This is a genomic window from Streptomyces krungchingensis, from assembly GCF_054729265.1.
In genome coordinates this window covers 3,544,141-3,769,734 of the sequence record NZ_JBPUKY010000001.1, presented here as the reverse complement: position 1 = coordinate 3,769,734, position 225,594 = coordinate 3,544,141, and the positions used below count along the sequence as shown (strand labels likewise).

The 225,594-nt window shown below is 72.2% G+C and carries 201 protein-coding genes, 1 tRNA gene, 1 other RNA gene, 4 pseudogenes and 1 riboswitch (2 of these 208 cut by a window edge); of the genes and pseudogenes, 97 read left to right on the top strand and 110 right to left on the bottom strand.

The features are described from left to right. The 3 genes and pseudogenes from ACSYGO_RS16795 to ACSYGO_RS16785 all read right to left on the bottom strand — a co-directional run. Positions 1-688, bottom strand: a pseudogene (locus ACSYGO_RS16795) (hypothetical protein) (it extends 285 nt beyond the left edge of the window). A 139-nt stretch (positions 689-827) separates the two neighbouring features. Further along, a complete protein-coding gene (locus ACSYGO_RS16790) occupies positions 828-1,832 on the bottom strand; it encodes a zinc-dependent alcohol dehydrogenase (protein WP_435227503.1) in 1,005 nt (334 codons plus the stop codon). After that, positions 1,829-2,986 (bottom strand): mandelate racemase/muconate lactonizing enzyme family protein, encoded by a 1,158-nt coding sequence (locus ACSYGO_RS16785; protein ID WP_345642649.1) that lies wholly within the window; start codon positions 2,984-2,986, stop codon positions 1,829-1,831. The genes ACSYGO_RS16790 and ACSYGO_RS16785 overlap by 4 nt, the downstream gene beginning before the upstream one ends. Positions 2,987-3,238: 252 nt before the next feature. Between ACSYGO_RS16785 and ACSYGO_RS16780 the strand changes: the two genes are divergently transcribed. Beyond that, positions 3,239-4,006, top strand: coding sequence for an SCO2400 family protein (locus tag ACSYGO_RS16780; protein WP_426675583.1), 768 nt, complete (start codon positions 3,239-3,241; stop codon positions 4,004-4,006). 37 nt (positions 4,007-4,043) lie between these two features. Here ACSYGO_RS16780 and ACSYGO_RS16775 read toward each other — a convergent pair whose 3' ends face one another. Continuing rightward, positions 4,044-4,526, bottom strand: coding sequence for a hypothetical protein (locus ACSYGO_RS16775; RefSeq protein WP_426675584.1), 483 nt, complete (start codon positions 4,524-4,526; stop codon positions 4,044-4,046). A gap of 229 nt (positions 4,527-4,755) precedes the next feature. After that, positions 4,756-5,190, bottom strand: coding sequence for a MarR family winged helix-turn-helix transcriptional regulator (locus tag ACSYGO_RS16770; RefSeq protein WP_460386990.1), 435 nt, complete (start codon positions 5,188-5,190; stop codon positions 4,756-4,758). A 141-nt stretch (positions 5,191-5,331) separates the two neighbouring features. On the opposite strand from ACSYGO_RS16770, the gene ACSYGO_RS16765 reads away from it, so the two are divergent. Both ACSYGO_RS16765 and ACSYGO_RS16760 read left to right on the top strand, forming a co-directional pair. Continuing rightward, entirely contained in the window at positions 5,332-6,354 is a 1,023-nt protein-coding gene (locus tag ACSYGO_RS16765) for an NADP-dependent oxidoreductase (protein ID WP_460386989.1), read from the top strand. 199 nt (positions 6,355-6,553) lie between these two features. Next, positions 6,554-6,973, top strand: coding sequence for an organic hydroperoxide resistance protein (locus tag ACSYGO_RS16760; RefSeq protein ID WP_460386988.1), 420 nt, complete (start codon positions 6,554-6,556; stop codon positions 6,971-6,973). Between the two features lie 73 nt (positions 6,974-7,046). On the opposite strand, the gene ACSYGO_RS16755 is transcribed toward ACSYGO_RS16760, so the two are convergent. Continuing rightward, positions 7,047-9,584: a M14 family zinc carboxypeptidase gene (locus ACSYGO_RS16755; RefSeq protein WP_460386987.1), complete on the bottom strand. Its 2,538-nt coding sequence runs from the start codon at positions 9,582-9,584 to the stop codon at positions 7,047-7,049. A gap of 265 nt (positions 9,585-9,849) precedes the next feature. On the opposite strand from ACSYGO_RS16755, the gene ACSYGO_RS16750 reads away from it, so the two are divergent. The 3 genes from ACSYGO_RS16750 to ACSYGO_RS16740 all read left to right on the top strand — a co-directional run bounded on the left by ACSYGO_RS16750 (position 9,850) and on the right by ACSYGO_RS16740 (position 12,214). Then, positions 9,850-10,713, top strand: a complete 864-nt coding sequence (locus ACSYGO_RS16750; RefSeq protein WP_426675589.1) for a hypothetical protein — start codon at positions 9,850-9,852, stop codon at positions 10,711-10,713. Between the two features lie 98 nt (positions 10,714-10,811). Then, positions 10,812-11,603 (top strand): EI24 domain-containing protein, encoded by a 792-nt coding sequence (locus tag ACSYGO_RS16745; protein ID WP_426675590.1) that lies wholly within the window; start codon positions 10,812-10,814, stop codon positions 11,601-11,603. Beyond that, positions 11,600-12,214, top strand: a complete 615-nt coding sequence (locus ACSYGO_RS16740) for a LysE family translocator (RefSeq protein ID WP_426675591.1) — start codon at positions 11,600-11,602, stop codon at positions 12,212-12,214. Before ACSYGO_RS16745 ends, ACSYGO_RS16740 begins: the two co-directional genes overlap by 4 nt. Here ACSYGO_RS16740 and ACSYGO_RS16735 read toward each other — a convergent pair. Beyond that, entirely contained in the window at positions 12,186-13,493 is a 1,308-nt protein-coding gene (locus ACSYGO_RS16735) for a pyroglutamyl-peptidase I (RefSeq protein ID WP_460386985.1), read from the bottom strand. The genes ACSYGO_RS16740 and ACSYGO_RS16735 overlap by 29 nt on opposite strands. A gap of 213 nt (positions 13,494-13,706) precedes the next feature. Further along, positions 13,707-14,624, bottom strand: coding sequence for a LysR family transcriptional regulator (locus ACSYGO_RS16730; RefSeq protein WP_426676040.1), 918 nt, complete (start codon positions 14,622-14,624; stop codon positions 13,707-13,709). A 250-nt stretch (positions 14,625-14,874) separates the two neighbouring features. On the opposite strand from ACSYGO_RS16730, the gene ACSYGO_RS16725 reads away from it, so the two are divergent. After that, the gene (locus ACSYGO_RS16725) at positions 14,875-15,696 is read left to right on the top strand and encodes an NAD(P)-dependent oxidoreductase (RefSeq protein ID WP_432186563.1); all 822 of its coding nucleotides are present in this window, start codon (positions 14,875-14,877) and stop codon (positions 15,694-15,696) included. 9 nt (positions 15,697-15,705) lie between these two features. Further along, positions 15,706-16,086, top strand: a complete 381-nt coding sequence (locus ACSYGO_RS16720) for a RidA family protein (RefSeq protein ID WP_460386982.1) — start codon at positions 15,706-15,708, stop codon at positions 16,084-16,086. A 90-nt stretch (positions 16,087-16,176) separates the two neighbouring features. Here ACSYGO_RS16720 and ACSYGO_RS16715 read toward each other — a convergent pair whose 3' ends face one another. Further along, positions 16,177-16,770, bottom strand: coding sequence for a TetR/AcrR family transcriptional regulator (locus ACSYGO_RS16715; protein ID WP_432186562.1), 594 nt, complete (start codon positions 16,768-16,770; stop codon positions 16,177-16,179). Positions 16,771-16,871: 101 nt separating this feature from the next. Here ACSYGO_RS16715 and ACSYGO_RS16710 point away from each other — a divergent pair, with 101 nt between their 5' ends. After that, positions 16,872-19,349, top strand: a complete 2,478-nt coding sequence (locus ACSYGO_RS16710) for a beta-glucosidase (protein ID WP_460386979.1) — start codon at positions 16,872-16,874, stop codon at positions 19,347-19,349. A 138-nt stretch (positions 19,350-19,487) separates the two neighbouring features. Here ACSYGO_RS16710 and ACSYGO_RS16705 read toward each other — a convergent pair whose 3' ends face one another. Then, positions 19,488-20,471 (bottom strand): aldose epimerase family protein, encoded by a 984-nt coding sequence (locus ACSYGO_RS16705; RefSeq protein ID WP_432175325.1) that lies wholly within the window; start codon positions 20,469-20,471, stop codon positions 19,488-19,490. A gap of 9 nt (positions 20,472-20,480) precedes the next feature. Then, positions 20,481-21,380, bottom strand: a complete 900-nt coding sequence (locus ACSYGO_RS16700; protein WP_432175326.1) for an SGNH/GDSL hydrolase family protein — start codon at positions 21,378-21,380, stop codon at positions 20,481-20,483. A 265-nt stretch (positions 21,381-21,645) separates the two neighbouring features. On the opposite strand from ACSYGO_RS16700, the gene ACSYGO_RS16695 reads away from it, so the two are divergent. Continuing rightward, positions 21,646-22,140 (top strand): DUF3145 domain-containing protein, encoded by a 495-nt coding sequence (locus tag ACSYGO_RS16695; RefSeq protein ID WP_345642704.1) that lies wholly within the window; start codon positions 21,646-21,648, stop codon positions 22,138-22,140. 207 nt (positions 22,141-22,347) lie between these two features. Here ACSYGO_RS16695 and fabF read toward each other — a convergent pair whose 3' ends face one another. The 5 genes from fabF to fasR all read right to left on the bottom strand — a co-directional run bounded on the left by fabF (position 22,348) and on the right by fasR (position 27,326). Further along, positions 22,348-23,619 (bottom strand): beta-ketoacyl-ACP synthase II, encoded by a 1,272-nt coding sequence (fabF, locus tag ACSYGO_RS16690; RefSeq protein ID WP_426675599.1) that lies wholly within the window; start codon positions 23,617-23,619, stop codon positions 22,348-22,350. A gap of 128 nt (positions 23,620-23,747) precedes the next feature. After that, on the bottom strand, positions 23,748-23,996 hold the full coding sequence (locus tag ACSYGO_RS16685; RefSeq protein ID WP_028800941.1) for an acyl carrier protein: 249 nt from the start codon (positions 23,994-23,996) through the stop codon (positions 23,748-23,750). Positions 23,997-24,068: 72 nt separating this feature from the next. Further along, positions 24,069-25,100 carry a ketoacyl-ACP synthase III gene (locus ACSYGO_RS16680; protein ID WP_028800940.1) on the bottom strand — a complete coding sequence of 344 codons (1,032 nt, stop codon included), beginning with the start codon at positions 25,098-25,100 and terminating at the stop codon, positions 24,069-24,071. Positions 25,101-25,113: 13 nt separating this feature from the next. Continuing rightward, positions 25,114-26,031: an ACP S-malonyltransferase gene (locus tag ACSYGO_RS16675; protein WP_426675601.1), complete on the bottom strand. Its 918-nt coding sequence runs from the start codon at positions 26,029-26,031 to the stop codon at positions 25,114-25,116. An 89-nt stretch (positions 26,032-26,120) separates the two neighbouring features. After that, positions 26,121-27,326, bottom strand: a complete 1,206-nt coding sequence (fasR, locus tag ACSYGO_RS16670; protein WP_426675602.1) for a fatty acid biosynthesis transcriptional regulator FasR — start codon at positions 27,324-27,326, stop codon at positions 26,121-26,123. Between the two features lie 96 nt (positions 27,327-27,422). On the opposite strand from fasR, the gene ACSYGO_RS16665 reads away from it, so the two are divergent. After that, a complete protein-coding gene (locus ACSYGO_RS16665) occupies positions 27,423-28,079 on the top strand; it encodes a pirin family protein (protein ID WP_426676041.1) in 657 nt (218 codons plus the stop codon). 67 nt (positions 28,080-28,146) lie between these two features. On the opposite strand, the gene ACSYGO_RS16660 is transcribed toward ACSYGO_RS16665, so the two are convergent. Together ACSYGO_RS16660 and ACSYGO_RS16655 are read right to left on the bottom strand one after the other, a co-directional pair. Beyond that, the gene (locus tag ACSYGO_RS16660) at positions 28,147-28,968 is read right to left on the bottom strand and encodes a serine hydrolase domain-containing protein (RefSeq protein ID WP_426675603.1); all 822 of its coding nucleotides are present in this window, start codon (positions 28,966-28,968) and stop codon (positions 28,147-28,149) included. A 19-nt stretch (positions 28,969-28,987) separates the two neighbouring features. Beyond that, complete coding sequence (locus ACSYGO_RS16655; RefSeq protein ID WP_435227522.1) at positions 28,988-29,470, bottom strand: GNAT family N-acetyltransferase; 483 nt, start codon at positions 29,468-29,470, stop codon at positions 28,988-28,990. A gap of 96 nt (positions 29,471-29,566) precedes the next feature. On the opposite strand from ACSYGO_RS16655, the gene ACSYGO_RS16650 reads away from it, so the two are divergent. After that, the gene (locus ACSYGO_RS16650) at positions 29,567-30,052 is read left to right on the top strand and encodes a MerR family transcriptional regulator (protein WP_426675605.1); all 486 of its coding nucleotides are present in this window, start codon (positions 29,567-29,569) and stop codon (positions 30,050-30,052) included. A gap of 218 nt (positions 30,053-30,270) precedes the next feature. On the opposite strand, the gene ACSYGO_RS16645 is transcribed toward ACSYGO_RS16650, so the two are convergent. The 3 genes from ACSYGO_RS16645 to ACSYGO_RS16635 all read right to left on the bottom strand — a co-directional run bounded on the left by ACSYGO_RS16645 (position 30,271) and on the right by ACSYGO_RS16635 (position 33,218). Next, positions 30,271-31,122 (bottom strand): DUF4429 domain-containing protein, encoded by an 852-nt coding sequence (locus ACSYGO_RS16645; protein WP_426675606.1) that lies wholly within the window; start codon positions 31,120-31,122, stop codon positions 30,271-30,273. Positions 31,123-31,197: 75 nt separating this feature from the next. Continuing rightward, positions 31,198-32,406, bottom strand: coding sequence for an alpha/beta hydrolase (locus ACSYGO_RS16640; protein ID WP_432175328.1), 1,209 nt, complete (start codon positions 32,404-32,406; stop codon positions 31,198-31,200). A 155-nt stretch (positions 32,407-32,561) separates the two neighbouring features. Further along, positions 32,562-33,218, bottom strand: a complete 657-nt coding sequence (locus tag ACSYGO_RS16635) for a TetR family transcriptional regulator (protein WP_460386972.1) — start codon at positions 33,216-33,218, stop codon at positions 32,562-32,564. A 113-nt stretch (positions 33,219-33,331) separates the two neighbouring features. Between ACSYGO_RS16635 and ACSYGO_RS16630 the strand changes: the two genes are divergently transcribed. Beyond that, the gene (locus ACSYGO_RS16630; RefSeq protein ID WP_460386970.1) at positions 33,332-34,954 is read left to right on the top strand and encodes an MFS transporter; all 1,623 of its coding nucleotides are present in this window, start codon (positions 33,332-33,334) and stop codon (positions 34,952-34,954) included. A gap of 309 nt (positions 34,955-35,263) precedes the next feature. Beyond that, positions 35,264-35,572: a small hydrophobic protein gene (locus ACSYGO_RS16625; RefSeq protein WP_095934044.1), complete on the top strand. Its 309-nt coding sequence runs from the start codon at positions 35,264-35,266 to the stop codon at positions 35,570-35,572. A gap of 19 nt (positions 35,573-35,591) precedes the next feature. Here ACSYGO_RS16625 and ACSYGO_RS16620 read toward each other — a convergent pair whose 3' ends face one another. After that, the gene (locus ACSYGO_RS16620) at positions 35,592-36,431 is read right to left on the bottom strand and encodes a potassium channel family protein (protein ID WP_432175329.1); all 840 of its coding nucleotides are present in this window, start codon (positions 36,429-36,431) and stop codon (positions 35,592-35,594) included. Between the two features lie 74 nt (positions 36,432-36,505). Continuing rightward, positions 36,506-39,238: a pyruvate dehydrogenase (acetyl-transferring), homodimeric type gene (aceE, locus tag ACSYGO_RS16615; protein ID WP_432175330.1), complete on the bottom strand. Its 2,733-nt coding sequence runs from the start codon at positions 39,236-39,238 to the stop codon at positions 36,506-36,508. 468 nt (positions 39,239-39,706) lie between these two features. On the opposite strand from aceE, the gene ACSYGO_RS16610 reads away from it, so the two are divergent. The 6 genes from ACSYGO_RS16610 (at position 39,707) to ACSYGO_RS16585 (ending at position 44,391) form a co-directional block, all read left to right on the top strand. After that, on the top strand, positions 39,707-40,135 hold the full coding sequence (locus ACSYGO_RS16610; protein WP_028800926.1) for a DUF3052 domain-containing protein: 429 nt from the start codon (positions 39,707-39,709) through the stop codon (positions 40,133-40,135). A 290-nt stretch (positions 40,136-40,425) separates the two neighbouring features. After that, positions 40,426-40,884 (top strand): peroxiredoxin, encoded by a 459-nt coding sequence (locus ACSYGO_RS16605; RefSeq protein ID WP_028800925.1) that lies wholly within the window; start codon positions 40,426-40,428, stop codon positions 40,882-40,884. Between the two features lie 114 nt (positions 40,885-40,998). After that, positions 40,999-41,574, top strand: coding sequence for a TerD family protein (locus tag ACSYGO_RS16600; RefSeq protein ID WP_028800924.1), 576 nt, complete (start codon positions 40,999-41,001; stop codon positions 41,572-41,574). 100 nt (positions 41,575-41,674) lie between these two features. After that, on the top strand, positions 41,675-42,250 hold the full coding sequence (locus ACSYGO_RS16595) for a TerD family protein (RefSeq protein ID WP_426675612.1): 576 nt from the start codon (positions 41,675-41,677) through the stop codon (positions 42,248-42,250). Between the two features lie 107 nt (positions 42,251-42,357). Further along, on the top strand, positions 42,358-43,506 hold the full coding sequence (locus ACSYGO_RS16590) for a DUF475 domain-containing protein (RefSeq protein ID WP_432175331.1): 1,149 nt from the start codon (positions 42,358-42,360) through the stop codon (positions 43,504-43,506). A gap of 147 nt (positions 43,507-43,653) precedes the next feature. Then, positions 43,654-44,391, top strand: a complete 738-nt coding sequence (locus tag ACSYGO_RS16585) for a TerD family protein (RefSeq protein ID WP_095934038.1) — start codon at positions 43,654-43,656, stop codon at positions 44,389-44,391. A 53-nt stretch (positions 44,392-44,444) separates the two neighbouring features. On the opposite strand, the gene ACSYGO_RS16580 is transcribed toward ACSYGO_RS16585, so the two are convergent. After that, entirely contained in the window at positions 44,445-45,332 is an 888-nt protein-coding gene (locus tag ACSYGO_RS16580) for a TerD family protein (RefSeq protein WP_426675614.1), read from the bottom strand. Positions 45,333-45,512: 180 nt separating this feature from the next. Here ACSYGO_RS16580 and ACSYGO_RS16575 point away from each other — a divergent pair, with 180 nt between their 5' ends. Genes ACSYGO_RS16575 through ACSYGO_RS16565 form a run of 3 tightly spaced genes read left to right on the top strand, consistent with a single transcriptional unit; the run spans position 45,513 to position 50,004 of the window. Further along, on the top strand, positions 45,513-46,682 hold the full coding sequence (locus ACSYGO_RS16575) for an HpcH/HpaI aldolase/citrate lyase family protein (RefSeq protein ID WP_426675615.1): 1,170 nt from the start codon (positions 45,513-45,515) through the stop codon (positions 46,680-46,682). Positions 46,683-46,726: 44 nt separating this feature from the next. Then, complete coding sequence (locus tag ACSYGO_RS16570; protein ID WP_460386964.1) at positions 46,727-49,177, top strand: phosphoribosyltransferase; 2,451 nt, start codon at positions 46,727-46,729, stop codon at positions 49,175-49,177. Next, positions 49,177-50,004, top strand: a complete 828-nt coding sequence (locus tag ACSYGO_RS16565; RefSeq protein ID WP_432175333.1) for an HAD family hydrolase — start codon at positions 49,177-49,179, stop codon at positions 50,002-50,004. The genes ACSYGO_RS16570 and ACSYGO_RS16565 overlap by 1 nt, the downstream gene beginning before the upstream one ends. Before the next feature lie 521 nt (positions 50,005-50,525). Here the strand turns inward: ACSYGO_RS16565 and ACSYGO_RS16560 are convergent. The 3 genes from ACSYGO_RS16560 to ACSYGO_RS16550 all read right to left on the bottom strand — a co-directional run bounded on the left by ACSYGO_RS16560 (position 50,526) and on the right by ACSYGO_RS16550 (position 53,411). Then, positions 50,526-50,753, bottom strand: a complete 228-nt coding sequence (locus ACSYGO_RS16560) for an FmdB family zinc ribbon protein (protein WP_359491000.1) — start codon at positions 50,751-50,753, stop codon at positions 50,526-50,528. A gap of 396 nt (positions 50,754-51,149) precedes the next feature. Beyond that, on the bottom strand, positions 51,150-52,559 hold the full coding sequence (locus ACSYGO_RS16555; protein ID WP_426675618.1) for a coiled-coil domain-containing protein: 1,410 nt from the start codon (positions 52,557-52,559) through the stop codon (positions 51,150-51,152). 75 nt (positions 52,560-52,634) lie between these two features. Beyond that, positions 52,635-53,411: a DUF4097 family beta strand repeat-containing protein gene (locus ACSYGO_RS16550; RefSeq protein WP_460386961.1), complete on the bottom strand. Its 777-nt coding sequence runs from the start codon at positions 53,409-53,411 to the stop codon at positions 52,635-52,637. Positions 53,412-53,630: 219 nt separating this feature from the next. On the opposite strand from ACSYGO_RS16550, the gene ACSYGO_RS16545 reads away from it, so the two are divergent. The 3 genes and pseudogenes from ACSYGO_RS16545 to ACSYGO_RS16535 all read left to right on the top strand — a co-directional run bounded on the left by ACSYGO_RS16545 (position 53,631) and on the right by ACSYGO_RS16535 (position 54,333). Beyond that, a tRNA-Val gene (locus tag ACSYGO_RS16545) sits at positions 53,631-53,705 on the top strand. 203 nt (positions 53,706-53,908) lie between these two features. Next, positions 53,909-54,058, top strand: a pseudogene (locus ACSYGO_RS16540) (NUDIX hydrolase); the annotation flags it as partial. Then, on the top strand, positions 54,055-54,333 hold the full coding sequence (locus tag ACSYGO_RS16535; RefSeq protein ID WP_460386959.1) for a hypothetical protein: 279 nt from the start codon (positions 54,055-54,057) through the stop codon (positions 54,331-54,333). The pseudogene ACSYGO_RS16540 and the gene ACSYGO_RS16535, both read left to right, overlap by 4 nt. A 113-nt stretch (positions 54,334-54,446) precedes the next feature. Here ACSYGO_RS16535 and ACSYGO_RS16530 read toward each other — a convergent pair whose 3' ends face one another. Together ACSYGO_RS16530 and ACSYGO_RS16525 are read right to left on the bottom strand one after the other, a co-directional pair. Next, positions 54,447-54,974, bottom strand: coding sequence for a hypothetical protein (locus ACSYGO_RS16530; RefSeq protein WP_460386958.1), 528 nt, complete (start codon positions 54,972-54,974; stop codon positions 54,447-54,449). Positions 54,975-55,471: 497 nt separating this feature from the next. Next, positions 55,472-55,870: a heavy metal-responsive transcriptional regulator gene (locus ACSYGO_RS16525; protein WP_432175335.1), complete on the bottom strand. Its 399-nt coding sequence runs from the start codon at positions 55,868-55,870 to the stop codon at positions 55,472-55,474. A 75-nt stretch (positions 55,871-55,945) separates the two neighbouring features. Between ACSYGO_RS16525 and ACSYGO_RS16520 the strand changes: the two genes are divergently transcribed. Next, complete coding sequence (locus tag ACSYGO_RS16520) at positions 55,946-56,899, top strand: alkylmercury lyase family protein (RefSeq protein WP_426675621.1); 954 nt, start codon at positions 55,946-55,948, stop codon at positions 56,897-56,899. Between the two features lie 378 nt (positions 56,900-57,277). On the opposite strand, the gene ACSYGO_RS16515 is transcribed toward ACSYGO_RS16520, so the two are convergent. The 3 genes from ACSYGO_RS16515 to ACSYGO_RS16505 form a co-directional block, all read right to left on the bottom strand. Next, positions 57,278-58,243: a nuclease-related domain-containing protein gene (locus ACSYGO_RS16515; protein WP_460386956.1), complete on the bottom strand. Its 966-nt coding sequence runs from the start codon at positions 58,241-58,243 to the stop codon at positions 57,278-57,280. A 348-nt stretch (positions 58,244-58,591) separates the two neighbouring features. Further along, positions 58,592-59,029 (bottom strand): hypothetical protein, encoded by a 438-nt coding sequence (locus ACSYGO_RS16510; protein WP_460386955.1) that lies wholly within the window; start codon positions 59,027-59,029, stop codon positions 58,592-58,594. 634 nt (positions 59,030-59,663) lie between these two features. Beyond that, positions 59,664-60,089 (bottom strand): hypothetical protein, encoded by a 426-nt coding sequence (locus tag ACSYGO_RS16505; protein ID WP_426675624.1) that lies wholly within the window; start codon positions 60,087-60,089, stop codon positions 59,664-59,666. Between the two features lie 414 nt (positions 60,090-60,503). Between ACSYGO_RS16505 and ACSYGO_RS16500 the strand changes: the two genes are divergently transcribed. Then, on the top strand, positions 60,504-60,908 hold the full coding sequence (locus tag ACSYGO_RS16500) for a GIY-YIG nuclease family protein (protein WP_460386954.1): 405 nt from the start codon (positions 60,504-60,506) through the stop codon (positions 60,906-60,908). Between the two features lie 142 nt (positions 60,909-61,050). Here the strand turns inward: ACSYGO_RS16500 and ACSYGO_RS16495 are convergent, their stop codons facing one another. After that, on the bottom strand, positions 61,051-61,440 hold the full coding sequence (locus ACSYGO_RS16495; protein ID WP_460386953.1) for a hypothetical protein: 390 nt from the start codon (positions 61,438-61,440) through the stop codon (positions 61,051-61,053). A 733-nt stretch (positions 61,441-62,173) separates the two neighbouring features. Here ACSYGO_RS16495 and ACSYGO_RS16490 point away from each other — a divergent pair. Together ACSYGO_RS16490 and ACSYGO_RS16485 are read left to right on the top strand one after the other, a co-directional pair. Next, the gene (locus tag ACSYGO_RS16490; protein ID WP_460386952.1) at positions 62,174-62,971 is read left to right on the top strand and encodes a maleylpyruvate isomerase family mycothiol-dependent enzyme; all 798 of its coding nucleotides are present in this window, start codon (positions 62,174-62,176) and stop codon (positions 62,969-62,971) included. A gap of 214 nt (positions 62,972-63,185) precedes the next feature. Further along, positions 63,186-63,362, top strand: coding sequence for a hypothetical protein (locus ACSYGO_RS16485; protein ID WP_426675628.1), 177 nt, complete (start codon positions 63,186-63,188; stop codon positions 63,360-63,362). 246 nt (positions 63,363-63,608) lie between these two features. Here the strand turns inward: ACSYGO_RS16485 and ACSYGO_RS16480 are convergent, their stop codons facing one another. Beyond that, positions 63,609-64,079 (bottom strand): VOC family protein, encoded by a 471-nt coding sequence (locus ACSYGO_RS16480; protein WP_426675629.1) that lies wholly within the window; start codon positions 64,077-64,079, stop codon positions 63,609-63,611. A gap of 412 nt (positions 64,080-64,491) precedes the next feature. On the opposite strand from ACSYGO_RS16480, the gene ACSYGO_RS16475 reads away from it, so the two are divergent. Both ACSYGO_RS16475 and ACSYGO_RS16470 read left to right on the top strand, forming a co-directional pair. After that, on the top strand, positions 64,492-65,550 hold the full coding sequence (locus tag ACSYGO_RS16475; RefSeq protein WP_435228995.1) for a zinc-dependent alcohol dehydrogenase family protein: 1,059 nt from the start codon (positions 64,492-64,494) through the stop codon (positions 65,548-65,550). Between the two features lie 299 nt (positions 65,551-65,849). After that, on the top strand, positions 65,850-66,875 hold the full coding sequence (locus ACSYGO_RS16470; RefSeq protein WP_460386950.1) for a right-handed parallel beta-helix repeat-containing protein: 1,026 nt from the start codon (positions 65,850-65,852) through the stop codon (positions 66,873-66,875). Between the two features lie 258 nt (positions 66,876-67,133). On the opposite strand, the gene ACSYGO_RS16465 is transcribed toward ACSYGO_RS16470, so the two are convergent. Beyond that, positions 67,134-67,478 carry a hypothetical protein gene (locus ACSYGO_RS16465; protein WP_095934020.1) on the bottom strand — a complete coding sequence of 115 codons (345 nt, stop codon included), beginning with the start codon at positions 67,476-67,478 and terminating at the stop codon, positions 67,134-67,136. Between the two features lie 203 nt (positions 67,479-67,681). Here ACSYGO_RS16465 and ACSYGO_RS16460 point away from each other — a divergent pair, with 203 nt between their 5' ends. The 4 genes from ACSYGO_RS16460 (at position 67,682) to ACSYGO_RS16445 (ending at position 71,142) form a co-directional block, all read left to right on the top strand. Next, a complete protein-coding gene (locus tag ACSYGO_RS16460) occupies positions 67,682-68,152 on the top strand; it encodes a MarR family winged helix-turn-helix transcriptional regulator (RefSeq protein WP_460386948.1) in 471 nt (156 codons plus the stop codon). Then, positions 68,152-69,567, top strand: coding sequence for an MFS transporter (locus ACSYGO_RS16455; protein WP_460386947.1), 1,416 nt, complete (start codon positions 68,152-68,154; stop codon positions 69,565-69,567). Before ACSYGO_RS16460 ends, ACSYGO_RS16455 begins: the two co-directional genes overlap by 1 nt. Positions 69,568-69,569: 2 nt before the next feature. Continuing rightward, positions 69,570-70,157 carry a hydrolase gene (locus ACSYGO_RS16450; protein ID WP_426675634.1) on the top strand — a complete coding sequence of 196 codons (588 nt, stop codon included), beginning with the start codon at positions 69,570-69,572 and terminating at the stop codon, positions 70,155-70,157. Between the two features lie 88 nt (positions 70,158-70,245). After that, positions 70,246-71,142 (top strand): LysR family transcriptional regulator, encoded by an 897-nt coding sequence (locus ACSYGO_RS16445; protein WP_426675635.1) that lies wholly within the window; start codon positions 70,246-70,248, stop codon positions 71,140-71,142. Positions 71,143-71,303: 161 nt separating this feature from the next. On the opposite strand, the gene ACSYGO_RS16440 is transcribed toward ACSYGO_RS16445, so the two are convergent. Further along, a complete protein-coding gene (locus ACSYGO_RS16440) occupies positions 71,304-72,212 on the bottom strand; it encodes a ketopantoate reductase family protein (protein WP_460386945.1) in 909 nt (302 codons plus the stop codon). Positions 72,213-72,342: 130 nt separating this feature from the next. Then, positions 72,343-73,116, bottom strand: coding sequence for an MBL fold metallo-hydrolase (locus ACSYGO_RS16435; RefSeq protein ID WP_460386944.1), 774 nt, complete (start codon positions 73,114-73,116; stop codon positions 72,343-72,345). A 229-nt stretch (positions 73,117-73,345) separates the two neighbouring features. Here ACSYGO_RS16435 and ACSYGO_RS16430 point away from each other — a divergent pair, with 229 nt between their 5' ends. Next, the gene (locus tag ACSYGO_RS16430; protein WP_345642838.1) at positions 73,346-73,573 is read left to right on the top strand and encodes a DUF2277 domain-containing protein; all 228 of its coding nucleotides are present in this window, start codon (positions 73,346-73,348) and stop codon (positions 73,571-73,573) included. A 123-nt stretch (positions 73,574-73,696) separates the two neighbouring features. On the opposite strand, the gene ACSYGO_RS16425 is transcribed toward ACSYGO_RS16430, so the two are convergent. The 5 genes from ACSYGO_RS16425 to ACSYGO_RS16405 form a co-directional block, all read right to left on the bottom strand. Next, a complete protein-coding gene (locus ACSYGO_RS16425; protein ID WP_426675638.1) occupies positions 73,697-74,320 on the bottom strand; it encodes a DedA family protein in 624 nt (207 codons plus the stop codon). A gap of 237 nt (positions 74,321-74,557) precedes the next feature. Continuing rightward, positions 74,558-75,010, bottom strand: a complete 453-nt coding sequence (locus ACSYGO_RS16420; RefSeq protein ID WP_432175349.1) for a DoxX family protein — start codon at positions 75,008-75,010, stop codon at positions 74,558-74,560. A gap of 86 nt (positions 75,011-75,096) precedes the next feature. Further along, complete coding sequence (locus ACSYGO_RS16415) at positions 75,097-77,196, bottom strand: FAD/NAD(P)-binding protein (RefSeq protein ID WP_460386943.1); 2,100 nt, start codon at positions 77,194-77,196, stop codon at positions 75,097-75,099. 181 nt (positions 77,197-77,377) lie between these two features. Then, positions 77,378-79,381 (bottom strand): alkaline phosphatase D family protein, encoded by a 2,004-nt coding sequence (locus tag ACSYGO_RS16410; protein WP_460386942.1) that lies wholly within the window; start codon positions 79,379-79,381, stop codon positions 77,378-77,380. A 112-nt stretch (positions 79,382-79,493) separates the two neighbouring features. After that, positions 79,494-80,138 (bottom strand): HNH endonuclease family protein, encoded by a 645-nt coding sequence (locus ACSYGO_RS16405; protein WP_028800892.1) that lies wholly within the window; start codon positions 80,136-80,138, stop codon positions 79,494-79,496. Positions 80,139-80,629: 491 nt separating this feature from the next. Here ACSYGO_RS16405 and ACSYGO_RS16400 point away from each other — a divergent pair, with 491 nt between their 5' ends. Further along, entirely contained in the window at positions 80,630-81,211 is a 582-nt protein-coding gene (locus tag ACSYGO_RS16400; protein ID WP_095934010.1) for a TMEM165/GDT1 family protein, read from the top strand. 269 nt (positions 81,212-81,480) lie between these two features. Beyond that, on the top strand, positions 81,481-82,143 hold the full coding sequence (locus ACSYGO_RS16395) for an HAD family hydrolase (RefSeq protein ID WP_095934009.1): 663 nt from the start codon (positions 81,481-81,483) through the stop codon (positions 82,141-82,143). Positions 82,144-82,445: 302 nt separating this feature from the next. Here the strand turns inward: ACSYGO_RS16395 and ACSYGO_RS16390 are convergent, their stop codons facing one another. Further along, a complete protein-coding gene (locus ACSYGO_RS16390) occupies positions 82,446-83,549 on the bottom strand; it encodes a peptidoglycan-binding domain-containing protein (protein WP_460386941.1) in 1,104 nt (367 codons plus the stop codon). Between the two features lie 165 nt (positions 83,550-83,714). Between ACSYGO_RS16390 and ACSYGO_RS16385 the strand changes: the two genes are divergently transcribed. Then, on the top strand, positions 83,715-85,883 hold the full coding sequence (locus tag ACSYGO_RS16385) for an MDR family MFS transporter (protein ID WP_460386940.1): 2,169 nt from the start codon (positions 83,715-83,717) through the stop codon (positions 85,881-85,883). 13 nt (positions 85,884-85,896) lie between these two features. On the opposite strand, the gene ACSYGO_RS16380 is transcribed toward ACSYGO_RS16385, so the two are convergent. Beyond that, entirely contained in the window at positions 85,897-86,442 is a 546-nt protein-coding gene (locus tag ACSYGO_RS16380) for a GNAT family N-acetyltransferase (RefSeq protein ID WP_426675644.1), read from the bottom strand. Positions 86,443-86,622: 180 nt separating this feature from the next. On the opposite strand from ACSYGO_RS16380, the gene ACSYGO_RS16375 reads away from it, so the two are divergent. After that, entirely contained in the window at positions 86,623-87,300 is a 678-nt protein-coding gene (locus tag ACSYGO_RS16375) for a hypothetical protein (protein WP_460386939.1), read from the top strand. A gap of 5 nt (positions 87,301-87,305) precedes the next feature. Beyond that, positions 87,306-88,175: a hypothetical protein gene (locus ACSYGO_RS16370; RefSeq protein ID WP_460386938.1), complete on the top strand. Its 870-nt coding sequence runs from the start codon at positions 87,306-87,308 to the stop codon at positions 88,173-88,175. Between the two features lie 177 nt (positions 88,176-88,352). On the opposite strand, the gene ACSYGO_RS16365 is transcribed toward ACSYGO_RS16370, so the two are convergent. Beyond that, on the bottom strand, positions 88,353-88,757 hold the full coding sequence (locus ACSYGO_RS16365; RefSeq protein ID WP_432175145.1) for a DnaJ family domain-containing protein: 405 nt from the start codon (positions 88,755-88,757) through the stop codon (positions 88,353-88,355). A gap of 119 nt (positions 88,758-88,876) precedes the next feature. Here ACSYGO_RS16365 and ACSYGO_RS16360 point away from each other — a divergent pair, with 119 nt between their 5' ends. Next, positions 88,877-89,272, top strand: a complete 396-nt coding sequence (locus ACSYGO_RS16360) for a hypothetical protein (RefSeq protein ID WP_426675648.1) — start codon at positions 88,877-88,879, stop codon at positions 89,270-89,272. 43 nt (positions 89,273-89,315) lie between these two features. On the opposite strand, the gene ACSYGO_RS16355 is transcribed toward ACSYGO_RS16360, so the two are convergent. From ACSYGO_RS16355 to proP, 3 genes are all read right to left on the bottom strand, one after another. Continuing rightward, entirely contained in the window at positions 89,316-89,987 is a 672-nt protein-coding gene (locus ACSYGO_RS16355) for an O-methyltransferase (RefSeq protein WP_426675649.1), read from the bottom strand. A gap of 109 nt (positions 89,988-90,096) precedes the next feature. Next, positions 90,097-91,230 carry a DUF2330 domain-containing protein gene (locus ACSYGO_RS16350; RefSeq protein WP_426675650.1) on the bottom strand — a complete coding sequence of 378 codons (1,134 nt, stop codon included), beginning with the start codon at positions 91,228-91,230 and terminating at the stop codon, positions 90,097-90,099. A 149-nt stretch (positions 91,231-91,379) separates the two neighbouring features. Beyond that, positions 91,380-92,774, bottom strand: coding sequence for a glycine betaine/L-proline transporter ProP (gene proP / locus ACSYGO_RS16345; protein WP_426675651.1), 1,395 nt, complete (start codon positions 92,772-92,774; stop codon positions 91,380-91,382). 509 nt (positions 92,775-93,283) lie between these two features. Here proP and ACSYGO_RS16340 point away from each other — a divergent pair. After that, on the top strand, positions 93,284-95,335 hold the full coding sequence (locus ACSYGO_RS16340; RefSeq protein WP_460386937.1) for a bifunctional glycosyltransferase 87/phosphatase PAP2 family protein: 2,052 nt from the start codon (positions 93,284-93,286) through the stop codon (positions 95,333-95,335). Here ACSYGO_RS16340 and ACSYGO_RS16335 read toward each other — a convergent pair. Together ACSYGO_RS16335 and ACSYGO_RS16330 are read right to left on the bottom strand one after the other, a co-directional pair. Continuing rightward, on the bottom strand, positions 95,289-96,923 hold the full coding sequence (locus ACSYGO_RS16335) for a hypothetical protein (protein ID WP_460389724.1): 1,635 nt from the start codon (positions 96,921-96,923) through the stop codon (positions 95,289-95,291). The genes ACSYGO_RS16340 and ACSYGO_RS16335 overlap by 47 nt on opposite strands. 128 nt (positions 96,924-97,051) lie before the next feature. Then, complete coding sequence (locus tag ACSYGO_RS16330; protein WP_432185748.1) at positions 97,052-97,471, bottom strand: ATP-binding protein; 420 nt, start codon at positions 97,469-97,471, stop codon at positions 97,052-97,054. Between the two features lie 92 nt (positions 97,472-97,563). On the opposite strand from ACSYGO_RS16330, the gene ACSYGO_RS16325 reads away from it, so the two are divergent. Both ACSYGO_RS16325 and ACSYGO_RS16320 read left to right on the top strand, forming a co-directional pair. After that, positions 97,564-98,412, top strand: a complete 849-nt coding sequence (locus ACSYGO_RS16325) for a helix-turn-helix domain-containing protein (RefSeq protein WP_426675654.1) — start codon at positions 97,564-97,566, stop codon at positions 98,410-98,412. Then, entirely contained in the window at positions 98,372-98,650 is a 279-nt protein-coding gene (locus ACSYGO_RS16320; RefSeq protein WP_426675655.1) for a DUF397 domain-containing protein, read from the top strand. Before ACSYGO_RS16325 ends, ACSYGO_RS16320 begins: the two co-directional genes overlap by 41 nt. On the opposite strand, the gene ACSYGO_RS16315 is transcribed toward ACSYGO_RS16320, so the two are convergent. Beyond that, on the bottom strand, positions 98,634-99,803 hold the full coding sequence (locus ACSYGO_RS16315) for a steroid 3-ketoacyl-CoA thiolase (RefSeq protein ID WP_426675656.1): 1,170 nt from the start codon (positions 99,801-99,803) through the stop codon (positions 98,634-98,636). The two genes, ACSYGO_RS16320 and ACSYGO_RS16315, sit on opposite strands and share 17 nt — an antisense overlap. 263 nt (positions 99,804-100,066) lie before the next feature. Here ACSYGO_RS16315 and ACSYGO_RS16310 point away from each other — a divergent pair, with 263 nt between their 5' ends. Then, positions 100,067-101,302 (top strand): cytochrome P450, encoded by a 1,236-nt coding sequence (locus tag ACSYGO_RS16310; RefSeq protein WP_359490880.1) that lies wholly within the window; start codon positions 100,067-100,069, stop codon positions 101,300-101,302. Positions 101,303-101,434: 132 nt separating this feature from the next. On the opposite strand, the gene ACSYGO_RS16305 is transcribed toward ACSYGO_RS16310, so the two are convergent. Continuing rightward, positions 101,435-102,121, bottom strand: coding sequence for a YoaK family protein (locus ACSYGO_RS16305; protein ID WP_426675658.1), 687 nt, complete (start codon positions 102,119-102,121; stop codon positions 101,435-101,437). Positions 102,122-102,224: 103 nt separating this feature from the next. On the opposite strand from ACSYGO_RS16305, the gene ACSYGO_RS16300 reads away from it, so the two are divergent. Then, complete coding sequence (locus ACSYGO_RS16300; protein ID WP_460386936.1) at positions 102,225-103,484, top strand: alpha/beta hydrolase; 1,260 nt, start codon at positions 102,225-102,227, stop codon at positions 103,482-103,484. 128 nt (positions 103,485-103,612) lie between these two features. Here the strand turns inward: ACSYGO_RS16300 and ACSYGO_RS16295 are convergent, their stop codons facing one another. From ACSYGO_RS16295 to ACSYGO_RS16270, 6 genes are all read right to left on the bottom strand, one after another. Continuing rightward, a complete protein-coding gene (locus ACSYGO_RS16295; RefSeq protein WP_426675660.1) occupies positions 103,613-104,032 on the bottom strand; it encodes an aggregation-promoting factor C-terminal-like domain-containing protein in 420 nt (139 codons plus the stop codon). A 376-nt stretch (positions 104,033-104,408) separates the two neighbouring features. Then, positions 104,409-105,254, bottom strand: coding sequence for an ECF transporter S component (locus ACSYGO_RS16290; protein ID WP_426675661.1), 846 nt, complete (start codon positions 105,252-105,254; stop codon positions 104,409-104,411). After that, a complete protein-coding gene (locus ACSYGO_RS16285; protein ID WP_460386935.1) occupies positions 105,251-107,086 on the bottom strand; it encodes an ABC transporter ATP-binding protein in 1,836 nt (611 codons plus the stop codon). The genes ACSYGO_RS16290 and ACSYGO_RS16285 overlap by 4 nt, the downstream gene beginning before the upstream one ends. Continuing rightward, positions 107,083-108,327 carry an energy-coupling factor transporter transmembrane component T gene (locus tag ACSYGO_RS16280; protein WP_432175152.1) on the bottom strand — a complete coding sequence of 415 codons (1,245 nt, stop codon included), beginning with the start codon at positions 108,325-108,327 and terminating at the stop codon, positions 107,083-107,085. Before ACSYGO_RS16280 ends, ACSYGO_RS16285 begins: the two co-directional genes overlap by 4 nt. 9 nt (positions 108,328-108,336) lie before the next feature. Further along, complete coding sequence (locus ACSYGO_RS16275; RefSeq protein WP_460389723.1) at positions 108,337-108,993, bottom strand: SCO2322 family protein; 657 nt, start codon at positions 108,991-108,993, stop codon at positions 108,337-108,339. Beyond that, a complete protein-coding gene (locus ACSYGO_RS16270) occupies positions 108,993-110,216 on the bottom strand; it encodes a prenyltransferase/squalene oxidase repeat-containing protein (protein WP_432175154.1) in 1,224 nt (407 codons plus the stop codon). The genes ACSYGO_RS16275 and ACSYGO_RS16270 overlap by 1 nt, the downstream gene beginning before the upstream one ends. A gap of 142 nt (positions 110,217-110,358) precedes the next feature. Next, a riboswitch (cobalamin riboswitch) is annotated at positions 110,359-110,414 on the bottom strand. Between the two features lie 103 nt (positions 110,415-110,517). Here ACSYGO_RS16270 and ACSYGO_RS16265 point away from each other — a divergent pair. Continuing rightward, positions 110,518-111,180, top strand: a complete 663-nt coding sequence (locus ACSYGO_RS16265; protein ID WP_426675665.1) for a phosphotransferase — start codon at positions 110,518-110,520, stop codon at positions 111,178-111,180. On the opposite strand, the gene ACSYGO_RS16260 is transcribed toward ACSYGO_RS16265, so the two are convergent. The 3 genes from ACSYGO_RS16260 to ACSYGO_RS16250 all read right to left on the bottom strand — a co-directional run bounded on the left by ACSYGO_RS16260 (position 111,174) and on the right by ACSYGO_RS16250 (position 114,093). Next, positions 111,174-112,322 (bottom strand): serine hydrolase domain-containing protein, encoded by a 1,149-nt coding sequence (locus ACSYGO_RS16260; protein WP_426675666.1) that lies wholly within the window; start codon positions 112,320-112,322, stop codon positions 111,174-111,176. The genes ACSYGO_RS16265 and ACSYGO_RS16260 overlap by 7 nt on opposite strands. 121 nt (positions 112,323-112,443) lie before the next feature. Then, complete coding sequence (locus ACSYGO_RS16255) at positions 112,444-112,884, bottom strand: nuclear transport factor 2 family protein (RefSeq protein WP_426675667.1); 441 nt, start codon at positions 112,882-112,884, stop codon at positions 112,444-112,446. Between the two features lie 168 nt (positions 112,885-113,052). Further along, complete coding sequence (locus ACSYGO_RS16250) at positions 113,053-114,093, bottom strand: MBL fold metallo-hydrolase (RefSeq protein WP_426675668.1); 1,041 nt, start codon at positions 114,091-114,093, stop codon at positions 113,053-113,055. 258 nt (positions 114,094-114,351) lie between these two features. Here ACSYGO_RS16250 and ACSYGO_RS16245 point away from each other — a divergent pair, with 258 nt between their 5' ends. Beyond that, on the top strand, positions 114,352-115,809 hold the full coding sequence (locus tag ACSYGO_RS16245; protein ID WP_460386933.1) for an aldehyde dehydrogenase: 1,458 nt from the start codon (positions 114,352-114,354) through the stop codon (positions 115,807-115,809). A 2-nt stretch (positions 115,810-115,811) separates the two neighbouring features. After that, positions 115,812-116,045, top strand: a complete 234-nt coding sequence (locus ACSYGO_RS16240) for a ferredoxin (RefSeq protein WP_426675670.1) — start codon at positions 115,812-115,814, stop codon at positions 116,043-116,045. A 256-nt stretch (positions 116,046-116,301) separates the two neighbouring features. On the opposite strand, the gene ACSYGO_RS16235 is transcribed toward ACSYGO_RS16240, so the two are convergent. After that, a complete protein-coding gene (locus ACSYGO_RS16235; RefSeq protein ID WP_460386932.1) occupies positions 116,302-116,967 on the bottom strand; it encodes a TetR family transcriptional regulator in 666 nt (221 codons plus the stop codon). Positions 116,968-117,217: 250 nt separating this feature from the next. On the opposite strand from ACSYGO_RS16235, the gene ACSYGO_RS16230 reads away from it, so the two are divergent. The 3 genes from ACSYGO_RS16230 to ACSYGO_RS16220 are packed head-to-tail and all read left to right on the top strand — an operon-like array spanning position 117,218 to position 120,521. Further along, on the top strand, positions 117,218-118,717 hold the full coding sequence (locus ACSYGO_RS16230) for a glycosyltransferase family 4 protein (RefSeq protein WP_460386931.1): 1,500 nt from the start codon (positions 117,218-117,220) through the stop codon (positions 118,715-118,717). Next, complete coding sequence (locus ACSYGO_RS16225; RefSeq protein ID WP_095933979.1) at positions 118,711-119,454, top strand: class I SAM-dependent methyltransferase; 744 nt, start codon at positions 118,711-118,713, stop codon at positions 119,452-119,454. The genes ACSYGO_RS16230 and ACSYGO_RS16225 overlap by 7 nt, the downstream gene beginning before the upstream one ends. Continuing rightward, complete coding sequence (locus ACSYGO_RS16220) at positions 119,451-120,521, top strand: prenyltransferase/squalene oxidase repeat-containing protein (protein WP_432175159.1); 1,071 nt, start codon at positions 119,451-119,453, stop codon at positions 120,519-120,521. The genes ACSYGO_RS16225 and ACSYGO_RS16220 overlap by 4 nt, the downstream gene beginning before the upstream one ends. 79 nt (positions 120,522-120,600) lie before the next feature. Here ACSYGO_RS16220 and ACSYGO_RS16215 read toward each other — a convergent pair whose 3' ends face one another. Continuing rightward, positions 120,601-120,894, bottom strand: a complete 294-nt coding sequence (locus ACSYGO_RS16215; protein WP_028800859.1) for a hypothetical protein — start codon at positions 120,892-120,894, stop codon at positions 120,601-120,603. Between the two features lie 160 nt (positions 120,895-121,054). On the opposite strand from ACSYGO_RS16215, the gene ACSYGO_RS16210 reads away from it, so the two are divergent. Then, positions 121,055-121,672, top strand: a complete 618-nt coding sequence (locus ACSYGO_RS16210; RefSeq protein WP_426675674.1) for a hypothetical protein — start codon at positions 121,055-121,057, stop codon at positions 121,670-121,672. Between the two features lie 67 nt (positions 121,673-121,739). Here ACSYGO_RS16210 and ACSYGO_RS16205 read toward each other — a convergent pair whose 3' ends face one another. From ACSYGO_RS16205 to ACSYGO_RS16185, 5 genes are all read right to left on the bottom strand, one after another. Further along, positions 121,740-122,750, bottom strand: coding sequence for an LLM class F420-dependent oxidoreductase (locus tag ACSYGO_RS16205; protein WP_460386930.1), 1,011 nt, complete (start codon positions 122,748-122,750; stop codon positions 121,740-121,742). 121 nt (positions 122,751-122,871) lie between these two features. After that, positions 122,872-123,687, bottom strand: coding sequence for a hypothetical protein (locus tag ACSYGO_RS16200; protein WP_460386928.1), 816 nt, complete (start codon positions 123,685-123,687; stop codon positions 122,872-122,874). 172 nt (positions 123,688-123,859) lie between these two features. Continuing rightward, positions 123,860-124,828 carry an N-acetylmuramoyl-L-alanine amidase gene (locus ACSYGO_RS16195; RefSeq protein WP_460386927.1) on the bottom strand — a complete coding sequence of 323 codons (969 nt, stop codon included), beginning with the start codon at positions 124,826-124,828 and terminating at the stop codon, positions 123,860-123,862. A gap of 109 nt (positions 124,829-124,937) precedes the next feature. Next, on the bottom strand, positions 124,938-125,588 hold the full coding sequence (locus ACSYGO_RS16190) for a class I SAM-dependent methyltransferase (RefSeq protein ID WP_426675678.1): 651 nt from the start codon (positions 125,586-125,588) through the stop codon (positions 124,938-124,940). Positions 125,589-125,689: 101 nt separating this feature from the next. Continuing rightward, positions 125,690-127,429, bottom strand: coding sequence for an MFS transporter (locus ACSYGO_RS16185; protein WP_426675679.1), 1,740 nt, complete (start codon positions 127,427-127,429; stop codon positions 125,690-125,692). A gap of 324 nt (positions 127,430-127,753) precedes the next feature. Here ACSYGO_RS16185 and ACSYGO_RS16180 point away from each other — a divergent pair, with 324 nt between their 5' ends. The 5 genes from ACSYGO_RS16180 (at position 127,754) to ACSYGO_RS16160 (ending at position 134,130) form a co-directional block, all read left to right on the top strand. Continuing rightward, positions 127,754-129,919: an acyl-CoA dehydrogenase gene (locus tag ACSYGO_RS16180; protein WP_460386926.1), complete on the top strand. Its 2,166-nt coding sequence runs from the start codon at positions 127,754-127,756 to the stop codon at positions 129,917-129,919. Between the two features lie 49 nt (positions 129,920-129,968). Further along, positions 129,969-131,162, top strand: a complete 1,194-nt coding sequence (locus ACSYGO_RS16175; protein ID WP_460386925.1) for a lipid-transfer protein — start codon at positions 129,969-129,971, stop codon at positions 131,160-131,162. A gap of 116 nt (positions 131,163-131,278) precedes the next feature. After that, positions 131,279-132,706: an MFS transporter gene (locus tag ACSYGO_RS16170; protein WP_460386923.1), complete on the top strand. Its 1,428-nt coding sequence runs from the start codon at positions 131,279-131,281 to the stop codon at positions 132,704-132,706. A gap of 51 nt (positions 132,707-132,757) precedes the next feature. Continuing rightward, positions 132,758-133,297 (top strand): SigE family RNA polymerase sigma factor, encoded by a 540-nt coding sequence (locus ACSYGO_RS16165; protein ID WP_426675683.1) that lies wholly within the window; start codon positions 132,758-132,760, stop codon positions 133,295-133,297. Then, entirely contained in the window at positions 133,297-134,130 is an 834-nt protein-coding gene (locus ACSYGO_RS16160) for a hypothetical protein (protein ID WP_432185768.1), read from the top strand. Before ACSYGO_RS16165 ends, ACSYGO_RS16160 begins: the two co-directional genes overlap by 1 nt. 40 nt (positions 134,131-134,170) lie before the next feature. Here the strand turns inward: ACSYGO_RS16160 and ACSYGO_RS16155 are convergent, their stop codons facing one another. The 4 genes from ACSYGO_RS16155 to ACSYGO_RS16140 all read right to left on the bottom strand — a co-directional run bounded on the left by ACSYGO_RS16155 (position 134,171) and on the right by ACSYGO_RS16140 (position 137,835). Next, the gene (locus ACSYGO_RS16155) at positions 134,171-134,803 is read right to left on the bottom strand and encodes a response regulator (protein WP_432175210.1); all 633 of its coding nucleotides are present in this window, start codon (positions 134,801-134,803) and stop codon (positions 134,171-134,173) included. Between the two features lie 105 nt (positions 134,804-134,908). Further along, positions 134,909-136,171, bottom strand: coding sequence for a sensor histidine kinase (locus tag ACSYGO_RS16150; protein WP_460386922.1), 1,263 nt, complete (start codon positions 136,169-136,171; stop codon positions 134,909-134,911). Positions 136,172-136,186: 15 nt separating this feature from the next. Next, complete coding sequence (locus tag ACSYGO_RS16145) at positions 136,187-136,906, bottom strand: ABC transporter permease (protein WP_460386920.1); 720 nt, start codon at positions 136,904-136,906, stop codon at positions 136,187-136,189. Continuing rightward, positions 136,906-137,835 carry an ABC transporter ATP-binding protein gene (locus tag ACSYGO_RS16140; protein ID WP_432175168.1) on the bottom strand — a complete coding sequence of 310 codons (930 nt, stop codon included), beginning with the start codon at positions 137,833-137,835 and terminating at the stop codon, positions 136,906-136,908. Before ACSYGO_RS16140 ends, ACSYGO_RS16145 begins: the two co-directional genes overlap by 1 nt. Before the next feature lie 269 nt (positions 137,836-138,104). Between ACSYGO_RS16140 and ACSYGO_RS16135 the strand changes: the two genes are divergently transcribed. The 3 genes from ACSYGO_RS16135 to ACSYGO_RS16125 all read left to right on the top strand — a co-directional run bounded on the left by ACSYGO_RS16135 (position 138,105) and on the right by ACSYGO_RS16125 (position 141,096). Beyond that, positions 138,105-138,962, top strand: coding sequence for a MaoC/PaaZ C-terminal domain-containing protein (locus ACSYGO_RS16135; protein WP_345643003.1), 858 nt, complete (start codon positions 138,105-138,107; stop codon positions 138,960-138,962). A gap of 94 nt (positions 138,963-139,056) precedes the next feature. Further along, on the top strand, positions 139,057-140,133 hold the full coding sequence (locus ACSYGO_RS16130; RefSeq protein WP_359490819.1) for a Zn-dependent alcohol dehydrogenase: 1,077 nt from the start codon (positions 139,057-139,059) through the stop codon (positions 140,131-140,133). A 24-nt stretch (positions 140,134-140,157) separates the two neighbouring features. Next, positions 140,158-141,096, top strand: a complete 939-nt coding sequence (locus ACSYGO_RS16125) for a 3-oxoacyl-ACP reductase (protein ID WP_426675688.1) — start codon at positions 140,158-140,160, stop codon at positions 141,094-141,096. Positions 141,097-141,159: 63 nt separating this feature from the next. Here ACSYGO_RS16125 and ACSYGO_RS16120 read toward each other — a convergent pair whose 3' ends face one another. The 3 genes from ACSYGO_RS16120 to ACSYGO_RS16110 all read right to left on the bottom strand — a co-directional run bounded on the left by ACSYGO_RS16120 (position 141,160) and on the right by ACSYGO_RS16110 (position 144,140). Then, positions 141,160-142,281, bottom strand: a complete 1,122-nt coding sequence (locus tag ACSYGO_RS16120; RefSeq protein ID WP_432185771.1) for a helix-turn-helix transcriptional regulator — start codon at positions 142,279-142,281, stop codon at positions 141,160-141,162. Between the two features lie 226 nt (positions 142,282-142,507). Further along, a complete protein-coding gene (locus tag ACSYGO_RS16115; protein WP_426675690.1) occupies positions 142,508-142,672 on the bottom strand; it encodes a hypothetical protein in 165 nt (54 codons plus the stop codon). A 49-nt stretch (positions 142,673-142,721) separates the two neighbouring features. Continuing rightward, complete coding sequence (locus tag ACSYGO_RS16110; RefSeq protein WP_460389721.1) at positions 142,722-144,140, bottom strand: hypothetical protein; 1,419 nt, start codon at positions 144,138-144,140, stop codon at positions 142,722-142,724. A 1,635-nt stretch (positions 144,141-145,775) separates the two neighbouring features. Between ACSYGO_RS16110 and ACSYGO_RS16105 the strand changes: the two genes are divergently transcribed. From ACSYGO_RS16105 to ACSYGO_RS16095, 3 genes are read left to right on the top strand one after another with little or no spacing between them, the layout of a single operon-like run. Beyond that, a complete protein-coding gene (locus ACSYGO_RS16105; RefSeq protein ID WP_460386917.1) occupies positions 145,776-146,627 on the top strand; it encodes a Nif3-like dinuclear metal center hexameric protein in 852 nt (283 codons plus the stop codon). Continuing rightward, a complete protein-coding gene (locus tag ACSYGO_RS16100) occupies positions 146,624-147,367 on the top strand; it encodes a zinc ribbon domain-containing protein (RefSeq protein ID WP_426676046.1) in 744 nt (247 codons plus the stop codon). Before ACSYGO_RS16105 ends, ACSYGO_RS16100 begins: the two co-directional genes overlap by 4 nt. Positions 147,368-147,379: 12 nt before the next feature. After that, complete coding sequence (locus ACSYGO_RS16095; RefSeq protein WP_460386915.1) at positions 147,380-148,798, top strand: bifunctional RNase H/acid phosphatase; 1,419 nt, start codon at positions 147,380-147,382, stop codon at positions 148,796-148,798. Positions 148,799-148,934: 136 nt separating this feature from the next. Here ACSYGO_RS16095 and ACSYGO_RS16090 read toward each other — a convergent pair whose 3' ends face one another. From ACSYGO_RS16090 to yaaA, 3 genes are all read right to left on the bottom strand, one after another. Continuing rightward, entirely contained in the window at positions 148,935-149,750 is an 816-nt protein-coding gene (locus tag ACSYGO_RS16090; protein ID WP_426675693.1) for a helix-turn-helix domain-containing protein, read from the bottom strand. Between the two features lie 52 nt (positions 149,751-149,802). After that, positions 149,803-150,447, bottom strand: a complete 645-nt coding sequence (eda, locus tag ACSYGO_RS16085; RefSeq protein ID WP_426675694.1) for a bifunctional 4-hydroxy-2-oxoglutarate aldolase/2-dehydro-3-deoxy-phosphogluconate aldolase — start codon at positions 150,445-150,447, stop codon at positions 149,803-149,805. A 221-nt stretch (positions 150,448-150,668) separates the two neighbouring features. After that, a complete protein-coding gene (yaaA, locus tag ACSYGO_RS16080; RefSeq protein WP_460386913.1) occupies positions 150,669-151,469 on the bottom strand; it encodes a peroxide stress protein YaaA in 801 nt (266 codons plus the stop codon). Positions 151,470-151,578: 109 nt separating this feature from the next. Here yaaA and ACSYGO_RS16075 point away from each other — a divergent pair, with 109 nt between their 5' ends. The 5 genes and pseudogenes from ACSYGO_RS16075 to rnpB all read left to right on the top strand — a co-directional run bounded on the left by ACSYGO_RS16075 (position 151,579) and on the right by rnpB (position 156,070). Beyond that, a complete protein-coding gene (locus ACSYGO_RS16075) occupies positions 151,579-153,009 on the top strand; it encodes an RNB domain-containing ribonuclease (RefSeq protein ID WP_432175173.1) in 1,431 nt (476 codons plus the stop codon). Between the two features lie 183 nt (positions 153,010-153,192). Then, complete coding sequence (locus ACSYGO_RS16070) at positions 153,193-153,771, top strand: Uma2 family endonuclease (protein ID WP_460386912.1); 579 nt, start codon at positions 153,193-153,195, stop codon at positions 153,769-153,771. Positions 153,772-153,889: 118 nt separating this feature from the next. Next, on the top strand, positions 153,890-154,741 hold the full coding sequence (locus tag ACSYGO_RS16065; RefSeq protein ID WP_095933948.1) for an AraC family transcriptional regulator: 852 nt from the start codon (positions 153,890-153,892) through the stop codon (positions 154,739-154,741). A gap of 25 nt (positions 154,742-154,766) precedes the next feature. Beyond that, positions 154,767-155,594, top strand: a pseudogene (locus ACSYGO_RS16060) (DMT family transporter); the annotation flags it as partial. Positions 155,595-155,664: 70 nt separating this feature from the next. After that, positions 155,665-156,070, top strand: an RNA gene (gene rnpB / locus ACSYGO_RS16055) — RNase P RNA component class A. Between the two features lie 102 nt (positions 156,071-156,172). Here rnpB and ACSYGO_RS16050 read toward each other — a convergent pair. The 4 genes from ACSYGO_RS16050 to ACSYGO_RS16035 form a co-directional block, all read right to left on the bottom strand. After that, a complete protein-coding gene (locus ACSYGO_RS16050) occupies positions 156,173-158,365 on the bottom strand; it encodes a thiamine pyrophosphate-dependent enzyme (protein WP_460386910.1) in 2,193 nt (730 codons plus the stop codon). Continuing rightward, positions 158,362-159,915: an aldehyde dehydrogenase family protein gene (locus tag ACSYGO_RS16045; protein ID WP_426675699.1), complete on the bottom strand. Its 1,554-nt coding sequence runs from the start codon at positions 159,913-159,915 to the stop codon at positions 158,362-158,364. Before ACSYGO_RS16045 ends, ACSYGO_RS16050 begins: the two co-directional genes overlap by 4 nt. A 79-nt stretch (positions 159,916-159,994) precedes the next feature. Further along, on the bottom strand, positions 159,995-161,335 hold the full coding sequence (lat, locus tag ACSYGO_RS16040; RefSeq protein ID WP_460386909.1) for an L-lysine 6-transaminase: 1,341 nt from the start codon (positions 161,333-161,335) through the stop codon (positions 159,995-159,997). A 471-nt stretch (positions 161,336-161,806) separates the two neighbouring features. Further along, complete coding sequence (locus ACSYGO_RS16035; protein WP_426675702.1) at positions 161,807-162,391, bottom strand: TetR/AcrR family transcriptional regulator; 585 nt, start codon at positions 162,389-162,391, stop codon at positions 161,807-161,809. Positions 162,392-162,441: 50 nt separating this feature from the next. Between ACSYGO_RS16035 and ACSYGO_RS16030 the strand changes: the two genes are divergently transcribed. Both ACSYGO_RS16030 and ACSYGO_RS16025 read left to right on the top strand, forming a co-directional pair. Then, on the top strand, positions 162,442-162,843 hold the full coding sequence (locus ACSYGO_RS16030) for a hypothetical protein (RefSeq protein ID WP_426675703.1): 402 nt from the start codon (positions 162,442-162,444) through the stop codon (positions 162,841-162,843). Between the two features lie 206 nt (positions 162,844-163,049). Further along, positions 163,050-166,424: a pyruvate carboxylase gene (locus tag ACSYGO_RS16025; RefSeq protein ID WP_426675704.1), complete on the top strand. Its 3,375-nt coding sequence runs from the start codon at positions 163,050-163,052 to the stop codon at positions 166,422-166,424. A gap of 78 nt (positions 166,425-166,502) precedes the next feature. Here ACSYGO_RS16025 and ACSYGO_RS16020 read toward each other — a convergent pair whose 3' ends face one another. From ACSYGO_RS16020 to ACSYGO_RS16010, 3 genes are all read right to left on the bottom strand, one after another. Beyond that, a complete protein-coding gene (locus ACSYGO_RS16020; RefSeq protein WP_426675705.1) occupies positions 166,503-167,825 on the bottom strand; it encodes a hypothetical protein in 1,323 nt (440 codons plus the stop codon). A 174-nt stretch (positions 167,826-167,999) separates the two neighbouring features. Further along, on the bottom strand, positions 168,000-168,338 hold the full coding sequence (locus tag ACSYGO_RS16015) for a MazG-like family protein (RefSeq protein WP_435220239.1): 339 nt from the start codon (positions 168,336-168,338) through the stop codon (positions 168,000-168,002). 86 nt (positions 168,339-168,424) lie between these two features. Further along, on the bottom strand, positions 168,425-168,982 hold the full coding sequence (locus ACSYGO_RS16010) for a DoxX family protein (RefSeq protein ID WP_426675707.1): 558 nt from the start codon (positions 168,980-168,982) through the stop codon (positions 168,425-168,427). Positions 168,983-169,116: 134 nt separating this feature from the next. Here ACSYGO_RS16010 and ACSYGO_RS16005 point away from each other — a divergent pair, with 134 nt between their 5' ends. Both ACSYGO_RS16005 and ACSYGO_RS16000 read left to right on the top strand, forming a co-directional pair. Continuing rightward, complete coding sequence (locus tag ACSYGO_RS16005) at positions 169,117-169,440, top strand: nuclear transport factor 2 family protein (protein WP_426675708.1); 324 nt, start codon at positions 169,117-169,119, stop codon at positions 169,438-169,440. 60 nt (positions 169,441-169,500) lie between these two features. Then, positions 169,501-170,508, top strand: coding sequence for an aldo/keto reductase (locus ACSYGO_RS16000; protein WP_432175191.1), 1,008 nt, complete (start codon positions 169,501-169,503; stop codon positions 170,506-170,508). Between the two features lie 39 nt (positions 170,509-170,547). On the opposite strand, the gene ACSYGO_RS15995 is transcribed toward ACSYGO_RS16000, so the two are convergent. Both ACSYGO_RS15995 and ACSYGO_RS15990 read right to left on the bottom strand, forming a co-directional pair. Further along, positions 170,548-171,333 carry an ABC transporter ATP-binding protein gene (locus tag ACSYGO_RS15995; RefSeq protein WP_426675710.1) on the bottom strand — a complete coding sequence of 262 codons (786 nt, stop codon included), beginning with the start codon at positions 171,331-171,333 and terminating at the stop codon, positions 170,548-170,550. Between the two features lie 138 nt (positions 171,334-171,471). After that, a complete protein-coding gene (locus ACSYGO_RS15990) occupies positions 171,472-172,938 on the bottom strand; it encodes an ABC transporter permease (protein WP_426675711.1) in 1,467 nt (488 codons plus the stop codon). Between the two features lie 363 nt (positions 172,939-173,301). Between ACSYGO_RS15990 and ACSYGO_RS15985 the strand changes: the two genes are divergently transcribed. After that, positions 173,302-174,552: a D-alanyl-D-alanine carboxypeptidase family protein gene (locus tag ACSYGO_RS15985; RefSeq protein ID WP_460386907.1), complete on the top strand. Its 1,251-nt coding sequence runs from the start codon at positions 173,302-173,304 to the stop codon at positions 174,550-174,552. Positions 174,553-174,876: 324 nt separating this feature from the next. Here ACSYGO_RS15985 and ACSYGO_RS15980 read toward each other — a convergent pair whose 3' ends face one another. Both ACSYGO_RS15980 and ACSYGO_RS15975 read right to left on the bottom strand, forming a co-directional pair. After that, the gene (locus tag ACSYGO_RS15980) at positions 174,877-175,635 is read right to left on the bottom strand and encodes an SDR family oxidoreductase (RefSeq protein WP_435220235.1); all 759 of its coding nucleotides are present in this window, start codon (positions 175,633-175,635) and stop codon (positions 174,877-174,879) included. Positions 175,636-175,834: 199 nt separating this feature from the next. Then, the gene (locus tag ACSYGO_RS15975; protein ID WP_460386906.1) at positions 175,835-176,842 is read right to left on the bottom strand and encodes a Gfo/Idh/MocA family protein; all 1,008 of its coding nucleotides are present in this window, start codon (positions 176,840-176,842) and stop codon (positions 175,835-175,837) included. A gap of 98 nt (positions 176,843-176,940) precedes the next feature. On the opposite strand from ACSYGO_RS15975, the gene ACSYGO_RS15970 reads away from it, so the two are divergent. From ACSYGO_RS15970 to ACSYGO_RS15960, 3 genes are all read left to right on the top strand, one after another. Further along, positions 176,941-178,392: a multidrug effflux MFS transporter gene (locus ACSYGO_RS15970; protein WP_460386905.1), complete on the top strand. Its 1,452-nt coding sequence runs from the start codon at positions 176,941-176,943 to the stop codon at positions 178,390-178,392. After that, the gene (locus ACSYGO_RS15965; RefSeq protein WP_432185802.1) at positions 178,338-179,522 is read left to right on the top strand and encodes a serine hydrolase domain-containing protein; all 1,185 of its coding nucleotides are present in this window, start codon (positions 178,338-178,340) and stop codon (positions 179,520-179,522) included. Before ACSYGO_RS15970 ends, ACSYGO_RS15965 begins: the two co-directional genes overlap by 55 nt. 196 nt (positions 179,523-179,718) lie before the next feature. Continuing rightward, positions 179,719-180,711: a small ribosomal subunit Rsm22 family protein gene (locus ACSYGO_RS15960; protein WP_426675717.1), complete on the top strand. Its 993-nt coding sequence runs from the start codon at positions 179,719-179,721 to the stop codon at positions 180,709-180,711. A 9-nt stretch (positions 180,712-180,720) separates the two neighbouring features. Here the strand turns inward: ACSYGO_RS15960 and ddaH are convergent, their stop codons facing one another. Then, on the bottom strand, positions 180,721-181,593 hold the full coding sequence (ddaH, locus tag ACSYGO_RS15955) for a dimethylargininase (RefSeq protein ID WP_460386903.1): 873 nt from the start codon (positions 181,591-181,593) through the stop codon (positions 180,721-180,723). Between the two features lie 157 nt (positions 181,594-181,750). Here ddaH and ACSYGO_RS15950 point away from each other — a divergent pair, with 157 nt between their 5' ends. Then, complete coding sequence (locus tag ACSYGO_RS15950) at positions 181,751-182,365, top strand: TetR/AcrR family transcriptional regulator (protein ID WP_345643097.1); 615 nt, start codon at positions 181,751-181,753, stop codon at positions 182,363-182,365. 329 nt (positions 182,366-182,694) lie between these two features. Here ACSYGO_RS15950 and ACSYGO_RS15945 read toward each other — a convergent pair whose 3' ends face one another. Beyond that, complete coding sequence (locus tag ACSYGO_RS15945; protein WP_460386901.1) at positions 182,695-183,573, bottom strand: glycerophosphodiester phosphodiesterase; 879 nt, start codon at positions 183,571-183,573, stop codon at positions 182,695-182,697. A 208-nt stretch (positions 183,574-183,781) separates the two neighbouring features. On the opposite strand from ACSYGO_RS15945, the gene ACSYGO_RS15940 reads away from it, so the two are divergent. Continuing rightward, positions 183,782-184,510 carry a bifunctional DNA primase/polymerase gene (locus ACSYGO_RS15940; protein WP_426675720.1) on the top strand — a complete coding sequence of 243 codons (729 nt, stop codon included), beginning with the start codon at positions 183,782-183,784 and terminating at the stop codon, positions 184,508-184,510. 24 nt (positions 184,511-184,534) lie between these two features. Here the strand turns inward: ACSYGO_RS15940 and ACSYGO_RS15935 are convergent, their stop codons facing one another. The 5 genes from ACSYGO_RS15935 to ACSYGO_RS15915 all read right to left on the bottom strand — a co-directional run bounded on the left by ACSYGO_RS15935 (position 184,535) and on the right by ACSYGO_RS15915 (position 189,680). After that, positions 184,535-185,548, bottom strand: coding sequence for a hypothetical protein (locus ACSYGO_RS15935; protein WP_426675721.1), 1,014 nt, complete (start codon positions 185,546-185,548; stop codon positions 184,535-184,537). After that, positions 185,505-186,380, bottom strand: coding sequence for an iron uptake transporter permease EfeU (gene efeU, locus ACSYGO_RS15930; protein ID WP_426675722.1), 876 nt, complete (start codon positions 186,378-186,380; stop codon positions 185,505-185,507). Before efeU ends, ACSYGO_RS15935 begins: the two co-directional genes overlap by 44 nt. Before the next feature lie 4 nt (positions 186,381-186,384). Next, the gene (gene efeB, locus ACSYGO_RS15925; RefSeq protein WP_432175199.1) at positions 186,385-187,665 is read right to left on the bottom strand and encodes an iron uptake transporter deferrochelatase/peroxidase subunit; all 1,281 of its coding nucleotides are present in this window, start codon (positions 187,663-187,665) and stop codon (positions 186,385-186,387) included. A gap of 10 nt (positions 187,666-187,675) precedes the next feature. Further along, positions 187,676-188,812, bottom strand: coding sequence for an iron uptake system protein EfeO (efeO, locus tag ACSYGO_RS15920; protein WP_460386900.1), 1,137 nt, complete (start codon positions 188,810-188,812; stop codon positions 187,676-187,678). Positions 188,813-189,002: 190 nt separating this feature from the next. Beyond that, a complete protein-coding gene (locus tag ACSYGO_RS15915; protein ID WP_460386899.1) occupies positions 189,003-189,680 on the bottom strand; it encodes an ATP-binding cassette domain-containing protein in 678 nt (225 codons plus the stop codon). Positions 189,681-189,724: 44 nt separating this feature from the next. Here ACSYGO_RS15915 and ACSYGO_RS15910 point away from each other — a divergent pair, with 44 nt between their 5' ends. After that, entirely contained in the window at positions 189,725-190,369 is a 645-nt protein-coding gene (locus ACSYGO_RS15910; protein ID WP_426675726.1) for a PhzF family phenazine biosynthesis protein, read from the top strand. 88 nt (positions 190,370-190,457) lie between these two features. On the opposite strand, the gene ACSYGO_RS15905 is transcribed toward ACSYGO_RS15910, so the two are convergent. Both ACSYGO_RS15905 and map read right to left on the bottom strand, forming a co-directional pair. Next, positions 190,458-191,105, bottom strand: coding sequence for a biliverdin-producing heme oxygenase (locus ACSYGO_RS15905; protein ID WP_460386898.1), 648 nt, complete (start codon positions 191,103-191,105; stop codon positions 190,458-190,460). Positions 191,106-191,387: 282 nt separating this feature from the next. Next, positions 191,388-192,245 carry a type I methionyl aminopeptidase gene (map, locus tag ACSYGO_RS15900; protein ID WP_426675728.1) on the bottom strand — a complete coding sequence of 286 codons (858 nt, stop codon included), beginning with the start codon at positions 192,243-192,245 and terminating at the stop codon, positions 191,388-191,390. Between the two features lie 58 nt (positions 192,246-192,303). On the opposite strand from map, the gene ACSYGO_RS15895 reads away from it, so the two are divergent. Beyond that, a complete protein-coding gene (locus ACSYGO_RS15895) occupies positions 192,304-192,540 on the top strand; it encodes a hypothetical protein (protein ID WP_426675729.1) in 237 nt (78 codons plus the stop codon). Positions 192,541-192,864: 324 nt separating this feature from the next. Here ACSYGO_RS15895 and ACSYGO_RS15890 read toward each other — a convergent pair whose 3' ends face one another. Beyond that, the gene (locus ACSYGO_RS15890) at positions 192,865-194,157 is read right to left on the bottom strand and encodes an MFS transporter (protein WP_359490741.1); all 1,293 of its coding nucleotides are present in this window, start codon (positions 194,155-194,157) and stop codon (positions 192,865-192,867) included. A 259-nt stretch (positions 194,158-194,416) separates the two neighbouring features. Further along, the gene (locus ACSYGO_RS15885) at positions 194,417-195,019 is read right to left on the bottom strand and encodes a hypothetical protein (RefSeq protein ID WP_426675730.1); all 603 of its coding nucleotides are present in this window, start codon (positions 195,017-195,019) and stop codon (positions 194,417-194,419) included. Between the two features lie 114 nt (positions 195,020-195,133). Between ACSYGO_RS15885 and ACSYGO_RS15880 the strand changes: the two genes are divergently transcribed. From ACSYGO_RS15880 to ACSYGO_RS15870, 3 genes are all read left to right on the top strand, one after another. Then, a complete protein-coding gene (locus tag ACSYGO_RS15880) occupies positions 195,134-196,453 on the top strand; it encodes a sialidase family protein (RefSeq protein WP_460386897.1) in 1,320 nt (439 codons plus the stop codon). 37 nt (positions 196,454-196,490) lie between these two features. After that, on the top strand, positions 196,491-197,195 hold the full coding sequence (gene npdG, locus ACSYGO_RS15875; protein WP_426675732.1) for an NADPH-dependent F420 reductase: 705 nt from the start codon (positions 196,491-196,493) through the stop codon (positions 197,193-197,195). Between the two features lie 141 nt (positions 197,196-197,336). Then, positions 197,337-197,528 carry a hypothetical protein gene (locus ACSYGO_RS15870; protein ID WP_432175205.1) on the top strand — a complete coding sequence of 64 codons (192 nt, stop codon included), beginning with the start codon at positions 197,337-197,339 and terminating at the stop codon, positions 197,526-197,528. On the opposite strand, the gene ACSYGO_RS15865 is transcribed toward ACSYGO_RS15870, so the two are convergent. Continuing rightward, positions 197,518-198,318 (bottom strand): site-2 protease family protein, encoded by an 801-nt coding sequence (locus ACSYGO_RS15865; RefSeq protein ID WP_432185808.1) that lies wholly within the window; start codon positions 198,316-198,318, stop codon positions 197,518-197,520. The two genes, ACSYGO_RS15870 and ACSYGO_RS15865, sit on opposite strands and share 11 nt — an antisense overlap. 115 nt (positions 198,319-198,433) lie before the next feature. On the opposite strand from ACSYGO_RS15865, the gene ACSYGO_RS15860 reads away from it, so the two are divergent. Together ACSYGO_RS15860 and ACSYGO_RS15855 are read left to right on the top strand one after the other, a co-directional pair. Continuing rightward, on the top strand, positions 198,434-198,961 hold the full coding sequence (locus ACSYGO_RS15860) for a DUF6578 domain-containing protein (RefSeq protein ID WP_460386896.1): 528 nt from the start codon (positions 198,434-198,436) through the stop codon (positions 198,959-198,961). A gap of 14 nt (positions 198,962-198,975) precedes the next feature. Next, a complete protein-coding gene (locus ACSYGO_RS15855) occupies positions 198,976-202,752 on the top strand; it encodes an AfsR/SARP family transcriptional regulator (protein WP_460386895.1) in 3,777 nt (1,258 codons plus the stop codon). 23 nt (positions 202,753-202,775) lie between these two features. Here ACSYGO_RS15855 and ACSYGO_RS15850 read toward each other — a convergent pair whose 3' ends face one another. The 3 genes from ACSYGO_RS15850 to panB form a co-directional block, all read right to left on the bottom strand. Further along, the gene (locus ACSYGO_RS15850; protein WP_460386894.1) at positions 202,776-203,654 is read right to left on the bottom strand and encodes an ABC transporter permease; all 879 of its coding nucleotides are present in this window, start codon (positions 203,652-203,654) and stop codon (positions 202,776-202,778) included. Continuing rightward, positions 203,651-204,685, bottom strand: coding sequence for an ATP-binding cassette domain-containing protein (locus ACSYGO_RS15845; protein ID WP_426675738.1), 1,035 nt, complete (start codon positions 204,683-204,685; stop codon positions 203,651-203,653). Before ACSYGO_RS15845 ends, ACSYGO_RS15850 begins: the two co-directional genes overlap by 4 nt. Before the next feature lie 373 nt (positions 204,686-205,058). Continuing rightward, positions 205,059-205,946, bottom strand: a complete 888-nt coding sequence (panB, locus tag ACSYGO_RS15840; RefSeq protein WP_095933892.1) for a 3-methyl-2-oxobutanoate hydroxymethyltransferase — start codon at positions 205,944-205,946, stop codon at positions 205,059-205,061. 406 nt (positions 205,947-206,352) lie between these two features. Between panB and ACSYGO_RS15835 the strand changes: the two genes are divergently transcribed. The 5 genes from ACSYGO_RS15835 (at position 206,353) to ACSYGO_RS15815 (ending at position 213,473) form a co-directional block, all read left to right on the top strand. After that, entirely contained in the window at positions 206,353-207,945 is a 1,593-nt protein-coding gene (locus tag ACSYGO_RS15835) for an MFS transporter (RefSeq protein WP_432173355.1), read from the top strand. Positions 207,946-208,047: 102 nt separating this feature from the next. Continuing rightward, positions 208,048-208,668: a TetR/AcrR family transcriptional regulator gene (locus ACSYGO_RS15830; protein WP_426675740.1), complete on the top strand. Its 621-nt coding sequence runs from the start codon at positions 208,048-208,050 to the stop codon at positions 208,666-208,668. A gap of 378 nt (positions 208,669-209,046) precedes the next feature. Further along, positions 209,047-210,084: an endonuclease/exonuclease/phosphatase family protein gene (locus ACSYGO_RS15825; protein WP_432173354.1), complete on the top strand. Its 1,038-nt coding sequence runs from the start codon at positions 209,047-209,049 to the stop codon at positions 210,082-210,084. 147 nt (positions 210,085-210,231) lie between these two features. Further along, positions 210,232-211,461, top strand: coding sequence for an MFS transporter (locus ACSYGO_RS15820; protein WP_460386893.1), 1,230 nt, complete (start codon positions 210,232-210,234; stop codon positions 211,459-211,461). 257 nt (positions 211,462-211,718) lie between these two features. Next, positions 211,719-213,473 (top strand): NAD+ synthase, encoded by a 1,755-nt coding sequence (locus ACSYGO_RS15815; RefSeq protein ID WP_432185813.1) that lies wholly within the window; start codon positions 211,719-211,721, stop codon positions 213,471-213,473. A 153-nt stretch (positions 213,474-213,626) separates the two neighbouring features. On the opposite strand, the gene ACSYGO_RS15810 is transcribed toward ACSYGO_RS15815, so the two are convergent. The 3 genes from ACSYGO_RS15810 to ACSYGO_RS15800 form a co-directional block, all read right to left on the bottom strand. After that, positions 213,627-215,567, bottom strand: coding sequence for a S53 family peptidase (locus ACSYGO_RS15810; protein ID WP_432185814.1), 1,941 nt, complete (start codon positions 215,565-215,567; stop codon positions 213,627-213,629). Between the two features lie 495 nt (positions 215,568-216,062). Beyond that, positions 216,063-216,686 (bottom strand): DUF305 domain-containing protein, encoded by a 624-nt coding sequence (locus ACSYGO_RS15805; RefSeq protein ID WP_426675745.1) that lies wholly within the window; start codon positions 216,684-216,686, stop codon positions 216,063-216,065. Further along, positions 216,683-217,345 (bottom strand): DUF3105 domain-containing protein, encoded by a 663-nt coding sequence (locus ACSYGO_RS15800; RefSeq protein ID WP_426675746.1) that lies wholly within the window; start codon positions 217,343-217,345, stop codon positions 216,683-216,685. Before ACSYGO_RS15800 ends, ACSYGO_RS15805 begins: the two co-directional genes overlap by 4 nt. 174 nt (positions 217,346-217,519) lie before the next feature. On the opposite strand from ACSYGO_RS15800, the gene ACSYGO_RS15795 reads away from it, so the two are divergent. Then, positions 217,520-217,951 carry an RrF2 family transcriptional regulator gene (locus tag ACSYGO_RS15795; RefSeq protein ID WP_426675747.1) on the top strand — a complete coding sequence of 144 codons (432 nt, stop codon included), beginning with the start codon at positions 217,520-217,522 and terminating at the stop codon, positions 217,949-217,951. Between the two features lie 67 nt (positions 217,952-218,018). Here the strand turns inward: ACSYGO_RS15795 and ACSYGO_RS15790 are convergent, their stop codons facing one another. Continuing rightward, entirely contained in the window at positions 218,019-219,206 is a 1,188-nt protein-coding gene (locus ACSYGO_RS15790; protein ID WP_432173350.1) for a globin domain-containing protein, read from the bottom strand. A 326-nt stretch (positions 219,207-219,532) separates the two neighbouring features. Between ACSYGO_RS15790 and glnA the strand changes: the two genes are divergently transcribed. Continuing rightward, positions 219,533-220,894, top strand: a complete 1,362-nt coding sequence (gene glnA / locus ACSYGO_RS15785; protein ID WP_028800782.1) for a type I glutamate--ammonia ligase — start codon at positions 219,533-219,535, stop codon at positions 220,892-220,894. 75 nt (positions 220,895-220,969) lie between these two features. On the opposite strand, the pseudogene ACSYGO_RS15780 reads toward glnA, so the two are convergent. Then, positions 220,970-221,220: pseudogene (locus ACSYGO_RS15780) on the bottom strand (tyrosine-type recombinase/integrase); the annotation flags it as partial. 32 nt (positions 221,221-221,252) lie between these two features. Here ACSYGO_RS15780 and ACSYGO_RS15775 point away from each other — a divergent pair. Both ACSYGO_RS15775 and ACSYGO_RS15770 read left to right on the top strand, forming a co-directional pair. Beyond that, positions 221,253-222,419: a PP2C family protein-serine/threonine phosphatase gene (locus ACSYGO_RS15775; protein WP_426675749.1), complete on the top strand. Its 1,167-nt coding sequence runs from the start codon at positions 221,253-221,255 to the stop codon at positions 222,417-222,419. 143 nt (positions 222,420-222,562) lie between these two features. Then, positions 222,563-225,352 carry a SpoIIE family protein phosphatase gene (locus ACSYGO_RS15770; RefSeq protein ID WP_460386892.1) on the top strand — a complete coding sequence of 930 codons (2,790 nt, stop codon included), beginning with the start codon at positions 222,563-222,565 and terminating at the stop codon, positions 225,350-225,352. Positions 225,353-225,448: 96 nt separating this feature from the next. Here the strand turns inward: ACSYGO_RS15770 and ACSYGO_RS15765 are convergent, their stop codons facing one another. Continuing rightward, a protein-coding gene (locus tag ACSYGO_RS15765) for a TolB family protein (RefSeq protein ID WP_426675751.1) crosses the window boundary here: on the bottom strand, positions 225,449-225,594 show its 3' portion. It continues 877 nt past the right edge of the window; 146 of the gene's 1,023 nt are visible here — the last part of the coding sequence; its start codon lies beyond the right edge, outside the window; its stop codon occupies positions 225,449-225,451.

The window sequence follows — 225,594 nt, the reverse complement described above, 5'->3', positions numbered from 1 at the left end:
GTACATGTCCATGGGGGCGGCGGAAACCCGCCGGATCTCGGTGAGGTGATCGAGCGTCAGATCGCTGGGCACGTTGAGCGAGTCGGCCCCGAGCCTCTCGTACACGGCGTACGAGGCCGGGTTGACGGGGCCGATCAGTGCCGAGACCTTGAGCGTCGTGTCGGCCGGGACGATGCCGGCCGCACGCGCCCGGTGCAGCGTCCACAGCACGCCCTCGTCGGCGACGAGGAGGCACTTGACGCCCAGTTCGGTGGCCCGGACGGCGTCCTCGACGCAGCCGGCGACCGCGTCATGGCCCCGGGCGCGCAGTCCGGCTCCGCGGGAGTCGGTGCGCACGGAGGCGCCGATGTCCCAGGTGCCGCGCGGTCCGGTGAACAGGCAGAGCTCGATGTCGCGTTCGGCGGTGGCCTCGACCATCTCGGTGATCTCGGCGTCGGTCAGCATCCAGACGCCGCTGCCCTGGCTGATCCGGTGGATCGGCACGTCGAGCCGGGAGGACTCCTTGAGGACGACGGCGAGGGCCTCGGGCCCCTCCACGGAGGGAACCTCGGTACGCACGCCAGCGGCCGCCGCCCGGGAAGGAGTGCGGCGATGCGTCGGCGGGTGAGGGGGCGGGCGCGCCCAGGCCGAGCGCGGCGAGTGCCTGCTCACCGGGTCGACGGGCTGCCGTGGGTGCGGCGTCGGTCACGAGCTGTCCTTCGCGTTCGTCGGTTGTGCGATCTGTGCGTTCGATATCTCGAACAAGGTTCGTGTCGGTGGGTGTACGCCGGTACGGAGCGTCAGGAACCCCGTACCGGCGTACTGATCGAGGGCGCGGGACCACCCGCTCAGGGGCGCAGCAGGACCTTTCCGACCTTGGGGTCGCCCGAGCCCACCAACTCGATGGCCTGCGGGAACTCGGCGAGCGGCAGCTCGTGCGTGACCAGCGGCGACGGGTTCAGCAGCCCGGCGCCGAACACCCGCACCGTGTGCGCCCAGGCCTCCGGCGGCGCCCCGAACACGGTGTGCACCTCCAGTTGCCGTACGACGAGGTCGGTCGGGTCGAGTCCCTCGGCGCCCGGCGCCGGGATCCCGGTGAGGACCAGGCGCCCGCCGCGCCGGAGCAGGGAGGCGGCGGTGCGCGCGGCGGACGCCGACCCGGCGGTCTCGACGACGACGTCGAAGTCGCCGGGCAGTTCCTGGTCCCGGGTGCGGAAGTCCGTGGCGCCGAAGTCCCTGGACAGTGCCGCCCGGTCCGTGCGGGTGCCCACCACGAGGAGGTCGGCCGGGGAGCCCGCCGCGAGGAACTGCACGGCGAACATCCCGAGCGTCCCCGTGCCCACCACCGCGACCCGCTCGCCCGGCCGGGCGTTCGCCTTGATCGCCGCGGCGGCGATGCAGGCGGCCGGCTCCAGCAGGGCGGCGGCCGTCAGGTCGGCGTCGTCCGGCAGGACGTGCAGCAGCCGGGCCGGGAGGGTCAGCGTGGCCGCCATGGCGCCCGGCTGGGTGAACCCGGTCTCCTCGTACCCGGCCGTGCACAGCGTGGTCTCGCCCGCGTGACAGCGGTCGCAGACCTGGCAGTTGCGGAAACCCTCACCGACGACCTTGCGGCCGACGAGCGAGGCCGGCACCCCGTCGCCCACCTCCTGGACCGTCCCGGACCACTCGTGGCCCGGCGTCAGGGGGTAACGGACGTACCCCTCGGGCCGGTTGCCCTGGTAGACCTCGCGGTCCGAGCCGCAGATCCCGACCGCGTGCACCCGCACGAGCGCCTCGCCCGCCGCCGGAGGCACCGGCTCGTGCGGGGTCAGCCGGTGCTCGCCCGGCGCCTCGACGACGACGGCGGTGCTCACCGCGTCCCCTTCGGCTTGCGCTGCTCCCAGCCGTCCGCCCACAGGTCGAACCGGGCCTGCTGCTGGGGGAATTCGGCCGCCGCGTCGGTGTCCAGCTCGACACCGAGCCCGGGCGCGTCGGAGAGCTGGAAGTAGCCGTCGACGACCTGCGGGGCCCCCTTCACGACCTTCTTGATCTCCGCGTCCGCGAAGTCGTTGAAGTGCTCCAGGATCTTGAAGTTCGGTGCGGTGAAGCCGACCTGGAGCGAGGCGGCGGTCAGCACCGGTCCGCCGACGTTGTGCGGCGCGACCAGGACGTAGTGCGCCTCGGCGGTGGCGGCCAGCTTCCTGGTCTCCCAGATGCCGCCGATGTGGCCGACATCGGGCTGGATGATGTCCGTCGACTGGCTCTCGAAGAGCTCGCGGAACTCGATGCGGTCGTGGATGCGCTCGCCCGTGGCGACCGGGATGTCGACCTTCGCGGCCACCTTCTCCAGCGCCTTGAGGTTCTCCGGCGGGACCGGCTCCTCCAGCCAGGCGGGCTTGAAGGGGGCGAGTTCGCGGGCCAGCCGGATGGCGGTGGCGGGCGAGAAGCGGCCGTGCATCTCCAGCATCAGCTCGGCGTCGGGCCCGATGGCGTCCCGCACGGCCTCGATGAGCGAGACGGCGTACAGGCTCTGCTCGTGGTCGAGCTCGAAGTGGCCGGTGCCGAAGGGGTCGATCTTCAGGGCCCGGTACCCGCGGGCCATCACCTCCTGCGCGGCCTTGTGGTACGCCTCCGGGGTCCGCTCGGTGGTGTACCAGCCGTTGGCGTAGGCCTTGACCTTGTCGGTGACCTTGCCGCCGAGCAGCTGCCACACCGGTACGCCGAGGGCCTTGCCCTTGATGTCCCAGCACGCCATCTCGACGACGGCGATACCGGACATCACGATCTCGCCCGCGCGACCGTAGTCGCCGTACTTCATGCGGCGTACGAGGTCCTCGACAGCGAACGGGTCGGAGCCGAGAATGTGGTTGGCCTCCGCCTCCCGCAGATACCCGATCAGCGCGTCGGTGTGGCCCAGCATGCGGGTCTCGCCGACTCCGGTGATGCCCTCGTCGGTGTGCACTTGGACGTAGGTCAGGTTCCGCCAGGGCGTCCCGACCACGTGTGTGCTGATTCCCGTGATGCGCACGGCAGTTGCCCCCTGTGCTTCGGATCTGTTCGAAATTTCGTCACACGTTCGAAATGTTGGCGTGACAGTAAGGATGCGGCCCGGGAGGTGTCAATGGGTCGAACGCATAATGGTTTCGACGCGATGGGAGTGGGATGGCGGGGAATGGTCGGGGGTGTCTAGAGTCGCCGCGCCGGAACGGCCGCTTCCCCACACAACATTCACAGCTGTGCCTATGAACGTGACGTGTGCGGAACTTAGTCTTCCCGCGTCATGGACTACTGCCACCCGTGCCGACGGCACCTCAACGGCGCCCTTGCCTGCCCGGGGTGCGGCACCCCCGTCGAAGAACTCCGCGCGCACGCGGCGGTCCCCGAGCCGCATCCGGAACCGGATGCGGACGCGGCCGACACCTCCTACGGCGACGACGAACCGGAGGAGCACCTCGGGCGGGCCGCCCGGCGGCGAAGCCGCGGCCGGGGCAGGGTGGCGGAGGACCCGGTCGACCCGGACGGGCCGGACGGTCCGGGCGGGGCCAGCAGGCGTGACCGCAAGGCCGCGGCACACCGCCGTCGACGGCGCAGGACACTGCTGATAGCCGCCGGTTTCGTGCTGGCGGCCGGTGCGCTCAGCCTGGCCGAACTCGGCATCGACGCACCCGGGTTGAGCCAGAAGCCGGCGGCGGCCGGGGAGGACTCCGCCGACGGTTCGGCCTCCCCGGAGCCCGGCGAGACGGCGCGTCCGCTGGGTGACACGGGAGGCTCCGGTGGCGCCTCGGCGAGCGACCCCGCCGACGCCTCCGCGTCGCCCTCCGCTTCCGCGTCCGCCTCCGCTTCGGCCTCCGCCGAGGACAAGGGCAAGGACCAGGAGGAGCAGTCGGCCGGCTCGGGCACGGCGCCCGGGGGTTCCGCCTCCGCGCCCGCGTCCCACGCGCCGCCCGCGACCACCGCGCCCCCCACCACCGCACCGACCACGTCCGCCCCGCCGCCGGCCCCGACGCCGTCCGAGACGTGCAACCGGTTCCTGTGGTGGTGCACGTGACCTCCGGGGGCGTCACCCGGCCCGACCTGGACGCCCTCTAGTCCTCCGCCGCGCGGCCCTCTCCCGCCATGAACCGCCAGGCCAGGGCATGGCCCAGGGCGGTCAGGACGATCAGCATCAGGGCCTCCGCCTGGATGCCGCTCAGCCCGGCGTGGCGGGCGAGTTCGGGGAAGGCGCCGACGACGGCGATCAGGGCGTAGAGCAGTGCGGCGCCGGCCTGCTGCCGGACGACGAAGCGGTCGCCGCGGGCGCGGGCCAGCAGCCGCAGGGTGCACACGCAGCCGACCGCGGCGAGAACGATGAAGGCCGTCCGCCAGATCATCGGCTGCTCGGTGCCGCCCACCTGGGCGAACAGGCCCATCAGGGCGGGCAGCAGGAAGGACAGGTAGACCCCGCCGACGACACGGCGCAGCCCGGCGTCGCGCATCCAGTCGTCGTGGCTCTGGACGACGTTCCACCACAGGCCGACCAGGGTGAAACAGGTGGCGGAGAAGAGGGCGTAGAAGGTGCTCACATCCATGGACGACGAGCGTGGCAGCGCTCCCGGACCGGGCGGGCGTCACACGCCCTGCGTCCGTCCCGGCCTGCCGGGACGGACCAGTGGCCGAGGCGTGCGGCCCGTCGCCACGCGGAGCGCGGACGGCTGACGGGACCGCCGTCGGGCACGATGCCGGGCGGCACGGACCCGGCACGATCCGGGACAGGGCCTTCGGGGTCCGGTGGACGGTGCCGTCCGCGGCGGGCGCCGGTCAGGCGTCGAGCATGCGGCGCAACAGGTCCCGCAGCGCGAGACGCTCCTTGTCCGAGAGGCCCGCCAGGGGCTCACGCGCGAAATTCAGCGACTCCCGCAGGCCGCGGGCCACCTTGCGCCCCTCGGCCGTGGCCGCCGCCAGCTTCACGCGCCGGTCGGCCGGATCCGGCCGCCGCTCCACCAGGCCCCGCGCCTCCAGCCGGTCCACGATCCCCGTGACGTTCGACGGCTCGCACTTCAGCTGCTGCGCCAGCCGCCGCATCGGCACCGACTCCATCGACAGCAGTCCGAGCAGCCGCGCCTGCGCGCCGGTCAGCGCGTGCTCCGCGGCGGCCTCCTCGTACTCCTCGTGATAGCGGGCCACCACCGAGCCGATGAGGTCGACGACCTCGAGGGTGAGGGGGTCGATCCGGGGGGTCTTCTGAGTGGACATGACCTCCAGGCTACCCCGTTACTTGACATCCTGAAATATTCAGGCGCATGGTTGTTTCAGGTACTGAAGTATTTCGGCCGCGGGGCGTGTGCGGACAGGTGCGCACGCGAGCCCGTGAGAACGCAGGAAAGGCGCACCCTCATGACCGACACCCCTCAGCTTCCCGCCGTCAGCCGTGAATGGCAGCTGGTCAGCCGGCCGGTCGGCTGGCCCCAGGCCGACGACTTCGCGCTCGTCGAGGCGGAGGTCCGGCAGCCGGGGGAGGGCGAGGTCCTCGTACGGAACGCGTTCCTGTCCGTCGACCCGTACATGCGCGGCCGCATGAGCGCCGCCAAGTCGTACACCGCCCCGTTCGAGCTGGGCAAGACCATGCAGGGCGGCGCCGTGGGCGAGGTCATCGCCTCCGGCACCGAGGGCATCGCGCCCGGCGACCACGTACTGCACTTCGGCGGCTGGCGCGAGTACGCCACCGTCTCCGCCAAGCAGGCCGTCAAGGTCGACCCGGCGGCCGCCCCGCTGTCCACGTACCTCGGCGTGCTCGGCATGACCGGTCTCACCGCGTACGCCGGCCTGCTGCGCACCGCGTCCTTCAAGGAGGGCGACTCCGTCTTCGTCTCCGGCGCCGCCGGTGCCGTCGGCAGCCAGGTCGGCCAGATCGCCAGGCTCAAGGGCGCCTCGCGCGTCATCGGTTCGGCCGGATCCGACGAGAAGGTCAAGCTGCTCGTCGAGGAGTACGGCTTCGACGCCGCCTTCAACTACAAGAACGGGCCGGTCGCCGAGCAGCTGCGGGCCGCCGCCCCCGACGGCGTCGACGTCTACTTCGACAACGTGGGCGGTGACCACCTGGAGGCGGCCATCGGCTCCCTCAACGTGAACGGCCGGATCGCCGTCTGCGGCATGATCTCCATCTACAACAACACCGAGCCGGCCCCCGGCCCCAAGAACCTCGCCCGGCTCATCCAGACCCGCGGCCGCATCGAGGGCTTCCTCGTCAGCGACCACTACGACCTCCAGTCGCAGTTCGTCCAGGAGGTCGGGCCCTGGGTGGCGTCCGGGCAGCTCAAGTACCGCGAGACGGTCGTCGAGGGCATCGAGAACAACCTGGAGGCGTTCTTCGGCGTCCTGCGCGGCGACAACATCGGAAAGATGATCGTCAAGCTCTGAGCCCGTGACGGCCGCGGCGGCGGCCGGGCTCTCGGCCCGCGGCGGCCGGTGGTGACCACCGGGCCCCGCGGGCCCGCGGCGGCGGGTGGCGGTCTCCTGGCGGGACCTGTTTCCTGGATTTCCGGCATGCGGTAACTTCTTTCCGAAGTTGTCGCGATCGTGGGCGCGAGTCGCGGCGGGCCTAGGAGGAACGCACCGTATGTCCATCCAGCAGACCGACGTCCTGTACACCGCCGTCGCCACCGCCGAGAACGGCCGTGACGGCCGGGTCGCCACCGACGACGGCAAGCTCGACGTCGTCGTCAACCCGCCCAAGGAGATGGGCGGCAGCGGCGCCGGAACCAACCCGGAGCAGCTCTTCGCCGCCGGGTACAGCGCCTGCTTCCAGGGCGCCCTCGGCGTCGTCGCCCGCCAGGAGAGCGCCGACATCTCCGGATCGACCGTCACGGCCAAGGTCGGCATCGGCAGGAACGACGACGGGTTCGGGATCATCGTCGAGATCTCCGCCGACATCCCGAACGTCGACGCCGCCACCGCCCGCGCGCTCGTCGAGAAGGCGCACCAGGTGTGCCCGTACTCCAAGGCGACCCGCGGCAACATCACCGTGACGCTTGCCTGACGGCGCTCGTTGCACACGACGGAGGCCGCACCCCGGGACGTGGGGTGCGGCCTCCGCCCTTTCGCCGGCCGCCTCAGGAAACCGTCAGCAGAGCCCTCCCCACCTGTGAGAACTCGCCCTTGGGATGGTCACGGAAGAGCGGTTCCGTACCGAACAGGACCACGCGCGGGCCGCTGACCACCGAGGGGCGGCCCGCCGCCGCGGCGGGACCTCCCGTGCCGTCGGCCGACGGCCGCCAGTGCCCGGAGACCAATGGATCGCCCGGCGCGTACGACTGCTCGACCCGGACGCCCGGACCCGGGGCGGTGAACCAGACCGGGGCGTACACGAAGCTGTGATCAGGTGCGCCCGCCATGACCGGGCCGCCCGAGTTCACCACCCGCACCACGCCGTTGGCGTCGCCGGCGCCCTCCACCGGCCGCACCGCGAGCAGTCCGGCATCCGTGTTGAGCGCCGCGCCCACCGCACCGCGCCCGACCAGGCCGTGGGTGCGCAGGAACGCGTCGAGGGCCGTCCGTGCCGCCGGGGTGAGCGCCGCGCGGTCGAGGCCCGACGACACGAACAGCACGTCGGCGGCGGACCAGTCGAAGCCCGCGTCGAGGATCGCCGTCGACACCGGGACCACGTCGAAGTTCATCTCGCGCAGCGCGAACAGTTCGCCGGGGGTGACCGCGGCGGCGACCCGGGCGGCGCGCAGCGGGGTGCCGCCGGTGGCCTTCGTCGCCTCGAAGACGACGTCGTACGCGCGCGCCAGGGAGACGGCCCGCGCACGGGCCGAGGACGGCACCAGCGCACTGCCGTCCCCGCTCCTGCGCACCGCGACGCCGTCCCGCAGCAGGGAGTTGAGGGCGGCGATCTCCTGCGGGGTGTCGAGCCGGAGCCGCAGGTCGCCGTGCGCGGCGACGTGCCCCACCGGCGCCGCGGAGCGGACCGCGGTGCGCGGGACCCCCGCCAGGCTTCCGTCCGGCACCCGCTCGACCGTCGCTCCCCACAGCCGGCCCAGACTCCAGCCTGAGATGTCGTACATCGTCGACACCTTGTCGCTGATGTCCCTGCCGTCCGCCAGCAGCGCGTTCGCCAGACCGCGCTTGGGCTGGTGCAGATCGACGACGTACGAGCCCTTCGGGTACGTCCGCCCCGCCAGCCGGAAGCTGCGGGTCGCCCGGGTCACCCGGACGTCGTCGGCGATCAGGTGGTCCACCAGACGCGCGGCGGCCGTCGCGGATCGCTGGGTGCCGCCCGCGGGCACGACGTAGGCCCGCGGGAAGACGGTCGTGTAGACGTCCTCGGGGCCGATGCCCGGCACGCCGGGCACGGTCTTCGCGGACACCGGCACCTGCGCGGCCCCAGCCGACCCGCGCCGGAACACCTCGATCTGGTCGGCGATCAGCGAGGCCCGGTGAGCCCGGACGAAGTCGAGGGTGGCGCGCATGGCCGCACCCGCCACGTCCACGTTGACGGCCGAGCGCCGCCGCAGCTCGGCGGCCGGCAGCGTGTCGTACGCCGAGCCGTTCACCGTCAGCGGGATCTCGACGGTGTGCGCGGCGACCGTGCCGTGGAAGGCCGCGTACTGCGGGGTGAAGACGGGCGGCCAGTCGTCCCAGCCCTCCTGCTGGTCCCGGAACGGGATCTGGGCCGGCTCCACCCCGTCCTTGCCGGGCGTGTGACCCAGGCCGTCGACGGCGGCCTCCATGCCGAGGGCGTTGGCGTAGGTGTTCTTGAGGAACAGGTCGTACTCGTAGTTCTCGCCGTGCGGCGGCGTCGTCGGCTCGATCAGGGTGCCGTTGACGTAGCCGTGCAGATCGAGCATGACGGCCGGCTGCTTGTCGATCTCGATCTGCCGCATCGCGCGCACCTCGGGCTGCGAGGCGGTGACGAAGTCCCGGTTCAGATCGAAGCCGCCCGCGTTCTCGCGGGTGCCGGCGATCCGGCCGTCCGGGTTCGCGGTGATGTCGAAGTACAGCCGGCTGTGCGCGAGCAGATCCTCCGTCCCGGCGTCCCGGGCGGTCGCGAGCCGCTCGATCAGCCGGAGGGCCGCGTCGGTGCCCTCCCACTCGTCGCCGTGGATGTTGCTGTTGAAGAAGACCGGGGTCTTGTACGTCGTCCTGACCGCCCGGTCCTTCGCCGCCGCCCCGGGGTCGTTCTCGATGAGCTCACGCATGCGCTCCTGCTCGCGGGCCCGGCGCGCGGACTCCGGGGCGGTGACGGTGACCAGGTAGAGGCGGTGGCCGCCGGCGGAGCGGCCCGCCACCTCGACGCTCACCCGGTCGCCCAGCCGCTGGAGGGCGTTCAGCTTCGGAGCGATGGCGTGGTACGGGACGAGGCCCAGTTTCAGGGACTTGTCGGCCGGGTTCTCCGGGTCCGCGGCGAGGATCTGCTCGCGCGGGTAGCCGCGGTCGTCCGCCGCGAGATCGGTGACGGGCGCGGTGAGGGCGGTGCGGGCGGCAGCGGCCGGCGCCCCGGCGGCGCCGTGCGCCGGGGCCGAGCCCTCACGGACGGGAGGTCTGCGGTCCGCGGTGGCGCTGTGCGGGGCGAGCAGCAGCGAACCCGCCGCCGTCACGGCGACGGCGGCGGTCAGGACGGGTCTGGCGACGGGCTTCGGCAGGCGCACGTGTCGTACCTCCTGGGTTCCCCGGACCGGGTGCCGGGGGCTTCCTGAGATCGGGTCAGGTCGGTCCACGTCGTACGGCGAGGTGTACCTGTTCGACCCATCCGCAACAAGAGCGCGTTCCCGTCACCGCAGCCATCGGTGATGGCCCGGATGGCGCAACACCGGTGGACCGGAAGGGGCATGCTGAGTGCGGGCGCCGGCGCGACGGAGGGCCGGGGTGCCGAAGCGAACGGCCGAGCGGCAACGTGCGTGGCGAGGAGGCCCCATGTCCCCGATTCCGTCGCTCCCCAGCCGGGAGGACGTGCTGCGCATGGCGCGCAGCACGACCGACATCACCGGCCAACTCCTCGACACGGCAGGGAACATCACCAGGATCGCCGTCAACACCCTCGACCCCCGGGACGGGTCGGGGGCGGAGGCGCTGCGCGTGCTGCGCGAGACGACCGCCGAACTCGCCGAGGCGAGCGCCTCCCCACAGGCGCAGGAGGCGTTCTACCGGATCGTGGACACCCTGACCCGGCTCGGCACCAGCGGGGCGCCCCTCGCGGTGCACCCCGTGAGCGAACCCGCGCAGGCGCTGCTGGCCGCGCTCGGCGACAGCCTGCTGCCCGTCCTCGACGCGGTCGAACCCGCCGTGCAGGAGGCGGTCGCCGCACTCGGCGAACTGGTCGACGCGTCCTCGCCGCTGCTGCCGGCGGCGGCCGGGATCGCCGCGGGGGCGCTGCTCGCGCTGACCCCGGTGCTGCGTGCCGCCGCCGACGTGCTGCGCGGCTCGTCGCCCGAACTGCGGCGCATCGCCGACGCGTTGACCGCCGCGCTCGCACCGCTGCTGCCGCTCCAGGTCGCGCTGGCGGAGCGGGCGGCGGCGGCCGGGGCGGGGGTCGTGCGGGCCACGCTGCCCCCGCTCGCCGACCTCACGGAGGCGGCCGCCGCCGTGATGCAGACGGCCCGGCCGGTCCTGGTCGCCGGTGAGGAAATGCTCGTTGCCGGGCTCGAACAGCTTCAGCCGTTGCTCCTCGCCACGGCGTCCCGGGCCGGCCGGGTGGCGCGCGCCGGGGCCGTCCGTGTCTCGGCGGCGGTGTCGCCCGCCGCCGACCGCACGGTGGTGGTCGCGGTCACCCCGGCGTGACCCGCCCGGGCACCGGACGTGCGGCGCCCCGGGGTGCGAGCCGCCGGGGGCCACAGGCCCGCCCCGCCCCGGAGGCCCGCCCCGCTAGAGTTCCCCCCATGCGCGATCTTGGGGTGGGGTTCGGTTACTTGGTGCGGGGCCAGCGATGGGTGGCCGGGCACGGGAAGCAGTTCGGGTTCGGTCTGCTCCCGGGTCTCATCACCCTGGTCCTGTACGCGGCGGCCCTGGTCTCCCTCGCCCTGTACGGCGAGGACTTCATCGGCTGGGCGACCCCCTTCGCGGACGACTGGACCAGCCCCTGGCAGGGACTGTTCCGGGGCTTCCTCACCGCCGTGCTCGTCGCCCTGGCCCTGCTCCTCGCCGTCCTCACGTTCACGGCGGTCACCCTCCTCGTGGGGCAGCCGTTCTACGAGAACCTCTCCGAGAAGGTCGACCGGGACGTCTCCTTGGACGGCACGGCCCCCGAGTCGGGGCTGCCGCTCTGGCGGGAACTGTGGATCTCCGGACGCGACAGCCTCCGCATCCTCGTACGCGCCGCCGTCTGGGGCATCCTGCTCTTCGCCCTGGGCTTCGTGCCCTTCGTCGGCCAGACCGCCGTCCCGGTGATCGGCTTCTTCGTCACCGGCTTCTTCCTCACCGAGGAGCTCGTCGCGGTCGCCCTGCAACGCCGCCGCGTCGATCTGCGGGAACGCCTCACCCTGCTCCGCTCCCGCAAGATGCTGGTCTGGGGCTTCGGCACCCCGCTGGGCCTCGCGTTCCTGGTGCCGTTCGTGGCCGTGTTCCTGATGCCGGGAGCCGTCGCGGGCGCCACCCTGATGGCGCGTGAGCTCCTCGACGAGGAGACCGCCGAGACCGGAGCGGACGCTCCCGAGGAGGAAGTCACCCCGTGACCGAGATACTCGCCGTCGCCGTCATCACCGTCCTGGCCGTCGTCGCCCCGGGCGCCGACTTCGCCATGGTGGTCCGCAACAGCTATCTCTACGGCCGCAGGACGGGCCTGCTGGCCGCCACGGGCGTCGCTGCCGGCGTCCTGGTGCACGTGACGTACACGATGCTCGGCGTGGGCCTGCTGATCGCGTCCTCGACCGCCCTGTTCACGGTGATCAAGCTGATCGGCGCGGCGTACCTCGTGTACATCGGCGTACGCACGTTCCGCGCGCGCGGCGACGTCGAGGTGGACCTGGAGAACAAGACGGAGCTGACCCCGTCGGCCGCGCTGCGCACCGGGTTCCTCACCAACGTCCTCAACCCGAAGACGACGCTCTTCGTGGTGTCGACGTTCGCCCAGGTCGTCAGCCCCGGTACGCCGCTCTACCAGCAGGCGGGCTACGGGCTGTTCATGTCCCTCGCCCACCTGCTGTGGTTCGGCGTGGTCGCCGTGTTCTTCTCGCACGACCGGATGCGCACGCTGATGCTGCGCGGCCAGAAGGTCCTGAACAAGGTCATCGGATCCGTCCTGGCCGGACTCGGCATCAGTCTCGCCTTCGCTCCGTCCCACTGACGGCGGGCGCGGTCGTGTCCGCGGCGACCGTCAGGATCGCCCGCACCTGCGCGATGATGTCCAGCCGGTTGCGCACGAACTCGGGGTCGGTGACCGCGCCGGTCGCCGGGTCCGTGTTGCCCGTGCCGAACTGGAGCACGGGCGTGTGCACATGCCCTCCGGGCAGCGAGGAGCGCAGGCCGAGGCGGTCGCGCAGCAGGGTCGCGCGGTACGCGATCTCGTTCGAGAGGTAGTCGCCGCCGCCACCGGCACGGGCCGTGGACCCCTCGGTGGGGCCGTCGGGGCGGACGACCGGCGTGCTGCCGCCCGCCGGGATCTCGGTCACCGTGGTGTTGTCGTAGACGGGGAAGCGGCCGGTGGGCGCGGCGACGATCGCCGCGTACGGCAGTGTCGTCGACGTCCACTGCGGCTGCGAGGCCGGGTCGGTGACCGGGACGGGCCCGGTCACCGGGACGTTCAGATTGTCCGGGAAGCCGCCCCGCCAGGCCCCGTTGGTGCGCTCCACGTCGAAGCGGCCGACGCGCCCCTGGCTGACCGTGGTGAACAGATCGACGTGCCGCAGGTGCGGACGCAGCGTCCGCTCGACCGTCCCGTCGGCGAAGTCCTGCCAGCGGACCGGGAAGACGACGGTCTCGACGCGGGCGGGACCGTGCGCGGTCTCGATCACGGTGCCGTCGAGGGCGAGCGCGGTGGCGCCCGAGGGGTTGGAGATCCGGACGTCGCGGTCCAGCGTGAACGGGTCGAAGCCGGTGACCAGGATGCGCCGTACGTCCCGGCCGCGCGGGTAGCGGACGGTGTCCTGGCCGCGTGAGGTGCGCTCCAGGGTGTCCAGCAGCCTGGCCCGCCGGCCGTCCGAGAGACCGAACTCCGGCTCCCACGCACGCATCTCGCGGGTCATGCCCAGACGTGCCCAGTACAGCGGACGGTCGTCGTCACGGCTGAGGTCCCCGCCGGCGGGCCCCCGGCCCTGGGCCCGGTCGACGGCCCGCCGCCACAGCCGGGCGCCCTGCCGCTCCACGAGGCGCTCCGCCTGCGCGTAGGAGTCCGCGTCCGCGAGGGCCCGCGCGAACTGCGGTGCCACGGTGTCGAATCCGGAACGGCGCAGGATCTCCTGGGGCGCCGCCCGGTCGAGCCGCTGCTCCTCCACGGTGGGGGGTGCGGCGGCCGCGGGGGCGACGGGTGCCGCGGGTGCGGTGCCCGCTGTGGCCGTGGGAGCCGTCGCGAGTCCCGCCACGAGGGTGAGTCCGAGAATGCCGATCCGAACGCATCGGTGAGTCAAGGGAGTTCGTACCTTCCGTCGCCGGGATGGGGGAGCCCCTCGCTCCTGCGCGGTCGGGAGCTCGGGGGACGCTGCCGGACGGCGGCAGTATCCCGTGACGGCCGGGGCACACGCCATGGCGCGTGCCCCGGGAGACCGAGGAGGCTTGTGTGACCGGACGGTTCAAGCCGCCCTGGAGACGGGGGCGGAGGCGGCCGGACGCGGCCGGACGGTTCACACGGCCCCGCCGGCACGGGTTCCAGGGATCCTCGTAGCCGACTCCCGCAGCGCGGCCAGGAACGCCTCCGCCGCCGGTGTCAGGGACCGTCCGCGCACGGTCGCCGCGTACACCGCCCGTGCCGGTGCGTCCTCGTCGAGCACCGGAAGCAGGGCGACGTCGGGCCGCACGGACTCCGCCGCGAGCGCCGGGACCAGAGTGACGCCGAGCCCGGCGGCGACGTATCCCAGTTTGGCGGTCCACTCGGCGACCACGTGCGCGACGCGTGGCCGGAACCCGTGCCGCAGGGCCGCGTCGAGGAGGGTGCCCTCGGGGCGCGGACCCCCGGAGATCCAGTCGGCGTCGGCGAGCCGGGGCAGCCGCACGGACGGTTCGGCGGCGAGCGGATGCCCGGCGGGCACGGCGACGTACAGGGACTCGTCGAGGATGTGGTGCAGGGCGCAGGTGTCCAGCCGGGCCCGGCCCGTCGTCGACACGACCGCCAGATCGAGGTGGCCGGCGAAGAGCCGGTCCAGCAGCGCGGGGGTGAGCCCTTCCTCGCGGCTGAGCCGGACCCCTGGGCTGCGCACCCGGAACGCCGCGATGGCCCGCGGGACGAGGGCCGCGTCCGCCGTGGCGAAGGCGCCCACCCGCAGGCGTCCGCCGGCCTTCTCCCGCAGCGCTGCCAGCTCGCGGCCGGCCCCGAGGAGCCGCTCGACCACCGACTCGGCGTGCGGCACGAGGACCTGCCCGGCCTCCGTCAGCCGGACGCCCCGGGGCAGCCGGTCGAAGAGGGGTGCCCCGCCGAGCGCCGCCTCCAGCGAGGAGATCTGGCGCGACACCGCCGACTGGGTCCACCCCAGCGTCCGTGCCGCCACGGTGAACGAACCGTGCCGGGCCACCTCCAGGAAGACCCGCAGCCATGTGGTGCTCAGATCGGGGGCGCCCTGGGGCGCCGGGGCGTCCGCTGCGGGGGAGTCCGACGGCGGGGAGCCCGCTGCGGGGGAGTCCGACGGCGAGGAGTCCGGGAGCGAGGAGCCCGGTGCTGATGCGTGCGGTGCGGATGCGTCCGGTGCCGATGTGTTCGGCGGGAGGGAGTCCGAGATCTCGGTATGCGGGTCCGGCATGGACCCCATGCTAGACATTCGCTTGTCGCATCACGGGGGTGCGCCTAGCGTCACGCACATGGACACGATGGAGAAGATCGCCTTCCTGGGGCTGGGGCACATGGGCGCGCCGATGGCGCGCCGACTCCTGGACGCCGGGCACCCGTTGACCGTCTGGAACCGGACACCGGAGAAGGCGGCACCGCTCGTCGCGCGGGGCGCCGTGCTCGCCGCGTCCCCGGCCGAGGCGGTGCGCGACGCGGACGTGGTGATCACGATGCTCGCCGACCCGGCCGCGCTCGACGCGGTGGCCGGCGCCGTCCTCCCGGAACTGCGCGCGGGCGCCTGCTGGGTGGAGATGTCGACGGTCGGCCCGGACGTCGTCAGGGAACTGGCCGCGCGGCTCGGGGAGTCCGTGACGCTGGTCGACGCGCCGGTCATGGGCAGCACGGACCGGGCGGAGGCGGGCGCGCTCGGCATCCTCGCGGGCGGTGACACGGCCCGCGTCGAGCGGGTGCTGGCGCACCTCGGGACGGTGACCCGCACCGGCCCGCCCGGCTCGGGCGCCGCGCTCAAACTGGTCGTCAACTCCGCCGTCCTCGGCGGGATCGCCCTGGTCGCCGAGAGCATGGTCCTCGCGCGGGCCCTCGGCCTCGACGACGACACCGCGCGCACCGCCCTCGCGAACAGTCCGCTCGGCGGCGCCGTCGCCCGTGCCTTCGCCGACGGCGTGCACTTCGGCACCTCGCTCGCGGTGAAGGACGTCGGCCTGGCGGTCGAGGCGGCCCGGCTGCCCGCCCTGGAAGCGGTCCTGGAGCACTACCGGTCCGCCGCCGCGGACCCGGCCGTCGCCCGCGCGGACGTCGCGCGGGCCGTCACCCACATCCGCACCTCTGCCTGAGGGGATCCCGTGCAGATCACACTCGACAACCCGGCCTCCGCGCCGCAGCCCGCCAACTCCTACTACTCGCAGGTCGCCCGCGTCGAACTCCCGGGCGGGGGCGTGCTGTTGTACGTGTCCGGGCAGGTCGCGGACGGCCCGGACCTGCCCACCCAGAGCCGCGGGGTCTTCGAGGCGCTCGGCGCCCTGCTCGAGGCGCACGGCGCGACCCTCGCCGATGTCATCAACATCCGCACGTATCTGACCGACATCGACGGCATCGGCGAATACGGCGCCGTGCGGCGCGAGTTCCTCACCGGGACCGCCCCCACCAGCATGACCTTCGAGGCCTCCCGCCTCTTCAAGCCGGACGCCCTCGTCGAGGTCGAGGTCGTCGCGGCGATCCCGTGAGGGCGCGCCGGGAGAGCCGCGGCCGAGGAGGGGACGGCCGCGGGCGAAGACGGTGCCGGGGAGCCGCGGCGGGCAGGGCGCGGTCGGCGCTCAGGCCGCGCCCGGTCCCGGGTCCTCGCCCAGCAGCGCGAGGAAGTCCCGGAAGGCGGCCGGCATGTCCACCGACTCCGGGTCCAGCAGCCACTGGTACTGGAGTCCGTCCATCACCGCCACGAGCAGGGGGGCGGCGCGCTCCGGCGTGAGTCCGCCGGGGAGCCGCTCCCCGTACTCGGCGCGCAGCACCGACGCCATGCTCGCGCGCACCGCGCCGTACCGCTCGGTGAAGAACTCGCGCGCCGGGTGTCCCTCGGTGACGCTCTCGCCGAGCAGCGCGGAGAAGGTCTGGATGATCCCTGGCCGCATCGCGTTGTACTCGACGAGCGAGGCGAGCAGGTCGGCCCGCCACCGGGAGTCGGGCACGGCGTCCCATTGGTCCCGCTCCTTGAGCACCGCGACGAGCAGCGCCTCCTTCGTCGGGAAGTGGTGCAGCAGCCCCTGCTGGGTGAGGCCCACCCGCTCGGCGACCGCGGCGAGGCTCGCGCCCCGGTAGCCGCGCTCGGCGATCACATCGAGGGCCGCGCGCACGATCTCCGCGCGCCGCTCCTCGCTCCTGGTCCTGGCCGCCATGGCGTCACCGTACGGCATCCGATCACCCTTCGAATAACGGCGAGGTCACGAAACCTACCGCTCTACAGGCGGTGGGTGCAGGATGTGGGCGTCCAGGACTTCGACGAGGAGGTGCCGCGGTGGCGGATACCGTGAAGGACAGGCAGGACAGGCAGGACAGGCACGACAGGCACGACGACGCCCGTGAGGCCGTCGTCGAGGCGGCTCTCGGCAGGCTCGATCTGGACGCGAAGGCCCGGCTGCTGTCCGGGCAGGACATGTGGACGCTGCCCGGGCTCCCCGAGATCGGACTGCGGTCCCTCGTGATGTCCGACGGCCCGATCGGGGTCCGCGGGGTGCGCTGGACCTCGGACGACCCCTCGATCGCCCTGCCGTCCCCCACCGCGCTCGCCGCCACCTGGGACCCGGCCCTCGCCGAGCGCGCCGGCGTCCTGCTCGCCCAGGAGGCCCGCCGCAAGGGCGTCCACGTCCTCCTCGCGCCCACCGTCAACCTGCACCGTTCCCCGCTCGGCGGGCGGCACTTCGAGGCGTACAGCGAGGACCCGTACCTGACCGGTGTCATCGGCTCGGGCTACGTGCGGGGCGTGCAGTCGGGCGGCGTCGGCACCACCGTCAAACACTTCGTGGCCAACGACGCCGAGACCGACCGCTTCACGGTGGACAACCTGGTCTCCGAACGCGCGCTGCGCGAGCTCTACCTGGCCCCCTTCGAGGCCATCGTGGAGAACGCCCGCCCCTGGGGCATCATGACCGCCTACAACTCGGTCAACGGCACCACGATGACCGAACACCACCACCTCGTGAACGGGATCCTGCGCGGCGAGTGGGGCTTCGACGGCTTCAACGTCTCCGACTGGACCGCGGCACGCTCCACCACGGCCGCCGTCGAGGGCGGCCTGGACGTCGCCATGCCCGGCCCGCGAACCGTCTACGGCGCGCCGCTCGCGCAGGCCGTCCGCGACGGACGGGTCCAGGAGTCCACCGTCGACGACGCCGTCCGCAACGTCCTGCGCCTCGCCGCCCGCGTCGGCATCCTGGCCGGCGCGGAACCGGTCGTCACCGAGCCGCCGGCCCCCGTCGACGGGGAGGCCCTGGCCCGCGAGATCGCCCGCCGCGCCTTCGTCCTGGTACGCAACGAGGCCCGCGGCGGAAGCAGGGCGCTGCCCCTGCGGCCGGGCACGGTGGCGCTGATCGGCGCCGCCGCCCGCGACGCCCGCGTCCTCGGCGGCGGCTCCGCCACCGTCTTCCCCGCCCGCGTGGTCTCCCCGCTGGACGGCCTGACCGCCGCCCTGCCCGAAGGCGCCCTCAGCTACGCCGTCGGCGCCGACCCGAACGAGGAACTCGCCGTCGCCGACCAGGGCTTCGAGCTGCGCGCGGTCTGCCGCGACGCACACGGAGAGATCATCGGCACCGGCTCCGCGCCCAACGGCCACATCCAGTGGATGGGCAACGACCTGCCCGAGGGGGTCACCCACGACGCGCTGCACACCATCGAGCTGACCGGCCGGTTCACCCCGCGCGTCGGCGGCCCGCACACCTTCGGCATCAGGGGCCTGGGCGCCTTCACCCTCACCGTCGACGGCGTCACGTACTTCGACGACGTCCAGCGCGCCGACAAGGACGACCCGTTCCTGTCGTTCTTCGGCGCCCCGGTGCCCCGGGCCCGGGCCGAACTCACCGCCGGTGAGCCGGTGGAGGTCTCCCTCACCCAGGTCGTGGCCCTCCCCGAGGGCATGCCGATGAAGGCGATCACCTTCACGCTGACCCATCAGGAACCGCAGCGCGACCCCGACGAACTGATCGCCGAGGCCGTCGAGGCGGCCCGCGCCGCGGACACGGCCGTCGTGGTGGTCGCCACCACCGAGCGCGTCGAGTCCGAGGGCTTCGACCGGAAGGACCTGCGTCTGCCGGGCCGTCAGGACGAGCTGGTGCACGCCGTCGCCGCCGCCAACCCGAACACCGTGGTCGTCGTCAACTCCGGTTCCCCGGTCGAGCTGCCGTGGCGCGACGAGGTCGCCGCCGTGCTGCTGAGCTGGTTCCCCGGCCAGGAGGGCGGATCCGCGCTCGCCGACGTCCTCACCGGGGCGCACGAGCCGGGCGGCCGCCTGCCCACCACCTGGGGCTCCCTCGCGCAGGCCCCGGTCACCCAGGTCGTCCCGGACGGCGGCGCACTCCCGTACACCGAGGACCTGTTCATCGGCTACCGCGCCTGGGACAGGGAGGGCAGGACCCCCTCGTACGCCTTCGGGCACGGCCTCGGCTACACCGACTGGACGTACGAGTCGATCGAGGTCGAGGGGACGACCGCGACGGTCCGCGTGCGCAACAGCGGCGAGCGCGCCGGACGCGAGGTCGTCCAGATCTACCTCGCCCCGGTGGAGGCCGACCCCGGGCGGCCCGCCCGCCGGCTCGCCGCCTTCGCGGGCGTGGCGGCCGGACCGGGCGAGAGCGTGGAGGCCATCGTGGAACTCCCGCGGCGCGCCTTCGAGATCTGGGACGAGAACAGCGCATCGTGGGCGTTTGTGAAGGGTTCGTACGAGGTTCAGGCAGGCCGTTCCCTCATGGACCGTCGTCTGAGCACGATCATCGAGGCGTGACGGGCGCGAGCCGCCCCCAGGACCAGCCCCGGCCCGGAACCTGACCTCCGGACCGGGGCTCGCCTCTTTCCGCGCCCGCTTTCCGCGCCCTCTCCCACGGGCGCGGACCGCGGGGCGGGACGGTGGTGCCGGGGACGGTCACCGCTCGCGCACGGAGAAGCCGAACACGGTCTCCGACCGGTACACCCCGCCCGGCCGCAGCTCGGTGCTCGGGAAGTCCGGCCGGTTCGGCGAGTCGGGGAAGTGCTGCGTCTCCAGCGCGATCCCGTCACCGGGCGCGTAGGGGAGCGAGTCGTCGAGGTGGTCCGCCGTGTAGAGCTGGAGCCCCGGCTCGGTGGTCGACACGGTCAGCAGGCGCCCGGATTCCGGGTCGTGCAGCTCCGCCACCTCGACCGGGGTGTCCGTCATCCCCTTGTCGAGCACGAAGTTGTGGTCGTACCCGGCGCCGACCTTCCGGGACTGCCGGAAGTCGAACCGCGTGCCCTCGACGGGGGCGAACTCCCCGGTCGGGATGAGGTCCGCGTCCACCGGCGTCAGCCGCCCGGCGGCGAGGCGCAGTTCGTGCCCTCCGGCGTTGCCCGCGCCGCTCAGGTTCCAGTAGGTGTGGCTGGTCAGGTTCACCACGGTCGGCGCGTCGGTGCGCGCCTCGTACGCGATCCGCAGCGAGCCGTCCGCGTCGAGCGTGTACGTCGCCGAGACCGTCAGCCGGCCCGGGAAGCCCTCCTCGCCGTGCGGGCCGACCCGAGACAGCCGCACGCCCCCGTCGACCGGTTCGGCGTCCCACACCCGCTTGTCGAAGCCGAACTCGCCGCCGTGCAGCGAGTTCGGGCCGTCGTTCGGGGTCAGGTGGTAGGTGAAGCCGTCGAGCGGGAAGCGGGCGCCCGCGATCCGGTTCGCGTACCGGCCGACCAGCGCGCCGAAGTACGGCTGCGGGTGCGTGAGATAGCCCGCGAGGTCGGGGAAGCCCAGCACCACGTTCGCGGTCCGCCCGTCCCGGTCGGGGACCTCGGCCGACTGCACGATCCCGCCGTACGTCAGGACCCGCACCCGCACACCCGACCGCTCCAATGTCCAGCGATGGACCGCGGTGCCGTCGGAAAGTGTGCTGAAAAGTTCGCTCATGAGCGAACCCTAGGTCACCGGGTTGCGCGCGGTGATGTTGCGGTACGCGATCTCGGCCAGCCGCGCCTGCCCGTCCTTGCTCGGGTGGAACCAGTCCCAGTGGCTCAGCTGCTCCGTGTCGAAGCGGTACTCGAAGACCGCGCCGCCGTCGAAGCGGCACCGCCGGTCCTTGGCGCACACCTCGCGCAGCACCTCGTTGTACGCCTCGACGCGGTCCTGCACCTTGGCGCGCCGCAGCGTCGCCGCCGAGTCCAGGGCGTCCGCGTCCCCCAGCATCGACGGGCAGATCCCCAGCTTCCAGATCTGCTTGCCGAGCGCGCTGGTACGGCCCTGGGACCACAGGCGCTTCAGATCCGGCACGCTCGACACGTACACCTGGGTCTTGGGCAGGGCCGCACGCAGCGTGTCCATCGCCTCCTGGAAGTCGGCGCGGAAGTCCGCCACGGACGTCATCGCGGAGGCCGAAGCACGGCAGGCGTCGTTGGCGCCCGCCATCACCGTCACCAGCTCCGGCCGCCGGGTCGCCGCCTGCGCCATCTGGCCGGGCAGGTCCGCCATGCGGGCGCCCGTCACCGCGTAGTTCCAGCTGCGCTCGGCGGCCCCGGCCTTCCCGAGCAGCCGCACGGCGAGCGACTTGACCTGCGCGTCGCTGCCCGTCGCCCAGGACACCTCGGGGCAGTCCGACAGCACGGCGCAGGCGTCGAAGCCCCGCGTGATGGAGTCGCCGACGGCGGCCAGCGACCGCGGGCTGGTGTTCCACGTAGGCGTCGGCTTCGGGGACGGACGCGCCGTGGACGCGTCTCTCGGCGCCGGGGAGTTGCCACCGGAGGCGTCGCACCCGGCGACGCCCAGGAGGGCCGCCGCCGCGACGGCGACGACGGCCCGTGAACGGTGACTGCGGTTCCGCATCCCCAGGTCCCCTCGTTCGTTGTGCAGGGTCGGTCACACCCTTCGGGCGCACCGGTCGGTGCCGCGCCGTAGGCCATTGGTGGCACCGCGTCGTGCCCGGTCGGCAGGACCGCGTCCCCATGGGTGAAACCTCGGTGTTTCCAGGCGTCGGGACCGACGGTACGTCACACTCCTTGCGCCGCCGCACGGTAGCCTCGCCCCGTGGCCGCCCTGCCACTGCCGTTCCGCTAAGTTACAAGATGTCTCGCTCTGTCCGGAGGCCCCAGTGACGACACGTGGAGTTCTCTACGTGCACTCCGCGCCCCGCGCGCTGTGCCCGCACGTCGAGTGGGCGGTCGCCGGGGTACTCGGCACGCGCGTGAACCTCGACTGGATCCGGCAGCCCGCCGCGCCCGGCACCTGGAGATCGGAGTTCTCCTGGAAGGGCGAGGTCGGCACGGCCTCCAAACTCGCCTCCGCGCTGCGCGGCTGGCAGATGCTGCGCTTCGAGGTCACCGCCGAGCCCTGCCCCACCGCCGAGGGCGAGCGCTACAGCTGCACCCCCGACCTGGGCATCTTCCACGCGGTCACCGGGATCCACGGCGACATCCTGATCCCCGAGGACCGGCTGCGCGCCGCCCTGCTCCGCTCCCAGCGCGGCGAGACCGACCTGGAGGCCGAGATCGCCAAGCTCCTCGGCAAGCCCTGGGACGACGAGCTGGAACCCTTCCGCTACGCGGGCGAGGGCGCCCCGGTCCGCTGGCTCCACCAAGTGGTCTGACTTACAGTCATCCGGCTCACCAGCGTCCCGCCCCGAGGGGTCCGGCTTTCGAGCGCCCCGCGCAGGAGCGTCCCGAAGGGGTGCGGGGAACTGCGCGACAAGCCCCCACCGGCCCGCAGAGGGCACGCAACCGACGACGAACGGCGTGTGGCCCGTACCCCCGGACAAGGGGTACGGGCCACACGCCGTTCAGTACGACTACGGCCGTCAGACGGACCGGAACGCCAGCACCACGTTGTGCCCACCGAACCCGAACGAGTCGTTGAGGGCGGCGATCCGTCCCTCGACGGGGAGCTTGCGGGCCTCACCGCGAACGATGTCGGCGGCGGCCTCCGCCTCGGGGTCGAGGTTCTCGACGTTGATGGTCGGCGGGGCGACCCGGTGGTACAGCGCGAGCACCGACGCGACCGACTCGACACCGCCGGCGCCGCCGAGCAGGTGGCCGGTCATCGACTTGGTGGCGGACACCGCGATGTGGTCGGCGTCGTCGCCGAACACCTTGCGCAGCGCCTTCAGTTCGGCCACGTCACCGGCCGGCGTCGAGGTGGCGTGCGCGTTCACGTGCACGATCTCGGCGGGGTCCAGGTCGGTGTTGTCGAGCAGGTTCTGCAGGGCGTGCGAGATGCCGCGGCCCTCGGGCTCCGGCTGCACGATGTCGTGGGCGTCGGCCGAGATGCCCTGGCCGACGGCCTCCGCGTAGACGCGGGCGCCACGCTTGGCGGCGTGCTCGGCGGACTCCAGGACGAGGACGCCGGCGCCCTCGCCGAGGACGAAGCCGTCACGGGCGACGTCGTAGGGGCGCGAGGCACCCTGCGGGTCGTCGTTGTTCTTGGACATCGCCATCATGTTGCCGAACGCGGCGATGGGAAGCGGGTGGATGGCCGCCTCGGTGCCACCGGCGACGACGACGTCGGCGCGGCCCGTGCGGATCATCTCGATGGCGTAGCCGATGGCCTCGGCGCCGGAGGCGCAGGCGGAGACCGGGGTGTGGACACCGGCGCGGGCGCCCACGGCGAGGCCCACGTTGGCGGACGGGCCGTTCGGCATCAGCATCGGCACGGTGTGCGGGGAGACGCGGCGTACGCCCTTCTCCTTCAGCACGTCGTACTGGTCGAGCAGGGTCGTCACGCCGCCGATGCCGGAGGCGATGACGGCACCGAGCCGGTCGGGGTCGACGCTCGCGTCCTCGCCCGCCTTGTCGGTGAAACCGGCGTCGGCCCAGGCCTCCTTGGCCGCGATGAGCGCGAACTGCGCCGAGCGGTCCAGCCGGCGGGCCTGCGGGCGGGGGATGACCTCGCCCGGCTCCACGGCGATCTGTGCCGCGATACGGACCGCCTGGTCGGCGGCCCACTCCTGCTCGAGGGGACCGACACCGGAACGTCCGGCGACCAGGCCCTCCCAGGTAGAGGCTGCGTCGCCACCCAGCGGTGTGGTTGCGCCGATACCGGTGACGACCACGGTGCGATTGGTCGGGCTCACGGGAATTCTTTCTCCAACGGATACGAGGATTCAGCGGCGCCACCGCCGGGTGGCGGGGCATGCGGCCCAGGCGGACCGGGGCTCGGAGCCCGGACGGAACCGGGGCTCCAGCCCAGGTGATCGGTAGATCAGGCCTGGTGCTTGAGGATGTAGTCGGTCGCGTCGCCGACGGTCTTGAGGTTCTTGACGTCGTCGTCCGGGATCTTCACGTCGAAGCGCTCTTCAGCGGCGACGACGACCTCGACCATGGACAGCGAGTCGACGTCCAGGTCGTCGGTGAAGGACTTGTCCAGCTGGACGTCCTCGGTGGGGATGCCGGCGATCTCGTTGACGATCTCGGCGAGACCTTCGACGATCTCTTCCTGAGTGGCGGCCATGTCAGGCGCTCCTTCGGTGTGTATCCAGAGGGTGTGGCGGTACTCCGGCCGGAGATGATCCGGACGGTGTGCCTAGGGGAGGGTAACGACCGTGGCGGCGTACACGAGACCCGCCCCGAATCCGATGACGAGCGCGGTGTCGCCGCTCTTCGCCTCACCGGTCGCCAGGAGCCGCTCCATCGCGAGCGGGATCGAGGCGGCCGAGGTGTTGCCGGTGGTGCGTACGTCACGGGCGACCGTGACGTGCTCCGGCAGTTTGAGCGTCTTCACCATCGAGTCGATGATCCGCTCGTTGGCCTGGTGGGGAATGAAGACGTCCAGGTCGTCCGGCGAAAGTCCGGCGGCGTCCAGCGCCTCCTTGGCGACCTTCGCCATCTCGAAAACGGCCCAGCGGAAAACCGCCTGGCCCTCCTGCGTGATCGCAGGGAACTTGATCTCGCCCTTGGAGTCGAGCGGAAGCTGCGAGACGTCGCCGATGCGGAAACGGTCCCACGGCACGGTCTGCTTGATGGTGCCGGCCTTGTCGCCCTCCGAGCCCCACACGGTCGGGCCGATGTGCGGCTCCTGCGAGGGACCCACGACGACCGCGCCCGCGCCGTCGCCGAACAGGAAGGCCGTGGCGCGGTCCTCCAGGTCGGTGAGGTCGGACAGCCGCTCCACGCCGATGACGAGGACGTACTCGGCCGAACCCTCGACGATCATGCCCTTGGCGAGGGTCAGTCCGTAGCCGAAGCCCGCGCAGCCGGCCGAGATGTCGAAGGCGGCGGCCTTGTTCGTGCCGAGCTTGTCGGCGATCTCGGTGGCGATGGCCGGGGTCTGGCTGAAGTGGGACACGGTGGAGACCACCACGGCGCCGATCTGGTCGGCGTCGATCCCGGCGTCGGCGATGGCCTTGCCGGACGCCTCGATCGACATCGCGGCGACGGTCTCCTCGTCGGAGGCCCAGTGCCGGGTCTGGATGCCGGAGCGCGAGCGGATCCACTCGTCGGACGAGTCGATCGTCTCCAGGATCACCTCGTTGGGCACGACCCGGACGGGGCGGTAGCCGCCGACGCCGAGGATGCGGGCGAAAGGAGCGCCCTTGGGTGCCTTGATCTTCGACATGCTCTCGGGCTCCTTAGGCCGCGCTGTGCTCGGCGACGAGTTCGCGAGCCGCGTCGAGGTCTTCGGGGGTCTTCAGCGCCAGCGTCCGGACGCCGGGCAGGGCGCGCTTGGCCAGACCGGTGAGCGTGCCGCCGGGGCACACCTCGATCAGCGTGGTCGCGCCGAGGTCCTCGAACGTCCGCATGCACAGGTCCCAGCGCACCGGGTTGGCGACCTGGCCGACCAGGCGCGAGACGACCTCGGCACCGGTGTCGACGATCTGGCCGTCCTTGTTCGAGACGTAACGGACCGTCGGGTCCGCCGGCGTCAGGTCCTCGGCGGCCTTCGCCAGCGCGTCGACAGCGGGGGCCATGTGAGCGGTGTGGAACGCGCCCGCGACCTTCAGGGCCACGACACGGCGTACGCCCTCGGGCTTGTCCGCCTCCAGGGTGGCCAGTTGCTCCAGGGTGCCGGCGGCCACGATCTGGCCCGCGCCGTTCACGTTGGCCGGGGTGAGGCCGAGCTTCTCCAGGTGCGGGACCGTCGTCTCCGGGTCACCGCCGAGGAGCGCCGACATGCCGGTCCGCGTGATGGCGGCGGCATCGGCCATCGCCAGGCCCCGCTTGCGGACGAGCTGGAGCGCGGCGGTGTCGTCGAGCACTCCGGCGAACGCGGCGGCGGTGATCTCACCGACGCTGTGGCCCGCGACGGCACCCGGCGCGATGTCACCGAGTGCCGCGGCGGACAGAAGACCCGCGGCGACGAGCAGCGGCTGCGCGACAGCCGTGTCCCGGATCGCGTCCGCGTCGGCCCGCGTGCCGTAGTGGGCGAGGTCGAGTCCGATCGCGTCCGACCACGCGGCAATGCGGTCGGCGGCACCGGGGAGTTCGAGCCAAGGAGTCAGGAAGCCGGGCGTCTGGGCGCCCTGGCCGGGAGCGACGAGTACGAGCACTCTCACACTCTCTCTTGTGGACGGCCACGGCCGCCCGTGGGGACAGGGACGAAGAACACGAGGGGGAATTGTAGGTCCCCGACAAAAGGCTAGGTCTGAGGATCTCCATCGGTCAGACGCCCCAGGATCAGCGCGATGCGCAGGGTGAATGCGGAGCGTACATCCGACGGCGACCAGCCGGTGACGTCAGTCACACGTCGGAGCCGGTAGCGCACGGTGTTGGGGTGGACGAAGAGCATGCGGGCCGCGCCTTCGAGGCTGCTCGCCTGTTCCAGGTAGACGCTGAGGGTCTCCAGGAGCGCGGAGCCGGCTTCCTCCAGCGGTCTGTAGATCTCCTCCACCAGCTGTTCGCGCGCGGACGGGTCTCCGGCGATCGCGCGCTCCGGCAGCAAATCGTCCGCGAGAACCGGTCGCGGGGCGTCCTGCCAGGCGAAACACGCCTTGAGCCCGGCGGCCGCGGCCTGCGCGGAGCGGGTCGCGGCGAGCAGGTCGGGCACGATCGGCCCGGCCACGACGGGGCCCGAGGCATACGGTCCGATCAGCGACTTGGCGACGGCGAGCGGGTTGTCGTTGCCTCCCGCGATGACGACGAGGCGGTCCCCGAGGACCCCGGTGAGCACCTGGAGCTTGGCGTGCCGGGCGGCCCGCCGGATCGCCTCCACGGTCAGTTCGCTGTCCCCGTCCGGTGCCGTGCCCAGCACCACGCAGACATGCTCGGGGGAGTTCCAGCCGAGGGCGGCGGCCCGGCTGACGGCGCCTTCGTCCGCCTCGCCGGAGAGCACCGCGTTCACCACGAGCGACTCCAGGCGCGCGTCCCAGGCACCGCGTGCCTCCGCCGCCTGCGCGTACACCTGGGCGGTGGCGAAGGCGATCTCGCGGGCGTAGACGAGGAGTGCCTCGCGCAGCACGGACTCGTCGCCCGGCGCGGCCACCTCGTCGATGGCGCTCTCCATGACCTCGATGGTCGTCCGCACCATCTCGACGGTCTGGCGCAGGGTGATCGCCCGGGTCAGCTCGCGGGGAGCCGTGCCGAAGACGTCGGTGGAGATGGCCTGCGGGGCGTCCGGGTGCCGGAACCACTCGGTGAAGGCGGCGATACCGGCCTGCGCGACGAGCCCGATCCAGGAACGGTTCTCCGGTGGCATGGCCCGGTACCAGGGCAGCGTCTCGTCCATCCGCGCGATGGCCTGGGCGGCGAGACTTCCGGACGACTTCTCCAGTCGCCGCAGGGTCGCGGAGTGGGTGTGGACGTCGTGCGACGGGCGGTCGGTGTTGCTGGCTTCGGGTTCGGGCACGGGACAAGACTGCCTTATCAGGACGGAGCCGTGCGGCGGCGGGTCACCGCTAAGCGCGCGAAGGGCGTCGGACCGGCGGCTACCGTGGTCCCTGTGATGGACGTCCGCCGCGCCGACGAGCGCTACCGCGGAGGGGATCCGGAGGCCGGGATCTCCTCCCTCCACGCCTTTTCCTTCGGTCCGCACTACGACCCGGACAACCTCCGCTTCGGCGCCGTGATCGCCTGCAACGAGGAGCGGCTCGCACCCGGCGCGGGCTTCGACGAGCACCCGCACAGCCACACCGAGATCGTCACGTGGGTGGTGGAGGGGGAGCTGACCCACCGGGACTCGGCCGGGCACGCGTCGGTGGTGCGCTCCGGCGACGTCCAGCGGCTGAGCTCCGCGGGAGGCGTCCGGCACGCGGAACGCAACGACGGCACGGAGCCGCTCGTCTTCGTGCAGATGTGGCTGGCGCCGCTGGAGCCGGGCGGCGACCCGTCGTACGAGATCGTCCACGGCATCGCGGACTCCACGCCGTACGCGGTGCCCGAGGCGGGCGCCATGCTGCACGTCCGCCGGCTGACGGCGGGGGAGCGTACGGCGGTGCCCGACGCGCCCTTCGTCTACGTGCACGTCGTGCGCGGCGAAATCCGCCTGGACGGCGAGGAACTGGCGGCCGGGGACGCCGCGCGGATCACCGAGGCGAAGGACCTGGAGGCCGTGGCGGGCGCTCCGGCGGAGCTGCTGCTCTGGGAGATGACCGCGCCGTGAGCCGTGAGCCGTGAGCCGTGAGCCGTGAGCCGTGAGCCGTGACCGGTGAGCCGTGAGCTGTGACGGATCAGCGGCGGATCTCCGCCAGGACGCCGTCGGTGAACGGCGTCCACGCCTCGGCCGCCCAGGGCCCGAAGTCCCGGTCCGTCAGCGCGACGCACGCCGCGCCCGCCACCGGGTCGACCCACAGGAACGTGCCGGACTGACCGAAGTGCCCGAAGGTGCGGGGTGAGGACGAATTCCCGGTCCAGTGCGGCGACTTGTGGTCGCGGATCTCGAAGCCGAGACCCCAGTCGTTGGGGTTCTGGTGCCCGTACCCCGGCAGCACGCCCTTCGTCCCCGGGTACTGCACGCTCATCGCCTCCGCGACCGTCCGCGGGTCGAGCAGCCGCGGTGCCTGCACCTCGGCGGCGAAGCGGACGAGGTCGGCCACCGTGGACACGCCGTCCTTGGCGGGCGAGCCGTCGAGCGTGGTCGACGTCATGCCCAGCGGGTGCAGCACCGCCTGGCGCAGGTACTCGCCGAAGGGGATGTCGGTCGCCTTGGCGATGTGGTCCCCGAGCACCTCGAACCCGGCGTTGGAGTACAGCCGCCGCTCCCCGGGCGCGGAGGTCGTACGGTGCTCGTCGAAGGCCAGTCCGGAGGTGTGCGCGAGCAGATGACGGACCGTCGCCCCCGCGGGTCCCGCCGGTTCGTCGAGGTCGATCGCCCCCTCCTCGTACGCGACGAGCGCGGCGTACGCGGCGAGCGGCTTGGTGACCGACGCGAGCTTGAAACGGTGTTCCAGCGGGCCGTGCGTCCCCAGCACCGCGCCGTCCGCGCGGACGACCGCGGCGGCGGCGGTGGGAACGGGCCAGTTCGAGATCAGCGCCAGGCTCTGCAGGGACATGCCTACGAGCCTAAGCGGCTCACAGCTGGAGACGCATCGAGGGGTCCGGCTTGCGCACGAAGCCGAGGGCGGCGTACAGCGGCTCGGCCTCCGCGGACGCGTTGAGGTCGACCTGCGCGGCGCCCCGCTCGCGGAACCAGTCGAGGAGCGCCTCCATGCACGCGCGGGCGTAGCCGCGGCGCCGGGTGTCCGGGTCGGTGGCGACGCTGAAGACGTGGCCGACCCGGCCGTGCGGGTTGCCGGCGCGGCCGATCCGGTACTCGACGGTCCCGACGACGAGTGCCGCCAGGGCGCCGGGACGGTCGGGGTGGTCGACGACGAAGGCGGCGAAGGTACCGTCGGTGTCGGCCAGCCGGCCGCGTACGGTCGGGAGGGACTCCGCATGCCATGCGGAGGCGTCCGGCAACGCGGCGCCCGGGGCTGCCAGCGAGTCGATCATCACCTGGCGCAGACGCAGTACTTCCCCGGCGTCCTCGGGCACGGCACGTCGTACGAGACTCATGGTCGGCACGGTAGCCACCCGCCCCGGGCCGAGTCGCCGGAATTTCACCTGATTCCGCTTGCTTGGAGTGCACTCCAAGGTTCTAGCGTGGGGGTCATGACGGTGATGGAGACCACGGCCGAGGCCGCCGAGACCGGCACCAGGAGCAGGACCGACCTCTGCGCGGCGCCTCCCGAGCGGCACCGGCGCCCGGACGGCCAGGACAACTACACGATCAGCGAGGTCGTCGCCTTCACCGGCCTCACCGCGCACACCCTGCGCTGGTACGAGCGCATCGGGCTGATGCCGCACATCGACCGCTCGCACACCGGGCAGCGCCGGTACAGCAACCGCGACCTCGACTGGCTGGGCCTCGTCGGAAAGCTCCGGCTCACCGGGATGCCCGTGGCCGACATGGTCCGGTACGCGGAACTCGTGCGCGAGGGCGACCACACCTACATCGAGCGCTACGAGCTCCTGGAGGCGACGCGCCGGGACGTCAAGGCGCGGATCGCGGAGCTCCAGGACACGCTCGCGGTGCTCGACCACAAGATCAACTTCTATGCGGACGCGGGGCGGGCCCTGGCGTCGGAGAGGTCCTGATGACGGACGGCGCCACCTAGACCCCCGCTTCGGCCTGGACGGCCTCGTCCTCAAGCGCCGGGCGGGCTGGGAATCCTCGGTCCGGGGCGCGGGTGGGCGCCGGACGGGCTGGGACTCCTCGGCCCGGGGCGCGGGTGGGCGCCGGGCGGGCTGGGACTCGCTGGCGCGGGACACGGGTGCGTGCCGGGCGGGGCGGGACCCCGGGTGCGGGGGCTGTCCTACAGCTCCGCCAGCAGTTCGGCCTTCTTGCTGCTGAACTCCTCGTCCGTGACGAGCCCGGCCTCGTGCAGTTCGCCGAGGTGACGGATCCGGTCGGCGATGTCGGCCGGATCGCGGCGGGGAGCCGGTGCGGCGACGGCTGTGGGGCCGGCGGACCGTACCGCGGCCAGGACGGCGGCGGCGAACGGCAGCGACTCGTGCACCGGGCCGTAGCCGAGGCCGAAGACGACGGCCGCCGGGTCCTGGTCGGCCTGGGCGGGCTGCTGGGCCGCGGGGGCACGGCGCAGGAGCCGCAGGTGGCCCTCGAAGACCTCGGGGGAGCGCCACTCGACCCCGCTCAGGTCGGCGACGGGGAAGCTCTGGTCGCCGGCCTTCCACTTCGCGGAGGAGGCTCCCGTCCAGAACCAGCGGAAGGACACCGCCCTGCCGTCGAAGGAGGCCTTCCCGTCGTACGCCTTGAAGTGGAGCGGCCCCGCGGGCGGATCCACCAGATGGCGTTCGGCCGGTTCGTCGTCGGTGGTGAGCCGGTCGCGCAGTTCGTCCGCGTAGTACTCGGCGAGGGTCTCGCGGTCGGCGGGCAGCACCAGCCGGTAGGGGTCGCACCCCTCCTTCAGCTGTCCCGCGGCAGCGTCCATCAGCGGATCGGCGCCCGCCCGTGGCACGGCGCGCAGAACCACCGTGCCGCGCTTCCCGGGCGTCAGCGTCACCGCCGCGATCGCCTCCAGGGGGATACGGCGTTCACCGAGCGCCTGGAACAGCTTCGGCGTACGAATCCCCCGTTCGAAGCGGATGAGCACGGAGTCGGACTCGAACTCCCAGGCGGCATGAAATCCGGCCAGTACGTCACCCATGCGGGCCATCGTATGCGGCACGCAAGCCTCCGTCGCCTCCTCGTACGGACCGCAGTTTTTCGCTCTCTACGCGCGTCAGGCCGACACGGCGTCGGACAAACCCGCCCGGCACGCTTCATCGTCGCGTGCGCAGCTCACCGAGCGGTACGCGCCAACACCGATCTCCGCGAAGTTGCGCAGGCTCTCCGTGCCCGGCTCGAAGTAGCCGGCGTGCCCCTGCGCCCCGTCCGCGGACAGCACCCGCGCACCGAACCCCTTCGACACCGGGTCGGCGCCGTGCCCGAGCCCCCCGACCTCCAGGTACGGCACGTCCTGGATCCAGTCGTCGCCGTCCCGCATCGCCCAGACCTGCGCCGTGGTGTGCAGGCCGGCCGCCTTCTCGGTCCGCATTCCGGGGCTTCCCGCCACCGCTATGTCGGAGACCCGGGCGGGCAGCTCGTGGGCGGCGACCCCGCACAGCACGGAGCCGTAGCTGTGGCAGTACAGCGCCACCGGCGCTTCCCCCGGCAGGGCGCGCAGCAGCGCGTTCAGCCGGACCGCGCCCTCCTTCGCCCGCATCGCGGTGGCCGCGTCCATGCCGAGCCCGCTGGGTGCCGTGTAGTCGGCCCAGGCGATCACGGCGGTGCGCGTGCCCGGGCCCGCGGCGCGCTCCTCCGCGTACAGCGAACGCGCCATGCCGACCGGGGCCGAGTACTTCTTGGAGGTGCGCTGGAAGGTCATCAGGTCGGTGTCGACCCCGGGCACCACGACCGAGATCCGCTCCGCCTTGTCCAGGCTGCCGAAGACCTCGGCGACCCGGCCCGACCCGATGGGGTCGAAGGCGAGGATCTTGCGGCCCTTGTGCAGCAGGGCCTCGTAGCGGTGCATGCGGCGGCCCGCGTCGCGCTGGCCGAGGGGCGACAGCCGGGTGTCGTGCATGCGCTTGCGTTCGACCTTGCGCTGCTGGTCGAGGGCGATGCGGTTCGCCCGGTAGCGCAGGGTCACGGGCGCGCCGTTCATGTTGCCGACCGCGAGCGGGTAGCGGTGGGCGAGCCGGGTGCGCTGCTGGGCGTCGAGCGTCGCGAAGAAGCGGGCCAGCACGCCCGGCGCCGACTCGGCGTCGGGCAGCTGCCGTCCGGCGATGTGCCCGTTCCGCCAGGCGTCGCGGGACGCCTGGAGCGGGGTGGCTTCGCGGTGGCTGTGGAGAGCGGTCCAGCCACTTGTGGCGAGCATCACGAACACCACGGCCAGTGCGAGCAGCGCGCGCCAGACGTTGAGTTGGGGAGACGTGTCGAAGGAAGTCACTGAGAGGACACCCTAGGAGAAGCAGAGTGCCTCACGTTAAACGAGTGAGCGGGATCACGTTTCTGGCGGGGTAATTGGGGCAAACCGGGTTCAGTTTGAGTTAAATACTCACGCTGTGTGGCCGAATTGCTGCGACGCCTGTGCGAGATGTGACGCTACGTGCGCCATCTCTCCGCCAACGCGGGCCCCACATGGTCGAGATAGGACGCCGTCAGTGCGCGGATCGCCTCGACGCTGGTGTCCTCGCCCGCACCCCACAGCCGCCCTGTGACCCGCATCACCCCGCCGAACACGGCGACCGCCACGCGTGGACGGGGGTCCGCGTCGACGTCCAGGCCCTCGCGCTCGGCGATCACCCAGGCGATCTCCTCCTCCATCTCGGCGGAGCGGCGCAGGTGGGCGGCGAGCAGGGCGGGGGTCGACTCGATCAACTGGAAGGTGCGCATGTGCAGTTCGATGGGGATGACCGCCTCGATGGCCTCGCCGATGGTGTCCCAGCTCTCCAGGACGGCCCGCCGCAGCGCCTCCAACGGCGCTTCGTGGGGCGGCCGTTCGCGCACGGCGGCGAGGAAGTGCGACTCGGCGAGCCGCTGGACGAACAGGGCGACGTCCTCCTTGCCCGCGAAGTAGCGGAAGAAGGTGCGCTGGGACACGTCGACGGCGTCGGCGATCTCGTCGACGGTCGTCTGCTCGTACCCCTGGGTGGTGAACAGTTCGAGGGCGGCTCGCAGCAGTGCGTCCCGGGTGCGCTGCTTCTTGCGTTCGCGCAGGCCCGGGCGGGGTGCCGCCCCGATCGTGTCCGCCGTCTCCATGACCCTCGCTTCCCTGCGGTCCGACCGGTTCAGCCTATCTGTGAGTGACGTGACAGTTACCGACTTGTGAATTGGTTTGTCAACTGTCAGTGACTGTCACTAGCCTCCGACGCATGACTAGTCAGACCATCCTCGACAAGACGGGCCCGGGGGACAGAAGTCCGCTCGACCCGTCGGACCGGGCTCCGGCCAAGGGGCTGCGCGGCCATCCGTGGTTCACCCTCATCACCGTGGCCGTCGGGGTCATGATGGTGGCCCTGGACGGCACCATCGTCGCCATCGCCAACCCGGCCATCCAGAAGGACCTCGGCGCGAGCTTCGCCGACGTCCAGTGGATCACCAACGGCTACTTCCTGGCCCTCGCGGTCACCCTGATCACCGCGGGCAAGCTCGGTGACCGCTTCGGGCACCGGCAGACCTTCCTCATCGGCGTGGTCGGCTTCGCCGCCGCCTCGGGGGCCATCGGTCTGTCCGACAGCATCGCCCTGGTGGTCACCTTCCGCGTCTTCCAGGGCCTGTTCGGCGCCCTGCTGATGCCGGCCGCGCTCGGCCTGCTGCGCGCGACCTTCCCGGCCGAGAAGCTGAACATGGCGATCGGCATCTGGGGCATGGTCATCGGCGCCTCCACCGCGGGCGGCCCGATCCTCGGCGGTCTGCTGGTCCAGCACGTCAGCTGGCAGTCGGTGTTCTTCATCAACGTGCCGGTCGGCATCGTCGCGTTGGTCCTCGGCCTGGTCATCCTCACCGACCACCGCGCCGAGAAGGCCCCCCGCTCCTTCGACCTGCCCGGCATCGCGCTGCTGTCCGGCGCCATGTTCTGCCTGGTCTGGGCGCTCATCAAGGCCCCGACCTGGGGCTGGGGCGCCGGTACGACCTGGGCCTTCCTGGGCGCCTCGGTGCTGGGCTTCGTGCTCTTCGCCGTCTGGGAGACCAAGGTGGGCGAGCCGCTCATCCCGCTCGGGCTCTTCCGGTCCGTCGCCCTGTCGGCCGGTGTCGTCCTCATGGTGCTGATGGCCATCGCCTTCATGGGCGGCCTGTTCTTCGTCACCTTCTACCTGCAGAACGTGCACGGCATGAGCCCGGTCGACGCCGGTCTGCACCTGCTGCCGCTCACCGGCATGATGATCGTGGGCTCGCCGCTGGCCGGCGCGCTGATCACCAAGTCCGGGCCGCGCATCCCGCTGGCCGGCGGCATGGCCCTCACCGCGATCGCCATGTTCGGCATGTCCACGCTGAAGACGGACACGGGCAGCGGCATCATGTCGCTCTGGTTCGCGCTGCTCGGCCTCGGCCTCGCGCCGGTCATGGTCGGCGCGACCGAGGTCATCGTCGGCAACGCGCCGATGGAGCTGTCCGGTGTCGCCGGCGGTCTCCAGCAGGCCGCGATGCAGATCGGCGGCAGCCTCGGCACGGCGGTGCTCGGCGCCGTCATGGCCTCCAAGGTCGACGGCGACCTCGCGGGCAACTGGGCGGACGCCAAGCTCCCGCCGCTCACCCCGGCCCAGCTCGACCAGGCCAGTGAGGCGGTGCAGGTCGGTGCCGCGCCGGTCACCAAGGACACACCGGCCGCGATCGCCGCGCAGATCACCGACGTCGCCCACGACACGTTCATCTCCGGCATGAGCCTGGCCTGTCTCGTCGCCGCCGGTGTGGCCGTCGTGGCGGTCTTCGTCGCGATGCTCACCAAGCGGGGCGAGAACGCGGAGGCCGTCGGGGCGGGCGCCGGGCACATCTGACGGGCCGTCCACCGGCTGACGGGCGCCCGCGCACCCGGTCGTCCGGCAGCCGCCGACCGGCCGGGGCGTCCCGGCCGGTTTCGCCTATCAGGGTGACTGAACTAAAGATCCCTCCCGTCCGGTCCGCGCCGCAGGTCACAGTGGGTCAAGTCCTCCGTACGACCCGGGGGACGGCCGGAGCTGCGGCGCGCTGCCGGAGGGGGGCAGCGCGCGTGCAGGTCTGAAGGTGAGGAACGGGGGTACCCGACGCATCGACCCGAACCGACCGAAAGGTCAACTGACCGAAAGGTCAAGGGAGTTCAGGAGTTGATGATGGCGGGCTTCGGACACGGTACGCGCAGGTACCCCCGTTCACGTGGCCGTACGAGGTCAGGGAGCGGGCCGGATCGCGCGACCCTTGGCATCATCGGCCTCGTCTGTGCGGTCGCCGGTTTCTTCACACTGGGGATCGTCCTCGGCCCGGCGGCCATCGTCTGCGGATATCTGTCCATGGGCCGCCGGTGGGCGGGCTCAGGACCCTGGCCGGCCCTGACCGCCGTGGTCCTCGGTGCCGTCGACACACTGCTCGCGGTCCTGTGGCTGGCGGGCTCGACGGGCCCGGGCAACGGTCTGTTCTGACCGGCCGCGCCGCGCGGCGTCACTTCGGTGGACGGTCGTCCGCCCCGGCGGAACGGCCGTCCACCGTGATGTACGCGGGCCGGTGCGCGGCATCCTCCACCGTTCCCGGCACCGGGTGCGGCACACCCGGGGCCGCCCCGCCGGACAGCGCGGCGACCTCCGCGCGCAGGGCCCGCACCTCCTCGGTGAGGGCCTCGATCGCGGCGGTCTGCCGGCGTTCCTCCACGTCGTCCTTCTCGAAGCGGGAGATGAACCAGGCGGCGATGTTGGCGGTGACGACACCGAGCAGCGCGATGCCGGACAGCATCAGGCCGACCGCGAGCATCCGGCCCATTCCGGTGGTCGGGGCGTGATCGCCGTACCCCACCGTCGTCATCGTCGTGAACGACCACCACACCGCGTCGCCCAGCGTTCTGATGTTCCCGTCGGGCGAGTCCCGCTCCACGGACAGCACCGCGAGCGAGCCGAACATCAGAAGCCCGATCACCGCCCCGCCCACGTACGTCGTCAGGCGGATCTGCGAGGCCATCCGCGCCCGCCGTCCCACCAGCAGCAGGGTGGAGACGAGCCGCAGCAGCCGCAGCGGCTGGAGGATCGGCAGCACCACCGCGCACAGATCGAGCCAGTGTCCGCGCACGAAGTCGCGTCGCCGAGGGGTCAGCGCCAGCCGGACCAGATAGTCGGCGGCGAAGGCCCCCCACACCGTCCACTCCACCACCGTGCACGTGAGCTCCAGCGACCGGCCGGCGTCGCTGTCCACGATCGGCACGGCGTACGCGACGGCGAAGGCCACCGCGAGCGCGAGCAGGGGACGCTGGGTGTGCTGTTCCCAGCGGGCCTGTGCCGATTCATCCTTCATGCCCGCATCGTAGAAGCGGCGAAGGGGCGGCGGAGCCGATGCCCCGCCGCCCCTCATGCCGCCGTACGGACGGTCTACGCGTCGCCGCCCGCGGCACCCGGGTCGGCCGCCGCCACGTCGAGCAGCTGGTAGCGGTCGATCGCCTGCTTCAGCACCGAGCGGTCCACCTTGCCCTCACGGGCCAGCTCCGTGAGCACCGCGACCACGATCGACTGCGCGTCGATGTGGAAGAAGCGCCGGGCCGCGCCGCGGGTGTCCGCGAAGCCGAACCCGTCCGCACCCAGCGACTGGTAGGTACCCGGCACCCAGCGCGAGATCTGGTCCGGGACCGAACGCATCCAGTCGGAGACGGCCACGAACGGGCCCTGGACGGCGGACAGCCGCTGCGTCACATAGGGGACGCGCTGCTCCTCCTCGGGGTGCAGGAGGTTGTGCCGCTCCACCTCGACGGCCTCGCGCCGCAGCTCGTTCCAGGAGGTCGCCGACCAGACGTCCGCCTTGACGTTCCACTCCTCGGCGAGGATCCGCTGCGCCTCGATCGCCCACGGCACGGCGACGCCGGAGGCGAGGATCTGCGCGGGGATCGATCCGGAGGTGCCCTCGCCGATGCGGTGGAGGCCCTTCAGGATGCCCTCGACGTCCACGTTCGCCGGCTCGGCCGGGTGCTGGATCGGCTCGTTGTAGACCGTGAGGTAGTAGAAGACGTCCTCCGCGTCCGGGCCGTACATCCGGCGCAGGCCGTCCTGCACGATGTGCGCGATCTCGTAGCCGTACGCCGGGTCGTAGGCGACGCAGCCCGGGTTGGTCGAGGCGAGCAGCTGCGAGTGGCCGTCCGCGTGCTGGAGCCCCTCACCGGTCAGCGTCGTGCGGCCGGCGGTGGCGCCGAGCACGAAACCGCGCGCCAGCTGGTCGGCCATCTGCCAGAACTGGTCGCCGGTGCGCTGGAAGCCGAACATCGAGTAGAAGACGTACACCGGGATGAGCGGCTCGCCGTGCGTGGCGTACGCGGAGCCCGCCGCGATCAGCGAAGCCGTGCAGCCGGCCTCCGAGATGCCGTCGTGCAGCATCTGGCCGGTCGGCGACTCCTTGTACGCGAGCAGCAGATCGCGGTCGACGGCTTCGTACTGCTGGCCGAGCGGGTTGTAGATCTTCGCGCTCGGGAAGAACGAGTCCATGCCGAAGGTGCGGTACTCGTCGGGCGCGATCAGCACGAAGCGCTTGCCGATCTCCTTGTCCCGCATGAGGTCCTTCAGCAGGCGCACGAAGGCCATGGTCGTGGCGATCGACTGCTGGCCCGAGCCCTTCTTCACGCTCGCGTACGTCTTGTCGTCGGGCAGCGCCAGGGGCTTCGCGCGCACCAGACGCGTCGGTACGTACCCGCCGAGTCCCTTGCGGCGGTCGTGCATGTACTGGATCTCTTCCGAGTCCCGGCCGGGGTGGTAGTACGGCGGGAGGCCGTCCTCCAGCTGCTTGTCGGAGATCGGCAGGTGCAGGCGGTCGCGGAAGTGCTTGAGGTCGGTGACCGTGAGCTTCTTCATCTGGTGCGTGGCGTTGCGGCCCTCGAAGTTCGGGCCGAGCGTCCAGCCCTTGACCGTCTGCGCCAGGATCACCGTCGGCTGGCCCTTGTGCGCCTTGGCCGCCGAGAACGCCGCGAAGATCTTCTTGTGGTCGTGACCGCCGCGGCCCAGGTGCAGGACCTGGTCGTCGGTCATGTTCTCGACCATCGCGCGCAGCCGGTGGTCGTCGCCGAAGAAGTGCCGGCGGATGTACGCGCCGGTCTCGGTGGCGTACGTCTGGAACTGGCCGTCCGGCGTGATGTTCAGCTTGTTGACCAGGATGCCGTCCCGGTCCTGCGCCAGCAGCGGGTCCCAGGTGCGGTCCCACACCAGCTTGATGACGTTCCACCCGGCACCCCGGAACTGCGACTCCAGCTCCTGGATGATCTTGCCGTTGCCGCGCACCGGGCCGTCGAGGCGCTGGAGGTTGCAGTTGACGACGAAGGTCAGGTTGTCCAGGCCCTCGCGCGCCGCGATCGACAGCTGGCCGAGCGACTCGGGCTCGTCCATCTCGCCGTCGCCGAGGAACGCCCACACGTGCGACTTGGAGGTGTCCGCGATCCCGCGGGCCTCCATGTAGCGGTTCATCCGCGCCTGGAAGATCGCGCCGAGCGGGCCGAGGCCCATGGACACGGTCGGGAACTCCCAGAAGTCCGGCATGGAGCGCGGGTGGGGGTAGCTGGACAGCCCGTTCGGGTACTTCGACTTCTCCTGCCGGAAGCCGTCGAGCTGCTCCTCGGTGAGCCGGTCGAGCAGATAGGCGCGCGCGTAGATGCCCGGCGAGGCGTGGCCCTGGAAGAAGACCTGGTCGCCGCCGTCGCCCTCGTCCTTGCCGCGGAAGAAGTGGTTGAAGCCCACGTCGTAGAGCGAGGCGGAGGAGGCGAAGGTCGCGATGTGACCGCCGACGCCGATGCCGGGGCGCTGGGCGCGCGAGACCATCACGGCCGCGTTCCAGCGGGTCGCGTTCAGGACCTTGCGCTCGATCTCCTCGTTGCCCGGGAAGAACGGCTCGTCCTTGGTGGCGATCGTGTTGACGTAGTCCGTGCTGCGCATCTCGGGCACGGCCACGCGCTTCTCGCGGGCCCTCTCGATCAGCCGCAGCATCAGATAGCGGGCGCGCTCACGGCCCCGCTGGTCGACGGCGGCGTCGAGCGAGTCGAGCCACTCCTGAGTCTCCTCAGGGTCGAAGTCCGGGACCTGGCTGGGAAGGCCGCCAATGATGATCGGATTGCGATCGGATCCGGAAGCCACGCTGTTCCTTCGCTGTCAGAGGGCTGTCTGCGGTGGGTTTTTCCCCGTCATTTCACCGTTCCCCATCGTGTACCTCGGGAACGCAAACGTCATCTCTACCAAGGGGTAACCGCCACGTTCACCGAGATCGGCGGGACGTGCCGGGCCAAAACGTAACGATACGCTCACTCCATGACGCGTTCCGCAAAGCAGTTCGGCACTCGTACGTCCGCAGGGTTCCGAAACTCGTAAAAGGGGCAGAAGGGTGTGGTGTGTGTCACGCGGTGTACTCGCGGCGGGCCGTCGGTTGCGTCGACAGCGCCGGGATCGTCACCGTTTCGGCGGTCTCGACGGCCGGGTACTTGCGCGATCCGCCCGGCCCGTGTGGACTACGGCCAATGCTTCGCGCACGCGCGTGGCTGAGACTTCCCCGAGTTCTTGACGAGCCGGGGGAGGCCCTAATTCCGAAACATGATCAGGAGGCAAGCCGTGAGCGCGACCGCGGACCACGCGGAGGAGCGGACCAACCCGGCCGCCAGGCTGGGGTTCGAGCCCGGACAGGTGGTCCAGGAGATCGGCTTCGACGACGACGTTGACCACGAGCTCCGTGAAGGCATCGAATCGCTGATCGGCCAGGATCTGGTCGACGAGGACTACGACGACGTCGCCGACGTCGTGCTGCTGTGGTTCCGGGACGAGGACGGCGATCTCACGGACGCACTGGTGGACGCCATCGGTCTCCTTGAGGACGGCGGCATGATCTGGCTGCTGACCCCGAAGACCGGCCGGGACGGATACGTCGAGCCCAGCGACATCAGCGATGCGGCACAGACCGCCGGCCTCTCCCAGACGAAGAGCATCTCCGTGGCCAAGGAATGGTCGGGCACCCGCCTGGGCACGCCCAAGTCCAAGCGCTGAGATCCCGCTCCGCCTTCCGCAGAGCACCGCGTGAGGCCCCCGCCGGACAGACCCGGCGGGGGCCTCACGCATGCCCCGGAACGGTGGCCGGGCCGGTCCCGCCCGGGAGGTCGTCGCCGGCCGGGACGCGGGACCCGCCCTCGCCCCGCCGAGGCCCCGCGCCCTCGCCCCGCCGAGGGGCCGCCCGGGTGGCCTCGGAAGCGCGCGGACCGCCCGCACAGGGCCGTGAGCCGCTCCCTGCGTAGGGTGGTCGTCACCCGAACAGACCCTCGGAAGGGAAGCGAGTGACCATGGCGATCGAGGTCGGCAGCAAGGCCCCGGACTTCGAGCTCAAGGACAACCACGGCGCCACCGTGCGCCTGTCCGACTTCCGCGGCGAGAAGAACGTGGTGCTGCTCTTCTACCCCTTCGCCTTCACCGGCGTGTGCACCGGCGAGCTGTGCTCCCTGCGCGACAACCTCCCGCAGTTCACCGACCGGGAGACCCAGCTGCTCGCCGTCTCCAACGACTCCATCCACACCCTGCGCGTCTTCGCCGAGCAGGAGGGACTGGAGTACCCCCTGCTCTCCGACTTCTGGCCGCACGGCAACACTTCGCGCGCCTACGGCGTCTTCGACGAGGACAAGGGCTGCGCGCTGCGCGGCACGTTCATCATCGACAAGGAGGGTGTGGTCCGCTGGACCGTCGTCAACGGCCTGCCGGACGCGCGTGACCTGAACGAGTACGTCAAGGCGCTCGACACCCTCTGATTTGTTCGGTTCCAGGGCCTGCGGGGTCCGGGAACCCGTCACTAGGATCGACACGTTGATCCGATACCAACGCACTTCGGGGCTCCCCGCCCCTGGACACCATTGGGAGGACTCGTGGGAGTCAGCCTCAGCAAGGGCGGCAACGTATCGCTGTCGAAGGAGGCCCCGGGACTGACCGCGGTCATCGTCGGTCTGGGGTGGGACGTCCGCACCACCACCGGCACGGACTTCGATCTCGACGCCAGCGCGCTGCTGACGAACGACCAGGGCAAGGTCGCCAACGACCAGAACTTCGTGTTCTTCAACAACCTCAAGAGCCCTGACGGCTCGGTGGAGCACACCGGTGACAACCTCACCGGTGAGGGCGAGGGCGACGACGAGCAGATCAAGGTCAATCTCGCCGCCGTTCCCGCCGACGTCCAGAAGATCGTCTTCCCGGTCTCGATCTACGACGCGGAGAACCGCCAGCAGTCCTTCGGCCAGGTGCGCAACGCGTTCATCCGCGTGGTGAACCAGGCGGGCGGCGCGGAGATCGCGCGCTACGACCTCTCCGAGGACGCCTCCACGGAGACCGCGATGGTCTTCGGCGAGCTCTACCGCAACGGCGCCGAGTGGAAGTTCCGCGCCATCGGCCAGGGCTACGCCTCGGGCCTGCGCGGCATCGCGCAGGACTTCGGCGTCAACGTCTGAGTCGTACAGCCTTCGGCTCCGAGGTCCGGCACCGCACCCTTGCGTGCGGTGCCGGACCCGCTGCACAACTGAAAGACAGACCTCGGGGAGGACCAGCATCATGGGCGTCACGCTCGCCAAGGGGGGCAATGTCTCCCTCTCGAAGGCCGCACCGAACCTCACGCAGGTGATGATCGGGCTCGGCTGGGACGCGCGCTCCACCACCGGAGCCGATTTCGACCTCGACGCCAGCGCGCTGCTGTGCAACGGCGGCCGGGTGCTCGGTGACGAGTGGTTCATCTTCTACAACCAGCTCAAGAGCCCGGACGGCTCCGTGGAGCACACCGGCGACAACCTGACGGGTGAGGGCGAGGGCGACGACGAGTCGATCCTGATCGACCTCTCCAAGGTGCCGGCCACCGTCGACAAGATCGTCTTCCCGGTCTCGATCCATGACGCGGACAACCGTGGCCAGACCTTCGGCCAGGTCAGCAACGCCTTCATCCGCGTCGTCAACCAGGCCGACGGCCAGGAGCTCGCCCGCTACGACCTCTCCGAGGACGCCTCGACGGAGACCGCGATGATCTTCGGCGAGGTCTACCGCTACAACAACGAGTGGAAGTTCCGCGCGGTCGGCCAGGGGTACGCGTCGGGCCTGCGGGGCATCGCCCTGGACTTCGGGGTCAATGTTTCCTAGGCCCACCCACCTCAGCCGGAGCGGCGGCCCTCTAGACTTCGTGGTCAACGTTAGGTAAAGCCGAGTACGGCGCGGGGGAGACCCGTACATACACGATTGGGTAGCCAGTGCTTCTGAAAACCTTCGGCTGGTCGTTCGCGATTACCGCGCTCGGTCTGGTCGCAGCGGCGTTCTACGGGGGGTGGACCGCCTTCGGCATCGTGGCGATCCTGGCCGTCCTGGAGATCTCGCTGTCCTTCGACAACGCGGTGGTCAACGCCGGAATCCTGAAGAAGATGAATGCCTTCTGGCAGAAGATCTTCCTCACGATCGGCGTGCTGATCGCCGTCTTCGGTATGCGACTGGTCTTCCCCGTCGTCATCGTCGCCATCAGCGCCAAGATCGGCCCGATCGAGGCCGTCGACCTGGCGCTGAACAACAAGGACCACTACCAGGAGCTCGTGACCGACGCCCACCCGGCGATCGCGGCCTTCGGTGGCATGTTCCTGCTGATGATCTTCCTCGACTTCATCTTCGAGGACCGGGACATCCAGTGGCTGCGCTGGATCGAGCGCCCGCTCGCCAAGCTCGGCAAGGTCGACATGCTGTCGGTCTGCATCGCGCTGGTCGTCCTGCTGATCACCGCGTTCACCTTCGCCACGCACGCCCACCAGCACGGCGGCGCGCACGTCGACAAGGCGCAGACGGTGCTGATCTCCGGCATCGCCGGCCTGATCACGTACCTGGTCGTCGGCGGACTCTCCGGCTACTTCGAGGACAAGCTCGAAGAGGAGGAGGAGCGCGAACACGAGGAAGAAGAGGAGGCCGCGCGGACCGGGAAGAAGAAGCCGGCCGTCGTCCTCGCAGGTCAGGCCGCGTTCTTCATGTTCCTCTACCTGGAGGTCCTGGACGCGTCGTTCTCCTTCGACGGTGTCATCGGCGCCTTCGCCATCACCAACGACATCGTCCTGATGGCGCTCGGCCTGGGCATCGGCGCCATGTACGTCCGTTCGCTCACCGTCTACCTGGTCCGTCAGGGCACCCTCGACGACTACGTCTACCTGGAGCACGGCGCGCACTACGCGATCGGCGCCCTCGCCGTGATCCTCATGGTCACCATCCAGTACGAGATCAACGAGGTCATCACCGGCCTCGTCGGTGTCGTCCTGATCGCCTGGTCCTTCTGGTCCTCCGTGCGCCGCAACAAGGCGCTCGCCGCGGCCGAGGGAAAAGGCGAGACCTCGGACGAGAAGGCTGAGATCTCTTCCGGGGTGTGACGGCCCGGCCGGACCCGGCGTGTGACACCCCGGCACGATCGGGGGTGTGACACCCCTCCGGTCGAGGAACGCTCTGTAGCGGGGCGGCCGACGAGGAACAGTCCTCGCGGCCGCCCCGCCGCACTTTCGAGGAACGTGGGGGGCCAAATGGGTATCTGGCAGGACCTGTGGCGCGGACGCTCGGCGGACTTCGACTCCGGCAGCGCCGCCACCAACTCCATAGAACTGACCAAGCGCAATCACACCGTCTCGCTCACCAAGCAGGGAGCGGCCACCGGCAACCTGCGCATCAACCTGTCCTGGCGGATGCGCACCTCCGACATCGGCGGCCCGCAGCGCGGCAGCGTGCTGCGCCACCCCTTCCGCACCCTCAAGCCGGAAGTGGTCCAGGCGCACACCCAGAGCATGGTCAACGTCGACCTCGACCTGGGCGTCATGTACGAGCTGACGGACGGCACCAAGGGCGTGGTCCAGCCGCTCGGCAGCTTCTTCGGCGAACTCAACGTCCCGCCCTACGTGAAGCTCAGCGGCGACGACCGCTTCGGCTCGGCGTCGGGCGAGACGGCCTACGTCAACCTCGACCACCGCGACGACATCAAGCGGCTGCTGGTCTTCGTCTACATCTACGACCAGACCCCCGCCTTCGACCGCACCCACGCCATCATCACGCTCTACCCGAGCAACGGGCCGCGCATCGAGATCGGCCTGGAGGAGCGCCACCCGCAGGCCCGCTCCTGCGCGGTCGTGATGATCGAGAGCAACAAGGGCGAGGTGACCGTGCGCCGCGAGGTCAAGTTCGTCTACGGCTTCCAGGCCGAGCTCGACCGCCTCTACGGCTGGGGCCTCCAGTGGGGCCGCGGCTACAAGTCGAAGGTCGAGCGCTGACGCCCTGCGTCCTGTCCGCCCGTCCTCGCCTGCCCGGAACCGTCAGGCGGGCCCTAACGCCCGAGGAACTGCGGCCCCTGCGGAGGCAGCCTGAAGTCCGGGTCGGGCAGCGTGCCCACCGGCTGCGGGAAACCGTACGCGGGCTGGGTCGCCGGGGCGGTCTGCGGCTGCGGATAGCCGTAGGCGGGCTGGGCGGCCGGGGCGGTCTGCGGCTGCGGGTAGCCGTACGCGGGCTGAGCGGTGGGCGCGGCGGCCGGCTGCGGATAGCCGTACGAGGGCTGCTGCGGCACCGGAGCGGGCTGCTCGGGAGGCAGCGGCACCGAGGTCTCCGGAGCGGGCACGGGCGCCGACCAGGCGGCGTCGGGACCGGATCCGGTCATGGCAGCCGCCGCGGCCTCGCTCTCGTCCACGGAGATGCCGAAGTCCGTCGCGAGCCCGACCAGACCGTTGGAATAGCCCTCACCGAGTGCCCGGAACTTCCAGCCGTCACCGCGCCGGTACAGCTCGCCGCAGATCAGCGCGGTCTCCGCACCGGTCTCCGGCTTGATGTCGAAGTACGCCAGCGGTTCACCGTCCGCGACGGTGGCGTCGTACAGCACGATGCGCAGATCACGTACGCGGTCGAAGGTGACGTCGTCCGCCGATGCGACCAGCAGAATCTGTCCGACACCGGACTCGACACCCGCCAGATCCGTCTGGATCGTGTCGGTCAGGCCCTCGGTGCCGCGTTTCTTGCCGAGCCGCCACACCTTGCCGGAGGGATGGCGGGGCTGGTTGTAGAAGACGAAGTCCTCGTCGGATCGCACACGACCGTCGGGGCCGAGGAGCAGCGCCGAGGCATCCACATCGGGTACGTCCTGCCCGGGCGTCCAGCGGAGCACGGCGCGCACCGCTGTGGCGTCCAGCGGGACGTTCGACCCCTTCAGCATCGCGTGCGTCATGCGGTCATCCTGCCCTCTCGGTCCTGGTCACGACAACGTGGGGTCTCCCCGGAACCGGTGGGTGCCGGACACGGCCGGGTTACCTGAACTTCATGCTTGGTGGGAACCTCTGACATGGATCCATACGTACTATTACCGGCCAGATCACGTAGGGCCGCCTAGTCGCCACGGGGGAGTTTCATGCGTCATTTCGGTCACATCGCCCCGGAAGAGCGGCAACGCCTCTTCCACCAGGAGCCGAGCGTCTTCACCGCCGACTCACCGGCCCGCGTCCTGGCCACGGCCCTCGGAGCCACGCTGTACAGCCCGGCGACCAGGCCCCGGCTGGCCGACGACATCGTCAAGCAGGCCGAACGCGGTGTGGTCTCCATGGTGCTGTGCCTGGAGGACTCCATCGACGACGCGGAGGTCACCGGCGCCGAGGAGAACCTCGTCAGGCAGTTCGCCGACCTCGCCGGCCGCGCCGACGCGGTCGAGCTCCCGCTGCTCTTCGTCCGGGTCCGCTTCCCCGAGCAGATCCCCGACCTCGTCCGGCGCCTCGGCCCCTCCGTCCGGCTGCTCTCCGGGTTCGTCATGCCCAAATTCACCGAGGAACGCGGCATGCCCTTCCTGGAGGCCCTCGCCGGCGCCGAAACCGCGAGCGGACGCCGGCTGTTCGCCATGCCCGTGCTGGAGTCGCCCGAGCTGCTCTACCGGGAATCGCGCGTGGAGACCCTCGAGGGCATATCCCGCGCCGTCGACAAGTACCGCGACCGCGTGCTCGCCCTGCGCCTCGGCGTCACCGACTTCTGCTCCTCGTACGGGCTGCGCCGCGCCCCCGACATGACCGCCTACGACGTGCAGGTCGTCGCCTCCGTGATCGCCGACGTGGTGAACATGCTGGGACGGGCCGACGGCACCGGCTTCACGGTGACCGGACCGGTCTGGGAGTACTTCCGCGTCCAGGAGCGCATGTTCAAGCCGCAGCTGCGCCGCAGCCCCTTCCTGGAGGGCCAGGCCGAGCAACTGCGCGAGGCCCTGATCGAGCACGCCATGGACGGACTGCTCCGCGAGATCGCCCTCGACCAGGCCAACGGCCTGCAGGGCAAGACCTGCATCCACCCCTCGCACGTCCTGCCCGTGCACGCGCTGTCCGTCGTCAGTCACGAGGAGTTCAGCGACGCCCAGGACATCCTCAGGCCCGAGCGCGGCGGCGGGGGTGTACTTCGGTCGGCGTACACGAACAAGATGAATGAAGTGAAGCCGCACCGTGCCTGGGCGGAGCGCACGCTCCTGCGGGCCGAGGTCTTCGGCGTCGCGAACGAGGACATCGGCTTCGTGGAGCTGCTCGCCGCCGGACTCCCGGAGTGAGCCGGCCCGGCCGGGCCCCGCGGAACACGATCGACAAGGAATCGATGAACAACGCTGTGAACGACGTCGTGTGGACGGGTACCTGGGTCGCGAAGCGACTCGGCGTCGAACTCGTCGGGGACGAGCGGCTCGGCGAGCTGCTGGGGCTGGCGCTGCGCCGCAACCCCAAGCGCGCCCACCTCCTCGTGTCCAACGTCCTCGGCAAGCACGTGCCGCAGTCGCCGTCCGTGGTGTACGGCCACGGGTTCGCGCTCGGCCGCCGGGTCCGCGACCTGCTGGGTGCCGAGGACGCCCGCGCCGCCGTCGTCGTCGGATACGCGGAGACGGCCACCGGGCTCGGCCACTCCGTCGCGGACGGCCTGGGCCTCGCGCCCTACCTGCACTCCACCCGCCGCCCCGTCGCGGGCGTCGCCACGGCGGGCGGCTTCGAGGAGTCCCACTCGCACGCCACCTCGCACCTCCTCCTGCCCGAGGACCCCGCCCTGCTGGCCGGCAGCGGCCCCCTGGTCCTCGTCGACGACGAGTTCTCCACCGGCAACACCGTCCTCAACACCATCCGCGCCCTGCACGAGCGCTACCCCCGCGAGCGGTACGTCGTCGTGGCCCTCGTCGACATGCGCTCCGCCGCCGACCTGGGCCGCCTGGAGGAGCTCGCCGCGGAGATCGGGGCGCGCGTCGACCTGGTGTCCGCGGCCTCGGGCACCGTACGGCTCCCCGAGGGCGTCCTGGAGAAGGGCCAGGCCCTCGTCGCCGCCCACGAGCCCGCGCCACCCGCCCCGGCCGCGCACGGCGGCACCGCGAAGGCCGTCCGGGTCGAGCTGGGCTGGCCCCGCGGCGTCCCCGACGGCGGACGGCACGGATTCACATCCGGCCACCGAATACGCCTGGAGGGCGCCCTGCCCGCCATGGCCGCGCGGCTCGCCGACGCCCTCCCCGACGGCGCGCGCCGCGTGCTCGTGCTCGGCTTCGAGGAGCTGATGTACGCGCCGCTCAGACTGGCCCGCGAGCTGGAACAGGTCGTGAGCGCCGAGGTGCGGTACTCCACGACGACCCGGTCCCCGGTCCTCGCCCTCGACGACCCCGGCTACGCCATCCGCAGCCGCATCGTCTTCCCCGCCCACGACGACCCCGGCGACGGCCCCGGCGAGCGCTACGCCTACAACGTCGCGGGCGCCGGCTTCGACGCCGTCGTCGCCGTCGTCGACTCCGTCGCCGACACCCCGGAGCTGCACGCCCCCGACGGCCTGCTGGCCCGGCTCGCGGAGCACACACCGAGCGTCCTGCTCGCCGTCGTCCCCTCGTACGTCCCCGCTCGGACGCCGACCGAAAGGCCCTCCATGCTCCCCGAGCCCCTCCGCGGCCCCGCCTTCTCCTCGTACGCGCCGGACGAGGTCGGCTGGCTGCTCCAGGACCTCTCGGACGTGGGCCTGGAGGCGCCGACCGAGGAGCGGGAGGAGGCGATCCAGAGCGGCGGCGCCCACTACGCGGAGTCGCTGCCCGTCGAGTACCAGCCGAACGCCCAGTACCAGGAGCTGTTCCACACGGCCCTCGCCGACTCCGCCGCCCGCCTCGCCCAGGCCGTCGGCGCCGTCACCGAGATCGTCCTCGCCGAACGGTCGCCGCGACCGGTGCTGGTGTCCCTGGCCCGCGCCGGCACCCCCGTCGGCGTCCTGATGCGCCGCTGGGCGGAACACCGCCACGACCTCGACCTGCCGCACTACGCCGTGTCCATCGTCCGCGGACGCGGCATCGACGCCAACGCGCTGCGCTGGCTGGCCGCCCACCACGACCCCGCCGACGTCGTCTTCGTCGACGGCTGGACCGGCAAGGGCGCCATCACCCGCGAACTCGCCGACGCCATCAAGGAGTTCGAGGCCTCCGACGGCATCACCGGCTTCGACCCGGAGATCGCCGTCCTCGCCGACCCCGGCTCCTGCGTCCGCACCTACGGCACCCGCGAGGACTTCCTCATCCCCTCCGCCTGCCTCAACTCGACCGTCTCGGGCCTGATCTCGCGCACCGTGCTCCGCTCCGACCTCGTCGGCGAACACGACTTCCACGGCGCGAAGTTCTACCGCGAACTCGCCGGCTCCGACGTCTCCGCCGACTTCCTGGACGCCGTCGCGGCCCGCTTCGACGACGTCGCCGACGCGGCCTGCGCCCAGGCCAAGGAACTCCTCGCCGCCGACCGCACCCCCACCTGGGAGGGCTGGGCTGCCGTCGAGCGGATCAGCGAGGAGTACGGCATCCACGACGTGAACCTGGTCAAGCCGGGCGTCGGCGAGACCACCCGTGTCCTGCTGCGACGCGTCCCCTGGAAGATCCTCGCCCGGACCGGAGCGGGCGCCGACCTCGACCACGTACGCCTGCTCGCCGAGCAGCGCGGCGTGCCCGTCGAGGAGGTCGACGAACTCCCCTACACCTGCGTGGGGTTGATCCACCCCAAGTACACCAGGGGCGCGACCGGCGCCGACGGCAAGGCGGTGACCGCCTGATGCCCGCTCCCAAGGTGCTCGTCGCCAGCGACCTCGACCGCACGCTGATCTACTCCTCCGCGGCCCTCGCGCTCACCATGCCCGACGCGCGGGCGCCCCGGCTGCTCTGCGTCGAGGTGCACGAGAGCAAGCCCCTGTCGTACATGACGGAGGCGGCGGCCGGACTGCTGACCGGGCTCGGCGACACGGCGCACTTCGTGCCCACCACGACCCGCACCCGCAAGCAGTACCAGCGCATCAACCTGCCGGGGCCCGCGCCGAAGTACGCGATCTGCGCCAACGGCGGGCACCTGCTCGTCGACGGGGTGTCGGACGCCGACTGGCACGCGCAGGTGACGGCGCGGCTCGCCTCGGAGTGCGCGCCGCTGGCCGAGGTGCGCGCACACCTGGAGGCCACCGCGGACCCCGCCTGGGTGCGCAAGCACCGGGTCGCCGAGGACCTGTTCGTCTACCTCGTGGTGGAGCGCGAACTGCTCCCCGAGGAATGGGTGAAGGAACTCGCCGTGTGGGCGGAGAGCCGCGGCTGGACGGTGTCGTTGCAGGGCCGCAAGATCTACGCGGTGCCGAAGCCGCTCACCAAGAGCGCCGCCGTGCGGGAGATCGCCCGCCGCACCGGCGCCGAGCTCACCCTCGCCGCCGGGGACTCCCTCCTCGACGCCGACCTCCTGCTCGCCGCCGACCGCGGCTGGCGCCCCGGCCACGGCGAACTCGCCGACGCGGACTGGACGGCGGCCGCGATCACCGCGCTCCCGGAACGGGGAGTACTGGCGGGCGAGCGCATCCTGCGGGAGTTCGTACGCGCCAGCGACGGGGGCGGGCGGGGCTGAGCTCTCGCTCTCCGGGGGCGGCGAGGGGGCCGCTGTTCCGTGCGGGGCGCGGGACAGCTGTGCTCGTGCGACGTACGGGGCGGGTGGCGTACGTGGCGGGTGGCGTACGTGGCGGGGTGGGCCGCCGCTGTGTGGCTGGTCCCTCGTGCAGGACGGGGTGGGGCGGTCTTGCGCGTCCGTGTACGCAACGGGGCTGTGCTGCTCTCGCGCTGCGGCGGAGGCCGTGGGGCTGGGCGGGCCTCATGTGGTGGTGCAGGTGAGGCCGGCCTGACGTGGCGGTGTAGCCGGGGCCGGGCCTCACGCGGCGGTGTGCAGCCGGAGCCCGACCTCACGCGGCGGTGCAGCCGGGGTCGGCCTCACGCGGCGGTGCAGGTGAGGCCGGTCCTCGCGGTGCCGCGAGGCGGGCCGTGCCGCCGCGGCGGCCTGTGGGCGGTCGTGGGCGTCCGGGACGGGTGGCTGCGGTCCCGGGAGCGCAGCCGTCGCGTACGGCCGGTCCCCGGGCAACCGCCCGGACCGGTGGCTCAGCCGCAGCAGCCCCCGCCGCAGCAACCGCCACCACCGCCGCCGGCGCGCGGCGCGGGGGCCGGTGCGGACGACGACCCGCCCGTGGCGACGGCGACCGTCGACAGGAGCTTCACCGTGTCGTCGTGCCCGGCGGGGCAGTCCGCGGGGGCGGAGGACTCCGCCATCGGGCGGCTGAGTTCGAAGGTGTCGCCGCAGGTCCGGCAGCGGTACTCGTAGCGAGGCATGCGCACAGGTTAGCCCGGGACGGGCGGGCGCGCGGAGTCTCTGCGCCCGCACCGTCGCGGATCGGTTCACCTCGTGAGGGCGGCTCGGCGGCGGGGCCGCAGCGTCGGGAGGGGCCGGCCCCAGGTACCTCTCGGCTTCCGCCCTTCGTCCGCGCGGGGGCACACCGGTACCCGCGGAGGTACGGCCGCCGGTACCCGTACCCGCGGAGGGACGGTCGGCACTCGCGGCGAGACGGCCGGCCTCGCGGAGGGGCTGTCGACACGGGCCGGGGCACTGCGCACACCTCCCGGGGCACCGCCCACAGCTCCCTGGACCTCCCTGGGTATCGCCCACACCTCCCGGGGCACCGCCGACCTCGGCCGATAGCACGGCGCACGAGGCCGGAACCCTGTCGATCAGGCGCCCGCGCCCCGCTCCTCGCGGATCTGGGAGACCACCCGCGCCACCGTCTGCCGCACGGCCTCCGTCTCCGTCAGGAAGTGCCAGTAGTCGGGGTGGCGGCCCTCCAGCGTCCCGACGGCACGGTCCAGCCGGGCGACCGAGTCGTCGAGCGGGCGGGCGTGCCGAGGATCCGGCGTGCTGCGGCCCGCCATGGCGAGCCGCTGGGCGTCACGGATGGCGAAGCGTGTGCGGTCGATCTCCTGCTGCGGGTCCTTGGCGACCGCGTTCAGCCGTTGCAGCCGGTCACCGGCCGCGGACACGGCTTCATCCGTGTTGTTCAGCAGCGCACGCACCGTGGAGAGCAGTGAGGTGGCGTCCGGCCAGCGCTGCTCGTCCCGCGCGGCCCGCGCCTCCTTCAGCTTGAGCTCGGCCTGCCGCACGCTCTCCGCGGCCTGCTCCGGTACGTGCTGGAGGTCCTGCCAGCAGGCGGCCGAGAAGCGGCGCCTGAGCTCGCTCAGCACCGGCTCCACCTGCCCGGACCGGGTGGTCAGCGCCTGCGCGCGGGTCCGCAGCGAGACGAGCCGGTGATCGATCTCGGCGGCCCGCTCGGGCAGCCGCTCCGCCTCCGCGCGCACCGCCCCGGCCTCCCGCGAGACCCGCTCGGCCCGCTCCAGCGTCTCGGGCACGCCGTGCCGTCCGGCCCCTTGGTTGAGCTTGGTCAGTTCGGGTCCGAGCGCGGCGAGCCGGGCGGCGAGGTCGTCGGCCCTGAGCCCCGAGCCCCGTACGGCGTCCAGCGCGTTCGACGCGGCGAGCAGGGCCTGCCGGGCCCGCTCGACGGCCGGGGCCAGCCGGGCGAGCTGGGTCTCGGCCTTGCCGAGCAGCGGACCGAGCCCCTGCTCGAAGCGCTCCAGGTCGGACTTGACCCGGCCCAGCTCGTCCTTGGCGGCGGTCAGCTCCGTGCGGGCCCGTACGGCGGCCGAGGCCTCCAGGTCGTCCCGGTCGAGGTCGTGGGCGTCCACGGCGGTGATGTACCGATGGCTGGCCTCGTCGATCCGCCGGCCCAGCGCCTCGAAGTCGGTGACCGCGCGGCGCGCGGCGGGGGAGTCGTCGACGGCCGTGATGGTCTCGATGGAGATGCGCAGATCGCGCTGGGCGGTGTCGAGTTCGTAGAACGCGGCGGCGGCGGCGTCCTTGGCGGCCTGCGCCTCGGCCCGCTGGCTCTCGGCACGTCCGCCGAACCACCGCCGGGTACCGCCGCCCGCGAAGGCGGCGGGCAGCGCGAGAACGGCCAGCAGAGGAAGGGCGATGAGGGCGAGCGTGTCGTGGGCGGGCCGACGACGTATCCGGGCCGGCCCCGGTGGGCGGTGTGCCGACCGTGTGCATGGCTCGAACGGCGAGTACGGCTGCGCAGGTGTCGCCGTCACATCCCTCTCCCGTGCTGTCATCCGCCTTGCCCGGCTGTCATTCTCCCACCGGTTGAAGACGAACACACGGGCCGGTCAGTTCGCGGTTCGCACCGTGATCTTTCCGTCGCCGGTGTGGGCGGTGACGACGTGGGAGCTGCTGTCGGCGCGGGGCACGGACACCCGTACCGATCCGTCGCCGCTCCCGGTGTCCACGCGGTACGTCGCCCTGGGCAGCGCGATCGAGACGGAGCCGTCCTGGCTGCGGGACTCCACCAGGTCAGGCACGGCGGCGAGTTCGAGCCGCACCGAGCCGTCCTGGGTGCGGGCCCGCACCTGCCGCGAGCCGACGCCGAGCGCGTGGATCGAGCCGTCGGCGCTGCGCAGGTCCAGCGGCCCCGAGGAGTCGGAGACCCGGACGGAACCGTCCGACGTACGAATGGTCAGCGGCTCCTCGAAGCCGCGTGCCGTCACCCGCCCGTCGCCGTCGTCGACGGTGACCGCGACGCCGCGCGGCACCACGATCCGGTGCCGGGCCGAGCAGTCGGCGACCATGCCCGAGCACTTCATCCGCAGCACGAGCCGGTCGTCGTCCTTCATCGCCCAGGTGACCTCGGGGTCGCCGCCGACGACGACGTGACCCTGGAACCACCGGGTGACCTCGACCCGGCCGGCCTTCGCGGAGTCCGAGACCACGAGGTCGAGCGCGGAGTCGTCGGAGTCGACGGTGAGGGTCCGGCCGTGCAGGCCGAACGCGCGGTGCTCGGGTTCCTTGTCGTCCCCGGCGGACGCGCCACAAGCGGTGGCGGTCGCGACGAGGGCCGCCACGACCCCGGTGACGGCGGTCGCGCGGACGGCGACGGATCGGGCCATGGTGATCTCCCCCTGAGAAGAACGGCGACATGCGCCGGGCCTCTCGGGACGTATCTCCGACGCCCTTCGACCGTACGGACCGGGCCGGTCCCGGGGGCATCCGGACGGCTCCCGAATCCGAGGTGGGGATAACCCCCGCCCGCCTTGCGCTCCCCGGCGCCGCCCCGATACGGGTTTGCCGGGCACGCCCTTCGGCAATGTAGGCTGTCGACTCGTCCTGGGCGCGTAGCTCAGCGGTAGAGCGCCGCCCTTACAAGGCGGATGTCGGCGGTTCGAAACCGTCCGCGCCCACCAGTTCCAGGACACGAGAAAGGCCCAGGTTCGCGGGTGGGAGTCCGCAAGCCTGGGCCTTGATCATTCTCGGCCGCTCGGAGCCGTCGTGCCACTTACGTGCCAGATGGGCCGCGCGGAGGCCGCTTCACCTTCGTGATCTGGCCGTCCACGTAGTCGGCGATCTGGTGGTCGGGGCCGTTGACGAGGTGCTGATCGATCAGCGCGAATCGACTGCGGTTGACCGGCTCATGTCCGAAGAGGTCTCCGAGCGCATGTCCGAGGTCTTCGCGATCCGGCTCCTGGACGCCCTGGACGGCAACGGCCCTCACGTGCGGAGTCACGACGGCGGGCGCCTCATTGCCGGGAACATGTGAAGAACAGACTGCTGGTGGAGGACGCGGGCGACGCGGACGTCTGCCTGTTCATTGAGCCGTACGGCGAAGACTTCTGGATGAGGCCCGTAGACGCCTTCCGAGTGGTGCCGGTAGGTGACGGCACCGTGCAGTTCTCGGTGGTCATAGCGACCGGTCTGATCACGGCGTGGCCCTACGTGGACGGCGACCCCTACAAGGTGATCCTCGACTACGAGGTGGTCGACGCCAACGGCGAGACGCTGGAGTGCGGGCATCAGCGGCCTGGTGACGGCTGAGCCCTGAGGCCCTGACGAGTCTCGGTTGATGGTTGAAGGGTTGGCGTCGGGTGATGCTTGTCGTTTGCCATGACCGATCTCCTGCCAGACGACACACGAGATCACCCCATCAGTCACCACCCCTCTTCGGGGGGCCCGACAACGCGGGCGCTGACCTGTGCCGCCAGCCAAGCAGCTCGTGCATCGTGGCCGGGTCGTGCATGAATGAAGACGGTGTGCTCAGCTGCCCACTCGTCACAGTGGATCGTGCGGCTGTTGCACGCGACCTGCAACTCGGCGTACTTGTACTCCTCGTCCAGCCCAAGCTCGGCAACGGCCGGCCACTTCAGGTCGTGCCACAGGACGTAGCACCTGGTGATGTCTGCCCAGGTCCTCAGGGCGGTGCTTGCCTGCGCAAGATCCGACACACCTAGGCTCACGTTTGCGGGCAAGGCGGTACGCCCCTCCCCGTAAAACTCGACTGTCGCCCCAGGAAGCGTCTCTGTCAGACGCCGGAGCACGTCGTCATCGCGTGCCCAGGCGTCCAGATAGCAGCCGTCGGGCCTGTACCAGAACGCGATCGCGAGCAACTTCTCCGCGAGCGTCAACGCCTCGGCCAGATCTACGGTCCGTAGCACGGGCCACGCACAGGTGTTCCCCATAACGGCATCCTGCCAGAACGATCACATCGCCTGCCGAGAGATACGTCCGAGCCGACCAAGGCGACGTCAAGCATCGAGCGAAGTAGGACATGAGCCTTGAGGCCCTGCGGGGTAGAACTTTCTCTACTCATCAAGCACCCGTCGTCGCTTCGCTCCTCCGGGCGCGCGCGGGCGGCCGACGGCGCCCGCGCTCATGTCTCCGCCCCGCTCGGCACCGCCGCCCGCCCGCTCCCGCCCAAGAGGCAGGCAGACAGTGCATGAGGTCAGAACACGTCGCGGCTGGGGCGGTCGGCTCCGCCACTTTGGCCAGCCGCTTTGGCGCGAGCCTCGAAGACCATGGCCCCAACGTCGTACTTTAACGGGCAGGTCAACAGACTGCCCGACGCGCCGGAAGCTTACGGGGCCATGATCACTCGCGCCAAAGCAGCTCCCGGCCAAAGTCGCTATGCCGACCTGCGCCGCTGCCTCTCCGTTGCCACGAGCCGAGACCAGAAGACTCAACCAGCAGCGAGAATGCGGCAGATGTCGCTCTCGGCGCAGGTAGCGGGGTCGGTAGCGGAGGCGGTGCGGGTCAGCTCGCGCAGCATGGCGCGGGTCGCCGCCAGTTCGGCGATCCGGTGCTCGACGTCGGCGAGGTGTCGGCCGAGGAGTTCGGTGACGTGAGCGCAGGGCGGGTGGCCGCCGTCGCGGATGGCCAGGACGTCGCGGATCTCGGCGAGGCTGAGGCCAGCCGCCTGGGCGGAGCGGATGAAGCCGACGCGGGCCCGGGCGTGGTCCGGGTAGTCGCGGTAGCCGCCCGATGTGCGGGGCGGGTCCGCCAGCAGTCCGGCCTGCTCGTAGAAGCGCAGGGTCTTGGGTGTGGTGCCGGTGGCAGCGGCGAGGGCTCCGATGTGCATACCTCCACCGTAGGCCTTGACCTTCCAGTGCAGTGGAAGGTCTAGCGTGGGCCGCATGAGCTGGAGGCGCCGCTGATGCAGGTGGAGATGCTGACAGTCCCGGACTGCCCGAACGGCCCGGTGCTGCGGGAACGGCTGACGCTCGCCCTCGCGGGCCGCACGGACGTGGAGCTGGCCGAGCACGTGATCGACGACCAGGCGGAGGCGGAACAACGCGGTATGCACGGTTCCCCCACGCTGCTGGTCGATGGCCGCGACCCGTTCGCCGCCCCGGGCGCTGCGACCAGCTTGTCCTGCCGCCTCTACCGTGGCGTGGACGGCCGGGTGGGCGGAGCGCCCTCCGTCGAGGAGCTGCGGCAGGTACTCGGCACTCCTGACACAGGCGGCGCGGACCGGGCGGCCGGCCGAGCAGGGCGGGGACGTCTCGCCCCGATCGAGGGTGGTCTTCGCGCGGTGCAGCAGGCCGTCCTGCGCTCCTTCGCCACCACCGGTGCCCCGCCCGAACAGCCCGCGCTGGAAGCGGCGGCCGACCCCTTCGCCGTACCGGCCGCCCGGGTGCTCGCAGAACTGGCCGCCGAGGACTTCCTCACCTTGGACGACACCGGCCGAATCCAGGCCGCGTACCCGTTCTCTGTCACCGCCACCGAGCACGTCGTGCAGATCGGCGACGGCCCGACAGTGTGGTCGATGTGCGCGATCGACGCACTCGGCATCCCGGTCATGCTGGGTGCCGACGCCGTCATCACCTCCACCGACCCGGTCACCAACGACCCCGTCCGCGTGGAGTTCACGGGCGGAAGGGCCACCTGGCAGCCAGACACCGCGGTGGTCTACTACGGCGCCCGCCCCGGCACCGGCCCGGCCGCCGCCATGTGCTGCGGTTACCTGCGCTTCTTCACGGACCGCGCCACCGCCGAGCAGTGGACCGGGCAGCACGCCGACATCAGCGGCGCCGTCCTGGACCAGGCCGAGGCCGAACGCCTGGGCGCGGACATCTTTGGCCCCCTGCTGGCCGCACCCGCACAGTAAGCCGGACTCCGATGAACGCGCCGCAACGCCGTGATCCGACCGCCCGAGGAGGAGCGGCGGCGCTGCTCGCGGCCGTCACCGTCGTCGCCGTCGCAGTCATCCTCTGCTGCGCGGGTCCCGTCCTGATCGTCGCCCTGGCCTCGGGCGCGCTCGCCGCCTGGATCGGTAACTGGTGGGCGGTCACCGCAGCCGTGCTGTTGAACGCCGGGGTCGTGGCTTGGTGGCTCCGGCGCCGTCGGCGGTCCTGCCACCCACCTCGGCCCACGTCTTGCCGTAGGCGAACTGCGGGCCCGGGTGGCGTCCGGCTGGAGCACGGATGCAGCGCCTCGGCACGGCAAGGCGCGCGTTCGGAGAGGGACAGGAGATCGACGCTGTCTGTTACGTCTCCCCAGCACCCGAAGCCTGATCAGGTACCGGAGACGGGTCCGTGCGGAGCCAGGCGCGTTTGTGCCGGGCCACGGCGAACAGCGACTCGACCTGTTCCCGGGTGAGCCGACCGGTCAACGGCGCCAGAGCAGAGACCTCTCGTTCCTGGTAGGTCCGCACGGTGTGCTGCGTCGGTGCGCGGACCACCGAGGCGACATCGACGAAGGCGAGGACGGGCACTACATCAGGTGTGAAGCCGGCGTAACGTTCCAACACCCGTCGCACATAGGCGGCTTCGGCCTTGCTCACCGCAGGGTACGGGTGCGGGGAGCCGTTGACCTTGGCCACCTCGTCACCGACCCAGACCGAAGCACCGGGGTGCCGCTTCGTGTTGAAGACGAACACCCCGCCGGGACCGATCAGCAGGTGATCGATGTCCCCGCCATTGCCCTTGGGTATACCGTGCAGGACTCGCCAGCCATGAACGGTGAGACGTTCCAGCTCACGGCCCACCCTCTTTTCCCCTTCAAGGCCATCGAGCCACGATTCCCAGCCCGAGGGGCGCTTCAGCAGCTTGGACCAAGCCCGTGCGACAACCGACGGTCCACGGACAGCCATGTCGCTGAGAATTGCTGCACCGGGAGGGTTCTTCGCCAGGTCATCGGCAACGGTGAGTTCGGGCAGCGACAAAGGGCGCCGATCACGCCGGGGCTTCGCCGGGGGCGACGACTGCTGAGGCGGCTCGGCCGGCCGAGGCCGACGAGGAGGCGACGAGGCCGGGCGATCGGTGCGCACTGTCACCGGATCACCAAGCTGTCGGCGGAGTAAGGCAACAGCCTCATGCCGATGCTCAGCAACCGTGACGGTGATGACCTTGGAATCCCGGTCCGCCCACGCAACGGGCGTGCCGTCCGGCAGGTTCACGTAGAGCCTGTCCTTGCCGTGCCGCTTCCACGGATTCACCGTGAGGTCCGACATCGGCTCCGCCCCCCCAAGTGCGCCTTTGCCCCAGCACTCATGGCAGCAGCCGACGATGCCCCTGTACAAGGGCGCCATGCGGCCAAACTTTCCCTACTGCATCAAGTGCCCGCGCGAGCGCGGGCTGGCCCCTGGGGCCCGACCCCTCTGCGCCTTCGGCGCCGGGGCCGGGACCCTGGGGCCGCAGCAGGCTACGGCCCATGAAGTAGAGACCCGACACGGAGTGCTTCGGTCAGAACGTGCCTCCGGCAGGGGCGCTCAGGCTCCGAGATGGCGGGGGCGCCGTTCGCGAGTGCCGGCCGAGTGTGGCGTGCGCGGGGTGGGAGCTAGGGTGAGTGGTGGGTTGGTCTAGGAGCCAGACATCCCTCCACGACGCGCCCCCGCCGCAGTTGGCACGGTTACGCCAAGCTCATCACGAACAGCGGCTTGGAACCTGGATATCGGCTCCTTCATGGCCAAGACTGCCTGGAACGTAGCCTGTTGTGTGCCGCGAGTTGTGCCTAGAGAACCGGCCGCATCCAAGGCTGCCAGGAACATGGTCTCTGCAGAGGTGGGTACTGCCCCGCTGGAGAGAATGGAGATCTCGGCCGTCAGGTGCTCTGCCTCCTCAAGGAGCCCGAACGCCTGCTCTAGGGCTTCTTGGACAATCGCTAGCTGAAGGGCATCGAAGACCGTGGGATCGTCAGATTCTTCAGGGACAGCGCTGTCCGGAACGGTCATCAGTGCCGTGTGGCCAGCCTGCCGAAGTCGCGAGTATTCGTCCTCGCTGGGGAGATTGGCACTCACGCCCAGAGAATGCGTTCTGACTCCTTGATTTTGTACAGCAACTCCTTCGCAACGCGGAACCGTTCCTCATGCCATCTACGTAGATCTTCAGCGGTTCTCCGTTCGCGCTCGGCCCTCTTCTGTAGGACCTGCTTCAAGATTGCTGCTGCGAGTGTTCCACCCGCCCCAAGAGCTGCGAGCGGGAGCTGCGTAGTCGATTCGCTCACTGGCGGAGGCTAACGCCGACAGCCGTCATCGGACCCCGTGTCGACCTTGCACATGCACCGACGCATCAAACCGTGGGGGCGAACGTGCCCCAGCTGTGCCCGATACACCGGGGATTCACGGAGAATAGCGGTCACCAACGGGCAGCATCCACGACTAAGGCCCCCGACCAAGTTTCCTGGTCAGGGGCCTTCAGCCTGCGCGGTGGGTGTGGGATTTGAACCCACGGTGACTCTCGCCACGACGGTTTTCAAGACCGGCAGGATGTCGACAGATCAATGCGGCTTGACCTGCGGAAGCACCCCTCCGACTGGGCGGCGTCTGCGTCCGGTTGGTCAGAGGTTGGCCGCGGCGCCACTGGGCTGGAGGGGGGCAACCCCGCCGACGGCCATTCCCACGGTGAAGGAACCGGACTATCCGCAGATCCGGGTCAGTTGTCGTTGAGGAAAGTGTGGTCCGATTGGTGCGCGCAGGGCGCATCATTGTTGTTGCATGTATAGACGTTGACATGGAATGTCTCGTTCTCCGGAAGGTTGTGGTAACCCCCGTCCGAAGCCCGCGCGGTGGCGCATGATCCATTGCCCCCGGACGTTGTGATCACGTAATACGTACCGGTGGACTGGTAGACCCATGCGTTGGCGTTGTATCCGTCCGCGGCCGTGTCGCAGACCGAGACGATGTCGCCGTACTCTTCGACGTAGACCGTGCCGCCGTAAGGAGAGGCGTCCGTTGTGTGCCATGTGTGATCCCAGGTGATGCCGGGATCTACCGACGCTGATGCGGGGGTCGCGGTGGCGAGCGACCCGCCGGTGACGAGGCAGGCAGCTACGGCAAACGCCGCGGTTTTTCCACGCACTTGACTTCCTCCCTGTGCTCGCTCGGACAGCCCGGCGAGTGCTGGGACTATACATGACAAGAACAATTGTGCACCCGCATCAGGTCGTAGATCGCGGTGCTCGCTGCGGCAACAGCTTGGTGAAAGAGGCGCCGTCAGGACGAGTGCAGACCGTGACGGATCCGCCGATCACTCCTGCCTGACGGTCTATCAGGACCAGCAGACGGGCGATCTGGAAGGCGCCGCAGTTCAGCAAGTCCTCACGCGGCGTGCGGCAAGCGCACCGAAGCGACGTATCTCTCTCAATGGGGCTCTGGCGTCGAGGGGCTTCATCCGCCATCGTGTTGAGCACTCTCCGGGCCGTCTCCGGGCCGTCCGAGAGTGCTCGAGGACGACCGACGCTGACAACCGTCGACAGGTCACAGCGTTGATCGGTTGCAGGGGTGCAGGTCAGAGATTTGGCCCCGCACTCCTTCGGCTACTGGCCAGAACCTGCGTAAGCGCGTCCGGTATCACTACCGGGGTAACGCGGCCGAATCGACGCTTCGTCTCACAGTCGGTTGCCTGCTCGGGATCGAGCTGCGTCGCGTAGGTAGGAGCGGGACGCGCATGACCTTCGGCAAGGCCGGGGAAGCCGCCCTCAGCCAGTGGATGGCAGAGAACGCCAGGGTGTGCTGGATCGAGCACGACGAACCGTGGGCCTTGGAGTCGGAGCTCATCTCTCAACTCGACTTGCCGCTGAACCTCGACCAGAACCGTCACAACCCGTTCCACGGCCGACTCAAGGAACTGAGATCTCAAGTGCGGCAGCGTGCACGAGAGTTGGCCGTCAGAGCATAGGCCGTCTGTCGGTCTGACATCACCAACTGACTGTGAGGATGGCGATGGCACACCGCGGAGGCTGGCGCCGGATGTGCGAGCGACCAGCGAGCCTCGTTCCGGCAGGCCGCACCGAGCTGCGAGCGAACTTACAAGGCGTGTGTCAGCCCGTGTGATCCGAACGGCCGGAGGTCACGTAGTCGTAGTACTCGTCGCCGACGAAACCGAGATTGACCCAGCGGTCGGCGATCGCGCCGAACTCCCGCTCGGCCAGGCTGATGGCTTCCTCCGGAGTCGCCACGGTGGCGATCTTCTTGCCCCATGTCTCGTCGTCCGGATCGAGCGGCAGTTGGTCGGTGATGTCACGGAAGGTGTCGGAGGGGATGTCCTCCACCTCCTGCAGATAGACCCCGACGCCAGCACGGCCAGGGCTGAGCGCGATCCAACGAACGCCACGCCGGCCGCCCCGCTCCACCGGGCCGAGGAACTGCTCGATCTCCTTGCCGCGACGCAACGCTCCCAGCGCGAACATAGGCGTGAGATGCCGTACCAACGCGCCTCCTTTCTCACTGCCAGCCGACGCCGCAAGGTCTTCGGAGCCGCACCAGAGATCAGGTATCACCCTCACAGGCCTGAGGGCCAGGTGCCGACACGCGCTCGCGCGTGCCACAACCGTGCCACATCGGGCGGTCAGCCACGGTCACCGATGGGTCGTCGCGGTCGCGATGACTGGCTCGGCTGACCACTCTCCGAAGCCGCTATGACCCGCGCATCCTCGATGACCCTGACCACCAGGCTTACAAGGCGGATGTCGGCGGTTCGAAACCGTCCGTGCCCACCAGTTCCAGGACACGAGAAAGGCTCAGGTCCGTGGGTGGGAGTCCGCGGGGCGGGGCCGTGGTCTTTCTGCCATCCCGACCACCTTCGACCCAGGCAGAGCCGAGTAGACGCGGCCCAGGGCGTCCAGGTCGTTCGTGCGGTGGCGCGCTCCACCTTGACGCCCTGAACCACGCCCGCTCCACGGTGTGGGGCGAAGGCGGACGGGATGGCAGCAGGGGCAGTTGTGGTTCCTGTGGGAGCCAGACCCGCGAGTCCATCGGAAACCTCAAATCCGGCACGGTCAGAGCCGCCAATGAGGCCTTGCCGGCGCGGCGTTGCGTGATTCACTGATCGTTTCAGAATGTGGCACGGCGGCATCCGAGGGCGCCCGGCCCGTGCCGCGCGCTCGCCGCCTCGGCTGTGAAAATCGCTGTCCGATTGTCGGAACGCGGTGATAGAGAGGCCATGTGACAACGACACTTGCGTTCCCCGTTCTGCTGCGACTGATCGACGAACGGTCGAGCGCCTTCCGCGCCGCGGTCGCCTCCGCGCCCAGCCTCGACGTACAGGTGCCGACCTGCCCCGAGTGGACGCTGTTCGATCTGGCGGAGCACATCGGCGAGGGGCGCCGCTCCTGGGCCGCCACCGTCGCCGCAGGGCCTGCTCCGGCCAAGTCCGCAGCGGAGGGCGCCCCGGCTGCGCCTCGGGAGCGAGAGGCCCTGCCGGCCTGGTTGGCGGAGTCCACGGAGCAACTGCTGGACGCACTGCGGGAGGCCGGCCCGGATCGCGGTTGCTGGACGTGGTGGGGTGCGTCCCAGTCGCCGCAGACCTGTGGCGCCGTCGCCCGGCACCAGCTCCAGCAGATGGCGGTGCACACCTACGACGCCCAGGTCACTGTGGGTGCCCCGGAGCCGCTGCCGGTTGAGGTGGCACTCGACGGTGTCGAGGAGTTCCTGTTCACCTGCGTCGCGACGACGAGTGCCTGGCCGCACAAGCCCACCGCCTTCGACTTCCACGCCACCGAGGGCCACTCCTGGCGCCTCACGCTCGACGGCGACGGCGCACGCTCCATCCGTATCTCCGCGCCCGGCACGACGCCTGTCGCCGCTGCCGACGAGGGCCCGAACGCGGCTGGCGTCTCCGTTCACGGCACGGCCAATGAGCTGGTTCTCTTCGTGTACGACCGTATCCCGGCGGACTCCCTGCAGATCGAGGGAGACGCAGGTTTGTTCGACCTGCTCCGCGCGTGGGACCCGGAGGAGTAGGACGGGTGCAACAAGCACGAACCGCAGCGGTCAGCGCCGGACCCCGTGAACGATCGGCCAGGGCGCAAGGGCCCTTGGCCGACGTCGACAGACCCCTGTGATCGACCTGATAAGGATGAGGCCCCGGATACAAGGCCCCGTGACCTCGCGCCCGGATCAGGTGACAACCGTAGGATCCCGCACCACAGTGCGGATCACTATCGCGAGGGGGACCATGGCGGACTACGAAACACACGCGAACAAGGCCCAAGAGCTCCTGGATGAAGTCTCCCTCAAGGACTTCAAGCGCTCAGAAACACTCGCCATCGCCGGTGCCCAGGTGCAGGCAATCCTCGCCCTGGCTGCAGCCATCGACCGTCAGAGCCGCAGCGACGGGGGCGGTGCCAGGTGAGCGTCTGACTGCGTGGCAGACAAGACGTACGGCGGCAACCTCCAGGCCGTTCGAGAGCCCCCGGCCGATCATGGCCGGGGGTCTTTCTCGTCCGGATCCGACATCAGCGCCGGGGCTGCTCGCGCTGAAGGCGCCGCGTGAGGAGCCGGTCCATGGGGCTGACCGCCTCGCGCCGCGTGGTCCGGACGACGTGGGCATGGTCGTTCAGCGTGACGGCCTGAAGGGGCACACGCGGAACGCGGTGGGTCAGGCCGGGCCGTCGGCGTCCTGCGTGGAGGCCGCGAACGACTCGGGGCCCTGCGCGGCTGCCGCCGGGTCCATCCACATGACCTGCCAGCCGTGCCCGTCGAGGTCGAAGAAGCTGCGTGAGTACATGAAGCCGTAGTCCTCGGCGCCGTCCGCCTCGGTGCCGCCCGCCGCGAGCGCGGCGGCGCTGACCGAGTCGACCTCGTCGCGGGACGACACGCTGAAGCAGTACAGCGCCAGCGTGTGCGTGGTGGGATCGGCCATCGGCAGTTTCGAGAACTCCGCGAACTTCTCGCGGGTCAGCAGCATGACGAAGGCGTGCTCGCCGACCAGCATGCAGGCGGAGGTCTCGTCGGTGAACATCGGGTTGAAGCTGAACCCGAGCTCGGCGAAGAACGCCTTGCTGCGCTCGAGGTCCGCCACGGGGATGTTCACGAACAGCATGCGGCCGGGGTGTGCGGGGTTGGTCATGGTGGGGCTCCAGTCGGTGGCTCGATGGCGTACGTCCTGGTAGACCGGCCCAGGCGGCGGAACTCATCGGTGGGTGTCGGCGGTTCCAGACCGTCCGCCGTCCCGCAGCTCCAGGACACGCGAAAGGCCCAGGTCCATGGGTGGGAGTCCGTGAGCCGGGGCCTTGATCCTTCTCGGCCGCTCGGGGCTGCCGTGCCGCGCAGGGGCCGGACGGGTCGTCGGCGGCTGGATTGCAGAGCCTGCCGGTGGCGCTTAGCGTGATGTCGGGGACTCCAGAGGCTCCCGGGTGCGGTGCACGCGGGGTGGACTCGGCAGGGCATGCGCCCGGGGTCCGGCCCGTCGAGGTGATCGCTCGCCGCAGCGCGGAGGTCATCGGGCGCCGAGAGACGAAAGGCCTCCCATGCCGCAGACCATGCGTGCGCTCGTAGCCGGAGAGGTCGGGGAGCCGGCCGAGGTCCTGCGGCTGGAAACCCGGCCTGTGCCCACGCCGGAAGCCGGTCAGGCGTTGATCCGTGTGAAGGCGACTCCGATTCACGCCAGCGATCTGCACGTGCTGCGCGGCCGCTACGGTTTCTCCGCTCAATTCCCCGCTGTCGGGGGCAACATGGAGTGCGTCGGCCGCATCGAGGCCCTGGGCCCGGACACCGAGGGGCTGAACGTCGGCGACCGCGTGGTGAACGCCGCCATTCCGGCGGTACCCGGCCCCCACGTGGCCGGCACCTGGCAGGAATACCTTGTCGCAGATGTGCGAAGGCTCCTGCCGGTGCCTGATCACCTGAGCGACTCCGACGCCTGCCAGCTCGCCGTCAACCCGTTGACCGCTCTGCTCCTGGTGACACGCGAACTCGGCGTACAGCCGGGGGAATGGCTGTTGCAGACGGCCGCGGGCTCCACCGTCGGCCGGCTCGTCATCCAGCTGGCCGGGCATCTGGGCATTCCCACGATCAATGTCGTGCGGCGGCGCGATGCCGTCGAGGAGATCAGAGCGCTGGGCGGAGACGAGGTCATCTGCACGGCGGACGAGGACCTGGCGCAGCGTGTGGCCGAGATCGCGGGAGCGGCGGGCGTGCGCAAGGCCGTCGACTGTGTCGCGGGACCCGTGGGCGCCCAGGTGTCCCAGGCATTGGCCCCGGGAGGAGAGGTCGTGGTCTACGGTGCGCTCTCCACCCATCGGCAGACCGACCCGGCGGCGCTGACGATCCCGCTGCAGGCACGCTCGGTCATCTACGAGACCAAGGCGGTTCGAGGCTTTTGGCTGAACCGCTGGTTCGGCACCGCCTCACCCGAGGATGCCCTGGACGCACTGGCCGAGGTCCGCGCGCTCGTCACTGACGGTGTGCTGAGCATCCCCGCGGGTCGGCCGTTCCCGCTCGAACGCTTCACCGAAGCCATCTCGCTCGCCGAAACACCCGCACGTGGTGCCAAGCCGCTCTTCGTCTTCGAAGACGACAGGGACGGCGACGACAGGTAGGGCGCGACCCGGCCGGTGCCGTTGCCGGTGCCGGTTCCCGTGTCAGCGGTGGTCCGGCCGCGGGAGGGCGAGGCCGCCGACCTCCGCGGTGCCGCCCACGTGGTCCGCCGGTCGCCGTCCGCGGGCCACACCGGTCATTTCCCGCGCCGTTCGGATGACGCGCACGCGCCGCCCCGCGGCCCTGCCGCCCGGCCGGGCATCCCTCTCTTCCGAGCGTGGGTGCCCAGGCCGCCCCCGCTTGAGGATCACACCGGGGCAGGGCCGTCGGGCACGCCCCCACCCGAGGCGGGAGACGATGGATGCTTGAGCGAGCAGCCCGAGCGGTGGTGCGGCGGTGGGTGCCGACGGCCACGGCGGCGGTGACGGCCGGCGCGGTCGGTCTGGCCGGGGCGGCCACGGCCGCGGCGACCGACCGACCCGTGGTGAACTGCAAGGACGATCCGCGAGCTCTGCGGTCCGCGATCGACAGCGCTGCCCCAGGGGCGACGTTGTCGGTGAAGGGGACCTGCGTCGGCCCCCTCACCATCGGCGAGGACCTGACCCTGATCGGCCTGGAGGGCGCGGTCCTCGACGGCGACGGCGCGGGCTCGGCCGTGACGGTCGGCCCAGGCGTCCGGGTACGGCTGGCCGACCTGACCATCACCAACGGGACCGGCACCGGCGGCGGCATCCACAACAACGGTGGCACGGTGAGGCTCACCGGTTCCACGGTGGAGCGCAACAGGGCAGGCGACGGCGGTGGCATCTACAACAACGTCAACGGCACCGTGACGCTGGTCGGTTCGACGGTGCGCGACAACATCGCCCACTCCGGCGGCGCCCTCATCAACTTCGGCACGGTGACGCTGTCCGGCTCCAGGGTGGAGCGCAACACGTCGACGATCGACGGCGGCGGCATCTACAACAACTTCAACAGCACGGTGAAGCTGGTCAGTTCCACGGTGGAACACAACACGGCGGCAAGATCCGGCGGCGGCATCTACAACATCTTCAGCAGTACGGTGACGCTCACCGGTTCCACGGTGGAACACAACACGGCCGACGGCGCTGACGGCGGCGGCATCTGGAACGACATCAAGAGCACGGTGAGGCTGTCCGGCTCCACGGTGAAGAACAACACGGCGGCGATCAAGGGTGGTGGCATCTACAACTCGACCGGCACGGTGTCGCTGACCGGCTCCCCGGTGGAGGACAACACCGCGGGACTCGACGGCGGCGGCGTCCACAACTCCGCCGGCACCGTGCCGCTGACGGGCTCCCCGGTGCGCGACAACCGCCCGGACAACTGCGGCGGACCCGATCCCGTCCCCGGCTGCACCGGCTGACCCGGTCCCGTCCCCGGCTGTACCGGCTGACCTCCCCATCCCGCCGACCGCGTGATCACGCACGGGCTCCGGATCGCCGTCTGCCGTCTGCCGTCTGCCGTCCGCCGAGCGGCCTGTGGCGTCTGCCCGTACGGCGGCTTCCCCTGTCGTACGTGAGAGACACGGGACCAGGCGCCGACGGGCGCTCGCTCAAGGCGGAGGCGAGGGGGAGGCAGGCAGGAGGACTCCGGCGTCGGCGCCCGCTTCACGTCCCGGCGGTCACGCCGGGTCCGGCCCCGGCGCCTCGTGGGCGTGCTTGAGCCTCATGCGGGCGTCGACCGTCTCCGGAGGGGCGACCTCCGACCAGAACCGGTGGCCGGACACGAACACGGCGAGCTCGCGCTCCCGTTGCCGGAGCTTTTCCACCTCGGCCTGCTCGTCGGAGGTCCAGCCGGGGGAGGCGGGGCGTTCCACCTTGCGCCAGCCGCCCGTGTCGCTGAAGCCGTCCAGCGGTTCCACGGACCAGGGGAGTCGTTTCAGCAGGGCCAGCAGTTCGGCCCGGACCTGATGCAGCTCCTCCTGACCGGCGAGGAGGTCACTCGGAAAGTCATAGGTCGCAGCCACGCCGCAATGCTACGCCTGTTCGATTTTGGGATGCGAGTTCATTGGGGGACTTCACGCGAACGGGTGTCCGGACGGCTTTCCGTTGCCGTCAAGGAGGCTGTTTGTGCAGGTCGGCGCCTTGACGGGGATCGGTGGGGCGTTGGTCAGGCAAGACTGTCCAGGCTGAACTGGACAGTTTGAACTGAAGAAATTATCGTGACGGCATGGACCAGAACCCCGACGCCCGGAGCGGGAGTGCCGACGGAATCTCCGAGTCGGCCACCCGCGCCGCCGGTGATCTGCGCGTGGCGTTCAGCCGGCTGCGGCGACGGATACGTGAGGTCGCCGAGACGTACGACCTCACGCCCTCCCAGTTCTCCGCGCTCACCCTGCTCAGCAAGAGCGGGGCCGCGACGGCCAGCGGGCTCGCGGCCGCCGAGGGCGTCCGGCCGCAGTCCATCGCCGCCACGCTCGCCGTGCTCGACGAGCGCGGGCTGATCGCGCGGAACCCGGACCCCGGGGACGGCAGACGGCAGGTGATCACCCTCACCGACACCGGACGCGACCGCGTCGAGGGCACCCGGCAGGCGCGCGAGGAATGGCTGGCCCGGGCCTTCCAGGACCACTGCACCGAGGCCGAGCGGCAGACCGTCATCGAGGCGATGGCCCTGCTGGACCGGCTCACCCGGCCGTGATGGCCACGCTCCGCAAAGAGCAGCGCTTCCCCGCGACCCGGCGCCGGCCGCCCGCCGACGGCTTCGACCGGCGCCTGATCGCCCCCATGGTCCTGGGTTCGGTGCTGAACCCGGTCAACTCCTCGATGATCGCGGTGGCGCTGGTGCCGATCGGCGCCGCGCTCGGCGCACCTCCCGCGCAGACCGCCTGGCTCGTGTCGGGCCTCTACCTCGCGACCGCCGTGGGCCAGCCCGTGATCGGCCGGCTCGTCGACATGTACGGACCCCGCCGCCTCTACCTCATCGGTACGGCACTCGTGGGGGCCGCGGGTCTCCTCGGCGCCCTCGCCCCGAACCTCGGCTCGCTGGTCGCCGCCCGTGTGCTGCTCGGCTTCGGCACCTCGGCCGCGTACCCGGCCGCCATGCACCTGACCCGCAGCGAGGCGGAACGCACCGGACACGACAGCCCGGCCGGCGTACTGACCGCGCTCGCGATCGGGAGCCAGACCGTCGCCGTCGTCGGACCCACCCTCGGCGGAGTGCTCATCGGCCTGGGCGGCTGGCGCACCGTCTTCCTCGTCAACGTGCCGCTGTCGCTGGCCTGCCTCGTCCTCGGCGCCCGGCGCCTGCCGTCCGGCCCCGCCGCGCGGCGCACCGGGAAGAGCGTCGACCTGCCCGGGATGGCACTCTTCGCCGCCCTGCTCGTCGCGATGATGCTGTTCCTGATGGAGCCCGGGGCCGGCCTCTGGTACCTGCCCGTACTCGCCGCCTTCGCGGGAGCCGCCTTCGCCCTGCGGGAGCTGCGCGTCCCGGACCCCTTCATCGACCTGCGCGTGCTCGGCGGCAACATCCCCCTCCTCGCCACCTTCGTGCGCCAACTCCTCGCCTACACCACGGCGTACGGGGTCCTGTACGGATACACGCAGTGGCTGGAGGAGGGCCGCGGACTGCATGCCGCCACCGCGGGCCTCGTCCTGCTGCCGCTGTCGCTGAGCGCGCTCGTCGTCTCCGGCGTGACCGGGCGGCGCGAGGCGGTCCGCGGCAAGCTCGTCGTCGGCGCCCTCGTCCAGGCCGCCGGCTGTACCGGCCTGCTGCTGGCGGACAGCGGCAGCGCGGTCTGGCTGCTCGTCGCGCTCGGCGTCGTCATGGGCGTACCGCAGGGCCTCAACGGCCTCGCCAACCAGACCGCGCTCTACCGCCAGGCCGACCCCGCCCGCATGGGTTCCGCGGCCGGACTGCTGCGGACGTTCATGTACCTCGGCGCGATGGCCGCCTCGGCCGCCGACGCCGCCTTCTTCCCGCACGGCGCCCACACCGGCGGCCTGCACCACCTGGCCCTCTTCATGCTCGCCTGCAGCGCGCTGCTGCTGGTGACGACCCTCCTCGACCGATCCCTCCGCACCACCACCCCCACCCCCGTTCCAGGAAAGGCCTGACCATGGCTGTCACCACGCTCGACCCCCGTACCGCGCTCGTCGTCATCGACCTCCAGCGCGGCATCGTCGGCGCCCCGAACCTCACCCCCAACAGCCCCGACGTCGTCGTGGCCCGCTCCGTCGAACTCGCCGACGCCTTCCGCGAGCAGGGCCTGCCCGTCGTCCTCGTACGCGTGACGGCCGCCGCCGACGGTTCGGACGCCGCGCCCGGCCGTATCGACGGCGGCAGCACCTCCCGCAGCTGGCCGGAGGGCTGGGACGTCGTCGTCGACGAACTCTCCGGCCACCCCGGGGACATCGTCGTGACCAAGCGGAACTGGGGCGCCTTCTACGGCACCGACCTCGACCTCCAGCTCCGCCGCCGCGGCGTCACCCAGATCGTGCTGACCGGCATCGCCACCAGCATCGGTGTGGAGTCCACCGCCCGCGCCGCCCACGAGCACGGTTACCACGTCACCCTGGCCACCGACGCGATGGCCGACATGAACGCCGACAGCCACCGCAACAGCGTCGAGCGCATCTTCCCCCGGCTCGGCGAGACGGGCACCACTGCCGAGATCGTCGAGCTGCTGGCCAAGACCCGGGTGTGACCCGGGGCCAGGCGCTCCTGCCGGGGGCTCCGTGCCCGGCGGGACGCGCCGGCGGCGACCCGGCGCGGCACCGCTAACTTGGTGCCTCGTGACCCTGGATGATCTGCGTGTCTTCGTCGCCGTCTGCCGGGCCGGGAGCCTCAGCGCCGTGGCCCGCGAGCTGGGCTGCACCCAGTCGGCGGTGAGTCAGCACGTACGGCGTCTGGAGCGCGAGGTCGGTGTCGGGCTCGTGGAGCGGCAGGCGCGGGGCGTCGTCCCGACGCGGGCCGGGCGGCTGCTGGAACGGGCCGCCGCCGAGGGGATATCCGGGCTCGACCTCGCGCTGCGACGGCTGGACGAGATGGTGCGCGGGGGCGGCGGAGCGGTGCGGATCGCCACCGGCGGCGCGACCGTGCGGCACTTCATGGCCGACGCCGTGGTCGAGTTCCGGCAGCGCTATCCGCGGGTGAGTCTGGAGTTCCAGACCGAGAACTCCAGCCGGAGCTGCTTCGAGGCGCTCGGCGACCACGGACTCGACCTCGCCTGGGTCACCCTCGGGCCGCCCGAGCGCGGGGTGGAGCAGCGGACCGTCGTGTCACTGCCCTGGGTGCTCGCCGTGCGCGCCGACGACGAACTCGCCGAGCGGGAACGCATCGAGGGGGAGGAACTGGCCGGGATGCGGCTGATCGGACTGCCCGAGAACTCCACCTCGCGAGCCCATCTCGACGCCTCCTACCGGGAGTTGGGGGTACCGTCGGGCGCCTCGGACACCAGTGTCGCCGACTGGGACACCGCCGTCCTGCTCGCCGGACTCGGCCTCGGCCATGCCGTCGTGCCCGCGCTGCCCGGATGGGGAACCGGCCGCGACGGCCTCCGCTTCGTCCCGGTCCCGGCGCTCCCGCCGCTGCCCGTCGGCTGGGCCGTCCGTCAGTGGGACGCCCTGTCACCGGCGGCCCGCGCCTTCGCGGACACGGTGACGCGCCACTGCCGTCCGTCGGAATCGTGACGCGCCACCGCCGTCGCTGGGGACCGTGGCGCGCCACCGCCGTCGCTGGAGACCAATGTGGCGCGCCACCGCCGACCCTGGAGACCGTGACGCGTCACCGCCGAACGCGGTCTGCCCCGGCACGGTGACGCGCCGCGGCCGGTCCCGTGCCGGGGCGTGGATCAGGAGCCGTCCGGGCCCGCCAACTCCCTTACCAGGCCGCTCGCCACCGGCACCGGTACCCCGAACCGGTCGGCGGCGCGCAGCAACGCCCCGCCGATCGCGTCCAGTTCCAGCGTGCGGCCCGCCTCCGCGTCGCGCTGCATGGAGGACTTGGTGCCGGGCGGGAAGGCGTCGTAGCGGTCGAGGGCGGCGAAGGCGTCGACGGGCGCCCCGCTCGCGCGGCTCACCGCCGCGACCTCCTCGGTCAGGGCCACCAACTCCGCGCGGTGCCGGGTGCGTACGTCACCGAGCGGCACTCCGTACCGGGTGGTCAGCAGGGCGAAGGGGGCGAGGAACGACATCTTCGCCCACAGCACCGCCGCCTCGTCCTCCTGGACCCGGACACGCACACCGGCCCGCTCCAGCGCTCCGGCGAGCACGTCGACCCGCTCGCGGGGTGCCGTGTCGCCGGTGAGGTCGACCTCGGCGAACGGGCTGCCGTGCTCGATCACCCCCGGTGAGACACGGGTCGACTCGACGCGGATCACCGCGGGCGCCACCTGCTCGGAGCGGTAGAGCTTGCGCAGGGCCGCCGGGTGCTCGACACCGTTCAGGAACGGCACGACGAGGTCGGCGTCCCCGAGGGCCTTCGCCGGGACGCGTTCGAGGGCGGTGTCGAGTGCCGTGGCCTTGACGGCGACGAAGCACGCGTCGACGGGCTCGCGCAGTACCGTGTCCGCCTCCACGCGCGCCGTGAAGTCGCCGAAGTGGCCGCTGTGGACCTCGATGCCGTCCGTGCCCAGCACCCGCGCGGTCTCCTCGCCGGCCAGGCAGATCACCCGGTGGCCGGTGCGGGAGAGGAGCGCGGCGAGCAGACCGCCGACCCCGCCCGGGCCCAGTACCGCCACCGTCAGCCGGTCATTCGCCATGGTTCCTCGATCCTTTGGCCGCGGCCCCCGGACGAGAGCCCCGGCGATGATCACAAGCCCCGGACATCCGAGTCAATCCTCCAAGAGGCTTGCCCAAGTCCAAGGTTTTGCTTGGGTGTTGCGCCGGTGTCTAGGGCAGGCGTACGGAGGCGCCCGGCGCCAGGAGGTGCAGCCGGTCCGTGAGACCGGTCTCCGCGAAGGCCTTGGTGAGCGTGGCGCCGTCCTGCGTGAAGTGGCCCCAGTGCTCGAAGTGCAGCGGTACGACATGGCGGGCGCCCAGGATGCCGGCGGCCCTTGCCGCGTCCTCGCTCGTCAGGGTCAGCGGGGCGTCGGGCACCAGCGGAGTACGGGCGGCGCCCGCGAACAGCACGGCCACGTCGAAGGGGCCCTCGCGTCCGGCGATCGAGCGGACGACGTCCAGGGACGCGTTGTCGCCGCTGATGTACACCTTGGGCAGACCGTCCCCGGACAGCACGAAGCCGGTCACCTCGCCCACGACGGGCTCCGAGCCGTCGGGGCCGTGCTGCGCGGGCACGGCGGTCACCCGCAGGGTGCCGCCGCCGGGGCGCGGCAGTTCGACGTGTTCCCAGGAGGGCAGGGCCCGCACGGGGGCGCCGATGCGGTCGTACGCCGATGCCGTGGACAGGGTCACGGGGGCGCTTCGGAGGTAGGCGCGCCCGGACGTGTCGAGGTTGTCGGGGTGCTGGTCGTGCGAGAGCAGGACGGCGTCGACCGGGCCGATCCCGGCGGCCGGGAGCGCGGGCCCCGCCGTCTTCACCAGCTTCCGCGAACCGATGGGGTACTCGCCGGGGGCGTCGAACGTCGGGTCGGTCAGCAGCCGCACGCCGCCGATCTCGACGACCGAGGTCGGGCCGCCGACGTACAGGATCTCCACTGTGGTCATGCCCAGCACAAGGGGGTGTGGAGCGGCGCTATTCCCGGACCCCGCCGTACGCCATTCCCGGACCCCGCGGTTCGCGCGCGGCGGTCCGTGCGCGGGGCGGCACGGCCTTCCGTACGCGGTTCGCGCGCGACGTGCCGTACGTGGTGCCGCGCGGCGTTCCGCGCACCGTGCCGTACGGCGTTCCGTGCCCGGGTTCCCGGGACGGGGGCGTACGCGCCAGACTGGACGCATGTGCCGCAGCATCAAGACGCTCCGTCCGCCCGTGCTCCCCGAAGAGGCGACCGAGGAGGAGATCCGCGCCGCCGCCCTGCAGTACGTCCGCAAGGTGTCCGGCTTCCGCGCCCCCGCCGCCCACAACCGTGAGGTCTTCGACCGGGCGGTCGAGGCCGTCGCGGCGGCCACCGCCGAACTGCTCGGTTCACTGGAGGTGCGCGGGGCGGCGCAGCGCGCCGGATAGCCCCCGGCCCGCCCGCACCGCGGCCGCGGGCCTCCGCGAGAACACGGCGGCTCGCGTGCGCCGTGGCCGGGGTGCCGGCCCGGTGTCAGGCGCGCGGCCCGGTGTCAGGCGCGCGGCCCGGTGTCAGGCGCGGGTGCCGGTCCCCTCGACCACCGGACGCCGCATGAGGTACGCGGCGCCCGCGCCCGCGACGAGCAGCGCCGCGAAGGAGACTCCGGTGGCCAGCCAGGTCGCGCCCAGCCACTGGCCGCCGAAATAGCCGAGGGCCACGCTGTATCCGGCCCAGCTCAGGCCCGCGAGGATGGACCAGGGCAGGAACTCGCGCACCCTGCGGTGGGCCGCGCCCGCGCCGAGCGAGACGACCGAGCGGCCGGCCGGGGCGAAGCGGGCGATGACGACCAGAACTCCGCCGCCGCGCGAGAGGGCCACGCCGAGACGTTCCTGCGCCCTGGTCAGGCGGCGGGACCGGGCGATGGCCCGGTCCAGGCGCTCGCCGCCGCGCCAGGCCAGCCGGTACGCGACCAGATCACCCAGCACGGACGCGGTGGCCGCGCACAGGGTGAGCACCAGCATGTCGGGCACGGCGTGCGGGACGGCGCCGGTGGCGGAGCCCGCCGCGGCCGTGGCGGCCGTGATGACGAGGACGCCGCTCGGCAGTATCGGCAGGAACACGTCGAGCAGGACGGACACGGCGACGGCCGCGTAGATCCATGGGCTGCCGGTCAGCGGCCCCATACTTTCCAGCACTGCAACACTCCCCTGAAATCCCCCGTAGGCACGACCACGCCGCGACGTCGCGGGGAGCGGCAGGGCGGCCTGTGACAGCCATACAGCGTACGCCGCGGGTGTGACAGGAGATCCACGGGGGGCTCATGTGTCAGTCACATCACGTTCACGCGGCGTCACCCGAGTCGGGTACGACGGCGCCCGGTCCCCGTACCGCGCGTACGGGGACCGGGCGCCGTCGTGCGCGCGGTGCGGAGGTCAGGCCGCGACGGGCTCCGAGGCCCGCTTCTCCTCGGCGGCGGGTGAGCTGCGGCCGGTGAACAGGCGGTCGAGGCCGAGTGCGCCGGACCCGGTGAAGACGAGCAGGAGCATCGCCCAGCAGAACAGCGCGGAGAGCTCGCCGCCGTTCTGGATCGGCCACAGCGCGGCCGACTGGTGCACGTCGAAGTAGGCGTACGCCATCGAGCCGGACGAGAGGAACGCGGCGGCGCGGGTGCCGAGGCCGAGCAGTACGAGGACGCCACCGACGAGCTGGATCACGGCCGCGTACCAGCCGGGCCAGGTGCCCGCGTCGAGGGTGCCGCCGGTGCCGGAGGCGCCGCCGAGCACACCGAAGAGCGAGGCGGCGCCGTGCGCGGCGAAGAGCAGGCCGACGACCATGCGGAACAGGCCGACGGCGTAGGGCTGGGCGCTGTCGAGGCGTCCGGTCATGTGGGGGACTCCTTCGGTCTGGTCCGGCCCGTGGGGGACCGGATCGTGGGGGACGGAACCGAGTGAGCCACCGAGATTAGGCTACCCTAATCAATGCTTGCAAGTTCAACATTCGGCCATGTGTGGGCTTCCGCTTCCGGTTCCGTTTCCCGTTCCGTCCCGGCCGACGCCGCCCGCAGCACGGCCCGCGCCACCGCGTCGGCGTCCGACAGCGTGACCGAGTCCACGCCGGGCCGGGCCCCGGCCGCGGTCACCCAGTGCACGCCCTCCGTAGGCACCCCGAACGCGAACCTCCGCGGGTGCGACCGCCCGTGACGGTCGATCAGGAAATAGGGGCGCGGTGTGACGTCCAGTCCGCCGGTCTCGTAGCCGTCGACGGTGTGCGGGCGGCACTGCCCCGTCCTCAGCAGCCGGCCGAGGAGCTCGTCGGCCGTCCTGCGCACATCCGGTTCCGGCAGCCGCGCCTCCACGAGCGTCGTGGCGCGTACGGCGGACCCCGGGACGTCGGGGGAGTGCGCGACCCACGCACCGTCCTCGGCCCGCACCTCCAGCCGGGGGCCCAGGACGCTCAGCACGCCCGCCTCGATCAGCGCGGACATCTCCTCGATGCGCCGCCGGGGCGGGCCGATGGAGAGGAAGGCGTTGAGCGGTGTGTACCAGCGGTCCAGGTGAGCCCGTCGCGAGTCGCCGGACAGGCCGCGGTGGTCCACGATCTGCCGGAGTTCGTTGCGCAGGTCGCGCAATACGTCGAGGGCGGCCTTCAGGGGCCCTTCCACATTGCCGAGCGCGGCCTGCTCGGCGTCCCGGCCCAGATGGCCGAGCAGCCAGTCGCGCCAGGCGCCGGGGCCGGCGAAGGCCCGTCCGGCGTACGGGCGCGAGAGCCGTTCCCAGGACCAGCGTTCGGCGGGCGCGATGCCGAACTCGTCGAGCAGACGCGCCTCCTGCGGGTCGCGGTGCGGTACGCCGAGGAAGCGGTCCCTGAAGTCGCCGGGAAGGCGGCCGGCGGACACGGGTCCACCGGGCCTGCCCAACAGCCCCTCGTAGTAGACCGTTTCCACCTCCTTGGCGACCAACGGCCATATCTCGCCCAGGAAGTCGGGCGCGTCACCTGAGTCGGCGCGCTTGCGGAAGCCCGATATCACCTCGTCGCTGAGGACGAGCGGCGTGTGACGGCCGTACGGACCCTTGGCGTTGTCGCCGCGCGCCTGGTACGGGACACCGCGCCGGGAGCCGGCGTACAGCCGCGGCTCCTTCCCCGAGGGCCGGTAGCGCAGGCCCGTGTCCGTACGCGTGAAACGGCCGCCGCGGCCCGCGGTCAGCAGCGCCATGTGGTCGAAGAAGTTGAGGCCGAGCCCGCGCAGCAGGACCGGTTCGCCGGGGGCGAGGCAGGAGAGGTCGACGTCGGCCGGGTTGGCGGGCGGGACGTGGCGCAGCCCGTGCCGTCCTGCGTACGCGGACAGGCGCCGCTCCGCGGGATCCGCGAGCGCCGGGAGATGGCCCTGGGCGAGGACGACGGCGGTCAGGCCGGACAGGGTGCGGCCGGTGGACAGGACGAGGTCCTGCCGGCCGTCGGGAGCGTCGTCGAGCCGGGTCGCCCGCGCCGCGTGCACCTCCACCCGTACCGCGGGCGGTGCGCCGCGCACCACCTCGCCGAAGACCCATTCCAGGTAGCGGCCGTAGCGGGCGCGGGTCGGATAGTCGTCGGGCCCCAGTTCGCCGCGCGCCCACGCGTGCAGGCTGGGTCCCGGGCGGATCGGTCCCGAGCAGTCCACGCTCTCGTCGGTGAACAGGGTCACCTGTGAGGCCACGGTGTTCATCAGGAGGTGCGGCGACTGCGCGGTGCGCCAGACGCGGCCGGGTCCCGGCGGGTCCGGGTCGACGACGTGGACGGTCAGCGGGGTGCCGGGCGGGAGGAGTTCCGGCGCGGACGCGCACAGCCGTTCCAGGACGCTCGTGCCGCGCGGGCCGGCTCCGACGAGGGCGACGGAGACGCCGGCGGTCCCGGCCGGTGGTGGGGGGTCTCCCTGTTCGGGCGCGGCCGGGAGCTCGGGTGGGGGGTCTCCTTGTTCGGGCGCGGCCGGGAGCTCGGGTGGGGGGTCTCCTTGTTCGGGCGCGGCCGGGAACTCGGGTGGGGGGTCTCCCTGTTCGAGCGCAGCCGAGAACTCGGGGGAGGGTGCTGCAGACAAAGGTGTGACTCCCGGGCGTGTGGGGCGCATGGCAGCAGACCGCCCGCTGGAAGCGGACGGTCCGCCTCATCATGCCGCCGTACGGTACGGGAACCGAGCCCTGGTGCGGATGATCCGCGCCGGGTGTGGGACGGGTCACGGGCATCACGGACAACGTGCCCAACAACCGGGTGCAAGGGGCCTATTGCGGGGTGAGTGGGGTGAGGACGGACTCCGTCACGGTCGTCAGGCGGACCCGGCCGGCGGTCGCGTCGCCGCTCCGGCCGCTGCCGCCGCGCACCTCCAGCGCCTGTTCGAGCCGCAGCGTCGCCGAACGCCCGTGCAGGGTCAGCGTCATCAGCTGATTGCCGAACCACGGGCCGCCGGTCTTCCGCCAGTCCACGGGTGGCCGGGCGCAGCGGCCGTGCCGGGCGAGCCGGTGCCCGAGCGTGCGGGCGAGCCGGCTCCAGCCGAAACGGAATCCGAGCCGTATGGAGAGCGGGATCTGGTTGTGGACGGGGGAGCAGGTCAGCTGGAGGACCGTGGCATCGGGCCGGCGGCCCGGCCAGGAAGGCTCGGCGACATAGGCGTGATGGACGTCCCCGGAGAGGACGAGCACGGTCGCGGGAGCTTCTGCCCCGGCCCCGGCCGCGGGCCCGCCCTCGACCCCAGCTGTGCCCTCGACGTCAGCCCTGGCCCCGGCTCCGGACCCGCCCCCGACCCCAGCTGCGCCCTCGACTTCAGCCCTGGCCCCGGCTCCGGACCCGCCCCCGACCTCAGCTGCGCCCTCGACTCCAGCCCCGCCTCCAGTGACCGCCCCGGTCCCGCCTCCGGCCCCTGCAGCGGCTCCCGCCCCGGCCGCAGCCCCGACCCCGGCTCCCGCTCCGGCCACCTCGGTTCCGGCCGCCTCGGCCCCGACTCCCGCCGAAGTCCCCGTCGTCGCTTCCTCCAGGGCCCGCGTCCCCGACCCCGCCTCCGCGATCAGAGCGGTCAGGGCCTCGAAGGACGACGGGAACGCGGCCCAGTGCTCCAGATCCGCCCGCCTGCGCAGCCCCTCGCCGAACCGCGCCCACCGAGCGCCCCGTTCGCCCCGGCACAGCGCGGCGTTCCACGTCTCGGCGTCGTGCACCAGCGGTGGCAGCAACCAGGGGAGCGAGGTGCCGATGAGGAGGTGGTCGTACGAGCCGGGCGCGTCCAGCGCCTGTTCCCGCAGCCACCGTTCCTCGCCCGGGTCCAGCATCGACCGGTTCGGCTCCTCCAGGACGCGGGCCGCCCGGGTGTCGAGCATCAGGACCCGGGTGCGGCCGAAGTCGCGGCGGTAGCTCCAGCGCACGGAGGCCGGGTCGGTGTCGGCCTGGGCGGCGAAGGCGCGCAGCACATCGGTGCCGTCGGGCGTCTCGCGCACCGCGGCGTACAGCAGGTCCTCGGACAGTTCGCGCGGGGAGAGGTTGCCCAGGTGCTGGTGGACCCAGTACGACATCAGGCCGCTCAGCACCCGCTCGCGCCACCACGGGGTGGCCCGCATGTCGGCGACCCAGGCGGCGCTGGTGTTCCAGTCGTCTATGACGTCGTGGTCGTCGAAGATCATGCAGCTCGGCACGGTGGACAGCAGCCAGCGGATCTCGGGGTCGAGCCAGGACTCGTAGTAGAGGCGGGTGTATTCCTCGTAGTCCGCGACCTGGTTGCCCGGGGGGTCGGCGAGCCCCCGGCGCGCCGCGATCCACTCCCTGGTGGCCCTGGAGACCTCGTCCGCGTACACCTGGTCGCCCAACAGCAGCAGTACGTCCGGGCGTTCACCGTCGGGGTCGGCGGCGATGCGGGCCGCGAGGGTGTCGAGGGCGTCGGGCCCGACCGGGTCCTTCTCGTCCGCGGGCGGCGCGGCCCAGCGGCAGGAGCCGAAGGTGACGCGGACCGGGGCGTCCGCCTCGGGGGTGCGGACCACCGAGGGCGGGAAGGGGGAGTCGGGCAGCGGCCACACGGTGGTGCCGTCCAGCACGACCTCGTACGTGCGGACGGTGCCCGGTGTCAGTCCGTCGACCGGCACCAACGCGTAGTGGTGGCCGTCGACTTGGAAGGTCTCGGCGCTGCCGTGGGCGCCGTCGGCGCACCGCACCTCGGCGGTGCACGGACGGCTCGTCTCGACCCAGAAGGTCGCCGACGAGCCGTCGACATACCTCAGCAGCGGTCCCAGGCGCAGCTCCGCCATGTGATCACCCCTCCTCCGTCGCCCCGTACGGTACGGAACGACGGAGGCCGGTGGGGAGGTTCCGGAAACAGCGCGCTGCGGCGGAGCGGCGCGCGGGACGGGACCGGCCGGGTCAGCAGCCGCTGAGCACCGAGCTGAGCTTGGACTTCTCGGCGGAGTCGACCGAGAGGTTGTAGTAGTACTTCACCTGCACCCAGGCGCGGACGTAGGTGCAGGCGTACGAGCTGAGCGGGGGCATCCACTCGGCGGGGTCCTGGTCGCTCTTCTGCTGGTTCACGTTGTCGGTGACCGCGATGAGCTGGGGGCGGGTCACGTCGTTGGCGAACGCCTGGCGCTGCGCCGTGGTCCATGCGCCGGCGCCGGAGTCCCAGGCCTCGGCCAGCGGCACGAGGTGGTCGATGTCCAGGTCGGAGGCGGCGGTCCAGGTGGCGCCGTCGTAGGCCGAGCGCCAGGTGCCGCTGGTGGCCGCGCACGCGGAGTCGGTGACGACGTTCGTGCCGTCGCGCTTGAGGATGTACTCACGGGTGTTGCAGGTGCCGCTGATGGTGATCCACGTGGGGAACAGATCACGGTTGTAGCCCGTGCGGTTCTCCGTCGCCACCTTCAGCGAGGCGAGATAGGTGCGGGCGGTGGCGGCGCTGACCGGGGTCGGCAGCGCGGCGGAGGCGGTCGGGCCGTTGAAAATCCCGGCCATGGCTATCAGGCCCGTGACGGCTGCGAGTATGCTCAGTCGTCGACGCGCGTAGACCTTTGGCATGCGAACTCCCTTGGAGTGGGGGGCCGTTGGGGGTGAGCGAGCACATGCTTGCGGTGGCGCATTTCCGGAGGGTGTGGCTCGGGTTAGAAGCTAGTGACGTGCACATGACACGACAAGGTCTGTGGCGGGATCTCCGCGAGGTCCCCACGTCGCCGCCGATCCCTTTTGCCGCTTTGCGCCCGATGTGACCAAAGTCCCTGTCGGGGCCGGGCCGGCGTCGCGTAGCATGGACGGCGCAGAAGGGGAGTAGCTCTTCGCCGGACCGTCGACATACTGCTCAGCTCGTCTGAGCCGGCGCCCGGAGGCAGGCCTCGTCCACGAGGCCGGCCAGCGAGACCTTCGGCAAGCAGTGCACCGCCCGTGCCGTGTCCTTCGGCGTGGGTGCTCCTGTCCGCGCCTCCCGGCGTGGGCGCCGCCGTGCGCTGCCGTGCCGAGGTGTCGCAGCGCAGCAACAGCACTCTCGGTGGGGCAGCCCGACCGATTGAGGAATTTTGATCAGCATCAGCGTGATGGCGCTCGTCTTCGGTGTCGTCTTCCTTGCCGAGCTGCCGGACAAGACCGCGCTCGCCGGGCTCGTCCTCGGCACCCGCTACCGCGCCTCGTACGTCTTCGCCGGTGTCGCCGCGGCGTTCGCCCTGCACGTCGCGCTCGCCGTAGCGGCGGGCAGCGTCCTGACCCTGTTGCCGCAGCAGATCGTGCACGCGCTCACCGGCGTGCTCTTCCTCGGTGGCGCCGCGGTCCTGCTCATGAAGAAGGACGAGGACGAGGAGGAGATCCGCAAGCCCGAGAACCAGAGCTTCTGGAAGGTCTCCGGCGCGGGTTTCATGCTCATCCTCGTCGCCGAGTTCGGTGACCTGACCCAGATCATGACGGCGAACCTCGCCGCCCGCTACGACGACCCGCTCTCCGTCGGCCTCGGTGCCGTCCTCGCCCTGTGGGCGGTCGCGGGCCTCGGCATCGTCGGCGGCAAGGCCCTGATGAAGCGGGTGCCGCTGGAGCTGATCACCAAGGTGGCGGCCGTGCTGATGCTCGGACTGGGTGTCTGGAGCCTGTACGAGGCGGTCACGGGCTGATGTCCCGCCGCGCCGCCGGGCCGCGCGGCGGTGTCGCCGGGCCCGGTGGCCGGAGGGTGGCGCACCGGTGTCCCGGCGGTGCCGTTCGGGTGACCGCTCGTCGCGGCGGTGCCGGGCCGCAGGTCAGGCCCGGTGGCGCGGCACCCCTCTTGTTTTGTATCGTAAAAGAACAAAGTGGCTCCCGTCCGCACCTCCCTGACCGGCGGACGGGGCCGCCTTGTTCCCAGGGGCACCCCCGTGCCCCTTTCTCGCGCCTTGGAGCATTGCCGATGACGACGGCCCCCACCGTTCTGACCGCCCGCGCCCTCCTCCTCGACATGGACGGCACCCTCGTCAACTCCGACGCCGTCGTCGAACGCTGCTGGCGCCGCTGGGCCGACCGGCACGGCCTGGACGGCGACGAGGTCATGAAGGTCGTCCACGGCAGGCAGGGCTACGCCTCGATGGCGATGCTGCTGCCCGACCGGCCCATGGAGCAGAACCACACGGACAACGCGCGCATGCTCGCCGAGGAGACCGCCGACATGGACGGCGTCGTCGCGATCGCGGGCGCCCATGACTTCCTGGCCTCCCTCGCGGGGCTGCCGCACGCGCTCGTCACCTCGGCGGACGTGGCGCTGTCCACCGCACGGATGGCCGCCGCCGGGCTGGAACTGCCCGACGTGCGGGTCACCGCCGAGTCCGTCGGGGCGAGCAAGCCCGATCCCGAGGGGTTCCTCAAGGGGGCGGCGGAGCTGGGTGTCGCGCCCGAGGACTGTGTCGTCTTCGAGGACTCGGGGGCGGGGATCGAGGCAGGCAAGGCCGCCGGCATGACGGTGGTGGGGATCGGCCCTCGGGCCGGGCTCCACGGCCCGGACGTCCTCGTCGCCGACCTGACGCAGGTCCGCGTCGTCCCCGCGGAGGGCGGCACCCTCCGCCTCCACTTCGGCTGAGCCCCGCTCGCGCCCGCCACTGCGCGAACCCCGACCCCATCCCGGCCCGATGGCCGACCGTGCCCCGCGCCCGCCTCGGCCGAGGGCCGACCGTGCCCCGCGCCCGCCTCGCGTCTGCCTCGGGCGCGGCCCGGCCGGTCCACTTCAGGTCGCGGTGGCCCGTTCCCGCTTCGGCCGAAGCCCGACCGGTTCAGTGACCGGTTCAGTGATCGATTCGTTTCGGTCGAGGACCCGCCTGGAGGGCCGTCCCGGAGGCGGGACGCGCCCGGGGGTCCAGGCGCCGCGCCGGCCTCGGCGGGCGCTCACGGTTCCGTCGTCTCCGACTCCAGGCTCGCCCGGGTGAACCGCCCGTAGACGCCCATCTCGTCGCCGGAGATGCCCCGCGCCCACTGATAGCGGCGCACGGCGTCCTCGACGTGCCTGCCGAACCTGCCGTCCGGGCCGCCCTGGTAGAGCCCGAGCTGGCGCAGGCGCAGCTGGAGCTCGGTGACCTCGGGGCCCCGGTCGCCGCGCCGCAGGGTCGTGGCGCCGATTCCCTCGGACGTGTCGCCCGGCGGCTGCGCCGACGCGGTGGTGCCCGCCGTGCCCGACGACTGCGTGGGGCCGGCCGTCGACCGGGACGGGCTCGGCGACGCGCTCGACTCCGGAGCGGACTGCGAGGCCGACGGCGACGGGCTCGTGCTCGGCGACGCGGAGACCGACGCGCTCGGTGCCCGTGTCGCGGCCGAAGCGCTCGCCGAGGGAGACACCGAGGCCGGCTCGGAGGACGAGTCCGGCGCGCTCGCCCGTACGTCCTCCGGCAGCGCCGCGTCCCGCGCGGGGGTGTCGTACGAGAACAGCCCGCTCGCGAACCCGGCCGCTGCCGCCACGGTCACGGTGGCCGCGGCGGCGACCAGGACCGCGGTACGGCGACGACGTCGGGGCCGCCCGTCCGGGGTGGTCGGCCGGCCGGCCTCCCGGTGCCGTCCCCGGCCGTGCCCGGGTCCCCGCTCCTGGTCCTGGAAGAGGCGTACGTCGGCGGCGCGCGGCTCGGACGGCAGCGCCGCGAGCCGCATGGTCGCGTCCGGCGGCACCGCCTTCAGCCGCACGGTGGCCGACGGGTCCCCGCCGGTGCCCGCCGCTGCGGCCGTCACGGCAGGGCCGGCGCCACCGGAGGGCGTGCCCTCGCCGGAAGACGCCTCCGCCGTGGGCCCCGAAGTGCCCGCAGTCTCCGCAGCGCCCCCGCCGCCCAGTTCCACGTACGGACGTATGCGCAGGGGGTCGAAGTCCCCCGCCGCGGCGGCTTCGGCCGTGCGGGCGTCGCGGAGCGCGTCGGACGCCCGTCGCGCGCAGGCGCACGACGGGGTGCCGTCCGGCGCCCTGGGCGTCTCGCACTCGGGGCAGACATGCCCGTTCGGATCAGTCACGCGTGGGTCCCTCCCCCTGAAGCTCCAGAGATTATCCGGATGTCCCTCACGGAATCTCCAAGGAGCCCCCCGGAATGTCTGCTTCCGGATGACTCGACAGGCCATAACGGGTCACACCGACCAGGATGGGGGTTGACCGGGACCCTCGGGGCTCAGGGAGGTCGAATGACCGGGGATGCGCACGGCGCGGACATACCGGGCGGGCCGGACGCGCCGGGCGGCGCGGACACGCCCGCCGGGCCGGACGCGGCGACAGGACCGGGCGGGGTGACGGCCGTCAACGAATCGGCCGTGCGGCGCCGCAGCGCCGCCGCGCTCGACGCACGCGACCACGTGCACGGCAGCGTCTTCGTCTCGATCGGCGCGCTGCTGCTCGGCATGCTGCTCGCCGCGCTGGACCAGACGATCGTGTCGACGGCGCTGCCCACCATCGTCAGCGACCTCGGCGGCCTGGAGCACCTGTCCTGGGTGGTGACCGCGTATCTGCTCGCGTCGACCGCGGCGACCCCGCTGTGGGGCAAGCTCGGCGACCAGTACGGCCGCAAGAAGCTGTTCCAGACGGCGATCGTGATCTTCCTGATCGGCTCCGCGCTGTGCGGGATGGCGCAGAACATGGGCGAGCTGATCGGCTTCCGGGCCCTCCAGGGACTCGGCGGCGGCGGCCTCATGGTGCTGTCGATGGCGATCGTCGGCGACATCGTCTCGCCGCGTGAACGGGGCAAGTACCAGGGGCTGTTCGGCGCGGTCTTCGGCGCGACCAGCGTCCTCGGACCGCTGCTCGGCGGGCTGTTCACCGAACACCTCAGCTGGCGCTGGGTCTTCTACGTCAACCTGCCCGTCGGCGTCGTCGCCCTCGTCGTGATCGCGGTCGTCCTGCACATCCCGGCGAAGGCGGCCCGGCACGTCATCGACTACCTCGGCACGTTCCTGATCGCCGCGGTCGCCACCTGCCTGGTGCTGGTGGCCTCCCTCGGCGGCACCACCTGGAGCTGGAGCTCGCCGCAGATCGTCGGGCTCGCGGTGCTGGGGGTGGCACTGGCCTTCGTGTTCGTCGCCGTGGAGCGGCGGGCGGCCGAACCCGTCCTCCCCCTGAAGCTGTTCGGCATCCGCACCTTCACGCTGTCCGCCGTGATCAGCTTCATCGTCGGCTTCGCGATGTTCGGCGCGATGACCTATCTGCCTACCTTCCTCCAGGTCGTTCAGGGCGTCTCACCGACCTGGTCCGGTGTGCACATGCTGCCGATGGTGTTCGGGCTGCTGCTCTCCTCGACCTTCTCCGGGCAGGTGGTCAGCCGCACCGGCCGCTGGAAGGTGTTCCCGGTGGTGGGCACGGGGGTGACCACCATCGGCCTGCTGCTGCTCCACCAGATGGACGAGAGCAGCGGCACCGGCGAGATGAGCGCGTACTTCTTCGTCTTCGGCCTGGGGCTCGGCCTGGTCATGCAGGTCCTGGTGCTGATCGTGCAGAACGCGGTGTCGTACGAGGACCTCGGCGTCGCCACGTCCGGCGCGACGTTCTTCCGGTCCATCGGAGCCTCGTTCGGCGTCGCGATCTTCGGCACGGTCTTCGCGAACCGTCTCGGCGACAACCTCGTCGTCGCGCTCTCCGGGCAGGAGCTCCCCCCGGGCATCACGCCCGACGCGCTCAAGGCCGACCCGAAGGGCATCGCCCAGCTGCCGTCCGCACTGCGCCAGCCCGTCCTGCACGCGTTCGCGTCGTCCATCACGGACGTGTTCCTCTACGCCGCCCCGGTGGCCCTTCTCGGGTTCGTGCTGGCCTGGTTCCTGCGCGAGGACCGGCTGCGGGGCTCGGTGACGGCGCCGGACGTCACGGAGACGCTCGCCAGCAACCCGGTGGAGCGGTCGTCGTACGACGAGGTGTGCCGGGCGCTGTCGGTGCTCGGGACCCGCGAGGGGCGGCGGGAGATCTACGAGAAGATCACCGTGCGGGCGGGCTACGACCTGCTGCCCGCGGCGAGCTGGCTGCTGCTGCGGATCAAGAAGTACGGGTGGGCGGAGCCGGCGGAGCTCGCCGAGCGCAGTGCCGTGCCGCTGCACGTCGTGCTGGCCGCGGCCCGGCAGCTGGAGGAGCGCCGGCTCGCCCTGCGCGAGGGACTCGACCTGGTGCTGACCGAGGAGGGCCGGGAGGCCGCCGAGAGGCTGGCCAAGGCCCGTGAGGAGTCGCTCGCCGAGCTGCTCGGCGACTGGTGGGGGCCGGACCGGCCGACCGATCTGGCCCGGCTGGTCGAGGAGCTGAACGCGGAGATGTGCGGCTCGGACGCGGAACGGCCGCACGACGGCTCGGTGCCCGGCCCGCAGACCAGGCAGGCCTGAGAGCGGCCCCGGCCTACTCCGCCGGCCGGCCCGTCAGTTCCTTGCTGAACCAGTGCTCGGCGTACACGTCGTCGTTGTGCGCCGCGGTCTCCCGGTAGCCGTGCCGGGCGTACAGCGCACGGGCCTCCACGAGGTCGCTGCGGGTGTCGAGGACGAGCCGCCCGGCTCCGAGGCCGCGGGCCGCCTCCTCGACGGCCGCGAGCAGGACGGGAGCACCGCCCCTGCCGCGCAGTTCCGGGCGGACGAAGACGCGGCTCAGTTCGCCCGTGGTGGCGTCGAGCATCCGTACGCCGGCCGTGCCCGCGGGCTCGCCGTCGTACCGCGCGACGAGCAACACCCCGGTGGGCGGGACGAATTCGCCGCCGGTGCGTGCAGCGATCTCCCGCTCCAGCTCACCGGGGTCCGTCGTGCGTCCCTCGTGCAGCAGGTACCAGCGGTCGCTGACCTCCGTGTAGTACGCCCGCCACAGCGCCGCCGCCGCGGGGGAGTCGAAGGGCTCGGGAGCGACGGTCCATGAGGCCGTCGTACGGGAGGCGTTGTCGGCGGGTGCGTCGGTCATGCCGGTCATTGTGGTGAGGTGGGGCACCCCGCCCGCAAGCGGATTACGGCGGACCCCGCGGCGCGGTCGGCGGACGGCGGGCCGGCGGGCGTGCGCGGTGCGGGGACCGTTTGGGGAGCGCTTTCCGGGCAACCCGGTTTCCGAACCGGCCCGTTGGGTCGAGAACCCGGGAAGGCATCCATGTCCACAGGCGTGATCATCGCTCTGATCGTGATCGTGGTGGCCGTTGTCGTCGTTGCGGCCACCCTGACCCTTCTTGCTCAAAGGCCGCAGGGCGGGCGCAGTCTGCGGCGGCGCTTCGGACCCGAGTACGAAAGGACCGTCGCCCGGCACGACGGCGACACCCGGGCCGCCGAACGTGACCTGGCCGAGCGGGTGAAGCGGCACGGGGCCCTGCGCAGGCAGCCGTTGGAGGCCGCGGCCCGCGAGGAGTACGCGAACCGCTGGACGGCCGCCCAGGAACGCTTCGTCGACTCCCCGCAGGAGGCGGTGGCCGAGGCCGACCGGCTGCTGGGCGAGGTGGCGGGCCGGCGCGGCTTCCCCGACGGCGGCCGGTACGAGGAGCAGGTCGACGCCCTCTCCGTGCACCACGGGCACCACGTCCACGGCTACCGGCGCGTGCACCGCGTCGCGCAGGCCGGGGCGGCGGAGAACGGCGCCGGCACGGAGGACATGCGCAAGGCCATGATCGAGGCCCGCGCCCTGTTCGAGGAGCTGGTGGCCCCGGCGCGGCAGGACGATCCGCGGCATCGCACGGAGGAGGCGCAGACCCCGGAGACCGACTCCGGGAAGCCGGTCTCCGGCAGCCGTTCCCCGCTGCCCTGGGCGTTCACCCGCCGTCAGGTGAAGGGGAGTTGACGAAGATGAACGACAGGACACCGGACCAGGGTCCGGAGCGGACACCGTCGCGTGCGACCGGGAAGGGCCCGGTGGACCCGGCGTTCCGGGCGGCGGCGGAGGAGGCCGCGGCGGCACGCGCCGGGGAGCCCGAAGGTTCCGTCACCGCGCCCAGGGAGGGCGTGCGCGCCGCCGGCGGCGCGGTGCGCGAGGAGCGGCCGGGCCGGACCGGCGCGGCCGGGACACCCCGCGCGGGCGACGGACCGGCGGTCGCGGGCCGCACGGGCGCGGACGGACGCGGCCGGGGCGACGACGTCCGTACCCGCGCCGACGAGGACCGTGCCGGCGGGCGTGCCGACGTCCCGGCCCGCGGTGGCGACGGCCTCGGCCGCGACGGCACCGGGAAGTCCGCCGACGGCACCGAGAAGTCCGCCGACCGCACCGGGACGTCCGGTGACCGCACCGCGGGAGCCGAACGCGTCGGCCGCGGCGAGGGTCTCGGCGACCGTGGCCGGACCGCCACCGGTGCCACGGGCGTCACGGGTGGTGCCGCCGAGGGCGGCACGGGGCGCGAGCACGGCGCCGGCCGGCCCGCGCGGGACGCCGGACGGCCGGACACCCCGCTGCTGGCGAAGGGCGAGAGCGACACGTTCGCGCTGCGTCTGCGGCACGCGCTCGGCGGGTTCGTCGACGGGCCGAGGGACTCCGTGGAGGAGGCCGACCACGTGCTGGAGGAGCTGGCCGGGACGTTCACGGAGGCCGTGAACCGGCGTCGGCACACCCTGCGCACCGTCCTCCAGCAGGGCGAGGGCAAGGAGGCGGGCGCGGACACCGAACAGCTGCGTCTGGCGCTGCGGGACTACCGCGAGATCACCGAGCGGCTCCTGCACCTGTGAGCCGTGTCCCGCACCGTCGTCGGCAACGGTGCGGGGCACGTTCCGCACGGTCGGCCACGGCCGGCCGTGCCACGGGGCCGTGTCCCGGACGATCGTCCGGGACACGGCCCCGTTCGGACTCCCGCAGCCCAGCGGCCCGATTGCCCCTGCCGGCCCGCGTTACACCCGGGCGGCCGGTCATTCCCCCCGGGCTTCGCGCCACTCGCGCACGACCGCTTCCACGTCGTACGGCTTGAGGCCGAGGGGCGGTCCCGGCGGGGGCTTGAACATGACGTCGCGGATCTTGACGTTGATGTCCTCGACGATGCGGCGCACGACGCGTTCCGAGGGTGCCGCGGCGGCCGCGGCGAGCGCGTCCTCCGCCTCCTTGCGCAGGGCGAGGGTGGGCGGCAGCACGGACAGCCCCTCGCGGGCCATCTTCTGCTTGATCCACCACAGTTCGTCGTACGACGTGTCGTTTCCGTGCGGCAGCGGCTTGCCCGCGCCCGGGAGTTCCGCGAACTCGCCGCGCGCCTGTGCCTCGCGGATCTGTTTGTCTATCCAGGACTCGAAGCTGACACCGGGTGGCTTTCGCTCGGTCATGAATCCATTGTGCCGGAGGCCGCACCGCGGGGCGATCGGTCGAATTATCATGCGGCGGCGGCGCGCCGACGGCGCTCCGTGCCCGAACGACGGGACCGGCACAACACGAAGGAGCGCGCGTGCTCGAACTCACCATGGCCTCGGTGTCCGGGGCGGACGCGGGTGCGACGGCCGGGATGCTGATGGCCGACGCGCCGAGCGACCCCGGAGCCGTGTTGCGGGTGGGCCGGGACCGGGCCGTGTGCCGTCTCGCGACCCCCGACGACTGGCTGTTCGTCTCCCGGGTCCATCTGGAGTTCCTGTGCGGCCCGGAGGGCACCTGGCAGGTGACCTGGCTGCGCGGCTCGCACTCCGAGCCGTCCTCCGAGGTGCGGCTGACGCTGGCCGGGCAGCAGGCGCAGCCCCTCCCGTACGGGGGGACGGCGAAGCTGCCGGCGGGCGGTTCCGGGGAACTCGTCATCCAGGACCGCAGCGGCCCGCGCACGGTGAACGTGGGCTTCTACCACGAACCGTAGGGTGCGTCCCGGTCCCGGGTGGCGGCCCCGCCGTCCGGGACCGTCAGGCCACCACGCGGGCCAGTGCGAACCCGTCGTACCCCTTGCTGCCCACCGTCTGGATCGCCGTGCCGCTCAACTTCGGGTGCTTGGCGAACAGTTCGAGTGCGGCACGGGTGCCGCGGACGCTCGGGTCGGTGCTGTCCGCGTCCGTGACGGCGCCGCCGCGCACGACGTTGTCGAGGACGATCAGGCTGCCGGGCCGGGTGAGCATGACGGCCCACTCGACGTAGTGCGGGTTGTTCACCTTGTCGGCGTCGATGAAGACGAGGTCGAACGGCTCCGGATGCTCGTCGGCCAGTTTCGGCAGGGACTCCAGGGCGGGGCCCACCCGCACCTCGACGATCTCGTCGAGGCCGGCGCGGGCGAGGTTGCGGCGGGCGACCTCGGCGTGCGCGGGGTCGTACTCCAGGGTGATCAGCCGGCCGTCGGCGGGCAGGGCGCGGCCCAGCCAGATGGTGCTGTAGCCGCCGAGGGTGCCGATCTCCAGGACGCGGCGCGCGCCCTGGAGCTGGGCGAGGAGGTGGAGCAGCTTGCCCTGGTTCGGCGCGACGTTGATACGGGGCAGGCCGGCCGCGTCGCTCTCGCGCAGGGCTGCGGCGAGGGCGTCGTCGTGGGGGGCGAGGAGGGTGGCGAAGTAGTCGTCGACGTCATTCCAGAGCTGCGACTCGCTCATGCACCATGCCTTTCGTATGTCTAGTTAGACGGCCTAACTAGTTATGGTGCTGAATCTAGTCGCGGCCCCGGGCACTCGCCAGCCGGTTTTCCGCGGGGCGCGTCGGACGTCAGCCGATCGGCGGCGGTGCCTGCACCGGGGGCGGCGGCAGCACCGGGCGGCGCCGGTGGGCCCGTACGCGCAGCGCGAGGACCGTCAGGGCGGCGGCGAGCACCGCGAGGACCGTCAGCAGCCAGGCCGGGACCGGTCCCGCCATCAACAGCCGGTCGCTGTAGATCACCTGACGGTACGTCGCGTCGGTGGCCGTGCGCCGCAGCCGGTGGTCGCCGGAGATGAGGGAGGGCTGCGGGAACTCCTGGTCGAGGGCGGTGAGGAAGTCCGTGCCGTCGGCCGTGAGCCCGGCCAGCGGGCCCGGAAGGGCGGAGATCCGGCCCGCGTACGTGATCCGGGGCGCGTCGCCGCCGATCGACGAGCCCGGCTCCATGCGGTGCGCGGCGAGGACGTACAGGCCCAGGGACTGCGGTGTCCGGGCGAGCCGGGACAGCCGCATCGGGTACACCAGTTCGTCGCTGGCGAAGGTGAGGTGGAGCGGGTCCAGGGTGCCGCCGAGCGGGGCGTCGTCCTGCTCGGGGGCGAGCCGGATCGCCACGTACTCCCAGCCCTGGTCGACGTAGGGCTGAAGCGCCTTGTCGAGTCGTGCGGGGAGCGAGAAGCCGTTCTCGGAGAGCCAGTCGCCGAGGGCGCCGGAGTCGGTGGCGGTCAGGCGGGCCACGTCGAAGGGGCCCAGGCGTTCGCGGCCGACGACGTCCACGGAGGGTGCCGTCGCGCCGGCCCGCGGCGCGTCGGCGGCGGTGTCCCCGCCACCGGCGAAGGGCCAGTCACCGGAGTCCGGCCAGAAGTGGTGCCGTGTGCGGTGCTCGGGCGCGACGGCGTCGTCGAGCAGGCCGAACAGTTCGTCGTCGCCCAGCTTCACGGTGGCCCGGTGCGGGACCGGCATGATCCACGCGGCCTTGCGGGAGTCACCGGTGACCGTCAGGCGCATCACGATCTGCTCCTGGCGGCCGTCGAAGCGGACCACGGACGTCTCGCGGTTCACCGTGACGTGCCGCTGCGCGTCCGGCACCATGGCGCCGCATCCGCAGGCGTACGCCGGTGCCACCAGCGATCCCAGCTGGAGCCCCAGCAGGGCCAGGACGACGACCAGCAGCCGTCCCCGTACGAAACTCGACCGACCCGCGCGCATGTCCCCCGTAGTCCTTCCGTCGTGCCGTCGGAACAGGGACTCAGACGGCGTCGCGGAGGCCGCGGTTCCACGGCGACGGGCGCCGGTGCCGGGCTGTGACCCGGCGCCGGCGCCCGTGGCGGCCTGGCGGTTCGTGCTCCGCGTCCGCGTCAGCGGTCGGCGGGCTCCACGGACGGCGCGGAACCCGGCAGCGGACGCCCGGCGGACTCGGACATGAACCAGACCGCGACGCCTCCGATCACGGCGGCGGCCATCATGTAATAGGCGGGCATCATCATGTTGCCGGTCGCCCCGATGAGCGCCGTGACCACCAGCGGGGTGGTGCCGCCGAACATCGACACGGAGATGTTGAAGCCGATGGACAGCGAGCCGTAGCGGACCTTCGTCGGGAAGAGCGCGGGCAGCGCCGCGGGCATCGCCGCGGTGAAGCAGACCAGCAGCAGGCCGAGGGCGGCCATGCCGAGAGCGACCGCGAGCAGGCTGCCCTGACGGATCAGCAGCAGCGCGGGGACCGACAGGGCCAGGAACCCGGCACAGCCCGCGAAGATCAACGGGCGGCGGCCGATCCGGTCGGTCAGCGCGCCCGCGAAGGGCTGCACGACCATCATCAGCACCATCACGCCGAGGACGACGAGCAGACCGTGCGTCTCGTCGTACTTGAGCTCACTGGTCAGGTAGCTCGGCATGTACGACAGCAGCATGTAGTCGGTGACGTTGAAGACCAGGACCAGGCCCATGCACAGCAGCAGCGCACGCCACTGGCCGGCGACCATCTCGCGCAGCCGCACCTTGGGGCGCGACTTCTCCGCCTTCTCGACCTCGGCGGCGAACGCCGGGGTCTCCTCCAGACGCATCCGCAGGTAGAGGCCGATGATGCCCATCGGGCCCGCGATCAGGAACGGCACACGCCAGCCCCAGGACAGCAGGGCGTCGTCGGAGAGCAGGGCGGTCATCAGCGTGACCAGGCCCGCACCGCCGATGTAGCCGGCCAGCGTGCCGAACTCCAGCCAGCTGCCGAAGAATCCGCGCTTCTTGTCGGGCGCGTACTCGGCGATGAAGGTCGTGGCGCCCGCGTACTCGCCGCCTGTGGAGAAGCCCTGGACGAGACGGGCGGCGAGCAGCAGGATCGGTGCGCCGACGCCGATCGTCGCGTACGAGGGGATCAGGCCGATCGCGAAGGTGCCCGCCGCCATCATGATCATGGTGAACGCGAGGATCTTCTGGCGGCCGACGCGGTCGCCGAGCGGTCCGAAGACCATGCCGCCGAGCGGGCGGACGAGGAAGGCCGCGGCGAAGGCGCCGAAGGTGGACAGCAGCTGCGCGGTCGGGTTGCCGGACGGGAAGAAGACCTTGCCCAGGGTCACCGCGATGTAGCTGTAGACACCGAAGTCGAACCACTCCATCGCGTTGCCGAGCGCCGCCGCCTTCACGGCGCGCTTGACCAGCGCCGGGTCGGTGACGGTGATCTCCGGGGGAGCGGCAGGCGCGGGGGTGGCGGCGCGCGGCGCGGGGACGGTGGGGGCTACGGGCGTGGCGGTCGGCAAGGGCCTTCCTTCCGTCGGGGACAGGGACACGGTCCGCGCGGTGGCGGACCTGGGCCCACCCGGAGGCGGACCCCGGCCCGCTCGTCGGCGGACCCGGCCCGCACGGGGCGGACCGCGGCCCGCCGGGCGGCGGGGCTCGGCCACCCGGGGGCGGACCTGGCCCACCCGGAAGCAGGCCGAAAAGCGACCATAGGGGCACTCGGTGCCATTACGTGGAGTGGCAGGCCCGCCGCGCAGTGCACACAAATGCCGCGTACGCAGGGGCGACGAAGCGATCGACAAGCGCTTTCGGGGTCGTCACCTGTGATCTTTGTCGCGGGCGGGGGAGGGAACCGGACCGCCCGCACACGGTCGTCTTCCGGACAAAAGGAGGGAGGCCGTCAGGTGAAGAGGGGGTTGCCTGCGTCTCCCGACGGGGGCAGTGCGAGCCTCATAGGGTCCCGAAAGGGACAGATGTACGAGACAGACAGGCACACGCGGGACGGATGGGGCGGGAGGGCCGACGGAGCGTGGGGAACGCGGAGCACGGCGGACGAGCAGGTAATGCCCTCGGGGCACAAGTCGCAGGGACGACGGGAGAGAGACTGCGCGCCGCCCGCGTCGGGCTGTGGGCGATCACCGCCATCCTCGCGGTGAGACAGGTGGCCGCCGTCCTCAGCGCCCCCAGCACGGACCGGCTGACCGACCTGGAGACCTGGGTCGGACCCGACGGCGTCCTGCACGTGAAGGGCTCCCTGTACGACTCGACGCAGTTCACCGGCACACCCTTCGCCGGACTCGTCCTCAAACCCCTCACGCGCGCGGCCGAGCAGGCCCTCGGCTGGGGCTGGACCTTCGGCACACTGCTGCTCGTCGTCGCGCTCGGCGTGGTCGCCGCCCGCGCCCTGCCGCAGCCGGTGAGCCGCCGCACCTCGCTGCTCGCCGCGCCGGTCGCGATCAGCCTGCTGATGCTGTCGCTGCCCGTCCGCAACGCCCTCTACCTCGGCCAGACCAGCATCATCCCGGTGCTGCTCGTCCTGCTCGGCTGCTTCACCGTCCGCGGGGAGCGCGCCGCCGGCGCCCTGATAGGTCTCGCCGCGGCCCTCCAGCCGACCGTCCTGCTCTTCGCGCCGCTGCTCTGGTTCACCGGCCGCCGCCGCGCCGCCGCGTCCACCGGGCTCACCTTCGGCGGCCTCACCCTCCTCGCCTGGGCGGCGCTGCCGCACGACTCGAACACGTACTGGGTGCACCACTTCGCGGGCGTCGGACTCGGCCAGGAAGCGGACGACCTCACCAACCAGTCCCTGCACGGCGCGCTGCTGCGGCTCGGCCTGACCGGCCCGCCGGAGAGAGGACTGTTCCTCTTCTTCGGGGCGGCCGTCGCCGTCCTCGGACTGCGCCGCGCCGTGCGCTACGCGAGGGACGGCCAGCTGCTGCTCGCCGTGGCGGTCACCGGCTGCGTCGCCGTCGCCGTGTCGCCCACCAGCTGGCAGCACCAGCTGCTGTGGGTGCTGCTGGCGGTGGTCGGCCGGGTCGGCAGGAAGACCTCGGACCGCTACATGTGGCCCGTCGCCGTCGTCCTCGTCATGACGCTGCCCGCGAAGATGATGCTGCCGAACATGACGTCGCTGTACCCGCTGCGCGACAACGTGGTGCTGCTCGCCGCGCTCGCCGCGGCCACCGTCGTGCCGTTCCTGTCGCGCACCTCGGAGCACTACCGGGCACCGGTGCCCACCGACTACGCGCGGCCCGTGCCCACCCGCTTCAGCCGGGTGCCGCTGCTGCCGTTCCCCGGACGGGTCCTGACCCGCCCGAACCTGCTCCTCGAACTGCTCCTGATCCGCGTCGGCTACTCCGCCTACCAGCAGGTCCGGCTCGCCGCGACCGGCGGCACCAACTCGGGCGGCCGGGCCACCGCGGAGCACCACGGCGACCAGATCCTGGCCATCGAGCGGTTCCTGCACATCGACATCGAGCACTGGGCCAACCACGCGGTGGTCGAGGTCGGCTTCCTGCGGGACTTCTTCGACTTCTACTACGAGTCGTTCCACTTCGTCGTCCCGCTCACCGTCCTCGGTGTCCTCTACGTCCGCCGGCCCGCCGACTACCGCTGGGCGCGCTCGGCGCTCGGCTTCGCCACCCTGCTCGCCCTCGTCGGCTTCTGGCTCTACCCGCTGGCCCCGCCGCGCCTGATGCCGGGCCTCGGCGTCATCGACACGGTGCACGGCGTGCAGGACTTCTCCCAGCCGGACTACGGCACGCTGACCGCGCTCACCAACCAGTACGCGGCGATGCCCTCGCTGCACTTCGGCTGGTCCCTGTGGTGCGGGCTCGTCATCGCGATCCTGGCGCCGAAGTGGTGGATGAAGGCACTGGGTCTGCTGCACCCGCTCTGCACGGTCTCCGCGATCGTGGCGACCGGCAACCACTGGGTGCTGGACGCGGTGGGCGGCGCGGCCGTCGTCGCGGCGGGCTTCGGCCTGACCTACCTGCTCCAGGGGCCGCGGCCCCGGACGCCGGGCAGGCCCGTGGAGGTCAGCACGAAGGAGCCCGCCCTGGCGACGGGCCGTACTCCGAACTGATCCGGTACTCGCCCGGCTCGGACACCGTCAGCCGCGTGAACTCGCCCTCCTGCGCCAGGCAGCCGCCCTCGGCGCGCAGCCAGGGCGAGTACGCGATCCGCACGGTGACCGGGCCGGGCCTCGGTATCCGTATCTCGACGTCGGCGCCGGAGCTGCGCAGCACCGAGGCGGGGGCCGACACCAGCGGCACCGCGTCGCGCACCCGGAACACCCGCCAGTGCGCGTCGCTCCACACCGGCTCCAGCCACCCGGGCCGTTCGCGCACCAGGCGGGCCTCGTCCCGCGCGTACCCGTCCGGCGTGCCCGAGGACAGCACGACGTAGCCGACGGCCCACCGGTCGAGCCAGGCCCGGTAGGACGCCTCGGAGAAGGTGCCGTCGTAGAAGAGCCGCCCGCGCTCCATGTCCAGCTGGCGGTTCCAGCCGCGCGCCAGGTTCACGTGCGGGGCGAGCGCGGTGGCCTCGCGGTGGTTGCGGGCCGGGACCGCCTCGACCCGGCCGCGGTCCGCGCCCAGCCGCTCCAGCGCCCCGATCACGCCCTGTGTGTCGGCGGCCCAGGCGGGGACGGCCGTCGAGACCACCAGGTCGTCGGCGGTCTTCTTGCCGACCCAGGCGACGGAGAACACCAGCGCGACGACCAGCACGCCGCGCAGCAGCCTCTTCGGCCGGGAGACGGCGAGCAGCGCGGCCAGCAGCACGGCGGGTGCGAACAGCTCCGCGAACCGCTCGACGTTCGTGCCGACGGGCGAGGCGACCAGGTACGTGAGGACGGTGCCGGCCGCGTAGACGACACCGCTCCACCGGGCCACCCGCCAGCCGCGCGGGGCCAGCGTGGCCACCGCGAGCCCGAGGGCCACGGGCGGCCAGACACGGGCCGGCGGCATCAACTGCTCGCCGGTGAAGGGGAACAGCACGGTGGTCGCCGCGACCACGGCGCACGGCGGGACCAGCAGGACGCAGGCCCGCACCCGGTCGCGTTCCGCGAGGTACGCGGCTCCCAGCACCGCCAGGAAGAGTCCGGCCACCGGGCTCGCGGCCGTCGCGAGAGCCGCGTACCCGGCCGCGAGCAGCCCGCGCCGCTCGCCGGTCAGCAGCACGCAGGCCGCGAGCCCGAAGGCGACGCCGAGGGCGAAGGTCGTCCGCCCCGAGGCGACGTTGCACCACAGCGCGAGCGAGGCGAGCAGGGCGGGGCCCGCAGGCCGCCGGACGCCTGTGCGTCCGATCAGCACGGCGGCCAGCCAGGACGCGGCCAGTCCGGAGGCCACGGTCACCGTGCGCACACCGAGCGCGGCCATCAGGTACGGGGACATCAGGCTGTAGTCGGCGGTGTGCATCCCGCCGTACCAGAACAGGTTGTACGCCGAACCGCCGTGCCGGGCGGCGAATCCGGCCCATGCCTCCTGGGCCGCCAGATCGCCGCCGCCGGTGGCGAGGAACACCCACCACACCGCGTACAGCGGGAGCGTGGGCACGGTGGCCAGCAACGGCAGCCGGTGGCGGCGCCCGAACGCCCGGACGAGCCGTATTCGGCGCGTGGCCCCCGGGTCCGGCCGGACGGGGATCAGGACGGTCGGTTCGGCAGGGACCACGGCTCCGCGTTTCCGTTCGAAGTCTTCGAAGGTGTGGGTGTGCTGTGCCACGTGGGAAGACGCGAAACGGACCGGCCGCGTTCATCGGGACCGCACAGGAAGCCCTTCCCCGCGGCCGGTTGCCCGGTTCAGGGGGCGGAGCACTCGAACCACACGGTCTTGCCGCCGCCCGGCTCGGGATCCACCCCCCACTTGTCGACCACCGCGTCGAGCAGGACGAGCCCGCGGCCGTTCTCCGCCTCCGGCCGCAACCCGGTCCGGGCGGCGGGCAGTTGCGGGTGACCGTCGGTGACCTCCGCCCGCACGCCCGCCGCCAGCCGCAGCAGCACCACCACGCAACGGCGGTCGGGGACATGGCGTACGACGTTGGCGAGCAGCTCGGTGAGCGCCAGCTCCACGGCGTCCGCCGCCTCGGCCAGTTCCCATTCCTCCAGGCACGAGCGGGCGATCCGGCGGACGTGCCGGGCCGAGTGCTCGCCCGCCGTGAGACTGATGCGGTACTGGGCGGGACGGGGGCCCAGCAGCGTGGGGGGAAAGTATTCGTTCACCCTTCGAGGCTGGCCTCGCGCGACTACTCTGGGCTACCGAACGGATGCAACTGGTACCGCTGTTGGCCGAGCCGTACGAGAAGGGGCCGTGCGTGACCCACATCAGCGCCCTCGACCCGGGTGCCTCGCCGCTCGACTACTACGGCTTCGAACTGCGCCGCCATCGCGAGGCCGCGGGGCTCACGCAGAAGCAGCTCGGGGACATCGTCAACTACACCGGTTCACTGGTCGGCCAGATCGAGACGGCCCGCAAACTGCCCACGCCCGAGTTCAGCGAACGGGTGGACGCGGCGCTGGGGACGGGCGGGTTGTTGTCGCGGTTGGTGGGGCTGGTGTTGCGGAGCCAGCTTCCGGGGTGGTTCCAACAAGTGGCGGAGTTGCAGGCCCGTGCCACGGAGATCTACTCCTTCGAGACGCAGATGGTGCATGGGCTCCTGCAGACCCCTGCCTACGCACGAGCCGTCCTCGGTACGTTGAACCAGGCCGACCTTGATGACCGTACTGCTGTGCGGCTGGCCAGGCAGGGCATCTTGGGCAAGGGGGAACCGCCTGTTTTTTGGGCGGTATTCAGTGAAGCGGCGCTGCTCTTGGAGATCGGTGGTCCGAAGACCATGCGAGAGCAACTGACGCATCTGTTGTCCTTTGAGGGCAACCCTCGCGTCAATGTCCAGGTGTTGCCGCTTTCGGGAGGGGCCCATGCGGGATTGCAGGGGTCGTTCGACCTCTATCGCTTCACCGGTGATCCGTCCATCGTCTATACGGAGGGCTACGGAAGCGGGCACCCCACCGCCAATCCGGACACCGTCAAGGACTGCTCGCTCCGTTACGATCATCTGCAGGCCGCCGCGCTGTCGCTGAGGGACTCGGCGAGGTTGATCCGGCGCACGATGGAGGAACGCTATGGCGAACAACGCGCTCGCGACGGGGCTCCAGTGGCGTAAGTCCAGCTACAGCGGGGACCAAGGGGGCAACTGCCTCGAATGCGCACCGACCGGAACTCTCGCCTGGCGCAAGGCCTCGTACAGCGGAGACACGGGCGGCTCTTGCGTAGAGATCGCCGAGACCCCCCACGCCACCGTCGCCGTCCGCGATTCGAAGAACCCGGCGGGCCCGGCACTCGCCTTCGGGCCCGCCGCGTTCACCGGCTTCGTAGCCTGGGCGGCTACAGCCGCTGGATGATCGTCCCGGTGGCCAGTCCGCCGCCGGCGCACATCGTGATCAGCGCGAACTCCTTGTCCGTACGCTCCAGTTCGTGGAGCGCGGTGGTGATCAGACGGGCCCCGGTGGCTCCCACCGGGTGACCCAGCGCGATCGCGCCGCCGTTCACGTTGACCTTCTCCAGGTCCTGCTCGAAGACCTGGGCCCAGCTCAGCACCACGGACGCGAAGGCCTCGTTGATCTCGACGAGGTCGATGTCCTTCAGGGACATCCCCGCCTTGCCCAGCACCGCGCGCGTCGCGTCGATCGGGCCGTCGAGGTGGAAGTGCGGGTCGGAGCCCACGAGCGCCTGGGCGACGATCCGCGCCCGCGGCTTCAGCTTCAGCGCGCGCGCCATCCGCTTCGACGCCCACAGGATGGCGGCGGCGCCGTCGGAGATCTGTGAGGAGTTGCCCGCCGTGTGGACCGCGGTCGGCATCACCGGCTTCAGGCGGGCCAGCGCGTCCATGGAGGTGTCCCGCAGTCCTTCGTCCCGGTCGACGAGGCGCCACATGCCCTGTCCGGCGCGCTGCTCCTCCTCGGTGGTCGGCACCTGGACCGCGAACGTCTCGCGCTTGAAGCGCTCCTCGGACCAGGCGATCGCCGCCCGCTCCTGCGAGATGAGGCCGAGCGAGTCGACGTTCTCGCGGGTCAGGCCGCGGTGGCGGGCGATGCGCTCCGCCGCCTCGAACTGGTTGGGCAGGTCCACGTTCCACTCGTCGGGGAACGGCTTGCCCGGACCGTGCTTGGAGCCGGAGCCCAGCGGCACCCGCGACATCGCCTCGATGCCGCAGCTGATGCCGACGTCGATGACGCCCGCCGCGACCATGTTGGCCACCATGTGGGAGGCCTGCTGCGAGGAGCCGCACTGGCAGTCGACCGTCGTCGCCGCCGTCTCGTAGGGCAGGCCCATCGTCAGCCACGCCGTGCGGGCGGGGTTCATCGACTGTTCGCCGGCGTGCGTCACCGTGCCGCCGACGATCTGTTCGACGCAGTCGGCGTGGATGCCGGTGCGGCCCAGGAGCTCCCGGTAGGTCTCGCCCAGGAGATAGGCGGGGTGCAGATTGGCGAGCGCGCCGCCGCGCTTGCCGATGGGGGTGCGTACAGCTTCGACGATCACGGGTTCGGCGGCCATTGGGGGTGGGTCCTCTCCTCCGTTACCCGCGCGGCGCGGGCGTCCCGGCCCACCCGCCACGCAGAACTAGTACGCGTTCTAGTTCTGTGTGCAGTCTGCTGACATCGCGTCCACAACCGCAAGGGTCGTGCAGCCTCGGAAGTCGCGATCTGCACGAATCCCGCACGCAATTGGGGATGCCGCGCCTCTTGCGAGTTGTGGAACCCGTTACTACCTTCACGGCAATTCCTGATGGACCGTCAGATGGCTGGAGTGAGTTGCCGATGCCTTGTCCAGCGCTCCCCGACGGGTTCGACTTCACCGACCCCGATCTGCTGCGCGACCGTGTGCCCCTGCCGGAGTTCGCCGAACTGCGCCGTGTCGAACCGGTCCACTGGGTGGCCCAGCCGTCCAATCTCGCCGGTTTCCAGGACGAGGGCTACTGGGCCGTCACCCGGCACGCGGACGTCAAGTACGTCTCCACCCACCCGGAGATCTTCTCCTCCACCGTCAACACGGCCATCATCCGGTTCAACGAGCACATCGAGCGCGACGCCATCGACGCCCAGCGGCTCATCCTGCTCAACATGGACCCGCCCGAGCACACCCGCGTCCGGCAGATCGTGCAGCGCGTCTTCACCCCGCGCGCCATCCGCGCGCTGGAGGACACCCTGCGCACCCGCGCCCGCGCGATCGTCGAGACCGCCCGCGCCCACTCCGGCTCGTTCGACTTCGTCACCCAGGTCGCCTGCGAACTGCCCCTCCAGGCGATAGCCGAGCTGATCGGCGTCCCGCAGGACGACCGCGCCAAGATCTTCGACTGGTCCAACAAGATGATCGCGTACGACGACCCGGAGTACGCCATCACCGAGGAGGTCGGCGCCGAGTCGGCCACCGAACTCATCGCCTACGCCATGAACATGGCCGCCGACCGCAAGCAGTGCCCGGCCAAGGACATCGTCACCACGCTCGTCGCCGCCGAGGACGAGGGCAACCTCGCCTCCGACGAGTTCGGCTTCTTCGTGCTGATGCTCTCCGTCGCCGGGAACGAGACCACCCGCAACGCCATCACCCACGGCATGCACGCCTTCCTCACCCACCCCGAGCAGTGGGAGCTGTACAAGAGGGAGCGCCCGGCCACGGCCGCCGAGGAGATCGTCCGCTGGGCCACCCCCGTCGTCTCCTTCCAGCGCACCGCCACCCAGGACACCGAACTCGGCGGCAAGCAGATCAAGAAGGGCGACCGCGTCGGCATCTTCTACTCCTCCGCCAACCACGACCCCGACGTCTTCGACCACCCGGACGTCTTCGACGTCACCCGCGACCCCAACCCGCACCTCGGCTTCGGCGGAGGCGGCCCGCACTACTGCCTGGGCAAGTCCCTGGCCGTCCTGGAGATCGACCTCATCTTCAACGCCATCGCCGACGCCATGCCCGATCTCCGGCTCACCGGCGACCCGCGCCGGCTGCGCTCCGCCTGGATCAACGGCGTCAAGGAACTCCAGGTCAGCCACCGCTGAGCGACGCGGTCACACGCTCGGGCCGACGGACTCCCGGTGCCGTCGGCCCGTCCCGCGGGAGGCAGGGGCATCCCCCCTACGCCCCGCCCCTGCCTCCCGCGGGGCGCCGACGCGAACGTGTCCCGTCCGCCGTCACTCGCGGCCCGACGCCGCCACCGCCAGCACCCCGGACAGCAGCGCCGCGACCAGCAGCGGCAGACCCAGACCGTGGTGCAGCACCAGCCACGCGCCGAGCACCGCGCCCGCCAGCATCGCGACGACCGAGGCCGTACGGCGGGGGGAGCGGCTGCCCTGCCCGCCGCCCAGCCGCGAGTCGGCGGCCAGGCCCGTGAGCGTCATCGTCAGCACGGTGGTCGTCAGGTCCGGCACGCCCAGCTTGCGGACGGTCGCGTTGCGCAGGCCCATCGCGAAGGCCGTCACGGCGATCAGCGTGTACACGGTGCCCGTCCTGCCGGGCGCGAGGTGGGCGACCAGCGCCGTCGCGCCGACCAGGAGCGCCTCCGCGCAGAGGATGATCCGCACCCAGGTGCGGCGGGAGCCCGTGCCCAGCCGCCGTCCGGAGCGCCCGCCCGCCACCGCCCCCACCAGGAACGACCCCAGGGACACCAGCGAGTGCGTGGTGGAGAAGCCCGGCGCGCCCGCGGCGGCGAAGCCGAGGACCACCACATTGCCGGTCATGTTCGCGGTGAAGACGTGCCCGAGCCCCAGATAGCTCACCGCGTCGACGATCCCGCTGACGACGGTGAGTCCCAGCAGCACCCCCACCAGCCGCAGTCCGCGCCCCTCCCGGTCGTGCGGCTTCTCCGTCTCCGTGGTCATCGGGCCTCCGGTCAGCGGGACAGGCGTGGTGGACCCAGGTCCACCACGGACGCGGGGGATCGTCGGATGTCGACGCCCGGCGCGCGTCCGTAGCGTCGACCCCATGAGCGATAACACGCGCAGGAACGCCGGATCCACACGAACACGCCGCCACCGACGCACCCGGCGGGCCATCGCCGCCGGTGCGGCGCTGCTGCTCGCCGGGCTCGCCGCCGCACCCGCGGCCGTGGCGGCCGACCGCCGGGGCCCCGCCGCGCGGGGCACCCTCGTCTCCGTCGTACCGGTCGCCTCGCACGACGCCGACGCGGTGCGGAGGTTCCTGGCCGAACGGGAGACGGCCACGGAATCCGTGCGGTACGGCGTGCGGTCGTTTCGCCTCACCTACCGGACCGTCGACCCGCACGGCGCACCGACCCTCGCCACCGGCCTGCTCACCCTGCCCGCCGGAGGAGGACACCGGCTCGACCTCGTCTCCGACACGCACGGCACGATGGTCGCCCGCGCCTACGCGCCCTCCGTCGGAGAGGACTTCGGCCGCGTCCCGTCCTATCTGCACGCCGGCGCCGGCCGCGCGGTGGCCGCGCCCGACTACCTGGGCCTGGGCGAGGGCCCCGGCCGCCACCCCTACATGGACACCCGGTCCTCGGTGACCGCCTCGGTCGACATGCTGCGCGCGGCCCGCACCGCCGCGGACCGGCTGGGCCGGCCGCTGACCGGCGACGTCTACGCGACCGGCTTCTCCCAGGGCGGCCAGGTCGCGATGGCCCTCGGAAGGGCCCTGCAGAACGGCGCCGACGGGCACTTCCGGCTCAAGGCGCTCGCCCCGGTCAGCGGACCGTACGACCTGGAGGGGCAGGAGATCCCGGCCCTGTTCGACGGGCGGGTCAACGACATGAGCGGTGTCCTCTACACCTCGTACTGGCTGGTCGCGCAGAACCGGCTGCACCCGGTCTACAAGGATCCCGCCGAGGCCTTCCGCGAGCCGTACGCGAGCCGGGTCGAGGGGCTCTACGACGGGGCGCACGAGGAGGAGGACATCCTCGGCGCGCTGCCGCCGACCGTGGGGGAGATGCTGACGCCGGCCTTCGCCGAGCGGATGCGGCATCCCACCGGCGCGCTGCTGGACGCGATACGTGGCGCGGACCACACCTGCGACTGGAAGCCGCGGGTGCCCGTGCGCCTGTACGCGGGGGCGGCCGACACCGACGTGCCGATCGCGAACGCGCGCAGCTGTGCCCGGCAGCTGGCCGGGCACGGGAAGCGGGCGGAGCTGGTCGACCAGGGAGACGTGGACCACTTCGGCTCGTTCGCGGTGTCGGCGCCGCAGGTGGTGCGGTTCTTCGACGCCGTCAGCGGCTCGTGAGTCCGGTGCCGTCAGCGGCTGAGGTCCGAGGGCCGGGCAGCAGGACGGTGTGACGGCATGGCGAAGGCGGCGGTCCCGGGGATCGGGGGACCGCCGCCTTCGCGTACAAGGGGTGAGGCTCGGGCTGATCAGTACCAGCCGTTGGCCTGCCAGAAGCCCCAGGCGCCCACGGGGCTGCCGTAGCGGGAGTTCATGTAGTCCAGACCCCACTTGATCTGGGTCTTGGGGTTGGTCTTCCAGTCGGCGCCCGCGGACGCCATCTTCGAGCCGGGCAGGGCCTGGACCAGGCCGTACGCGCCGGAGGACGCGTTCGTGGCGCTGGCGTTCCAGCCGCTCTCGTGCTCGACGATCTTGCTGAAGGCGTTGAACTGCGCGGCGTCCGGGATCATCTGGTGCGCGATCGCCTGAGCGGAGGAGGTCGAGGTGGGCGCGGCAGCCTGGGCGGGGGCCGCGGCCAGCACCATGCCGGTCGTGGCGGCGGCCACGGCGGCACCGGCGAGGGCCTTCTTCGGGGAGGTGACGGCACGGCGGATGAAGGAGACGGACACGGAGAACCCTTTTCTTCGGGGACAGGGGGTCGCACGCTGTCCGTTGCCACGCGGTGCGCAGGTCCGGCATACGTCGGCGCCGCGGCCCGGGTGGGCTCGTCGGCGCCTGGCGACGACTCCAGAGAAACAGCCTCGAAGCGCGTCCGCAATGACCCCTTTTACTAGTGGTGGTCGCATCCACGAGGAAAGTCCCTCGTGTGACCTGGCTCTCAAACCGCAGGTCAGGGCCCATAATGGCGTGGACATGGCGTCCTATTTGTCCTACTACCTCCGTTAGGATGTGACTTAGGCCCTGTGGGGTGCTTCACCCCGGAACTGGCACAGGGTGCGCGACCGCCCGCACCCCGTCACCGGGCGGTGTGACCTGGGCCGCACCTCAGCGGGGTTCGAATGTGACCGGCGCCTCGAACGCGGCCCGGCGCGTGGCCCTGCGCAGCGCCCTCAGGAGCGTCGCGCCCAGCGTGAGGGTCAGGACGACCGTGACGACCGCCCGGCCCAGGTCCCAGCCGAGGGAGGTGGCCAGGCAGTACGCCAGGAACCGGGCCAGGTTCCCGGGCAGGCCGCGGTCCGGGTCGTAGGCGATGTCCGAGGCCAGCGCGTCCATGAAGGGCCACCCGGCCAGATTCATGACCGTGCCGTACGCGAAGGCGGCCAGGAACCCGTACGCCGCGAGCATCGCCAGCTCCGCGCGTCCCCGCAGCCGGTCGGGGCCCGGCAGCAGGCCCGCGCCCATCGTGAACCAGCCCATCGCCAGCATCTGGAACGGCATCCACGGCCCGACCCCGCCCGTGAGCAGCGCCGACGCGAACATCGTCACGGAGCCGAGCACGAACCCGAACCCGGGTCCGAGCACCCGCCCGCTCAGCACCATCAGGAAGAACATCGGCTCGATGCCCGCGGTGCCCGCCCCGACCGGACGCAGGGCCGCGCCCGTCGCCGCCAGCACGCCGAGCATCGCCACGGCCTTCGGGCCGAGCCCCGACTCCGAGATCGTCGCGGCCACCACGGCGACCAGCAGCACCAGCAGCCCCGCGAACAGCCAGGGCGCGTCCTGCGCGTGCGCGCCGACCTGAGAACCGGGCCCGGCGATCAGCGGCCAGAGGAATCCGGCGGCACCGGTGGCGCTCACCAGGACGAGCGCGGCCACCGAGCGGGGCCCGAGGCGCACGGCCCGCGCCTGGCGCTGGAGCGGGGCGGGACGCGGAGCGGCGGGTCCGGTCACGACAGGGCCTTCCGGACCTGGGCGACGGTGAGCCAGGGCAGCGGGGCGAGCACCTTGCCGACCTGCGGCGCGAACGACGGCGAGGCCACGACGACCTCCGCGGTGGGGCCGTCCGCGACGACCTCGCCGTCGGCCAGGATGACGACACGGTGGGCGAGCTCCGCGGCCAGCTCCACGTCGTGCGTGGCCAGGACGATGGCGTGCCCCTCGGCCGCCAGGCCGCGCAGCACCGTCACCAGGCGGGCCTTCGCCGCGTAGTCCAGGCCGCGGGTCGGCTCGTCGAGCAGCAGCAGCGGGGGACGCGCCGTCAGGACGACGGCCAGCGCGAGCGCCAGCCGCTGGCCCTCCGACAGATCCCGGGGATGCGTGTCGTCCGCGATGCCCGGCAGCAGTTCCGACACCAGCGCCCGGCACGTCCCGGCCGCGGCCCCGGCGTCCTCGTCGGCCGCGGCGCACTCGGCGGCCACCGTGTCCGCGTACAGCAGGTCCCTCGGCTCCTGCGGCACGAGACCCACCCGCCGTACCAGGTCACGGGGCGCCGTGCGGTGCGGCACCGCCCCGCCGACCAGGACCGACCCGGCCGCCGGCGCGACGAGCCCGACCAGTGCCCCGAGCAGCGTGGACTTTCCCGCACCGTTGCGGCCCATCAGGGCGATCGTCTCGCCGGGCGCGGCGGTCAGGCCGACCCGGCGCAGCGCCTCGATGCGACCGCGCCGCACGGCCAGCGACTCCACGACGGCCGGCCGGTCCCCCGGGGACGCCGGCGGGGCGTCGGGGGTGCCGCGGCGCAGCAGCCGTGCCAGCGCGGAGACGGGTCGCACGCCCTGCGGTCCCGCCGCCCGCCGTCGTTCCGCCCCGGCCCTCCGGCCGGTCTCGCCGCGCCGTGCCGTGAAGTCCGCCGGTCCGGTCTCGTCCCGCCGAGCCGTCACGTCCGCCGGTCCGGTCTCGTCCCGCTGTGCGGTCCCGTCCTGTGGTGCCGGCACGCGGACCTGTGCCGGGGCGGCGGCACCCGGCGTCCGCGCGAGCCGTTCGCGCAGGTCCCCCGCCCTGCGGCGGGCGTCGCGGACCGTCAGCGGGAGCGGGGACCAGCCGGCCAGCCGGCCGAGCTCCACCACCGGTGGACACACCGGGGACACCGCCATCACCTCCGCGGGGGTGCCGAGGACCGGTGCCGCGCCCGGCGAGGGAAGGAGGACGAGCCGGTCCGCGTACTGCACGACGCGCTCCAGCCGGTGCTCGGCCATGAGCACCGTCGTACCGAGGTCGTGCACCAGGCGCTGGAGCACCGCGAGGACCTCCTCGGCGGCGGCCGGGTCCAGTGCCGACGTGGGTTCGTCGAGGACCAGGATGCTCGGGTGCGGGGTGAGGACCGAGCCGATGGCCACGCGTTGCTGCTGGCCGCCGGACAGGGTCGAGATCGACCGGTCGCGCAGATCCGTCAGGGACAGCAGGTCGAGGGTCTCCTCCACCCGGCGGCGCATCACGTCCGGGGCGAGCCCCAGCGACTCCATGCCGTAGGCGAGTTCGTCCTCCACCGTGTCCGTCACGAAGTGGGACAGCGGATCCTGGCCCACCGTGCCCACCAGGTCCGCGAGCTCGCGCGGCTTGTGCGTGCGGGTGTCCCGCCCGGCGACCGTGACCCGGCCGCGCAGCGTGCCGCCCGTGAAGTGCGGGACGAGCCCGCTCACCGCGCCGAGCACCGTCGACTTGCCGACCCCGGACGGGCCGACCAGCAGCACCAGCTCACCCTCCGGCACCTCGAAGTCCACGCCCCGCACGGTGGGCCCGGCCGCCCCCTCGTAGGTCACCGAGACGTCCTCGAAACGGATCATGGGGCTTCCTTGGGGATCGGTGCGACGAACGCGGGGAGAAGACCGAGCAGCACGGCCGCCGCCGGCCACAGCGGGAGGGCGGGGGCCACGAGCGGGACGACACCGGGACGCAGCGCCGTCGGATCGTACGAGGCCGCGGCGGTCATCAGCGCGGCCACCGCCACGCCCGAGCCCGCGACCAGCCAGGCCCGCACACCCCACTCGTCCGGCCGGTAGCGGGTGCGTGCCGTGCGGCGGCCGCCCAGCCACAGCCCGCCGAGCGCGGCGGCGAGTCCGGCCGCGAGGACCGGCAGACCGTACGTTCCCCCCTCGGCGGTGAGCAGCCCGTACGTGCCCGCGCACACCCCGAGCAGACCGCCCAGCGTCAGCACGGCCGTGGTGCGGCGGACGCCGGACGGCACCCGCGCCGTACGCCCGTAACCGCGCGCGTCCATGGCCGCCGCGAGAGCCACCGAACGCTCCAGCGCGCCCTCCAGGACCGGCAGCCCGACGTGCAGCAGACCGCGCAGACCGCGGTCGGGGCGGCCGCGCAGCCGCCGGGCCGCACGCAGCCGCTGCGCGTCCGCGATCAGGTTCGGCGCGAAGGTCAGCGCCACGACCACCGCCACACCCGTCTCGTACAGCGCCCCCGGCAGCGACTTCAGCAGCCGTGCGGGGTTGGCGAGCGCGTTCGCGGCGCCCACGCAGATGAGCAGCGTGGCCAGCTTCAGACCGTCGTACAGCGCGAACACCAGCCCCTCCGCGGTGACCCGGCCGCCGATGCGGACGCCCTGCGCCCAGTCGGGCAGCGGCACCTCGGGGAGCGTGACGACGAGATGCGTGCCGGGGATCGGCGAGCCGAGGAACACGGCGAAGGCGAGCCGGATCCCGAGGACCGCCATCGCCAGCTTCACGAACGCTCCGTACGAACGGGCCCAGGGCGCCGCGGTGCGCCGCGCCGCGACGACATATCCGGCCGTGCCTATGAGCAGGGCCAGCAGCAGAGGGTTGGTGGTGCGGGACGCCGCGGTGCCCAGCCCCAGGGCCCAGACCCACCAGGCCCCCGGGTGCAGGGCGTTGGCCCGGTTCGCCTCCGGCGCGACGCCGCGGGGGCGCCGCGGGCCCCGGCCGGCGGCGGCCTCCGGCGTCGGCCGGGGCCCGTCACCGGGCTCCCGGGCCCGCTCGAACAGGACCGACCAGCGCCCGGCCGGACGGCCGTCCGCGGCGGGCACCGCCGTCTCCCCGGTGTCGTCCCTCGTCATCGCGCCCGCTCAGCCCCGGCGTCGGCGCGCCTGCCAGACGGCCGCGCCGGCCAGCACCGCCACCGCACCCGCTCCCGCCAGCAGGCCCACCGACGGGCCGTCGTCCGACGGCTCGGAGCGGTCCCCGGCCGAGGCGGAACCGGCCCCGCCCTTCGCCGAGACCTGCTCGCCGCAGCCGGTGCGGGGGTAGCCGGAGATGGCGCACAGCAGAGCGTCGCTGCCGTAACGCAGCGGCTTGGCGACCGACGCGAGGGCCTCCGCGGTCGTCGCGTCCGGGGCGACCCGGGCGCAGGCCGTGCGCGGCGCCGGCGGCTTCTCGCCGGACGGCGCGTCGGCGGGCACGCCGAAGTCGACGACGAGCGCCACCCGCTTCTTGCCGGACTGCGCGGCCGTGCCGGCGCAGACGGACGCGAAGTCCTTGTCGCCGCGCGGCCGCACGGCGTCCTTCGAGTCCTCGCTCACCGCGAAGCGGAACCCCACGACATCACCGTCGGACGGCCGCGCGGTCGACGGCCCCTGCGTGGCGTACGCCCACTTCCCGCCGGTCAGCTCCCAGAAGGACCAGTAGCGGTAGCCGACGGCCTGCGCCGGGGAGGTGCCGCCGAGCACCAGGAACAGCAGGGCCAGCGCGAGAGCCAGGACCGGCGCGGACGTCCGACGGCGTATCACAGCTGCTGCTTCTTGTTGCGGCCGCTGAGCAGGAAGCCGATGCCGATGCCGGCGACGAGGCCGACGCCGACGATCCACCACACGCCGAGACCCTTGTCGTCGTCCTTCTTCTTCTCGTCCGAGGCGTCCGAGTGGTCGGCCGCGGCCGCCGCCGGGCCGGTCCTGCCGAGCTGTGCGACGAGGTCCTGGCCGCCGAAGTGACGCGGGTCGGTGCCGGTGGCGTGCGCGGCGAAGATCAGCTGCGCGTACGCGGCGGGACCGGCCTTCGCCGCCCAGGCGCCGGACTCCTTCTCCAGCCAGGCGAGCGGCTTCTTCGTGTCCGCGGTCCGGCCCGCGGCGGCGAGCGCGACGACGGCGTCGGCGGTGTTGCCGTAGTCCGGCTGGTCCTTCGCGCCCGGCATCGCGGACAGCAGGTAGGGCTTGGCGTCCAGGCTTCCCGCGAGGTAGGCCGCGCCGTTGGCGGCGGCGCCCTGCGGCGTCAGCCCGTCGGCGTCGTGGCAGGTGTCACCGCCGGAGGCCTTGCCCGCCGTCGTCACGAAGCCCTTGCCGAGCGATCCGACCACGCCCGCCGCCGAGGCGTCGGCGTTCGCCGCCAGCTTCCCCTTCTTGTCCGGCTGGAAGGCGAAGGCACCGCCGCCGTCCTCGTCGCACGGGACCGACAGCTTCACCAGGGCGTCGTAGGGCGACTTGCCGTCCTTCACCACGTCGCCGGGGTGCTGCCCGGCCGCCGTGAGCGCGCCGATCACCACGGACGTCGAGTTGGCGTCGCTCGGCCCGCCCGCGGTGTAGCCCCAGCCGCCGTCCTTGTTCTGCACGGACTTGAGCCAGCCGACCGCCTTGCCCAGCTCGCCGTCGTGCCCGCCGAGCGCGGCGAGCGCCTGCACGGCGGCGGCCGTGTTGTTCGTGTCGACCATCGTCTTGGCGTCGCATTTCGCGCTCGCGTCGGCGCGGTACGGCGCGAACGCGCCCGTCGCGCACTGCTGCCCGGTCAGCCACTTGACCGCCTTGGCGGCCGGCTCGACGCCCGCGGTGTGCTGCGCGAGCAGCGCGAGCGACTGCCGCCACACGCCGTCGTACGTGGGGTCGGTGGACCCGAAGAGGCCCGAGGGGAGGGCCTGGGAGGGAGAAGGGGACGCGTCGGCGGCGAAGGCGGCCGGTGCGAAGGCCGCGCCGATCACGGCGGATGCGGCCAGTACCGCTGCGCTGCGGCGAACAATCATGACTCTCCCTGCGGGGGAGCCGGGCAGCACCGGGCACGCTGGAGCATCCGGGCGGCTCCGGCCCCGTATGCCTCGACGGTGCCGGCCACCGGCGGGCTGCCGGTGGCACGAGCCGGTCACGTCCCGGGCGAGGCGATCCGGCTCACCGCCCTCGGGCGGTTCACGGTTGCGGGTCAGCGCCGGAATTGCACCGGCTTCCCCCCGTACGGGTGTGATGACGACGCGCTCACTCTACCGGCCCGTAGCAAGAGCCCGAGGGGCGCCTGTGACGGGCGCCGCCGGGGCCGCTAGGTTCGGCCCCATGCGAACGGGGAGACTGCTCGGCTCGGGGCGCTCGGCGGACGTCTACGAGGTCGACGAGGCCTGGGTGCTGCGCCGCGACCGGGAGGGCTGGGGTGACGCCACCGCCGAGGCCGCGGTGATGCAGCACGTGCGCACGCACGGCTATCCGGTGCCCGCGATCCGTGCGGCGACCCGGACCGACCTCGTCATGGAGCGGCTGACCGGACCGACCATGCTGGGGGCGTTCGGCGAGGGACTGCTGTCCCCCGAGGAGGCGGGCCTCGTCCTGGCCCGGCTGCTGCGCAAACTGCACGCGGTGCCCGCCCGGCTCTCCGCCGACCCCGCCGTCCGCGTCCTGCACCTGGACCTGCACCCCGACAACGTGATGCTCACGCCCGACGGCCCGAAGGTCATCGACTGGGCCAACGCGGAGGAGGGGCCGCCCGGGCTGGACTGGGGCATGTCCGCGGTGATCCTCGCGCAGGTCGCGGTCGGCGGGGACGCCGTCGCCGGGGTGGCCCACGAGACGCTCGCCGCGATGCTCGACGCCAACGAGGACTGCGTGACGGACGACGGCCTCGCCGGAGCCAGGGCCCGGCGCGCCGCCAACCCGACGATGAGCGCGCGCGAGGTCGAACTCCTCGGCGACGCCGAGGAGTTGATCCGCGAACTGCTTCACTGAGGCCCGTCGGCGGTCCGCCGCCAGAAGTCCCGCATCAGCGGAGTGGGCGTCGGATTCTCCATGGCGACCTGGGTGAGCAGCACGGTGACCGTCCCGGTGGAGGGCACCAGGTGGGCGGTGGTGCCGGTGCCGCCGACCCAGCCGTAGCGGCCCGGCACGTTCCACGGGTCGAGGGGCGCGATGTCGACCTGACCGCCGTACCCCCAGCCCTGTCCCTCCAGGAACAGCGCGCCGTCCTCGCGCTGGGCGGGCGTGAGGTGGTCGGTGGTCATCCGCCGCACCGCGTCGGCGGACAGCACCCGGCGCCCGCCCGCCGTGCCGCCGTCGAGCAGCATCCGCGCGAAGGCCAGCCAGTCGTCGGCCGTGGAGACGAGCCCGCCGGCGCCGGACGGGAAGGGGGCGACGCCGCTCCACTGCCCGTCGGGTGTGTCGACGAGCTCCAGGCCGCCCCCGGCGGGCCGGTACGAGCTGGTGAACCGGTCCCGCTTCGCCGCCGGCACCTCGAAGGCGGTGTCCGTCATGCCGAGCGGCTCGAAGATCCGCTCGGCCAGGAACTCCGGCAGCGGCCGGCCGGCCGCACGGGAGACCAGGACTCCCTGGAGGTCGGAGCTGGTGTTGTACAGCCAGGCCTCGCCCGGCTGGTGCAGCAACGGGACGCGGGCCAGGCGCGCCAGCCACGCCTCCGGCGGCGGGAAGGCCTGCGGACTGAGGGCGTCCGCCTGCACCTCGAACAGCGCCTTGACCTGCGGCAGCGAGAAGTCGGAGGGGAAGCCCCAGCCCGGCCGGGAGGACAGCAGGTCCGCGACGGTGATGGGCCGCACGGCCGGGACCACGTCGTCGAGCGGCGACGACGGCGTGCGCACGACCGTCGGCTTCGCCAGCTCCGGAAGCCAGGTGTCGACCGGGTCGTCCGGCGCGATCACGCCGTCGTCGACGAGCGTCAGCACGGCGGCCGCCGTGATCGGCTTGGTGATCGAGGCGATGCGGAAGACCGAGTCCCGGGCCATCGGGGCGCTGCCCTCGACGTCGACGGAACCCACGGCCCGGACCTCGACACGGTCGCCGCGGGCCACCAGGCCCACCGCTCCCGGCACCGTGCCGTCGTCGACGTACGCCTTCAGGAGATCGTGCAGGCCGCTCATCGCGTCACCTTCCGTACGGGGCGGGCACCGCTGTCCGCCGTCACCCCGTACGACTCCCCACTCACCCGGAACTCATCGCCGTATCGGCCCGCATCCCCCGGGACGGGCGCGCGGCGGGCCGTCACCGGCGGGGCGTCGGTCCGCCGAACGGCAGGACGAGGGTCCGCGAGGCGAGCAGCCAGCCGCCGTCGGTCCGGAGGAAGGCGTCCTCGTAGTCCCCGACCTGGACGGGAGGCCCGGCCGGGACCATGCCGCCGGTGTGGCCGTCGACCCGGTAGGTGGTGAAGTACGAGGTGGCCGTCGCCGTGGCCGGGGAGTCGACGGTGACGAGGACGTTCGACATCACGCGGCGCGAGAGCCGGTCCGCGGGGCGCCCGGCGAAGTACTCCCGCAGCGCGGCGCGGCCCCGCACGGCCCGTTCCCCCTCCGGCCACCGCCAGACGCCGTCCTCGGTGAACAGGTCGGCGACGGTGCCGGGTTCGCCGAGGTCGAGGCGGCGGGCGAAGTCGACGACGAGCCGTTCGCAGGCCCGCTGGGCGAGGAGTTCCTCGAGGGCGTCCATGGGACGTTGGTACCACCCGGGGCGGACCTCCTCGACCGCTTTTCGGCGGTCGCGCCCCGCACCGCCCGCACGCGGCGGGCGGTCCCGGACGTCCGCGCGGCGGGTCGTCGCCGCGTGTTCACACACGGGTCGTCGCAACGCGTTCACACGCGGGCCGGCGCCGCGCGGTCACACGGCGACGTACGTCACCGGGTCGCTGCCCGGCACGGCCTCCGCGCGGCCCAGTTTGACCAGGCGGCGCAGATGCGCCTCCGCCTCCGAGATCGCGATGGTCCGCGAGCCGTAGGGGATCTGCTCCCAGGGGCGGTTCCACTCCATGCGCTCGGCGAGCCGCCAGGGGGTGAGGGGGGTGGTGAGGAGCGACAGCAGACCGGTGAGGCGTTCCTCGTGGTGGTCGAGCAACTCCCGCACACGGGCGGGGGCGTCGGCGAACGGGTGCTGGTGGGCCGGGAGCACCTCGGCGGGTTCCAGGCGGCCGATGCGTTCCAGGGAGTCGAGGTAGTCGCCGAGGGGGTCGGTGACGGTCGCGTCGTCCGGGTCCTCGTAGAGCCCGATGTGCGGGGTGATCCGCGGCAGCAGATGGTCGCCGGAGAACAGCCGTCCGCGGCCGGGCAGTCGGGCGGGATGGGTCTCCTCCAGGTGGAGGCAGACGTGGCCGGGGGTGTGGCCCGGCGTCCACACCGCGCGCAGCCGGCGGCCGGGCAGGGGCAGCAGTTCACCGGGGACGATCTCCCGGTCGGGCAGCGCGGGCGAGAAGCCGGGCAGCGTGCTGGGGCGGCGCGCGGACGTCCGCGTCCCGCGCAGCGGGGCGATGTGCTCCTCGGGCGCGCCCGAGGCCTCCAGCTTGGCCACCATGTAGGCGAACCAGCGCTCGGGCCGGTTCTCCCTGGTCCGCCGGACGATGGCGGCGTCCGCTGCGTGCATCGCGATCCAGGCCCCGGACGCCTCGCGGACCTTGCCGGACAGTCCGTGGTGATCGGGGTGGTGGTGGGTGATGACCACGCCGTGGACGCCGGCGACGGAGGTGCCGCAGGCGGCGAGGCCCTCTGCGAGGGTGTCCCAGGAGCCGGGGTCGTCCCATCCCGTGTCGATCAGGACGGGGCCGGCGTCGGTGTCGACGACGTACACCAGGGTGTGGCCGAGGGGGTTGTCCGGGATGGGCACCTTGATCGACCGTACGCCCCCGCCGTGATCGGTCACCTGCGTCATGCGCTTCCCACCCATCGCCGAGTTCTCGCCACTATAACTAGAACGGGTTCCAATGGGAGCCCAAGTCGACCGTTCCTCCGGGGTCGTGTGCCCGGCGGGTCGGATTCCGGCCGTTGTTCCCGAGCGGCTCCGGAGCGGCCCCGTCGCGCGAGGACCGCTCCCGATGGTGCCGGGGCCGTGGACTGTGCCGACGGGAACTGGTATCAGTTCTCGTATCTGATGGATCGTCAGAGAACTTCCCCGGGGAGGCAGTCGGCCATGACCGAGCTCGTGGAACACGGACAGCTGTTCATCGGCGGGGAGTTGACGGACCCCCTGGGCCGGGACGTCATCGAGGTCGTCTCGCCGCACACCGAGGAGGTCATCGGGCGGGTGCCGCACGCCTGCGCACAGGACGTCGACCGGGCCGTCGCCGTGGCGCGCAAGGCTTTCGACGAAGGCCCGTGGCCGCGCATGAGCCTCGACGAGCGGATCCAGGTCGTCACCCGGATCAAGGACGCGATCGCCGTGCGTCACGAGGAGATCGCCCGTGTCATCTCCTCCGAGAACGGCTCCCCGTACTCCTGGAGCGTCCTCGCGCAGGCCCTCGGCGCGATGATGGTGTGGGACGCGGCGATCACCGTCGCGCGCGACTACCCGTACGAGCAGACGCGCGACGGCGTCCTCGGCAAGATCATGGTGCGCCGCGAACCGGTGGGCGTGGTGGCGGCCGTGGTGCCGTGGAACGTGCCGCAGTTCGTCGCGGCGGCCAAGCTCGCGCCCGCCCTGCTGACCGGCTGCACCGTGGTGCTGAAGCCGTCGCCCGAGTCGCCCCTGGACGCCTATCTGCTCGGCGAGATCGCCCGGGAGGCCGGGCTGCCGGAGGGTGTGCTGTCGATCCTCCCCGCCGACCGCGAGGTCAGCGAGTACCTGGTCGGGCACCCCGGCATCGACAAGGTCTCCTTCACGGGCTCCGTCGCCGCGGGCAAGCGCGTCATGGAGGTCGCCTCCCGCAACCTCACTCGCGTGACCCTGGAGCTCGGCGGCAAGTCGGCGGCGGTCGTCCTGCCCGACGCGGACATCGGGACATCGGTGCCCGGGATCGTCTCGGCCGCCTGGATGAACAACGGCCAGGCGTGCGTGGCCCAGACCCGCATCCTCGTCCCGCGCTCCCGCTACGACGAGTTCGCGGACGCCTTCGCCGCCGCCGCGAGCGCCCTGGTCGTCGGCGACCCGCTCGACCCGGCGACGCAGGTCGGCCCGCTCGTCGCCAGGCGCCAGCAGCAGCGCAACCTCGACTACATCCGCATCGGCCAGGAGGAGGGCGCCAAGATCCTCACCGGCGGCGGACGCCCGCACGGCCTCGACCGCGGCTGGTACGTCGAGCCGACCCTCTTCGGCGACGTCGACAACTCCATGCGCATCGCCCGCGAGGAGATCTTCGGCCCGGTGATCTGCCTGCTCCCGTACGGCGACGAGACCGAGGCCGTGAAGATCGCCAACGACTCCGACTACGGGCTCAGCGGCAGCGTCTGGACCGCCGACGTCGCCCACGGCATCGACGTGGCCCGCCAGGTCCGCACCGGCACCTACTCCGTGAACACCTTCAGCCTCGACATGCTCGGCCCGTTCGGCGGCTACAAGAACTCCGGCCTGGGGCGGGAGTTCGGACCCGAAGGGTACGGCGAGTTCCTGGAGCACAAGATGATCCACCTGCCGGCCGGCTGGGAGGCGTGAGCATGGGTGACCGCTGGCAGGTCGAGGTCGACCGCTCCGTCTGCATCGGCTCCGCCCAGTGCGTCCACCAGGCACCCGACGCCTTCCGGCAGGACAGCGCGATGCAGTCGCATCCGGTCGATCCGGAGACCGATGCCAACGAGAGGATCCTCGGGGCGGCGGAGGGCTGCCCCGTGGAGGCCATCATGATCACGGTGCTGGGGACCGGGGAGCCGGTCTTTCCTCCGGAAGACTGAAAAAAATCCGTTTTAGGGTGCTCCATTTCGCCGTGGGCGTTCTATCCTGGTATTGGCCTACGGGACGAGTGAGGGAGTTCGACCGGAGTAGCCGACTCGGGCGTGACGCTTCGGCATCCGCCGGGGCCGACGTCGACGGACGGGCTGAGAGGCCGGAAGGCAGCAGCAGGGCCGGAAGGCGACCCCCAACACCTGATCCGGACAATGCCGGCGAAGGGAACCCGTCTCGTAGGTTCTTTGTGTGCCCGCGGGGGGCTCAGTGGCCGTCGTCCGGTGTCGTCAGGTCGATCAGCCGGCACACCGTCTCGATGTCGATCTTGACCTGGGCGATCGAGGCGCGGCCGGACAGCCAGGTGATCAGCGCCGAGTGCCAGGTGTGCTCGATGACGCGGACGGCCGAGAGCTGGGCCGGAGTGGGGTCGTCGAGCCCCATGGCGTCCAGGATGATCACCGTGGTCTGCCGGGAGACCTGGTCGACCTCGGGGCTGACGCTGCGGTCCGCGAAGGTGAGCGCGCGGACCATGGCGTCGGCGAGGTGCGGCTCGCGCTGGAGCGCCCGGAACGCCCGCATCAGCGTCTCCGCCACCCGATCCGCCGCCGTGTCCCCGGCCGGCGGCTTCTTGCGCAGGGTGCCGTGCATGTGCTCCAGCTGGTCCTGCATCGTCGCGACCAGCAGATGGACCTTCGACGGGAAGTACCGGTACAGCGTGCCCAGGGCGACCTGGGAGGACTCCGCGACCTCGCGCATCTGCACGGCGTCGAAGCCGCCCCGGCTCGCCAGCTGCGCGCTCGCGTGCAGGATCCGGCGGCGGCGCGCCTCCTGCCGCTCGGTGAGCGGGGGCGAGGCCGGCTGGGGGGCGTGCGCGGGGGAGTGCGACGCCTGTCGCGTGTTCTTCGAGTCCGCCTTGGCTTCCGCAGGCATGGGTCCGTTCCGTGACATCAGCGAGAGGGGCGACGAGTCAGCATGGCAGGGCCTTCGCCGCGGTGCGAGCCGGCTGACCCCGTCGCGCGGTCGTGGTGTCGGCCGTGGCGTGAATCACCTGATCCACCGCTCACAGCGGCGCTACCTGCCGGTAGATTCAGTCCTCCTTGAACGATCAAGTCTGAAACTTGTTCTAGATTAGCGTCCCGGCGTAATCTCGCGGGAAAGTGCAGAAAGAAGGGGGCCGGAAGTGACCGCTGAGGCCATGGAGGCGGGCCCCGGGGAGGGTGCGGCCGCCGACGCGGACCCCTCCCTGAGCGGGCGCGGCCGAGGGCCCGGTGAGGACCGGCCCCTGCGCATCGCGCTCCTCACCTACAAGGGGAACCCGTTCTGCGGCGGCCAGGGCGTCTACGTACGGCACCTCTCGCGCGAACTCGCCCGGCTCGGCCACACCGTCGAGGTCATCGGCTCCCAGCCCTACCCCGTCCTCGACGAGGGCGAGGGGCTCGCCGGGCTCTCCCTCACCGAGCTGCCCAGCCTCGACCTGTACCGCCAGCCCGACCCCTTTCGCACCCCCGGACGCGACGAGTACCGCGACTGGATCGACGCGCTGGAGGTCGGCACCATGTGGACGGGCGGCTTCCCCGAACCGCTGACGTTCTCGCTGCGCGCCCGCCGTCATCTGCGCGCCCGCCGCGGCGAGTTCGACGTCATCCACGACAACCAGACCCTCGGCTACGGCCTGCTGGGCGACGTGGGCGCACCGCTCGTCACCACGATCCACCACCCCATCACCGTCGACCGGCAGCTCGAACTCGACGCCGCCGAGGGCTGGCAGCGGCGCGCCTCCGTCCGCCGCTGGTACGCGTTCACGCGCATGCAGAAGCGGGTCGCGCGCCGCCTGCCGTCCGTGCTCACCGTCTCCGGCACCTCCCGCCAGGAGATCGTCGACCACCTCCGCGTGCGCGACAGCCGCATCCACGTGGTCCACATCGGCGCCGACACCGACCTTTTCTCGCCGGATCCCGCGGTCCGTCAGGAGCCCGGCCGCATCGTGACGACGTCCAGCGCGGACGTGCCGCTCAAGGGACTCGTCTTCCTCGTCGAGGCCCTCGCCAAGGTGCGCACCGAGCACCCCGGCGCGCACCTCGTCGTCGTCGGCAAACGCTCCGAGGACGGGCCCGTCGCCCAGGCCATCGAGCGCTACGGACTCGAAGGCGCCGTCGAGTTCGTCAAGGGCATCTCCGACGCCGAGCTCGTCGACCTCGTCCGCTCCGCCGAAGTCGCCTGCGTGCCTTCGCTGTACGAGGGTTTCTCGCTGCCGGCCGCCGAGGCGATGGCCACGGGTACGCCGCTGGTGGCCACCACCGGAGGGGCGATCCCGGAGGTCGCCGGACCCGACGGGGAGACCTGCCTCGCGGTGCCGCCCGGCGACGCCGGCGCGCTGGCCGCCGCACTGAACCGGCTCCTCGGCGACCCCGGACTGCGGGCGCGCCTCGGCTCCGCGGGACGCGCACGCGTCCTGGAGCGGTTCACCTGGGCCAGGGCCGCACAGGGCACGGTGGCCCACTACCGCGAGGCGATGGCCCGCTCGGCGGGCCGGACCTCCGGCGGTCCGGGGGCCCCGGACCGCTCCGCGCCGGGCGCGGGCCGCCCGGCCGCCACGTCTTCCCGTCCCCCGGCGGCGCCCGCGCAGGACGCCGACGAAGAAGTAGTTGTCGCCAACCGCGAAAGCAGGGCCACGTGCTGACCGTCGACTTCTCCCGGTTCCCGCTCGCCCCGGGCGACCGTGTCCTGGACCTCGGCTGCGGTGCCGGCCGGCACGCGTTCGAGTGCTACCGGCGCGGCGCCCAGGTCGTCGCGCTGGACCAGAACGCCGACGAGATCCGCGAGGTCGCCAAGTGGTTCGCGGCGATGAAGGAGGCCGGTGAGGCGCCCGCCGGTGCCACCGCCACGGCCATGGAGGGCGACGCGCTCGCGCTGCCCTTCCCCGACGAGTCCTTCGACGTCGTCATCATCTCCGAGGTGATGGAGCACATCCCCGACGACAAGGGTGTCCTCGCCGAGATGGTGCGGGTGCTCAAGCCGGGTGGCCGGATCGCCATCACCGTCCCGCGCTACGGCCCGGAGAAGGTCTGCTGGACGCTGTCCGACGCGTACCACGAGGTCGAGGGCGGCCACATCCGCATCTACAAGGCGGACGAACTGCTGGCCAAGATCCGGGAAGCCGGACTGCGGCCGTACGGCACCCACCACGCGCACGCGCTGCACTCGCCGTACTGGTGGCTGAAGTGCGCGTTCGGCGTCGACAACGACAAGGCGCTGCCCGTGCGGGCGTACCACAAGCTGCTGGTCTGGGACATCATGAAGAAGCCGCTGGCCACCCGCGTCGCCGAGCAGGCGCTGAACCCCCTTATCGGCAAGAGCTTCGTGGCCTACGCGACCAAGCCGCACCTGCCGCAGCTCTCCGAGGCGGACGCCACGTGACCACCCCCCGGACAGAACACCTCGTCCTGCCCGGGGTCCTGACCGCCGAGCAGGCTGCCGCCACCGTGCGCGGAATCCTCGCGGTGCAGCGCCCGGACGGCGCCATACCGTGGTTCCGCGGTCACCACCTCGACCCGTGGGACCACACCGAGGCGGCCATGGCACTGGACGCGGCCGGCGAGCACGAGGCGGCCGAGCGGGCGTACGCGTGGCTGGTCCGGCACCAGAACGAGGACGGCTCCTGGTACGCGGCCTACGCCGACGGGGACGCCGACGACGTCACCGACCGCGGGCGCGAGACGAACTTCTGCGCCTACATCGCGGTCGGCGTCTGGCACCACTACCTCGCCACCGGTGACGACACGTTCCTGGACCGCATGTGGCCCGCCGTCTACGCGGCCGTGGAGTTCGTGCTGCGCCTCCAGCAGCCCGGCGGCCAGATCGGCTGGAAGCGCGAGGACGACGGCACGCCGGTCGACGACGCGCTGCTGACCGGGAGTTCGTCGGTCCACCACGCCCTGCGCTGCGCGCTCGCCATCGCCGAGCAGCGCGAAGAGCCGCAGCCCGACTGGGAGTTGGCGGTGGGTGCGCTGCGCCACGCGATCCGCCGGCACCCGGAGCGGTTCCTCGACAAGGACCGCTACTCGATGGACTGGTACTACCCGGTGCTCGGCGGTGCGTTGACGGGCGCCGAGGCCAAGTCCCGTATCGAGGAGGGCTGGGACCGCTTCGTGGTCCCCGGCTTCGGTGTCCGCTGCGTGGTCCCCAACCCGTGGGTGACCGGAGGCGAATCGGCCGAACTCGCCCTGGCCCTGTGGGCCGTGGGCGAATCCGACCGCGCGCTGGACATCCTTCAGTCCATCCAGCACCTGCGCGATCCGAAGACCGGCCTGTACTGGACGGGTTACGTCTTCGAGGACCAGGTGATCTGGCCCGAGGAACTCACCACGTGGACCGCGGGGTCGCTGCTCCTGGCCGTCGCCGCGCTCGGCGGCGACGAGCCCACCTGCGCCGTCTTCGGCGGGGAGCGCCTGCCGACGGGCCTGGACCCCGACTGCTGCGCCTGACCGCAGTCATGCAGCCGCCCCCGGCCGTCCCGCCGGGAGCGGCTGCCGTCCGTCGGCCGTCGCGCGCCGAGCCCTGCCGTCAGTGCCGGTGCATGCGGTTGGCGATCGCGTGCCCGATGAACAGGTACACGACGGCCGCCAGGCCGTAACCGGCGACGACGCGCGCCCATGCCTCGTCGAAGGTGAACAGGTCACGGGACCAGCCCGCCAGCCAGCCGGCCACGTCATGGACGAACTGCACCAGATCGTTGGCGCGGTTGGCGTCCAGCAGGTACATCAGGATCCAGAGACCGAGGATGACGGCCATCACGTCCGCGACGATCGCGATGACCGTCCCCGCCTGGTTGGAACCGTTGCGATATCGAGGGGACATGTCCTGCGGGTTGCCCCGCAATCGTGTATGAAACCTGAACCGATTCGCCCGAGTGGCGCAACGTCCCGCGCGGGGTGACGCTGGCGGGGAGAGCCGTGTTCTCCCATGACCGGGGAGGACCACTGGACCAGGGAGCACCGCTCCTGCCCCGGAGGACCCCGTGCCCGTACCGATACGGCGCCTCGTCGTGGCGCTCACCCTCAGCTGTGCCCTGATCGCGGGCGGCACCGCATGCACCAGCGGCGCGAACGCGAAGGGCGCCAAGGTCGCGATCCCGGCGGCCGCCACCGCGACCCCGTCGGCGCCCGCGAAGACCCCGAGCCCCTCGGCGTCCGGCAAGACCGCGAGCCCGTCGGCCACCGCGCAGAAACAGAAGCTCGCCAAGACGCGGTTCGTGGCGAACGCGGGCCTCGCCGCCGGCGCCACCTACCAGTGGATCTACAAGCCCTGGAAGGCGGGCAAGTTCAAGAAGGGCGCCAGTGGCCGCAAGTTCACCCTCATCAAGGCAGGCCTCGCGGGTGCGTTCGCCTACAACCGGCTGAAGGCCGCCCTGAAGAACGCCCAGGGCGACCCCACGCTCTCCAAGGCCGTCGCCCCGCTCGCCGCGGGCATCGAGTCGCTGAAGGACCTGCCGGCCAAGCTCCGCAAGGGCGACTCCACCGACGCCGTCGCGAACACCTTCAACGACATCATCAACCAGGTGAAGGACGCCGGAAAGAGCGCGGGCGCCGAGGTCAAGAACCAGGTCCCGTCCGGCTCGCAGCTCACGGGCGGCTGAGCCCCGCCGTCCCCCGCGTCCGGTGGCCGGGCACCCCGCGCCCGGCCACCGGACGTCCCGCGCGCCGTCAGGCGTTCAGGTCCGCGAGCACCCGGAGCGTGTGCCGGTCCGGTGACAGGACGAGCAGGTCGGTCACCGGTCCCTTGCGCCACAACTCCAGGCGCTCCGCGATGCGTTCGCGGGGACCGACGAGGGAGATCTCGTCCGCGAAGGCGTCCGGGACGGCCATCACGGCCTCCTCCCGACGCCCTTCGAGGAACAGCCGCTGAATCCGGCGCGCCTCCTCCTCGTACCCCATGCGCGCCATCAGGTCGGCGTGGAAGTTGCGGGCCGCGTGTCCCATCCCGCCGATGTAGAAGCCGAGCATCGCCTTGACGGGCAGCAGCCCCTCGGCGACGTCGTCGCAGACGTGGGCGCGGGCCATGGGGGCGACGAGGAAGCCGTCCCGCAGCCCGTCCAGTGACGCCTCGTACGCCTGGGGGCGCGTCGGCGCCCAGTACAGCGGCAGCCAGCCGTCCGCGATCCGTGTGGTCTGCGCGACGTTCTTCGGCCCCTCCGCGCCGAGCAGCACGGGCAGACCGGCGCGCAGCGGGTGCGTGATCGGCTTCAGGGCCTTGCCGAGGCCGGTCCCGTCGGGCCCGCGGTACGGGTGGGAGTGGAAGCGTCCGTCCAGCTCGACGGGCCCTTCGCGGCGGAGCACCTGGCGGACGACGTCGACATACTCCCGGGTGGCGGTGAGCGGCGACTTCGGGAACGGACGTCCGTACCAGCCCTCGACGACCTGTGGCCCCGACAGGCCGAGGCCGAGCATCATGCGCCCGCCGGAGAGGTGGTCGAGCGTGAGCGCGTGCATCGCGGTGGTGGTGGGGGAGCGGGCCGCCATCTGCGCGACGGCGGTGCCGAGCCGGATGCGGGAGGTGTGCGCGGCGATCCAGCTGAGCGGGGTGAAGGCGTCGGAGCCCCAGGACTCGGCGGTCCACACCGAGTGGTAGCCGAGCCGCTCGGCCTCCTGAGCGAGCGGCACATGGTCCGCGGACGGGCCGCGTCCCCAATAGCCGAGTGCGAGACCGAGCCGCATGTCGCCTCCAGAACCCAGTATCTGACGGACCGTCAGGAGATGTTCCGCGCCTGCGACTGTACGACAACGGCCCCCCGCCGTGAAGGGCGAGGGGCCGTGGTCCGGTATACGGGTGCGAGGTTCAGCCGCGCTGGATCCCCGACGTGTCCTGGAGGACACCGCGGCGGCCGTCCTGCGTCTGCGCCACCAGGGTGGCACCGCGCTGCTCGACGGCCAGGTACCAGGTGCCCGGCGCCAGTTCGGCGATCGGCGTCTGCGAACCGTCCTCGCCGAACAGCGGACGCGCCACCGGCACGGCGAACCAGAACGGCGAGAAGTCCGAGGCGGGCTGCTGCTGCTGCGACGGCGCGGGCTGCTGCTGCGACGGACCGCCGAACGGCGCGCCCTGCGGCTGGCCGCCGTAGGGCTGCTGCTGCCCCGGCTGCTGGGCGCCCGGGTAGCCGTAACCACCCTGCGGCTGACCGCCGTACGGCTGCGGCGCGGCCGGACGCGGAGCGCCGACGAGGGCCGCCTTGAGGGCGGGGACGAGGGGGGTGGCGATGGCGGCGCCTGCCAGCAAGAGCGCGGCGAGCAGGCCGAGGATCAGGCCCGAACCCGTGTCGACGTCCGAGCTGCCGAAGGTGTCGCTGAAGGCACCCAGCGGGTCGAGGATCGTCCAGAACGAGGTCCACGCGGCGAAGATCGTCAGGGCCACCCCGAGCTGGCCGAGGTCCAGGCCGATGATCTTCCGCGGCTGCGGGAGCGCCCGGGCGACGACGATGAGGGCCGCACCGATGATGCCGGCGATGTACATGCTCATCACGAGGCCCAGGTTGTCCCAGGCGTTGGGAACGTCGCTGCCGCGGCCGTCGAACGTGTCGAGGAACGACGCGATGAACAGCAACACCGCTGCTCCGATCACCACGCCGTCGCCTCTAGTGAGGGAGCGGATATTCACTTCAGGTCCTTCGTCAGTCGTCTCGTCATCGGTGGAGGCGTCGCTGTCACCGTGTCGCCGTCATGGTGTCGCCGTCGGGCCTCGGTGTGAAGCGCGGGGGTGGCCCCTCATCGTAGGGACGACACTATCGCCCGTCCGATCTGGGTGTCCGCCGGGTTCCGTCCGCCGATCACTACCCGCGCAGGAAACTCACGATTCCCTCAGAGATCCCACGCGCCGCCTTCTGCCGCCACGCGCCGCTGGTCAGCAGCGCCGCGTCCTTGCTATCGCGCATGTTGCCGCACTCGATGAACACCTTGGGAACCGTTGACAGATTGAGACCGCCGAGATCCTTACGCGTCACCAGACCGGTGCCGTCACCGATGTAGTTGGAGGGCGCGCTGCCCGTCTCGCGGACGAACAGGCCGGCGATGCGCTCGCCCAGATCGCGGGAAGGGGCGGCGATCGGGCGGGTGTCCGCGGTGCCCGCGTGCACCGAGGCCGGCAGGATCACATGGAATCCGCGGTTGCCGACCGCCGATCCGTCCGCGTGGATGGAGACGGCCGCGTCGGCGTGCGCCTCGTTGCCGATCCGGGCCCGCTCGTCGACACAGGGACCCCAGGAGCGGTTCCCGTCCTGGGTGAACTTCACGGTGGCGCCCTGCTGTTCGAGGATCGTCCGCATCCGGCGGGCGACGTCGAGTGTGAACTTCGCCTCTGTGTAACCCGCGTTGGTGGAGGTGCCGGTGGTGTCGCACTCCTTCCAGTTCGTGCCGATGTTCACCTTGCGGTTGATCTCGGACGCATGCTGGAAGTTGCCCGCGTTGTGCCCCGGGTCGATGACGACGACCTTGCCCTTGAGGGGGCCGGAGGCGGCGGGCCGGGACGCGGAGGGCTTCGCGGCCGGGGACGACGCGGCCGGCGAACTCGCCTTGCCGTCGGCCGTCGGGGACGCGGACGCCTCGGGGGAAGCGGACGAGGGCGCCGCCGTCGAGGCCCCGGCCGCCTTGCCGGAACCGCCTCCCGAGTCGTCGCCCACGGCCTGCCACACCAGCCATCCGGCCAGCGCGCCCGGCACGAGCGCGGCGAGTGCGACGGTGAGCGGTCCGCGCCGGGGACGGCGCGGTTGGGGCGGATCGAAGTCAGGGCCTACGTACGACACGCCTGCCACCCTAGCGGCCGTCCGCGGTCCGCACGGCGGACATGCCCGCTGCCGGTACCGTGCGGACCGCCGGCGGTGCGGGGGAGGGGCCCCCGCGGCGGCCGCGGCCTCAGACGCCCGCTCCGGTCCGCCGCAGGACGCGCAGCGAGTCGGTCGCCGAGACCTCGGTGAACGCGCCGGACGCCAGGGCCCTGAGGTACACGCGGTACGGGGCCTGGCCGGTGAACTCGTCGGCCGGGTCGGGGAACACGTCGTGGATCACGAGGAGGCCGCCCTCGGCGACGTGCGGCGCCCAGCCCTCGTAGTCGCCGTTCGCGTGCTCGTCCGTGTGGCCGCCGTCGACGAAGACGAGACCGAGGGGGGTGCGCCAGAACGCGGCGATCTGCGGGGAGCGGCCCACCATCGCGACCACGTGGTCCTCCAGGCCGGCCCGGTGCAGGGTGCGGCGGAAGGTGGGCAGCGTGTCCATCCGCCCCACCTCGGGGTCCACGGTGTCCGGGTCGTGGTAATCCCAGCCGGGCTGCTGCTCCTCGCTGCCCCGGTGGTGGTCGACGGTGATCGCGGTCACCCCGGCCTCACGCGCCGCGTCGGCGAGCAGGATCGTGGAGCGCCCGCAGTACGTGCCGACCTCCAGGAGGGGCAGCCCGAGCCGCCCGGCCTCGACGGCCGCCTCGTACAGCGCGAGCCCCTCGCCGACGGGCATGAACCCCTTCGCGGCCTCGAAGGCGGCGAGGATCTCCGGCTTGGGTGCCGCGGGCATGGGGTTCCTCCAGGGGGTGCGGGTCTGTCGGCGCCCCATGGTGCCGTACACCCCCGCCGCGACGGCGGCGGGGGTGTACGGGAGGGGAGTGCACGCGCCCCCTAGGCGGGGACGCTCTCGCCCGGCAGGGCCAGGTCCACCTCGACGGGGCGCGCGTCGCCCGCGTGCGTGGCCGACGAGGCGAGGGGACCGTGGCCCGCGGCACGGGCGGCCAGGACGTACGCGCCCTCGGCGGGCACGGCCAGCGCGTAGCGGCCGTCCTCGGCGGAGAGCGTGGCGCCCGCCTGACGGCCACGCCGGTCGATCAGGGTGACCTTGGCGCGGGCGACCGGGGCGCCGTCGGCGTTCAGGACCCGGCCGTGGAAGCCGCCGAGGAGCTCGTGCGCCCGCTCCAGCGCGGCGTCCTCCTCGCTGCTGGCCACCAGCTGCGGCTTGGTCGCCCGGCGCCGGCCGGGCAGGAACAGGGCCATGAGCAGGCCGACCGCCACGGCGCCGGTGGCGATGGCGAAGGACACCCGGAAGCCGTGCATGGTCGGGACGGCGACGGGGCCGACGTGGTGGGCGGTGTTGGCCAGCACCATGCCGATGACGGCGCTCGACACGGAGGTGCCGATGGAGCGCATCAGCGTGTTCAGGCCGTTGGCCGCGCCGGTCTCCGACGCCGGCACGGAGCCGACGATCAGCGCGGGCAGCGAGGAGTAGGCGAGACCGATGCCCGCGCCGAGAACGACCGAGATCACGATGGTCTGCCAGGCGGCGTTCATCAGGCCGAGGCCCGCGCCGTAGCCGACCCCGATGATCAGCATGCCGATGATCAGCGTGACCTTCGGGCCGTACTTGGCGGACAGACGGGCGTACACCGGTGCGGTGAACATCATCGTCAGGCCGAGCGGCGCCACGCACAGGCCGGCGACGACCATCGACTGGCCGAGGCCGTAGCCGGTGGACTTCGGCAGCTGGAGCAGCTGCGGCAGGACCAGCGAGACGACGTAGAAGGAGACGCCGACCATGATCGAGGCGAGGTTGGTGAACAGCACCGCGGGGCGGGCGGTGGTGCGCAGGTCGACCAGCGGGGCCTTCAGCCGCAGCTCCATCACGCCCCACAGGACCAGCACGGCGGCCGACGCGGCGAACAGGCCGAGCGTGGTGGACGAGCTCCAGCCCCAGTCGCTGCCCTTGGTGATGGGCAGCAGGAAGAGGACGAGTCCGGCGGAGAGACCGAGCGCGCCCAGGACGTCGAAGGTGCCCTCGGCGCGCATCGGGGACTCCGGCACGACGAGGAGGGTGAGGACGATCGAGAGGACGCCGAGTCCGGCGGCGCCGTAGAAGAGGGCGTGCCAGTCGGCGTGCTGGGCGACGAGGGCCGCGGCGGGCAGCGCGAGGCCGCCGCCGACCCCGATCGAGGAGCTCATCAGCGCCATCGCGGAGCCGAGCTTCTCGCGGGGCAGCATGTCGCGCATGAGGCCGATGCCGAGGGGGATCGCGCCCATGGCGAAGCCCTGGAGCGTGCGGCCGGCGATCATCGGCAGCAGGGTGCTGGTCAGGGCGCTGACCAGGGCGCCGACCACCATGACGGCCAGGCTGGTGAGCAGCATGCGCCGCTTGCCGAAGAGGTCGCCGAGGCGGCCCATGATCGGGGTGGCCACGGCGCCGGAGAGCAGGGTAGAGGTCAGGACCCAGGTGGCGTTGCTGGGCGAGGTGTCCAGCAGCGTCGGCAGGTCCTTGATGACCGGGACGAGCAGGGTCTGCATCACCGCGACAACGATGCCCGCGAAGGCGAGCACGGGCACGGTCGTGCCGCTCGGCCTCCGCGTGGGCTGGTCGGTCGTCGTGTGCGTCATTGCGTGGGGCCTCCAGGCCGTAACGAAGTGCGGTCGTCCGCGTCGATGCGCGGACCGGGGTCGGTGTGTCCGTACGGGTGCGGGTGGCTCGGACGGATACGGAAGTCGGTGTTCCGTGCGGGTCGGGGGACGGGGCGCGCCGTGCCGGCCGCGTCACCACGTATCCGCCCGCGGATACGTGTAGGAGAAACCCGGTGTGCCTGGGCAACTATTCCGATGCTTCGGCGTACTAACGAATCCTTGACCCTCTCATGGGTATCTGACCTACCGTCAGAATGAAACGTGTTCTAGTCTGGCGCGCATCTTGGGCCGCGGGAGGCACGCATGGGCATCGGGATCACACCGGAGCAGCGGGAACTGGCCGACGCCGTACGCGGCTGGATCGCCCGCGCCGTGCCCCCCGAAGAAGTACGCAAACGCCTCGACGCCCCGGGCACCGGCAGACCGTCCTACTGGGACGGCATCGCCGGACAGGGACTGCTCGCCGTGCACCTGCCCGAGCCGCACGGCGGCGGCGGGGACCTCGTCGACCTCGCCGTCGTCGTGGAGGAGACCGCACGGGCGGCGCTGCCGGGGCCCTACGTCGCGAGCGTCCTCGCGGCGGAGCTGCTCGCGGGACGGGACGACCTCGTGCGGGCCCTCGGCACCGGGGAGCGCATCGGCGCCGTGGCGTTCGGCACGGGCACGCTGGCCGCCGCGCCGACGGCCGACGGCGGGTACCGACTCGACGGCATCGCACCCCCCGTACTGGCGGGCGCCGACGCCGACCTCCTCGTCCTGGCCGCGACGACCTCCGGGAGCGCGGCCGCACCCGCGGGCGGCACCGTATGGCTCGTCGTGGACACCGGCCGGCTCGTCGTACGGCCCCACGAGAGCGCCGATCCGACGCGGGCCACGGCCGAGGTACGGGCCGACGGGGTGCGGGTCCCCGCCGAGCACGTCCTCGGCGTCGACACCGCCCGGGTCCGCGACCTCGCCGCCGTGCTCCTGGCCGCCGACGCCTGCGGCACGGCCGCCTGGGCCCTGGACACCGCCACCCGGCACGCCACGGTCCGCGAACAGTTCGGCCGGCCCATCGGCCGCTTCCAGGGCGTCAAGCACCTGTGCGCCGACATGCTCGTCCGCGTCGAACAGGCACGGGCCCTCACCTGGGACGCGGCCCGTGCGGCCCGCGGACCCGACGCCGTGCGCGGGCTGGTCTGCTCGCTCGCCGCCGGCACCGCACTCGAAGCGGCCCACTCGTGCGCCAAGGACTGCATCCAGATCCTCGGCGGCATCGGGTTCACCTGGGAACACGACGCCCACCTGTACCTGCGCCGGGCGGTGGTGGCGCGGCAACTGCTCGGGACCGGCGACGTCCACCTGGACCGGGCCGCCCGGATCGCACGGGACGGCACCCGGCGCCCACTGCGCCTGGAACTGCCGCCCGAGGCGGCCGCGTACCGGGAGAGCGTCCGGGAGACCGTCGGCGCCGCCCGAGGGCTCGACCCGGCCGCCGCCCGCAGGCTGCTCGCCCCCACCGGCCACGCCGCCCCGCACCTGCCCCCGCCGTACGGACTCGGCGCGGGACCCGTGCGACAGCTCGCCGTGCAGCAGGAACTGGACGCGGCGGGCGTGCGCGTCAGCGACCTCGGCATCGCCACCTGGGTCGTACCGTCCCTCATCGCCTACGGCACCGAGCGGCAACGCGAGCGCTACCTCCTGCCCACCCTGCGCGGCGACCTGCTGTGGTGTCAGCTCTTCTCGGAGCCGGACGCCGGCTCCGACCTCGCCGCCCTGCGCACCCGCGCCGAACGCACCCCCGACGGACGCTGGCGCGTCAACGGGCAGAAGGTGTGGACGAGCGCGGCACAGTGGGCCGACCACGGGATCCTCCTCGCCCGCACGAACCCGGCGGCCCCCAAGCACAAGGGGCTCACCTACTTCGTCGTCGACATGAAGAACACCGACGGCATCGGCATCCGCCCGCTGAAGGAGATCACCGGGGACTCCCTCTTCAACGAGGTCCACTTCGACGACGTCCTGCTGCCCGCGGACGCCGTCGTCGGCGAGGTCGACGACGGCTGGCGGGTCGCCCGCAACACCCTCGGCAACGAACGCGTCCACATGGCCGACCAGTTGACCTTCGACACCGGCCTGGAGGCACTGATCGGCCGCGCCGACGAGATCGGCGGAGCGCGCCTCGGTGCCCTCCTCGCCGAGGCGCACGCCCTGGCCTGCGTCGGGCTGCGCACCACCCTGCGGCAGGTGTCCGGAGTCGACCCCGGCGCCGGCGCCTCCGTACGCAAACTGGTGCAGACCGCGCACCAGCAGAAGGTCGCCGAGCTGGCACTCGAACTCCTCGGCCCGGCCGGCGCGGTGAGCGAAGGCGCCGGTGAGCGCGCCCTGCACGGATTCCTGCTCTCCCGCTGTCTGACCATCGCGGGCGGCACCACCCAGGTCCAGCTCAACGTCGTCGCCGAGCGCATCCTCGGCCTGCCCAGGGACTGACCCCACGGACCGACCCCACGGACCGACCCCACGGACCCAGGAGGAACGCATGAAGGCGTACGTCGCCGGAGTCGGCATGACCAGGTTCGAGAAGCCCGAGACCCGCGAGTGGGAGTACTGGGACATGGCCCGGGAGGCGGGTACGGCCGCCCTCGCCGACGCCGGGATCGGCTACGAACTCGTGGAACAGGTGCCCGTCGGGTACTGCTTCCAGCCCTCCACCGCGGGACAGCGCGCCGCCTACGAACTGGGCCTGACCGGGGTCCCCGTCTACAACGTCAACAACAACTGCGCCACCGGGTCCAGCGCCCTGATGCTGGCACGGCAGCTCGTCGAGGGCGGAGTCTCGGACTGCGTCCTCGCGCTCGGCTTCGAGAAGATGAAACGCGGCGCGCTCGGCGGCGGGGCGGACGGCGGCGACTTCAAGACGTCCCCGGTGGCCCGGCACTACGGAATCATGGCCGCCCGGCACGGCTTCGAGATGTCCCCGCCCACCGCGCAGATCTTCGGCGACGCGGCACGCGAGCACATGGCGGCCTACGGCACGACCGAGGCGCAGCTCGCCGCCGTCGGCGCCAAGAACCACCGGCACTCCGCGCACAACCCCGACGCGCAGTTCCAGGACGTGTACGACGTCGACGAGATCCTCGCCTCCCGGGTCGTGCACCGGCCGCTGACCAAGCTCCAGTGCTCACCCACCTCGGACGGCGCCGCCGCGGCCGTCGTCGTGTCCGAACGGTTCGCCGAGCGGCACGCGCTCGCCGACCGGGCCGTGGAGATCGTGGCGCAGGCGATGACCACCGACACCGAGGCGTCCTTCGCCTCCGGCTCCTGCATCGACGTCGTGGGACAGCCCATGTCCCGCGAGGCGGCGCGCCAGGTCTACGAACGGTCCGGGCTCGGCATCGAGGACGTCGACGTGGTCGAACTGCACGACTGCTTCTCCATCAACGAACTGCTCACCTACGAGGCGCTCGGCATGTGCGGGGAGGGGGAGTCCGGCAAACTCGTCGAGTCCGGCGCCACGACGTACGGCGGACGCTGGGTGGTGAACCCCTCCGGCGGGCTGATCTCCAAGGGCCATCCGCTCGGCGCCACCGGCATCGCGCAGGCGGCGGAACTGGTGTGGCAGCTGCGCGGGGAGGCGGGGCCGCGGCAGGTTCCCGGTGCCCGGGTCGGACTTGCCCACAACATCGGACTGGGCGGCGCGGCGGTGGTGACGCTGCTGCGCGCCACGGACTGAGCACGCAGGCGTCGCAGGGCGGGGCCGTCGCGGGGAACCGGGAGGGTCCTAGGTCCCGTGGCCTACGGACGCGTGCGGCGAAATCCCGATGCAAGGGGCGTAGGCCGGTTGAGAGCATGACGCCCATGCTCAGAGCCGCGCAGGACACCCCCGCAGCCGTACGCATCGCACCGCCGACCTGGCTGGTGGTCGCACTCGTGTGCGCCGGACAGTTCCTCGTCGTGCTCGACGTGTCCGTGGTCAACGTGGCGCTGCCCTCCATGCGCACCGACCTGGGACTGAGCGCCCCGGGACTGCAGTGGGTGGTGAACGCCTACTCGATCGCCTTCGCCGGGTTCATGCTGCTCGGCGGCCGGGCCGGCGACCTGTACGGACGCAAGCGGATGTTCCTGGTGGGGCTCGCCCTGTTCACCGTGGCCTCGCTCGGCGGCGGTCTCGCCCAGGAGGGCTGGCAGCTGCTGACCGCGCGGGCCGCGCAGGGACTGGGGGCCGCGGTGCTCGCCCCCTCGACGCTCACCATCCTGACCTCCACCGTCCCGGAGGGACCCGCCCGGGCCCGGGCGATAGCGACCTGGACCGCGGTCGGCGCCGGGGGCGGCGCGGCGGGCGGACTCGTCGGCGGACTCCTCGTCGACGGCCTGTCGTGGCGCTGGGTGCTCCTCATCAACGTGCCGTTCGGCGCGGTGCTGCTCGCCGGGGCGGCGTTCAGGCTCGTGGAGAGCCGGGCCGGCGACGGACGGCGCCTGGACCTGCCGGGCGCGCTGCTGGTGACCGCGGGCCTCGCGACCGTGGCGTACGGCATCGTGCAGACGGAGGCCGAGGGGTGGACGGCCGCCGCGACGCTCGCCCCGCTCGCCGCCGGACTCGCGCTCATCGGCCTGTTCCTCCTCGTCGAGGCCCGCACGAAGGCGCCGCTGATGCCGCTGAAGCTGTTCACCCTGCGGTCCGTGTCGTCGGCGAACGCGGCCATGTTCGTGTGCGGCTCCGCGATGTTCTGCATGTGGTTCTTCATGACGCTCTACGCGCAGAACGTGCTCGGCTACACGCCGCTCGGCGCCGGGCTCGCCCTGGTGCCGAGCTCCCTCGCCGTCGTCCTCGGCTCGAAGCTGGCGCCGCGCCTCATGCCGGTCGTCGGCGCGCGCAACGTGGCGGCGGTCGGCACGCTGGTGGCCGCGGCCGGCTTCGGCTGGCAGTCCACGATGACGGCGGACGGCGGGTACCTGACAGCGATCATGTTCCCGGGCCTCCTGATGATGGCCGGCGCGGGTCTGGCCGCGACACCGCTCGCCGCGCTCGCCACCTCGGGCGCGGCGCCGGGCGACGCCGGACTGGTGTCCGGGCTGGTCAACACCTCCCGCGTGATGGGCGGCTCGCTCGGCCTCGCGGTCATGTCGACGATCGCGGCGGCCCGCACGGGCGGCAGCACCTCGGGCGAGGCGCTCACCGCCGGGTACGCCCTGGCGTTCCGCACCAGCGGGTTCCTGCTGCTGGGCGGGGCGCTGCTGATGCTGCTGTGGCTGCCGCGGAAGATCTCCCGGACCTGAGGCAACGGAATCCGGTCCCCGTGGACTCCATAAGACATCTAGGAGGTGCCCATGGGGGATCGGAAACAGGCTCGGGACGAGGAGTTCCAGCACTTCGTCGTCGGCCGCTGGCCACGGCTGATGCGTACGGCATTTCTCCTGACGGGGGAGCAGCACGCCGCGGAGGACCTGGTCCAGACGACGCTCGAACAGGTCTTCGTGGCCTGGCGCAGGGTCGGCTCGGCCGACGACCCCGAGGCCTACGTACGACGCGTGATGATCAACGCGCATTCCCGCAGGCACCGCAGGCGTCTCAAGGAGTTCCTCGCGCCGAAGGACGACACGGGCCTCACCCGCGAACTGCCCGACAGCGGTGACCGGATCGCCCAGGCCGACGACCGCGGCGCCCTGCTCAAGGCCCTCGCCGAGCTGCCCCCGCGCCAGCGCGAGGCGGTGGTCCTGCGGTACTGGGAGGACCTGAGCGAGACCCGGGCGGCCGAGGCGATGGGCTGTTCGGTCGGCTCGGTGAAGAGCAACGCGGCCAAGGGGATCGCGAAACTGCGCGCCATACCGGGCCTGGCGGAGCTGGTGACCAATGGAGGGCGGAAGTGATGAGCGCGGACCGGGAGACGAACAGCGACATGACGCACACGGACATCGCCCTCCTGCTGGCCGAGGCCGCCGACGAGGTCGAGATCGGCATAGCCCCCTACCAGGCGGTGGTCCGCGGCGGCCGGCGCCGCAGGGCCCGCCGCTGGGCGGTCGCCGCCGCGACGGCCCTGGTGGTCGCCGGTTCGACGGGCACCCTGGCGCTCGCCGGATCGTTCGGCGGTGACGGCGGACAGGTCGTCCCCGCCGCCACCCGGCCGCCCACGAGCGACCAGCGGCATGTGTTCGAGCCGCAGCGGAGCCCCGTGGCCAGGGGCACGGACCACGGCAAGAAGTGGTCGGTCACCGTGGACGTCTGGGGAGCGCCGAAGGACATCGCGGAGGCGCGGTACCAGCGTTCGCGGATGGGCGAGTACGGCGTCAGTCCCACCGGAGCACGCGTGGCCGCGGACCTCGTCGGCAAGGGATGGCTCTTCGTGCGCCTCACGGTGGGCGACGGCGCCCCGTCGACGGTGATCGACGGGGCCGTCGAGAAGGGCGACGCGCTCACGGGCACGGACGTCCAGGCGTACTCCATGCCGCTGTCGACCGGGGCAGCCGACAAGGACTCGGCGTCCCAGCGGCTCGTGATCGGCAAGGTCTCGACCACCGCGGAGCGGGTCACCTGCACCTGGGACGACGGCACGACGATCGAGGCAGGGCGCGCCGCCCCGGGCACGGGCCTCACCTCGGACGTCGAGGATCTGATCCGTCCCGTGGACGGCTCCCCGTCCGACTGGTTCGTGTGCCTGGCGCCGGAGGGGAAGAACTACAAGGCGGTGCACGTGACCGAGTGACCTGCCCCGTGCCGGACGGCCGCGGCCTCCTCCGCCGGGATCACAGCCATCCCTGCTGACGGGCCTCCCGCATCGCCTCCATGCGGTTGCGGGTGCCCGTCTTGCCGATGGCGGAGGAGAGATAGTTGCGGACGGTCGACTCGGACAGGTGGAGCCTGCCGGCGATGTCGGCGACGGTGGCGCCGTCCACCGACGCCTTCAGCACGTCGCACTCGCGGGCGGTGAGCGGATTGGGGCCCGCGCTCAGCGCCGCCGCGGCGAGTGCCGGATCGATGACGGTCTCGCCGGTCAGCACCCGCCGGACGGCCTCCGCCAGCTCCTCCACGGGGCCGTCCTTGACCAGGAAGCCCGCCGCCCCCGCCTCCATGGCCCGCCGCAGATAGCCGGGCCGGCCGAAGGTGGTGAGGATCAGCACCCGGCAGTCGGGGGCCTGCCCGCGCAGTTCGGCGGCGGCGTCCAGCCCGCTCATCCCGGGCAGTTCGATGTCCAGCAGCGCCACATCGGGCCGGTGCGTCAGCACCGCGTCCACGATCGCGTCCCCGGCGGACACCTGGGCGACCACCTCGATGTCCGCCTCCATCCCCAGCAGCAGCGCGAGCGCTCCCCGCATCATCCCCTGGTCCTCGGCGAGCAGGACGCGAATGGACTTGGCTGGCCGGTGATCCCGGGGCATCTCGTTCACAGCGCAAGGGTAGGCGGCGGACCCTCATGACGTGCCCTGAACTGCGCCTCTGCGCAAGGCATCGGCACGGGGGTCCTTCTCACGCCGGCACCGCCCTCACGCCGGTACCTCCGTCAAGTCGGTCGCCTCCACGGGGAGTTCGGCCCGCACCTGGAAGCCGGCGCGGGCGCCCGGTCCCGCCTCCAGTGATCCGCCGGCCGTCGCGAGGCGCTCGGTGAGGCCCTTCAGGCCGGTGCCGCCGATGCCCGCGGCGGCGGCCGAGCCCGGGGACGAGGCGGTGGCCGGGCCCGTGCCGTCGTCCGTGACGGTCAGCCGGACACGGTCGGGGGTGCCGTCGACGGTGATCTCGCAGTGGGTCGCGCCACTGTGCCGCACGACATTGGTGACCGCCTCGCGGACCACCCAGCCCAGGAGCGCCTCGGTCTGCGGGACGAGCGGCGGCCCCGACTGCCGTACGACGGGCTCGACGCCGGCCGCGGACAGTGCGGAACGGGCGCGGTCCAGTTCCGTGGCCAGGCTGCCCTCCCGGTAGCCGGTGACCGCCTCACGGATCTCGGTCAGTGCCTGGCGGCCCACCGACTCGATGTCCGTGACCTGGACGAGTGCCGCGTCCAGGTCACGCGTGGCCAGCCTGCGGGCCGCCTCCGACTTCACCACGATCACCGACAGCGTGTGACCGAGCAGGTCGTGCAGGTCGCGGGAGAAACGCAGCCGCTCCTTCTCGACGGCGCGCCGCGCCAGTTCCTCGCGTGCCGCGCGCAGTTCGCGCACGGCCTCCGACAGGGAGAGGATCGCGGCCGTCACCATCGTGGACAGGAACGTGCCGTAGGCGACGTTCACCGCGTCCCAGCCGGCGCGGTACGCGGAGACCACGGCGGCGACCGCTGTCAGCGCGAACCCGGTCCGGCCGAGCCAGGCCCCCCGCACGATCGCGCCCGTGGCCAGTCCGAGCAGCGGGAAGAAGTACAGCCAGGTGCCGCCGTACACGATCGCCAGCGTGCAGGTGACCAGGCCCATCAGGACCAGCGCCACCCGGGTGGAGCGGGCCTCGCGCGTCTCCTTCACGAAGGCGCGGAAGGTCACGTAGATGTAGAGCGAGTTGAAGGCGAGCAAACCGATGGCGCCGATCCAGGGCTGTTGTGTCCGGCCCTGGAGGATGTTGGAGAAGGCGCCCATGCCCATCAGCAGCCACGGCAGCAGCGCGAAGCCGGTGGGCGGCGGGCCGGGGTCACGGACTTCCTTCCCCGAAGCGCGGGCGGCCCGCTGCTCGGTCTTGTACCGCTCCATGTCCGCCTTCCAGCGCGCCCGTGCCGCCCGCCATTCGTGCACCTGGCAGGTGACCCCTCGCATCCAGGACATGTCGCCGCTCCCCGCTCAGACGGTCCGTGCGGACCGACGGTACGCGAACACCGCGTACGAACCGAAGGCCAGCAGCCAGGCCGTGAGCACCGCCACCCCGCCCGCGGCGGGGGCGTGGCCGTCCGCGACCGAGACGCCCAGCTGCGCGAAGCGGTTCGTGGGGGTGTACACCGCCAGGGACCGCAGCCAGCCGGGGAACAGTTCGAGCGGGAACCACAGCCCGCCGACCACCGAAAGACCCAGGTTGCACACCATGTTGGTGACGCCCGTCGTCTGCGCGGTCAGCCGGTAGCCGTTGCCGAGGCCCAACAGGGTGAAGGGCACCGAGCCCAGCCACAGCAGCACCGCGATCGCCGCCCACTGCCACGCGTCGAGCCGTACGCCGTTGACCAGCCCGCCGGCCGCCAGCACCGCGGTGATCGCGGGCAGCACGGTGACCGATCCGGTCAGCGCCCGCCCGACCACCACCTCGCGCGGTGTCATCGGCGTCACCCGCAGCTGCCGCAGCCAGCCGATCACCTTGTCCTCGGCGACGCCGCCGCCGGTGTTCAGGGCCGAGCCGACCGCGCCGTACGCGGCCATGCCGACCATGGACGCCGTCTTCCACTCGCCGTCGTCACCGCCGCCGAGGTTGGTGAACAGCAGGTACATCATGACCGGCATCGCGATGCCGCCGATCACGAAGCCGGTGTCGCGCAGCGTCCGGCGCACTTCGAGCCGCAGATAGTCCAGCATCACACCGTCTCCAGAACCTGTGAGGTCAGCGCCATGAACGCGTCGTCGAGGGAGGCGGGCACGACCTCCAGGCCGCGTATCGCCCCGAGCTCGGCCAGCGCGATCACCGTCGCGTCCGAGTCGTCCGTGCGCAGCCGGGCCCGGTCGCCGCGTATCTCCACCGAGACGACGCCGGGCAGCAGCGCCAAGCCCTCCGTGCCCGCTCCCGCGAGGTCGACGGAGACCAGGTTGCCGCCCACCGACCGCTTGAGCTGCTCCCCGGTGCCGTCCGCGACGATCCGGCCGTGGTCGATGACGACGATCCGGTCCGCGTGCGCGTCGGCCTCCTCCAGGTAGTGCGTGGAGAAGACCACCGTGTGGCCGCGTCGCGCGTACCCCCGCATCGAGGCCCAGAAGGCGTGCCGCGCCTCCACGTCCAGGGCGGCGGTCGGCTCGTCGAGCACGATCAGCGCGGGATTCCCGGCGAGCGCCACCGCGAACCGCACCCTCTGCGCCTGTCCTCCGGAGAGCCGGTCGACGCGCCGGGCCGCCAGGTCGGCGATGCCCGCGAGTTCCAGCGCCTCGTCCACCGGCAGGGGCGCCGGGTAGCGTCCGGCCACGAAGCCCACCAGTTCCCGCACGGTGACGCGGGGCACCGGCCGTGTGTCCTGGAGCATCGCGCCGACCCGTCCGGCGCGTACGGACTCCTCCGGGCGGCCGCCGAAGAGCGTCACCGTGCCCTCGTCGGGCTCGTTCAGACCGAGCAGCAGGGAGATCGTCGTCGACTTGCCGGCGCCGTTGCGGCCCAGCAGCGCGACCGTCTCGCCCCGCGCGATCGTCAGGTTCACCCCGTCCACGGCGCGTATGTCGCCGAAGGTCTTGACCGCCCCCGTGAAGGACACGGCCGACCGTGTCCCCGCCACCGGCTCCGTCCCCGTCGTCTTTGTCATGGCTACGACGCTAGGGGCGGGCGGGCGCGCCCGGCAGATGCACTTGTGGGCGATCGGCCGGGACAAATGTCACGGGTGACCGTGGCGACCCACGGATCTGACATGGCGTCAGTAGTCTTCACAAGTGCTGGGCGCTGGGCTATACAAGGGGGCGCCGGACTGGAACGCGTTCTAGCACGGGCGGGTTCCGCGGCCCAGTGTCGACCTCGGTGCGGCCGACGGTGCGGACGGCCGCACCGAGGTCTCTCGCGCTAGTCATCAGGAGCCCCATGCCCATTGACGCCGCCAAGGCCGTCGCCGCGGAACCCCGGACCGGAGAGATCACCTGGAACCACCGGGACGTCCAGCTCTACCACCTGGGCGTCGGCGCGGGCGTCCCCGCGACCGACCCCGACGAGCTGCGCTACACCCTCGAATCCAGGCTGCACGTCCTGCCCAGCTTCGCGACCGTCGCGGGCGCCGGCTCTCCCGGAGTGATCAGCGGACTGTCCATGCCCGGTGTCGACGTCGACCTCGCCCGCGTCCTGCACGGCGGCCAGACCGTGCGGCTGCACCGCCCGATCCCCGTCGAGGGCACCGCCACCGCCACCGGACGCATCGCCGCCGTCTACGACAAGGGCAAGGCCGCGATCCTCGTCATGCGCACCGAGGTCGCCGACACCGACGGCCCGCTGTGGACCAACGACGCCCAGATCTTCGTGCGAGGGGAAGGCGGCTGGGGCGGCGACCGCGGCCCCTCCACCCGCCTCGAAGCGCCGACTGGCCCACCGGACCGCACCGTCGAACGGCCCGTCCGCGAGGACCAGGCGCTGCTCTACCGGCTCTCCGGGGACTGGAACCCGCTGCACGCCGACCCCGAGTTCGCCAAACTCGCCGGATTCGACCGGCCCATCCTGCACGGGCTGTGCACCTACGGAATGACGCTCAAGGCGGTCGTCGACACCCTCCTGGGCGGCGACGTCACCCGCGTCCGTTCGTACACCACACGCTTCGCCGGCGTCGTCTTCCCCGGCGAGACCCTGCGCATCCGGATGTGGCGGCGGGACGGTTCGGTCCAGGTGGCGGTCGGCGCGGTCGAACGGGACGACGCCCCGGTACTGGCCGACACGGTCGTCGAACACTCCTGAGCGCCGCCGGACACCCCAGGGCCGCCGGCACCCAGGACTCCAGCACTTCAGTACGCCCGCACTTCCGAGGGGACCTTCCGAGGGGAGCCGCACCATGCGCGCAGCCGTACAGCAGGAGATAGGCCAGGACAAGCTCGAAGTGTTCGACGACGTCGAGGCGGTGGGCTTCGGTCCCGGCAAGGTGAGGATCCGGGTGCGCGCCACCGGGCTGTGCCACTCGGACCTGTCCGCGATGAACGGCGTACTGCCGCAGCCCGCGCCGTTCGTCCCCGGCCACGAGGGCGCCGGGGAGATCACCGAGGTCGGCGACGGGGTGAGCCACCTCAAGCCCGGCGACCGGGTCGTCGTCTGCTGGCTGCCCGCCTGCGGCGTCTGCCCCGCCTGCAAGCGCGGGCAGACCGAACTGTGTCTGGCCGGCTTCATGAACGCGGGCACCCCCAACTTCAAACGCCCCGGCGGCGACGTCTTCGGCTTCGCCGGCACCGGCACCTTCACCGAGGAGGTCGTCGTCGACGCGGGCTGCGCGGTGCCCATCCCCGACGACGTGCCCTACGACATCGCGGCCCTCATCGGCTGCGGCGTCACCACCGGACTCGGTGCCGCCCTCAACACCGCCGACCTGGAGGCCGGTTCGTCGGTCGCCGTCATCGGCTGCGGCGGCGTCGGCATCTCCGCGATCCAGGGCGCGCGGCTCAAGGGCGCCGCCGAGATCGTCGCCGTCGACCCGGTCGCCTCGCGCCGCGAGGCCGCGCTGAGGTTCGGCGCGACGAAGGCCCTTTCGCCCGACGAACTCGCCGACGCCAAACAGTCGGTGACGGGCGGCGAGGGCTTCGACTACGTCTTCGAGGTCGTCGGCAAGTCGGCCACGGCACGCACGGCGTACGACAACACCCGCCGCGGCGGAACCCTCGTGGTCGTCGGCGCGGGAGCCATGGACGACTTCCTCCAGCTCAACATGTTCGAGCTGTTCTTCGACGAGAAGCGCATCCTGCCCTCCATGTACGGCGGCGGGGACGTCCTCAGGTCCTACGAACGCACCATCGCCCTGTGGCGGGCCGGCCGCATCGACCTGGAGGGCCTGATCACCCACCGGGTGCCGCTGGCCGGGATCAACGAGGCACTCGACCAGATGCGTACGGGCACCGCGCTGCGCACCTGCATCGAGATCTGACCCCCACAACCGCTAAGGACCCTGATGTCACTGCCACTTGAAGGGCTCACCGCGATCGTCACCGGCGCGGGACGCGGCCTCGGCCGGGCCGAGGCGCTGGAACTGGCCCGGCTGGGCGCGGCCGTCGTCGTGAACGACTTCGGTCAGCCCGGGCGGGACGGGTCGGGCGCGTCCTCGGCCACGCCCGCCGAGGAGGTCGCCGCCGAGATCCGCGCCGCGGGCGGCCGGGCCGTCGCCCACACCGGGGACGTCGCCGACCACGAACAGGCCCGCCTGCTGGTGGAACTGGCGGTCACCGAGTTCGGAAAACTCGACGTCCTCGTCAACAACGCGGGCATCCTGCGCGACCGGATGGTCTTCTCGATGTCCGAGGACGAATGGGACTCGGTGATCCGGGTGCACCTGAAGGGCCACTTCAACACCACCCGCTTCGCGTCCGCGCACTGGCGGGCGCGGTCCAAGGAGGCCGGCGGCCCCGTGTACGGGCGCATCGTGAACACCTCCTCGGAGGCCTTCCTCGCGGGCTCCGCCGGACAGCCCAACTACGCGGCGGCGAAGGGCGGGATCGTCGGCCTGACCACGTCGAGCGCCCTGGCGCTGGCCAAGTACGGCGTCACGGCGAACGTCATCTGCCCGCGCGCACGGACCCGGATGACGGAGGACGTCTTCGCGGGCTTCGCCGAGCCCGACGAGGGCCTCGACCCGCTCGCCCCCGAGCATGTCGCCCCGCTCGTCGGCTATCTGGCCGCGCCCGCCGCCGGACATGTCAACGGACAGCTCATCGTCGTGCACGGCGGCATGGTCGCGATCGTCGAACGCCCCCGCGTCGCCGCCAAGTTCGACTCCAAGCAGGACGCCTTCAGCCACGACGAGCTCGACGCGCTGCTCACGCCGTACTACGCCGACCGGCCGAAGGGCGAGACGTTCGCGGCGGTGGAGGTGCTGGGACTCAAGCACGGCTGACGACCGTGCGGGGCGGCCCGCTTCCGGGCCGCCCCGGCGCCGGGCCGCCGCGGTTCCGGGAGTTCAGTCGTCCGGGCCGCCGAGCAGGCGGCCGTCGGTCGACAGGGGAGGGTGCGCCAGCTGGGGCACGTAGTGCCGGAAGAACAGCTCGGCGACGAGTTCCCGGCGGCTGCGCACCCCCACCTTGTCGAAGATCTGCTTGAGATGGTCCTGGACGGTGTACGCGGAGACCCCGAGCTGCCGGGCGATCTCACTGGTCGAGCGGCCCAGCAGCACCAGCTGGGCGATCTGCCGGGCACGCGGCGACAGCCCGTACACGTCGAGGACCAGCGCGGTCAGCTCGCCGGGATCGGTGGGGCCGACCGACACCACCGTGGTGGGTTCGCCGCCCTGGTCGACGGGCCAGGCCCGCAGCGAGATCCACCGTCCCGCGCTCGTCGGCGCCCGCACATGCGCGCCGGCCCCCGCCACCTCGCCCCGCGCCTGCACGGCCAGCGCCCGCATCAGGTAGGGGCCCGCCTTGCCGCGGCCCGGCGCGTGCCGTTCCTGCAACCGGTCCAGCCAGTGCTGCGCCGTCGGCGACATCGACCGCACCTCCAGGTCGCCGTCGAGGACCACCCAGCCCGGCGCGTCCGGCAGCGGGCCCGAGTCCACGCCGGACAACAGCAGCGAACGGCGCAGCGCGGCACAGGCCGGCACGCTCACCGCCTCGGCGACGGCGAGATCGGCCGAGGAGAAGGCGCGGGTGTGCCCGTCCCGGCAGAGCACGAGCAGACCCCAGGTGCGCCGGCCGTCCCGCAGCAGGACGCGCAACTCGTCGGTGAGCCCCAGGGGGTGCAGGATCTCGCGGTAGTACTTGCTGTCGTCGAGCCGGCCGTGGGTGGAGCGGCTCAGCAGGCTCACCCTGCCCGGACGCCGGGCCAGCGCCCGCAGGTTGTCGACGTCGTCCTGCTCCACGTGCTCGATCTCGAAGAGGCGGCGCATGCTCGACTCGGGGAAGCCGGACTCGTGCTGGCCCCCGGTGTCCAGCAGCGTCGAGGGGTCGAGGACGACTCCGCACCAGATGTCCGCCGGCACGGCGTCGAGCAGGACGCGGCTGGTGCGGTCGAGGACGGCGAGTGCGCTGAGCTCGCCGCGCAGGGCGCGTTCGAGGCGGGCGGTGGTCTCGGCAGGAGTCATCGGCATGTCCCCCGAATATCGGCCCGTCATATCCCAGGAATCTGGGATACCCCCGTGGATGTCAGTTCCGTACCGTGGGTCTCGATTGTGGGGGCCGGTCCGCAGCCGGACAAGGCCGCCGCGACAGCGGGGGAGTCGGACGCCGCCCGCACGTGGGGCCCGGGGGAGCCCCGCACAGAACGGCCCCGCTCGCCGTCGGCGAGCGGGGCCGTGTGCCGGTTGCGACGTGCCGTCAGACCGACAGGTCCGTCTGCCCGGACGGCTTGCGGTGGCGTCCTTGTGGGGTCGCCTCGTCGTCATGGCCGGAGACCGGACCGCGGTGCCTGCCGTGACCTTCGGCGAGTGCCGTGGCCTCGTCGGCGGTGACCTGCGGTTCCTTGATGCTGGTGTCGTTCATCTGAAGTGTTCACCCCGTATGCAAGATCCTTCTGTACAGCCGGGGGATTCTAACCGGCCGTCACCACGGAGGTGTCGGCGGGTGACGGAACCGGGGCGACCGGACGCACCACCCGGCCCTCCAGGGGCGCCTGCTGGAGAGGGACGGGACGGGCGACGAGGGGCGGGTCGGGGGCCTGAACGGCGTCCCGGTCAGGACCCCCTTCCGCTTCCCCTTCCCCCACCGCCGCGGGCGCTCCCACCCGGGCCACGCCGCACCGCACCGCCCCCGTCGCGTACGGCAGTTGGAGCACCCCCTCTCTGGTCCACAGTCCGGTGCCCGCCAGCCATCCCGCCGGCGCGGGGAGTTGGTGGACATGGCGTTCGGCGGGGCGCCAGATGCCCAGCCAGGTGCCGGCCGGGCCGTCGATGCGCAGGGCCACCGCACAGGTCTCGGGCGTGAGGACCTGGCCGGGCTGGATCGCGAAGGGCGTGACGGTGTGTTCCGGCGCACGCAGGCAGTCCGGGAAGCGGACCGGGAGGGTGCTGCCGAGGACGCCCCAGCCGAGGCGGTCGTGGCCCGGCGACGGCGCGTCGGAGCGGATGAGCAGGAGCCCGCTGTCGGCGTCCGCGAGGAGCAGGCGGTCGTTGCTGCGCTCGGTGATCTGAAGGAGCGGGGACATCTCGCCGCCGCGCTCCAGGTCGACGACCACCGTCTTGGTGCGGCCGTCCTGGAACCGGTCCAGGGCGAGCAGCCGGCCGGTGCGGTCCAGCCAGACGCCGCCCGAGCAGTGGCCCGGCACCTCGGCGACGTGCTCGGGGCCGAACGCGCCGCCCGCCACCAGCCACACCGTCGTGGAGCCGCGGCCGACGGCGAGGGCGTACGCGCGCTCCCCGCCCGGCGCGGGCGGCAGCAGCCGCAGCCGGGTGTCGCTGTCGGGGCACTCGACGGCGCCGAGCGGCAGTTCGCCGGTGCCCGGCCCCGTCGGGTACAGCAGCGAGAAGGTGTGCCGACCGGCCACGACGCGGTGGATCAACACCCGTCCGTCGGTCAGCGGCTGCACCTCCGTGCCGGGCTCCTCCGGCTGGTTGACCGGCAGCGGCACGGCGTACGGCTCGGGCCCGTCCAGCGTCCAGCGCTCCGGGTACCAGGACGCGCCGTCGAGGGCGAGCCGGGCGGCGTACGTGCCGTCGGCGGCGATCACACACCCGGGCCTCGCGGCCCACGCGCCCTCGTCCACGCCCACCGCCTCCACATCGGTCCCGCCCGCCCCGTCCCGGACCTGGCCACCTGCGTCCCCGTCCCGGACCTGGCCACCTCTGTCCCTGTCCCGGACCTGGCCACCTGCGTCCCCGACCGCCCCGTCGTGGACGTGGCCACCCAGGTTTCCGACCCGGACCCAGCCGCCGGCTCCTCCGGCGCGGTCGGCCGTGCCCCGGCTCGCGCGCTCCCGGGGGCCACCGGAGGCGGGGGCCGCCGCGCTCGCCATGGCTTCTGCGGCGCGGTCCGCCGCGTCGTTCGCCGCGCGGCCCGCAGCGCCGCCGCCCGCCGCGCCGCCGCCCGCGAGCCTGGCGGCGCTGTCCCGCGTGGTGCCACCGGCAGCGTCGGTCGCGCCGTTCGCCGCGACGACCCACGCGCCGCCGGCCGCACGCTGCAGAGGGACACCGGCGGCGCGGCCACCGGCGCTCCGGACGACGACGCCCGTGGTGCGGTCGGCCGCGATCCCCGCCGCGGGCCCCCACGCGACGACTGCGGCGCCGCCGACCGGGCTCCCGGCCGCGATGCCGACGGCGGGTTTCGCCATGGCCCGGGTCGCGCTGTTCGTTTCTGCACCGGTGGCGGGGTTCGCCGTTGTCCAGGTCGCGGGGTCCGCCGCGACGCCGACGGCCGGGCCGGGCACGGTCCAGTTCGTGCCGGCTGTCGCGGTGTCGACGGTGGGGCCGGGTGCGTTTCGCGACGCGCTGTCCGTCGTGATGCCGAGGGCGGGGCCGGTTAGGTTTCGCGGCGCGCTGTCCGTCGCGGTGTCGACGGTGGGGCTGGGCACGTCCTGGGGTGTGCTGTGCGTGTCGGTGTCGGCGGCGGGGTGCGTCATGGTCCAGGTCGCGGTGTCCGCCGCGTCGTCGACCGTGGGGGCAGGCATGGTCCAGTTCGTGCCGGCTGTCGCGACCTCGACGGTGGGGTCGGCCGGGATCCCGGTCGAGTTCTCCCGCGCGATCCGTACGGCGCGGTCGAGCGCGCTCCCCGCCGTGTCACCGGGGGAGGGGTTCGTCGTGCCGTCCGTGCGGGGGCTCACGTCGTGGTTCACCGCGACCCAGGTCGTGCTCGGTGTCCCGAGGCCCACGGCGGGTTCGGGGGTGCTCCTCGTCGTGCGCCCCGCAGCGCCGGCCGCGGCGTGGTCCGCCGCACCCCTCGTCGTGCCGTCCCGCACGTCACCCGCGGCGCGGTCGGAGGCGTTCTCCTCCGCGCTGCCTGGGACAGGGACCGCCGCGAGCCACACCGTACGCCCGGCCGCGCCCTGCGCCGCGAGGACCGCAGCGGGCTCGGCCGCGGAGCCCGGCACGTCCCCCGCCGTGGCGATCGCGACGCGTTCCGGGGCGACCCCGGGTGCGTTGCCGGGCGTCAGGCCCGCGGTGGGCCCCGGCGCGGCGCCCGGAGTGTTCCCAGCCGGGCGGTCCGTCGCGGGCGGCGATGCCGCGGGCGCCGCCGCCGCGGTCTCCGCCGGCGCCCCCGCGGAGCGGTCCGGCACGAACTCCGCCGCCGTCCCCGCCGGGTGATCCGCCGCGAGCGGTGTCGTCGTGTGGTCCGGTACGAGCCCCGCGGGGCCCTCCGGCACGAGCCCCGACGCGTTCTCCGCCCCGGGCTCCGTCGCACAGGCCGTCATCGTTCGGTCACCTCCGGCGACGAAGCTAGTTTTCGCACGCACAGACGTGGGACCGACGAGCTGCCGCTTCACACATAAGGGTGGCCATGTCGGGATTCGCCTGAGGAAACGGGGGCGGGTGTGCTGAACGGTGGTCAGGAGACGGGGCGGACCGCGTGCGCCGGAGCCCGTCCGCCGCCGGGCCCCTGGTCGAGTGGCCCGCGACAGGACGGGCACGGACACGGGGCAGGTAGCCTTTTCCCCGTGCCCCGTCTGTCTGAAGTCATCGCCGCGCTCGACGCCCTCTGGCCCCCCGAGAGGGCCGAGGGATGGGACGCGGTCGGCACCGTCTGCGGCGACCCCGACCAGGGGGTCACGCGCGTCCTGTTCGCCGTCGACCCGGTACAGGACATCGTCGACGAGGCGGTGAAGCTGGGCGCCGACCTGCTCGTCACCCACCACCCGCTCTACCTCCGCGGTACGACGACGGTCGCGGCCGGCACCTTCAAGGGCCGGGTCGTCCACACCCTGATCAAGAACGACGTCGCGCTGCACGTGGCCCACACCAACGCGGACCGCGCCGACCCCGGCGTCTCGGACGCCCTCGCCGGCGCGCTGGACCTGCGGGTCGTACGGCCCCTCGTGCCGGACCCCACCGACCCGGAGGGCCGCCGCGGCCTGGGCCGCGTCTGCGAGCTGGACCATCCGCTGACCGTCCGCGAATTCGCCGCGCGCGTCGCCGAGCGGCTGCCCGCCACCGCGCAGGGCATCCGTGTCGCCGGCGACCCCGGGACACTCGTACGGACCGTGGCGGTCAGCGGCGGCTCGGGCGACAGCCTCTTCGACGACGTGCGCGCCGCCGGCGTGGACGCCTTCCTCACCGCGGACCTGCGCCACCATCCGGTGTCCGAGGCCCGCGCCCACAGTCCTCTCGCGCTGCTCGACGCGGCGCACTGGGCCACCGAGTGGCCCTGGTGCGAGCTGGCCGCCGCCCAGCTCGACGAGATCTCCGACCGGCACGGATGGGGACTTCGCGTCCACGTCTCCAAGACGGTCACCGACCCCTGGACCGCCCACGCGGCCTCTCACACCGACACATCAGGAGCCCCCAACTGAACGCCGCGCCCGCCGACCAGATCCGACTTCTCGACGTCCAGTCCCTCGACGTACGCCTGCAGCAGCTCGCGCACAAGCGGAGGTCGCTGCCCGAGCACGCCGAGATCGACTCGTTGAACAAGGACCTCACGCAGCTGCGCGACCTGCTCGTCGCCGCGCAGACCGAGGAGAGCGACTGCGCCCGCGAGCAGACCAAGGCCGAGCAGGACGTCGACCAGGTGCGCCAGCGCGCGGCCCGCGACCAGCAGCGCCTCGACTCGGGTGCCGTCACCTCCCCGAAGGACCTGGAGAACCTCCAGCGCGAGATCACCTCCCTCGCCAAGCGCCAGGGCGACCTCGAGGACGTCGTCCTGGAGGTCATGGAGCGCCGTGAGTCCGCCCAGGAGCGGGTGGCCGAGCTGACCGGCCGCGTCTCCTCCGTGCAGCAGAAGATCGACGACGCGACCGCCCGCAGGGACGCGGCCTTCGAGCAGCTCGACGGCGAGTCGGCCTCGGTGACCAAGGAGCGCGAGGTCATCGCCGGCACCATCCCCGCCGACCTGCTGAAGCTCTACGACAAGCTGCGCGAGCAGCAGGGCGGCATCGGCGCCGCGCGGCTCTACCAGCGCCGCTGCGAGGGTTGCCGCCTGGAGCTCAACATCACCGAGGTCAACGAGGTGAAGGCGGCCTCCCCGGACACCGTGCTGCGCTGCGAGAACTGCCGCCGCATCCTGGTGCGCACCTCCGAGTCCGGCCTGTAAGGGGCCCGGCGCGTGCGGGAGTTCATCGTCGAGGCCGACGGCGGTTCCCGGGGCAACCCGGGGCCCGCGGGCTACGGCTCCGTGGTCGCCGACGCGGCCACGGGCCAGACCCTGGTGGAGCGCGCCGAGTACATCGGCATCGCCACCAACAACGTGGCCGAGTACAAGGGTCTGGTGGCGGGCCTGCGCGCGGCCCGCGAGCTGGACCCGACCGCCTCGGTCCGGGTCCGCATGGACTCCAAACTGGTCGTCGAGCAGATGTCGGGGCGCTGGAAGATCAAGCACCCGGACATGAAGCCGCTGGCCGCCGAGGCGGCGCGGATCTTCCCGGCGTCGCAGGTGACGTACGAGTGGATCCCCCGGGAGCGCAACAAGCACGCGGACCGGCTGGCCAACGAGGCGATGGACGCGGGCAAGCGCGGGGAGCAGTGGTCGCCGTCCGCGTCGACGGCGGAGCCGGCCGCGCGGGCCACGACGGCCGGCCCGCCCGAGCCGTCCGGCCCGCCCGGGGACGCGGCGGCGGGCGCCGCGAGGGCCCGCGCGGCCCTGGCGGGCGCACGCGACGACACCACACCCTCTGCCACACCGATGTCGGGAGCGCCCCTTCAGGGGCGCGGGGAACTGCGCGCCCAGCCCGCAGAGACCCGCGGTTCGACGACATCCCACACCCCCCGGCACCCCTCCGGCGACGCCGCGACGTCGGAGGCCGACAGGCGCGCCGCGCGAACCGTGGCGGCAACGACAGGCACGGCCGCCCCCGCGCAGGGCAAGGCACCGACCGTCGGCTGGGGCGCGGCCCCCGACATGGGTGCTCCCGCCACCTTCGTCCTGCTGCGCCACGGCGAGACCCCGCTGACCCCGCAGAAGCGCTTCTCGGGCAGCGGCGGCAGCGACCCGTCGCTGTCGGACGCGGGCCGTGAACAGGCCGAAAGGGTCGCCGCGGCGCTCGCCGCACGCGGCACGATCCAGGCGATCGTGGCGTCGCCGCTCGCCCGGACCCGGCAGACCGCGGGCGCGGTGGCCGCACGGCTCGGACTCGACGTGACCATCGAGGAGGGGCTGCGCGAGACGGACTTCGGCGCCTGGGAGGGGCTGACGTTCGGCGAGGTCAGGGAGCGCTACCCGGACGACCTGAACGCCTGGCTCGCCTCACCGAGGGCCGAACCGACCGGCGGCGGCGAGAGCTTCACGGCGACCGCACGCCGCGTCGCCGCCGCGCGCGACAGGCTGATCGCCGCGTACGCGGGCCGCACGGTCCTGCTCGTCACGCATGTCACGCCGATCAAGTCGCTGGTGCGTCTGGCGCTCGGCGCCCCGCCGGAGTCCCTGTTCCGCATGGAACTGTCCGCGGCCTCGCTCTCCGCGGTGGCGTACTACGCGGACGGCAACGCGAGCGTACGGCTGTTCAACGACACCTCTCACCTGCGCTGAGCCCACCCACGCGGAGGCCGGCACCCGTCGTCCGCACGCAGGCGGGCGCCCGGGGTCCGGAGGCGCGCGCTCCTCGTGCGCGCGGAGGCCGGCACCCAGGGTCCGCGCCGAGGCCGGCACCCGGGGCCCGCGTCCGTCACCCGCGCCGCGCCCCGCGCGCGGCGGCACGGTCGCGCAGGATCGAGGCGGTCTCCCGGTCCGCCGGGAGGAACGCCTCCAGGTGCAGTTCGGCGAGCGTGACGTCCACGGCCGTCGCGAAGGACGTCAGCGTCGTGAGGAGTCTCAACTCGCCCTCGGCGCACCGCAGTCGCAGCGGCACGGCGAAGCCGACGTAGTCCGTGGCGGGCTCGCTCGCCGGCACGTACCCGGCCAGTTCCCCGGCGAGCGCGTCCAGGAGCGGGTCGGGGCTGCGCAGGGCGCGGGCCCGCAGGCTCTCCACGATGTGCCGGCCCCACACGTCGAGGTTCACCACCCGCGGCCCCATGCCGCGCGGATGCAGCGCCAGCCGCAGCACGTTCACCGGGGGCGCGAGCAGTCCGGGCGCGGCACCCTCCGTGAGCACGTCGAACGCCGCGTTGGCCGCGACGAGTTCACCCCGGGGACCCGCCACCACGGCCGGATACGGAAGGTGCCCTTCGAGGATGCCGTCCAGTGCCTCCCGTACGGGCTTCAGGGCGACCGCGTCCAGGGACGACTCGGTGAACGCCGGGGCGTAACCGGCGGCGAGGAGCAGCGCGTTGCGCTCGCGCAGGGTCAGCTCCAGCGACTCGGCGAGCCGGATCACGATCTCCCTGCCGGGCAGTGAACGCCCGCGCTCCATGAAACTGACGTACCGCTGCGTCGTCCCCGCGCGCGAGGCGAGCTCCAGCTGGCTCACCCGGCGCGCGGTGCGCCAGCGCAGCAACTCCCGTGCGAAGGCGGACGGTTCGGTCGCGGGGGTGCCGGTGGTCATGGCTCAGTTGTACGCGACGGCTCGGACAGAGCCCGGCGGCACGCCACGGACGCTACGGCCGCAAGCCTGCCGCCTCGCGCGCGAGACCCTCGACCCGCCCCCAGTCCCGTGCCGCGACCGCGTCCGCGGGGAGCATCCAACTCCCGCCCACACAGCCGACGTTCGGGAGGGCCAGGTACTGCGGGGCGGAGTCCGGCCCGATGCCGCCGGTCGGGCAGAACCGCGCCTGCGGCAGCGGGCCCGCCAGCGACTTGAGGTACGCCGTGCCGCCGGCCGCCTGCGCAGGGAAGAACTTCATCTCCCGCACCCCCCGCTCCAGCAGCGCCACGACCTCCGACGTCGTGGACACCCCGGGCAGGAACGGCACCCCGGACGCCGCCATGGCGGCCAGCAGCGCGTCCGTCCAGCCGGGGCTGACGAGGAAGCGGGCTCCCGCGGCCACCGAGTCCACGACGTGCGCGGGGGAGAGGACCGTGCCCGCACCGACCACGGCGTCCGGGACCTCCGCGGCGATCGCCCGGATCGCGGGGAGGGCGGCCGGGGTCCGCAGCGTCACCTCGATCGCGGGCAGCCCGCCGGCGACCAGCGCCCGCGCGAGCGGGACGGCGTCGGCGGCGTCCTCGACCACGACGACGGGGACGACCGGCGCGAGGTCCAGCACGGAGGCAGGCGAGAAGGAGGGCAGCGGCGAAGTCATGGCCTCATCCTGCCCGGGGTGTGCAGCATGCGCAAAGGTCGTTGCACATGCTGCAATCACTTGCTGTGCCGACTCGGCCGATCCGCCCGGCGGATCCACCCGGGTCCGCCCGGCCGATCCACCCGGGTCCGCCCGGCCGGTCCGCCTGGGCCCAGTCCGCCCGGGCATGAGGCGCCCGGAACCAGACACCGCGGACCGCGCACCGGCCGCCGTGACCCGGCTCAGTGGATCTCCGTCACCACCACGTCCAGCGCCCACGGCCTGCCCGCCCGGCCGGGCGCCTCCGCCTCCACCGTGTACCCGAGGTCCCGCAGCGCCTCCACCAGCTCCGCCGGGCCCTTGGGCGCGATACCGGCGGTGAGGAGGCCGCGGACGATCCTGCCCTTGGTCGCCTTGTTGAAGTGGCTGACGACGGAGCGCTTCTCCACCCCGTCGACCAGCTGCGCATGCAGCACCCGCACGGTCGCCGTCCGCCCCGCCACCTCGCCCTTGGGCTTCCACGCCGCCGTGTACGCGGAGGAGCGCAGGTCCAGGACCAGTCCGTCGCCGGCCGCCTCGGGCAGCGCGGTGGCCATCGGAGTGCGCCAGTGCGTGCCGAGCGCCCCGAGCCCCGGCAGCTTCACGCCCATCGAGCAGCGGTACGAGGGGATGCGGTCGGTCACCCGGACCGCGCCCCACAGCCCCGAGAACACCAGGAGCGAGCGGCTCGCCCGCCGCTTGGCCGACGCGTCCAGCGAACCCAGGTCCAGGGCGTCGTACAGGACACCCGTGTAGATCTCCCCGGCCGGCCGGGCCCCCGCGGCGCGCAGCCGCGTGTTCTTCGCGATCTCGCCACGCAGCCCCTCGCTGAGCCCGAGGACCTCGCGGGCCTTCTCCTCGTCGCCCGCGCACAGGTCGACCAGCTCGTCCAGGACCGCCTGCCGCGCCTCGGTGAGACCGGGCAGGGACAGCGACTCCAGCTTCAGCGCGGCCCCCCTGCCGGAGGGGGCCTTGCCTTCGGAGGGCGGCAGCAGCACGAGCACGGTGGTGTTCTCCTAACGGTGGTGTGGCCCCGCGCCAGCCTAAAGGGTGCCGGGCACACCGTTCGGCGCCCGGAGTGCCGCCCGGTGACGCTCGTCCTACGCTCGACCCATGCCCCGACGTCACATGCGCGTCACCGGTGCACCGGAGGCTCCCCTGCGGGCCGCGCTCCGCGCGCTGCGCACCGAGCTGGGTGTGCCCGAAGGCTTCCCTCCCGACGTCCTGGAGGAGGCCGGGCGGGCTCCCCGGCTGCCCTCCCACGACGCGACGGACATCCCCCTGTTCACCATCGACCCGCCGGGCTCCATGGACCTCGACCAGGCGATGCACCTGTCCCGGCGGCGCGGCGGCTACCGCGTCCGGTACGCCATCGCCGACGTCGCGGCCTTCGTCGCACCCGGCGGCGCCCTCGACGCCGAGGCCCACCGGCGCGTGACCACGCTCTACTTCCCCGACGAGAGGGTGCCGCTGCACCCGGCGGCCCTGTCCGAGGACGCCGCCAGCCTGCTCCCGGACCGGACCCGTCCGGCCGTCCTGTGGACGATCGACCTCGACGCGGACGGCCGTACGACGGCGACCGACGTCCACCGCGCCCTCGTACGCAGCCGGGCCCGGCTCGACTACAAGCAGGCGCAGAAGCGGATCGGGGAGGGGAGGGCGGAGGAGCCCCTGGCTCTCCTCAAGGACATCGGGCAGGCACGCGAGCGGCTGGAGGCCGAGCGCGGCGGCATCTCGCTCAACGTGCCCGAACAGGAGATCCTCGACGAGGACGGGGCGTACGAACTCGTCTACCGTGCCCCGCTCCCCGCGGAGTGCTGGAACGCGCAGCTCTCCCTGCTCACCGGCATGGCGGCGGCCGAACTGATGCTCTCGCACGGCACGGGGATCCTGCGTACGCTGCCCACCGCCCCCGACGGCGCGGTGGGCCGTCTCCGCCGCACGGCCAAGGCCCTGCGCATCCGCTGGCCGCATCATGTCTCGTACGCGGAGCTCATCCGCTCCCTCGACCCGCACTGGCCGCACCACGCCGCCTTCCTCCAGGAGTGCACGACACTGCTGCGCGGCGCGGGCTACACCGTGTTCCGGGACGGTGTCCGCCCGCAGACCACGATCCACTCCGCCGTCGCCGCGCCCTACGCCCACTGCACGGCCCCGTTGCGCCGGCTCGCCGACCGGTACGCGTCGGAGCTCTGCCTCGCGGCGGCCGCGGACCGGCCGCCGGCCGAGTGGGTCCTCGCGGCCCTCGACGGCCTCCCCAAGGTGATGGCGGAGGGCACCCGGCGCGCGGGCACCGTGGAGCGCGAGTGCGTCGACATCGTGGAGGCGGCGCTGCTGAAGGATCGCGTGGGCGACCTCTTCGAGGCCTGTGTGGTCGACGTGCGGGACGACGAACCCACCGTCGGAACCGTGCAGTTGGAGTCCCCGGCGGTCTTCGCCCGGATCGCCGGGGGGACGACGCGGCTCCCCCTGGGCGAACGCCTGCGGGTACGCCTCACCCAGGCGGACCCGGGCACGGCGAAGGTGGAGTTCGCGCCCGCGTGACCGCGCGGCCGGCCTCCCGCACGGGCGGCCGGCGTCGCCCGTCGAGCCGGCCGCCCGCCGTGTCCCCGCGTTCCTGACGGGGACCGGGATCGTGTGCCACGATCGAGGGAACGGTTCCCGATCTCATGGTCAGGTGGTCTTCCGGTGTCCCAGTCTGGCGAACGACCGAAGGAGGGGCGTGACATGACTGCCGTGGCGCACGAGCCCACCACGCCGGCCGAAGGCCTGCTGGACATCTTCCTGTCCCTCGACACCCCGGAGGGGTTCCGGGCCGAACTGATCGAGGGGGAGATCGTTGTGACACCGCCGCCGGACGGGGATCACGAGGACTACATCAACCGGATCATGAAACAAGTGATCAGGCAGTCCCGCACCGACATGGATTTCTCGGGGAACAAGGGCCTGAAATTGCGGAGCGGGGGCGGTTGCCCGAAGAATCATGTGATCCCGGACGGCACGTTCGCCCCCGCGAAGCTGCGGCTCTACCGGGGCGCCGACTCCTGGATGCCGTGCGAGGGCGTCGCCATGGTCCTCGAAGTGACGTCGACGAAGCCCGAGGTCGACCGTGAGGCCAAACGCCGGTGCCACGCCCGCGGCGGTGTCCCCCTCTACCTGCTCGTCGACCGCGACGCCTCCGCGATCACACTGTTCGGCGAGCCGGAGAACGACGACTACCGACGGCACTGCACCCTTCCCCTCGGCAAGCCCCTCTCCCTCCCGGAGCCCTTCGCCTTCGAACTGGACACGTCGGACTTCCTCTGACCGCCCGCGCGGCCTTCCGCACAGCGGCCCGCCCCGTTCGTCCGTGCCGCGGTCCGGCCACCCGCCCGCGGCATGGAAACGGGTCCTCCAGGCGTTGCACCCGCCAGGGAGGTGCGCGGTGGGCGGACGGGAGCAGGCGTTGTGGACCAGGGCGCGGCTGGGGCGCTGCGGGCCGCCGCTCGACCTTCTGACCGCCCGGTTCGACCGGCACGTCTACGCCCCGCACGCCCACGAGGAGTTCACCATCGGCGTCTGCGTCGGCGGCTCCGAGATCATCGACTACCGCGGCGGCCACATCCGCACCGGGCCCGGCTCCATCGTCGTCCTGGCCCCCGGCGAGATGCACACCGGCGGCCCCGGCAACGCCACCGACGGCTACGCCTACCGCGCCCTGTACGCCGAGCCCTCCCTGCTCGCCGACGGCACCCTCGGCGGCCTCCCGCACTTCCGCGAGCCGCTCCTCGACGACCCCGAGCTGGCCGCCGCGCTCCGCGCCGCCCACACCGAACTCAGCGCCTGCCCCGACCCGCTGGAAGCCGAGTCCGTCCTCCCGTGGCTGCTCACGGGCCTCGCCCGCCGCCACTCCACGGCCCGCGCCGCGTGCGACACGGTCACCGGGGCGGCCCACATAGCCCGCGCGGTACGGGACCGTCTGGCCGACGAACTCCAGGCACCTCCCTCCCTCGCCGCGCTCGCCGCCGACCTGGGCCTGTCCCGCTACCAACTGCTGCGCGCCTTCCGCACGGCCACGGGGATCCCGCCGTACGCCTGGCTGGCCCAGTACCGGGTGAACCGTGCCCGCGGGCTGCTGGACTCCGGGCTGCGCCCCGCCGAGGTCGCCCCCCTCGTGGGCTTCGCCGACCAGGCGCACCTGACCCGCTGGTTCCGGCGGGTGCTCGGCGTGACGCCGGCGGCGTACCGGGCGAGCGTGGCGGCGACGGCGTACCGCAACAGCGTTCAAGACTCCTGAGGGCCGGGCGGCCGAAACTGCCCGCATGACTGCACGCGGCTGGTTTCTCTTCTCCCTCATGGGAGTGGTCTGGGGCATCCCCTACCTGATGATCAAGGTGGCGGTGGACGCCGTGTCCCCGTCCGCGGTGGTGTTCACGCGCTGTGCGCTCGGCGCCGCGCTGCTGCTCCCCTTCGCGATACGCCAGGGCGGCCTGGCCCGTAACGTCCGCACCCACTGGCGCCCCATGCTGGCGTTCGCGTGCATCGAGATCATCGGCCCGTGGTGGACCCTCACCGACGCCGAACGCCATCTGTCGAGCTCCACGGCGGGCCTGCTGATCGCGGGCGTCCCCATCGTCGGCGTGCTCGCCGCCCGCCTCCTCGGCGACACGGAACGGCTCGGTGCCCGCCGTGCCACGGGCCTCGCCCTGGGCATGTCCGGCGTCGCGGTCCTCACCGTCCCGCACCTGACCGGCGGCGACGCCCGTTCCCTGGCCGAGGTGCTGCTGACGGTCGTCGGCTACGCGACGGCACCGGTGATCGCGGCACGCCATCTGAAGGACGTACCGTCGCTTCACCTCACGGCACCCTGCCTGGCCCTCGCGGCGCTGGTCTACGCACCCGCCGCGGCGGCCACCCGGCCCGACACGGTCCCGTCCGGGCAGGTCCTGGCCGCCCTCGCCGGCCTGGGCGTCATCTGCACGGCGGTCGCCTTCGTCGCCTTCCTGGAACTCATCAAGGAGGCGGGTCCGACGAGGGCGACGGTGATCACGTACGTCAACCCGGCGGTCGCGGTGGCGGCCGGCGCCCTCTTCCTCGACGAAAGCCTGACCGCCGGCGTCCTCGCGGCCTTCGCCCTCATCCTGGCGGGCTCGGTCCTGGCGACGGCGACGGCCGGACCGAGGCGCCCCGCACGCCCGGTACCATGGTCGGCACGGCAGACGAGCCGGGCGGACGGCCGCGTGGAGGTCCTTGTGGACCTTCCCGAGGAACGTCCGGGCTCCACAGGGCAGGGTGGTGGCTAACGGCCACCCGGGGTGACCCGCGGGACAGTGCCACAGAAAGCAGACCGCCGGGGACTCTGGTTCCCGGTAAGGGTGAAACGGTGGTGTAAGAGACCACCAGCGCCTGAGGCGACTCAGGCGGCTAGGTAAACCCCACCCGGAGCAAGGTCAAGAGGAGCCGCTGTAAAAGGCGGTTCTGCGCGGACGTTCGAGGGCTGCCCGCCCGAGTCCGCGGGTAGACCGCACGAGGCCGACGGCAACGTCGGTCCTAGATGGATGGCCGTCTCCCCGGCCGCCGCGAGGCGACCGGGCGACAGAACCCGGCGTACAGCCCGACTCGTCTGCCGCTGTTCGCGGCTTCGCCTGGTGACGTTCGAAGGCGCTCGCGCATCATCCGCGGGCGCCTCGAACCCACCGGTGTCCACGGCCGCCCGACCAGCCGGCCCTCACCTCTGAGTACGTGGGCCCGCGGAAAGCATCTCGGTCGCGGCGCGCTCGACGTCCGCCTCCGACACGAGTACCGACTGAGCTGCTTTCCCCAGCGGGACGAAGCTGTCCACGCTCGCGACCCGTCTGATCGCCCCGGTGAATCCGGCATCGACCAGGGCGGTCACGACTCCCTCCGACACCCCTCCCGTACGGCGGGTCTCGTCGACCACGAGGACGCGTCCCGTCGCACGGGCTTCCCGCAGCAGGTCGTCGAGCGGCAGGGGGGCCAGCCAGCGCAGGTCGACGACCCGGCCGGCGATGCCCTCCTGATCCAGTCGGCGTGCGACCCGGAGGGAGATGGGGAGGCCGTTGCCGAAGGTGACGAGGGTCAGGTCGGTGCCTGTGCCGTAGGTGCGGGCCTGGCCGATCGGTACGTGGTCTGCGGGGGGCGGGTATGCCGCCAGCCAGGCGTTGTCGCCCTCCTCCTGGAGGTCTCGCGTGTGGTACAGCGCGATCGGCTCCAGGAAGGCGCTGACCGTGCCGTCCACCTTCGCGGCCGCCACGCACGTGCGGAGCATCGCCGCCGCGTCGTCGGGGCGGGAGGGGGAGGCGATGACCAGGCCGGGGATGTCGCGCAGGGCGCCGAGCGCGTTGTCGTTGTGGAAGTGGCCGCCGAAACCGCGCTGGTAGCCGTAGCCGGCGATGCGGACCACGAGGGGGTTGCGGTACTGGCCCTGGGAGAAGAACTGGAGCGTGGCGGCCTCGCCTCGCAGTTGGTCTGCGGCGTTGTGCAGGTAGGCGAGGTATTGGATTTCGGGAACCGGCAGCAGTCCGGACAGGCCCGCCCCCAGCGCGAGGCCGAGGATGGACTGCTCGTCGAGCAGGGTGTCGAAGACCCGCGCGGTACCGAAACGCCGCTGGAGGCCCCGCGTCAGTCCGTAGACACCACCCTTGCGGCCGACGTCCTCGCCGAAGACGACCATCTCCGGGTGGCTGCCGAGCAGGTCGGCGAGTGTGTGGGTGATGGCCTGGGCGAATGTGACGGGCTCGCCCACGGGGGCTGTGGGTGGTTCGGTCGTACGGCGTGCCGTAGCCGCCACGAGGTCGGGGCGGCGGGGTGCGATGGGGGCTGTGATCTGTGCGGCGGTGGTCAGGGGCTCGCTCTCCAGGGCCTCCTTGGCCACGGCGAACACCCGTCCGCTCACCTCGTCGTACCGGTCGAGAACCTGTTGCGGTGACAGGATGCCGGCCGCTGTGAGCAGCCGGGCCGTGGCCGCCAGTGGGTCGCGTTCCAGGTCCGCGGCGACGTCGGACGGCGTGCGGTAGGCGGCTTCGGCGTCCGAGCCCGCGTGGCCGAGGAAGCGCACCATCGACAGGTGCAGGAAGGCCGGCTGCCGGTTCTTGCGTACGTGGGTCACTGCCTCGCGCGCGGTGTCGAAGGCGGCCTGCGGATCGCAGCCGTCCGCGGCGAAGTAGGCGAGCGAAGGCCGGCTGCCGTAGGCCTGCCGCACCCAGTCGTGCGGTGTCGGGACGCTGATGCCCAGGCCGTTGTCCTCGCAGACGAACAGGATCGGCATCGGGAGGCCCTGGTAGGCCGCGTGGCAGGCGCTGTTGATGGCGCCTGCCGCCGTGGAGTGGTTCACGGAAGCGTCACCGAAGGTGCAGCAGACCACGGCGTCGCCGGGCCAGGCGCACTCGGTTCCGAGCCGCTTGGCGCGCGCGATGCTCCATGCCACCCCGACCGCTCGGGGCAGGTGGGAGGCGATGGTCGACGTCTGCGGGATGACGGCCAGTTCGTGGCGCCCGTACACCTTGTGCCGGCCGCCGGCGATCGGCTCCTCGGCCCCGGCGGCCACCCCCAGCAGCATGTCCCTGACCGCGTCGACGCCGCCGGCCTGCCGGGCGCGGGCGCAGTAGAAGGCGCCGGACCGGTAGTGCAGCAGCGCCGGGTCGGTGGGGCGCAGGGCGAGGGCGAGTGCGGCGTTGCCCTCGTGCCCGCTCGATCCGATGGTGTAGTAGCCGCGGCCCTGTTGTTGCATCCAGCGTGCGGCGGCGTCGGTGTGCCGGCTCTCCGACTGCGCGTCGAACAGGGCCAGTGCGGTACCGGTGTCCAGTCCGCCGGCGTCGCGCAGCGGGATCGCCGCGTCCGCAGACCGCAGACCGGCCACCGCCTCGCGGAAGTGCCGGTCCAGGTCCTCGACGGCACTCACAGGCGGAACGAGAGGTCGGGCTCGAGCGTGGCCACGTCCATCTGCGCTTTCTGCAGACGGCCGGAGTGGTCCCAGTTCATTGACTGCCAGCGGGTGAACTGGTCGAGCACCCACTGCCCCGACTGCCGACTGCCGTTGCCCGACTTGCCGTTGCCGCCGAAGGGAAGGTGGGCCTCGGCTCCGGAGGTGGTGTTGTTGACGCTGACCATGCCTGCGGAGATGCCGCGCCGGTACGTCCATACCTCGTGCGGATCGTCGGTGTAGATCGCGGCGGACAGTCCGTAGCCGTGGGCGTTGGCCAGATCGAGGGCCTCGTCGAAGTCCCGGTAGGTGGTCACTCCGACGATGGGGCCGAAGGTCTCGTCGAGGAACAGGTCGTCGTCGCGGCGCACTCCGTCGACGATCACCGGGTGGTAGAACATGCCCGCCTCGGGGTCCCCGACGAAGCCCTTGCGCGGGTTGCCGGCCGTGATCCTTCCGATGCCGTCGGAGCCGTAGGTGCGGTGGTGGTCCTTGATCCAGCCGAGGAAGGTCTCGTAGCGCTGCGCGAAGCGCTCGTCGAGCATCGGGCCGTAGAGGACGTCCTCGAAGGCGTCGCCGATCCGGGCCGCGCGGCTCGCGGCGTCGAAGCGGGCGAGGAAGTCCTCGTGCACCGACTCGTGCACGATGAGTGTCCCGAGGGAGGTGCAGCGCTGGCCCGCGGTGCCGAACCCGGAGAACAGCGCCCCTTCGACCGCCAGGTCGAGGTCGGCGCTCGGGGTGATCACCTGGGGGTTCTTGCCACCCAGCTCCAGGCACGGGGTCTGCAGGTGGCTCCCGCACAGAGCGCCGATCTTCCGGCCGACGACCGTGGAGCCCGTGAAGCCGACCTTGTCGACCAGGCCGGCGTCGAGGGAGGCCTCCAGACCCGCGTATGTCCGCTCCCCGTCGGCGAGGACGAGGTTGAGTACGCCGTCGGGCAAGCCCCCTCCGTGCACGAACAGCTCGAAGAGGGCCTCGGCGCTCGCGGCGGCGTACTCGGCGGGCTTCCACACCACGGTGTTGCCGGTCACGAGCGCCGGTACGAGGTACCAGGACGGCACGGCCACCGGGAAGTTGCCGGCGGTGATCACCGCGACCGCGCCCACGGGGTTGCGGAAGGTGAACAGCTGCTTGTCCGGCATCTCCGAGGGCACCGTCTGCCCGTACAGCCGGCGCCCCTCGCCCAGGAAGAAGTCGCAGGTGTCGATGATCTCCTGGACCTCGCCGAGTGCCTCGGCCAGCGGCTTGCCGATCTCCTCGGTCACGATGCGGGCGAGCCGGTCCTTGTTCGCCTCGACGAGCCGGCCGATCTTTCCGATCGCGGACCCGCGCACCGGCGCCGGGACGTCCGCCCAGGACCGTTGAGCCGCCTTCGCGGCCCTGGCGGCCTCGACGAAGGTCGAGGCGTCCCCGAGCGAGACCTCGGTGACCACTTCGGCGGTATGACCGGGATTGGGGCGCCGAAGAGTCCCGCCGGGGGCGCCGGCGACCGGATGGCCGGCAACGATCGAGGCGACGGAACGGGCCATGTCTTTGCCCTGCCTTTCGGGTGGATTGGGCTGGGGTGGCTGGTACGGGGTCGGCTCGTGCGGGCTCGTCCGGTACGGGTCAGTGGAGAGTGGCGAGGATCCGGTCGAGGGCCCGCAGGGCGAACCCGAGCTCGTCCCGGGTGATGGACAGGGCAGGGCGGAAGCGCACCGTACGCTCACCGCACGGCAATGCGATCACCTGCTCCTCGGTTCGCAGCCTGCGCACCACGTCGTCGCGCACGGCGCCGTCGGGCAGATTGATGGCGCACATCAGTCCGCGGCCTCGCGCGTTGGCCGCCAACGGTGCGTGTCGGACTTCGAGATCACGCAGTTCGGTCACGAACCACGCTCCCACGGCAGCGGCATTGGCCACCAGGTCGTCCCTTTCGATGATCTCCAGGATGCGGCGGGCCCGCACCATGTCGACGAGTCCGCCGCCCCAGGTGGAGTTGATCCGCCCGGAGACCCGGAGGACGTTGTCGGGTACCTGGTCGACCCGGCGGCCGGCCATGATGCCGCCGAGCTGGACCTTTTTCGCGAAGGCGACGATATCCGGCTCGAGACCGAGTTGCTGGTAGGCCCAGGTGGTGCCGGTGATCCCCACCCCGGTCTGCACCTCGTCGAGCACGAACAGCGCGTCGTACTCGTGGCAGAGCGCCTGCATCGCCTGCAGGAACTCCGGGCGCATGTGGTTGTCGCCGCCCTCGCCCTGGATCGGCTCGGCGATGAAGCAGGCGATGTCGTGCGGGTTGTCCTCGAAGGCTCGCCGCGCCTGCGCGAGGGCCTCCCGCTCGGCCTCCTCGACCTCGGCGAGGTGGCGCTCGAGGGGGAAGCGCACCGCGGGCACGTCGATGCGCGGCCAGTCGAACTTCGGGAAGCGGGCGGTCTTGTTGGGCTCGGTGTTGGTCAGCGAGAGGGTGTACCCGCTGCGGCCGTGGAACGCCTGCCGAAGGTGGAGCACCTTGGTGCCGAGCTCGGGGGAGCGGCCTGCGCCCTCGTTGCGGCGGCTCTTCCAGTCGAACGCCGTCTTGAGCGCGTTCTCGACGGCGAGCGCCCCGCCCTCGACGAAGAACAGTCTCGGCAGGTCCGGATCGCCCAGCACCCGGGCGAACGTCTCGACGAACTCGGCGTAGTGCGTGGTGTAGACGTCGGGGTTGGCGGGCTTGTTCGCCGCCACTTGTGCGAGGAGGGTCATGAACTCCGGGTCGTCCACGATGCCCGGCGCGTTGAGCCCCAGCGGGGCGGACGCGAAGAACGAGTAGAGGTCGAGGAACTTCCCACCGGTGCGCGCGTCGACGATCCACGAGCCCTGGCTGTCGAGCGGGTCGAGCACAAGCTTGAAACCGTCGGTCAGCACATGCCGGCCGAGCCTCTCGTGCACCTCGTCGGGGTGGACTGTCGACACTGCGGCAACCGTCATGGAGGCACCTACTCTCGATAGCCGTCTACCGAAGAAACTTCGTTGAACGCGAGAATCAGCGAAAATATTTTAGATATGGGGCGGTCGAGGCTGCAAGGCTTCGTGCAGCGGTAGATGCGGATGCATCGAGCCTGCCCGCGGCAGGGGGGGTGCCCGCGATCTTCCGCACCGACGGGACGTGGGCCTGGTCCGACCAGATCGCGTCCTGCCTCGACCGGTACGGCTACGCACCCGACCCCGGGCTGCGGCGGCACTTCGCCACGCGGCAGGAGCCGCCGCAGGCCACCGCACGGTGTGCAGTCAAGCGGGCAGGCTGGTGCTCGCCGAGCCCGAAGGCTCCTTGACGGGCCGCCCTGCCTCGGACACCCGTCGGTAGCCGCGTCCGCCGCACCCGGTGACCCGGTGACCCGGCCACCGCGCCGGTGCCGACGGGCGGCCGGGTACGGAGTCGAGGCTGCCCGGGCACCCCGGCTAGGCACGCCGAAGCAGCGCCCCCACCATCCCCTCCACATACTCGGGGAACTCCGCGTCCGAGGGCAGCGCGGACGGGACGGCGTGGCCGAGCTGGGTGTGGCCGAGGTAGAAGTTGTAGGCCATCAGGCCCTGCCGCCGTGCCTCGGCGTCGGTGAAGCCGAGTTCGGTGAACAGCCCGGCCAGGTAGCCGATCCGGCGCTCCGTGACCTGTCTGAGTGCGGCGGCGACCTGGGGATGGGCGACGCTGGCGAGCAGGGAGAGTTCGAGCGGGTCGTGCTTGGCCGGCCGGGTGACCTCGGTGAACAGGCGGCGCAGGCGCTTCTCCGGGTCCGGCTCGGTCTGCATCGCCGCGATGATCTGCTCGGTGTCCGTCTCGACCCAGCGGGCGAGCGCCGCCTCGATCAGTGCCTCGCGGTTGCCGAAGTGCCAGTAGAAGCTGCCCTTCGTGGCGCCCAGGCGGGCGGCGAGCGGTTCGACCGCCACCGCCGCGAGGCCGCCGCCCGCACGGATGGCGGCGAGCGCGGCGTCGGCCCAGTCGTCCGCGCTGAGTCTGGACTTCTTCGCCTGCTGCCGCCGCTCCATGACCGTACGCTACCGTATGGTTTCCATACGCTGGCGTATGGAGGTGCGCGATGCTCAGGAACAGGCCCGTGGCGGTGGAGTTCCCCGAAGGTGCACGGCTGATCAGGGCGGCGCTGGAGCGGCCCGACCACCAGGACGCGTATGCCGTGGAGTTGCGGCCCGGGATGCCACGCGATCCCGCGGCCTGGACGGGCGTCCTGCGTGACGCCTTCCCGATCGCGTCGCGGCGGGACGGCGAGGTGCTGATGGACGTGAGCACCGCCGGTCTCGACGCCTGGGCCTCGATCGTCGTCGACGACACGCACGTGATCCTGTGCAGCTCGGTGAAGACGCACGCATGGCGATCCAGGCTCTACTGGGGCGTCGTGAAATGGGTCCACCCCTTCATGGCCCGCGTCATGCTGGCCCGCGCCCACCGAAATCTCGATCATGCGGCGCGGAAAACCGGGTAGGCACCCGGAAGTACCGCTCGATCCGGCCTCCTCGGCCGTCGTGCGGGACACCACGTCATGTCCCCCGGCCGTCGCGTCACGCGATCCGGGTGATTCGGGTGGCCATATCCGTATGTGCCCCACCCGAGTGACGCGAGTTACATGGCACCGAGGGGCCCACGTCGACACGATGGGGGGCGTCACCGGCAGGCTGAAGGGATCCAAGGATGTTCCGCAAGGTGCTGGTCGCCAACCGCGGTGAGATCGCGATTCGCGCGTTCCGGGCCGGCTTCGAGCTGGGCGCGAGAACCGTCGCCGTCTTCCCGCACGAGGACCGCAACTCGTTGCACCGGCTCAAGGCCGACGAAGCGTACGAGATCGGTGAACCAGGGCACCCCGTGCGCGCCTACCTCTCCGTCGAGGAGATCGTCCGGGCCGCGCGCCGGGCGGGCGCGGACGCGGTCTACCCGGGATACGGGTTCCTGTCCGAGAACCCCGACCTGGCCCGCGCGTGCGAGGAAGCGGGCATCACGTTCGTCGGCCCCAGCGCCGACACCCTGGAACTCACCGGCAACAAGGCCCGCGCCGTGGCCGCCGCCCGTGCGGCCGGCGTTCCGGTGCTGGGCTCCTCGGCGCCCTCCACCGACGTGGACGAACTGGTCCGCGCCGCGGACGAGGTCGGCTTCCCCGTGTTCGTCAAGGCGGTCGCGGGCGGCGGCGGGCGCGGCATGCGCCGCGTCGAGGACCCCGCGTCGCTGCGCGACGCCATCGAGGCGGCGGCCCGCGAGGCGGCGTCCGCGTTCGGCGACCCGACGGTCTTCCTGGAGAAGGCCGTCGTCGAACCCCGCCACATCGAGGTGCAGATCCTCGCCGACGGGCAGGGCGGCGTCATCCACCTCTACGAGCGCGACTGTTCGCTCCAGCGCCGCCACCAGAAGGTCATCGAGATCGCGCCCGCGCCGAACCTCGACCCCGGACTGCGGGACCGGATCTGCGCCGACGCGGTGCGGTTCGCCCGCGAGATCGGCTACCGCAACGCCGGCACCGTCGAATTCCTGCTCGACCGCGACGGCAACCACGTCTTCATCGAGATGAACCCGCGCATCCAGGTCGAGCACACGGTGACCGAGGAGGTCACCGATGTCGACCTGGTCCAGGCCCAGATGCGCATCGCGGCCGGCGAGAGCCTGGACGACCTCGGGTTGTCGCAGGAGAGCATCACCCTGCGCGGTGCCGCGCTCCAGTGCCGGATCACCACCGAGGACCCGGCCAACGGCTTCCGCCCCGACACCGGACGCATCAGCGCCTACCGCTCGCCCGGCGGCTCGGGCATCCGCCTGGACGGCGGCACCACCCACGCGGGTACCGAGATCAGCGCGCACTTCGACTCGATGCTCGTCAAACTCACCTGCCGCGGCCGGGACTTCAAGGCCGCGATCGGCCGTGCCCGGCGCGCGGTCGCCGAGTTCCGCATCCGTGGCGTCGCCACCAACATCCCCTTCCTCCAGGCGGTGCTGGACGACCCGGACTTCCGGGAAGGGCGGGTGACGACGTCGTTCATCGAGCAGCGCCCGCAGCTGCTCACCGCACGCCACTCCGCCGACCGCGGCACCAAGCTGCTCACCTACCTCGCCGACGTCACCGTGAACAAGCCGCACGGCGAGCGGCCCCAACTGATCGACCCGGTCACCAAACTGCCCCCGCTGCCCGCCGGCGAGCCGCCCGCCGGTTCCCGGCAACGCCTGACCGAACTGGGGCCCGAGGGGTTCGCGCGGTGGCTGCGCGAGTCGCCGGCCATCGGCGTCACGGACACCACGTTCCGCGACGCGCACCAGTCGCTGCTCGCCACCCGCGTACGGACCAAGGACATGCTCGCCGTCGCCCCGGTGGTGGCACGCACCCTGCCGCAGCTGCTGTCGCTCGAGTGCTGGGGCGGCGCCACCTACGACGTCGCCCTGCGCTTCCTCGCCGAGGACCCGTGGGAGCGGCTTGCCGCCATCCGCGAGGAAGTCCCCAACATCTGTCTCCAGATGCTGCTGCGCGGACGCAACACGGTCGGGTACACGCCGTACCCCACCGAGGTGACGGACGCGTTCGTCCAGGAGGCCGCGGCCACCGGCATCGACATCTTCCGGATCTTCGACGCCCTGAACGACGTCGGTCAGATGCGGCCCGCCATCGACGCCGTGCGCGAGACCGGGACGGCCGTCGCCGAGGTCGCCCTCTGCTACACCTCGGACCTGTCCGACCCCTCCGAGAAGCTCTACACCCTCGACTACTACCTCCGTCTCGCCGAGCAGATCGTCGCGGCCGGCGCGCACGTCCTGGCCGTCAAGGACATGGCGGGCCTGCTCCGCGCCCCGGCCGCGGCGACGCTCGTCTCGGCGCTGCGCCGCGAGTTCGACCTGCCGGTGCACGTCCACACGCACGACACCGCGGGCGGCCAGCTCGCGACCTACCTCGCCGCGATCCAGGCCGGGGCGGACGCGGTGGACGGCGCGGTGGCGTCGATGGCGGGCACCACCTCGCAGCCGTCGCTGTCGGCGATCGTCGCCGCCACCGACCACTCCGCGCGGCCGACCGGACTCGACCTCCAGGCGGTCGGGGACCTGGAGCCGTACTGGGAGAGCGTGCGCCGGGTCTACGCCCCGTTCGAGGCCGGCCTCGCCTCGCCGACCGGGCGCGTCTACCACCACGAGATCCCCGGCGGCCAGCTGTCCAACCTGCGGACCCAGGCCGTCGCCCTGGGCCTCGGCGACCGCTTCGAGGACATCGAGAAGATGTACGCCGCCGCCGACCGCATCCTCGGCCGGCTGGTGAAGGTCACCCCGTCGTCGAAGGTGGTCGGCGACCTGGCGCTGCACCTGGTGGGCGCCGGGGTGTCGCCGGACCGGTTCGAGGAGACGCCGGACCGGTTCGACATCCCCGACTCCGTCATCGGCTTCCTGCGCGGCGAGCTCGGCAGCCCGCCCGGGGGATGGCCGGAGCCGTTCCGCAGCAAGGCCCTCCAGGGCCGGGCCGACCCCAAGCCCGTGCAGGAGCTGAGCGCCGAGGACCGGACGGCGCTGGACAAGGACCGCCGCGCGACACTCAACCGGCTGCTGTTCCCCGGCCCGACACGGGACTTCGAGACGCACCGGCAGAACTACGGCGACACCGGTGTGCTGGAGAGCAAGGACTTCTTCTACGGTCTGCGCCCCGGCACGGAGTACGCCGTCGACCTGGAGCCCGGTGTGCGGCTGCTCATCGCGCTGGAAGCGGTGGGCGACGCCGACGAACGCGGCATGCGCACGGTGATGTCGACGCTCAACGGCCAGCTGCGGCCCATCCAGGTCCGCGACACCGCCGCCGCCTCCGACATCCCGGTGACCGAGAAGGCCGACCGCGGCAACTCCGGCCATGTCGCCGCCCCGTTCGCCGGAGTGGTGACGCTGGTGGTCGCCGAGGGCGACCAGGTGGAGGCCGGTGCCACGGTGGCCACGATCGAGGCCATGAAGATGGAGGCGGCGATCACCGCCGGGCGGTCCGGCACGGTGTCCCGGCTCGCCATCAACAAGGTGCAGCAGGTGGAGGGCGGCGACCTCCTCGTCGAGATCGGCTGACCGCAGCACCACAGCACCGCACCACCACGAGCGCACCGGCACCGGAGACCACTCCGGTGCCGGTGCGCTCGTGTCGCGTCAGCCGGTGACCGTGAACCAGGTGGCCCGCGACTTCTTCCACTCGGGGTGCGTGAGGTCCTTGGCCTCGACGCCGTCGCCGTACAGGTCGGCGGAGCCGTCGTCGGTGATCAGCTGGGCGCGGGCGCCGGGCACGCTCAGGTCGGGGACGTCGACGACCGACTCCCAGCCGCCCGGGTCCGAGGTCGGCAGGTCGAGGCGCTTGACCGGGGCGTGGGCGGGGTCGCCGTCCCAGGAGTAGAGGGCGTACGGGTCGGAGTTGTCGTCGGCGGCCCAGGAACCGGCGACGATCAGGTACTGGTTCGCCGCGTTCTTGCGGATGTCCCGGACCGAGAGGCCGCCGAGGTCCAGCTCGATCGGCGTGCCGAAGACCGCCGAGGCGCCGCTGGCCACCATCTTGTCGAAGTTCGTGACCGGCACGAGGAGCGCCTTGCCGCCGGGGACCGCGGGGGCGAGGGGAGCGCGGAAGCCGAGGTACGCGGTCGTCGTGGAGCCCGGCGCGAACTCCAGGCCCTCCACGTTGAAGCCGTCGATCTGCTTGGGGATCTGCCCGGCGGCGGTGCCGGCCGCGAAGCCGTAGCGGTTGCCGTTCGCCTTGTCCCAGGCGACGAGGTTGTCACGGAGCTTCGCGTACGAGTTGCCGTAGGCCAGCGTGGTGGACGCCCCGGACCCGGTCACCTTGGTCGTGAAGACCGTGTTGCGGGCCGACTTGTACTCGCCGTCCTTGTTGTTGCCCAGCGAACCCGTCCAGTAGATGGTGTCGCCGACGCGCGCGGCGCCCTCGATGTCGATCTCCTTGGAGACACCGATCCTGGAGCTGAAGTCCCAGGTCCTGACGGGCGCCCCGGATGTCGAACGGTCGTACAGGCGCAGGGTGTTGGACTCGTCGTCCGCGACGACCGCGTAGCCGCCACCCACGTCGACTGCGGCCGACGCGTCACTCGAACCGGTCAGGTAGCGGCTGTCCGCGGACCGCTGGACGGCGGCGGACGCCGCGTAGTGCAGGGTCTTCGTGGCCGTCTGCCCGTCGACCCCGGTGACCTGCACGGTCAGGTCGGCGTAGCCGCGGCCGCGCGCGGCGACGGCGACCTGCCGGGTGGCGCCGGTTCCGGTGACGGAGGCGTCCGTCGCCGTCGCCACGGAGGTCTTGCTGCTCCTGGTCACCGTGACGGTGAGCGCGCCCGCGTCGGCACCGCTCTGAGCGACCGTCACGTTCACGACCGGGTCCCCACTGGCACCCACCGCGCCGGACAGGTACGACGCCGAGAGCGTGAGGCTCGGGGTGCCGTAACTCGCCGCCTGCGCCTGGCTTCCCATGCTCATGGCGGCGAGCGTGAGCACTCCGCCCAGCACGGCGACCGCCCGGCGGCCTGAGGGGAGAAGGTAGTCCTGCACTGGGACCCTTTCGTCGACGAGATGTCGACGAGAAGGCTGAGCCGCGCCCGCCAACTCCACGCTGCGCGCGCACGTCTGACCGGTGAACAGATCCGGACGGCGTCAGGTCGCGGGAGCCGTGCCCCCGCCGAGCGACCGGTGCGCCACCCTCGCCAGATGGGCGGCGAAGACCCCGCGCGTGTCCGGCGTCAGCGTGCGCAGCGCCACCAGCGCCGTGATGACGACGTCGCACAGCTCCGACTGGACGTCGTCCCAGTCGTGGGTGGTCCCCTTGCGCGGGTTCTGGCCCGTCGCGCCGATCACCGCCTGGGCGACCTCGCCGACCTCCTCCGACAGTTTCAGGATGCGCAGGAGCAGGCCGTCGGTGCCGTCGACCGCCCTGTTCGCGTCGAGCCAGGCGTACAGGCCGTCGATCGTGCCCCAGACGTCTTCGTCAGTCATGGGATCAGCTTCCCGCAGCCGGCCCGGGGAGGGGGTGGCGCCCCCGTGAGGCCCGCCGCCGTACCGTGCGGGCGCACGGCCCGCGGCTACTCGTCGAACAGCGTCTCCTGCTCGCCCTCCGCGGCCCGGCGCACCCGCTTGTTCCGTGCGCCCACCACCACGGCGGTCACGGCAGCCGTCGCCCCGAGCGCCAACGGCACCATCCAGCCGCGGTTGACCGTGTGGCGCAGCAGATGGTCCAGGGACAGCCGGCCGGGGCCCGTCACCGCGAGCCCCGCCGCGGTGAGCCCGAGCGAGGCCGCGTACTCGTAGCCGCCGCTGTTCGCGAAGAACCCGTTCGGCATGTGGACCGCCGCCGCGCCCGCCATCGCGCCGGCCGCGGCGGCACCGGCCGCGGGCGTCGCCAGGCCCAGCATCAGCAGCGTGCCGCCGCCCGCCTCCGCCAGTCCCGCCGCGGTCGCGCTCGCCTTTCCGGGCGCATAGCCCATGGCCTCCATGGCGGCGCCGGTTCCCTCGAGACCGCCCCCGCCGAACCAGCCGAGCAGCTTCTGCGTGCCGTGCGCGGCGAGCACCCCACCGGTCCCCAGACGGAGCAGCAGCAGTCCGAGATCGGTTCGGTCGACGCAGGTGCCGGTACAGGTCACGGTGACTCCCAGAGCAGACGGCAGTGGCAACGGTCCCTCCCGTGTCCCCACCGTCGCACCGAACCCGGGCCCGCGGCGTGCCCGGGCCGCCGTTCGGGTGGCGGCCCGGCGGGACCGGTGTGACTCTGTCTGGCATGACGATTCAGGTAGCGAAACTCAGCGACCCGGCCGTCCGGGCCTTCGTCACCGCCGTGAACGCCCACGACCGTGAGGCCTTCAAGGCAGTCCTGGCGCCCGGCGCCACGATGTCCGACGACGGCTCCGACCGGGACCTCGACGACTGGACCGACCGGGAGATCTTCTCCACCCACGGCCACATGGACGTCGACAACGAGTCCAACGGCGGTCACTCCCTCATCGCCCGCTACAGCAACGACACCTGGGGCGAGATGAAGACGAAGTGGAGCTTCACCGTCGACGACGGCAAGATCTCCCGCTTCGAGACCGGCCAGGCGTAACGGCCTGTCTCCTCCGGGCACTTGCCTTCGCCTGCGCTCCAACTCCTAGCGTCCCGGGGCATGGAGCGCATCGAGAAGCAGAGCACGCAGACCCGGACACTGGGCCGCGCCGGGATCGAGGTCAGCGCCCTCGGGTTCGGCTGCTGGGCCATCGGCGGCGAGTGGGCGACACCCGACGGGCAGCCCCTGGGCTGGGGCAAGGTCGACGACGAGGAGTCCGTACGGGCGGTGCGGCGCGCCCTCGACCTCGGAGTGACGTTCTTCGACACGGCCGACGCGTACGGCGCGGGCCACAGCGAGCGTGTGCTCGCCCGGGCCCTGGGCAAGCGACGGGCCGACGTGGTCGTCGCCACCAAGTGGGGCAACGTCGTCGACGAGGAGCGCCGGCTGCTGACCGGCAGCGACGACTCGCCGGCCTACGCCCGCCGCGCGCTGACCGCCTCACTGCGCCGCCTCGACACCGACCACATCGACCTCTTTCAGCTGCACCTGTCCGACGCCGACCCGGAGCGCGGCGCCGAACTCCGTGACGTCTGCGAGGAGTTCGTACGGGAAGGGCTGATCCGCGGCTACGCGTGGAGCACGGACGACCCCGGGCGCGCGGCGGTCTTCGCCGAGGGCGAGCACTGCGCGGCCGTGCAGCACCGGCTCAACGTCCTCCAGGACGCGCCCGAACTGCTGCTGCTCTGCGAGGAGTCGGGGCTCGCCAGCATCAACCGCAGCCCGCTGGCGATGGGCCTGCTGACCGGGAAGCACACGGCGGGACGCGCACTGGAGGCGGGCGACATCCGCAATGCGCCGCCCGCCTGGCTGCCGGGCTTCACGCAGCGGCGCGGCGCCGACCCGGAATGGCTCGCCCGGGTCGACGCCCTCAGGGAGATCCTCACCAGCGGCGGCCGTACCCTCGCGCAGGGCGCCCTGGCCTGGCTGTGGGCGCGCAGCCCCCGCACCGTCCCGATCCCGGGGTTCCGTTCGGTGGCCCAGGCCGAGGAGAACGCGGGCGCGATCGCCAAGGGGCCGCTCACCGCCGGGCAGCTGGCCGAGGTGGACCGGCTGCTGGGACGGTGAGCGGCCCACGCCGCCGGGGCCGTTCCGGGAGCCGGGGGATCAGTACCCCCGGCCGTCGTACTGCTGCTGCGCGTACTGCGGCAGACCGGGCTGTCCCGCGTGCCCGTCCCCGTGCGGCGCCTGCCGCCGCGGGTCGGCGGCGCGGCCGCCGCCCCGCTCGGTCAGGGTGATCCGGCCGGCCTCGATGGTCGCCAGGCGCGGCGCGCGACGGGCGATGGACGAGTCGTGGGTGACCATGACGAAGGTCAGTCCGTACTCGTGCCACAGCCCTTCGAGCAGCCCCATGATGTCGTCGCGGGTGCCCTCGTCGAGGTTGCCGGTCGGCTCGTCCGCGAGCAGCACCTTCGGCTTCTTGACCAGCGCACGGGCGATGGCGACGCGCTGCTGCTGGCCGCCGGACATCTCGGACGGCACGTGGGCGAGGCGTTCGCCCAGGCCGACCGAGCGGAGCGCCTCGGCGGCCCGCTCGCGCCGCTCGGCGGGCTTGACCCCGAGCGGCACGAGGGCCGTCTCGACGTTCTCCTGCGCGGTCAGTGTCGGGATGAGGTTGAAGGCCTGGAAGATGATGCCGATCTTCTCGGCGCGCAGCCGGGTCAGCTTGGCCTCGCTGATGGAGGCGAGGTCGACGCCGTCCAGTTCGACACTGCCGGCGGAGGGCCGGTCCAGGCCGCCGATCATCTGGAGCAGGGTGGACTTGCCGCCGCCGGTGGGGCCCTGGATGACGAGCTGGTCGCCGTCCTCGATGGCGAGGTCGACGCCGCGCAGCGCCTCCACCGTGTCCTTGCCCCGCGTGTAGCGCTTGGTGACGCCGGTGAGCTTGTACATGAGGTTCTCCGAAGGTGCAGAAGAGGAAGGGGCGGGGCGCCGCGGCCCGGGGGGAACGGACGCGGCGCCCCGGTTCGGGGGCCCGGAGGGCCGGTCAGGAGGCCGGCGCCCCGGAACGGGTGGTGGCCCGGGGGCCGGTCAGGAGACGCTGCGCAGCGCGTCCGCGGGACGCATCCGGGAGGCGCGCCAGCCGCCCATGGCGCCGGCGACCAGGCCGCCCGCGATGGCGAGGCCCGCGGCGAGCGCGATGGTGGTCGCCGAGACCGGCGCGGACAGCGCGATCTCCAGGGTGTTCTTCGCCGCGGAGGCCGCCTGACCGCCGGGGCCGCCGCCACCGGGGCCGCCCATGCCGCCGCCGCCCATGCCGCCGGTGGAGCCGAGCTCCGCCGTCAGCTTCGGGCTGATCGCCGTGACCGCGTAGGCCGCGCCCAGACCGAGCGCGATACCGAGGGCGCCGCCGAGCAGACCGTTGACGACGGACTCACCGACGACCTGCCGGGTGACCTTGCGGGACGGCCAGCCGAGCGCCTTCAGGGTGCCGAACTCACGGACGCGGCGGCTGACCGCGGAGGAGGTGAGCAGCGCGGCCACCAGGAACGCGGCGACGAGGACGGCGACCGACAGCCACTTGCCGACGCTGGTCGCCAGGTTCGAGGCGGTCGACAGCGAGCCCGAGACGGTGTCGGCGAGGTCCGCGGAGGTGGTGACCGTGGTGCCCGAGATGTTCTTCTGGATGGTCGCCTTGACGGTGTCGATCTGCTGGGAGTCGGTCGCCTTGACGTAGATCGTGGTGACCTGGTTCTTCGCGTCGCCCAGCGTCTGCGCCTGCTTCAGCGGCAGGTACACGTCGGTGGTGGAGTCGCTGCTGTCGGGCGTCGCGATCCCGATGATCGTGTACTTGGTGCCGGAGATCTTCAGGGTCTTGCCGACCTTGTACTTGTTCTCCTTGGCGTACGACTTGCTGACCACCGCGACCTTCGCGTTCGTCTGCGCGGCCGTGAAGGTCTCACCCGTGGTGATCTTCGAGGTGGCCAGCGGGCCGAGGTCCTGGTCGGTGACGTCGACGCCCGCGACGGAGTACGAGTTCACGTCGAAGGACGCGCCGCCGCCCTGCACCTGGGGCGCGCCGGTGTCGCCGCTCTGGCCGCCGCCGGGGCCGCCCTGCTGCTGGGTGGTCCCCGACTTCGCCTTGCCCTGGGTGAAGGAGCCGTCGACCTTGGTGACGTTCAGGCTCAGCGCGCCCACCGCGTTCGCGACGCCCTTCTGGGCGGAGACCTTCGCGACGAGCGAGGACTTCAGGGCCTGACCGCCCTGCGTCATCACCCGGTCGGAACTCTGCTTCTTGCTGCTGTCCGACTTGGCGTCGAAGTCGAACTTCGGCCGGTCCGAGGCGTTGCCGGAGGGCGCCGACCTGGCCTTGGTGACGGTCATGTCGGTGCCGAGGCCGTACAGCGACTTCAGGACCTTGTCCTGCGCCTGCTGCATGCCGGCCGACACCGAGTTGACGGTGATGACCAGCGCGATACCGAGCGCCAGACCCAGGGCGATCACCAGCGCCGCCTTCTTGCGCCGGCTCAGCTCACGCTTGAGATAGATGCCAAACATCCCGTTCCTCAAAGGTTCTTGGCGCCCGCTGTGGGCGCGGCCACAAGCTATGGAGGAACCTTTGAGCGGAGCTGAGCGAGAGGTGTGCGAGAGCTGAGAAAGCGGAGCCCGAAATCAATATTCCGTAAGACAGCCCATTCCTCGTCCGTTCAGGGCTTATTGCCAGAAAACCCCTGTTGAGTGGCGCCCGGTGAAGAACGGCGGGCCCGCCCGGCACGCAACTCCCGGTGGGACGGTGGGCGGCCGTACGGGGCGGGCCCGCGCCGTCACGCGGCAGCGTTTTGCCGCCCCTTTGGGATTGGCTTTCCTTTTCTTTGTCACCCCGCTGTACGGTCTCACGGACGGGCTTTGTACGGTCCCGGGATGCGTGATTCCTCGTGGCGTTCCCCGCGTCCCGCTCCGCCGTCCCCGCGTGCGGCCTCCGTGCCCGCCGCCCGCTCCGCCGTGCTGTCGCGGCGCGCCGCCCTCGGCCTCGCGGCGGCCGTCCCGTTGGCCGCGTCCGGCGCCCCGGCCGCGTCCGCCGCCACCACGATCGGCGGTGAACGCCTCGGCCGCGCCGGTGTCCAGGTCCTCGGCGGCTCGGCACTGCCCGAGCGGCTCACCGCGCGCGCCTGGCTCGTCGCGGACCACGAGAGCGGCGAGGTGCTCGCCGCGTACGACGCGCACCGGCGGCTGGCACCCGCGTCCACCCTGAAGATGCTGTTCGCGGACACCGTGCTGAAGCGGTTCGAGCGGACCGAGACCCGCAAGGCGACCGACGGTGACCTCGCCGACGTGCCCGCGGGCTCCAGCCTGGTCGGCATCAAGCCCGGAATCACCTACACCGTCGAGCAGTTGTGGCAGGGCGTCTTCCTGCGCTCGGGCAACGACGCGGTGCACGTCCTCAGCCACATGAACGGCGGCATCGCCGTGACCGTCGCGCAGATGCAGGCCAGGGCGAGGGACCTGCAGGCCCTGGACACGCACGTGGTCAGCCCCGACGGGTTCGACCACAAGGGCCAGTTGTCCTCCGCCTACGACCTGACGCTCTTCGCCCGGCACGGCCTCGCCGACGCCGACTTCCGCGGCTACTGCGCGACGAAGACCGCCGACTTCCCCGCCGGCGGCAAGAAGACCTTCCAGATCCAGAACACCGACCGCCTGCTCACGGGCGCGTGGGGTGTGCGGCCGTACGACGGTCTGATCGGGGTGAAGAACGGCTACACCAGCCACGCGGGCAACACCTTCACCGGCGCGGCCACCCGCGACGGGCGGACCCTGCTCGTCACGGTGATGCACCCGAAGAACGGCGGCAGCGGCGTCTACGAGGAGACCGCCCAACTGCTGGACTGGGGCTTCGAGAACGCGGCGAAGGTGCGACCGGTGGGCACGCTGGTCGAGCCGCTCAGTGCGGGCGGGGCGAGCGCGACGCCCGCGCGGAAGGCGCCGAAGGCGGCGACGGGCGCTTCGGCGGCCGATACCGGCCCTGCCTCGGCCGGCTCGTCGTGGGGGCTGTTCGCCGGAGCCGGGGGAGCGTTCGCCCTGCTGGCGGGCGGAGCTTTCGCGCTGCGCGGGCGCCGGCGCGCGGCCACCGGGGAGGACGGCGAGGAGGGGAGCGCCCGTCACCGGCGCTGACCCCTGCCCGCGCGTGTGCCGACTCCTCGCGGTCGCACACGTGTTGGGGCAGCCGTCCCGTGGTCCGGTGCATACCTCGCGGTCCCGCGCGAGGTCCGCCCCCTTCCGGGCCGCGGAACGGCTGCCACCTCCCCCCTCGGTATGGACCGTGGTCGTACCGAAGTCTGGTGCTCCAAGTGTGAAGCTCTCGTGGAGGAGATGTTGAGCATAAGCCCTTGACCGGCTTATACGGTCCGGAGCTTCAGCTTCCGTTTGTGCAAGTTGAGTCGTTGACCAGTTCTTGGCGCGCCGTTGGTGAACCGCGCGGAGGGCCTCCGCGACGGCTCAGCCGCGCCCCACGTACGGCATCGTCGTCGCCAGCACCGTCGCGAACTGCACGTTCGCCTCCAGCGGGAGTTCCGCCATGTGCCGGACCGTGCGCGCGATGTCGGCGACGTCCATCACCGGTTCGACCGCCAGTTCGCCATTGGCCTGGAGCGTTCCCGTCCGCATCCCCTCCGTCATGTCGGTGGCGGCGTTCCCGATGTCGATCTGACCGCACGCGATCCGGTACGGGCGCCCGTCCAGGGACAGTGACTTGGTGAGCCCGGTCAGCGCGTGCTTGGTCGCCGTGTACGCCACCGACCGCGGGCGGGGCGCGTGCGCCGAGATGGAACCGTTGTTGATGATCCGGCCGCCCTGCGGGTCCTGCTCCTTCATCTGCCGGTACGCCGCCTGCGCGCACAGGAACGCGCCGTTGAGGTTGGTGTCCACCACGTGCCGCCAGGCGTCGTACGGCAGCTCTTCGAGCGGGACGCCGCCCGGGCCGAACGTGCCCGCGTTGTTGAAGAGCAGGTCGAGCCGTCCGAAGCGGTCGCGCACGGCGGAGAAGAGAGCGGCGACGTCGTCGGGGCGTGCGACGTCCGTGCGGACGGCCGTCGACGGGGCCCCGGGCACCAGGGCGGCCGTCTCCTCCAGGGTCGCCGTCCGGCGCCCGGCGAGCGCCACCGACCAGCCGGTGCGCAACAGTTCCACGGCCACCGCGCGGCCGATGCCGGAGCCCGCCCCGGTCACCACCGCGATCTTCGTGTGCTGAGCGTTCATGGCATTCATGGAGCCGCAGCGTACGGGAGAGTCCGCGGTACGGAAGGGAAGGTCCGCACTGCGGAAGGGTGAGAGGTGCCGGTGTCCGTCCCGACAGCGGCAGCGACGGTGGCGGGCGCAGCGGCCGTAGCGCCGGGACAGGCGCAGAAGCAGGAACAGGGACAGGGCGACCGGCGCCGCCGGCCGCCCCTGCCTCGTGTCAGGCGGCCTCGCCCGGGTAGCGGACGCCGATCCGGTCCCGTATCGCGTCGAGCGTCCGCATCACGGCGAGGCTGCCGTCGAGGGGGACGAGCGGGGACTCGGTCTCACCGGCCCGCAGCGCGCGCATCGCCTCGGCGGCCTCGTGCTTGAGGCTGTTGCGCGGGCCGGATGCGGGGTCGGCGGAGAACGTCTCGGGCTCACGGCCGTCGCGGTGCAGCACGAAGTGCTCGGGGAAGAAGAAGCCGTCCGGGAGGTCGATTCGGCCCTCGGAACCGGTGATGGAAGCGGAGACGGGCGTGCCGCCGTTGATGGAGCAGTGCACCGAGGCGAGAGCGCCGCTCTCCCAGGTGAGCAGTGCCCCCGTCTGGAGGTCGACCCCCTCGTCGGAGAGCACCGCCTTCGCGACGACGTCCGACGGCTCCCCGAGCAGCAGCTGCGCGAACGACACCGGGTAGACACCCAGATCGAGGAGCGCCCCGCCGCCCTGCGCCGGGTCGCGCAGCCGGTGCGAGGGCGGGAACGGCCCGGAGATCCCGAAGTCGGCCTGCACCGTGCGGACCTCACCGACCACGCCGTCGTCGACGAGCGCCTTGAGCCGCCGGACCAGCGGATTGCAGTACATCCACATGGCCTCCATCAGGAAGCGGTCGTGCTCCTTCGCGAGCGCCACCAGCTCCTCGGCCTCACGCACGTTCAGCGTGAACGCCTTCTCGCACAGCACATGGCGCCCCGCCTCCAGGCACAGCCCGGCCGCCGCCCGGTGCGCCGCGTGCGGAGTGGCGACGTACACGATGTCGACGTCCGTGTCCTCGGCGAGCGACGCCCAGTCGCCGTACGCCCTGGGTATCCCGAACCGTTCCGCGAACGTCTTCGCGGAGGCCTCCGTCCGCGAGGCCACCGCCACGACCTCGGCGTCCGGCATGTCCACCAGATCCGCCGCGAACGACGCGGCGATCCCGCCCGTCGCCAGAATCCCCCACCGCACGCTGTCGCGCTCGCCCGTCATTCCCGCCCCTTGTCCGCCCCGCGCCCTGTCCTTGTGACCCGAACACGCCGTTCGAACTGAGAGCATAGGTGGCGGATCACTCGGAGAGGGAGGGGCGCATGCCCGAGCGTGGCCGCACCGCGCGCGACCAGGAAGGCCAAGAAGGCCCGGACGGACACATACCGAACGCGGCGGCCACCGAGGCCGACCCGCACCCGGGCGCCGCGCCCGCCGCGCACCCGGACACGCTCCCCGGCCCCCGCCCGGACCCGGACACCGTCCTCGGCGCACCCGGCGACCCGCTCGCCGGACCGCATCCGGACGCACCCGCCGGCACCGGAGCCGCGCGCCGCACCGGACTCCTCGTCACCCTGATCCTCGGCGGCCTCACCGCCACACCCCCGCTGGCGATGGACATGTACCTCCCGTCGCTGCCGGACGTCACGAAGGCGCTGCACGCACCCGCCGCGACCGTGCAGCTCACCCTCACCGCCTGCCTCGCCGGCATGGCGCTCGGACAGCTCGTCGTAGGCCCGATGAGCGACAGGTGGGGCCGCAGACGCCCGCTCCTCGCCGGCCTCGCCGTCTACGTCCTGGCCACCGTGCTGTGCGCCCTGGCCACCGATGTCGAACTCCTCGTCGCCTTCCGCCTCGCCCAGGGACTCGCCGGCGCGGCGGGCATCGTGATCGCCCGGGCCGTCGTCCGCGACCTGTACGACGGCGTGGCCATGGCGCGCTTCTTCTCCACCCTCATGCTGATCTCCGGAGTCGCCCCGATCGTCGCGCCGCTCATCGGCGGCCAGATCCTGCGCGTCACCGACTGGCGGGGCGTGTTCGTGGTCCTCACGGCGGTCGGCGTCGCGCTGACCGCCGTCGTCTGGACGAAGCTGCCGGAGACCCTGCCGCCCGCGGACCGGCACGGCGGCGGCGTCGGCGCGGCGCTGCACGCCATGCGGGGTCTGCTCGCGGACCGCGTCTTCACCGGGTACATGCTCGCCGGCGGGTTCGCCTTCGCCGCGCTGTTCGCCTACATCTCGGCGTCGCCGTTCGTCGTGCAGGAGATCTACGGCGCCTCCCCGCAGACCTTCAGCCTGCTCTTCGGCCTCAACTCCGTCGGTCTCGTCCTCGTCGGCCAGATCAACGGAAAGATCCTGGTCGGCCGGGTCAGGCTCGACAAGGCGCTCGCCGCGGGCCTCGCCCTCGTCGCGCTGGCGGCGACCGCGCTGCTGCTGATGTCCACGGGCGTCCTCGGCGAGGTCGGCCTCGCCCCGGTGGCCGCCGCCCTGTTCGTGCTGATGTCCTCGATGGGCCTGGCCCTGCCCAACACCCAGGCACTCGCCCTGATGCGGGTGCGGCACGCGGCCGGCTCCGCCTCCGCGCTGCTGGGCACCTCCTCCTTCCTCATCGGCGCGATCGCCTCGCCCCTCGTCGGCATCGCGGGCGAGCACACCGCCGTCCCGATGGCCGTCGTCCAACTGGGCGCGGTACTGGTGGCCGTCGCCTGCTTCGTGGGACTGTGCCGTCCCTGGCAGACGGGACGGGTACCGGACGGAAAGGCGGCGGACAGCTGAGCGCACCCAGACTGCGCATCGACACACCGGAACGGGCCGGGCTCGACCCCGGAGAACTGCGTCACCTCGTCAGCGAGGTCCGCGCGCTCACGCGCGGAGCCGACCCCTGGGCGGCGGGCGTGGTCCTCATCGCGGGACGCGGTCCGGTCGTCGCCGTCGAGGAGGCGGCGGGGTGGGCGGTGCGGTACGCGGCGTACGACGAGGAGACCGACACCGGGGTCGAGCTGCCACCCGGGGCGCGGGTGCCGATGAGCGTGCACACGCCCTTCGACCTGGCCTCGCTCACCAAGCTGTTCACCGCGGTCGCCGCGGTGCAGCAGCTGGAGCGCGGCACCCTGGGCATCGACGCGCTGGTGGGCGCGTATTTGCCGGAGTTCCACGCGGCCGCCGAGCACGGCGTCACCGTGCGTCAACTGCTCACGCACACCTCCGGTCTGCGGCCCGAACTGCCCCTGTACGACTGCCCGGACGACACGGTGCGGCTCGCGATGCTGCGGGCCGAGGCCCCCTCGTCCGCGCCGGGCGAGTACCTCTACTCCGACCTCAACCTGCTGCTGCTCCAGTACGTCCTGGAACGCGTCACCGGGCGTTCCCTGGACGTCCTCGTCCGGGACGGCATCACCAGGCCGCTCGGCATGCGGGCCACCGGTTTCGGCCCCTGTCCGGGCGCCGCGGCCTCCGAGGACCAGCGGCGGCCCTGGGGCAAGGTGGACCGGGGCATGCTGCGGGGCGTGGTCCACGACGAGAACGCGTGGGCGCTCGGCGGGGTGGCGGGGCACGCGGGGCTCTTCGCCACGGCGCGCGACCTCGCCGTGTTCTGCCGTGCCCTGCTCTCGGGCGGCTCCTACGGGCCCGCCCGCATACTCGGCCCCGACTTCGTCGAGCTGATGCTCGGCCCGCCCGCGCTCGGCTTCGCCCTCGACCAGGCCTGGTTCATGGGGGACCTCGCGGGGCGCGGGGCGGTGGGGCACACCGGGTTCACGGGGACGTCGCTGGTCCTGGACCCCGCGACGGACACGTTCCTCGTACTGCTCGCGAACACGGTGCACCCGCGGCGCAGGCCGGCGGACAGCGCGCCCCGCGCGGCGGCCGCCACCCGCCTGGCCCGCGCGGTACGCGACTGCATGTGACGGCCGCGGTCCGGGGACACCGGTCCCCGGACCGCGGGGACAGGGTGAGGTCGGCCCCGGGTTGAGGTCGGCCCCCGGTCCGCGCACGCCGGGTGGGCCCGGAGGTGGTGCGGAGGGCCGGTGGAGACCCGTCGGCGCCGACCGGAGGGTGCCCGCGCCGACCGGAGGGTGATGGCGCCGACCGTAGAATCACGGGGTGAACGCCCCCCTTCCCCCCGCCGACACCCTGCGCACCGCCCTCGCCGGGCTGCTGGACGGCCTGCCGCCGAAGGCCGCCGCGCAGGCGGTGGAGCGGCTGATCGCCAACTACCGGGGGACCACCCCGACGCACGCGCCGATCCTCCGCGACCGTTCGGACGTCGTCGCGTACGCCGCGTACCGGATGCCCGCGACGTTCGAGGCGGTGCGCGCGGCGCTGGAGGAGTTCGCGGACGCGGTGCCCGGCTGGGCCCCGGGCAGCCACGTGGACGTCGGCGGCGGCACCGGCGCCGCCACCTGGGCGGTGAACGCCACCTGGGAGGGCACCCGCCCGGTGACGGTCCTCGACTGGGCCGAACCCGCGCTCGCGCTCGGCAGCGAGATCGCCGCGGCGAATCCCGAGCTGAAGTCCGCCCAGTGGCGGCGCTCCCGCATCGGAGCCGCGCTCACCGTCGAGAGCACCGATCTCGTCACCGTCTCCTACGTGCTGGGCGAGCTGACCGACGACGACCGCGCCAGCGTCGTGGCCGCCGCGGCGGCCGCCGCGCAGGCCGTCGTGATCATCGAGCCCGGCACCCCGGACGGCTACGCCCGCGTCATCGAGGCCCGCGACCGGCTGATCGACGCCGGGTTCCACGTCGCCGCCCCCTGCCCGCACAGCGCGGCCTGCCCCATCGTGCCCGGCGAGGACTGGTGCCACTTCTCGGCCCGGGTCGCCCGTTCCTCCCTGCACCGCCAGGTCAAGGGCGGCTCCCTGCCCTACGAGGACGAGAAGTTCAGCTACGTGGCCGCCACCCGCTTCCCGCCCGAACCGGCGGCCTCCCGGGTCGTGCGCAAGCCGCAGATCCGCAAGGGGCAGGTGCTGCTGGACCTGTGCGGCCCGGACGAGTCGCTGCGCCGGGAGACGGTGACGAAGCGTCACGGACCGCTGTACCGGGCGGCCCGTGACGCGGAGTGGGGCGACGCGTGGCCGCCCGCCGACACCCCGTAGGGCCCGACGTCACACGACGGCGGGTCCCGCGACGCCCGGCGGGCCCTGGGAGCGCAGCTCCTGTGTGCAGCACTTCACGCTGCCGCCGCCTTTGAGGAGTTCGCTCAGGTCGATCGGGACGGGCTCGAAGCCGCGTTCCCGCAGGGGCTCCAGCAGGCCCGTCGCGGCCTGGGGGAGCAGCACGTGCAGGCCGTCCGAGACCGCGTTGAGCCCGAACACCGCGGCGTCCTCGGCGGTGGCGATCAGGGCGTCGGGGAACAGCCTGCGCAGTGCCTCGCGGCTGCCGGGGGAGAAGGCCGGCGGGTAGTACATGATCTCGTCCACGCTGTCGTCGAGGACCGCGAGTGCCGTGTCCAGGTGGTAGTAGCGCGGGTCGACGAGATCGAGCCCGATCACCGGGCGGCCGAAGAACTCCTGGGCCTCTGCGTGCGAGAGGGGGCTCGCGCGAAAGCCGCGGCCCGCCAGCAGGTAGGACGCGGTGACCGCGAAGTCGCCCTCCCCTTCGTTGACGTGCACCGGCTCCTGTACCAGGGGGAAGCCGTGCGCGCGGAACCATTCCAGGTGGGCCGGTGCCTCCGGGGCGCGCTCGCGGTGCGCGAACCGGGCACCGAGGACCCGGCCGTCCACGACGGTCGCGCCGTTCGCCGCGAAGACCATGTCCGGCAGCCCGGGGCGGGGTTCGAGCTCCTCGACGGTGTGGCCGAGGGAGCGGTGCCGGTCGCGGAGGTCCTCCCACTGGGCGACGGCGAGCGGCACGTCGACCGGCTTGGCGGGATTCATCCACGGATTGATGGCGTACGTGACCTCGAAGTGCGTCGGCGGGCACATGAGATAGCGCCGGGGCGTGGCGTGTCGGGGCGTGGCGCGTCGGGGAGGGTGCAAGGAGGGCTCCTTACGCAACCGCAGGGGCAGTTGGTGCCATGGTGCGCCGAGGGGTGCGCGGTGCCCGGGAGCCGAAAGGGTTGTGTCCGCCAGGGGGCCGGGCGGTCTCCTGGCGGAGGCGAGACGGAGCGTATCGCCCGCTTGGTAAATTTCCCTCATGGCCGAGAAACCCACCCCGGACGCCACCCGCCGCAGCGCCAGGTCGCGTCGAGCGATCTTCGACGCCGCCCTCGCCCTCGTCGGCGAGGTCGGCTACCCGAGGACCACGATCGAGGGCATCGCGGCCCGCGCCGGGGTCGGCAAGCAGACCATCTACCGCTGGTGGCCGTCGAAGGCGGACGTGCTGCTGGAGGCGTTCATGGACCTCGGCGAGCAGGCCGCCCGGGCCGCGGGGCAGGAGCCGTACGAGATCCCGGACACGGGCGACCTGGCCGCCGACCTCAGGCTGGTCCTGCGCGCCACCGTGGACGAACTGATCAACCCCGCCTTCGAGGTGCCGGCCCGCGCGCTGGCCGCCGAGGGCGTCGTCAACGACCAGATCGGCGCCGAGTTCGTCGCCAAGCTCCTCGAACCCCAGCTCCAGCTGTACGTGAAGCGGCTGCGCTCGGCGCAGGACCGCGGCGACGTGCGCGCGGACGTCGACCCCCGGATCGCCCTGGAGCTGTTCGTCTCCCCGCTCGCCCAGCGCTGGCTCCAGCGCACCGGCCCGATCTCCTACGACTACACCGACACGCTCGTCGACTACGCCCTCCACGGGATCGCCCCGCGCTGAGCGGACGCCACGGGGGAGCCGCGCACGCCCGCATACCGGGCGGCGGAGCGCGGGACCACCCGCCGGAAGCGTGCGCCCGGCGGCAGACGACGGGACTGCCGAGCCGTTGGCCAGGGGCCAGCGGGCCGCGCGCCGTGCGCCGGGCGGCGGAGCGCGGGACCACCGAGCCGCCGGATGCGGGTCAGGGAAGCGTGCGCCCGGCGGCGGCGGACGACGGGACTGCCGAGCCGTCGGTCGTGGGCACCGGTCACGGGGCCGCCGAGCCGTCGGCCCGGGCCAGGGGCCAAGGGCCCGGGGGGCCGCGCGCCGGACGGCGGACCGCCCGGTCGTCAGCGGGTCGCCCCGGGCCGGACGGCCGACGGCACGGCGGAGGCCGCGGCACGCTCGTCCGCCGCCAAGCGGCCGGGGGCGTCCGTGACGATCCCGTCGCAGCCCAGCGCGAGCGCCCGGTCCCGCTCGGCCGGGGTGACCACGGTGTGCGCCCACACCTGCGGCACACCGGAGCGCACAGCGCGCTCCACATCGGCCTCGCGCGCCTTGTGGTCGACGTCGAGCACGTCCAGGAACGACGCCCAGCGCGCGGGCCGGTCGCGGCGCATCTGGGCCGCCGAGCGCCACAGCTGGCTGAGCAGGCCCAGCCGGTGGATGCGGCGGGCCATCACCGGGTCGTTGGTGTTGACGAGCACCGAGCGGGTGAGGCCGCGGCCGCGGATCATGGCGGCCAGCGCGTCCAGGCTCCGCGGATCCTTCGCCTCCATCGTCAGTACGATCCGCCCGCCGAAGCGGTCCAGGACCTCGGCGACGGTCGGCGGCCGCTCCGCGGGCCAGCTGCCGGGCAGGCCCGCGGCGGGGCGCAGCCGTACCCGCTGCCAGTCCTCGGCGGTCAGGTCCCGGACCCGGCCGTGCGAGTGGGTGGTGCGGTCCAGGGTCGCGTCGTGCATCACGACCACGGTCCCGTCGCGCAGCATCTGCGTGTCCAGATCGAGGACCTGGGCCGTTCCCCGCTCGTAGGCCGCCATCAGGCCCGACATGCTGTTCTCCGGCACCTCCCGGGCGCCGCCGCGGTGCGCCACGTGGACGACGCGGGGCAGTGCGTCCACCGTCAGCGGTCCGGCGCCCCACTCCAGCGGGGACGGCGGGCCGCCGTGTCCGGCGAGGGCGAGCGAGGCGAGCGTGACCAGACCGGCGAGGGCAGTCCGTGTGAGCATGGCGACCACGGTAGGGGTGCAAATCCAGGCAAAGTGGTCAATGACACTCGATTTGAGGGGGGCGAACACGTGGTCCCACCCACCCCGGATGCGGGCTCTGGCCACCCGGAGCGCAGGATGGTGGGACGATAGGGCTTGCGGACGGCCCCGGAACGGGCTGCCGGCCCCGCATGGTTGTCGTCGGGACCAACGGCTAGCGAGGGGATAGATGAGCGCAGAGTTCGGTCGCCGCTCCGGCGCGCAGGGCAGGATCTCCCAGTGGCTGCGTGGGCGCCGCCAGAAGGAGACCGCCGACGACGGCGGCCGTGAGGCCCTGCTGCTCGCCGCCGCCGCCGCGGGACTGCCGCTCGCGCAGGCCGCCCACCCCTCCGGCTACCGCTGCTCCTGCGACCGCATCGGCTGTCCCACCCCCGCCCGCCACCCGGTCTCCTTCGCCTGGCAGACGCAGTCCACCACCGACCGCGCCCAGATCGAGCGATGGGCCCGGCATCAGCCGCACGCCAACTTCATCACCGCGACCGGCATGGTGCACGACGTCCTCGACGTGCCGCTGGAGGCGGGCCGCGAGGCGCTGGAGCGGATGCTCGCCTCCGGGATCGAGGTCGGTCCCGTCGCCGAGAGCGGCGACGGCCGGATGCTCTTCTTCACCCTCACCCGCGGCACGCCCGAGGACGAGGACGAGTGGTGGCCCTGCGAGCTGGACTGCCACCCCGAGACGATGGACGAGCACCCGGGGTTCCGCTGGCACTGCCGCGGCTCCTACGTCCTCGTCCCGCCGGCCCGGCTCCCCGGCGACCTGACCGTCGACTGGGTGCGCGGACCCGAGCACGCCCTGCCGGACCCGCTCAGCCTGCTGGAGATCCTCACCGACGCCTGTGCCCGGCACGCGGGCGGGCAGGAGACGGACCAACTGGCCGCCTGGCCCCACCGGCACTGACGGCCCGCACGGGTGACGGGCCGGCTACTCGCCCTTCGCCCCCGTCAGCCCCTCGATCCGCCCCAGTACGGAGACCCGGGGGTCCCCCGAGCCCTTCGCCGGATCCAGGGCCACCTGGTTGGAGACGAACTCCAGGGTGAGGGACTGCTTGATCTCGCCGGTCGTCAGGGCCCGGACGTCCGCCGTGGGCGCGGGGATCTCGGTGCCCGCCGCGGCGGTCTGCTTCTCGTAGCGGTGCGTGCTGAAGAAGACCAGCGCCCCGCCGTCCGCCGTGCGCAGCCCCACCGGGGCGTACTCGCCCGAGGACAGCGGCTCGTCGATGTACTGCCGGGCGAGTCCGGGCTTGCTCGCGAACTTCTTGCGCTGGGCCCGCCACTGCGAGGTGTGCGTGCCGGGGCCGAACTCGTCGCCGCCGGACTTGAGATAGGCCGCGTAGGCCTGGCTGAGCTTGCCGGGCTCGACCGTCACGGCGGCGTCGTCGGCCGTGACCGGCTGGGCCCAGCCGTCCTCGTCCGTCTCGAACTTCGGCACGTCCGCGGCGGCGAGGACCGTCAGGTACGACACCGCCCAGACGTCGTCGGCGCTCGTGCGGGTGAAGACCAGCAGCCAACGGCTGCCCTTGACGCCCTTGTTGGCCGCCGTGTCGGCCACGAACCAGCGCGGCCAGGCGGCCTTCTCGGGTATCACGAACTTGGCGTCCGTGAACGTCAGCGGCGAATGCGAGGGATTGCCGCCCGGGTTGTTCTTGTGTCCCGCCTTGAGCTTCGCGGCGTCGATGTCGGCGAGCGGCCCGGCGACCCGGTCCGCGTCCAGCGAACGGTCGTACTCCTCGTCCGCCTTGTTGTACGCGGTGGTGAAGTCATCGAGCGCGCGGGCGGCTTCGGACCGGGTCGCCGCCGGTACGACCTCCCGCTCGCCGTGCACCACCACGCAGCCGCTCGCCGTCAGCGACAGAACGGTCAACGCCCCCGTTGCCAGGGCGAATCGATTGAGACTACGAAGCGTTCGTGGGCTGCGACCCGTGCGATCCCTGCTCATCAGGTGCCTTCACCTTCCCCTTCCCGGAGGCGAACCCTACCGGGGCGAGGAAGACGGCGAGTGTCGGGACCAGGTACAGCGCCCACACCGTGACCTGGAGGACGGTCGGGTCCGGCTGGAAGTTGAAGACGCCCTTCAGCAGGGTGCCGTACCAGCTCGTCGGGTCGATGGTGCCGCTGATGTCGAACGCCAGGTTCGTCAGGCCGGGGATGAAGTCGGCCTCCTGGAGGTCGTGGACGCCGTACGCGAGCACGCCGGCGGCCACGACGACCAGCATGCCGCCGGTCCAGGTGAAGAACTTGGCGAGGTTGATCCGCAGCGCGCCCCGGTAGAACAGCCAGCCGAGCAGGACCGCGGTGGCCAGGCCGAGGGCCACGCCGATCAGCGGGCGGGGCGTGCCGTCGCTGGCCGCGTGCACCGACGCCCACACGAACAGCGCGGTCTCCAGGCCCTCACGGCCCACCGCCAGGAACGCGGTGGCCACCAGGGCGCCCGTGCCCATGGCGAGCGCGGCGTCCAGCTTGCCGTGCAGTTCGCTCCTGAGGTGCCGCGCGGTGCGCCGCATCCAGAAGACCATCCACGTCACCAGGCCGACCGCCAGGATGGACAGCGAGCCGCCGAGCGCCTCCTGCGCCTGGAACGTCATCTCCTGGGAGCCGAATTCGAGCGCGCAGCCGAAGCCGAGGGCCAGCGCGACCGCGACGCCGATGCCGAGCCAGATCGGCCGCAGGGCGTCCCGGCGGCCGGTCTTCACCAGGTAGGCGATCAGGATGCAGACGACGAGGCTCGCCTCCAGCCCCTCGCGCAGACCGATCAGGTAGTTGCTGAACACTGGGCTACGCCTCCTCGGAGAACAGCGCCCGGCCCCACCAGTCGTCCTTGCCGCGGACGCCGGGCGGGACGGCGAAGACCGCCGAACTCACGTGCTGGATGTACTCGTTGAGCGCGTCCGCGCGCGACAGGCTGCGCTGGAGCGGGATGAATCCCTTGCGCACGTCGCGCTGGTAGGCGAGGAAGAACAGGCCCGCCTCCAGACGGCCGAGGCCGTCGGTGCCGTCCGTGAACGAGTAGCCCCGCCGCAGGATCGTCACGCCGTTGTTGGAGTCGGGGTGCGCGAGCCGTACGTGCGCGTCCGGCTTCATCGCCTTCAGGAAGGGCTTGTCGTGCTCCTTCGCCTTGCCCACCGGAGCGCCTTCGCCCTTGTCACGGCCGAAGATGTCCTCCTGCTCCTGCAGCGAGGTGCGGTCCCAGGTCTCGATGTGCATCCGAATGCGGCGGGCGACGAGGTACGAGCCGCCGGTCATCCAGTCGGGACCGTCCTTCTCGCCGACCCACACGAACTTCTCCAGCCGGTCCTTCTCCGTGCCGGCGATGTTGCGCGTGCCGTCCTTGAAGCCCATCAGGTTGCGCGGGGTCTGCGCGTCCGGGGTGGTGGACGAGGTCTTGCCGAAGCCGAGCTGGGACCAGCGGATGACGACCTTGCCGAAGCCGATGCGGGCCAGGTTGCGGATCGCGTGCACCGCGACCTGCGGGTCGTCCGCGCACGCCTGGATGCACAGATCGCCGTTGCTGCGGGTCTTCTCCAGGGCGTCGCCCGGGAACTGCGGCAGATCGACGAGTGCCTCGGGGCGTTGGTCGTTCAGCCCGAACTTCTCGAACAGGGAGGGGCCGAAGCCGATCGTCAGCGTCAGCCGCGACGGCTTGAGGCCCAGCGCCTCACCGGTGTCGTCCGGCGGCGCCTCGGCCAGACCGCCGTACGCCCCCTCGCCGACCGCGTGCCCCGCGGTCATCCGCCGGGCGGCGGCCGTCCAGTCCTTCAGCATCTGCACGAACTCGGCGCGGTCGTCGGTCTGCACGTCGAACGCGGCGAAGTGCAGCCGGTCCTGCACCGGCGTCGCGATGCCCGCCTGGTGCGCGCCGTGGAAGGCGACCGCGCCGCCCGCCTCGGCGCCGGCCGGGTCCATGTCGTCGCCGGTGCGGGTCATCGCCACCGCGCCGCCGGCCGCGGCGGCGCCGAGCGCGAGCCCGGCACCGCCCCAGCCGATCAGCGAACGCCGTGACGGCGCGGACGAGCCCGTGTTCTCGGCGGTTGCGGAGGCTTCCGTGGTGTCCGTCATGTTGCTGCTCCTACTTCACGACGGCGGCGGCGAGCTTGGACAGGGGCTCGGCGAGCGCGTTCACGGCGTCGGAGAGCTCCTTGCGGTCGGCCTTGCCGACCTTGTCGTACGAGGTGAAGACGTACGAGGACTTGTCCGTGCGGTACTTGTCGAGCAGCGTGTCGAGCGCGGCGAACTGCTTGTCGAGCTCCGTGGTCAGCGCCGCGTCGTTCTCCTGGGCGACCGGCTTCAGCAGCTCGTACGCCTTCTGCGCGCCCTCGACGTTGCCCTTGAAGTCGGTCAGGTCGGCGTGCGAGTAGCGGTCCTCCTCGCCGGTGACCTTGCCGGTGGCGACCTCGTCGAGCAGCTCCTTGGCGCCGTTGGCCATGGAGGTCGGGGTGATCTCGGCCTTGCCGACCCGCTTCTGCCAGTCCTTCAGGTCGGTCACCAGCTGGTCGGCGAGGGCCTTCTCCTCGTCGCCGATCTTCTTGTCCTGCCAGAGGGCCTTCTCCAGGCGGTGCCAGCCGGTCCACTTCTGGCCGTCCTCCAGGCCGTCCTCGCGGACGTCGACCTTCGGGTCGATGTCGCCGAAGGACTCCGCGACGGGCTCGGTGCGCTCCCAGCCGAGGCGGGAGTCGGCGAACGCCTTCTTCGCGGCCTCCATGTCGCCGTCCTTGACGGACTTCGCGAACGCCTCGGCCTTGGGCAGCGTGGCGTCGGCCTGCTCCTGCGCGTACGCGCGGTACGCGGCGACGGCCTTGTCGAGGCGCGGGTCCCGCTTGGCGACCTTGCCGCCGGTGACCGTGAGCTTCTGACGGACGCCGTGGCCCTTCATGCCCGGACGGCAGGCGATCTCGTACGAACCGGCCTTCACCTCGGCGGTCAGCGTGTACTTGGTGCCGGGACCGATGTTCTCCTTCTCGGAGACGATCCGGTCGTCCGGGAAGACGATCTCGACCTCGGTGGCCTTCGACCCCTTGTTCTCGATCTTCAGAGTGACCTGGCCGGCCGGAACGGTCTTCGTGGAGGTGTCGCACTTGCTGTCGGCGGCGGTCACCTGGATCGCGTCACCATTCTTGGCGTCACTCTTCTCGGTGCAGCCCGTGACGGCGGTCAGAGCGGCCGCGGTGGCGGCGGCGGTGACAACTGAGAGGCGGACGGCTCGCATTCGGGCTCCAAGAGAAGTCGGACAAACCGCGCGGCGGGGACCGCGTCGGCGTGGTGAGGCTGGCCTAACTTATCTGAGGCTTCCCTCACTGATACCCGCCCGTCCGGTGATTCAGCTCTCACAGACGGTGTACAGGCACGGCCTGATCACGGCGACCAAAAACAGACCCCATGAGATGGTCAAGCAGAAGTCAAGAGCCCCGTCGGGGTGTGATCAGCACGGCACCCGTCCCGGGGTGCGGGAACACCTCGACCGGCTGGCGGTAGACCTCGCCGAGCAGATCGGCGGTGAAGACCCCGCCCGGGGGACCGGCGGCCGCGACACGACCGGCGCACAGAATCGCCACCCGGTGCGCGTACGCCGCCGCGAGCCCCAGATCGTGCAGCACCACGACCACCGCGTCCCCGGCACGCGCCCTTTCGCGGCAGATCCGCAGCACCAACTCCTGGTGCCGCAGGTCGAGTGCGGCCGTCGGCTCGTCGAGCAGCAGCAGCGGGGCGCGCTGGGCGAGCACCCGGGCCGGCGCGGCCCGCGCGCGTTCGCCGCCGCTGAGCGCGGAGAACGGACGGTCGGCGAAACCGGCGACCTCCGTGACCGCCATCGCCCCGGCGGCGGCCGCGTCGTCCTCGTCGCGGCCCACGCCGGCCCAGGGCGCGCGGCCCATCCGGACGACCTCCTCGACCCTGAACGGGAAGGCGAGGTCCGCCGACTGCGGCAGCACGGCCCGGCGCAGGGCGAGTTCGGCCGTCGGCCAGTCGGCCGCGGGCCGCCCGTGGATCCGTACGACGCCTGCGGCGGGACGCAGATCGGCGGCCAGAGCCCCCAGCAGGGTGGACTTACCCCCAGGGCCCCGGGGTCCGGGCCGCACGGTCCGGGACGCGCACGCGGCCCGGGTGATGTTTGAATGCCGGAGTGACTGACTACGACGTGCTCCGGGTGTTCTGCGGACCCGGCGGCGGGTACGGCAATGAGCTCGGTGTCGTGCGCGACGGCTCCGTGCTGCCGGACCGCGAGGAACGGCAGGCGCTCGCGGCCAAGCTCGGGTTCAGCGAGACCGTGTTCGTCGACGACCCCGAGCGCGGGGTGATCGACATCTACACGCCGACGCTGCGGCTGCCGTTCGCCGGGCATCCCTGCGTCGGCGCGGGCTGGCTGCTCGACGTGCCCGAACTGGTCACTCCCGCCGGGACGGTGGGGGTACGGCTCGACGGCGAGTTCAGCTGGATCGAGGCACGGGCCGAGTGGGCTCCGGAGCGCACGCTGCGGCAGTACGGATCGGCCGCCGAGGTCGACGCGCTGACCGTGCCGCCGCCGGGGGAGTGGATCTACGCCTGGGCGTGGGAGGACGAGGCGGCCGGCCGTGTGCGCGCCCGTGCCTTCCCCGGCCGTGACGACGGCATCGACGAGGACGAGGCGACGGGCGCGGCGGCACTGCTGCTCACCGACCGCCTGGGCCGCGCTCTCAACATCATGCAAGGTGCGGGTTCGCAGATCCTCACGGCTCCGCAGCCGCACGGCTGGGTCGAGGTGGGCGGACGGGTCCTGCTGGAACGCTGACGGCCCGGGTGGAACGCTGACGGCGCGGGGCCGGGGCCCCGGGCTCCCTCCGGCTCGCCGCCGCAGACCGATCGCGGTCCCTCGGCGGTCACGCCGTGAGCGGGAACTCCTCGCCCAGGGCGCGGAAGACGGCGGTGTTCAGCGCGAACGCCTGCTTGCACTCCGCGACGATGCGCTGCTTCTCCAGGTCGTCGGCGGGGACCGCGTCCAGCAGTTCGCGGTAGCCGCGCTTGAAGGCGGCCGGATTGCCGATGTCCTCGAAGACGTAGAAGCGGACGCCGTCGCCCTTGCGGGCGAAGCCCCAGGTCTGCTCGGCCTTGCCGCGGATGATCTGGCCGCCGGAGAGGTCGCCGAGGTAGCGGGTGTAGTGGTGGGCCACATAGCCGCCGGGCCATGCCCGCGCGCACTCCGCGACACGGGCGGCGTAGGCCCGGGTCGCGGGCAGGGCGGTGAGCGACTCCCGCCACCCGGGGCCGCGGAGATGGGCGAGGTCGCGCTCCAGGGCGGTGCGGCGCAGCAGCTCGGGCCGGATGAACGGGCCGGCCACCGGGTCGGACGCGAGCCGGTCGGCCGCGGCCTCCAGGGCCTCGTAAACGAACCACAGTTGCTCGGTGTAGCGCGCGTAGGCCTCGACGCCGAGTCGGCCGCCCAGCAGGTCGGCCATGAACGTCGACGTCTCCGCCTCCACATGCTGCTCGTGCGAGGCGGTGCGGATGAGTGCCGAGAAGGAGTCCATGTGCCGAATCATCTAAGGTAAGCCTTACCTAAGTCAACAGCTTGCCGACCACCTGTCGGGAACTTTCCCGACAGTCTGTCGGTAAAAAACATACCCCGACCCGGTCGAGCGGGCACGAAGAAGCCCGCCCTCCGAGGAGGGCGGGCTCGATGCTTCACGGGCCACGGCAGCGCCTGCCGGGCCGGGGCAACGCCTGCCGGGCCACGACAGCGCCTGCCGGCCGGGCCGCAGCGGCGCTTCCGGGCCTGGGCAGCGCTTCCGGGCTTCGGCAGCGCTTCCGGGCTACGGCAGGGTGAGGATCTCCGCCCCGCTGTCCGTCACCACCAGCGTGTGCTCGAACTGGGCGGTACGCCTGCGGTCCTTCGTCACGACGGTCCACCCGTCGTCCCACATGTCGTACTCGTGGGTGCCGAGCGTGAGCATGGGCTCGATGGTGAAGGTCATCCCCGGCTGGATGACGGTGGTTGCGTGCGGGCTGTCGTAGTGGGGAATGATCAATCCCGAGTGGAAGGAGGAGTTGATCCCGTGCCCGGTGAAGTCCCGGACGACGCCGTACCCGAACCGCTTCGCGTAGGACTCGATGACCCGGCCGATGACATTGATCTGACGGCCCGGCTTGACGGCCTTGATCGCGCGTTCGAGGGACTCGCGGGTCCGCTCGACCAGCAGGCGCGACTCCTCGTCGACCTCGCCGACCAGGTAGGTCGCGTTGTTGTCGCCGTGCACGCCGCCGATGTACGCCGTGACGTCGAGGTTGATGATGTCGCCGTCCCTGAGGACCGTGGAGTCCGGGATGCCGTGGCAGATGACCTCGTTGACGGAGGTGCACAGCGACTTCGGGAAGCCGCGATAGCCGAGCGTCGACGGGTAGGCGCCGTGGTCGCACATGTACGCGTGCGCCACGCGGTCCAGCTCGTCCGTCGTCACGCCCGGCGCGATGAGCTTCGCCGCCTCCGCCATCGCCTGCGCGGCGATGCGGCCGGCGACCCGCATCGCCTCGACGGTCTCCGGCGTCTGCACCTCGGGGCCCGTGTACGGCGTGGGGGCGGGCTTGCCCACGTACTCGGGACGCCGGATGTTTCCCGGGACGGGACGGGTGGGAGAGAGCTCCCCTGGTACGAGCAGCGACTGGCCAGACATGCCAGCGAGTCTAACCAGCGGGCATGGGGGACCATGTCCGTGTCGAAAGGAGCCGGTCATGGCCCTGTTCAAGAAGCGGACCGTCGGCAAGCCCGGCGAGTGGTACTACTGCCTGGAGCACAAGAAGGTCGAGGAAGGCCCCGAGTGCCCGGCCAAGAACCGCTTCGGGCCGTACGCCACCCGTGAGGAGGCGGCCCACGCGATGGAGACCGCGCGCGAGCGGAACCTCGAATGGGAAACCGACCCCAAGTGGCACGACGCGTCGGACACGGAGCAGACCCCCGAGGACCGCTGAGCCACCCGCCGACGGACCCGGGCGGCGACGGGGCGAGCCGAGCTTGTCGGGAGAGGGTTTCGCCGAGGCGAGCGAACCGCCGGCAGCCCACCCGCACCCGCCGACGGACCCGGGCCGCGACGGGGCGAGCCGAGCTTGTCGGGAGAGGGTTTCGGGCGGTGCGGGTGGGAAAGTCCCGGCGGTGCCCCCGGGCGACGGGGCGTTGGCGCCCGACGTCGGGGCGAGCGAACCGCCGGCAGCCCACCCGCACCCCGGCGGTGCCCCCGGGCAACGGGGCCCTGACAACGGCCCCCCGACCCGCGGGCCCGGCAGCCGCCCCGGAGCTCAGAGCGAAGCCCCCGCTTCGACCCCCCGCACCGCCCGCATCCGCACGGCATGCTCATTCGTCCGGACGTCGTACGTCATCAGCTTCGGAAGGAACGCGGCCAGCACCACCACCGCCCCCACACAGAGCAGCCCACCGGCCCAGATCGACGTCCGCACACCGGCCCACGCGGCCATGCCGCCGGCGCGGACCTGCCCGAGCTGAGGCCCGGCGGAGTACGACAGCAGCTCGATCCCGGCGAGCCGCCCGCGCAGCTCGTCCGGGATCGTCTGGTTCCAGATGGCGGCGCGGAAGATCCCGCTGACCATGTCGCAGCAGCCGCCGAGCGTCAGGAAGAGCAGCACCAGCCACACGTTGTGCACGACCCCCGCCGCCGCCATCGCGAGGCCCCAGCACGCCGCGGCGAGGGCGACCATCCGCCCGTGCCGGTGGATGCGGGAGGTCCACCCGCTGGTGAGGCTCACCAGCAGTGACCCGGCGGGAACCGCGGCGTACATGAGCCCCAGCGACCACTCCGCGTCCAGCTCGTCCGCGAGGAACGGCAGCAACGCCAGCGGCATCGCGAGGAACATCGCCGCGAGGTCGAGCGCGTACGTGCCGAGCAGCTCCTTGCGGCTCCACGCGTACCGCGCGCCCTCCGCGACGGATCGCAGGGACGGCCTGGCGGCCTCGTGCGAGGCGGGCGACGCGGCCAGCCCCACGGCCAGCGCCACCGACACGGCGAAGGTCGCCAGGTCCACGGCGTACGCCCAGCCCAGCCCGGCGTAGGCGACGACGACACCGGCGAGCGCGGGGCCCGCCACCCCGCCCACGGTCCAGCGCAGCGAGTTGAGGGCGGCGGCGGCCGGCAGATGCTCGTGGGCCACGATCCGCGGCAGGAGCGAGTCGAGCGCGGGCCGCTGGACGGCGACGAGCGCGGAGGACAGCGCGGCGACGGCGTACAGCGGCCACACCGCGGGGTGCGGCAGCGACGCGTTCACCAGGAGCGCGACGCACAGCAGGCCCTGCCCGACCTCGGTGCGGAGGATCAGTTTCCGTTTGTCCAGCGCGTCGGCGAGGGCGCCGCCGTACAGGCCGAACACCACCAGGGGCACGAGCTCGACGGCTCCGAGCGCGCCCACCGCCACGGCCGACCCGGTCAGGTCCTTCATCTGCACCGGCAGCGCGACGAAGGTCAGGAAGCTGCCGAAGTTCGTGATCAGCCCCGCCACCCACAGCCGTCGGAAGTCGGCGGAGGTCCGCCACGGCGCGAGATCGGGCAGCAGGGAGCGGAGTCGGGAGGAGGGGGCCACAACGGGCCATGCTCGGCGGACGCGCGGACCGGAGCAACCGCTTTTCCAGGCGCCCGGCCGCGCGCATCGGCCCCGCACCACCGCCCGCGCGACACCGGATTCGTGCCGTCACCGCGCACCGGCGTTCCCGGGCCGACTTCGCACGCCGGCGTTCCCGGGCGCCACAGTGGGACAGCGGTCCCGGGCCGTCACCGTCCGGCAGCGCTGCGAAGGCCGCCCTCGCGTCGGCGAGGACGCCGACTCCGGGAGCGGCCCGGCGCTACCACCGGTACGACGGCGGAGCCGTCAACTGGTCCGCGAGGCGGGAGAGGCGGTCGCGGAAGCGCCGGGGCCTCCGCGGCGAGGGCAGCGCATTCTCCCCGGCCGCCGCGCTGACCAGGTGCTGCACGGTGTCGAGGTCCAGCTCGGGGTCCGCCGGCACGGCGAGCGACTCATGGGCCAGCGCCGGCAGCTCCGGATCGTCCGCGGACAGGGCCAGGACGGTCGCCCCGGCCCTGCGCGCGCCGTGCAGCCGTTCCAGCAGCGGTGCGCCGGTCGAGCCCGGCGCCACCACGAGCAGCGTCTCCCCGCGCCGCGCCGCCTCGACGCGGCCCAGTCCCACGGCGAGGTGGGCCGGATCGGACGCGCGCGCTCCGTGCCGCACCAGGGTCGGTGACAGCTCCGGCGTCCCCGACCACGCCGCCTCGTCCACCAGGTGCGCGGCGAGATGCCAGGGCTCGTACTCCTCGGTGCCGACCAGCAGCAGCCCGCCCCCGTGCGACACGACGGACCCGCGCAGCGCCCCGCCGAACCGCCGCGTGGCGCCCAGCCACTCGGTCCCGGCGAGCACCTCGCGCAGCAACGCGACCCGTACGGCGTCCATGCGGACGATCCTGCCTCAAACGGCCACTCGTGACCCGGAGTTCACCACGAATTCGCCCGAGTTGGGCACAGGCCACGATCACCGGCCGCCCCCAGGAACCGCGAGGAGCCCGCCATGACCGAGCCGACCACCGGGACACCCGGCGCACCCGCCACGACCGGGCCGGGCATCGGGACCGCCGAACCCGGCACGGAACCCGGTACCGGGACCGCCGAACCCGGCACGGAACACGGCACCGAGACGACGGAACCCGGCACCGCCCCCGCCACACCTGAACCCGACAGCGAGCCGACCACCGGGACGACCGACCCCGGCACTGACGTCGGCACCGACCCCGGCACCGACCCCGCCCCCCGTACGGACTCCGCGTCGACCACCCCCTTCCGCGGCGGCCGCGAGGGCTACGCCAGCTTCCGGATCCCGGCGGTCGTCGTCACCGGCGCGGGCACCCTCCTCGCCTTCTGCGAGGGCCGGGTCGCCTCCGCGCACGACCACGGCCACATCGACATCGTGCTGAAGCGGTCCACGGACGGCGGCCGCACCTGGGGCCCGCTGCGGGCCGTCGCCAAGAACGGCAGCGACCTCGCGGGCAACCCGGCTCCCGTCGTCCTCGACACCGGCCGCGTCCTGCTCGTGCACGTCCGCAGCGCGGCCGGCGCGACCGAGGACGCCCTGCTGCGGGGCAAGGTGAAACCGGCCGACGGGCGGCGCGTGTGGGTGCAGCACAGCGACGACGACGGGCTCACCTGGTCGGCCCCGAAGGAGATCACCGCGCAGGTCAAGAAGGCGGGCTGGCGCTGGTACGCCACCACGCCCGGGCATGCGATCCAGCTCACCGGCGGCCGCGTCGTCGTCCCCGGCAACCACACTCTTGCGCCCACCGGCACCGACAACGGCACCGAGGCGAAGTACAACAGCGGTCACTGCCTCCTCAGCGACGACCGCGGTCAGACCTGGTACCTCGGCTACATCGACGAGAACACCAACGGCTACATCAACGTCAACGAGACGACCGCGGCCGAACTCCCCGACGGCCGCGTCTACTTCAACACCCGCAACGACTCCCCGTCGCCCGGCAACCGTGCCGACGCGCACTCCCGCGACGGCGGCAGGACCCTGGCGAAGCCGTTCCGCCCGCAGGCCGGGATCGTCACGGCCGTCGTCCAGGGCAGCGTCCTCCAGCTCCGCGACCCGGACCTGCTGCTGTACTCGGGGCCCGCCGACCCCTCCTTCCGCGCCCTGATGACCGTCCGCGTCTCCGCCGACGGCGGCACCACCTGGCGGACCGCCCACACGGTCGACGGACTGCCCGCCGCCTACTCCGACCTCGTCCGCGTCGACGCCACGACCGTCGGACTCCTCTACGAGACAGGCGACTTCGGCGCGTACGAGACGATCGCCTTCCGGCGCGTCCCCGTGACCGCCCTCACCTGACCCGCACGGTCGCGGACCACGCACGTAAAGTCGGCCCATGACCTCTACTGACAGTGCACAGAAGGCTCCCGCCAAGGATCCCTGGGACCTTCCCGACGTGTCCGGGCTCGTCGTCGGCGTGCTCGGCGGCACCGGGCCGCAGGGCAAGGGCCTCGCCTACCGCCTCGCCCGCGCCGGCCAGAAGGTGATCATCGGCTCGCGTGCCGAGGAGCGCGCGCAGGCCGCCGCCGCCGAGATCGGCCACGGCATCGAGGGCGCCGACAACGCCGAGACCGCGCGACGCAGCGACATCGTGATCGTCGCCGTGCCCTGGGAGGGTCACGGCAAGACCCTCGAATCGCTGCGCGCGGAGCTCGCCGGCAAGCTGGTCGTCGACTGCGTCAACCCGCTCGGCTTCGACAAGAAGGGCGCCTACGCGCTCAAGCCCGAGGAGGGCAGCGCCGCCGAGCAGGCCGCCGCCCTGCTGCCGGACTCGCGGGTCACGGCCGCCTTCCACCACCTGTCCGCCGTCCTCCTGGAGGACCCGGAGATCGACGTGATCGACACCGACGTCATGGTCCTCGGCGAGGAGCGGGCGGACGTGGAGATCGTGCAGGCGCTCGCCGGCCGCATCCCCGGCATGCGCGGTGTCTTCGCCGGCCGGCTGCGCAACGCCCACCAGGTCGAGGCCCTGGTCGCCAACCTGATCTCCGTGAACCGGCGCTACAAGGCCCACGCGGGCCTGCGCGTCACGGACGTCTAGACCGCCGGGCCCGCCGCTGCGGTGCCGGCGACGCCGGCCGTCCGGGCGCCGGGGCCCACGCGGGCCGGCGGGTGACGGACGTCGAGGCCGGGTGGGGGACACTGGTGGCAAGCAGTGTCCCCCCGACAGGAGCCGACCCCCATGCCCCGCCTCGCGCTGTACGCCCTCGCCGTCTGTGTCCTCTCCGTCGCCGCGGCCGTGGTCTCCTTCGTCCAGGGCAGCTGGCTCGGGATCGTGTGGGTGCTGCTGGCGGGCCTCACGTCCAACATGGCCTGGTACTACCTGCGGCGCACCCGGGCCGACCGGACGGAGAGCGGTTCCGTCACCGGCTGACCGTGCAGTACTGGTCGACACCGTCCCAGAAGCGGTAGAGGTTCTGGCCGCAGTAGCGCTGCACGTCGTCGATGCCCAGACCGCCGAGGATCGAGTAGATCGCGTCGAAGAAGACCTGGTTCACCGACGGGATCCACAGCACCGCGAAGACCGCGAGCAGACCGAACGGTGCGAACGGCTCGACCTGCCGGCGGACGCCGTACGACAGCCAGGGCTCGATCACGCCGTACCCGTCCAGGCCCGGCACCGGCAGGAAGTTCAGGATCGCGGCCGTGACCTGGAGCAGCGCCAGGAACGCCAGCGCGTACTGGAAGACCGGGGGCACGCCGTCCAGGGCGTGCAGCCAGAACGGCGCGGTGCACACGAGCGCGAAGAGGACGTTCGTCAGGGGGCCCGCGGCGGAGATGAGGCTGTGCTTCCAGCGGCCCCGGATGCGGCTGCGCTCGATGAAGACCGCGCCGCCCGGAAGACCGATCCCGCCCATGATCACGAAGATCACCGGCAGCACGATGCTCAGCAGCGCGTGCGTGTACTTCAGCGGGTTCAGCGTCAGATAGCCCTTGGCGCCGATCGAGATGTCGCCGCTGTGCAGAGCGGTGCGCGCGTGCGCGTACTCGTGCAGGCACAGCGAGACGATCCAGCCGGACGTGACGAAGAGGAACACGGCCACGCCGGGCTCCTCGGCGAAGCCGGTCCAGGCGGCCCAGCCGGTCACCGCCATGACGGCCACGATCCCGAGGAAGACGGGGCTGATCCTCCGCTCACTGCGGCGGGACGCGATGGCGGTCATAGGGCTCCCTGGACTGTCGGGACGGGTACGCACGTGCTTCGGGACTGCCCGACCGTACCGGGCTCGGGCGGAAAACGTCTCGCGACAGGGCATTGGTTCCGGGGAGGGTGGGGGCATGGCGCGATGGTGGGTGTTCTACGCGGACTGGCAGAAGGAGTGCTGCGGCACACCTTTCTCGGTGGGCGACGAGGTGAGCTGGCCGCTGCTGCTCGTGTCCTCCGACGAGGTGCTGGGCGGCGGCTGGTACGAGGAGCTGAGCAAGCTGTCGGGTCCCGTCGAGACCGTGCGGGACCATGACGGGGACGGGGACGGGGACGGGGGCGTGGTCGTCACGCTGCGCGGTGCCGACGGGCTCACGGCCGCGCTGAGCGACGACCCCCCGGACGAGCCCGGGCAGTGGATCAGGGCGGTCGGCGTGCTCACCGTCGAGCGCCACGGCGGGCTGTGGCCCGAGACCGCCGGCACGGTGCGGGCGATCCGTGTGGTGCGTCAGGAGTGCGCCGAGACGGACCCGGGCTCGCGCACCCTGGAGCCGGTGCCGCGGTCGCGCTCGCTGGAGAGCGCCGACCGCAGCCCGAAGTGGTTCGGCGAGGGCCGCCGCGGTGTCCTGGCCGAACTCGAGGTGCCGGACCTCCGTACCTGAGACCACCGGAGACAATGGACCCCGTGCGCTACCGCATCCTCGGCACCACGCAGGCACTCCGCCCCGACGGCACGCCCGTCCCGGTCGGCGGGGCGCGGCTGCGTGCCCTGCTGACCGTGCTCGCGCTGCACCCCGGCCGGACCGTGACCCCGGCCGTCCTGGTCGACGAGGTGTGGGACGGCGATCTGCCCGCGGACGCGCCCGGCGCGCTGCAGGCGCTGGTCGGGCGGCTGCGCCGGGCACTGGGACCGGACGCGGTGCAGTCGGCGGACGGCGGGTACCGGCTCGCGGCGGTGGCCGACGACGTCGACCTGTACCGGTTCGAGCGGCTCGCGGGAGAGGGCACCCGCGCGCTCGCCGACGGCGATCCCGCCAAGGCCGCGACCGCCCTGGACGACGCCCTCGCCCTGTGGCGGGGGCCCGCTCTCGCCGACCTCCCGGACCGCGCCGCGGAGGCGGCCCGCTGGGAGACGCGCCGGCTCGACGTGCGGCGTGCCCGGATCGGCGCGGCGCTCGCCCTCGGCCACGCCGAGCAGGTCCTGCCCGAGCTGACCGCACTGTGCGACGGCCACCCCCTCGACGAACCCCTGCACGCCCTGCGGCTGCGTGCCCTGCGCGCCGCGGGCCGCCCCGCCGAGGCCCTCGCCGCCTATGAGTCCGTACGCCGGCTCCTCGCCGACCGCCTGGGCTCGGACCCCGGTCCCGAGCTGCGCGCCCTGCACCGGGAACTCCTGGACGCACCGCGGCCCGCCCCGTCCGCCCCGTCCCACGACAACGGCCCGTACACGCCCCCTTCGCCCTCCGCCGGGAGCGAGCGTCCCGGCCCCCCGCCTCCCGCACCTCGGCGCCCGGACGGTACCGGCGACCGGTACGGGACGGCGGCCGGGCCCCCGGGCGCCGCCGAGGTCACCCACGGTGCGACGGCCCGGCACATGGACCGGAGCGCGCCCCGGCCCGCGGTCGGCACCGACGGGTCGCATGGTGCCGACGCGCCGTACGCCGCCGCGCCCCGGCATGTGGGCCGGGCCGCCGGTCACGACGGCGCGGACGCCGGGGCCGTACGGCACCGCGACCGCACCTCCGCCGCAGGCACCGCCCGGCCCGCGACGGGGGCCCCCGCCGAGTCCCACGCCGGCGCGCCGCAGGGCGTGCTCCCGATATCCGATGGCGTGCACCTCGCCCCCGGCAGTGCGTTCGGCGGCGCCGGTCCCGCCACCCCCGTCGACGGCCACACCGCCCCCGACGCCCCCTCCCGCGCCCGGCCCCCGCACCCGGCCGCCGGCAATCTGCGGGCCCGGCTCACGTCCTTCGTGGGTCGGGAGGCGGACATCGACGCCATCCGCGGAGACCTGGCGGCGGCCCGGCTCGTGACGCTGCTCGGTCCCGGCGGGGCAGGGAAGACCCGGCTGTCCCAGGAGGCGGCGGAGTCCGTGGCGTACGCGGCCCGCGACGGGGTGTGGCTGGCCGAGCTCGCGCCGGTCGACGACCCGGAGGCGGTGCCCGAGGCCGTGCTCACCGCGGTCGGCGCGCGCGAGACCGTGCTGCGCGGTGCCGGCGCCGAGGAGATGCGCGCCGTGGCCGACCGGCACGACGACCCGCTCACCCGGCTCGCCGAGCACTGTGCCAAGCGCCGCATGCTCCTCGTCCTCGACAACTGCGAGCACGTCGTGGACGCCGCCGCGCACCTCGTCGAGGAACTCCTGGAACGGTGCCCCGGGCTGACGGTGCTGGCGACCAGCCGTGAACCCCTCGGCGTACCGGGGGAGTTGCTGCGCCCCGTGGAGCCGCTGCCGGAACCCGTCGCGCTGCGGCTGCTGGCCGACCGCGGGGCCGCCGCCCGCCCCGGCTTCCGTGTCGAGGACGACGCCGAGGCCGCCGCGGAGATCTGCCGTCGCCTCGACGGCCTGCCGCTCGCGATCGAACTCGCCGCCGCCCGGCTGCGGATGCTCACCCCGCGGCAGATCGCCGACCGGCTGGACGACCGGTTCCGGCTGCTCACCTCCGGCAGCCGCACCGTGCTGCCGCGTCAGCAGACGCTGCGGGCCGTCGTCGACTGGTCCTGGGACCTCCTCGACGCGGACGAACGGGACGTGCTGCGGCGGCTGTCGGTGTTCTCGGGCGGCTGCGACCTCGCCGCCGCGGAGGCCGTCTGCGGCCCCGCCGCGCTGGAGGCCCTCGGCTCGCTCGTCGACAAGTCCCTCGTCGTCGCGGCGCCCACCGCGGAGGGCGAGGGCTCCGACGGGGAGATGCGCTACCGGCTGCTGGAGACGGTCGCCGAGTACGCGGGCGAGCGCCTCGACGAGTGCGGCGACCGCGCCGCCGCCGAACGCGCCCACCTCACCCACTACCGCGAACTCGCCCGCACCACCGACCCGGAGCTGCGCGGCCGCCGCCAGGCGACGGCGATCGCGAGCCTGGAGCGCGAGTACGAGAACCTGCGCACCGCCCTGCGGCACGCCGTCGCCGAGCGCGACGAACAGGAGGCGATCTGCCTCGTCCTGTCGCTGAGCTGGTACTGGCAGATCCGCGACCAGCGCATCGAGGCCCGCACCTGGTCCCGCGAGGTCATGGCCCTCGGCCCGGACCCGTTCGCCCCGCCGCCGCGTCCCGCCGAGCCGCTGCACGAGCGCTGCACCGACGCCCCGCCGCCGATGCGCCCGGACGTCCTCGCCGAGGCCCGGCGCGGAGTGCATCTCGTCCATCTCGCCTGCATGGACATGGACATGGAGGCCTGGCAGACCCCGGAGGCCCAGGCGAAACTGCACGTCATCAGCGAGACCTACCGTCCGGGCCTCCCGCAGACCTGCCGCAGCCCCGGCAACCTCTGGTTCTACGCCGTCCTGCTGACCGGCGACCTCGACCGGATGCGCGAGGTCGTCGAGGTGACGGTCGCCACCTGCCGTGAGCTCGGCTTCGAGTGGGAGCTCGCGGTCGCCCTCCAGATGCGCGCCAACGTCCTCGCCAACCGGGCCGACCTGGCGGGCGACGCCACCCGCGACGCGGACGAGGCACTGGAGATCTTCGCCGCGATCGGCGACGCCTGGGGCGCCGCCGAGGCGTTGTCCGCGCGCGGCGAGGCGCACGAACGCAAGGGCGACTACGCGGCCGCCGCCGCGGACTACACGGAGGCGAGCGGGTACGCCGAGCGGCTGGGCGCGCACGCCCAGATGGCGGTGCTCAGCGTCCGGCTCGGCGGTGTGTACATCGAACTGGGGGACCACGAGCGGGGCGAGCGGATGCTGCGCGACGCCCTCACCGAGGGCCACGGCGCCCTCAACGAGGCGATGCCCGCGGCCCGGCTCTTCCTCGCCATGTGGCTCGGCCGGACCGGCCGGATCGCCGAGGCGCGCGAGCAGATGCGGCGGCTGCGCGAGGACTTCGCCGCCGCCACCTTCGTGGTCTTCGAGGGCTTCGTGCTCGGCGTGGAGGGCTGGCTGGACGCGGTCGAAGGACAGTACGAGACCGCCCTGGCCAAGGTCCGCAAGGCGCTGTCCCGGTCCATGGACCCCCTGACGCAGATGATCGCGCCGCACATGACCTCGGCGCAGCTGACCACCGCCGCCATCGCCCTGACCGGTCTGGACGGCGGCAGCCGTGTCCGCGAGGCGGCCCGGCTCCTCGGTGCCGCCGACCACCTGCTGCCGCCGGGCCACTTCACGGGCCCGATGGAGGACGAGGTGCGCGCGCAGGCGGAGGCCGGCGTGCGCGCCGCGCTCGACGACGCGGCGTACGAGGCCGCGTACGCCGAGGGCGGCGGGCTCTCCGCGCAGGAGGCCGCCGCCCTTGTCTGAGGCGAACCGGTGGGCCCGCAAGGTCAGGTCTTGTTACGGAACTTGTGGATCGCGATCGGTGCCATGACCAGCGTCAGCGCCGCCGTCCAGCCGAGGGTGACCCACAGGTCGTGGGTGACCGGGCCGCCCACCATCAGGCCGCGCGCGGTGTCCGCGAGCGAGGACAGCGGGTTGTAGTCGGTGAAGTTCTGGAGCCAGCCGGGCATGGTGCGAGGCGGCGAGAAGATCGACGAGCCGAACTGCAGAGGCATCAGGACCAGGAAGCCCATCGCCTGCACGGACTGGGCGTTCTTCATCGTCACACCGAGGACCAGGAAGATCCACATCAGGGCCGAGCCGAAGAGGGTGGCGAGTCCCACGGCCGCGAACAGACCCGGCCAGTTCTCGATGTCGAAGCCGACCAGCACGCCGACGATCATGAGGATCGTCGTCGCGACGAGCATCCTCATCAGCTCCACCACGATCTTGGCGAAGAGCACCGAACCCTGGCCGATCGGCAGGGTGCGGAAGCGGTCCATGACACCGCTCTGGAAGTCCTGGTTGAAGCCGGTGCCGACGGCCGTGGCGATGTTCATGCCCATCATGGCCATCAGGCCGGGCACCACGTACTGCACGTACTCCTGCTGTCCGCCGCCCAGCGACTTGCCGATGGAACCGCCGAAGACGTACACGAACAGCAGGGTGAAGACGACCGGCATCAGGACGGCGTCGAACATCGACTCGGGGTCCTGGCGGATCCACAGCAGATTGCGGCGGACCAGGGCGCCGATGTGGCGGGCGTGCGCGCGGGGCGAGATGCGGGAGTCGCCCTCGGTGGCGATGGGGGCATCGGGGACAGGGGGGAGAGGAGCGGCGGGGCCGCTCTTCGCAAGGGTGGCGGTGGGCGACGGGCTGGCGCTCATACGGCGACCTCCTCGGGGGCGGGGGCGGGGACCTCGTCCTGCGGGGCGGAGGCCTTGTGGCCGGTGAGGGACAGGAACACCTCGTCCAGGCTGGGCAGTTCGGTGGAGATGGAGCCGATGGTGATGCCGCGCGCGGTGACCGCGCCGACCACGGCGGTGAGCTGCTCGTCGCTGAGGACCGGCACGAGCACGCTGCCGGTCTCGGCGTCCACGGTCGTCGTGGCGAGGCCGGTGAGGCCCAGCTCGTCGAACATCGCGGCCAGCGGGCGCAGTTCGAGCGGGTCCACCGGGCGGACGCGCAGCGTGCGGCCGCCGACACGGGCCTTCAGCTCGTCGATCCGGCCGTTCGCGATGACCTTGCCGCGGTCGATGACCGTCAGCTCGGAGGCCAGCTGTTCGGCCTCCTCCATGTACTGGGTGGTGAGCAGCACGGTGGCGCCTTCGGCGACCATCCGCTTGACCTCGTGCCACACCTCGTTGCGGGTGCGCGGGTCGAGGCCGGTGGTCGGCTCGTCCAGGTACAGGACGGCCGGGTTGCCGATCATGGAGGCGGCGAGGTCGAGGCGGCGGCGCATACCGCCGGAGTACGTGGAGGCCGGGCGCCGGGCCGCCTCGGTGAGCGAGAAGCGCTCCAGGAGCTCGTCGGCGCGGCGGCGGGCGTCCTTGCGGGGCAGGTCGAGCAGCCGTCCGATCATGTAGAGGTTCTCCCAGCCGGGGAGCTTCTCGTCGACCGAGGCGTACTGGCCGGTGAGGCCTATCACGCGGCGCAGCTGGCGGGGCTGGCGCAGCACGTCGTAACCGGCGACGGTGGCGTGCCCGGAGTCGGGGGTGATGAGGGTGGACAGGCAGCGGACGAGGGTGGTCTTGCCGGCGCCGTTGGGACCCAGTACCCCGAGGACGGTGCCCTCGTGCACGTCCAGGTCCACACCGTCCAGCGCCTTGGTCTCGCCGTAGTGCTTGACCAGCCCCCGTACGGTGACGGCGCTCGCGGCGCCGGCGCCCTCTCGGGGGTTCTTGTCGATTCGCGTCATGCCGACCAAGGTGCCAGCCGCCACCGACAACCGGCCGACAGCCCACCGACAGCCCGCCGGCGCCGTCCGACGCGCACCGACAGGCGGCCGACAGCGCACCGCCGTCCGGCCGGCGGCGGTCGCTCGGCGCCGGGCACGTGCGAAAAGGCGGCGACCCGTCGACGGGGGAAGATCGACGGGTCGCCTCGGTGCCGCAGTGGCTGTGGGTCCCAGGGGGTTTCGTTCGGATCAGGTCGGATCGGGCCGCGGCGTCCGGTGCGGTGCGTCGCACGGCGGAGGATCACTCGCGTACCGGTCGTACTCGGGTGGCCCGACAACGCGGCGAGGTGCCGTGCCGGGCGTCGCGGACCCGGGCTGATCCAAACGAAACCCCCTAATGGACGGAGTGCTCCTCCAGCGGGAAGGTCCCGCCGACCACGTCCTCGGCGAACGCCTTCGCCGCGTCGCCCATGACCTGACGCAGGTCGGCGTACTTCTTGACGAACTTCGGCACCCGGCCGCCGGTCAGACCGAGCATGTCGGTCCAGACGAGGACCTGCGCGTCGGTCTCGGGACCGGCGCCGATGCCGACGGTCGGGATGTGCAGCGTGCGCGTGACCTCGGCGGCCAGCTCCGCCGGGACCAGTTCCAGGACGACGGCGAACGCGCCCGCGTCCTGCACCGCCTTGGCGTCCCGCAGCAGCTGGTGCGCGGCCTCGTCGCCGCGGCCCTGTACGCGGTAGCCCATGGCGTTCACGGACTGCGGGGTCAGGCCGATGTGCGCCATGACCGGGATGCCAGACTCCACGAGCAGCTCGATCTGGCGGTGCGAGCGCTCGCCGCCCTCCAGCTTCACCGCGCCGACCCCGGCCTCCTTGACGAGGCGGGTCGCCGAGCGCAGGGCCTGCACGGGGCCCTCCTGGTAGGAGCCGAAGGGCAGGTCGCCGACGATCAGGGCGCGCGAGGTGCCCCGGACCACCGCGGCGGACAGCATCGTCATCTCGTCCATCGTGACGGGCACGGTCGTCTCGTACCCCAGGTGGCAGTTGCCCGCCGAGTCGCCGACGAGCATCACCGGGATGCCGGCCTCGTCGAAGACCGACGCGGTCATCGCGTCGTAGGCGGTGAGCATGGGCCACTTCTCGCCGCGCTCCTTGGCGGCGGTGATGTCGCGCACCGTGATACGGCGGGTGCTCTTGCCTCCGTACAGCGCCTTGCTGCTGTCGGTGCGCTTGAGGGCGCCCTCCGCGGACTGCTCCTGGGCAGCCGAAAGCTGCGTCATCGCAACGGCTCCTTCTGTCATCTCGAGGCACCCTGACGGCGTCCCCGGACCGCCTCCATGGTGGCACTTCGTGCCACGCGCGGCTAGGGGGTGTCGTTTGGACCAGCTCGGGTCCGCGACGCCTGGCACGGCACCTCGCCGCGTTGTCGCCTCACCCGAGTACGCCCAGTACGCGGGTGAGGCTCCGCCTTGCGATGCACCGCACCATGCGCCGCGGCCTGATCCGACCTGATCCAAACGAAACCCCCTGGACCGGGCCGGGCGATGTACGTCTCGTCCAACCGGGCGGTGTCCGCGCGCCACGGCCCCCGCCTCCGTCCTGCGACCTAGGTCCCTTCGTAAGGTCTCCGTAAAGCATTTCCGATACGAGACGGTGCCGTATCGGAAGTCGCCTAGGGTGGTCGCCATGACGACCTCCGCTCCTCCTGCCGAACGACGTGTGCCCGAGGCGGTGCACCGGCGCCGCTGGGCGATCCTCGGCGTGCTCATGCTCAGCCTGCTGATCGTGGTGCTCGACAACTCCATCCTCAACGTCGCGATCAAGACGATCTCGACACCGGCGCCCACCGGACTCGGCGCCACGCAGAGCGAGCTGGAGTGGGCCATCAACGCCTACACGCTCGTCTTCGCCGGACTTCTGTTCACCGCCGGCCTCCTCGGCGACCGGCTCGGCCGCAAGAAGATGCTGCTCGCCGGTCTCGCCGTGTTCGGCATCGGATCCGCGCTGGCCGCGGAGTCCGGCTCGCCGGTCCAGCTCATCGTGTTCCGAGCGGTGATGGGTCTCGGGGCCGCCTTCGTGATGCCCGCCACCCTCGCCGTCCTGATGAACGTCTTCGAGCGCGACGAGCAGCCCAAGGCCATCGGCATCTGGGCGGGCGGCGTCGGTCTCGCCATCGCGATCGGCCCGATCACCGGCGGTGTCCTGCTGGACCACTTCTGGTGGGGCTCGGTCTTCCTGATCAACGTGCCGATCGTGGCGCTCGCGCTCGTCCTGATGTTCTGGCTGGTCCCCGACTCCCGTGACCCGAACCCCGGCCGCCTCGACCCGGTCGGCGTCGTCCTGTCCGTCATCGGGCTCGTCCTGCTGGTCTACGGCATCATCAAGGGCGGCCAGCTCGCCGACTTCACCGACGGCACCGTCCTCGCGACCATCGCCGCCGGACTCGCCGTCCTCGCCTTCTTCGTCGTGTACGAGAAGCGCAGCGACCACCCGTCGATCGACGTCACGTACTTCCAGAACAAGGTCTTCTCCGCCGCGATCGCGGCCATCGCGCTGGTCTTCTTCGCGCTGATGGGCGTGACCTTCTTCTCCGTCTTCTACACGCAGAGCGTGCGCGGCTACTCGCCGCTGCAGACCGGTCTGCTGATGCTGCCGCTCGCCGCGGCCCAGATCATCTTCGCGCCGCGCGCCCGCCTCGTCGTCGACCGCATCGGCAACAAGGCCACCTGCACGGCGGGCCTGCTGATCATCGCCGCGATGCTCGCCGCGTTCGCCGTCCTGGACACGGACACCCCCATCTGGCTCCTGGAGGTCATCTTCTTCCTCATGGGCACCGGAATGGCGCACATCATGACGCCCACGAGCGTCGTGATAATGCAGGCCCTGCCGCGTGAGAAGGCGGGTTCGGCGTCCGCGCTCAGCAACACCTTCCGCCAGGTCGGCGGCGCCCTGGGCATCGCCGTCCTCGGCTCCGTGCTCTCCACGTCCTACCGCACCGGCATCGAGGACAAGCTGTCCCTCGTCCCGGCCGGCCTGCGGCACACCGCCGGAGAGTCCATCGAGGCCACCCTCGGTGTCGCGGCCCGGCTGGGCCCGCAGGGCAAGGCCCTCGTCACCCCCGCCAACGACGCCTTCCTGCACGCCATGCACGTCACCGCGCTGTGCGGCGCGGGCGTGGCGATCATCGGCGCGCTGGTCGTCGCCGTGTTCCTGCCGGGACGGTCCGCCGAGGAGCGGGCGGGCGAGGAGGAGGCCGAGCTGGTGACGGCCGACCACTGACGCGCCGTCGTACCGATTCGTGGGCATCCTGGCACCGGGTGCCCGCGAATCGCGTGCACCGGGGAGAATGGGACCAGGTCAACGAAGGGAACGGAGTTCGACGTGAGCCTCGCGCACAGCCGACCCAGGCACGGGGGGCCCACCCGGGGACGTCCCCGAAGCGAGGCCGTGGAGCGCGCCATCCTGGAGGGTGTCATGAAACTCCTGGAGGACGGTGTGCCGCTCGGCGAGCTCTCCATCGAGCGCATCGCGCGTACGGCGGGCGTCGGCAAGGCGACCATCTACCGCCGTTGGAGCGGCAAGGAGGAGCTCTTCGTCGACGTCCTGCGCGCCGCCGAACCCCCCGATCCCGACCTCCCCGGCACCTCGATGCGCGACGACCTGATCGTGCTGCTCGAGTCGCTGCGCCAACGCGGCCTGCTCAACCGCTCGTCGGCGATCCTGCACAACGTCCACGCGCAGATGAAGAGCAGCCCGAAACTCTGGGCCGCCTACGACGCGACCGTCATAGCGCCGCGGCGCCAGCTGGGTTACGAAGTGCTGCGCCGCGGCCAGCGCAACGGCGAGCTGCGCACGGACCTCGACATCGAGTTGCTCAACGACCTGTTCGTCGGCCCCATGCTCGTGCGGGCCGTGATGCGCCCGGAGACGGAACTCCCCGAGGACCTCGCGGAGCGGATCGTCGACACGGTTCTGGAGGGGCTGCGCCCCGACCGGCCCTGAGGGCTGTCCCGTGATCCCCGGCGGGCGCACGACGACAGCTACGGCCTCGCCGCGTTGGAGGGTCACCCGAATGCGCCCAGTATCAGGACGATCCTCCGCCTTGCGATGCACCGCATTCGACGCCGCGCGCCGATCCACCGGGGATCACGGGAAAGCCCTTGGTCCGCATCGTTTCTGACGGGCCGGTTCCTGACGGGCCGAATGTGCGCGTTTCGTCACAGAGGACGCGATCCGCGCCCCGATCCGGAACTCCGGACGCGAAGTTGTACGTCCCCTTGCCCGTACGGCCGCCCCCGGGCGGCAGGAACGACGCCGATCATCCCCTAGGGTCGTAGCCGAGGGGCAGACGGTGCGCGCGGCAGTTTGTGAGGCGACGGTATGGCGCAGGCGTATATGACGGAGACGGGAAGCGGCGGCCAGGGGCCGGACCGCAGAGGGTCCCGGCTTCGGCGCCTGCTCGACGGCTGGCGCGGCGACCGGGGCATCTGGCGCCGCGGCATCCTCCTCGCCGCGTGCGCGGTGTTCCTCGCCCTGGTGATGCTGCTGCACGCGCAGATCCCCAACCGCATCGGCAACCTCGGCAGCCTCACAGAGACGTTCCTGCCGTGGCTCGGCGTGTTCGTCCCGGTCCTGCTGGTCCTCGGCCTGGTGCGGAGGTCCGTCACCGCCCTGATCGCCGTGCTGCTGCCCGCGATCGTCTGGCTGAACCTGTTCGGCGGGCTGCTCACCGACAAGACCGGCAGCGGCGGCGACCTCACCGTCGCCACCCACAACGTCAACGCGGAGAACCCGGACCCGTCCGGCACCGCCCGCGACGTGGCCTCCTCCGGCGCCGACGTGCTGGCCCTGGAGGAGCTGACCGCCTCCGCGGTCCCGGTGTACGAGAAGGCGCTCGCGTCGACGTACAAGTACCACTCCGTGCAGGGCACCGTCGGACTGTGGAGCAAGTACCCGCTGACCGGCTCCCGGCCCGTCGACATCAAGCTGGGCTGGACGCGCGCGATGCGGGCGACGGTGGACGCGCCGGCCGGGCAGGTCGCCGTGTACGTCGCCCACCTGCCCTCGGTGCGCGTGAAGATGGAGGCGGGGTTCACCGCACGCCAGCGCGACAAGAGCGCCGACGCGCTGGGCGAGGCCATCGCCGACGAGCGCCTGACGCGGATCGTCCTGCTCGGCGACCTCAACGGCACGATGAACGACCGTGCCCTGAACGCCGTCACCGCGCAGATGCGCTCCACCCAGGGCGCGGCGGGCAGCGGCTTCGGGTTCAGCTGGCCGGCGTCGTTCCCGATGGCCCGCATCGACCAGATCATGGTCAAGGGCGTCGAGCCGGTGACCTCCTGGACCCTGCCCGAGACCGGCAGCGACCACCTGCCGATCGCCGCCCGCGTCAAGATCGACGAATCGGCGTCGTAGCTCCGGGAATACTGGGCCTGAGTTACTTTGTTCCGTAGTTAAACTTATGCTGCCCGTGCACAGTGCCGTGCACGGGCGGCGACATGCCTACGGAGCAGCACCCGCGCGGCGCACCGCTCCACCACTCCGCTCGTGAAAGGCCCCTCCATGCCCCTGGCCCTGCTCGCCCTAGCCGTGGGCGCCTTCGGCATCGGTACCACCGAGTTCGTGATGATGGGGCTGCTCCCCGACGTCGCGGACGACCTGCACATATCCCTCCCCGCCGCCGGGCACCTCGTCTCCGCGTACGCCCTCGGCGTCGTCATCGGCGCCCCGCTGCTCGCCGCGGCCACCGCCCGGATGCCCCGCCGCAAGGTCCTGATCGCCCTCATGGGCCTGTTCGTCGCGGGCAACGCCCTCTCCGCCCTCGCCCCCGACGAGCACTGGCTGCTCGCCGCCCGCTTCCTCAGCGGACTGCCGCACGGCGCCTTCTTCGGCGTGGGCGCCGTCGTCGCCACCGGCATGGTCGCCCCCGACCGCAAGGCGCGCTCCGTCTCCCTGATGTTCCTCGGCCTGACCGTCGCGAACATCGCAGGCGTCCCCGCCGCCACGCTCGTGGGGCAGCACCTCGGCTGGCGTGCCGCCTTCCTCGGCGTCAGCGTCATCGGTGTCGCCGCCATCGCCTCGCTGCTGCTGCTCATCCCGCACGCCCCGGCGCACGCCCCCGTGGGCGGTCTCCGCGGCGAGCTCGCCGCGCTGCGCTCCCTGCCCGTCTGGCTGGCCCTCGGCACCACCGTGGCGGGCTTCGGGGCGCTGTTCTCCGCGTACAGCTACGTCACGCCCATGCTCACGGACTCCGCCGGGTACGCCGAGGGCAGCGTCACCCTGCTGCTCGCCCTCTTCGGCGTCGGCGCGACCGTCGGCAACCTCGTCGGCGGACGCCTCGCCGACCACTCGCTGCGCGGCACGCTCTTCGGCGGCCTGGCGTCCCTCGTCGTCGTCCTCGCGCTCTTCCCGGCCCTCATGGGCGCCCAGTGGAGCGCGGCCGTCGCGGTCACCCTCCTCGGCATCGCCGCGTTCGTCACCGGCTCGCCCCTCCAGCTGATGGTCATGGAGAAGGCGGCCGCCGCGCCGTCCCTCGCCTCCTCCGCCAACCAGGCCGCGTTCAACCTCGCCAACGCCGGTGGCGCGTGGATCGGCGGGCTCGCCCTGGCCGCCGGATTCGGTGCGACGTCTCCCGCCGTCGCCGGGGCGGGGCTCGCGGTGCTCGGGCTCGTCGTCGCCGGGGTCGCGTACGGCGTGGACCGGCGCCGGGCGCCGGCCTCCGGGGCCGTCGCGTCCGCCGGGCGGCTCGTCGCCGGGCACGTCCCGTCGGCCACGGAGCGTGTCTCCGGCTGACCGGGGCGGACCGTCCCACCCCCGGGATTCGCGCCCTCCGCCCCTGCCCGTCCCGTCCCGTCCCCGAGGCTCCGCCCCGGCCCCCGCTCCTCAAACGCCGTAGGGGCTGATTCTTCGCAGCGGGGGTTCGGGGCCGGACTCCCCGAGTGCGGGCCGGGGCCGAGTCCGGGTGGTGGCCGGGGGGACAGCGCCGGCCGCCGGGTGCAGTGGGGCGGCACACACCCCATTGCGTCGCTCTGACGATTAGACTGGGCCCCGTGCCTCAACTACGCCTCGCTCTGAATCAGATCGACTCGACGGTCGGCGACATCGCCGCCAACGCCGAGGCGATCGTCCGTTGGACCCGGCACTCCGCCGAGCAGGGAGCGCACCTGGTGGCGTTCCCCGAGATGGTGCTGACCGGGTATCCCGTGGAGGACCTCGCCCTGCGGTCGTCCTTCGTCGAGGCCTCCCGCGCGGCGCTGCACTCGCTCGCCGCCCGCCTGGCCGACGAGGGATTCGGCGACCTGCCGGTGATCGTCGGCTATCTCGACCGGTCCGAGACGGCGCAGCCGAAGTACGGCCAGCCGGCCGGCGCCCCGCAGAACGCCGCCGCCGTGCTGCACGGCGGCCGGGTGGCGCTGACCTTCGCCAAGCACCACCTCCCGAACTACGGCGTGTTCGACGAGTTCCGGTACTTCGTGCCCGGCGACACCATGCCGGTCGTACGGGTGCACGGCATCGATGTCGCCCTCGCCATCTGCGAGGACCTCTGGCAGGACGGCGGGCGCGTCCCCGCCGCCCGCTCCGCCGGGGCCGGCCTGCTGCTCTCCGTCAACGCCTCCCCGTACGAGCGCGACAAGGACGACACGCGTCTGGAGCTCGTGCGCAAGCGGGCCCAGGAGGCGGGCTGCACCACCGCCTACCTCGCCATGATCGGCGGACAGGACGAGCTCGTCTTCGACGGCGACTCGATCGTCGTGGACCGGGACGGCGAAGTCGTCGCACGGGCACCGCAGTTCGCGGAGGGATGCGTCGTCCTGGACCTGGACCTGCCGGCCGGGGCCGCCGAGCCCGTGACGGGCGTCGTCGACGACGGGCTGCGCATCGAGCGGCTGGTCGTCTCCGAGGAGCCGCTGCCGCCCTACGAGGTGGAGCTCACCGGGGGCTACGCCGAGCGGCTCGACGACGACGAGGAGGTGTACTCGGCGCTCGTCGTCGGCCTGCGCGCCTACGTGGCGAAGAACGGCTTCCGTTCCGTGCTCGTCGGCCTGTCCGGAGGCATCGACTCGGCGCTCGTCGCCGCCATCGCCTGCGACGCGGTCGGCGCGCAGAACGTGTACGGCGTGTCGATGCCGTCGAAGTACTCCTCGGACCACTCCAAGGGGGACGCGGCCGAACTGGCGCGACGCACGGGGCTGAACTTCCGCACCGTGCCGATCGAGCCGATGTTCGACGCCTACATGTCGTCGCTGGGGCTGACGGGCCTGGCCGAGGAGAACCTCCAGTCGCGGCTGCGGGGCACGATGCTCATGGCCGTCTCCAACCAGGAGGGGCACATCGTGCTGGCGCCCGGCAACAAGTCCGAGCTGGCCGTGGGCTACTCCACCCTGTACGGCGACTCCGTCGGCGCGTACGGGCCCATCAAGGACGTGTACAAGACGTCCGTCTTCCGGCTCGCCGAGTGGCGCAACCGGGCGGCCGCCGAGCGCGGTCGGACGCCGCCGATCCCGGAGAGCTCCCTCACCAAGCCGCCGAGCGCCGAGCTGCGGCCGGGCCAGGTCGACACGGACTCGCTGCCCGACTATCCCGTCCTGGACGCGATCCTGGAGCGGTACGTGGACCGCGACGAGGGGGCCGACACCATCGTGGCGGCCGGCTTCGACCGGGAGCTCGTGGTGAAGACGCTCCGCATGGTCGACACGGCGGAGTACAAGCGGCGCCAGTACCCGCCGGGCACCAAGATCTCCGCGAAGGGCTTCGGCAAGGACCGCCGGCTGCCCATCACCAACGGCTGGCGCGAGCACGCGTGACCCGCGGCGGGGCGAGGACCCCGCGCGGCACCGGGCGGACCCGGCACCCGGGCGAGCGCCCCGTCCCGCACCTCCCGGACGGACAGGACGAACGCGTGCGCCCGCTCCTCCCGAAAAGACGGGAGAAGCGGGCGCACCCGTGATGACGGTCCGTCAGTGACGGTTGTACGACTCGACGTAGCCCGGGGCGGGCGAGCCCACGCCGGTGACGTCGTCGTAGCCCTTCACGGCCTTCAGCGAGCTGTCCTTGCCGAGGCTGCGGACGGAGGTGAGCACACCGTCGGCCGCGTCGAAGCCGTTCGCGAAGTCGACACGCGCCACGGCGAGCCCGGACCCCGTGGGGGTGTCCGTGACGTCGTGGTACGCCTTCGAGCCGTACTTGGCGTAGATCGACGGGTTGGCGAAGCCGATCGCCTTGCCGCCGCGCGCCTCCTGGGCCAGGGCCTGCACGGCCGCGATCACCGGAGCGGCGAGCGAGGTGCCGCCGATGCGGTACTCGCTGTACTGCTCGGTCCCGTCCGGGAAGGTCTGCGTCTGGCCGACCTTGAAACCGGTGTTGGGGTCGGCGATCGCCGCGATGTCCGGGACGACTCGGTTGCCCGCGGGGTTGTTCGCCGTGGCGAGCGCGTTCGGGACGACGCCCTTCTGGTAGTACGGCTGCGCCACGGTCTTGCTCGTGCCGCCGCCCGCACCCGAGGTGAACGCGCCCGGGAACGCGTCCCAGCTCTTCCCGTCGGCCGACAGGCTGGCCTTCTGGGTGCCCCAGCCGGTCTCCCACAGGTACGAGTCGCCCTTGCCGACCGCCAGCGAGGTGCCGCCGACAGCCGTCACCCACGCCGAGTTGGCCGGGGTGTCGACCTGCTTCGTACCGGTGTTGGCGACCTCGTCGCCGTTGTCGCCGGAGGAGAAGTAGAAGCCGATGCCCTGGACGGCGCCGAACTGGAACACCTGGTCGTAGGCGGCCGCGATGTCCGGCGTCTCGTTGGCCTCGATGTCGCCCCACGAGTTGGAGACGATGTCGGCCAGGTGCCCGTCGACGATCTTGTTCAGCGAGTCGAGCAGATCGTCGTCGTAGCAGGAGGCGGCACCCACGTACGTGATGCTCGCGTCCGGCGCGACGGCGTGCACGGCCTCGACGTCGAGGGTCTCCTCGCCGTACCAGCCGGCCGCTCCGCACTCCTCGGTCTTCGTGTACTTCTTCGGCAGCACCTGACGCAACTGGCCGCTGCTGTACGCCGCGTCACCGTGCTTGCCGGCGTAGGTGGCCGCGTCGAAGGCGATGGTCGGCGAGGCGTACGCGTCGGTGATGGCGACCCGCACCCCCTTGCCGGTGCGCTTGCCCGCACCGTACGCGGCGCGCAGCTGCTTGCCCGTGTAGCCCTTGACCGCGTACGGGATCTTCTTGCCGTAGGCGTCCGGCAGGGTGCTCGCGACGTTCGAGCCGTAGTACGAGGAGAACGGCCCGGAGTTCTTGAACACCGCGTCCGGGGGCGGCAGCTGGTCGGCGTGCGTCGCCTTGTGCGGCGCGTTGTCCAGGCCGGTGACGGTCAGGACGGCGCCGTTCAGGGCGGCCGGGGCGGAAGCCGTCTTCGACGGCGCCCGGTAGGTCTTGGCACCCTTGGCGTAGTTGTGCAGCTGGGTGCCGAAGGCCTTCTCGGCGGCGGCCACGTCACCGGTCACGGAGACGTAGTGCCGCGTGGTGCCGGTGACCTTCAGGCCTGCCGACTTCAGCCACGAGGTCACCGCGGTGACCTGGGCCTTGGTGGCGCCGAAGCGCGCCTGCGCCTGCTTGGCGCTCAGGTACTTGCCGTACGAGGCCGAGTCCGGGTCGGACACGGCCTTGGCGTACGCGGCCAGACCGGAGGCGTTCCGGCCGGCGAGGTAGACCCGGGCGGAGACCTGGGAGCCGTCTGACGTGGCCCCCTTGTCCGCCTTCGCCGTCGCCCAGGCGGGCTTGGTGCCCGCGAGGGTGTCCCGGCTCGGGCCGTCCGCGGCGTGGGCCGCGGGTATGCCGAGCGCCAGCGCGCCGGCGAGCAGTGGCAGTGTCGCCGCCATGCTCACCCCGGCGCGCGTCTTGGCGCGGTTGGATCTCATAGAACCCCCTGCGATGCGGTTCGTCGCATGTAGTGGTCTTTCGGTGAAACACGTGGTTGCCCGCGCCTGAGGAGGTGGCGGGTAATGGATCACACGATGGGGGCCACTCTGGCGATGAACCGTTCATGCCAGGGGAATGGAAAGGCCAAGGAAACCCCAAGTGGCCGTGATTCGCGGCTGTTCGGGGCGGTTTGCGACATGCTTCCGGGGAGAATCGAGGGTTTTCCCTCGGATCCATGACGAGTTGTTGTGAAAAGGCCCCGGCCGTGTGTAGGCGCGGGGCCGGTCGCCCGGTTCAGGGCTGCGGGCGCGGCGGACCCGCCGGGCGCGCGGAGTCCCGGTGCGGCCGCGTGGAGCTGCTCAATTGACGGAGCGTCAGTGATCAGTGAGGGAGGTCGCGGTCGACCACGGGCCGCGGCCGTGCGAGGGGGACGCCCGCTGGAACCAGGTCCGGTCCCGGAGCTCGGAGCGCCCCGGGACCGGCCCGCACACGTCCTAGTCGCGCGCCTTCGCGCCGCGCGCCTCGAGCATGTCGGCCATCAGCCGGATCTCCGACTGCTGGGCGTCGACCATGCCCTGCGCGAGCTTCTTCTCCACGCCGACCTTGCACTTCGCGACACAGCCCTCGGCCATGTGGATGCCGCCCTTGTGGTGGTCGGTCATCAGCTGGAGGTAGAAGATCTCCGCCTGCTTGCCGTTCAGCGTGCCCAGCTTCTTCATCTCGGCGTCGGTGGCCATGCCGGGCATCAGCGCACCGTCGTCGCCGGAGGCCATGTCGCCCATGCCCATCCAGGTCATGGGGGCGTCCGCGGACACCTTCGGCAGCTCCCACAGGTCGAGCCAGCCGATCAGCATGCCGCGCTGATTGGCCTGCGTCTGCGCGATGTCGTACGCGAGACGCCGCACCTCGGTGTCCTTGGTGCGGTCACGCACGATGTACGACATCTCCACCGCCTGCTGGTGGTGGACCGCCATGTCGCGCGCGAAGCCCGCGTCCGCGGAGTCCGCGGCGGGCACGCCGGTGTTCGAGCCGTCGTCCTGGGCCACCGCGTAGGTGATCGCCCCGCCCGCGACGAGCAAGGCCGCCGCGGTTCCCGCGATCCAGCCGACCTGCCTCACTGGGACAGACCGTTGGTGCAGGCGGCGCCCGGCTCGGGCGTCTGCTTGCCCTGCACGAACTCCGAGAAGAACTTGTCGACGTTCGGGTCGCTCGCGCCCGTCACCGTGCGCTGCTTGCCCCAGGCGCTGAGCATGATCGGGTCCTTCTGGTCGTCGACGGGGCTCATCAGCGTGTACGGGGTCTTCTTGACCTTCGCCGCGAGGGCCTTCACGTCCGCGTCCGACGCCTTGCTGTTGTACGTCACCCAGACGGCGCCGTGCTCCAGCGAGTGCACGGCGTTCATGTTGTTGATCGCCTTGGTGTAGACGTCGCCGTTGCAGTTCATCCAGACCTGGTTGTGGTCACCGCCGACCGGCGGCTCCATCGGGTACTTCACGGTCTGGGAGACGTGGTTGCGGGCCAGCGTGCCCTGCCAGGTCTTCACACCGTCCTTGCCCGTGACGAAGTGGCCCGCCGTCTTCGAGTCGCTCGCCGTGTCGTTCTTGTCGGACTGCGATTTCACGAGGACGACGCCGCCGACGACGAGGCCGGCGACGACGACCACGCTCGCGGTGATCGTGAGGATCCGGTTGCGCCGCTCACGGGCGCGCTCGGCACGGCGCAGCTCCTCTATGCGCGCCTTGCGCGAGGCGTTGCTGGTGTTCTTGGCGGAACCCATGGCGAGTCCTTATGGGGGAATGGGACGGTCGGTCCGCTGATCGTAGTCGGGGAGGCGGTCGCGTATGCAGAGCGGGCCACAGGAATGACCGAACAGGTGGCCTTCGGGCCGGTGGACGGGCGGCTTTCGTCCCGATAATTTGAACCTCGGATGCGCATTATTTACGCTCGCGGTATGCGGCTGCTGCGATCCACCGACCTTGCTCTGCGCGTCCTGATGCGGCTTGCCGTCGCGGAAGGGGCCACGCCCACGACCCGCGAGGTCGCCGAGGACATGGACGTGCCGTACACGCATGCCGCGAAGGTCGTCGCCGAGCTCCAACACCTGGGGCTGCTCGCGGCCCGCCGCGGCCGGGGCGGGGGCCTCGCGCTCACCGAGGCGGGGCTCTCGGCGTCGGTGGGCGCCGTCGTCCGCGCCTTCGAGGGGGACGGGGACGTCGTCGAGTGCGAGGGGGCCGTGCCCTGCCCGCTGAATTCCGCCTGCCGCCTGCGGGGCGCCCTCAAGCGGGCCCAGGAGGCGTTCTTCGCCTCGCTGGACCCGCTGACCGTCGCGGACATGGTCGCCGCGCCGACCGGGCCCGTGCTGCTCGGCATCTCCCGGCGCTGACCGGGCTCCGGGGCGACGGCCGGCACCTTCCGGCGCCGGCCGGGTCTCCTCTTTGCCGACCGGCGGCTCAGCCCTTGGCGAGCCACAGGTCGGGCCCGAACACCTCGTAGTGGATGTCGGCGGCCGCCACGCCCTTCGCGAGGAGCTGCTCCCGCACCGTGCGCATGAAGGGCAGCGGACCGCACAGGTACGCCCGGGTGCCCGGCAGGACCGCCACCCCGGAGAGGTCGACGAAGCCCGTGCGGTCGGCGGGGTGCCCCGGCTCCGGGCGCTCGTACCAGAAGTGGGCGGCCGCGTCCGGCAGCTTGCCCGCGTACGCCTCGTGGTCGGCGCGCAGGGCGTGCTCGGCCGGTGAGCGGTCCGCGTGGACCACGGTGACCGGAGCGCTGTGCCCGGTGTCCGCGAGCTGCTCCAGCATCGCGATCATCGGAGTCACGCCGATTCCGGCCGAGGCGAGCAGGAGCGGCGCGTCGTCGGCCTCCAGCACCAGATCGCCGTACGGGGCGGAGAGCCACAGCCTGCTGCCTTCGTGCACGCGCGCGTGGAGGTGGTTCGAGACCTCGCCGTCGGGCGCGTCGCTCCCGTGCACGCGCTTCACGCCGATCTGCCGCACGGGTGAGCCCGGGGCGCTGGACAGGCTGTACTGACGTATCTGACGGGCGCCGTCCGGCAGTTCGACGCGCACCGAGACGTACTGCCCCGGGCGGAAGCCCGGCACCGGCCCGCCGTCGGCCGGGCGCAGCCGGAAGGTCGCGACGTCCGCGGTCTCCTCGACCCGGTCGACGACCTCCCACTCGCGCCAGCCGCCGCCGTCCCGCTCGTCGTACAGGCGCCGCTCGATGGCGACGAGGGCGTTCGCCATCAGCCAGTAGACCTCGTCCCAGGCCGCCGCGACCTCGGGGGTCACCGCGTCGCCGAGCACGCCGGCGATGGCCGCGAACAGGTGCTCGTGGACGACCGCGTACTGATCGGGCGCGACGCCCAGGGAGGCGTGCTTGTGCGCGATGCGCTGGAGCATCGCGTCCGGGCGCTCGTCCGGGTGCTCCACCAGGTGGGTGGCGAACGCGGCGATGGAGCCGGCCAGGGCCTGGCGCTGGGTGCCGGCGGCCTGGTTGCCGCGGTTGAAGAGGTTGCGCAGCAGGTCGGGGTGGGCGGCGAACAGTCCGGCGTAGAAGCGCTCGGTGATCTCTCCGATGGCGGCTCCGACGGCGGGGAGGGTGGCGCGCACGGTGGCGGTGGACTGTTCGGACAGCATCAGGGCTCCTCGGGGGAGAGGCGGGAGGGTGGGCCGCGGCCCCCCTTGTCTGCCCCGCACGGTAGTAAAACTTGCATCTGAGATGCAAATTAAAAGCCGAGCGGGAGGAGGCGGGGGTCGGCCATTTCAGAGACGCGCCCGAACAGGCAAGATGGGCCCAGAGCAGGACACCTGCCGTACGCGAGGCGTTCAGACCGGGGTCGCTCCGGCGATCATGGTCCGCAACGCGCACGAAATGGTGTTGTGGTGGGATGCTCAGGTGCCCCGATCGTCCCCGGGACGTGGGAGCAGGCGGCCTGACCAGCAAGGATGGGTGGAAGCGGAAGATGGACAAGCAGCAGGAGTTCGTGCTCCGGACCCTGGAGGAGCGGGACATCCGGTTCGTACGTCTGTGGTTCACGGACGTGCTCGGCTTCCTCAAGTCGGTGGCCGTGGCCCCGGCCGAGCTGGAACAGGCCTTCGACGAGGGCATCGGCTTCGACGGCTCCGCGATCGAGGGCTTCGCCCGCGTCTACGAGTCCGACATGATCGCCAAGCCGGACCCCTCCACCTTCCAGGTCCTGCCCTGGCGCGCGGAGGCCCCCGGCACCGCCCGCATGTTCTGCGACATCCTCATGCCGGACGGCTCCCCGTCCTTCGCCGACCCGCGCTACGTGCTCAAGCGCGCCCTGGCCAAGACCTCCGACCTGGGCTTCACCTTCTACACCCACCCGGAGATCGAGTTCTTCCTGCTGAAGGACCGCCCGCTGGACGGCTCGCGGCCCACCCCCGCCGACAACTCCGGCTACTTCGACCACACCCCGCAGAACGTCGGCCAGGACTTCCGTCGCCAGGCCATCACGATGCTGGAGTCGATGGGCATCTCGGTCGAGTTCAGCCACCACGAGGGCGCCCCGGGCCAGCAGGAGATCGACCTGCGCTACGCCGACGCGCTCTCCACGGCCGACAACATCATGACCTTCCGGCTGATCATGAAGCAGGTCGCGCTGGAGCAGGGCGTGCAGGCCACCTTCATGCCGAAGCCGTTCTCGGAGTACCCGGGCAGCGGAATGCACACCCACCTCTCCCTCTTCGAGGGCGACCGCAACGCCTTCTACGAGTCCGGCTCGGAGTACCAGCTCTCCAAGGTCGGCCGCTCCTTCATCGCGGGCCTGCTCCGGCACGCCGCGGAGATCTCCGCCGTCACCAACCAGTGGGTCAACTCCTACAAGCGCATCTGGGGCGGCTCCGAGCGCACCGCCGGCGCCGGCGGCGAGGCGCCCTCGTACATCTGCTGGGGCCACAACAACCGGTCCGCACTGGTCCGCGTCCCCATGTACAAGCCCGGCAAGACCGGCTCGGCCCGCGTCGAGGTCCGCTCCCTCGACTCCGGCGCCAACCCCTACCTGGCCTACGCCCTCCTCCTCGCGGCCGGCCTCAAGGGCATCGAAGAGGGCTACGAACTGCCGCCGGGCGCCGACGACGACGTCTGGGCCCTCTCCGACGCCGAACGCCGCGCCATGGGCATCGAGCCCCTCCCGCAGAACCTCGGCGAGGCCCTCACCCTCATGCAGCGCAGCGAACTCGTCGCCGAGACCCTCGGCGAACACGTCTTCGACTTCTTCCTGCGGAACAAGAAGTCGGAGTGGGAGGAGTACCGGTCCGAGGTGACCGCGTTCGAGCTGCGGAAGAACCTGCCGGTGCTGTAAGGCCAGGTCAGCGGCACTTTTCGAGACGCCGTACGCGGGGCCTGCGGTCGATGACCGCAGGCCCCGCTGCTGTCTTCACTGCGCCTGGGCCGTCTGTGGGCCGTCTGCCCCGGACACGCCGCCCTCGTACATGCTGTCCGCGGCTTTTCGGGCGCGGCTCCCGCTGCTCGGGAGCAGGTGCGTGCAGCCCCGGAGCGTGAAGCCCTGTCCGTGTGCCCCAGACAGGTGCTCAGCGCTGTGACGTTCTCGCGGGCGTCCAGGAGCACCGACGCGTAGAAGTGCCTCAGCGCGTGCATCCCGTGCTCTCGCGCCGCCTGGAAGCGTTGAGCCGTAGGTGCCGGCGAGGCAGGCTTGGTGCATGAAGTCGCTCTTGCGCTCACCCCCGGTGCCAAGAGCAGGCGGTCATCACCGGCTCCTTTTCATGCTGATGCAGTGTCTGCCCTATCTGATCGCACTGGCCGTGCTGGTCATCGAGCTCACACCTGCGCACTTCATCTATACCGGCCCCTTTCTCACCGCGGTCCCGGCGCTGGCGGCAGTGACCCTGGGGCCCAAGGGCACCACCGCGGCGGCGGCCCTCGCGCTGGCGATCAGCGTGACCACCGCGACCTATAACGGGGCGTGGGGGACGCTGCAGGTCTACAGCAACTTCCTGGCCTTGGCCTTGGTCTCCGTGGCCGGCTTCATCACCAGCCGCGCCATGCAGGAGCGCAGGCAGAGAGAGCTCGACCAGGTCCGCAGTATCGCCGTGGCCGCCCAAGAGGTCGTGCTGCGGCCCGTGCCCGCGTGCCTGGGCCCACTGCGGGCCGGCAGCCTGTGCCTTGCGGCCGGGACCGGGGCGCGGGTGGGCGGTGATCTGTACGAGGCCGTGCAGACGAGGTACGGCGTCCGGATGATCGTCGGGGACGTCCGGGGAAAGGGTCTGTCCGCGGTGCGAGCCGTCGCGGTGGCGCTGGGCGCGTTCCGGGAGGCCGTGCACTATGAGGAGGACCTGGTGGAGGTCATGAACCGCTGCGCGGCTGCGCTGCGGCGGGAAGTCTCCGTGCCGGGTGCGTACGGCCAGGAGGTTCTGCTGGAAGGGTTCACCACGGCGCTCATCGCGCAGGTGCCGGACCAACCCCTGGTGCAGCTGGTGAACCGTGGACATCCACCACCGCTGCTGCTGCACCAGGGCAAGGCTGCACCACTGACGCCGAGCTCGGCGTCGCCGCCTCTCGGGCTCGAAGACCTCATCACCGACCTCCCCGAGAAGTCTGAGAGCTATGCGTTCGTCCCCGGCGACCGCCTGTTGTTGTACACCGACGGTGTGGTCGAGGCCCGCAATCGCGGCGGCGAATTCTTCGCTCTGCCGGAGGCCATGGAGGGGATAGGCGTCGGTCCCGGCCCACTGGAATTCCTGGAGCAACTGCACCAGGGGCTGACCCTCCACACCGGCGGTGATCTGGCGGACGATGTGGCGATGATCCTCGCCGATCGGTTCGACGGCCTTCCAGGGTCACCTTCGGGTGGGGCAGACGTGGAGTGACCGTTGTTCTCGGCTGCGAAGCAGCCGCCCCTACGGCGAAGACGCGCTCTGCGCTCCACGGCACGACGCGGCCACTTCCCGCAGCAGGCGGACGCACCGATTGTGTGTGCTCGGCTTCGTCGCAGCGGTGTTATCAAGGGTGTATGGAAGTGTTTTCCGGGCGCCCACGGGGTCCGGAACGTGATCCGCCCGTCGGGGGCTCGCGCGCACGTCGCGCCTCCCTGCTGGACCTGCGCAGTGCGGCCGGTCAGGTGTTCCTTCTCCAGGTCGTGATCGTGGTCCTGCTGGTCGTGGCCGCCGTGGGGGTCATCGTGCTCCAGGCGGCAAATGACGCCTTGCAGCAGGGGCGCAGGGAGTCGATCGTCGCGGCGCAGTCGTTCGCGAGTGCTCCTGGCGTGGCCGAGGCGCTGCAGAGTCCGGATCCGACGGCGGTGCTCCAGCCTCGGGCCGAGGAGGCGCGGAAGCGTGCGGGCGTGGACTTCGTCATCGCCATGAACACGGACGGGATTCGTTACACGTATCCCTACCCGCGGGAGATCGGGAAGGAGTTCGTCGGCACCATCGAACCGGCGCTGAGTGGCCGTACCGTCGTCGAGCAGGCCGGCGGGCCGCCGCTGCCCGCAGGCAAGGGGACGGACGTGCAGGCAGTGGTCCCGGTGACCGACTCGCACGGCAAGGTGGTCGGCCTGGTCTCCGCCGGAATCACGGTCAGGAACGTGGCGGCGCTGTGGATGCCGGAGCTGCCGATCATCCTGGGCAGCGGCGTGGCCGCGCTGGTGGTGGCCGTGACGGGAACGACGTTGGTCTCCCGGCGACTGCGGCGGCAGACGCACGGCATGGCCCCGGCGGAGCTGGCGGAGCTGTACAGGCACCACGACGCGGTCCTGCACGCGGTGCGGGAAGGATTGTTGATCACCGACGCCGACGGACGAGTGCTGATGGCCAACGACGAGGCGACACGGCTGCTCGGACTGCCGGCGGACTTGCGGGGGCGCCCGGTGCGGGAGCTGGGACTGCCGGAGCCGATCACGTGTCTGCTGTCGTCACCGGAGGCGGTCACCGATGAGGTCCGTCTCGCGGGGGACCGGTTGCTGGCGGTGAACAAGCGGCCGACGTACCCGGAGGGCAGCGTGGTGACTCTGCGGGACACCACGGAGCTGGCGGCGGTCTCGGGGCGGGCCGAGGTCGCGCGGGAGCGGCTGAAGCTGCTGTACGAGGCCGGGGTGGGGATCGGGACCACGCTGGATGTGGAGCGTACGGCCCAGGAACTCGCCGACGTGGCGGTGCCGCAGTTCGCCGACCTCGTGACGGTGGACCTGCTCGAAGCGGTGCTGCGGGGGTGGGAGCCCACGGCGGAGGGCTGGCGGCATCTGCGCCGGGCGGCGATCGGCGGCGACGGGCGGATGATTCCGGTGTATCCGCGGGGCAAGGTGATCTCATTCTCGCGCCGAACGCCGCAGATGCGGGCGCTGCAGGAGCGACGCGTGATGCTCGAGACGGACCTGCGGCAGGCACAGGGCTGGCGGGAACAAGATCCGGAGCGTGCCATGAGGGCACTGGAGCGCGGGTTGCGTTCACTGGTGGCCGTGCCACTGCGGGCGCGGAACGTCACGCTGGGCGTGGCGAACTTCTACCGGACGGTGGATTCCGCGGAGTTCGAGTCGGATGACCTCACCTTCGCGGAGGAACTGGCCGCGCGGGCGTCGGTGGCCATCGACAACGCCCGGAGGTTCACCCGGGAGCGCGCGATGGCGGTGACGCTGCAGCGCAGCCTGCTGCCGCGGCGGCAGCCGGAGCAGGACGCACTGGAGGTGGCCTGGCGGTACATGCCTGCGGAGGCCGGGGTGGGCGGGGACTGGTTCGACGTCATCCCGCTTCCGGGCGCTCGCGTCGCTCTGGTCATGGGTGATGTCGTCGGTCACGGGCTGCACGCGGCGGCGACGATGGGCCGGCTGCGCACCGCGGTGCACAACTTCTCCACCCTGGACCTGCCCGTGGACGAGGTGCTCGGGAACCTGGACGACCTGGTCGTCCGCATGGACGACGAGGAGAACACGGACGATGCCAGGGAGGGCCAGGAAGGCGAGGGCGTGACCGGAGCGACCTGCCTCTACGCGGTCTACGACCCGGTGACGGGGGCCTGCACGATGGCCCGTGCGGGGCATCCGGAGCCGGTGGTGGTGCGCCCGGACGGGACGGTCACCTGTCCTGACGTGCCGGCCTCGGCACCGCTCGGCCTGGGCGGCTACCCCTTCGAGACCGTGGAACTGTCCCTGCCGGAGGGTTCGCAACTGGTGCTGTACACCGACGGCCTCGTGGAGGACCGTACCCACGACATCGACGTCGGGATGGAGCGACTGCGCCGGGCGTTGGGCGGGTCCGGGGGCCGCACACCGGAGGAGACGTGTCGAGCGGTGATCGACTCGTTGAAGCCGTCACACTCCTCCGACGACATCGCGCTGTTGACGGCACGTACCCGCAGGTTCCCGCGCTCGGATGTGGCCATGTGGGACGTGCCGCCGGACCCGGCGATGGTTCCCTCGGTACGGGCGCGCTGCCGGGAGGCGTTGCTGGAGTGGGGGCTGGAGGAGACCGCATTCGCCACGGAGCTGATCATCAGCGAGTTGGTCACGAACGCGATCCGGTACGGCTCGCCACCGGTCGGCGTACGGCTGCTCCACGGACGCTGTCTGATCTGCGAGGTGTCGGACGGAAGCGGCACGTCGCCGCGCATGCGGCGGGCGGCGACCACCGACGAGGGCGGGCGGGGACTGTTCCTGGTGGCGCAGTTCGCCCCGCGCTGGGGGACGCGGTACACCACTCACGGCAAGGTCATCTGGACGGAGCAGCCTCTTCACGACGGCGCATCCGCCGCCTTGGGCCTCGCCCCGGTCGACTTTCTTCTCGACCAGTTCGATGATCCTGGCCTGTGAGCCGGAGTCGAGAAAGGGACGCGCACTCGGCGCGAGGTCCGTTTGACCCGCGCGGTCCCACCCGCCTCCCGGGGCGGGCCGGTTCGCGCCCGCGCGTCAGCCGATGTACGCCGGTGACACCGCCGCCGTGCTGATGCGTCGTGGTGCTCCCGTGCCGTCCGCAGGGACCGTGTAGAGGTCGGCGCCGTAGTCGCCGGGGAGGGCGTAGACGAGGGTGTGGTCGTCGCGCCAGACGGCCTGGT

Excerpts from the sequence above, each read along its gene's own strand:
- ACSYGO_RS16780 (WP_426675583.1), top strand. The coding sequence starts at position 3,239 with ATGGACTACTGCCACCCGTGCCGACGGCACCTCAACGGCGCCCTTGCC.
- ACSYGO_RS16775 (WP_426675584.1), bottom strand. The coding sequence starts at position 4,526 with ATGGATGTGAGCACCTTCTACGCCCTCTTCTCCGCCACCTGTTTCACC.
- ACSYGO_RS16770 (WP_460386990.1), bottom strand. The coding sequence starts at position 5,190 with ATGTCCACTCAGAAGACCCCCCGGATCGACCCCCTCACCCTCGAGGTC.
- ACSYGO_RS16765 (WP_460386989.1), top strand. The coding sequence starts at position 5,332 with ATGACCGACACCCCTCAGCTTCCCGCCGTCAGCCGTGAATGGCAGCTG.
- ACSYGO_RS16760 (WP_460386988.1), top strand. The coding sequence starts at position 6,554 with ATGTCCATCCAGCAGACCGACGTCCTGTACACCGCCGTCGCCACCGCC.
- ACSYGO_RS16750 (WP_426675589.1), top strand. The coding sequence starts at position 9,850 with ATGTCCCCGATTCCGTCGCTCCCCAGCCGGGAGGACGTGCTGCGCATG.
- ACSYGO_RS16745 (WP_426675590.1), top strand. The coding sequence starts at position 10,812 with ATGCGCGATCTTGGGGTGGGGTTCGGTTACTTGGTGCGGGGCCAGCGA.
- ACSYGO_RS16725 (WP_432186563.1), top strand. The coding sequence starts at position 14,875 with ATGGACACGATGGAGAAGATCGCCTTCCTGGGGCTGGGGCACATGGGC.
- ACSYGO_RS16715 (WP_432186562.1), bottom strand. The coding sequence starts at position 16,770 with ATGCCGTACGGTGACGCCATGGCGGCCAGGACCAGGAGCGAGGAGCGG.
- ACSYGO_RS16705 (WP_432175325.1), bottom strand. The coding sequence starts at position 20,471 with ATGAGCGAACTTTTCAGCACACTTTCCGACGGCACCGCGGTCCATCGC.
- ACSYGO_RS16700 (WP_432175326.1), bottom strand. The coding sequence starts at position 21,380 with ATGCGGAACCGCAGTCACCGTTCACGGGCCGTCGTCGCCGTCGCGGCG.
- ACSYGO_RS16685 (WP_028800941.1), bottom strand. The coding sequence starts at position 23,996 with ATGGCCGCCACTCAGGAAGAGATCGTCGAAGGTCTCGCCGAGATCGTC.
- ACSYGO_RS16680 (WP_028800940.1), bottom strand. The coding sequence starts at position 25,100 with ATGTCGAAGATCAAGGCACCCAAGGGCGCTCCTTTCGCCCGCATCCTC.
- ACSYGO_RS16665 (WP_426676041.1), top strand. The coding sequence starts at position 27,423 with ATGGACGTCCGCCGCGCCGACGAGCGCTACCGCGGAGGGGATCCGGAG.
- ACSYGO_RS16660 (WP_426675603.1), bottom strand. The coding sequence starts at position 28,968 with ATGTCCCTGCAGAGCCTGGCGCTGATCTCGAACTGGCCCGTTCCCACC.
- ACSYGO_RS16655 (WP_435227522.1), bottom strand. The coding sequence starts at position 29,470 with ATGAGTCTCGTACGACGTGCCGTGCCCGAGGACGCCGGGGAAGTACTG.
- ACSYGO_RS16650 (WP_426675605.1), top strand. The coding sequence starts at position 29,567 with ATGACGGTGATGGAGACCACGGCCGAGGCCGCCGAGACCGGCACCAGG.
- ACSYGO_RS16645 (WP_426675606.1), bottom strand. The coding sequence starts at position 31,122 with ATGGGTGACGTACTGGCCGGATTTCATGCCGCCTGGGAGTTCGAGTCC.
- ACSYGO_RS16635 (WP_460386972.1), bottom strand. The coding sequence starts at position 33,218 with ATGGAGACGGCGGACACGATCGGGGCGGCACCCCGCCCGGGCCTGCGC.
- ACSYGO_RS16630 (WP_460386970.1), top strand. The coding sequence starts at position 33,332 with ATGACTAGTCAGACCATCCTCGACAAGACGGGCCCGGGGGACAGAAGT.
- ACSYGO_RS16625 (WP_095934044.1), top strand. The coding sequence starts at position 35,264 with ATGATGGCGGGCTTCGGACACGGTACGCGCAGGTACCCCCGTTCACGT.
- ACSYGO_RS16620 (WP_432175329.1), bottom strand. The coding sequence starts at position 36,431 with ATGAAGGATGAATCGGCACAGGCCCGCTGGGAACAGCACACCCAGCGT.
- ACSYGO_RS16605 (WP_028800925.1), top strand. The coding sequence starts at position 40,426 with ATGGCGATCGAGGTCGGCAGCAAGGCCCCGGACTTCGAGCTCAAGGAC.
- ACSYGO_RS16595 (WP_426675612.1), top strand. The coding sequence starts at position 41,675 with ATGGGCGTCACGCTCGCCAAGGGGGGCAATGTCTCCCTCTCGAAGGCC.
- ACSYGO_RS16585 (WP_095934038.1), top strand. The coding sequence starts at position 43,654 with ATGGGTATCTGGCAGGACCTGTGGCGCGGACGCTCGGCGGACTTCGAC.
- ACSYGO_RS16580 (WP_426675614.1), bottom strand. The coding sequence starts at position 45,332 with ATGACGCACGCGATGCTGAAGGGGTCGAACGTCCCGCTGGACGCCACA.
- ACSYGO_RS16575 (WP_426675615.1), top strand. The coding sequence starts at position 45,513 with ATGCGTCATTTCGGTCACATCGCCCCGGAAGAGCGGCAACGCCTCTTC.
- ACSYGO_RS16570 (WP_460386964.1), top strand. The coding sequence starts at position 46,727 with ATGAACAACGCTGTGAACGACGTCGTGTGGACGGGTACCTGGGTCGCG.
- ACSYGO_RS16565 (WP_432175333.1), top strand. The coding sequence starts at position 49,177 with ATGCCCGCTCCCAAGGTGCTCGTCGCCAGCGACCTCGACCGCACGCTG.
- ACSYGO_RS16560 (WP_359491000.1), bottom strand. The coding sequence starts at position 50,753 with ATGCCTCGCTACGAGTACCGCTGCCGGACCTGCGGCGACACCTTCGAA.
- ACSYGO_RS16550 (WP_460386961.1), bottom strand. The coding sequence starts at position 53,411 with ATGGCCCGATCCGTCGCCGTCCGCGCGACCGCCGTCACCGGGGTCGTG.
- ACSYGO_RS16530 (WP_460386958.1), bottom strand. The coding sequence starts at position 54,974 with ATGGGGAACACCTGTGCGTGGCCCGTGCTACGGACCGTAGATCTGGCC.
- ACSYGO_RS16525 (WP_432175335.1), bottom strand. The coding sequence starts at position 55,870 with ATGCACATCGGAGCCCTCGCCGCTGCCACCGGCACCACACCCAAGACC.
- ACSYGO_RS16520 (WP_426675621.1), top strand. The coding sequence starts at position 55,946 with ATGCAGGTGGAGATGCTGACAGTCCCGGACTGCCCGAACGGCCCGGTG.
- ACSYGO_RS16515 (WP_460386956.1), bottom strand. The coding sequence starts at position 58,243 with ATGTCGGACCTCACGGTGAATCCGTGGAAGCGGCACGGCAAGGACAGG.
- ACSYGO_RS16485 (WP_426675628.1), top strand. The coding sequence starts at position 63,186 with ATGGCGGACTACGAAACACACGCGAACAAGGCCCAAGAGCTCCTGGAT.
- ACSYGO_RS16480 (WP_426675629.1), bottom strand. The coding sequence starts at position 64,079 with ATGACCAACCCCGCACACCCCGGCCGCATGCTGTTCGTGAACATCCCC.
- ACSYGO_RS16475 (WP_435228995.1), top strand. The coding sequence starts at position 64,492 with ATGCGTGCGCTCGTAGCCGGAGAGGTCGGGGAGCCGGCCGAGGTCCTG.
- ACSYGO_RS16470 (WP_460386950.1), top strand. The coding sequence starts at position 65,850 with ATGCTTGAGCGAGCAGCCCGAGCGGTGGTGCGGCGGTGGGTGCCGACG.
- ACSYGO_RS16460 (WP_460386948.1), top strand. The coding sequence starts at position 67,682 with ATGGACCAGAACCCCGACGCCCGGAGCGGGAGTGCCGACGGAATCTCC.
- ACSYGO_RS16455 (WP_460386947.1), top strand. The coding sequence starts at position 68,152 with ATGGCCACGCTCCGCAAAGAGCAGCGCTTCCCCGCGACCCGGCGCCGG.
- ACSYGO_RS16450 (WP_426675634.1), top strand. The coding sequence starts at position 69,570 with ATGGCTGTCACCACGCTCGACCCCCGTACCGCGCTCGTCGTCATCGAC.
- ACSYGO_RS16440 (WP_460386945.1), bottom strand. The coding sequence starts at position 72,212 with ATGGCGAATGACCGGCTGACGGTGGCGGTACTGGGCCCGGGCGGGGTC.
- ACSYGO_RS16435 (WP_460386944.1), bottom strand. The coding sequence starts at position 73,116 with ATGACCACAGTGGAGATCCTGTACGTCGGCGGCCCGACCTCGGTCGTC.
- ACSYGO_RS16430 (WP_345642838.1), top strand. The coding sequence starts at position 73,346 with ATGTGCCGCAGCATCAAGACGCTCCGTCCGCCCGTGCTCCCCGAAGAG.
- ACSYGO_RS16420 (WP_432175349.1), bottom strand. The coding sequence starts at position 75,010 with ATGACCGGACGCCTCGACAGCGCCCAGCCCTACGCCGTCGGCCTGTTC.
- ACSYGO_RS16410 (WP_460386942.1), bottom strand. The coding sequence starts at position 79,381 with ATGGCGGAGCTGCGCCTGGGACCGCTGCTGAGGTATGTCGACGGCTCG.
- ACSYGO_RS16405 (WP_028800892.1), bottom strand. The coding sequence starts at position 80,138 with ATGCCAAAGGTCTACGCGCGTCGACGACTGAGCATACTCGCAGCCGTC.
- ACSYGO_RS16395 (WP_095934009.1), top strand. The coding sequence starts at position 81,481 with ATGACGACGGCCCCCACCGTTCTGACCGCCCGCGCCCTCCTCCTCGAC.
- ACSYGO_RS16385 (WP_460386940.1), top strand. The coding sequence starts at position 83,715 with ATGACCGGGGATGCGCACGGCGCGGACATACCGGGCGGGCCGGACGCG.
- ACSYGO_RS16380 (WP_426675644.1), bottom strand. The coding sequence starts at position 86,442 with ATGACCGACGCACCCGCCGACAACGCCTCCCGTACGACGGCCTCATGG.
- ACSYGO_RS16375 (WP_460386939.1), top strand. The coding sequence starts at position 86,623 with ATGTCCACAGGCGTGATCATCGCTCTGATCGTGATCGTGGTGGCCGTT.
- ACSYGO_RS16370 (WP_460386938.1), top strand. The coding sequence starts at position 87,306 with ATGAACGACAGGACACCGGACCAGGGTCCGGAGCGGACACCGTCGCGT.
- ACSYGO_RS16365 (WP_432175145.1), bottom strand. The coding sequence starts at position 88,757 with ATGACCGAGCGAAAGCCACCCGGTGTCAGCTTCGAGTCCTGGATAGAC.
- ACSYGO_RS16355 (WP_426675649.1), bottom strand. The coding sequence starts at position 89,987 with ATGAGCGAGTCGCAGCTCTGGAATGACGTCGACGACTACTTCGCCACC.
- ACSYGO_RS16350 (WP_426675650.1), bottom strand. The coding sequence starts at position 91,230 with ATGCGCGCGGGTCGGTCGAGTTTCGTACGGGGACGGCTGCTGGTCGTC.
- ACSYGO_RS16320 (WP_426675655.1), top strand. The coding sequence starts at position 98,372 with ATGGCGAACAACGCGCTCGCGACGGGGCTCCAGTGGCGTAAGTCCAGC.
- ACSYGO_RS16315 (WP_426675656.1), bottom strand. The coding sequence starts at position 99,803 with ATGGCCGCCGAACCCGTGATCGTCGAAGCTGTACGCACCCCCATCGGC.
- ACSYGO_RS16310 (WP_359490880.1), top strand. The coding sequence starts at position 100,067 with ATGCCTTGTCCAGCGCTCCCCGACGGGTTCGACTTCACCGACCCCGAT.
- ACSYGO_RS16305 (WP_426675658.1), bottom strand. The coding sequence starts at position 102,121 with ATGACCACGGAGACGGAGAAGCCGCACGACCGGGAGGGGCGCGGACTG.
- ACSYGO_RS16300 (WP_460386936.1), top strand. The coding sequence starts at position 102,225 with ATGAGCGATAACACGCGCAGGAACGCCGGATCCACACGAACACGCCGC.
- ACSYGO_RS16285 (WP_460386935.1), bottom strand. The coding sequence starts at position 107,086 with ATGATCCGTTTCGAGGACGTCTCGGTGACCTACGAGGGGGCGGCCGGG.
- ACSYGO_RS16280 (WP_432175152.1), bottom strand. The coding sequence starts at position 108,327 with ATGACGAGGGACGACACCGGGGAGACGGCGGTGCCCGCCGCGGACGGC.
- ACSYGO_RS16270 (WP_432175154.1), bottom strand. The coding sequence starts at position 110,216 with ATGATTGTTCGCCGCAGCGCAGCGGTACTGGCCGCATCCGCCGTGATC.
- ACSYGO_RS16265 (WP_426675665.1), top strand. The coding sequence starts at position 110,518 with ATGCGAACGGGGAGACTGCTCGGCTCGGGGCGCTCGGCGGACGTCTAC.
- ACSYGO_RS16260 (WP_426675666.1), bottom strand. The coding sequence starts at position 112,322 with ATGAGCGGCCTGCACGATCTCCTGAAGGCGTACGTCGACGACGGCACG.
- ACSYGO_RS16255 (WP_426675667.1), bottom strand. The coding sequence starts at position 112,884 with ATGGACGCCCTCGAGGAACTCCTCGCCCAGCGGGCCTGCGAACGGCTC.
- ACSYGO_RS16250 (WP_426675668.1), bottom strand. The coding sequence starts at position 114,093 with ATGACGCAGGTGACCGATCACGGCGGGGGCGTACGGTCGATCAAGGTG.
- ACSYGO_RS16245 (WP_460386933.1), top strand. The coding sequence starts at position 114,352 with ATGACCGAGCTCGTGGAACACGGACAGCTGTTCATCGGCGGGGAGTTG.
- ACSYGO_RS16240 (WP_426675670.1), top strand. The coding sequence starts at position 115,812 with ATGGGTGACCGCTGGCAGGTCGAGGTCGACCGCTCCGTCTGCATCGGC.
- ACSYGO_RS16235 (WP_460386932.1), bottom strand. The coding sequence starts at position 116,967 with ATGCCTGCGGAAGCCAAGGCGGACTCGAAGAACACGCGACAGGCGTCG.
- ACSYGO_RS16215 (WP_028800859.1), bottom strand. The coding sequence starts at position 120,894 with ATGTCCCCTCGATATCGCAACGGTTCCAACCAGGCGGGGACGGTCATC.
- ACSYGO_RS16205 (WP_460386930.1), bottom strand. The coding sequence starts at position 122,750 with ATGCGGCTCGGTCTCGCACTCGGCTATTGGGGACGCGGCCCGTCCGCG.
- ACSYGO_RS16190 (WP_426675678.1), bottom strand. The coding sequence starts at position 125,588 with ATGCCCGCGGCACCCAAGCCGGAGATCCTCGCCGCCTTCGAGGCCGCG.
- ACSYGO_RS16185 (WP_426675679.1), bottom strand. The coding sequence starts at position 127,429 with ATGACGCACACGACGACCGACCAGCCCACGCGGAGGCCGAGCGGCACG.
- ACSYGO_RS16180 (WP_460386926.1), top strand. The coding sequence starts at position 127,754 with ATGGGCATCGGGATCACACCGGAGCAGCGGGAACTGGCCGACGCCGTA.
- ACSYGO_RS16175 (WP_460386925.1), top strand. The coding sequence starts at position 129,969 with ATGAAGGCGTACGTCGCCGGAGTCGGCATGACCAGGTTCGAGAAGCCC.
- ACSYGO_RS16170 (WP_460386923.1), top strand. The coding sequence starts at position 131,279 with ATGACGCCCATGCTCAGAGCCGCGCAGGACACCCCCGCAGCCGTACGC.
- ACSYGO_RS16165 (WP_426675683.1), top strand. The coding sequence starts at position 132,758 with ATGGGGGATCGGAAACAGGCTCGGGACGAGGAGTTCCAGCACTTCGTC.
- ACSYGO_RS16160 (WP_432185768.1), top strand. The coding sequence starts at position 133,297 with ATGAGCGCGGACCGGGAGACGAACAGCGACATGACGCACACGGACATC.
- ACSYGO_RS16155 (WP_432175210.1), bottom strand. The coding sequence starts at position 134,803 with ATGCCCCGGGATCACCGGCCAGCCAAGTCCATTCGCGTCCTGCTCGCC.
- ACSYGO_RS16150 (WP_460386922.1), bottom strand. The coding sequence starts at position 136,171 with ATGTCCTGGATGCGAGGGGTCACCTGCCAGGTGCACGAATGGCGGGCG.
- ACSYGO_RS16145 (WP_460386920.1), bottom strand. The coding sequence starts at position 136,906 with ATGCTGGACTATCTGCGGCTCGAAGTGCGCCGGACGCTGCGCGACACC.
- ACSYGO_RS16140 (WP_432175168.1), bottom strand. The coding sequence starts at position 137,835 with ATGACAAAGACGACGGGGACGGAGCCGGTGGCGGGGACACGGTCGGCC.
- ACSYGO_RS16135 (WP_345643003.1), top strand. The coding sequence starts at position 138,105 with ATGCCCATTGACGCCGCCAAGGCCGTCGCCGCGGAACCCCGGACCGGA.
- ACSYGO_RS16130 (WP_359490819.1), top strand. The coding sequence starts at position 139,057 with ATGCGCGCAGCCGTACAGCAGGAGATAGGCCAGGACAAGCTCGAAGTG.
- ACSYGO_RS16125 (WP_426675688.1), top strand. The coding sequence starts at position 140,158 with ATGTCACTGCCACTTGAAGGGCTCACCGCGATCGTCACCGGCGCGGGA.
- ACSYGO_RS16120 (WP_432185771.1), bottom strand. The coding sequence starts at position 142,281 with ATGCCGATGACTCCTGCCGAGACCACCGCCCGCCTCGAACGCGCCCTG.
- ACSYGO_RS16115 (WP_426675690.1), bottom strand. The coding sequence starts at position 142,672 with ATGAACGACACCAGCATCAAGGAACCGCAGGTCACCGCCGACGAGGCC.
- ACSYGO_RS16110 (WP_460389721.1), bottom strand. The coding sequence starts at position 144,140 with ATGGCGAGCGCGGCGGCCCCCGCCTCCGGTGGCCCCCGGGAGCGCGCG.
- ACSYGO_RS16090 (WP_426675693.1), bottom strand. The coding sequence starts at position 149,750 with ATGACCACCGGCACCCCCGCGACCGAACCGTCCGCCTTCGCACGGGAG.
- eda (WP_426675694.1), bottom strand. The coding sequence starts at position 150,447 with ATGACTTCGCCGCTGCCCTCCTTCTCGCCTGCCTCCGTGCTGGACCTC.
- ACSYGO_RS16075 (WP_432175173.1), top strand. The coding sequence starts at position 151,579 with ATGCCCCGACGTCACATGCGCGTCACCGGTGCACCGGAGGCTCCCCTG.
- ACSYGO_RS16070 (WP_460386912.1), top strand. The coding sequence starts at position 153,193 with ATGACTGCCGTGGCGCACGAGCCCACCACGCCGGCCGAAGGCCTGCTG.
- ACSYGO_RS16045 (WP_426675699.1), bottom strand. The coding sequence starts at position 159,915 with ATGGCCCGTTCCGTCGCCTCGATCGTTGCCGGCCATCCGGTCGCCGGC.
- lat (WP_460386909.1), bottom strand. The coding sequence starts at position 161,335 with ATGACGGTTGCCGCAGTGTCGACAGTCCACCCCGACGAGGTGCACGAG.
- ACSYGO_RS16035 (WP_426675702.1), bottom strand. The coding sequence starts at position 162,391 with ATGGAGCGGCGGCAGCAGGCGAAGAAGTCCAGACTCAGCGCGGACGAC.
- ACSYGO_RS16030 (WP_426675703.1), top strand. The coding sequence starts at position 162,442 with ATGCTCAGGAACAGGCCCGTGGCGGTGGAGTTCCCCGAAGGTGCACGG.
- ACSYGO_RS16025 (WP_426675704.1), top strand. The coding sequence starts at position 163,050 with ATGTTCCGCAAGGTGCTGGTCGCCAACCGCGGTGAGATCGCGATTCGC.
- ACSYGO_RS16020 (WP_426675705.1), bottom strand. The coding sequence starts at position 167,825 with ATGAGCATGGGAAGCCAGGCGCAGGCGGCGAGTTACGGCACCCCGAGC.
- ACSYGO_RS16015 (WP_435220239.1), bottom strand. The coding sequence starts at position 168,338 with ATGACTGACGAAGACGTCTGGGGCACGATCGACGGCCTGTACGCCTGG.
- ACSYGO_RS16005 (WP_426675708.1), top strand. The coding sequence starts at position 169,117 with ATGACGATTCAGGTAGCGAAACTCAGCGACCCGGCCGTCCGGGCCTTC.
- ACSYGO_RS16000 (WP_432175191.1), top strand. The coding sequence starts at position 169,501 with ATGGAGCGCATCGAGAAGCAGAGCACGCAGACCCGGACACTGGGCCGC.
- ACSYGO_RS15995 (WP_426675710.1), bottom strand. The coding sequence starts at position 171,333 with ATGTACAAGCTCACCGGCGTCACCAAGCGCTACACGCGGGGCAAGGAC.
- ACSYGO_RS15990 (WP_426675711.1), bottom strand. The coding sequence starts at position 172,938 with ATGTTTGGCATCTATCTCAAGCGTGAGCTGAGCCGGCGCAAGAAGGCG.
- ACSYGO_RS15985 (WP_460386907.1), top strand. The coding sequence starts at position 173,302 with ATGCGTGATTCCTCGTGGCGTTCCCCGCGTCCCGCTCCGCCGTCCCCG.
- ACSYGO_RS15980 (WP_435220235.1), bottom strand. The coding sequence starts at position 175,635 with ATGAACGCTCAGCACACGAAGATCGCGGTGGTGACCGGGGCGGGCTCC.
- ACSYGO_RS15975 (WP_460386906.1), bottom strand. The coding sequence starts at position 176,842 with ATGACGGGCGAGCGCGACAGCGTGCGGTGGGGGATTCTGGCGACGGGC.
- ACSYGO_RS15970 (WP_460386905.1), top strand. The coding sequence starts at position 176,941 with ATGCCCGAGCGTGGCCGCACCGCGCGCGACCAGGAAGGCCAAGAAGGC.
- ACSYGO_RS15950 (WP_345643097.1), top strand. The coding sequence starts at position 181,751 with ATGGCCGAGAAACCCACCCCGGACGCCACCCGCCGCAGCGCCAGGTCG.
- ACSYGO_RS15945 (WP_460386901.1), bottom strand. The coding sequence starts at position 183,573 with ATGCTCACACGGACTGCCCTCGCCGGTCTGGTCACGCTCGCCTCGCTC.
- ACSYGO_RS15940 (WP_426675720.1), top strand. The coding sequence starts at position 183,782 with ATGAGCGCAGAGTTCGGTCGCCGCTCCGGCGCGCAGGGCAGGATCTCC.
- ACSYGO_RS15935 (WP_426675721.1), bottom strand. The coding sequence starts at position 185,548 with ATGAGCAGGGATCGCACGGGTCGCAGCCCACGAACGCTTCGTAGTCTC.
- efeB (WP_432175199.1), bottom strand. The coding sequence starts at position 187,665 with ATGACGGACACCACGGAAGCCTCCGCAACCGCCGAGAACACGGGCTCG.
- efeO (WP_460386900.1), bottom strand. The coding sequence starts at position 188,812 with ATGCGAGCCGTCCGCCTCTCAGTTGTCACCGCCGCCGCCACCGCGGCC.
- ACSYGO_RS15905 (WP_460386898.1), bottom strand. The coding sequence starts at position 191,105 with ATGGACTCCTTCTCGGCACTCATCCGCACCGCCTCGCACGAGCAGCAT.
- map (WP_426675728.1), bottom strand. The coding sequence starts at position 192,245 with ATGTCTGGCCAGTCGCTGCTCGTACCAGGGGAGCTCTCTCCCACCCGT.
- ACSYGO_RS15895 (WP_426675729.1), top strand. The coding sequence starts at position 192,304 with ATGGCCCTGTTCAAGAAGCGGACCGTCGGCAAGCCCGGCGAGTGGTAC.
- ACSYGO_RS15885 (WP_426675730.1), bottom strand. The coding sequence starts at position 195,019 with ATGGACGCCGTACGGGTCGCGTTGCTGCGCGAGGTGCTCGCCGGGACC.
- ACSYGO_RS15880 (WP_460386897.1), top strand. The coding sequence starts at position 195,134 with ATGACCGAGCCGACCACCGGGACACCCGGCGCACCCGCCACGACCGGG.
- npdG (WP_426675732.1), top strand. The coding sequence starts at position 196,491 with ATGACCTCTACTGACAGTGCACAGAAGGCTCCCGCCAAGGATCCCTGG.
- ACSYGO_RS15870 (WP_432175205.1), top strand. The coding sequence starts at position 197,337 with ATGCCCCGCCTCGCGCTGTACGCCCTCGCCGTCTGTGTCCTCTCCGTC.
- ACSYGO_RS15865 (WP_432185808.1), bottom strand. The coding sequence starts at position 198,318 with ATGACCGCCATCGCGTCCCGCCGCAGTGAGCGGAGGATCAGCCCCGTC.
- ACSYGO_RS15860 (WP_460386896.1), top strand. The coding sequence starts at position 198,434 with ATGGCGCGATGGTGGGTGTTCTACGCGGACTGGCAGAAGGAGTGCTGC.
- ACSYGO_RS15855 (WP_460386895.1), top strand. The coding sequence starts at position 198,976 with ATGGACCCCGTGCGCTACCGCATCCTCGGCACCACGCAGGCACTCCGC.
- ACSYGO_RS15850 (WP_460386894.1), bottom strand. The coding sequence starts at position 203,654 with ATGAGCGCCAGCCCGTCGCCCACCGCCACCCTTGCGAAGAGCGGCCCC.
- ACSYGO_RS15845 (WP_426675738.1), bottom strand. The coding sequence starts at position 204,685 with ATGACGCGAATCGACAAGAACCCCCGAGAGGGCGCCGGCGCCGCGAGC.
- panB (WP_095933892.1), bottom strand. The coding sequence starts at position 205,946 with ATGACGCAGCTTTCGGCTGCCCAGGAGCAGTCCGCGGAGGGCGCCCTC.
- ACSYGO_RS15835 (WP_432173355.1), top strand. The coding sequence starts at position 206,353 with ATGACGACCTCCGCTCCTCCTGCCGAACGACGTGTGCCCGAGGCGGTG.
- ACSYGO_RS15825 (WP_432173354.1), top strand. The coding sequence starts at position 209,047 with ATGGCGCAGGCGTATATGACGGAGACGGGAAGCGGCGGCCAGGGGCCG.
- ACSYGO_RS15820 (WP_460386893.1), top strand. The coding sequence starts at position 210,232 with ATGCCCCTGGCCCTGCTCGCCCTAGCCGTGGGCGCCTTCGGCATCGGT.
- ACSYGO_RS15810 (WP_432185814.1), bottom strand. The coding sequence starts at position 215,567 with ATGAGATCCAACCGCGCCAAGACGCGCGCCGGGGTGAGCATGGCGGCG.
- ACSYGO_RS15800 (WP_426675746.1), bottom strand. The coding sequence starts at position 217,345 with ATGGGTTCCGCCAAGAACACCAGCAACGCCTCGCGCAAGGCGCGCATA.
- ACSYGO_RS15795 (WP_426675747.1), top strand. The coding sequence starts at position 217,520 with ATGCGGCTGCTGCGATCCACCGACCTTGCTCTGCGCGTCCTGATGCGG.
- ACSYGO_RS15790 (WP_432173350.1), bottom strand. The coding sequence starts at position 219,206 with ATGCTGTCCGAACAGTCCACCGCCACCGTGCGCGCCACCCTCCCCGCC.
- glnA (WP_028800782.1), top strand. The coding sequence starts at position 219,533 with ATGGACAAGCAGCAGGAGTTCGTGCTCCGGACCCTGGAGGAGCGGGAC.
- ACSYGO_RS15775 (WP_426675749.1), top strand. The coding sequence starts at position 221,253 with ATGAAGTCGCTCTTGCGCTCACCCCCGGTGCCAAGAGCAGGCGGTCAT.
- ACSYGO_RS15770 (WP_460386892.1), top strand. The coding sequence starts at position 222,563 with ATGGAAGTGTTTTCCGGGCGCCCACGGGGTCCGGAACGTGATCCGCCC.